Origin of the sequence: Streptomyces sp. NBC_00620 (assembly GCF_026341825.1) — a bacterium.
In the GTDB taxonomy this organism is placed as follows: Bacteria; Actinomycetota; Actinomycetes; order Streptomycetales; family Streptomycetaceae; genus Streptomyces.
Genome location: NZ_JAPENY010000003.1, coordinates 1,083,115 through 1,313,800 on the forward strand (window position 1 = coordinate 1,083,115; position 230,686 = coordinate 1,313,800).

Annotated in this window: 193 protein-coding genes and 1 pseudogene (2 of these 194 running past the window's edge); 90 read left to right on the plus strand and 104 right to left on the minus strand. The window is 70.4% G+C overall.

The window, feature by feature from the left end; all coding sequences use genetic code 11:
* A protein-coding gene (locus OG246_RS36140) for a multicopper oxidase domain-containing protein (RefSeq protein WP_266472969.1) crosses the window boundary here: on the minus strand, nt 1-59 show its beginning. The gene continues 895 nt to the left of window position 1, outside the view; only the first 59 of its 954 coding nucleotides appear in the window; its start codon is at nt 57-59; its stop codon lies beyond the left edge, outside the window.
* 274 nt (nt 60-333) lie between these two features.
* On the opposite strand from OG246_RS36140, the gene OG246_RS36145 reads away from it, so the two are divergent.
* Nucleotides 334-2,763 carry a ThuA domain-containing protein gene (locus tag OG246_RS36145; protein WP_266474959.1) on the plus strand — a complete coding sequence of 810 codons (2,430 nt, stop codon included), beginning with the start codon at nt 334-336 and terminating at the stop codon, nt 2,761-2,763.
* The gene (locus OG246_RS36150) at nt 2,763-4,979 is read left to right on the plus strand and encodes a family 16 glycoside hydrolase (protein WP_266472972.1); all 2,217 of its coding nucleotides are present in this window, start codon (nt 2,763-2,765) and stop codon (nt 4,977-4,979) included. The genes OG246_RS36145 and OG246_RS36150 overlap by 1 nt, the downstream gene beginning before the upstream one ends.
* Before the next feature lie 57 nt (nt 4,980-5,036).
* Here OG246_RS36150 and ligD read toward each other — a convergent pair whose 3' ends face one another.
* Nucleotides 5,037-6,053, minus strand: coding sequence for a non-homologous end-joining DNA ligase (ligD, locus tag OG246_RS36155; RefSeq protein ID WP_266472974.1), 1,017 nt, complete (start codon nt 6,051-6,053; stop codon nt 5,037-5,039).
* Nucleotides 6,054-6,127: 74 nt separating this feature from the next.
* Between ligD and OG246_RS36160 the strand changes: the two genes are divergently transcribed.
* Both OG246_RS36160 and OG246_RS36165 read left to right on the plus strand, forming a co-directional pair.
* The gene (locus tag OG246_RS36160) at nt 6,128-7,198 is read left to right on the plus strand and encodes an ATP-dependent DNA ligase (RefSeq protein ID WP_266472975.1); all 1,071 of its coding nucleotides are present in this window, start codon (nt 6,128-6,130) and stop codon (nt 7,196-7,198) included.
* A 174-nt stretch (nt 7,199-7,372) separates the two neighbouring features.
* Nucleotides 7,373-8,368, plus strand: a complete 996-nt coding sequence (locus OG246_RS36165) for a DUF3048 domain-containing protein (RefSeq protein ID WP_266472976.1) — start codon at nt 7,373-7,375, stop codon at nt 8,366-8,368.
* A gap of 23 nt (nt 8,369-8,391) precedes the next feature.
* On the opposite strand, the gene OG246_RS36170 is transcribed toward OG246_RS36165, so the two are convergent.
* A complete protein-coding gene (locus tag OG246_RS36170; RefSeq protein ID WP_266472977.1) occupies nt 8,392-8,856 on the minus strand; it encodes a MarR family winged helix-turn-helix transcriptional regulator in 465 nt (154 codons plus the stop codon).
* Nucleotides 8,857-9,107: 251 nt separating this feature from the next.
* Between OG246_RS36170 and OG246_RS36175 the strand changes: the two genes are divergently transcribed.
* The 8 genes from OG246_RS36175 (at nt 9,108) to OG246_RS36210 (ending at nt 16,485) form a co-directional block, all read left to right on the plus strand.
* A complete protein-coding gene (locus OG246_RS36175; RefSeq protein ID WP_266472978.1) occupies nt 9,108-9,890 on the plus strand; it encodes a CoA transferase subunit A in 783 nt (260 codons plus the stop codon).
* Nucleotides 9,890-10,534 (plus strand): CoA transferase subunit B, encoded by a 645-nt coding sequence (locus OG246_RS36180; protein WP_266472979.1) that lies wholly within the window; start codon nt 9,890-9,892, stop codon nt 10,532-10,534. Before OG246_RS36175 ends, OG246_RS36180 begins: the two co-directional genes overlap by 1 nt.
* A gap of 8 nt (nt 10,535-10,542) precedes the next feature.
* Nucleotides 10,543-11,745: a thiolase family protein gene (locus OG246_RS36185; RefSeq protein WP_266474962.1), complete on the plus strand. Its 1,203-nt coding sequence runs from the start codon at nt 10,543-10,545 to the stop codon at nt 11,743-11,745.
* Nucleotides 11,746-11,755: 10 nt separating this feature from the next.
* Nucleotides 11,756-12,526: a protocatechuate 3,4-dioxygenase subunit beta gene (gene pcaH, locus OG246_RS36190; RefSeq protein WP_266472980.1), complete on the plus strand. Its 771-nt coding sequence runs from the start codon at nt 11,756-11,758 to the stop codon at nt 12,524-12,526.
* Between the two features lie 2 nt (nt 12,527-12,528).
* Nucleotides 12,529-13,092: a protocatechuate 3,4-dioxygenase subunit alpha gene (gene pcaG / locus OG246_RS36195; RefSeq protein ID WP_266472982.1), complete on the plus strand. Its 564-nt coding sequence runs from the start codon at nt 12,529-12,531 to the stop codon at nt 13,090-13,092.
* On the plus strand, nt 13,089-14,417 hold the full coding sequence (gene pcaB / locus OG246_RS36200; protein WP_266472983.1) for a 3-carboxy-cis,cis-muconate cycloisomerase: 1,329 nt from the start codon (nt 13,089-13,091) through the stop codon (nt 14,415-14,417). The genes pcaG and pcaB overlap by 4 nt, the downstream gene beginning before the upstream one ends.
* On the plus strand, nt 14,414-15,559 hold the full coding sequence (gene pcaD, locus OG246_RS36205) for a 3-oxoadipate enol-lactonase (protein ID WP_266472984.1): 1,146 nt from the start codon (nt 14,414-14,416) through the stop codon (nt 15,557-15,559). The genes pcaB and pcaD overlap by 4 nt, the downstream gene beginning before the upstream one ends.
* Nucleotides 15,560-15,675: 116 nt before the next feature.
* Complete coding sequence (locus OG246_RS36210; protein WP_266472985.1) at nt 15,676-16,485, plus strand: SDR family NAD(P)-dependent oxidoreductase; 810 nt, start codon at nt 15,676-15,678, stop codon at nt 16,483-16,485.
* On the opposite strand, the gene OG246_RS36215 is transcribed toward OG246_RS36210, so the two are convergent.
* Nucleotides 16,482-19,151, minus strand: coding sequence for an AAA family ATPase (locus OG246_RS36215; RefSeq protein ID WP_266472986.1), 2,670 nt, complete (start codon nt 19,149-19,151; stop codon nt 16,482-16,484). The genes OG246_RS36210 and OG246_RS36215 overlap by 4 nt on opposite strands.
* A gap of 258 nt (nt 19,152-19,409) precedes the next feature.
* Here OG246_RS36215 and OG246_RS36220 point away from each other — a divergent pair, with 258 nt between their 5' ends.
* From OG246_RS36220 to OG246_RS36230, 3 genes are read left to right on the plus strand one after another with little or no spacing between them, the layout of a single operon-like run.
* Nucleotides 19,410-20,705, plus strand: a complete 1,296-nt coding sequence (locus OG246_RS36220; protein WP_266472987.1) for an MFS transporter — start codon at nt 19,410-19,412, stop codon at nt 20,703-20,705.
* A 4-nt stretch (nt 20,706-20,709) separates the two neighbouring features.
* Nucleotides 20,710-21,864: an anhydro-N-acetylmuramic acid kinase gene (locus OG246_RS36225; protein ID WP_266472988.1), complete on the plus strand. Its 1,155-nt coding sequence runs from the start codon at nt 20,710-20,712 to the stop codon at nt 21,862-21,864.
* Between the two features lie 55 nt (nt 21,865-21,919).
* Nucleotides 21,920-22,897, plus strand: coding sequence for a DUF2510 domain-containing protein (locus OG246_RS36230; protein ID WP_266472989.1), 978 nt, complete (start codon nt 21,920-21,922; stop codon nt 22,895-22,897).
* Nucleotides 22,898-23,037: 140 nt separating this feature from the next.
* Here OG246_RS36230 and OG246_RS36235 read toward each other — a convergent pair whose 3' ends face one another.
* Nucleotides 23,038-23,652 (minus strand): TetR/AcrR family transcriptional regulator, encoded by a 615-nt coding sequence (locus OG246_RS36235; RefSeq protein WP_266472990.1) that lies wholly within the window; start codon nt 23,650-23,652, stop codon nt 23,038-23,040.
* Nucleotides 23,653-23,881: 229 nt separating this feature from the next.
* On the opposite strand from OG246_RS36235, the gene OG246_RS36240 reads away from it, so the two are divergent.
* On the plus strand, nt 23,882-24,733 hold the full coding sequence (locus OG246_RS36240; protein WP_266472991.1) for a phosphatase PAP2 family protein: 852 nt from the start codon (nt 23,882-23,884) through the stop codon (nt 24,731-24,733).
* A complete protein-coding gene (locus OG246_RS36245; protein ID WP_266472992.1) occupies nt 24,730-25,707 on the plus strand; it encodes a DMT family transporter in 978 nt (325 codons plus the stop codon). The genes OG246_RS36240 and OG246_RS36245 overlap by 4 nt, the downstream gene beginning before the upstream one ends.
* 64 nt (nt 25,708-25,771) lie before the next feature.
* Here OG246_RS36245 and OG246_RS36250 read toward each other — a convergent pair whose 3' ends face one another.
* Nucleotides 25,772-26,623 carry a phospholipid scramblase-related protein gene (locus OG246_RS36250; protein ID WP_266472993.1) on the minus strand — a complete coding sequence of 284 codons (852 nt, stop codon included), beginning with the start codon at nt 26,621-26,623 and terminating at the stop codon, nt 25,772-25,774.
* 64 nt (nt 26,624-26,687) lie between these two features.
* Nucleotides 26,688-28,739, minus strand: a complete 2,052-nt coding sequence (locus OG246_RS36255; RefSeq protein WP_266472995.1) for a phosphocholine-specific phospholipase C — start codon at nt 28,737-28,739, stop codon at nt 26,688-26,690.
* 430 nt (nt 28,740-29,169) lie between these two features.
* On the opposite strand from OG246_RS36255, the gene OG246_RS36260 reads away from it, so the two are divergent.
* The 8 genes from OG246_RS36260 to OG246_RS36295 all read left to right on the plus strand — a co-directional run bounded on the left by OG246_RS36260 (nt 29,170) and on the right by OG246_RS36295 (nt 40,025).
* Nucleotides 29,170-31,332 (plus strand): hypothetical protein, encoded by a 2,163-nt coding sequence (locus OG246_RS36260; RefSeq protein ID WP_266472997.1) that lies wholly within the window; start codon nt 29,170-29,172, stop codon nt 31,330-31,332.
* A 1-nt stretch (nt 31,333) separates the two neighbouring features.
* The gene (locus tag OG246_RS36265) at nt 31,334-32,575 is read left to right on the plus strand and encodes a hypothetical protein (protein WP_266472998.1); all 1,242 of its coding nucleotides are present in this window, start codon (nt 31,334-31,336) and stop codon (nt 32,573-32,575) included.
* Complete coding sequence (locus OG246_RS36270; protein ID WP_266472999.1) at nt 32,572-35,121, plus strand: GTPase-associated protein 1-related protein; 2,550 nt, start codon at nt 32,572-32,574, stop codon at nt 35,119-35,121. Before OG246_RS36265 ends, OG246_RS36270 begins: the two co-directional genes overlap by 4 nt.
* Nucleotides 35,121-36,764 carry a hypothetical protein gene (locus OG246_RS36275; RefSeq protein WP_266473001.1) on the plus strand — a complete coding sequence of 548 codons (1,644 nt, stop codon included), beginning with the start codon at nt 35,121-35,123 and terminating at the stop codon, nt 36,762-36,764. Before OG246_RS36270 ends, OG246_RS36275 begins: the two co-directional genes overlap by 1 nt.
* A 74-nt stretch (nt 36,765-36,838) precedes the next feature.
* Nucleotides 36,839-36,964: a hypothetical protein gene (locus OG246_RS36280; RefSeq protein WP_266473002.1), complete on the plus strand. Its 126-nt coding sequence runs from the start codon at nt 36,839-36,841 to the stop codon at nt 36,962-36,964.
* A gap of 99 nt (nt 36,965-37,063) precedes the next feature.
* Nucleotides 37,064-37,744, plus strand: coding sequence for a VWA domain-containing protein (locus OG246_RS36285; protein WP_266474964.1), 681 nt, complete (start codon nt 37,064-37,066; stop codon nt 37,742-37,744).
* Nucleotides 37,738-38,691: a PP2C family serine/threonine-protein phosphatase gene (locus OG246_RS36290; RefSeq protein ID WP_266473003.1), complete on the plus strand. Its 954-nt coding sequence runs from the start codon at nt 37,738-37,740 to the stop codon at nt 38,689-38,691. Before OG246_RS36285 ends, OG246_RS36290 begins: the two co-directional genes overlap by 7 nt.
* The gene (locus OG246_RS36295; RefSeq protein WP_266473004.1) at nt 38,688-40,025 is read left to right on the plus strand and encodes a protein kinase; all 1,338 of its coding nucleotides are present in this window, start codon (nt 38,688-38,690) and stop codon (nt 40,023-40,025) included. Before OG246_RS36290 ends, OG246_RS36295 begins: the two co-directional genes overlap by 4 nt.
* A gap of 32 nt (nt 40,026-40,057) precedes the next feature.
* Here OG246_RS36295 and OG246_RS36300 read toward each other — a convergent pair whose 3' ends face one another.
* The gene (locus OG246_RS36300) at nt 40,058-40,384 is read right to left on the minus strand and encodes a hypothetical protein (RefSeq protein ID WP_266473005.1); all 327 of its coding nucleotides are present in this window, start codon (nt 40,382-40,384) and stop codon (nt 40,058-40,060) included.
* 25 nt (nt 40,385-40,409) lie between these two features.
* Nucleotides 40,410-41,897, minus strand: a complete 1,488-nt coding sequence (locus OG246_RS36305; protein ID WP_266473006.1) for a hypothetical protein — start codon at nt 41,895-41,897, stop codon at nt 40,410-40,412.
* A gap of 295 nt (nt 41,898-42,192) precedes the next feature.
* Between OG246_RS36305 and OG246_RS36310 the strand changes: the two genes are divergently transcribed.
* From OG246_RS36310 to OG246_RS36320, 3 genes are read left to right on the plus strand one after another with little or no spacing between them, the layout of a single operon-like run.
* Nucleotides 42,193-43,257, plus strand: coding sequence for an aromatic ring-hydroxylating dioxygenase subunit alpha (locus OG246_RS36310; RefSeq protein WP_266473008.1), 1,065 nt, complete (start codon nt 42,193-42,195; stop codon nt 43,255-43,257).
* The gene (locus tag OG246_RS36315; protein ID WP_266473009.1) at nt 43,254-43,424 is read left to right on the plus strand and encodes a hypothetical protein; all 171 of its coding nucleotides are present in this window, start codon (nt 43,254-43,256) and stop codon (nt 43,422-43,424) included. The genes OG246_RS36310 and OG246_RS36315 overlap by 4 nt, the downstream gene beginning before the upstream one ends.
* Nucleotides 43,421-44,347, plus strand: coding sequence for a PDR/VanB family oxidoreductase (locus tag OG246_RS36320; RefSeq protein WP_266473010.1), 927 nt, complete (start codon nt 43,421-43,423; stop codon nt 44,345-44,347). The genes OG246_RS36315 and OG246_RS36320 overlap by 4 nt, the downstream gene beginning before the upstream one ends.
* Here the strand turns inward: OG246_RS36320 and OG246_RS36325 are convergent.
* Nucleotides 44,298-45,113, minus strand: coding sequence for an IclR family transcriptional regulator C-terminal domain-containing protein (locus OG246_RS36325; protein ID WP_266473011.1), 816 nt, complete (start codon nt 45,111-45,113; stop codon nt 44,298-44,300). The genes OG246_RS36320 and OG246_RS36325 overlap by 50 nt on opposite strands.
* A gap of 187 nt (nt 45,114-45,300) precedes the next feature.
* Here OG246_RS36325 and OG246_RS36330 point away from each other — a divergent pair, with 187 nt between their 5' ends.
* The 4 genes from OG246_RS36330 to OG246_RS36345 are packed head-to-tail and all read left to right on the plus strand — an operon-like array spanning nt 45,301 to nt 48,645.
* Nucleotides 45,301-46,272: an ABC transporter substrate-binding protein gene (locus tag OG246_RS36330; protein WP_266473013.1), complete on the plus strand. Its 972-nt coding sequence runs from the start codon at nt 45,301-45,303 to the stop codon at nt 46,270-46,272.
* Nucleotides 46,269-47,042 (plus strand): ABC transporter permease, encoded by a 774-nt coding sequence (locus tag OG246_RS36335; protein WP_266473015.1) that lies wholly within the window; start codon nt 46,269-46,271, stop codon nt 47,040-47,042. Before OG246_RS36330 ends, OG246_RS36335 begins: the two co-directional genes overlap by 4 nt.
* A complete protein-coding gene (locus OG246_RS36340) occupies nt 47,039-47,818 on the plus strand; it encodes an ABC transporter permease (protein ID WP_266473016.1) in 780 nt (259 codons plus the stop codon). The genes OG246_RS36335 and OG246_RS36340 overlap by 4 nt, the downstream gene beginning before the upstream one ends.
* Before the next feature lie 20 nt (nt 47,819-47,838).
* The gene (locus OG246_RS36345) at nt 47,839-48,645 is read left to right on the plus strand and encodes an ABC transporter ATP-binding protein (RefSeq protein WP_266473017.1); all 807 of its coding nucleotides are present in this window, start codon (nt 47,839-47,841) and stop codon (nt 48,643-48,645) included.
* Here OG246_RS36345 and OG246_RS36350 read toward each other — a convergent pair.
* From OG246_RS36350 to OG246_RS36455, 22 genes are all read right to left on the minus strand, one after another.
* On the minus strand, nt 48,617-50,764 hold the full coding sequence (locus OG246_RS36350; RefSeq protein WP_266473018.1) for a discoidin domain-containing protein: 2,148 nt from the start codon (nt 50,762-50,764) through the stop codon (nt 48,617-48,619). The genes OG246_RS36345 and OG246_RS36350 overlap by 29 nt on opposite strands.
* 85 nt (nt 50,765-50,849) lie before the next feature.
* Entirely contained in the window at nt 50,850-52,460 is a 1,611-nt protein-coding gene (locus OG246_RS36355) for a glycoside hydrolase family 13 protein (protein WP_266473019.1), read from the minus strand.
* Between the two features lie 39 nt (nt 52,461-52,499).
* Nucleotides 52,500-53,375 (minus strand): carbohydrate ABC transporter permease, encoded by an 876-nt coding sequence (locus OG246_RS36360; protein WP_266473020.1) that lies wholly within the window; start codon nt 53,373-53,375, stop codon nt 52,500-52,502.
* Nucleotides 53,372-54,334 (minus strand): carbohydrate ABC transporter permease, encoded by a 963-nt coding sequence (locus OG246_RS36365; protein WP_266473022.1) that lies wholly within the window; start codon nt 54,332-54,334, stop codon nt 53,372-53,374. Before OG246_RS36365 ends, OG246_RS36360 begins: the two co-directional genes overlap by 4 nt.
* 8 nt (nt 54,335-54,342) lie before the next feature.
* Nucleotides 54,343-55,692 (minus strand): ABC transporter substrate-binding protein, encoded by a 1,350-nt coding sequence (locus tag OG246_RS36370; RefSeq protein ID WP_266473023.1) that lies wholly within the window; start codon nt 55,690-55,692, stop codon nt 54,343-54,345.
* A gap of 145 nt (nt 55,693-55,837) precedes the next feature.
* Nucleotides 55,838-56,836, minus strand: coding sequence for a LacI family DNA-binding transcriptional regulator (locus OG246_RS36375; protein ID WP_266473024.1), 999 nt, complete (start codon nt 56,834-56,836; stop codon nt 55,838-55,840).
* 110 nt (nt 56,837-56,946) lie between these two features.
* Nucleotides 56,947-57,510, minus strand: a complete 564-nt coding sequence (locus OG246_RS36380; RefSeq protein WP_266473026.1) for a GNAT family N-acetyltransferase — start codon at nt 57,508-57,510, stop codon at nt 56,947-56,949.
* Between the two features lie 115 nt (nt 57,511-57,625).
* Nucleotides 57,626-59,473 carry an immune inhibitor A domain-containing protein gene (locus tag OG246_RS36385; RefSeq protein ID WP_266473027.1) on the minus strand — a complete coding sequence of 616 codons (1,848 nt, stop codon included), beginning with the start codon at nt 59,471-59,473 and terminating at the stop codon, nt 57,626-57,628.
* A gap of 46 nt (nt 59,474-59,519) precedes the next feature.
* Nucleotides 59,520-60,578 (minus strand): ABC transporter ATP-binding protein, encoded by a 1,059-nt coding sequence (locus OG246_RS36390; protein ID WP_266473029.1) that lies wholly within the window; start codon nt 60,576-60,578, stop codon nt 59,520-59,522.
* Entirely contained in the window at nt 60,575-61,600 is a 1,026-nt protein-coding gene (locus OG246_RS36395) for an ABC transporter ATP-binding protein (RefSeq protein ID WP_266473031.1), read from the minus strand. Before OG246_RS36395 ends, OG246_RS36390 begins: the two co-directional genes overlap by 4 nt.
* Complete coding sequence (locus OG246_RS36400; RefSeq protein ID WP_266473032.1) at nt 61,597-62,574, minus strand: ABC transporter permease; 978 nt, start codon at nt 62,572-62,574, stop codon at nt 61,597-61,599. Before OG246_RS36400 ends, OG246_RS36395 begins: the two co-directional genes overlap by 4 nt.
* Nucleotides 62,575-62,587: 13 nt before the next feature.
* Nucleotides 62,588-64,327, minus strand: coding sequence for an ABC transporter substrate-binding protein (locus tag OG246_RS36405; RefSeq protein WP_266473033.1), 1,740 nt, complete (start codon nt 64,325-64,327; stop codon nt 62,588-62,590).
* 74 nt (nt 64,328-64,401) lie between these two features.
* Entirely contained in the window at nt 64,402-65,421 is a 1,020-nt protein-coding gene (locus OG246_RS36410) for an ABC transporter permease (RefSeq protein ID WP_266473035.1), read from the minus strand.
* A gap of 98 nt (nt 65,422-65,519) precedes the next feature.
* A complete protein-coding gene (locus OG246_RS36415; protein ID WP_266473036.1) occupies nt 65,520-66,479 on the minus strand; it encodes a LysR family transcriptional regulator in 960 nt (319 codons plus the stop codon).
* A gap of 149 nt (nt 66,480-66,628) precedes the next feature.
* Nucleotides 66,629-69,508 (minus strand): aminopeptidase N, encoded by a 2,880-nt coding sequence (gene pepN / locus OG246_RS36420; protein ID WP_266473037.1) that lies wholly within the window; start codon nt 69,506-69,508, stop codon nt 66,629-66,631.
* 33 nt (nt 69,509-69,541) lie between these two features.
* The gene (locus tag OG246_RS36425) at nt 69,542-70,237 is read right to left on the minus strand and encodes a GntR family transcriptional regulator (protein ID WP_266473038.1); all 696 of its coding nucleotides are present in this window, start codon (nt 70,235-70,237) and stop codon (nt 69,542-69,544) included.
* Between the two features lie 52 nt (nt 70,238-70,289).
* Nucleotides 70,290-71,654, minus strand: a complete 1,365-nt coding sequence (locus tag OG246_RS36430; RefSeq protein ID WP_266473039.1) for an aldehyde dehydrogenase — start codon at nt 71,652-71,654, stop codon at nt 70,290-70,292.
* Nucleotides 71,655-71,756: 102 nt separating this feature from the next.
* Nucleotides 71,757-72,758: a proline racemase family protein gene (locus OG246_RS36435; RefSeq protein WP_266473040.1), complete on the minus strand. Its 1,002-nt coding sequence runs from the start codon at nt 72,756-72,758 to the stop codon at nt 71,757-71,759.
* Between the two features lie 139 nt (nt 72,759-72,897).
* Entirely contained in the window at nt 72,898-73,794 is an 897-nt protein-coding gene (locus OG246_RS36440; RefSeq protein ID WP_266473041.1) for a dihydrodipicolinate synthase family protein, read from the minus strand.
* A gap of 112 nt (nt 73,795-73,906) precedes the next feature.
* Nucleotides 73,907-75,304, minus strand: a complete 1,398-nt coding sequence (locus OG246_RS36445; RefSeq protein WP_266473042.1) for an FAD-dependent oxidoreductase — start codon at nt 75,302-75,304, stop codon at nt 73,907-73,909.
* On the minus strand, nt 75,297-75,605 hold the full coding sequence (locus OG246_RS36450) for a (2Fe-2S)-binding protein (RefSeq protein ID WP_266473043.1): 309 nt from the start codon (nt 75,603-75,605) through the stop codon (nt 75,297-75,299). The genes OG246_RS36445 and OG246_RS36450 overlap by 8 nt, the downstream gene beginning before the upstream one ends.
* Complete coding sequence (locus OG246_RS36455; protein ID WP_266473044.1) at nt 75,602-76,765, minus strand: FAD-binding oxidoreductase; 1,164 nt, start codon at nt 76,763-76,765, stop codon at nt 75,602-75,604. Before OG246_RS36455 ends, OG246_RS36450 begins: the two co-directional genes overlap by 4 nt.
* A gap of 101 nt (nt 76,766-76,866) precedes the next feature.
* On the opposite strand from OG246_RS36455, the gene OG246_RS36460 reads away from it, so the two are divergent.
* Complete coding sequence (locus OG246_RS36460; protein ID WP_266473045.1) at nt 76,867-78,276, plus strand: aminopeptidase P family protein; 1,410 nt, start codon at nt 76,867-76,869, stop codon at nt 78,274-78,276.
* Between the two features lie 62 nt (nt 78,277-78,338).
* On the opposite strand, the gene OG246_RS36465 is transcribed toward OG246_RS36460, so the two are convergent.
* The 4 genes from OG246_RS36465 to OG246_RS36480 are packed head-to-tail and all read right to left on the minus strand — an operon-like array spanning nt 78,339 to nt 82,331.
* Complete coding sequence (locus OG246_RS36465; protein WP_266473047.1) at nt 78,339-79,154, minus strand: ABC transporter permease; 816 nt, start codon at nt 79,152-79,154, stop codon at nt 78,339-78,341.
* A gap of 10 nt (nt 79,155-79,164) precedes the next feature.
* The gene (locus OG246_RS36470; protein ID WP_266473048.1) at nt 79,165-80,055 is read right to left on the minus strand and encodes an ABC transporter permease; all 891 of its coding nucleotides are present in this window, start codon (nt 80,053-80,055) and stop codon (nt 79,165-79,167) included.
* Nucleotides 80,056-80,058: 3 nt separating this feature from the next.
* On the minus strand, nt 80,059-81,255 hold the full coding sequence (locus tag OG246_RS36475; RefSeq protein WP_323178362.1) for an ABC transporter substrate-binding protein: 1,197 nt from the start codon (nt 81,253-81,255) through the stop codon (nt 80,059-80,061).
* Nucleotides 81,256-81,293: 38 nt separating this feature from the next.
* Nucleotides 81,294-82,331, minus strand: coding sequence for an ABC transporter ATP-binding protein (locus OG246_RS36480; protein WP_266473050.1), 1,038 nt, complete (start codon nt 82,329-82,331; stop codon nt 81,294-81,296).
* Between the two features lie 107 nt (nt 82,332-82,438).
* Between OG246_RS36480 and OG246_RS36485 the strand changes: the two genes are divergently transcribed.
* The gene (locus OG246_RS36485) at nt 82,439-83,263 is read left to right on the plus strand and encodes a FadR/GntR family transcriptional regulator (RefSeq protein WP_266473051.1); all 825 of its coding nucleotides are present in this window, start codon (nt 82,439-82,441) and stop codon (nt 83,261-83,263) included.
* Nucleotides 83,220-84,011 (plus strand): cache domain-containing protein, encoded by a 792-nt coding sequence (locus tag OG246_RS36490; protein ID WP_266473053.1) that lies wholly within the window; start codon nt 83,220-83,222, stop codon nt 84,009-84,011. Before OG246_RS36485 ends, OG246_RS36490 begins: the two co-directional genes overlap by 44 nt.
* Before the next feature lie 31 nt (nt 84,012-84,042).
* Here the strand turns inward: OG246_RS36490 and OG246_RS36495 are convergent, their stop codons facing one another.
* The gene (locus OG246_RS36495; protein ID WP_266473055.1) at nt 84,043-84,699 is read right to left on the minus strand and encodes a hypothetical protein; all 657 of its coding nucleotides are present in this window, start codon (nt 84,697-84,699) and stop codon (nt 84,043-84,045) included.
* Nucleotides 84,700-84,921: 222 nt separating this feature from the next.
* On the opposite strand from OG246_RS36495, the gene OG246_RS36500 reads away from it, so the two are divergent.
* From OG246_RS36500 to OG246_RS36510, 3 genes are read left to right on the plus strand one after another with little or no spacing between them, the layout of a single operon-like run.
* Entirely contained in the window at nt 84,922-85,578 is a 657-nt protein-coding gene (locus OG246_RS36500) for a helix-turn-helix transcriptional regulator (protein ID WP_266473057.1), read from the plus strand.
* Nucleotides 85,579-85,610: 32 nt separating this feature from the next.
* Entirely contained in the window at nt 85,611-86,141 is a 531-nt protein-coding gene (locus OG246_RS36505; RefSeq protein ID WP_266474966.1) for a toxin-antitoxin system, toxin component, read from the plus strand.
* A gap of 6 nt (nt 86,142-86,147) precedes the next feature.
* Nucleotides 86,148-87,341, plus strand: a complete 1,194-nt coding sequence (locus OG246_RS36510; protein WP_266473058.1) for an MAB_1171c family putative transporter — start codon at nt 86,148-86,150, stop codon at nt 87,339-87,341.
* A 15-nt stretch (nt 87,342-87,356) separates the two neighbouring features.
* On the opposite strand, the gene OG246_RS36515 is transcribed toward OG246_RS36510, so the two are convergent.
* Entirely contained in the window at nt 87,357-88,394 is a 1,038-nt protein-coding gene (locus OG246_RS36515) for an alpha/beta fold hydrolase (RefSeq protein ID WP_266473060.1), read from the minus strand.
* Between the two features lie 262 nt (nt 88,395-88,656).
* Here OG246_RS36515 and OG246_RS36520 point away from each other — a divergent pair, with 262 nt between their 5' ends.
* Complete coding sequence (locus tag OG246_RS36520) at nt 88,657-88,893, plus strand: hypothetical protein (RefSeq protein WP_266473061.1); 237 nt, start codon at nt 88,657-88,659, stop codon at nt 88,891-88,893.
* 169 nt (nt 88,894-89,062) lie between these two features.
* On the opposite strand, the gene OG246_RS36525 is transcribed toward OG246_RS36520, so the two are convergent.
* Nucleotides 89,063-89,770 (minus strand): 4'-phosphopantetheinyl transferase, encoded by a 708-nt coding sequence (locus OG246_RS36525; protein WP_266473062.1) that lies wholly within the window; start codon nt 89,768-89,770, stop codon nt 89,063-89,065.
* Nucleotides 89,718-90,626, minus strand: a complete 909-nt coding sequence (locus OG246_RS36530) for a metallophosphoesterase (protein ID WP_266473063.1) — start codon at nt 90,624-90,626, stop codon at nt 89,718-89,720. The genes OG246_RS36525 and OG246_RS36530 overlap by 53 nt, the downstream gene beginning before the upstream one ends.
* 265 nt (nt 90,627-90,891) lie before the next feature.
* Here OG246_RS36530 and OG246_RS36535 point away from each other — a divergent pair, with 265 nt between their 5' ends.
* Both OG246_RS36535 and OG246_RS36540 read left to right on the plus strand, forming a co-directional pair.
* Nucleotides 90,892-92,091, plus strand: coding sequence for an ATP-grasp domain-containing protein (locus tag OG246_RS36535; protein ID WP_266473064.1), 1,200 nt, complete (start codon nt 90,892-90,894; stop codon nt 92,089-92,091).
* A 133-nt stretch (nt 92,092-92,224) separates the two neighbouring features.
* Nucleotides 92,225-93,910 (plus strand): carbohydrate binding domain-containing protein, encoded by a 1,686-nt coding sequence (locus tag OG246_RS36540; protein ID WP_266473065.1) that lies wholly within the window; start codon nt 92,225-92,227, stop codon nt 93,908-93,910.
* A 52-nt stretch (nt 93,911-93,962) separates the two neighbouring features.
* Here OG246_RS36540 and OG246_RS36545 read toward each other — a convergent pair whose 3' ends face one another.
* From OG246_RS36545 to OG246_RS36555, 3 genes are read right to left on the minus strand one after another with little or no spacing between them, the layout of a single operon-like run.
* The gene (locus OG246_RS36545; RefSeq protein ID WP_266473066.1) at nt 93,963-97,010 is read right to left on the minus strand and encodes a glycoside hydrolase family 38 C-terminal domain-containing protein; all 3,048 of its coding nucleotides are present in this window, start codon (nt 97,008-97,010) and stop codon (nt 93,963-93,965) included.
* A gap of 28 nt (nt 97,011-97,038) precedes the next feature.
* Nucleotides 97,039-98,376 carry a 6-phospho-beta-glucosidase gene (locus OG246_RS36550; protein WP_266473068.1) on the minus strand — a complete coding sequence of 446 codons (1,338 nt, stop codon included), beginning with the start codon at nt 98,374-98,376 and terminating at the stop codon, nt 97,039-97,041.
* Nucleotides 98,373-99,140 carry a DeoR/GlpR family DNA-binding transcription regulator gene (locus OG246_RS36555; RefSeq protein WP_266473070.1) on the minus strand — a complete coding sequence of 256 codons (768 nt, stop codon included), beginning with the start codon at nt 99,138-99,140 and terminating at the stop codon, nt 98,373-98,375. The genes OG246_RS36550 and OG246_RS36555 overlap by 4 nt, the downstream gene beginning before the upstream one ends.
* A 126-nt stretch (nt 99,141-99,266) precedes the next feature.
* On the opposite strand from OG246_RS36555, the gene OG246_RS36560 reads away from it, so the two are divergent.
* The 7 genes from OG246_RS36560 (at nt 99,267) to OG246_RS36590 (ending at nt 109,957) form a co-directional block, all read left to right on the plus strand.
* Complete coding sequence (locus tag OG246_RS36560) at nt 99,267-100,274, plus strand: carbohydrate kinase family protein (RefSeq protein ID WP_266473072.1); 1,008 nt, start codon at nt 99,267-99,269, stop codon at nt 100,272-100,274.
* A 102-nt stretch (nt 100,275-100,376) separates the two neighbouring features.
* Nucleotides 100,377-101,663, plus strand: a complete 1,287-nt coding sequence (locus OG246_RS36565; RefSeq protein WP_266473073.1) for an ABC transporter substrate-binding protein — start codon at nt 100,377-100,379, stop codon at nt 101,661-101,663.
* Nucleotides 101,663-102,613 carry a carbohydrate ABC transporter permease gene (locus OG246_RS36570; RefSeq protein ID WP_266473075.1) on the plus strand — a complete coding sequence of 317 codons (951 nt, stop codon included), beginning with the start codon at nt 101,663-101,665 and terminating at the stop codon, nt 102,611-102,613. Before OG246_RS36565 ends, OG246_RS36570 begins: the two co-directional genes overlap by 1 nt.
* A 14-nt stretch (nt 102,614-102,627) precedes the next feature.
* Entirely contained in the window at nt 102,628-103,467 is an 840-nt protein-coding gene (locus OG246_RS36575; RefSeq protein ID WP_266473076.1) for a carbohydrate ABC transporter permease, read from the plus strand.
* On the plus strand, nt 103,464-106,385 hold the full coding sequence (locus OG246_RS36580) for a glycoside hydrolase family 2 TIM barrel-domain containing protein (protein ID WP_266473078.1): 2,922 nt from the start codon (nt 103,464-103,466) through the stop codon (nt 106,383-106,385). Before OG246_RS36575 ends, OG246_RS36580 begins: the two co-directional genes overlap by 4 nt.
* 42 nt (nt 106,386-106,427) lie before the next feature.
* Nucleotides 106,428-108,272: a LamG-like jellyroll fold domain-containing protein gene (locus tag OG246_RS36585; protein ID WP_266473079.1), complete on the plus strand. Its 1,845-nt coding sequence runs from the start codon at nt 106,428-106,430 to the stop codon at nt 108,270-108,272.
* Between the two features lie 20 nt (nt 108,273-108,292).
* A complete protein-coding gene (locus tag OG246_RS36590) occupies nt 108,293-109,957 on the plus strand; it encodes a PHP domain-containing protein (protein ID WP_266473080.1) in 1,665 nt (554 codons plus the stop codon).
* Nucleotides 109,958-110,065: 108 nt separating this feature from the next.
* Here OG246_RS36590 and OG246_RS36595 read toward each other — a convergent pair whose 3' ends face one another.
* The 4 genes from OG246_RS36595 to OG246_RS36610 are packed head-to-tail and all read right to left on the minus strand — an operon-like array spanning nt 110,066 to nt 113,874.
* Entirely contained in the window at nt 110,066-110,521 is a 456-nt protein-coding gene (locus OG246_RS36595) for a MaoC family dehydratase (protein WP_266473081.1), read from the minus strand.
* Nucleotides 110,522-110,535: 14 nt separating this feature from the next.
* Nucleotides 110,536-112,041, minus strand: a complete 1,506-nt coding sequence (menE, locus tag OG246_RS36600) for an o-succinylbenzoate--CoA ligase (protein ID WP_266473082.1) — start codon at nt 112,039-112,041, stop codon at nt 110,536-110,538.
* Between the two features lie 40 nt (nt 112,042-112,081).
* A complete protein-coding gene (locus OG246_RS36605; RefSeq protein WP_266473083.1) occupies nt 112,082-112,957 on the minus strand; it encodes an amidohydrolase family protein in 876 nt (291 codons plus the stop codon).
* Nucleotides 112,957-113,874 carry an SDR family oxidoreductase gene (locus OG246_RS36610; RefSeq protein ID WP_323178363.1) on the minus strand — a complete coding sequence of 306 codons (918 nt, stop codon included), beginning with the start codon at nt 113,872-113,874 and terminating at the stop codon, nt 112,957-112,959. Before OG246_RS36610 ends, OG246_RS36605 begins: the two co-directional genes overlap by 1 nt.
* Nucleotides 113,875-114,104: 230 nt before the next feature.
* Here OG246_RS36610 and OG246_RS36615 point away from each other — a divergent pair, with 230 nt between their 5' ends.
* Both OG246_RS36615 and OG246_RS36620 read left to right on the plus strand, forming a co-directional pair.
* Nucleotides 114,105-114,530: a MarR family winged helix-turn-helix transcriptional regulator gene (locus tag OG246_RS36615; protein WP_266474970.1), complete on the plus strand. Its 426-nt coding sequence runs from the start codon at nt 114,105-114,107 to the stop codon at nt 114,528-114,530.
* A 5-nt stretch (nt 114,531-114,535) separates the two neighbouring features.
* Nucleotides 114,536-115,294 carry an IclR family transcriptional regulator gene (locus tag OG246_RS36620; RefSeq protein ID WP_266473084.1) on the plus strand — a complete coding sequence of 253 codons (759 nt, stop codon included), beginning with the start codon at nt 114,536-114,538 and terminating at the stop codon, nt 115,292-115,294.
* Nucleotides 115,295-115,322: 28 nt separating this feature from the next.
* On the opposite strand, the gene OG246_RS36625 is transcribed toward OG246_RS36620, so the two are convergent.
* Nucleotides 115,323-116,375, minus strand: coding sequence for a hypothetical protein (locus OG246_RS36625; protein ID WP_266473086.1), 1,053 nt, complete (start codon nt 116,373-116,375; stop codon nt 115,323-115,325).
* 172 nt (nt 116,376-116,547) lie between these two features.
* Between OG246_RS36625 and OG246_RS36630 the strand changes: the two genes are divergently transcribed.
* The 4 genes from OG246_RS36630 to OG246_RS36645 all read left to right on the plus strand — a co-directional run bounded on the left by OG246_RS36630 (nt 116,548) and on the right by OG246_RS36645 (nt 121,725).
* The gene (locus OG246_RS36630) at nt 116,548-116,964 is read left to right on the plus strand and encodes a hypothetical protein (protein WP_266473088.1); all 417 of its coding nucleotides are present in this window, start codon (nt 116,548-116,550) and stop codon (nt 116,962-116,964) included.
* Nucleotides 116,965-117,437: 473 nt separating this feature from the next.
* Complete coding sequence (locus OG246_RS36635; protein ID WP_266473089.1) at nt 117,438-118,682, plus strand: Ig-like domain-containing protein; 1,245 nt, start codon at nt 117,438-117,440, stop codon at nt 118,680-118,682.
* Between the two features lie 213 nt (nt 118,683-118,895).
* The gene (locus tag OG246_RS36640; protein ID WP_266473090.1) at nt 118,896-120,287 is read left to right on the plus strand and encodes a glycoside hydrolase family 16 protein; all 1,392 of its coding nucleotides are present in this window, start codon (nt 118,896-118,898) and stop codon (nt 120,285-120,287) included.
* 265 nt (nt 120,288-120,552) lie between these two features.
* Nucleotides 120,553-121,725, plus strand: a complete 1,173-nt coding sequence (locus OG246_RS36645; RefSeq protein WP_266473092.1) for a transposase — start codon at nt 120,553-120,555, stop codon at nt 121,723-121,725.
* A gap of 61 nt (nt 121,726-121,786) precedes the next feature.
* Here the strand turns inward: OG246_RS36645 and OG246_RS36650 are convergent, their stop codons facing one another.
* Nucleotides 121,787-122,722 carry an AraC family transcriptional regulator gene (locus OG246_RS36650; RefSeq protein WP_266473094.1) on the minus strand — a complete coding sequence of 312 codons (936 nt, stop codon included), beginning with the start codon at nt 122,720-122,722 and terminating at the stop codon, nt 121,787-121,789.
* A gap of 146 nt (nt 122,723-122,868) precedes the next feature.
* Between OG246_RS36650 and tkt the strand changes: the two genes are divergently transcribed.
* The 7 genes from tkt to OG246_RS36685 all read left to right on the plus strand — a co-directional run bounded on the left by tkt (nt 122,869) and on the right by OG246_RS36685 (nt 131,858).
* Complete coding sequence (tkt, locus tag OG246_RS36655; RefSeq protein ID WP_266473096.1) at nt 122,869-124,968, plus strand: transketolase; 2,100 nt, start codon at nt 122,869-122,871, stop codon at nt 124,966-124,968.
* A 19-nt stretch (nt 124,969-124,987) separates the two neighbouring features.
* Complete coding sequence (tal, locus tag OG246_RS36660) at nt 124,988-126,133, plus strand: transaldolase (RefSeq protein ID WP_266473097.1); 1,146 nt, start codon at nt 124,988-124,990, stop codon at nt 126,131-126,133.
* Nucleotides 126,134-126,255: 122 nt separating this feature from the next.
* The gene (gene zwf / locus OG246_RS36665) at nt 126,256-127,803 is read left to right on the plus strand and encodes a glucose-6-phosphate dehydrogenase (protein ID WP_266473098.1); all 1,548 of its coding nucleotides are present in this window, start codon (nt 126,256-126,258) and stop codon (nt 127,801-127,803) included.
* On the plus strand, nt 127,800-128,735 hold the full coding sequence (gene opcA / locus OG246_RS36670) for a glucose-6-phosphate dehydrogenase assembly protein OpcA (protein ID WP_266473099.1): 936 nt from the start codon (nt 127,800-127,802) through the stop codon (nt 128,733-128,735). The genes zwf and opcA overlap by 4 nt, the downstream gene beginning before the upstream one ends.
* Entirely contained in the window at nt 128,728-130,377 is a 1,650-nt protein-coding gene (gene pgi, locus OG246_RS36675) for a glucose-6-phosphate isomerase (protein ID WP_266473100.1), read from the plus strand. The genes opcA and pgi overlap by 8 nt, the downstream gene beginning before the upstream one ends.
* Nucleotides 130,378-130,383: 6 nt before the next feature.
* The gene (gnd, locus tag OG246_RS36680) at nt 130,384-131,262 is read left to right on the plus strand and encodes a phosphogluconate dehydrogenase (NAD(+)-dependent, decarboxylating) (RefSeq protein ID WP_266473102.1); all 879 of its coding nucleotides are present in this window, start codon (nt 130,384-130,386) and stop codon (nt 131,260-131,262) included.
* A gap of 5 nt (nt 131,263-131,267) precedes the next feature.
* Nucleotides 131,268-131,858 (plus strand): histidine phosphatase family protein, encoded by a 591-nt coding sequence (locus OG246_RS36685; protein ID WP_266473103.1) that lies wholly within the window; start codon nt 131,268-131,270, stop codon nt 131,856-131,858.
* A 22-nt stretch (nt 131,859-131,880) separates the two neighbouring features.
* Here the strand turns inward: OG246_RS36685 and OG246_RS36690 are convergent, their stop codons facing one another.
* On the minus strand, nt 131,881-133,689 hold the full coding sequence (locus tag OG246_RS36690; protein ID WP_266473104.1) for a bifunctional sugar phosphate isomerase/epimerase/4-hydroxyphenylpyruvate dioxygenase family protein: 1,809 nt from the start codon (nt 133,687-133,689) through the stop codon (nt 131,881-131,883).
* Nucleotides 133,690-133,843: 154 nt separating this feature from the next.
* Nucleotides 133,844-134,737 (minus strand): shikimate dehydrogenase, encoded by an 894-nt coding sequence (locus OG246_RS36695; RefSeq protein WP_266473105.1) that lies wholly within the window; start codon nt 134,735-134,737, stop codon nt 133,844-133,846.
* 153 nt (nt 134,738-134,890) lie between these two features.
* Here OG246_RS36695 and OG246_RS36700 point away from each other — a divergent pair, with 153 nt between their 5' ends.
* The 3 genes from OG246_RS36700 (at nt 134,891) to OG246_RS36710 (ending at nt 139,081) form a co-directional block, all read left to right on the plus strand.
* The gene (locus tag OG246_RS36700; protein ID WP_266473106.1) at nt 134,891-135,556 is read left to right on the plus strand and encodes a TetR/AcrR family transcriptional regulator; all 666 of its coding nucleotides are present in this window, start codon (nt 134,891-134,893) and stop codon (nt 135,554-135,556) included.
* A gap of 249 nt (nt 135,557-135,805) precedes the next feature.
* Nucleotides 135,806-137,158: an MFS transporter gene (locus OG246_RS36705; protein ID WP_266473107.1), complete on the plus strand. Its 1,353-nt coding sequence runs from the start codon at nt 135,806-135,808 to the stop codon at nt 137,156-137,158.
* 600 nt (nt 137,159-137,758) lie between these two features.
* Entirely contained in the window at nt 137,759-139,081 is a 1,323-nt protein-coding gene (locus tag OG246_RS36710; RefSeq protein WP_266474971.1) for a hypothetical protein, read from the plus strand.
* Here OG246_RS36710 and OG246_RS36715 read toward each other — a convergent pair.
* Together OG246_RS36715 and OG246_RS36720 are read right to left on the minus strand one after the other, a co-directional pair.
* The gene (locus OG246_RS36715; protein WP_266473108.1) at nt 139,056-141,170 is read right to left on the minus strand and encodes a tetratricopeptide repeat protein; all 2,115 of its coding nucleotides are present in this window, start codon (nt 141,168-141,170) and stop codon (nt 139,056-139,058) included. The genes OG246_RS36710 and OG246_RS36715 overlap by 26 nt on opposite strands.
* 204 nt (nt 141,171-141,374) lie before the next feature.
* Entirely contained in the window at nt 141,375-141,986 is a 612-nt protein-coding gene (locus OG246_RS36720) for a TetR/AcrR family transcriptional regulator (protein ID WP_266474972.1), read from the minus strand.
* Nucleotides 141,987-142,123: 137 nt separating this feature from the next.
* Between OG246_RS36720 and OG246_RS36725 the strand changes: the two genes are divergently transcribed.
* Complete coding sequence (locus OG246_RS36725; protein WP_266473109.1) at nt 142,124-143,056, plus strand: NAD(P)-dependent oxidoreductase; 933 nt, start codon at nt 142,124-142,126, stop codon at nt 143,054-143,056.
* Here OG246_RS36725 and OG246_RS36730 read toward each other — a convergent pair.
* On the minus strand, nt 143,015-143,449 hold the full coding sequence (locus tag OG246_RS36730; protein ID WP_266473111.1) for a PPOX class F420-dependent oxidoreductase: 435 nt from the start codon (nt 143,447-143,449) through the stop codon (nt 143,015-143,017). The two genes, OG246_RS36725 and OG246_RS36730, sit on opposite strands and share 42 nt — an antisense overlap.
* A 74-nt stretch (nt 143,450-143,523) precedes the next feature.
* On the opposite strand from OG246_RS36730, the gene OG246_RS36735 reads away from it, so the two are divergent.
* Genes OG246_RS36735 through OG246_RS36745 form a run of 3 tightly spaced genes read left to right on the plus strand, consistent with a single transcriptional unit; the run spans nt 143,524 to nt 146,962 of the window.
* On the plus strand, nt 143,524-144,105 hold the full coding sequence (locus tag OG246_RS36735) for a TetR/AcrR family transcriptional regulator (protein WP_266473112.1): 582 nt from the start codon (nt 143,524-143,526) through the stop codon (nt 144,103-144,105).
* Nucleotides 144,102-145,679 carry an MFS transporter gene (locus OG246_RS36740; RefSeq protein ID WP_266473114.1) on the plus strand — a complete coding sequence of 526 codons (1,578 nt, stop codon included), beginning with the start codon at nt 144,102-144,104 and terminating at the stop codon, nt 145,677-145,679. Before OG246_RS36735 ends, OG246_RS36740 begins: the two co-directional genes overlap by 4 nt.
* Before the next feature lie 56 nt (nt 145,680-145,735).
* Nucleotides 145,736-146,962 carry a serine hydrolase gene (locus tag OG246_RS36745; protein WP_266473116.1) on the plus strand — a complete coding sequence of 409 codons (1,227 nt, stop codon included), beginning with the start codon at nt 145,736-145,738 and terminating at the stop codon, nt 146,960-146,962.
* Nucleotides 146,963-146,968: 6 nt separating this feature from the next.
* Here OG246_RS36745 and OG246_RS36750 read toward each other — a convergent pair whose 3' ends face one another.
* Genes OG246_RS36750 through ribA form a run of 5 tightly spaced genes read right to left on the minus strand, consistent with a single transcriptional unit; the run spans nt 146,969 to nt 152,043 of the window.
* Nucleotides 146,969-148,126, minus strand: coding sequence for a saccharopine dehydrogenase family protein (locus OG246_RS36750; RefSeq protein WP_266473117.1), 1,158 nt, complete (start codon nt 148,124-148,126; stop codon nt 146,969-146,971).
* Nucleotides 148,119-149,174: a saccharopine dehydrogenase gene (locus OG246_RS36755; RefSeq protein ID WP_266473118.1), complete on the minus strand. Its 1,056-nt coding sequence runs from the start codon at nt 149,172-149,174 to the stop codon at nt 148,119-148,121. The genes OG246_RS36750 and OG246_RS36755 overlap by 8 nt, the downstream gene beginning before the upstream one ends.
* The gene (locus OG246_RS36760) at nt 149,171-150,316 is read right to left on the minus strand and encodes an FAD-binding oxidoreductase (RefSeq protein WP_266473119.1); all 1,146 of its coding nucleotides are present in this window, start codon (nt 150,314-150,316) and stop codon (nt 149,171-149,173) included. The genes OG246_RS36755 and OG246_RS36760 overlap by 4 nt, the downstream gene beginning before the upstream one ends.
* Nucleotides 150,313-151,308, minus strand: coding sequence for an ornithine cyclodeaminase family protein (locus tag OG246_RS36765; protein WP_266473120.1), 996 nt, complete (start codon nt 151,306-151,308; stop codon nt 150,313-150,315). The genes OG246_RS36760 and OG246_RS36765 overlap by 4 nt, the downstream gene beginning before the upstream one ends.
* Nucleotides 151,309-151,311: 3 nt before the next feature.
* Nucleotides 151,312-152,043, minus strand: coding sequence for a GTP cyclohydrolase II (ribA, locus tag OG246_RS36770; protein WP_266473122.1), 732 nt, complete (start codon nt 152,041-152,043; stop codon nt 151,312-151,314).
* 38 nt (nt 152,044-152,081) lie between these two features.
* Between ribA and OG246_RS36775 the strand changes: the two genes are divergently transcribed.
* The gene (locus OG246_RS36775) at nt 152,082-152,912 is read left to right on the plus strand and encodes a creatininase family protein (protein WP_323178364.1); all 831 of its coding nucleotides are present in this window, start codon (nt 152,082-152,084) and stop codon (nt 152,910-152,912) included.
* Nucleotides 152,913-153,109: 197 nt separating this feature from the next.
* On the opposite strand, the pseudogene OG246_RS36780 reads toward OG246_RS36775, so the two are convergent.
* The 7 genes and pseudogenes from OG246_RS36780 to OG246_RS36810 form a co-directional block, all read right to left on the minus strand.
* A pseudogene (locus OG246_RS36780) lies at nt 153,110-153,973 on the minus strand (lysylphosphatidylglycerol synthase transmembrane domain-containing protein); the annotation flags it as partial.
* Nucleotides 153,970-154,902, minus strand: a complete 933-nt coding sequence (locus OG246_RS36785; protein ID WP_266473128.1) for a class I SAM-dependent methyltransferase — start codon at nt 154,900-154,902, stop codon at nt 153,970-153,972. The pseudogene OG246_RS36780 and the gene OG246_RS36785, both read right to left, overlap by 4 nt.
* On the minus strand, nt 154,899-156,101 hold the full coding sequence (locus OG246_RS36790; protein WP_266473130.1) for a glycosyltransferase family 4 protein: 1,203 nt from the start codon (nt 156,099-156,101) through the stop codon (nt 154,899-154,901). Before OG246_RS36790 ends, OG246_RS36785 begins: the two co-directional genes overlap by 4 nt.
* Nucleotides 156,098-156,496: a 6-carboxytetrahydropterin synthase gene (locus tag OG246_RS36795; RefSeq protein ID WP_266473132.1), complete on the minus strand. Its 399-nt coding sequence runs from the start codon at nt 156,494-156,496 to the stop codon at nt 156,098-156,100. The genes OG246_RS36790 and OG246_RS36795 overlap by 4 nt, the downstream gene beginning before the upstream one ends.
* Before the next feature lie 128 nt (nt 156,497-156,624).
* Nucleotides 156,625-157,605, minus strand: a complete 981-nt coding sequence (locus tag OG246_RS36800) for a zinc-binding alcohol dehydrogenase (protein WP_266473134.1) — start codon at nt 157,603-157,605, stop codon at nt 156,625-156,627.
* A 120-nt stretch (nt 157,606-157,725) separates the two neighbouring features.
* The gene (locus tag OG246_RS36805) at nt 157,726-158,865 is read right to left on the minus strand and encodes a serine hydrolase domain-containing protein (protein WP_266473135.1); all 1,140 of its coding nucleotides are present in this window, start codon (nt 158,863-158,865) and stop codon (nt 157,726-157,728) included.
* On the minus strand, nt 158,862-160,310 hold the full coding sequence (locus OG246_RS36810; protein WP_266473137.1) for an MFS transporter: 1,449 nt from the start codon (nt 160,308-160,310) through the stop codon (nt 158,862-158,864). The genes OG246_RS36805 and OG246_RS36810 overlap by 4 nt, the downstream gene beginning before the upstream one ends.
* 289 nt (nt 160,311-160,599) lie before the next feature.
* On the opposite strand from OG246_RS36810, the gene OG246_RS36815 reads away from it, so the two are divergent.
* The 4 genes from OG246_RS36815 (at nt 160,600) to OG246_RS36830 (ending at nt 163,815) form a co-directional block, all read left to right on the plus strand.
* Nucleotides 160,600-161,178 carry a TetR/AcrR family transcriptional regulator gene (locus OG246_RS36815; protein WP_266473140.1) on the plus strand — a complete coding sequence of 193 codons (579 nt, stop codon included), beginning with the start codon at nt 160,600-160,602 and terminating at the stop codon, nt 161,176-161,178.
* Between the two features lie 119 nt (nt 161,179-161,297).
* Nucleotides 161,298-162,437 (plus strand): ABC transporter ATP-binding protein, encoded by a 1,140-nt coding sequence (locus tag OG246_RS36820; RefSeq protein ID WP_266473142.1) that lies wholly within the window; start codon nt 161,298-161,300, stop codon nt 162,435-162,437.
* Nucleotides 162,434-163,144 (plus strand): ABC transporter permease, encoded by a 711-nt coding sequence (locus OG246_RS36825; protein ID WP_266473144.1) that lies wholly within the window; start codon nt 162,434-162,436, stop codon nt 163,142-163,144. Before OG246_RS36820 ends, OG246_RS36825 begins: the two co-directional genes overlap by 4 nt.
* Nucleotides 163,141-163,815: an ABC transporter permease gene (locus tag OG246_RS36830; RefSeq protein ID WP_266473145.1), complete on the plus strand. Its 675-nt coding sequence runs from the start codon at nt 163,141-163,143 to the stop codon at nt 163,813-163,815. Before OG246_RS36825 ends, OG246_RS36830 begins: the two co-directional genes overlap by 4 nt.
* A gap of 52 nt (nt 163,816-163,867) precedes the next feature.
* On the opposite strand, the gene OG246_RS36835 is transcribed toward OG246_RS36830, so the two are convergent.
* The 4 genes from OG246_RS36835 to OG246_RS36850 are packed head-to-tail and all read right to left on the minus strand — an operon-like array spanning nt 163,868 to nt 167,934.
* A complete protein-coding gene (locus OG246_RS36835; RefSeq protein WP_266474974.1) occupies nt 163,868-164,407 on the minus strand; it encodes an ATP/GTP-binding protein in 540 nt (179 codons plus the stop codon).
* Nucleotides 164,408-164,429: 22 nt separating this feature from the next.
* Nucleotides 164,430-164,864 carry a DUF742 domain-containing protein gene (locus OG246_RS36840; protein WP_266473146.1) on the minus strand — a complete coding sequence of 145 codons (435 nt, stop codon included), beginning with the start codon at nt 164,862-164,864 and terminating at the stop codon, nt 164,430-164,432.
* A 56-nt stretch (nt 164,865-164,920) separates the two neighbouring features.
* Nucleotides 164,921-165,400: a roadblock/LC7 domain-containing protein gene (locus OG246_RS36845; RefSeq protein ID WP_266473148.1), complete on the minus strand. Its 480-nt coding sequence runs from the start codon at nt 165,398-165,400 to the stop codon at nt 164,921-164,923.
* Nucleotides 165,397-167,934 (minus strand): ATP-binding protein, encoded by a 2,538-nt coding sequence (locus OG246_RS36850; RefSeq protein WP_266473149.1) that lies wholly within the window; start codon nt 167,932-167,934, stop codon nt 165,397-165,399. Before OG246_RS36850 ends, OG246_RS36845 begins: the two co-directional genes overlap by 4 nt.
* A 390-nt stretch (nt 167,935-168,324) precedes the next feature.
* Here OG246_RS36850 and OG246_RS36855 point away from each other — a divergent pair, with 390 nt between their 5' ends.
* The 3 genes from OG246_RS36855 (at nt 168,325) to OG246_RS36865 (ending at nt 171,410) form a co-directional block, all read left to right on the plus strand.
* The gene (locus OG246_RS36855; RefSeq protein WP_266473151.1) at nt 168,325-169,272 is read left to right on the plus strand and encodes an ABC transporter substrate-binding protein; all 948 of its coding nucleotides are present in this window, start codon (nt 168,325-168,327) and stop codon (nt 169,270-169,272) included.
* A 97-nt stretch (nt 169,273-169,369) separates the two neighbouring features.
* Nucleotides 169,370-170,929: an aromatic amino acid ammonia-lyase gene (locus tag OG246_RS36860; protein ID WP_266473153.1), complete on the plus strand. Its 1,560-nt coding sequence runs from the start codon at nt 169,370-169,372 to the stop codon at nt 170,927-170,929.
* Nucleotides 170,930-170,978: 49 nt separating this feature from the next.
* Nucleotides 170,979-171,410, plus strand: a complete 432-nt coding sequence (locus OG246_RS36865; RefSeq protein WP_266473155.1) for a PAS domain S-box protein — start codon at nt 170,979-170,981, stop codon at nt 171,408-171,410.
* A gap of 66 nt (nt 171,411-171,476) precedes the next feature.
* Here OG246_RS36865 and frc (OG246_RS36870) read toward each other — a convergent pair whose 3' ends face one another.
* Both frc (OG246_RS36870) and oxc read right to left on the minus strand, forming a co-directional pair.
* Nucleotides 171,477-172,733 (minus strand): formyl-CoA transferase, encoded by a 1,257-nt coding sequence (gene frc / locus OG246_RS36870; protein ID WP_266473156.1) that lies wholly within the window; start codon nt 172,731-172,733, stop codon nt 171,477-171,479.
* A gap of 90 nt (nt 172,734-172,823) precedes the next feature.
* Nucleotides 172,824-174,575: an oxalyl-CoA decarboxylase gene (gene oxc, locus OG246_RS36875; protein WP_266473157.1), complete on the minus strand. Its 1,752-nt coding sequence runs from the start codon at nt 174,573-174,575 to the stop codon at nt 172,824-172,826.
* A 266-nt stretch (nt 174,576-174,841) separates the two neighbouring features.
* Between oxc and OG246_RS36880 the strand changes: the two genes are divergently transcribed.
* Nucleotides 174,842-176,431, plus strand: a complete 1,590-nt coding sequence (locus OG246_RS36880) for a FadD7 family fatty acid--CoA ligase (RefSeq protein ID WP_266473158.1) — start codon at nt 174,842-174,844, stop codon at nt 176,429-176,431.
* Between the two features lie 12 nt (nt 176,432-176,443).
* Here the strand turns inward: OG246_RS36880 and OG246_RS36885 are convergent, their stop codons facing one another.
* Together OG246_RS36885 and OG246_RS36890 are read right to left on the minus strand one after the other, a co-directional pair.
* Complete coding sequence (locus OG246_RS36885) at nt 176,444-177,379, minus strand: LysR family transcriptional regulator (RefSeq protein ID WP_266473159.1); 936 nt, start codon at nt 177,377-177,379, stop codon at nt 176,444-176,446.
* A 210-nt stretch (nt 177,380-177,589) separates the two neighbouring features.
* Nucleotides 177,590-178,564 (minus strand): 2-dehydropantoate 2-reductase, encoded by a 975-nt coding sequence (locus OG246_RS36890; RefSeq protein WP_266473160.1) that lies wholly within the window; start codon nt 178,562-178,564, stop codon nt 177,590-177,592.
* A 108-nt stretch (nt 178,565-178,672) separates the two neighbouring features.
* Here OG246_RS36890 and moaA point away from each other — a divergent pair, with 108 nt between their 5' ends.
* Complete coding sequence (gene moaA, locus OG246_RS36895; RefSeq protein ID WP_266473161.1) at nt 178,673-179,662, plus strand: GTP 3',8-cyclase MoaA; 990 nt, start codon at nt 178,673-178,675, stop codon at nt 179,660-179,662.
* A 57-nt stretch (nt 179,663-179,719) separates the two neighbouring features.
* On the opposite strand, the gene OG246_RS36900 is transcribed toward moaA, so the two are convergent.
* The 4 genes from OG246_RS36900 to OG246_RS36915 are packed head-to-tail and all read right to left on the minus strand — an operon-like array spanning nt 179,720 to nt 184,842.
* A complete protein-coding gene (locus OG246_RS36900; protein WP_266473163.1) occupies nt 179,720-179,902 on the minus strand; it encodes a formate dehydrogenase subunit delta in 183 nt (60 codons plus the stop codon).
* A gap of 31 nt (nt 179,903-179,933) precedes the next feature.
* A complete protein-coding gene (gene fdhF / locus OG246_RS36905; protein WP_266473164.1) occupies nt 179,934-182,756 on the minus strand; it encodes a formate dehydrogenase subunit alpha in 2,823 nt (940 codons plus the stop codon).
* Nucleotides 182,753-184,366, minus strand: a complete 1,614-nt coding sequence (locus OG246_RS36910; protein ID WP_266473165.1) for an NADH-quinone oxidoreductase subunit NuoF — start codon at nt 184,364-184,366, stop codon at nt 182,753-182,755. The genes fdhF and OG246_RS36910 overlap by 4 nt, the downstream gene beginning before the upstream one ends.
* The gene (locus OG246_RS36915) at nt 184,363-184,842 is read right to left on the minus strand and encodes an NAD(P)H-dependent oxidoreductase subunit E (RefSeq protein ID WP_266473166.1); all 480 of its coding nucleotides are present in this window, start codon (nt 184,840-184,842) and stop codon (nt 184,363-184,365) included. Before OG246_RS36915 ends, OG246_RS36910 begins: the two co-directional genes overlap by 4 nt.
* A gap of 261 nt (nt 184,843-185,103) precedes the next feature.
* Here OG246_RS36915 and OG246_RS36920 point away from each other — a divergent pair, with 261 nt between their 5' ends.
* On the plus strand, nt 185,104-185,793 hold the full coding sequence (locus tag OG246_RS36920; RefSeq protein WP_266473167.1) for a GntR family transcriptional regulator: 690 nt from the start codon (nt 185,104-185,106) through the stop codon (nt 185,791-185,793).
* Nucleotides 185,794-185,819: 26 nt separating this feature from the next.
* On the opposite strand, the gene OG246_RS36925 is transcribed toward OG246_RS36920, so the two are convergent.
* Nucleotides 185,820-186,620, minus strand: a complete 801-nt coding sequence (locus tag OG246_RS36925; protein ID WP_266473168.1) for an acyl-CoA dehydrogenase family protein — start codon at nt 186,618-186,620, stop codon at nt 185,820-185,822.
* Between the two features lie 231 nt (nt 186,621-186,851).
* On the opposite strand from OG246_RS36925, the gene OG246_RS36930 reads away from it, so the two are divergent.
* Complete coding sequence (locus OG246_RS36930) at nt 186,852-187,547, plus strand: GntR family transcriptional regulator (RefSeq protein WP_266473169.1); 696 nt, start codon at nt 186,852-186,854, stop codon at nt 187,545-187,547.
* 16 nt (nt 187,548-187,563) lie between these two features.
* On the opposite strand, the gene OG246_RS36935 is transcribed toward OG246_RS36930, so the two are convergent.
* Nucleotides 187,564-188,088, minus strand: coding sequence for a carbonic anhydrase (locus OG246_RS36935; protein WP_266473171.1), 525 nt, complete (start codon nt 188,086-188,088; stop codon nt 187,564-187,566).
* Between the two features lie 148 nt (nt 188,089-188,236).
* Nucleotides 188,237-190,525 carry an FdhF/YdeP family oxidoreductase gene (locus OG246_RS36940; protein WP_266473173.1) on the minus strand — a complete coding sequence of 763 codons (2,289 nt, stop codon included), beginning with the start codon at nt 190,523-190,525 and terminating at the stop codon, nt 188,237-188,239.
* On the opposite strand from OG246_RS36940, the gene OG246_RS36945 reads away from it, so the two are divergent.
* Nucleotides 190,524-190,706, plus strand: coding sequence for a hypothetical protein (locus tag OG246_RS36945; protein WP_266473175.1), 183 nt, complete (start codon nt 190,524-190,526; stop codon nt 190,704-190,706). The two genes, OG246_RS36940 and OG246_RS36945, sit on opposite strands and share 2 nt — an antisense overlap.
* A gap of 28 nt (nt 190,707-190,734) precedes the next feature.
* On the opposite strand, the gene frc (OG246_RS36950) is transcribed toward OG246_RS36945, so the two are convergent.
* The 10 genes from frc (OG246_RS36950) to OG246_RS36995 form a co-directional block, all read right to left on the minus strand.
* A complete protein-coding gene (gene frc / locus OG246_RS36950; RefSeq protein WP_266473176.1) occupies nt 190,735-191,964 on the minus strand; it encodes a formyl-CoA transferase in 1,230 nt (409 codons plus the stop codon).
* A 133-nt stretch (nt 191,965-192,097) separates the two neighbouring features.
* On the minus strand, nt 192,098-193,165 hold the full coding sequence (locus OG246_RS36955) for a S9 family peptidase (RefSeq protein WP_266473178.1): 1,068 nt from the start codon (nt 193,163-193,165) through the stop codon (nt 192,098-192,100).
* On the minus strand, nt 193,162-193,893 hold the full coding sequence (locus OG246_RS36960; protein ID WP_266473180.1) for an ABC transporter ATP-binding protein: 732 nt from the start codon (nt 193,891-193,893) through the stop codon (nt 193,162-193,164). The genes OG246_RS36955 and OG246_RS36960 overlap by 4 nt, the downstream gene beginning before the upstream one ends.
* A complete protein-coding gene (locus tag OG246_RS36965; RefSeq protein WP_266473182.1) occupies nt 193,887-195,749 on the minus strand; it encodes an ATP-binding cassette domain-containing protein in 1,863 nt (620 codons plus the stop codon). The genes OG246_RS36960 and OG246_RS36965 overlap by 7 nt, the downstream gene beginning before the upstream one ends.
* On the minus strand, nt 195,746-196,627 hold the full coding sequence (locus OG246_RS36970; protein ID WP_266473183.1) for a branched-chain amino acid ABC transporter permease: 882 nt from the start codon (nt 196,625-196,627) through the stop codon (nt 195,746-195,748). Before OG246_RS36970 ends, OG246_RS36965 begins: the two co-directional genes overlap by 4 nt.
* Before the next feature lies 1 nt (nt 196,628).
* Nucleotides 196,629-197,855: an amino acid ABC transporter substrate-binding protein gene (locus tag OG246_RS36975; RefSeq protein WP_266473184.1), complete on the minus strand. Its 1,227-nt coding sequence runs from the start codon at nt 197,853-197,855 to the stop codon at nt 196,629-196,631.
* A 20-nt stretch (nt 197,856-197,875) separates the two neighbouring features.
* A complete protein-coding gene (locus OG246_RS36980) occupies nt 197,876-198,853 on the minus strand; it encodes an alpha-ketoacid dehydrogenase subunit beta (protein WP_266473185.1) in 978 nt (325 codons plus the stop codon).
* Nucleotides 198,841-199,812 (minus strand): thiamine pyrophosphate-dependent dehydrogenase E1 component subunit alpha, encoded by a 972-nt coding sequence (locus tag OG246_RS36985; protein WP_266473186.1) that lies wholly within the window; start codon nt 199,810-199,812, stop codon nt 198,841-198,843. Before OG246_RS36985 ends, OG246_RS36980 begins: the two co-directional genes overlap by 13 nt.
* A gap of 13 nt (nt 199,813-199,825) precedes the next feature.
* Nucleotides 199,826-201,058 carry a Xaa-Pro peptidase family protein gene (locus OG246_RS36990; protein ID WP_266473187.1) on the minus strand — a complete coding sequence of 411 codons (1,233 nt, stop codon included), beginning with the start codon at nt 201,056-201,058 and terminating at the stop codon, nt 199,826-199,828.
* Nucleotides 201,055-202,014 (minus strand): NAD(P)-dependent oxidoreductase, encoded by a 960-nt coding sequence (locus OG246_RS36995; RefSeq protein ID WP_266473188.1) that lies wholly within the window; start codon nt 202,012-202,014, stop codon nt 201,055-201,057. The genes OG246_RS36990 and OG246_RS36995 overlap by 4 nt, the downstream gene beginning before the upstream one ends.
* Nucleotides 202,015-202,174: 160 nt before the next feature.
* Here OG246_RS36995 and OG246_RS37000 point away from each other — a divergent pair, with 160 nt between their 5' ends.
* The gene (locus OG246_RS37000) at nt 202,175-203,194 is read left to right on the plus strand and encodes a LacI family DNA-binding transcriptional regulator (RefSeq protein ID WP_266473191.1); all 1,020 of its coding nucleotides are present in this window, start codon (nt 202,175-202,177) and stop codon (nt 203,192-203,194) included.
* A 121-nt stretch (nt 203,195-203,315) separates the two neighbouring features.
* On the opposite strand, the gene OG246_RS37005 is transcribed toward OG246_RS37000, so the two are convergent.
* Nucleotides 203,316-204,005, minus strand: a complete 690-nt coding sequence (locus tag OG246_RS37005; protein WP_266473192.1) for a response regulator transcription factor — start codon at nt 204,003-204,005, stop codon at nt 203,316-203,318.
* The gene (locus OG246_RS37010) at nt 204,002-205,330 is read right to left on the minus strand and encodes a sensor histidine kinase (protein WP_266473194.1); all 1,329 of its coding nucleotides are present in this window, start codon (nt 205,328-205,330) and stop codon (nt 204,002-204,004) included. Before OG246_RS37010 ends, OG246_RS37005 begins: the two co-directional genes overlap by 4 nt.
* 221 nt (nt 205,331-205,551) lie before the next feature.
* Here OG246_RS37010 and OG246_RS37015 point away from each other — a divergent pair, with 221 nt between their 5' ends.
* Nucleotides 205,552-206,244, plus strand: coding sequence for an ABC transporter ATP-binding protein (locus OG246_RS37015; RefSeq protein WP_266473196.1), 693 nt, complete (start codon nt 205,552-205,554; stop codon nt 206,242-206,244).
* Entirely contained in the window at nt 206,241-208,610 is a 2,370-nt protein-coding gene (locus OG246_RS37020) for an ABC transporter permease (protein WP_266473198.1), read from the plus strand. Before OG246_RS37015 ends, OG246_RS37020 begins: the two co-directional genes overlap by 4 nt.
* Before the next feature lie 21 nt (nt 208,611-208,631).
* Here OG246_RS37020 and OG246_RS37025 read toward each other — a convergent pair whose 3' ends face one another.
* From OG246_RS37025 to OG246_RS37050, 6 genes are read right to left on the minus strand one after another with little or no spacing between them, the layout of a single operon-like run.
* The gene (locus tag OG246_RS37025) at nt 208,632-210,272 is read right to left on the minus strand and encodes a thiamine pyrophosphate-binding protein (protein WP_266473200.1); all 1,641 of its coding nucleotides are present in this window, start codon (nt 210,270-210,272) and stop codon (nt 208,632-208,634) included.
* Complete coding sequence (locus OG246_RS37030; protein ID WP_266473202.1) at nt 210,272-211,054, minus strand: cyclase family protein; 783 nt, start codon at nt 211,052-211,054, stop codon at nt 210,272-210,274. Before OG246_RS37030 ends, OG246_RS37025 begins: the two co-directional genes overlap by 1 nt.
* 25 nt (nt 211,055-211,079) lie before the next feature.
* Nucleotides 211,080-213,458, minus strand: coding sequence for a bifunctional salicylyl-CoA 5-hydroxylase/oxidoreductase (locus OG246_RS37035; protein WP_266473204.1), 2,379 nt, complete (start codon nt 213,456-213,458; stop codon nt 211,080-211,082).
* A 14-nt stretch (nt 213,459-213,472) separates the two neighbouring features.
* Nucleotides 213,473-215,203, minus strand: a complete 1,731-nt coding sequence (locus OG246_RS37040; protein ID WP_266473205.1) for an AMP-binding protein — start codon at nt 215,201-215,203, stop codon at nt 213,473-213,475.
* A gap of 41 nt (nt 215,204-215,244) precedes the next feature.
* A complete protein-coding gene (locus tag OG246_RS37045) occupies nt 215,245-216,147 on the minus strand; it encodes an acyl-CoA thioesterase II (RefSeq protein ID WP_266473207.1) in 903 nt (300 codons plus the stop codon).
* Nucleotides 216,144-216,626 (minus strand): cupin domain-containing protein, encoded by a 483-nt coding sequence (locus tag OG246_RS37050; protein WP_266473210.1) that lies wholly within the window; start codon nt 216,624-216,626, stop codon nt 216,144-216,146. The genes OG246_RS37045 and OG246_RS37050 overlap by 4 nt, the downstream gene beginning before the upstream one ends.
* A gap of 176 nt (nt 216,627-216,802) precedes the next feature.
* Here OG246_RS37050 and OG246_RS37055 point away from each other — a divergent pair, with 176 nt between their 5' ends.
* A complete protein-coding gene (locus tag OG246_RS37055; protein WP_266473212.1) occupies nt 216,803-217,225 on the plus strand; it encodes a RidA family protein in 423 nt (140 codons plus the stop codon).
* A 41-nt stretch (nt 217,226-217,266) separates the two neighbouring features.
* Here the strand turns inward: OG246_RS37055 and OG246_RS37060 are convergent, their stop codons facing one another.
* Nucleotides 217,267-218,121 carry a PaaX family transcriptional regulator C-terminal domain-containing protein gene (locus tag OG246_RS37060; RefSeq protein ID WP_266473213.1) on the minus strand — a complete coding sequence of 285 codons (855 nt, stop codon included), beginning with the start codon at nt 218,119-218,121 and terminating at the stop codon, nt 217,267-217,269.
* Between the two features lie 107 nt (nt 218,122-218,228).
* Between OG246_RS37060 and OG246_RS37065 the strand changes: the two genes are divergently transcribed.
* Together OG246_RS37065 and OG246_RS37070 are read left to right on the plus strand one after the other, a co-directional pair.
* Complete coding sequence (locus OG246_RS37065; protein WP_266473216.1) at nt 218,229-219,611, plus strand: SWIM zinc finger family protein; 1,383 nt, start codon at nt 218,229-218,231, stop codon at nt 219,609-219,611.
* A gap of 5 nt (nt 219,612-219,616) precedes the next feature.
* Nucleotides 219,617-222,280 carry a DUF6493 family protein gene (locus tag OG246_RS37070; RefSeq protein ID WP_266473218.1) on the plus strand — a complete coding sequence of 888 codons (2,664 nt, stop codon included), beginning with the start codon at nt 219,617-219,619 and terminating at the stop codon, nt 222,278-222,280.
* Between the two features lie 100 nt (nt 222,281-222,380).
* Here the strand turns inward: OG246_RS37070 and fusA are convergent, their stop codons facing one another.
* The 3 genes from fusA to OG246_RS37085 form a co-directional block, all read right to left on the minus strand.
* Nucleotides 222,381-224,513 carry an elongation factor G gene (gene fusA, locus OG246_RS37075; RefSeq protein WP_266473220.1) on the minus strand — a complete coding sequence of 711 codons (2,133 nt, stop codon included), beginning with the start codon at nt 224,511-224,513 and terminating at the stop codon, nt 222,381-222,383.
* 125 nt (nt 224,514-224,638) lie between these two features.
* A complete protein-coding gene (locus OG246_RS37080) occupies nt 224,639-224,806 on the minus strand; it encodes a hypothetical protein (RefSeq protein WP_266473222.1) in 168 nt (55 codons plus the stop codon).
* 66 nt (nt 224,807-224,872) lie between these two features.
* Complete coding sequence (locus tag OG246_RS37085) at nt 224,873-225,703, minus strand: DUF429 domain-containing protein (RefSeq protein WP_266473223.1); 831 nt, start codon at nt 225,701-225,703, stop codon at nt 224,873-224,875.
* Nucleotides 225,704-225,904: 201 nt separating this feature from the next.
* On the opposite strand from OG246_RS37085, the gene OG246_RS37090 reads away from it, so the two are divergent.
* From OG246_RS37090 to OG246_RS37100, 3 genes are all read left to right on the plus strand, one after another.
* Nucleotides 225,905-226,822, plus strand: coding sequence for a DMT family transporter (locus OG246_RS37090; RefSeq protein ID WP_266473224.1), 918 nt, complete (start codon nt 225,905-225,907; stop codon nt 226,820-226,822).
* A gap of 16 nt (nt 226,823-226,838) precedes the next feature.
* A complete protein-coding gene (locus OG246_RS37095) occupies nt 226,839-227,483 on the plus strand; it encodes a hypothetical protein (RefSeq protein ID WP_266473226.1) in 645 nt (214 codons plus the stop codon).
* A gap of 278 nt (nt 227,484-227,761) precedes the next feature.
* The gene (locus tag OG246_RS37100; RefSeq protein WP_266473227.1) at nt 227,762-230,158 is read left to right on the plus strand and encodes an excinuclease ABC subunit UvrA; all 2,397 of its coding nucleotides are present in this window, start codon (nt 227,762-227,764) and stop codon (nt 230,156-230,158) included.
* A gap of 202 nt (nt 230,159-230,360) precedes the next feature.
* On the opposite strand, the gene OG246_RS37105 is transcribed toward OG246_RS37100, so the two are convergent.
* On the minus strand, nt 230,361-230,686 hold the final stretch of the coding sequence (locus tag OG246_RS37105; protein ID WP_266473229.1) for a LacI family DNA-binding transcriptional regulator. The gene runs 700 nt beyond the window's last position; the window shows 326 of its 1,026 coding nt (coding positions 701-1,026); the start codon falls outside the window, past its right edge; the stop codon is at nt 230,361-230,363.

The window sequence follows — 230,686 nt, forward strand, 5'->3', positions numbered from 1 at the left end:
CCGGTCGCGATCGCCGCCCCGCCCAGCAGCATCCGCCGATTGAAGCCGCGTCTGTCCATGCCGAACTCCCCACGCTGGTACGGAATTTACGGAGATGAACCTGTGAGACCGTAGCCGCGCCGCCCTCGTTTATCCACACTCAGGACAAAGTTTGTTCCATCCCGGTCATACCTATTGGCGAGCCGCGAAAAGAGGTCTAGCTTCCTTTGCGCTGTCTGTGACCGACGAGGAGTGGATGACCACATGCGGCTCACATCGCATCAAACACCGTCAGTTTTACGAGAGTTGAGCGCGAGAAGACGCAGAAGGCACCGCCGCGCCTGGGCAGCCGCCCTGGCCGCCGGAGCTGTCACCGCCGGGGCGCTCTCGGCGCCGTCCGCGAGTGCGCGCCCCGCCCCCGATCCGACTCTGACAACGATGTCCATCACGTCGCCACCGGGCGGCGCCAACGCAAGGGTGCTGGTCTTCTACGGCTCCGCGGCCGCCGGGGACGAGTCGCCGGTCGTCAACGCCGGGATCGAGGCGATCGAGAAGATCGGTCTGTCGGGTCCGGCCGCACAGCAATTCAAGGTCGAGGCGACGGACGACGCGTCGGTCTTCACCAACGAGACGAAGCTGGGCCGGCTCAACGCCATCGTCTTCCTGACGGGCGGCGGTGATGTCCTCGATCCGGAGCAGGAGGCCGGCCTCGAGGCCTACATGGAGGCGGGCGGCGGTTTCGTCGGCATCCATGACGCGGCCCGCGCCGAGCCGTACTCGGACTGGTTCACCGGGCTCGTCGGCGCACGCCCGGCAAGCACCAGCCCGACAACGGTGCAGCGAGCGACCGTTGAGGTCGGCGACCGGCAGCACCCCGCGAGCAAGGACCTGCCGGTCCAGTGGAAGCGCCCCGACCAGTGGCTCAACTGGGTGAAGAACCCCTCGGGGGACGTGCACACGGTGGCGCGGGTGCGCGAGTCGACGTATCAGCCGGGCGCGAGCAAGAACGGCTGGGACCACCCGGTGAGCTGGTGCCGCGACTACGACGGCGGCCGCTCCTTCTACACCGGCATGGGCGGCACGGTCTCCTCGTACGACGAGACCGACTTCCGTACCCATCTGCGCGGCGCCCTGCTCTGGACGACCCGCCTCGCCCAGGCCGACTGCAAGGCGACGATCAACGCCAACTACAAGGCGGAGCGCCTGACCCAGCCCAACCAGCCGGGCCAGAACGACCAGATCGGCGAACCGCACGGCCTGGTCACCGCGCCCGACGGACGGGTGCTCTACATCGGCCGCGGCGGAGCGGACTCCTCCCAGCCCGTGATCACCGACTGGAACAACCCGGACATCGGCAAGGGCAGGGGCGAGATCCACGTCTACGACCCGAAGACCAAGAAGGTCACCCTGGCCGGAGCGCTCACCGTGTTCGGCAACAAGGGCGGCGGCGACGAGCTGGTCAAGGTCGAGGAGGGGCTGCTCGGCATAGAGATCGACCCGGGCTTCGAGCGGAACGGCTGGGTGTATCTGCACTACACACCCCACTCGCAGATCAACCGCGATACGCGGATGGCCGAGCGTCGCGTCTCCCGCTTCACGCTCGACCCCGCCACCAACAAACTGGACCTGAGCAGCGAGAAGGTGCTCCTCAAGTGGCCGGTGCAGATCCACAGTTGCTGCCACGCGGGCGGCGGGATGGCCTGGGACTCCAAGGGCAACCTGTACATCGCGACGGGTGACAACAACTCCAGCGGCTTCAGCGGCGGTTACTCGGGCAACAACCCCGAACCCAACTACAAGGGCGTCTCGTTCGCGGACGCGCGCCGTACCGCGGGCAACACCAACAACCTCAACGGCAAGATCCTGCGCATCCACCCGGAGACCGACGGCACGTACACGCTGCCGGCAGGCAACCTCTTCACGGGCGAGGAGCCCGACGAGGGCGGCGGCAAGACGCGCGGCGAGATCTATGTGATGGGGGTCAGGAACCCCGCCCGCATCTCCGTCGACAAGAACACCGACACCTTGTACGCCGGATGGGTCGGCCCCGACGCGAGCGCGCCGTCGACGACCTGGGGCCCGGCCAAGTACGACACCTTCGCCGCCATCACCAAGGCGGGCAACCGGGGTTGGCCGTACTGCATGGGCAACAAGCAGCCCTACCGCGACCGCAATCTGCCGGACCCGACGAAGCCGCTGGGCTGGTACGACTGCGCCCACCCGAAGAACGAGTCCCCGAACAACGACGGTCTCGTCAATCTCCCGCCTGTCACCGGCAACAACATCTGGTACTCGCCCCAGGGCGGCGCCCCGGACTATCCGCGCGACGCGAACGGCATCCCCTCATACAAGCAGGAGGAGGCCACGTACCTGCTGCCGTGGCTCAAGGGCGGCGGTCAGGCGGCGATGAACGGGCCGGTCTACCGGTACGACTCCTCGATCACGGGCGACGCGAAATGGCCCGCCTACTGGGACGGCAAGTGGTTCGTCGGCGACTTCTACGACTCCGACCAGCCGCGCAATGCCGTCATCACCGACCCGAAGACGGCCGGGGACGGCGGACTCCCGATCCACTCGGAGTCGCTGAAGAAGATCGTGCCCATCGGCAACGACGGCATCAAGAACCTCATGGACTGGAAGTTCGGACCCGACGGCGCGCTCTATGTCCTCGACTACGGGCGTGGCTTCTTCACCTCGGACGCCAAGTCGGCGTTGTGGAGGGTGACTTACACGGGCGGTGGGCCGACTCCGGCCGCCGACCAGCTCGCCAGGAAGGCGGAGTGATGCGCGTACGAAGGCGAAGAACAGGACGTCTGTGGACGGCCCTGCTGGCGTCCTTGCTGATGGTGCTCGGGCTGACGTCGACGTCGGCGTTCGGGCGTACGGAGGACGCTCCCTCGGGCGCCGCCGCCGCGCAGACGCTCACCTGGACGGCGGGCGACGACATCACCAAGTACACGTCCGCGCCGGTGACGGCCGTGGCGGGACCGACCACGATCGTCTTCGAGAACAGCGCGGCGACCGGCAACACGACCGGGATGCCGCACACCCTGACGTTCGTGACCTCCGACCCCGAGTTCAACAACGACGTCGAACTCAACATCCTGGCCAACCCGTTCGACGACCAGGGCGGCCGGCACACCGCCGAGGTCACCCTCACGCCCGGCCGGTACTTCTACCACTGCACGATTCCGGGCCATGGATCGATGCAAGGCATCCTCGTGGTCACCGAGGGCAGCGGCGAGGACACCACGGCGCCCGAGACCTCGGCCGCCGTCAGCGGTACGCAGAACTCGGCGGGCGCGTACGTCGGTTCGGCGACGGTGACGCTGAGCGCCTCCGATGCCGGATCGGGCGTCGACAGGATCGAGTACGCCATCGGTGACACGGGGGCCTGGCAGCCGTACACCACGCCTGTCGTGATCGACCAGGTCGGCTCCCACAAGGTCCGCTATCGGGCGGTCGACAAAGCGGGCAACACAGCCGCGGAGAAGACAGCGGAGTTCACCGTGGTCGCCCCGCCGACGGACGACACGACCGCGCCCGAGACCTCGGCGACCGTGACCGGGGAGAAGAACGACCAGGGCGAGTACCTGTCGATGGCTACCGTCACCGTCTCCGCCTCGGACACCGGTTCCGGCGTCAACACCATCGAGTACTCGGTCGACTCCGGTGCCTGGCAGCCGTACACGGCTCCCGTGATGGTGCACTCACTCGGCGCACACCAGGTGCGTTACCGCGCGACCGACAAGGCGGGCAACACAGCGCCCGAGAAGAGCGTCGCCTTCACGGTGGTCGAGCCGCCCGTCTCCGACACGACACCACCGATGACCGGGGTGACCGTCGACGGGACGAAGAACTCCGACGGCGCGTACGTGAACAGCGCCAAGGTGACCGTGAGCGCTACGGACGAGGGCGGTTCGGGTGTCGCCGCGATCGAGTACTCGCTCGACGCCGGGCCCTATCTGGCGTACACCGCACCGGTGTTGATCGACCGCGTCGGCGCCCACACGGTGGCGTACCGGGCGAGCGACAAGGCGGGCAATACGTCCGGGCCACGCACCGTGAACTTCACGGTCGCACCGGGCGGCGGGGTTCCGGCGCCCAACTGCCCCGAATTCGACGAGCGGTTGACGGTGATCGTCGGCACGGTCGACTCGGGTGTGCCGAACCGGGTGACCAACAACCGTTGCCGCATCAACGAGTTGATCGAGGACGAGAAGGAGTGGACCTCCCACGCGCTGTTCCTCAAGCACGCGAGGACAGTCCTCGACAAGCTCCTCAAGGAAGGCGTCATCGACCAGCGGGAGTACAACGCGGTCTACAAGGCGGCCAGGCAGTCCGGCATCGGCAAGCCGGGCCAGACGGACGGCTACAGCAAGATCTTCGACGGTTCACAGGAGTCGTTCGCCAAGTGGGCGCAGGTGGGCGGTGGTTCGTTCGGGCTGAACGCGGACGGGTCGATCACCTCCGGCACCTCGGTGGGCGGGCTCGGCATGCTGTGGTTCCCGCAGCGCAAGTACGGCGACTTCTCGCTGAAGCTCCAGTGGCGTGACGACGCTCCGGGCACCGGCAACGCCAACTCCGGTGTGTTCGTGCGGTTCCCGTGGGTCCACGACCACCCGGAGGAGTCGCGCCCCGAGTGGGTCGCCATCAAGTACGGGCACGAGGTGCAGGTGCTCGACCGGCCCGACGGCGACATGTACAAGACGGGCTCGGTCTACGGCTTCGACCGGGTGGGCCTCGCCGGTGCGGGCGTCACTCAGAAGGGCACCTGGAACGACTACGAGATCCGCGTGGTCGACCAGCACTACTCGGTGTTCCGCAACGGTGTGCTGATCAATGAGTTCGACAACATCGGCGGCCAGGACTTCACCCCGCCGCGCTCGGACGACCCGGGCACGGACGGACGGCGGTTCGCCTCCGGCTATGTCGGGCTCCAGGTGCACGGCACCTCGGATGTGGTCTCGTACCGGGACATCCGGATCAAGGAGCTGTAGCCGACACTCTGTGCGGGGAGGCTCCGGGGACGCCCCGGAGCCTTCCCGTTCAGGCTGCTAGCTCTCCTCGTGCTTGGCCCTGCTCGGCTGCACTCGCTTCGGCTCGCCCGGCATCTTGGGGTACTCGGGCGGATACGGCAGGTCGCCCAGGCCGTGATCGTGCTCGTCGCGGTTGGCGAGCTCCAGCAGGGCTTCCAGGGAGAAGGCGTGGTCGTCCATGTCCGCGTGCACGTCGCCGAGTTCGGCGAACCGCGCGGGCATGGTCACGAGGTCGAAGTCACGGGGCACGGCGTCGTCCACCTCGTCCCAGCGCAGGGGCGCGGAGACGGGGGCGTGCGGGCGGGGGCGTACGGAATAGGCGGAGGCGATGGTGCGGTCGCGGGCGGTCTGGTTGTAGTCGACGAAGATCCGCTCACCGCGCTCCTCCTTCCACCACTTGATGGTCACGCGGTCGGGCATCCGGCGTTCCAGTTCGCGCCCGACGGCGATGGCGGCCCGGCGCACCTGCGTGAACGTCCAGCGCGGCTCGATCGGCACGAAGACGTGCAGGCCCCGGCCGCCGGAGGTCTTTGGCCAGCCGCGCAGACCGCCGAACTCGTGCAGGACGGCGCGCAGTTCATGGGCGGCGTGTACGGCGTCGGCGTAGTCCGTGCCGGGCTGCGGGTCGAGGTCGATGCGGAGTTCGTCGGGGTGGTCGACGTCGTCGCGGCGCACCGGCCACGGATGGAAGGTGAGCGTGCCGAACTGGGCCGCCCACAGGACCGCGGCGGGCTCGGTGGGGCACATCTCGTCGGCGCTGCGGCCGCTGGGGAAGGTGATGTGGGCGGTCGGGATCCAGTCGGGCATGTTCTTCGGCGCCCGCTTCTGGAAGAAGGACTCGCCCGCGACGCCGTCCGGATACCGCTCCAGGGTGGTGGGGCGGTTGCGCAGCGCGCGGAGGATGCCGTCGCCGACGGCCAGGTAGTACTGGGCGAGGTCCAGCTTCGTGAAGCCGCGCTCCGGGAAGAAGACCTTGCCCGGGCTGGACAGACGTACCGTCCTCCCGGCTGCTTCCAGTTCCACCGCTTCGCCCATGCGAGCCACGGTAGGCCCACGATGGTTGCCCCGCACACCGGGCGGACGGGCCCGCGACCGCGCAGAATCGAAGCATGGATCTGCCGGTGATGCCCCCCGTGAAGCCGATGCTCGCCAAGTCCGTGGCGAAGATTCCGCCGGACATGCACTACGAGGCGAAGTGGGACGGCTTCCGGGCGATCGTGTTCCGGGACGGCGACGAGATCGAGATCGGCAGTCGCACCGGGAAGACGCTGACCAGGTACTTCCCCGAGCTGGTCGAGGCGCTGCGGGAGCGGCTGCCGGCGCGCTGTGTGATGGACGGCGAGATCGTGATCGCCAGGGACGGGCGGCTCGACTTCGACGCGCTCACGGAACGGATCCATCCGGCGGACTCCCGGGTGCGCACGCTGGCCGAGCGGACGCCCGCCTCCTTCGTGGCCTTCGACCTGCTGGCACTGGCCGACCGCTCGCTGCTCGACGTCGAGCTGGGCGACCGGCGCGCCTTGCTGGTGATGGCGCTGTCCGGCGTCACCGCTCCGGTCCACGTCGCCCCGGCGACCACGGACATCGACGTGGCACGCCAGTGGTTCGAGCAGTACGAGGGCGCGGGTCTTGACGGTGTGATCGCCAAGCCGATCCATCTGCTCTACCGGCAGGACGAGCGCGCCATGTTCAAGATCAAGCACGAGCGGACGGCGGATGTCGTCGTCGCCGGTTACCGCTTCCACAAGAGCGGGCCGATCGTCGGTTCCCTGCTGCTGGGTCTGTACGACGACAAGGGCACCCTGCAGCACGTGGGGGTGAGCGCCGCGTTCCCGATGAAGCGGCGCGCGGAGCTGGTGGAGGAGCTGGAGCCGCTGCGTCTCGAGGACGTCGGGGAGCATCCCTGGGCCGCCTGGGCGGACGAGTCGGCGCACGAGACGGCACGGTTGCCGGGCGCGCCCAGCCGGTGGTCGTCGAAGAAGGACCTCTCCTGGGTGCCGCTGCGGCCCGAGCGGGTGGCCGAGGTGGCGTACGACCACATGGAGAACGGCGTCCGGTTCCGTCACACGGCCCGCTTCCGCCGCTGGCGCCCCGACCGCACCGCCGAGAGCTGCACGTACAGCCAGCTGGAGGAGCCGGTGGGCTACGACCTCGCGGAGATCTTCAGCCCACAGGACTGACCACGCCGATCAGCCCCTCGTCCCACCCTCCCCCGAAGCCCCGAACCTCCTCCGATGCATCCCGCTGAGCCGAACAGCTCACTTGACGCGCGCAATCACAACCGAACGGGTATGGCCACCGATGAACCTATAAGCGCACAATCGATGACACGGGACAGGGTGGCCACGGTGGGCATGCGACAGATGGCGCGGATGCGGCGCGGCGCGATGACGGCGGCGCTGCTCGCCGCCGCGATGACGGGCTCCCTGATCACGGGCTGCACCGCGGGCGGCGACGCGATCGACGACGGGCGCGGGAACAACCAGATCCCGGGCCCGAGCCAGGGGACCGAGAGCCCCACCCCTCCCGCGAGCTCCGGTTCGGTACTCGCCGTGAAGATCGACAATGTGCATGCGGCCCGCCCCCAGACGGGTCTGGAAGCGGCGGACATCGTGTACGCGGAGCAGGTCGAGGGCGGTCTGAGCCGGCTGATGGCGGTCTACGCGAGCAAGCTGCCGAAGGTGGTCGGCCCGGTGCGCAGCGCGCGCGAGTCAGACCTTGAGCTGCTGCGCCAGTTCGACGAGCCGACGCTGGCCTTCTCGGGCGCCCAGCGCAAGCTGCTGCCGCTGATCAACAAGGCGCCGCTGCGCGCACACCCGCCCGGCAAGGCATCCGAGGACGCCTACTACCGGGGCACGGGCAAGTCCGCCCCGCACAATCTCTATCTGCGCCCCCAGCGGCTGGCGGCATCCGCACCGGGCTCCGGGGCCCTCACCACCGGGTTCCACTTCGGCACGGCGCCCGCGGGCGGCAGCCCGGAGACCTCACGCACGGTGAAGTTCCCCGCGGCCCGTTTCACCTTCACCTGGTCCGAGAGCCGGCAGCGCTGGCTGGTGGCCATGGACGGAACCCCGACGGTGACGACGGACGGGAACAGGGTGGCTCCCGCGACGGTCGTCGTGCAGTACGTGAAGGTCCGCAAGTCCAAGTACCACGACATCCTCGGCAGCAACTCGCCGTACACGGAGACGGTGGGCTCGGGGACCGCGAAGGTGTTGCGCGACGGCCGCGTCTTCAACGTGAACTGGGCGCGCCCCAGAGCCACGGACGGTACGGAGTTCACGACGGCGGACGGAGCGCCGATGAACTTCGCGAAGGGCCAGGTGTGGGTGGTCTTCGCGAAGGCCTGACCCCGAAGGCCGAGCGACAGGCCCTAGCGCTGGGTGACGAGCGGCTCCGCCGGATTGCGGAGCCCCTCCGCCGCGTCCGAGACGCGCCGGATGAGGTCGAAGAACAGGGCCTGCTCGTCGGTGGAGAGCGGGGCCAGGAAGACCTGGTTCATCCGTGCCGTGCGGACGGTCAGCTTGCGGTGCGTGCGCGTCCCCTCGTCCGTGAGGCGCAGCAGGAAGCGGCGGCCGTCCTGGGGGTCGCGCACCTTGTCGAGCAGGCCGCGCCGCCCGAGCCTGCTGATGACCTCGGCGATGGTGGACCGGTCCAGGCCCACCCGCTCCCCCACCGTGCGCTGGTCCATGCCCGGCTCCGCGACGAGCGCGTTGAGCACCGCGAACTGCGGCGAGGTGATCTCCTCGGACACCATCGTGTTCCACAGCAGGTAGTGCGCCTGCTGCAGTCGCCGGGCCAGGTGCCCGGGGTGGGTGGAGAGGTCCACCGCGGCCATGTGCGCTCCTCGGCTCGGCCCGTGCGGCGCCGCGTAGGCGCCACTCGTACGGATCAAATTCGTTGGTGTACTGAACGATACCCGGCCACACCGCCGCCTGTCTCGTCGCGTTCCAAGACTCTCACCTGCACATTCCCTGGAGGTCTTGACTGAAGTGGGTCCGGGTGGCAGCGTATTTGAAACCTCGAAGAAATAATCAGTGCCCTGACTAATTGGGGCGCTGGACGCTCGGGAGAGATGGGGCTTCTCGGATGGACAAGGTGGTCGCCACAGCCGCGGAGGCGGTGGCCGATGTGCCGGACGGCGCGACACTCGCGGTCGGCGGTTTCGGCCTCAGCGGCGTGCCGAACGTGCTGATCCAGGCCCTGTACGAGCGCGGTGTCACCGGGCTCGGGGTGGTCTCCAACAACTGCGGGGCGATGGAGTCCGGCCTCGCGGTGCTGCTCGCGGCCGGGCGGATCGCCCGCGTCACCGGCTCGTACATCGGCGCGAACAAGGAGTTCGCCCGCCAGTACCTGGCCGGCGAGCTCGAGGTCGAGATGATCCCGCAGGGCACCCTCGCCGAGCGGCTGCGCGCCGGTGGCGCCGGGATTCCCGCGTTCTACACCCCGGCCGGTGTCGGCACCCAGGTCGCGGACGGCGGACTGCCCTGGCGCTACGACGGTGAGGGCGGCGTCGCGCTCGCCTCGCCGCCCAAGGAGGTGCGGGAGTTCGACGGCACGGAGTACGTGCTCGAGCACGGCATCCGTACCGACTTCGCCCTCGTACGCGCCGCCAAGGGCGACCGGCACGGGAACCTGGTCTTCAACAAGTCCACCCGGAACTTCAACCCCCTGGCCGCGATGGCCGGGCGGCTGACGATCGCCGAGGTGGAGGAACTCGTCGAGCCCGGGGAGATCGACCCGGACGCGGTGCACCTGCCCGGCATCTTCGTGCAGCGTGTCGTCGCCCTCACGCCCGAGCAGGCGAACGCCAAGATGATCGAGCAGCGGACGGTCTCGGCGCCCGCGGCCAACGGAACGGTGAGCAACTGATGGCCTGGACCCGCGAACAGATGGCCGCCCGCGCCGCGCGCGAGCTCGAGGACGGCCAGTACGTGAACCTCGGCATCGGGCTGCCCACACTGATCCCGAACTACCTGCCGGACGACGTCGAGGTGATCCTGGAGTCGGAGAACGGCATCCTCGGCACCGGCCCGTACCCCACCGAGGACCAGGTCGACCCCGACCTGATCAACGCCGGCAAGGAGACCGTCACGGTCCTGCCCGGCGCCTCCTACTTCGACTCCTCGCTGTCCTTCGGGATGATCCGCGGCGGCCACATCGACGTCGCCGTGCTCGGGGCCATGCAGGTCTCCGCGGGCGGCGACCTCGCCAACTGGGCCATCCCCGGCAAGATGATCACCGGGATCGGCGGCGCGATGGACCTGGTGCACGGCGCCCGCACCGTCATCGTCGTCATGACGCACACCGCCAAGGACGGATCCCCGAAGATCCTGGAGGAGTGCGCGCTGCCGCTCACCGGGAAAGCGTGCGTGAACCGGGTCATCACCGATCTCGGCGTTCTCGACGTCACTGCGGAGGGCCTGGTCCTTGTGGAGACCGCGCCCGGCGTGGCGGTGGAAGAGATCGTGGCGAAGACCGCCGCGAAGGTTCACATCCCCGAGGGAGTCAACTGATGACCGGCCTGCGCGACGTCTACATCGTCGATGCCGTCCGTACCCCGTTCGGCAGGTACAACGGTTCCCTGGCCACCGTCCGCCCGGACGACCTGGCCGCCCACGCCATCCGTGAACTCCTCGCCCGTACACCGGACTTGGACCCCTCCCGGATCGAGGACGTCTACTTCGGCAACGCCAACGGCGCCGGCGAGGAGAACCGCAACGTCGGACGTATGGCCGCGCTCCTCGCGGGCCTGCCCACCTCCGTGCCCGGCGTGACCGTCAACCGGCTGTGCGCCTCCGGGCTCGAAGCCGTCATCCAGGCCGCGCGGGCCATCGCGGTCGGCGACGCCTCCATCGCCCTGGCCGGCGGTGTCGAGTCGATGACCCGCGCCCCCTACGTCCTGCCCAAGAGCGACAGGCCCTTCCCGGCCGGGCACACCGAGCTGTACTCCACCACGCTCGGCTGGCGCATGGTCAACCCGAGGATGGACCCCCAGTGGACCATCCCGCTCGGCGAGTCGGCCGAACTCATCGCCGACAAGCACAAGATCACGCGCGAGCAGCAGGACGAGTTCGCCCTCGCCAGCCACCGCAAGGCCGCCCGGGCCCAGGCGGACGGCCTCTTCGACGGCGAGCTGGCCCCGGTCTCCATCCCGCAGCGCAAGGGTGAGCCGCTCGTCTTCGGCGCCGACGAATGCGTACGCGACGACGCCTCCATCGCGGCGATGGCCAAGCTCAAGCCGTCCTTCCGGACCGAGAACGGCACCGTGACTGCGGGCAACGCCTCCCCGCTGAACGACGGCGCCGCGGCCCTGCTCCTTGTCGACGAGGAGGGGCTCGAAGCCACCGGCCGCGAGCCGCTGGCCCGCGTCTCGGCGTCCGGCGTCTCCGCGATCGAGCCGCAGTACTTCGGACTCGCTCCGGTCGAGGCCGTCAACCGCGCACTATTCAAGGCGGGCAAGACATTTGACGACCTGTCAACCCTGGAACTGAACGAGGCCTTCGCCGCGCAGGTCCTCGGCTGCGTGGCCGAGTGGCCCGAGTTCGACCCGCAGGTCCTCAACCCGCAGGGTGGCGCGATCGCCCTCGGTCACCCCCTCGGCGCCTCCGGAGCCCGCCTCGCCGGAACCGTCGCCCACCAACTCGCCCGCAAGGGCAGTGGAGTTGGTGTCGCCACCCTCTGCATCGGCGTGGGCCAGGGCCTCGCCCTCGTCCTGGAACGATAGGAAGTCGACCATGGCTCTCACTCAGTCGGACATCGACGTCGAGATCAAGGACCGCCAGGACGCGTACGACAAGGCGGTGGCCGGCGGCGGAGTGGTCCTGAACCACGCGCAGCGCGACTACGCCCCGTACCGCAGCTCGGTGCTGCGCCACCCCAAACAGCCGCTGGTCGCCGTGAGCGGTGGCGACCCGGAGACGGTCGAGCTGTCGGGTCCGGTCTTCGGCGTCACCGACATCACCGAGATCGACAACGACCTCACCCGCCACCACCGGGGCGAGCCGATCGGCGAGCGCATGACCGTCTCGGGCCGGCTGCTGGACCGCGACGGCCGTCCGGTGCGCGGCCAGCTGGTCGAGGTCTGGCAGGCCAACGCCGCCGGCCGTTATGCCCATCTGCGCGAGCTGCACCCGGCGCCTCTGGACCCCAACTTCACCGGTGTGGGGCGGACCCTGACGGACGATCAGGGCCGGTACTCGTTCACCACGATCAAGCCGGGCCCCTACCCCTGGGGCAACCACACCAACGCGTGGCGGCCCGCCCACATCCACTTCTCGGTGTTCGGTACAGCCTTCACCCAGCGGCTCGTGACGCAGATGTACTTCCCGAGCGACCCGCTGTTCCCGTACGACCCGATCCTGAACTCCGTGACGGACACGGCGGCCCGCAACCGCCTGATCGCCACCTACAACCACGACCTCTCGGCGCCCGAGTTCTCGCTCGGCTACGAATGGGACATCGTCCTCGACGGTCCCTCCGCCACCTGGATCGAGGAAGGCCGTTGAGCATGACCGAGCGGTTGCTCCCCACCCCGTCCCACACCATCGGCCCCTTCTACGGCTACGCGCTCCCCTTTCCCGAAGGCGGGCAGGTCGCACCCCAGGGCCACCCAGAGGCGATCACCCTGCACGGGTACGTGTTCGACGGCGCGGGCAAGCCGATCCCCGACGCCCTCCTGGACTTCTGGCAGGCGGCGCCCGACGGCTCCCTGACGGGCGCCCCCGGCTCGATGCGCCGCGATCCGTCCACGGGCGGCTTCCTGGGCCGCAACGGCATCGACTTCACCGGCTTCGGGCGGGTTCCCACCGACGCCGACGGGCACTACGCGCTGTCGACTCTGCCGCCGGGCAACGCCGGGCAGCCGTACATCAGCGTGTGCGTGTTCGCGCGCGGCCTGACGAACCACCTCTTCACCCGCGCGTACCTCGCCGACGGCGCCGACCCGCTGCTCGACTCGCTCCCGGCCGACCGGCGCGCCACGCTGATCGCGGCCGGGGGCGCGAACCGGACGTACCGTTTCGACATCCGCCTTCAGGGCGAAGGCGAAACGGTCTTCCTGGAGTTCCAGTGACATTCGGTGATTCCGAAGCCCTGCTCGCCCCCGGGTGGGCGGGCTCCCCGGCGTCGGCCGCGACCAGCGACATCGCGTATCTGCAGGGGTTGCTCGACGCGGAGGCCGCGCTGACCCGCGCCCAGGCGTCCCTGGGACTGGCTCCGGCGGAGGCGGCCGACGCGGTGGACGCGGCCGCCGACGTCTCGGGCTTCGACGTACGCGCGATCGCGCTGCGCGCCCGTGACGGCGGCAATCCGGTGATCCCGCTGGTCGCGGATCTGACGGCGGCGGTCGGCGAGGAGTACGGGGCGTACGTCCACCGGGGTGCGACGAGCCAGGACATCATGGACTCGGCCACCATGCTGGTCGCCGCGCGCACCCTGGATCTGGTCCTGGGGGATCTGGACCGTACGGAGCGGGCACTGGCCCGGCTCGCGGCGGAGCACCGGGACACGGTGATGCCGGGCCGGACGCTGACCCAGCACGCAGTGCCGACGACCTTCGGGCTGAAGGCGGCCGGGTGGCGGTCGCTGATCCTTGACGCCAGGGACAGGGTCTCGGCCGTACGGGGTTCACTGCCCGCCCAACTGGGCGGTGCCGCCGGGACCTTGGCGGCGTTCACCGTGTTCGGCGCCGAGGACACCCGGGCCCTCACCGCCGCCTACGCCCGTGAACTCGGCCTCGCCGAGCCCGCGTTGCCCTGGCACACCCTTCGTACGCCGATCGGTGACCTGGCCGGAGCGCTGGCCTTTACGGCAGGGGCGCTGGGCAAGACCGCTGTCGACGTGCTCACGCTCGCCCGTACCGAGATCGCGGAGCTCGCCGAAGGCACCGGCGGCGGTTCGTCCGCCATGCCGCACAAGGCAAACCCCGTGCGGGCCACCCTCATTGCCGCCGGGGCCCGGCGCGCACCTCAGCTCGCGGCCACGCTGTACGGGGCGATGACGGCCGAGGACGAGCGTCCCGCCGGGGCCTGGCATGCCGAATGGGAGCCGCTGCGGGACCTGCTGCGGCTCGTCGGCGGGGCGGCGCGCGATGCCGCGGAACTGGCCGAGGGACTACGGGTGAACGCGGACGCCATGCGTGAACACCTCGGCCTCACCCACGGGTTGATCGTCTCCGAGCGGCTGGCCGCCTCGCTTGCTCCCGTGCTCGGGCGGGCCCGTGCCAAGGAGCTGCTGACGGCGACCGCGAAACGGGCCGTCGCCGAGAACCGGCCCCTCCTGGAGCTGCTCGGCGAGGAGCCGGAGCTCAAGGACCTCGATCTCGCGGACCTCACCGACCCCACCCGCTACACGGGCTCCGCGGGAGCCCTCACCGACCGTGCCCTGGAGCGACGTTGACACCGCCGACCTTCCCGAACGGCAAGCTGCCGCACTACCGCGCCGAGGGGCCGGCCACCGCTCCCCCGCTGCTGCTCGGGCCCTCGCTCGGCACGTCGACCGCCCTGTGGGACAAGGTCGCGCCCGAGCTGTCCGTGACGCATCGGGTGATCCGCTGGGACCTGCCGGGCCACGGCAGCTCGCCTGCCGACCTGATCGGGCCCGGCGCGACGATCGCCGACCTGGCCGATCTGGTGCTGGCCCTCGCCGACTCGCTCGGCATCGGCCGATTCGCCTACGCGGGCGTCTCGTTGGGCGGTGCGGTCGGTCTGCACCTGGCCGTGTACCACCCGGAGCGGGTGTCGTCCCTCGCGGTCATCTGCTCCTCGGCCCACTTCAACGGCGCCAAGGCGTGGGAGGAAAGGGCCGCTACCGTTCGCCGCGAGGGCCTTGCCGCGCTCGCGGAGACCGCGAACTCCCGTTGGTTCACGCCCGGTTTCACCGTGCCGGAGCTGGTCGAGGACCACCGCACCGCGGACCCGGAGGCGTACGCCGCCTGCTGCGACGCGCTCGCGGCGTTCGACATCCGCGACCGGCTGACGTCGATCGGCGCGCCGACCCTGCTCATCGCCGGCCGCGAGGATCCGGCGACGCCGCCCGCGCATCTGCGGGAGATCGCGGACGCGGTGCCCGGCGCCACGCTCACCGAGATCCCGGGCGCCTCGCATCTGGCGCCGGCCGAGCGCCCGGAGGCCGTGCTCGCCGCGCTGCGCGGGCACTTCGACGGGTACGCGCCACGCGGCATGGAGGTACGCCGCCAGGTACTCGGCGACACCCACGTGGACCGCGCGCAGGCCCGCCAGACCCCCTTCACCGCCCGTTTCCAGGACTTCATCTCCCGCTACGCCTGGGGCGAGATCTGGACGGATCCGACGCTCGCCCGCCGTGAGCGCAGCATGATCACGCTGACCGCGCTTGTGGCCCACGGCCACTACGACGAACTCGCGATGCACGTCCGCGCGGCCCGCCGCAACGGGCTCACGCCGGAGGAGATCGGCGCGGTCCTGCTCCAGACGGCCGTGTACTGCGGTGTCCCGGCGGCCAACTCGGCGTTCGCGGTGGCCCAGCGGGTGCTGGCCGAGGAGGACGGGGCAGAAGCCTGATCCGCAGCGGCCGATTCGGCACGGTAACCCGGCCAAGGGTGGTGACGACTGCACCAGGCACCGGTGCTCGCCCTGTGCCTACGCTGGACGGAGATCCTCTGCGAACGGAGCCCCGCGTGCCCACTGTCCTGATCACCGGCGCCACCTCCGGCCTCGGCCGCTACGTCGCCTTCGAGCTGGTCCGCTCCGGGTACGTCGTCCTCGCTCACGGACGCGACCGTGCGCGTACCCGGCAGCTTGTCTCGGAGCTGTCGGCGGAGGGCGGTGAGGCGCACGACTTCGTCGCCGATCTGGGTTCGCTGGCGCAGGTGCGTGCGCTGGGTGCGGAGGTCGCGGCTACGTATCCGCGCCTCGACGTGCTGGTCAACAACGCGGGCGTGGGCGGCGGTTCCCGCGGCGCAGGCCGTGAGGAGAGCGTCGACGGGCACGAGCTCCGCCTCGCGGTGAACTACCTCGCCCCGGTGGCGCTGACCCGGGCGCTGCTGCCCGCGCTCCGTGCGGGCGCCCCCTCCCGCATCGTCAACGTCGGCTCCGCCGGCCAGGAACCGCTGGACTTCGACGACCCCGAACTCACCCGCGGCTACAGCGGCGTATCGGCGTACTGCCGCGGCAAGTTCGCGCTCGCGGCGCACACGTTCGCACTGAGCGAGCAGCTGGCGGGAAGCGGTGTCTCGGTGAACGTCCTGCACCCCGCGACCTACATGGACACCGCGATGGTCCGCGAGGCCGGTGTCAGCCCTTGGTCCTCCGTGGCCGACGGCGCCAGGGGTGTACTCGCTCTGGCCACAACGGAGTTGGGCACGGGCGAGTACTTCGACGGTACGAGCCCCTCGCGGGCGCACGAGGAAGCGTACGACCGCGAGGTCTGGAAGCGACTGGAGGCGACCACCGAGCGGCTGCTCGAAGGCCGGAACCCGACCGGCTAGAAGCCGTCCAGTGCCCGCTGCGCCTGCGCCACCACCCCGTCCGCCCCGCATGAACGCGCCAGCGTCAGGCCCTTGTTGAGCTCGGACACCGACCGGGCCAGAATGCCGTACTCGACGCGGGCCGCCGCGTGTTCGTACTGGCAGGGAGAGGCCTCCAGATAGGTGACCGCCTGCCCTGCGAGCCGTACCGCGCGCTGGCCCGACTCCAGGGCGGCTGCACAGCGCAGGGCCTCGCCGATGGCCGTGTCCGTGCCGAAGCGCTCGGCCTGGCGGCGGGCGTCGGCCGCCAGGGCGGCGGCGCGTGCCGGGTCCTCCGTGGCGAGGGCGCGGGCGAGGTCGACCGCCCAGGGAGCGAGCACGGTGTTGTGGTGACCTCGTACGGCGGCGGCCTTCTCGGCTGCCTCCAGTTCGTTGATGCCTTCCTTGGCGCGGCCGGCGGCGAGCAGCAAACGGCCGCGTACGGAGCGGGTGTCCGGGAGGACGATGGTGGACGGGTACGGCGCTGCGAAGCCGTACTCCTCGGCGATCTCCTCGGCCTCCAGGACATGGCCGCGGGCGAGCAGGGTGTCGATGAGCCCGCAGGTCGCGGACCAGTACAGGGGCAGCCCGCGCCCGACGCGTTCGGCGAGGCGCAGTGATTCGCGCTGGTAGGTCTCCGCGTCGGCGAGGCGGCCCCGTCTGCGGTGTGCGAGGCCGAGGTAGGCGTTGGCCAGGGAGAGGTGGCCGCCGCTCCAGCCGGCCTTCATGTAGGCGTGCAGGGCCTCGCTGAACAGGCTTTCGGCCCGGTCCAGCCGGTCGCTGTAGGCGTACGCGCTGCCCAGCATTAGGAGGAGTTCGATGCCCCACTCGGTGTCGGTCCAGCCGAGGCCGGGTGCCAGGCGGCCGTTGACGAGGGCGCGGTCGCAGAGTTCCGCGACCTCCTCGGCGTTCTCGCCGCGCGTCATGGCGTCGAAGCCGCGCAGTATGAGGAGCGCGCGCTCGGAGTTGTCGCGTCCGGTGCAGGTCTTGGCGAGTTCGGCGAGACCGTTGGAGCGTCCGGAGGTCCGCTCCTCGCCGGCGTGGATGCCCTCCCACATGTAGTGCACGGCCTGGAGCCGCATCCTGGCCGGGCCCGGATCGAGCCTGGCGGCCTCCATGTCGACGGTGCGGACGGCCTCTTCCAGCTGGTCGTTGTGGAGGAGCGCCTGGGAGAGGCGGAAGACGGCGTCCACGCGGAGATCGCCTTCGAGGCCGGGCCGGTCGAGCGCGGCCTGCAGATGGCCGATCGTCTTGGCGGGCGCGGTCAGGAGGGTGGCGCAGCCCAGTTCGAAGAGCACGCGCGCGTGGACCTCGGAGGGCGGGGGCTCGGCCAGTGCGCGTTCCAGACAGCGCCTGGCCGCGTCGGGCGCGCCGACGGCGAGGTGTTCGCGGGCGGCCTCGCGCATCTGCTCGACGAGTTCGGGGTCCTCGTCCGGGTGCACTTCGAGGAGGTGGCGGGACGCGGCGGCGGCGCCGCGTCCGGAGTCGGTGACCGCCCACGCGGCCTGGCCGTGCATCGCGGTGCGCAGCGCGTCCGGGATCGAGCGGTAGACCGCGCTGGCGATGAGCGGGTGCACGAACTCCAGGTCGCCCTCGCTCACCCGGCCGTTCACCGGCTCGGATTTGGTCAGGATGCGGGCGGCGCCGAGCCGTTCGGCGCAGCGCAGTGCCTCCTCGGCCGGCATTCCCGCGAGGTGCGCGGCGAGGTCGAGGGAGATTCCGGTGCCGAGGATCGCGGCCGCCCAGGCGAACCGCGTGGCGTCGATGCCGAGCCCTTCGAGGCGGGCGACGAGTCCGCGGCCGCGGGCCGAGCGGTTCAGGGCGCGCAGTTCGGCGGCCGATCCCTCGACCGGATCGAGTCCGCTGTCCTGCACCTTGGCGAGCAGCTCGACGGTCTCGTACGGGTTGCCGCCGGTGACCGCCCACACCTCACGGCAGAACGGGGCGTCGGCGTGCTCTCCGACCGTGGCGCGGGTCAGCCCCTCGGCCGCCGCGGGGGTCAGCGCGCTCAGGTTGGCGATCGGCCGGGCCGCGGCGGCGATGGTGTCGAGATGACCGGCGCTCACACCGCTCACACCGCCGGGGCGGCGGGCCACCACGACGAGCACCGACAGGTCGTCGAGGCGCTCGGCGAACGCGGCAAGCCAGCGCAGGGTCTCCTGGTCGGCCCAGTGCGCGTCGTCGATGAGGAGCACGAGCGGCCACTCGCGCTTGGCCAGCCGTCGCACGGCCGCGACCAGGCCGTCGCAGACGCCCTGCGGGTCGGGCTGGCGGTCGCCCGGTTCCGCTATGCCGAGCGCGGGTCCCGCGATGTCGTACCAGTCGCCCAGGTATTCGCGTGCCTCCTCGGACAGCAGCGACACCAGGGCGGGCTGCAGGAGCTGCCGTACGACATTGAAGGGGACGGACGTGACGGTCTCGCCGCCGCGTGCCGACCACACCGCGCAGCCGTTGCCCTCCGCGATCCGGCGCGCCTCGGCGAGGAGCGAGGTCTTGCCGAGACCCGCGTCGCCGCTGAACACCAGCAGGCTTCCCGAAGAGTCGGAGTCCGCACACAGGGCGCCGATCGCCTGTTCCAGAGTGGCGACTTCCTCGTCGCGCTCCCACAGGGGAGCCGAGGCGACCACTCCTGGCCGTGCCTCCGTCATCCCGCTACCTCCCCAGGTCGCCCAAACGACGTACAGGCAACGAGCCTAGCCCTCCCGGAGCCGCCATGTCGGCCGGTCGGGGCAGCTGTTGCCGAGACGAGTGACGGCAGGGTTGCGAAGGCGACGCGCCGAAGCGCCGACCAGCCCGCGTGGAAGTTATTGACAGTCAAAACCCATAAATTGAAACTAACTTTCCTGCATCAGTCCCCGTCATCGGCCGGCACCGCCCGGCCCCGGCACGCCCCGGGAGGAACCGGCATGAGCGCCCCCGCGCATGACTCCGACCTGCGCGCCTCCCCGCCCGGACACTCCCGCAGGGCCCTGCTCGCGGGCTCCGTGGGCAACTTCATCGAGTGGTACGAATTCGGGGTCTACGGCTATTTCGCGACGATCATCGCGGCGCGGTTCTTCACGCCGGAGGGCGGCAGCGAGGTCGAGGCCCTGGTGAAGACGTACGCGTCCTTCGCACTCGCGTTCTTCTTCCGGCCCGTGGGCGCCGCGCTGTTCGGTCGGCTCGGCGACCGGATCGGGCGCCGTCCGGTGCTGATCCTGGTGATCGTCCTGATGACCGCCGCGACGACCCTGATCGGCTTGCTGCCCACATACGCCACCGTCGGCGCTCTCGCCCCGTGGCTGCTCACCTTCCTCCGGGTGCTCCAAGGGCTGTCCGCGGGAGGGGAGTTCGGGGGCGCGGTGTCGGTGATGACGGAGTTCGCGCCGCCGGGCCGGCGCGGTCTCTACGGGTCCTGGCAGTCGTTCACGGTGGCGCTGGGGCTGCTGGCCGGCGCGGGGATCGCGGCGCTCCTTGCCACGATGCTCGGCGCCGAGGAGCTGAGCGACTGGGGCTGGCGGCTCCCCTTCCTGCTGACGCTGCCGCTCGGTCTCGGCGCACTGTGGCTGCGGTTGAAGCTGGACGAGACACCGGCCTTCGAGCGGGAGCGGCTGCAAGAGCGTCCACCCGTACGGGAGTTGGTGAGGGCCATCGCGCTCGGCGCAGGGCGCGTGATGGGCTGGGCGGCGGCCGGCTACACCTTCCTGGTCGTGCTGCCCTCGTACCTCCAGAGCAGCTTGAACGCCACCTTCCAGCAGGCGCTGCTCGCCACCGTCGTCGCCAACCTCGGCTTCGCGGCCACGATCATCCCGGCGGGCCTGCTCAGCGACCGGATCGGGCGCCGTCCGGTGATGCTCACGGGTGCCGTACTGGTCACCTTGCTGGCGGTACCGCTGCTCAACCTCCTTCAGGACAGCGGGACTTCGCATGCGGTGAAGGGTGCGGCCGTGTTCCTGGCGGGTGCGGTGGTGGGGCTGATGGCCGGGCCGGGACCGGCGATGCTCTCCGAGATGTTCCCCACGAGCGTCCGCTACACGGGCCTCGGACTCGCCTACGCCCTGTCCAATGCGGTGTTCTCGGGCTGTGCGGGGCTCATCATCACGGAGACGGTCAAACGGACGGGGAGCGTGGACATTCCCGGGTACTACGCGGCGGCGACGTGCGCCGTCAGCGTCTTCGCACTGGCTACGCTCCCCAAGGGGCATCAGAGGCAAGGGAGTTGAGAGCGTGCGGGTGATCGGCCTGATGTCCGGCACGTCGTACGACGCCATCGACGCGGCGGCCGCCGAGCTGACCCTCGACGAGGACAGCCTCGTACTGCGGCCGCTCGGGCTCGTCAGCGAGTCGTACGACCCCGAACTGCGCGGCGCGCTGGCGGCGGCGCTGCCTCCGGCCACGACCGGCCTGGCCGAGGTGTGCCGCCTCGACACCCTGATCGGGCAGGCCTTCGCGGCGGCGGCCGTCCGCGCCGACCGCGAACTGTGCGACGGAGGAGCCGAGTTGATCGCCTCGCACGGCCAGACCGTCTACCACTGGGTGGCGGACGGACGGGTGCACGGGACCCTCCAGCTCGGGCAGCCCGCCTGGATCGCCGAGGCGACGGGGCTGCCCGTGGTCGCCGACTTCCGCCCGCGCGACATCGCCGCCGGTGGCCAGGGCGCGCCCCTGGTCAGCCTGTTCGACCTGCTGTGGCTGCGCGGCAGACCGGGGACGCCTGTGGCGCTCAACCTCGGCGGTATCGCGAACCTCACCGCACCCGACGGCACCGCCTTCGACACGGGGCCCGGGTGCGCGCTCCTCGACGCCGCGGTGCGGGGCCTGAGCGGAGGCCGCCTAGACCACGACGTGGACGGTGCCCTCGCCGCCCGCGGCACCGTGCACGGACCGCTCCTGCGACGCCTGCTTGCGGAGCCCTACTACGCGCTGCCCGCGCCCAAGACGACGGGCAAGGAGCTGTTCCATTTCAGCTATCTGCGCGACGCGTTGACGGGCTTCGGGACGCTGACCGCCGAGGACGTCATCGCGACGCTCACCGCGCTCACCGCCCGCACGGTCGCGGACGCGGTGCGGACGGTGCGGGCCACCGAGGTGATCGCGTCCGGCGGCGGCACCCGCAATCCCGTACTCATGGCGATGCTCGGCGCCGAACTCCCCGGGGTCGCCCTGCGCAGCTCCGACGCGCTGGGCCTGCCCTCGGCCGCCAAGGAGGCGTACGCCTTCGCCGTACTGGGATTTCTGACGGTGCACGGGCTCGCGGGTACCGACCCGGCGAGCACCGGGGCACGGCATCCCAGCGTGCTCGGCTCGGTCACGCCAGGGCGGGACGGGCTGCCGCCACTGCCGAGAGCGGATCGGGCACCTCTTCGACTGGTCCTGAAATGAACCTTGCCCGCCCCCTCTCATCCGTCTTTCACCCACGCCTCATACGGTGGGCCCCATGACGCAGGTGACTCCTCCCGGCTGGTATCCCGACCCCGGGCAGACAGATGACAGTCCCGCCGCCGAACGCTGGTGGGACGGCAAGACATGGACGGACCAGACCCGCCCCGTCGGGTCGGCCGCCGCATGGGGTCCCCCGGTGCACCCACCGGGCGCCGGACCGTATCCGGCCTTTCCGCCGGGTCCACCGCGGCGGGGGCTGCGCACGGGCATAGCGGTCGCCGCGGCGATCGCGGTCCTGGCGGGCATCGGGGGTGGTGTGTACGCGCTGACCAAGGACGACGGCTCCAGCGACACCACCGCCAACTCCCAGGGTCCCGGCGGGCTCCAGGGCGGTACGGGCGGTCCTTCGGGTGCTCCCAGCGGCGCCCCCGGTGGTCCCGGCGGCGGCTCGGGCGGCTCCGGCGGCCAGACCCCGGCGCCGGGTCAGTCCGGGCAGCCGCAGACCGAGGACGGGTTCGCCACCGACGCGGTCAACGGCATCAGCATCCCCGTGCCCGACGGCTGGACCGGCTCGAGCATCTCGGTGGGCGCCCAGGTGACCTCGGACGATTCCTACAAGTGCCCCGGCGACACCACGGCGACCTGCACCGCCGGCGGGTTGTACTCGGCCCCCGCGCTGGCCCTGGAGCTGAAGGCGACCACCGCCGAGGCGGCTGCCAAGGAGGACATCTCCAAGAACGCGGAGGAGTCCTACGGCGGCAAGTCCTACGGCGAGATCACCTCGCACGAGGTACTCGCCTCCAAGGCTGTCACCGTGGCCGGACAGAAGGGCTACCTGGTCCGCTGGAAGGCGGTCACCAGCAAGGGCGAGGACGGCTATGTCGAGTCGCTCGCCTTCCCCTCCCCCCTCAGCTCCGAGCAGCTCGTCGTGATCCGCTTCGGCGTCGACGTCAGCGAGAAGCAGGACGTGATCGACACGATCACGAAGGGCATCAAGGTGGCGTCCGGGTCCGGCAGCGGCCAGGGCGTGTAGCAGGAAACAGTTCGGCCGGGTGAGGCGCCTCTCCGCTCAAGAGGAACCCCACCCGGCCGGGGGGTGCGCGCCGCCCCCGTCCCCACGGTGCGGCGCGAGCAGGCCGACGTCCGGTCATCCCGCGGACGGCGGCCTGGGTCTCAGGTGAGGCCGAGGGCCGGAATCACGACCGCCTCCACGAATTGTGTGAGATACGCCGCATCCGCGTACTCGCCCTCCAGGACGGGGCGGACCCGCATGACGCCGATGATCTGCGCCGGAATGAACCCGAGCGCCGGGTGATCGGCGGCGATCTCACCCCGGTCGACCGCCCGGTCGATCATCTCCTTGAGCGAGGCGACCTCGGGCTCGACCAGCGCTTCGCGCAGCGCCCGCTGGAGCTCCTCGTCCGCCATCACGGTATGGCCGAGGGCCTGGAGCAGCTGGGTGTCCTGGCCCGACCACTCGCCCGCGGCGCGCGCCGCTTCGCGCAGGTCCCCCGCGAGTGAGCCGGTGTCGATGCCCATGAACCGAGGACAACGGTTGGCGCGCAGCGCCGCCGCCACGAACTGGGGCTTCGTCTTCCACTGCCGGTAGAGCGTGGACTTGCTGCACCGGGTGCTGGCCGCCACGCCCTCCATGGTGAACGCGTCGTAGCCGCACTCGCGCAGCTGGTCGATCACGGCGTCGTAGAACTCCTGCTCACGCTCGGGCGTGATTTTGGAGCGGCGCGAGGCGACGACCGTCTCCGGTCCGTCCGCGGCCTGCGACGTCATGCTCTTCTCCTCGCTCGGTTCGGGGCGACTGGGTTCGTTCCGGTGGTGCTCTTCACACAGTCTAATCGATACGCCAGTGTACCGATACGGCGGCGTATCGGTACACTGGCGTATCGATGAGCCTTGGACAGGACCTACTCCCGTGTCGAGTGGACCTGCGGGGAGTGGACCTTGTCCTGGGCTCACCACGCACCACCCCGCGCAAGACCGTCAGCAAGGGGGCCGGGGGATGGATTCCCGTACCGAGCCTGCAGAGTCCGAGACAGAACCGGAGCCCGCGTCGGCCATACGCCGCCGGGCGTCGCCGGAAGACACCGCCGCACGCCCGCCTCTCCTTCGCGAGCTCCTGCTCGTCGTGGGACTCTTCCTCGTCTACAAGGTCGGCCGACAGCTGGCCACCGGCCACACCGCCGAGGCCTTCCGCAACGCGGACCGCGTGTGGGACTGGGAGCGGTCCCTCCACCTGCCCGGCGAAGGCGCCGTGCAGAACGCGCTGCTGCACAGCGACACCCTCGTGCACATCGCGAACACCTACTACGCGACCGTCCACTTCCCGGCCACGGTGGCCTTCCTGGTCTGGCTGTACCTGAAGCGCCCGGCCCACTACGTGTGGGCGCGCCGCGTCCTCGCGGTGGTCACCGGCGCCGCCCTTGTCGGGCACCTCTTCTTCCCTCTCGCGCCGCCGCGGCTGCTGAAGGCCGCGGGTCTCGTAGACACGGGGCAGGCGTACGGGCCCACGGTGTACGGGGCTCATCCCGCGACCGACGCGGTGGCGAACCAGTTCGCGGCGATGCCGTCGCTGCACTTCGGCTGGGCCCTGATGGTCGCGATCGGCCTGATCGCCGCGACCCGGTCCCGGTGGCGCTGGCTGTGGCTGCTGCATCCACTGGTCACCCTGGTGGTGATAGTCGGTACGGCCAACCACTACTGGCTCGACGCGATCGTGGCGGCCGCGCTGCTCGGGATCGCCCTCGCGGTGATCCACCTGCCGCACCGGACGACGACAACGGCGGGGCGCGTTCAGGAACGTGCCGACGACTCCGTACGGGACATACCGGAGCTCGTGGGAGCCGGCCGATGAACGCCACGGCCGCCGCCATCGTCCTGTCGCTGTTCTCGGCCGTCGCGTACGCCGCCGCGGCCGTGGCGCAGGAGCGGCTCGCCTCCCGCAGTTCCGACTCGGGCATGCTGCGCCTGCTGGGCAGCGGGGCCTGGTGGTGGTCGGTCGCGCTGAACGCGTCCGCGGCGCTGCTGCACGTGGCCGCGCTCAAGTACGGCACCCTCACGCTGGTGCAGCCGCTCGGTGCGCTCACCCTGGTGGCCGCGGTGCCGCTGGGGGCGCGGGTCGCCGGGCGGCGGGTCAGCCCGGTCGAGTGGCGCGGCACCGCGCTCACCCTGATCGGCCTTGCGGCGCTGCTCGTCACGGCGTCCGGGCCCGCGCCCGACGACGTGCTGAGCGTGCCGCAGGCGCTGGCCGTCGCCGGCACGACGGCCGTACTGATCGGCGCTCTCGCGCGACGGGGCGCGCGGCCCGGGCTGCGGCACGCGACTGCCTCGGGCTTCGCCTCCGGTGTCGCCTCGGCGCTCACCCAGACGGTGACGGTGGCCGCGACGGACCGCTCGGAGTCGCTGCTCAGTGTCCAGGTGATCGTGGTGGCCGTGCTGGTGGCGGCCTTCGCGGCGGGCGGACTGCTCCTGTCGCAGACCGCGTACCGGGGCGGCCTCGGCGCGCCCCTGGCCGTCGTGACACTCGCCAATCCGCTGGCCGCCGCGGTGATCGGCCTGTCCCTGCTCGGCGAACGCCTTCAGGGCGGCGCGGCGGGCGTACTGCTGGCTCTCATGGGAGCCGGGGTCGCGGCGTGGGGCGTGGTGACGCTGTCGCGGTCGGCGCCCGAGCTCGTCCTCGCGTCCATGGCCGACGATCTACCGGTCCGAGTCCTGGCTGTCGACGACCACCCGGTCGCCGCGGTGCTGGCCCTGGAACCCGAGTCGGCGGCGTACGAACCCTCGTTGCTGCCGCAGCAACCGAACCCTGGGCATTTGACGGCCCACTAGAACCGCCACGGGAAAGGGCGGCCGCGGATATATTCGCGGCCGCCCTTTCCTTTGTGGTGTCGTGTCAGCCCAGCCCGCGGGAGTCCTGCTTGAGGGCCGTGTCGACGGTCAGCGCCGTCGCGACGACCAGGCTCAGCAGGGGTTCGGGGAGCTGGTAGTGGATCTGCAGGACGTAGTTGTCCGCGGTGGTGAACATCGTCTTGGCCAGGCCTTCCCAGGTCTTGGTGATCCGGGCGACCTCGTTGTCCGACTGGTCGACGATCGCGAAGTTCCAGGCGCGCCAGTTCTCCGCCTTGATCGCGCCGACCTGCTGACCGTTCGCGTTGATCGCGAAGTTGATCTTCCCGATCATGTTCTGCTGGACGATCTCGCCGACGGGCGAACCGTCCGGACGCGCCACGAGCACCCGCGACTTCATGAACTTCGCGGGGCGCGTCAGCAGCAGTTGCGGCTGGCCGTACGCGTCACGGATCTCCAGCTTGTGGGTCATGAACTGGTCGATGCTGGCGACGAAGCGGAGGATCTTCTTCAGCGCGCTCTGTCCGACCTGGACGACCGAACCGAGCTGGTTGCCCTGCTGGTCCATGACCTTGTACTCGTTGGTCAGCTCGATGAGCTTGGCCTTCTGGTTGACCACCAGGACCGGCTCGGTGAACAGGGTGCCGCCGCCCGCGCCGTTCGCCGCGACCCCGGCCTGCTGGTGCACCTGACGCTGCACGCGCGGGTCGGGACCCGCGGCGGGCTGCGTCGGGGCGTACGCCGGCTGGGGCTGCTGCGGAATCTGCTGCGCGGACTGGGCCTGCTGGTCCGCATTCGTGTGCTCGGTCCATTGCGAGCCGTCCCAGTAGCGCTGTGTCTGGGGCGCCCCGTTCGGATCCGGGTACCAGCCTGCAGGTGTGTTCGAATGCGTGGTCACCGGGGCACACTACCGCGAGATGTCTTGAAATCAACCAGCAGTTGGTTAGGCATCCTGTGCTCCGTCAGGCGGTCACGATCGCCGGGTCGCTCACGCCCGGGCGGCCGTTCTCCACATGTCCGGCGAACCGGCGCAGGAAGCTCGCGTCCGTGGCCGACACGACGGTCAGGTCGTACCAGCGCTTGCTCGCCCGCAGGTCGAAGGTGTGCTTCACGGTCGCGCCCGCCCGCACCTTGAACGACTTCGACGGGCCGCCGTAGCCGCTGCTCACCTTCAGTTCGACCGTGCCGGAGCCCTTGTTGGTGAGGGTCAGCTCGACGTTGCCGCCCGTGTGCCGCGCGGTGACCTCGGGTCCGGCCTTCCTGCCGGAACCCTTGAACGTGCGCAGGAAGCCGTTCGGGCCGTGCACCGTCAGGTCGTACGCGCCGTTCGAGTACGCCGAGTTCCAGGTGTCCGAAACCTTCCTGCCCGCCTCGGTGGTGTAGGTCCAGGGGCCGTCGGTGCGGTTGCCGGACGTGACGAGGAAGGCGGCGCCGGCCTTGGCGCCGGAGCCGAAGGTGAGCGTGAACTTTCCGGCCGCCGCGTCCGCCGAACCGTCCACCAGGGGCGCGTACTTGAGCGGGCGGGCCGGGCGCGAGCCGCGCTCCTGCTTGGGCAGGGCGGGGTTCGCGGGCGGGGTCGGCACGTAGTCGGGGTGACGGTCGCCGTCCGGCGGCTGGTAGCCGTCGGTGTCCGGCAGCGCGACCGGCCTGGTGTCCTTGCGGGCGAAGTCGAAGGCCGAGCTGAGGTCACCGCTGACCGCACGACGCCAGGGCGAGATGTTGGGCTCGTGCACGCCGAAGCGGCGCTCCATGAACTGGATGATGGAGGTGTGGTCGAGCGTCTCGGAGCAGACGTAACCGCCCTTGCTCCAGGGCGAGACGACGAGCATCGGCACCCGCTGGCCCATCCCGTACGGACCGGCCGTGCGGCTCGCGTCGCCCGCGTAGAGGTCCGGGCCGACGTCGACCGTGGACTTGCCCTGGGCGGCGGACTGCGGCGGGAACGGCGGCACGAGGTGGTCGAAGAAGCCGTCGTTCTCGTCGTACGTGATGAACAGCGCCGTCTTGCTCCACACCTCGGGGTCGGAGGTGAGCGCGTCGAGGACCTGGGCGATGTACCAAGCACCGTAGTTCGCGGGCCAGTTGGGGTGCTCGGTGAACGCCTCGGGTGCGACGATCCAGGAGATCTTCGGCAGCTTCTTGCCCTTGACGTCGGCCTTCAGCTGGTCGAAGAAGCCCTCGCCCTTGCGGGCGTCGGTGCCGGTGCGGGCCTTGTCGTAGAGCGGGTCGCCGGGCTCGGCGTTGCGGTACTTGTTGAAGTACAGCAGCGAGTTGTCGCCGTAGTTGCCCCGGTAGGCGTCGGGGATCCAGCCCCAGGAACCGTTCGCGTCCAGGCCGTCGCCGACGTCCTGGTAGATCTTCCAGGAGACGCCGGCCGCTTCGAGGCGCTCGGGGTACGTCGTCCAGTCGTAGCCGACCTCGTCGTTGCCGAGGACCGGGCCGCCGCCGGTGCCGTCGTTGCCGGTGTAGCCCGTCCACATGTAGTAGCGGTTCGGGTCGGTGGAGCCGATGAACGAACAGTGGTAGGCGTCGCAGATGGTGAAGGAGTCGGCCAGCGCGTAGTGGAACGGGATGTCCTCACGCGTCAGGTACGCCATCGTCGTCGACGACTTGTTGGGCACCCATTTGTCGTACTTGCCCTTGTTGAACGCGGCGTGCCCGTCGCTCCAGCCGTGCGGGAGGTCCTGGATGAACTGCATGCCCAGGTCGTCGGCGTCGGGCCGGAAGGGGAGCACGTCCTTGGTGCCGTCCGACTGGTACCAGACCGACTTGTCGCCCGACGTCGTGGCCGGAACCGGGTCGCCGAAGCCGCGGACGCCCCTGAGCGAGCCGAAGTAGTGGTCGAAAGAACGGTTCTCCTGCATCAGGACGACGATGTGCTCGACATCGTCGATCGTGCCGGAACCGTGGTGCGCGGGCAGCGCCGCCGCACGCTCGATGCTGTTGGACAGCGCGGTGAACGCCGCGGTGCCGCCGGCGAGCTGGAGGAAGCGGCGCCGATTCACTTGAGGCATGGGTGGGTGACCTCTGTCCTGACGGGGCGCGTATCGCCCGATGATGATGGAACCTGCGCGAAGGGAGTTTTGCAGGCACACCAAACGTCAGGAAAGGGTCGGGTGTCGCTGATGTGAAAGTCGGCGGTACGGGAGATGCTCGGCGACTGCCGCTTCCCGAGAGGCCCCTGCGGCACGGCTTTGCGAGCGGTGTCGGCAGGTGCCGCGGCATCGCGTTCGGCGGCCCCGGGTCCGACCTGTCAAAGGCGGGGCGGACACCTGTCGAATCTGCTGCAATGGTCTCTCCAGCCTGTCCCGGACCTGCCGATGCCCAAGGCCGGTCAGGGGTGGGCGACATGCGGCGGGGGGTCGCGGGGTGCCGTATCACGGGGGGCGGGGGAAGCGGCCGGGGAGCGCGTGGGCGCCTCTCGAACTGCCGTTGACTCCTGGGATGACCGGTCACGCGGCCTGGTCCTCGGGGCTGCGCTCCCTCGGCTTCCGGCACACCGCTGAACTGCTCGGCGCCCGGGGCGTACGCCCCGAGTTCAAAGTGCTCGACGGACTCTGGTTCCGTGGACGCGGCATGACGTGGCTGCGCGTCGACGAGGCCTACGTCGAGGCGCAGCGGGAGCACTGGCGGCGCGAAGGCGGGCCGCACCGGGCGCAGGCGACGGCCCTCCTCGACCGGGCGGCGGAAATCCTGGGCGCCGACCCGATGGGCCTGCGCCGTGTCGTCGTCCACGAACTGGTGCTGCTGCTCCAGGACCACCCCGACGGAATCAGTGTCCCGGCCGCGGTGGAGCTGGGCGTGGACAAGGACGAGGCGGCGGAGCTGGTCGCCTCCGTGTCCGCGTGCCTGAAGCCGGCCGGGCGGCTCGACGGGGAGGCGGCCGGGAATATCCACGAGGCCCTGACCGGTCGGCAGTTGTGCCGGGCGGAACGGTACGCGGCCCGGCTGGCCGGGGTCATGGCCGACCCGGAGCTGCGCGGGCTGCTGGCGTCCGTGGCCGAACTGCGCGCCGGCACCGACGAGGCACTGGCCCGGGCGGACACGCTGCACCGGAAGGGCGAATACCGGCAGGCGGCCACCGGCTATCTGGTCACGGCCCGGTACGCCGTCGACGAACCGAGGGCGCTCACCGGTCTGCTGCGGGCCGCGGAGGCCGGGGCACCCGTGGCCCCGGGCCTCCTTCCGGTCCGCGCGGAGGCCGGACACGACGGCGTCACGGTCACCTGGAACGCCGCCACCGACCAGGCCGGGACCATCCTCTACCGGGTCCTGCGCCACCCACCGGGCAAGCCGCACCGGCACACCGAGGTCGGCGTGCCGGGTACGGCGACCCAGGTGACCGACACGGCCGCCGTACCCGGCAGCAGGGTGCGCTACGCGATTCTCCCGCTGCGGGACGGACGGATCGCCGGGCGGCCCCGGATCAGCGACCCCCTGCTGGTCGCCCCGGAGGTGCGTGAACTGACGCTGACCACCGGACGGCACGGCGTCAGCGCCACCTGGCGGGCACCCGCCGCGGCGGTGGCGATCCGCGCGCTGCGCGACCACGGCGGCAGCGAAACCGAAGTGACATGCCGTCAGGACGGCTTCGAGGACGGGCCGTTGGAGCCCGGAACGTATTCCTATGAGATCCACTGCGAGTACGCGGGGCCCGACCGGCGGACCGTCCGCTCCCTGGGCGTGACCGCCCGCGTGGAGGTAGAGGAGTGGCCCCGGCCGGTCGAGTCGCTGACCGGCGAGCAGCACACCGCGACCGGTCCGGTACGGCTCAGCTGGATTCCGCCGGCCCGGGGCGAGGTCCTGCTGGTGCAGTGGAGCGGGCCGCCGCCCGAGGCCGGCGCCGAACTGCCGGACGGCTTCACCACGAAGCTGCCGAAGCCGCCCCTGTCCTCTCCCCTGCTCGAGCCGGCGGCGGGCACCTCGGTGCGGATCACCGCGGTGACGGTGCTCGGCCGCCACGCGGTCGCGGGGCCCAGCGTGCTGGTCGAGGCCCAGACCCCGGTCCGTGGCATGACCGCCGAGCGCGGCCCCGGCGACACGGTGCGGCTCGGTTTCGAGTGGCCCGATCCGGCCCCCGTGGTGCTCGTCGGATGGCGGCAGAGCGGTGTGGCCCGGGAGCGGCGGGTGACCCGCAGCGCCTATCTGCGGGAGGGGCTGAGCCTGACGGCGGGCGGCGAGGCGCTCGACGTGGCCGTGACCCCGCTGCCCTCCGGCGACGCGGAGTTCGTGATCTCCGGGGAGGGGCACATACGGGTGCCGTCCCGGATACGGCTCTCCTACCGGCTGGTCAAGCCGGGCTGGCGGGCAGGCGCGCGGCGCATGGTCGAGGTGCGGGCCGAACTCCCCGGCGCCTCACCCGGCACGACCGACTGCCCGGACTTCCTGCTGGTCGGCCGGGAGAGCATCGCCCCGCTGCATCCGCGGCACGGCATCGAGGAACTGCGCCTGACCGGGGACCGGTTGGCCGCCGGGGAGCCGGTGCGCACCGAGATCGACCTGCGCGGCCGGACCAAGCCCTATCTGCTGCGCGGCTTCCTGCTCGGAGCCGGCGCTCCCGACGCGCAACTGGACCATCCGCCGTCCGACACTCTGGTGGTGCGCTGACATGACGACCATCGTCTGCCCCTACTGCTTCACCTCCGACCGCGCCTCCCGGCTGGCCTACCGCTGCCTGATGGCGCGTACCGGTGTGCGCGGTGCGGCGCCCTGCGCGCCCGAACCGGACGGCAGGTGGGCGGCGTTCACCGGTGCTCCGGCCGGCGGGCCCGCCGCCCAGCGCGGTCCCTGCTTCGACGCGCCGCGCGGCCTGCGCACCGGGCGCGGGCGCGCGCCCTGCCCCGCGTGCGGTGTGGGCACCCCGGTGCGGGTCTGCCGCAACTGCCACAACGACCTGCCCAGCGACTACTGCGACCAGAGCAGCCGGATCATCGCCCTGATCGGCCCGAAGAGTGCGGGAAAGAGCACCTACGTCACCGTGCTCGCCCACGAGTTGCGCAACAGGGTGGGGCGGGAGTTCAACGCGGCCCTGGCCAGCATGGGCAGCGCGACACAGCAGCGGTACCGGGCCATGGAGGACGACCTCTACCACCGGCTGCTGCTGCCCGGGCCCACCCAGCCGGCCGCCATGCGCTTCAACGACCCGCTGATCTTCCGGCTGAGCACACCTCGGCACGGAGTGGGCGGTCTGCGCGACGGCAGCAGGCACACCGCCCTGGTGTTCTTCGACGCGGCGGGCGAGGACCTGGCCAGTGCCGAGGCCATGGACCGCTACACCGCCTATCTGGCCGCGGCCGACGGCGTCATCCTGCTGGTGGACCCACTGCAGTTGCGGACCGTACGGGAGCAACTGCCGGAGCTGGCAGGGCAGTTGCCGCCGGTGGAGACCGCCCCGGAGCAGATAGCCGCCGACCTCGCCGCCCAGTTGCGCGGCCGCCGCAGAGGCGAGGGCAAGGGCAAGGTCACCACACCGCTGGCGGTGGCGATCACCAAGAGCGACGTCCTGCGCGCCTGGCTGCCACACGGATCGACCCTCGGCCGTCCGGCCGTCCGTGCGGGAGCCCTGGACGACAGCGACCGGGTCGCCGTGGGCCAGGACGCGCGTGCGCTGCTCGACGAGTGGGACGGCGGGGTGCTCTACCGCCAACTCGACCGGGACTTCGCCGAGTTCTCACTCTTCTGCCTCTCCGCGCTCGGCGCACCGCCGCCCGCCGAGTCGCCCTCGGACGCCCCGAAGTCGGGGCCTCGGCCGCTGCGCGTCGAGGATCCACTGCTGTGGCTGCTCGGTCGGCGCGGCCTGCTTCCCGTCCGCACGGCCCGTACCGCCCGGAAGGGACGTGAGCCCCGATGACGCTCCGTCAACTGCACTACACCTCCGCCCCACCCGGCCCGGACGGCTCCGGTTTCCGCTTCACCGCCACGAGCCCGGACACCGACCCCGCTCTGCTGCGGCTGGCCGAACCACTCCTTGGCTACGAGCCGCCGCGCGACGCCCCGGCCAGGCCGACCGAGGCCGAACTGCCCGCCTTCCCCGTCGCGTTCGGCTTCAGCCTGCTGCCCGACGGCACCGGAGTGCTCAGCCGTACGCGCTACACCGGCGCCGACTACAGCGGCCGCTACGGCAACTTCCACGCGCACGCCCTGCTGGTCCCGCCGGGCGCCGGGCTGCCCGGCCGGATGCTGCCCATCGCTGCCTGGGAGTCGCCGGACTGGCGGAGCGTCACGCCGGTGGACGGTGCGCCGCCGCTGGAGGCGCTGAGCCCGGGCGACCGGATCGGACGGCAGCGGCTCACGGCCTTCGCCCGGCGCCGGGCCGAACGCCTCGCGCCGTTCCTGTCGGACGTACGGCGGCTGTTCGAGGACGAGCGGGCGCCCACCCTGGTGATGGTCGAGGAGGGTGCGGAGGAAGTCGCCCTGTGGGTCGCCCTGGCCTGTGCGGCGCTGCCGCCCGCCTACGCGCCGACGCTGACCTTCACCACGTACACCCGTCGCCCCTACCTCGCCGAACAGCAGATCGTGGGGGTGCTCGCGGACGCCGAATTCGGGTACGCCTCTGCCGACCTGGGCCACCAGTTCCGCTTCCACCACTGCCTCGGCGGCACGTCGAGCGAGCCCCGCACCGCGCCCTGGGCGGAGGTGGCCGCCCGCGTCTGGCTGGCAGGCCGGCCCGACCTCCTGATGCGGGCGGCGGTCGACGCGCCCTTCGACGCGGAGGTACTGGCCTCCTACGCGCTGTACGAGGGCATCCCCCTGGAGTCGACCGGCCGGGCCGCCGGCACCACCTGGGCCCTGCGCCACGCGGACCAGCGGGACGAGACCTTCTGGCAGCGTTTCCTGGAGACCCTGCTCGCCGAGGACGCCGACAGCACCGGCACCGACGCGCTGCCCGGGCTGCTGGACGCCCTCGCTGCCCGGTGGCCGCCCGAGGTCACCGAAACCCTGGCGCGCGGCACGGTGCGCGCCGTGATCGACGGCCGGGGCGCGGTGCCCGGCAGTCTCCGCTCGGCGCTGACCCCGGATGCCTGTTTCGAGCTGGCCCGGGAGCTGGGTCCTCGGCTCACCGTCCTGCTCGCCGATCCGGACGTGTCGACCGAGCGGCTCCTCACCCTGCTGAGTCTGGGTGAAACGCTGGCCACCGACCTCGTCGGACACCCGCCGCCGGCCGCGCCGGGGGTGCGGCTGGCCGACCATCTGCTGGCGCGCGCCGCGGACGGCTCCCCCGGTTCCGGCCCGTCCGCCCGCGAAGTGGCGGCCGCGGTGTCCGGGCCCGGGTCGCGGGGAGTGCGCGGCGCCCTGCTCGACCGCCTCAACGACGTGGCCCTGTCCGGCGACCCGATCCCGGTGGTTCCCGTACTGGCCGGCCTGGACGCCACGCTGGACCCGGCCGAGCTGGCCGACTATCCCCATCTGCGCGCGGTCGCGGCCGCCGGACGCGGGACGCGGGATCCCGACAGCGGACTGCGGATGATGAACCGGCTGATCCGGGAGGCCAAGTGGCAGGAAGCCGCCGATCCGTCCGTCCTGCGGACCGCCTTCCTGCTGACCTGGCCCGGGCGGCGGCCGTCGATGGACGACGCGCTGATGCTCCTTGCCCAGACCCCGCCGGATCTGCTGACGGCCAGTGGTCTCGATCACCAGCTGGCCCGCACCGCGCTCGCCGCCGACGCCGCCGACCCGGACGCCCCCGAGGTGGCCCGGGCCCTGCTGTCCGCCCTGCCGCCGGGCCTCGGGCTGGCCGAACCGCGTGTGCGTGACGGACTGAACCTGCTGCTGCACGCCGAGGACATCCGCACCGGCCAGGCCGAGCGCGGCTTCACCTCGTACGCCATCGCGCTGCGCGACCGGGCCCGCCCGCTGGACGACAGCCTGGAACGCAGGCTGGCCCGCGGTCTGGTGGCCCGCATCCTCAGCGGCGCCGCCCCCGAGGCCAGGGTCCGCGCCGGCGTGGCCGGGATGCTGCTCAAGGACGAGCTGGAGCAACTCGTGCGCTACGGCGACGAGGGTCTGATGGACACCTACGAGGCAGAGGCCCGGAGTTCGGTGACCCTTGACCGGCTGCAGCGCGACCCGTGCCACCTGGCGGCCCTGTTCATCGCGTGGAACAGCTTCGGCGACTTCAACCCGGCCTGGGACCGCGTCCGGCTCCGCCTGCTCGACCAGTTCCTGAAACCGGCCGTACGCAGACTGCCGGAACCCCATCTGTCAGCGGCCGAGTCGGAGCTGGCCGAGGTGAGCGGCACCTGGGCCGACCGGTGGCGGGACTGGTACCGGCCGGGCCTGGCCCGCCGCTGGGGGCGCCGGCGCGGGTCCGGAGCCGGCGGCGCCCGCCCGTCGAAGAGCTGGCGGGACGCGGGCCCCGGCACGGTGGAGACGCAACCGGGAGCGGAGGAACGCTGATGTCGCCGAGCGATCTCTTCTCCGGCTCCCCGTGGGTGTCGGCCCTCGTCGTCCTGCTCTTCATACAGTCGCCGGTCATCGTCTGGAACCTGCTGCGTTCCGCTCCCGTCGCGTACGCGCGGTTCGTCAGGGAGACCGGCAAGAGCCTGGGTCCGTGGCGGCCCGGAACCTATGACGCCCGGGTGCGGCCGCCCGGCGGAACCGAACCCGCCTACCGGGCCTATTGGGCACAGCAGGCGTGGACGGACGCCGTCAGCGCCACGGCGGTGGGCGCGACCGACATCTGGCGGCGCGTGGTGGACGTATGGATGAAGGACCGGGTCCGCTCGATGTGGAACCTGTACCGGAAACCGTACGGAAGGCGGGAGACGTGGGAGGTGCTCTTCCTGCGGTTCTTCAGCGTCGGCGTCGCCCTGGGCGCGCTCCTCGGCAGCCTCGCCGCCGCCGCGACCGCCGCCGCCACGACGCTGGTGTTCGGGGTGCTGCTCGGCGCCGGCTGTGCCGCACTGGTCCTGGCCGCCCTGTGCCTGCGCGGCATCGACTCGGGCCGGCTGGTCGTGGGACGGATCCGGATGAAGTGCCCCCACCCGGGGTGCTATCACTCGGTGGCGCTCCCCGTGTACCGGTGTCCCGGCTGCCGCCATCCGCACCGTTCGCTGCGGCCCGGCCGCTACGGCGTCCTGCGCCGCGTCTGCGAATGCGGCCAGGTGCTCCGTACCAGCTTCCTCACCGGGCGGCACCGGCTCGACGCCGAGTGCCCCGAGTGCTCCCTCCCGCTCCCGGACGGCCTCGGCTCAGCCCGGCTCGTTCATGTGCCGCTGATCGGCGGCACGTCCTCGGGCAAGTCGATGCTGCTGCAGGCGATGGTCGCCGGGCTGCTCGCGCGGATGAACGGCGGGGAGCTCTCGGTCCGGTTCGCCCGGGACGCGGACCGCCGCGAGTACGAACGCGACGCGGCCCAGCTGGCGTCCGGCGGGGGCATCGGCAAGACGACGGCCGTCCAGCCGACCGCGGTCATGCTGTACGTCGGGAAGCGCTACCGCAAGCGGCTGCTGTACCTGTACGACCCACGGGGCGAGAACCTCGAATCCCACGAGCGGCTGCGCGAGCAGGAGTATCTCGCCCATGCCGACGCCCTCGTGCTGGTCGTGGACGCGCTGGCCGACCCTTCGGTCTACGACGGGCTGCCTCCCGACGAACGGACGCGGGCCGATCTGGCCTCCCCTTCGGCGGAGAGCCCGATGCACACCTACGAACGGCTTTCCGGTGAACTGGCCGCCATGTCGGGACGCCGCCGGCAGACTCCGGTGGCGGTCGTGGTGACCAAGAAGGACGTGCTCCACCGACTGGACTCACTGCCGACACTGACCGACGGCGTCGACGGCTGGCTGCGGGCGGTGGGGCTGGAGAATCTGGTGCGCGGCCTCGAACACGACTTCGGGGCCTGCCGGTTCACCGCGCTGAGTGCGCAGGACGCCGTCGGCACACAGCCCCACCCGGCCGAACGGCGGCATGCGGCGGAGCCGGTCCTGTGGCTTCTGCGCCGGACCGGACTGCGGATCAAGAAGGCGCGTCCGGCGGTTGCCTCCGGTCGGATTCCGCCACGGCCGACGACGGATCCGGGTGTTGCCGAAAGCTCCTGACGGCAGCTCAGAGCCACGAGTATCTTCGATGAGGCAGCCCGGAAATGGGCGAGTCTGCGGAGGGGGAGCCGGAGATGACGCAATTGCCCACCCACGTGTGCCGGCAGCGCCGCGTGATTCTCGGGATGTTCGCGGTGTCGGTGGCTGCCGTCCTGCTGCTCCCCCTGGGCGCCCTGGTCCTCGCTCTCACGAACGGATAGCCGATCGGGCGGACAGCGCGCATCGGGCGGATGGCCGATCAGGCGGACAGCCGATCAGACTGAGGGGGACGAACCGTGAGCGATATCCCAGGCGGAGCGATGGCCAGCCGTCCGGTCCATTTCTTCTGGATACTGGACACCTCGTATTCCATGGGGGTCAACGGAAAGATCGGCGCGCTCAACTTCGCCATCAAGGAGGCCCTGCCCGAGATGCGGGCGGTGGCCAAGGACAATCCGGCGGCCTCGCTGATGGTGCGGGCCCTCACCTTCTCCACCAGCGCGCGCTGGCAGCAGCCGACCTCCACACCGGTCGACGACTTCCACTGGCAGGACGTCCAGCCGGACGGCATCACCAATCTCGGCGAGGCCTTGAAGCTGGTGGCCCGTGAGCTGGAGATGCCGCCCATGCCGGAGCGGGCCCTGAAGCCCGTCCTCGCGCTGGTCTCGGACGGGCAGCCCACCGACGACTGGCGCTCCGGTCTCAGAGCGGTCGACGCGACGCCCTGGGGCAAGCGCGCGGTGCGGGTCTCGATCGGCATCGGCGAGGACGTCGACCGGGCCATGCTCAAGGAGTTCCTCGCCAACCCGGAGCTGGAGCCGTTCGACGCCAACAGCCCCAAGCAGCTGGCCGCCGCCATCCGCTGGGCCTCGACGGTGGCCGTCAAGGCGGCCTCAACCCCGGTCGCGGCCGCGGCCGACAACAAGACGCTGGGCGGCGGGTACGCGCCCTACGCCCCGCCCACCGTGACGACGGCCGACGACGATGACGACGTGTGGTGACCGTGCCCGGCGCGGCTGAAGCGACCGGCTTGTCCTCGGGTGACCACTGGCGGATCCTCTGCGAACACGTGATGGGCCCGCACAAGAAGAACTACCAGGACTGCGTGTACGCCGACCTGGTCCCCGGCCAGGACGCCGCGGTGCTGGCGGTCGCCGACGGACACGGCTCGGCCGCCCATGCCCACAGCGATGTGGGCGCCCGCTACGCGGTGGAGATCTTCGGCCGGCTGGGCAAGGAGTTCGCGGAACGCGCCCTCGGCTCACTGCCCCTGCCCCGGCTCAAGGCCGACGCCCGGGACCGGATGCCCCGCGAGCTGGTCCGGTGCTGGCAGGACGAGGTCCTGGAGCACGCCCGCCGCAACGCCACCGGGCCGGGCCCTGCGCCGCCCGCCCCGGAAGGTGTGCGGCAACAGGATCTGGTGCCGTACGGGACGACGCTCATCGGTGCCGTCATCACCCCGGGACTCCTGGTGGGCTGGCAGCTCGGGGACGGCGAGCTGGCGATGGTCGACCCGCGGGGGAAGATCCGGCTGCCGCTCGATTCCGGCCGGCCGGAACTGGGCGACGAGACGGACTCGTTGTGCAGCCGGCAGGCATGGGACCTGATGCGGGTGCACTGGTCCCCGATCACCGCCGCGGACAGTTCGCCCGCGCTGGTGCTGCTGTCGACGGACGGGCTCTCCAAGAGCTTCGTGGACCGCCAGGGCTACCAGGACTTCGTCCGGGGCACCTATGAACGGCTGCGGGAGCAGGGCCCCTCGGCGGTCGCGGACGATCTGCCCAAGTGGCTGGCCCAGGCGGCGAAATACTCGGGCGACGACACGACGGTGGCCGCGGCCTGGCGGGCCGCAGCGAGCCCGGGCGGCACCGCGGCAAGCCCGAGCGCCACTGCGGCGAGCCCCAGCGGCACCGCGGCGAGCACCTGGACCGGTACGGAGGAAGAATGACGAACGGCATGCTCCCCACTGGCACCACGCTCACCGACGAGGACGGCGCGGGCGTCATGATCGTCGGTCTCCTGGGATCCGGGGGCCAGGGAGAGGTCTACCGGGTGCGCACCCCCGCCGGGGAGCGTGCCCTGAAGTGGTACTACCCCGGCTGCGCCACCGATCAGCAACTGCAGATCGTGGAGGATCTGGTGGGCCGCGGCTTCACCGACGAGCGGTTCCTCTGGCCCCAGCAGGTCGTATCGGACAACGCCGGGGGCTTCGGCTACCTGATGGACCTGCGCCCGGACCGCTTCCGGGGCCTGCCGGAGCTCTTCCGCCGCCAAGTGAGCGTCCATTACCAGGAGTTGGTGACCGCCGGGATCCACATGGTGGAGGCGTACAAGGCCCTGCACTCCAGAGGCGTCGCCTACCGCGACATCTCCTGGGGCAACATCTTCTTCGACCCGGCCACCGGGGACGTACTGGTCTGCGACAACGACAACGCGGTGGTGGAGGGGGCCGTCTCGGGCATCGCAGGCACGATGGAGTTCATGGCCCCGGAGCTGGTACGCGGCGACGACGGCGCGACGCCCAGCACCCAGACGGACCTGCACTCCCTGGCCGTACTTCTCTTCATGCTGCTGATGAACCATCACCCTCTCAAGGGCGTCGCGGAGTTGCGGATCCGCTGTCTGGACGAGGCCGCCGAGAAGAAGCTGTACGGCACGAACCCGGTGTTCGTCTTCGATCCCGCCGATCAGTCCAACCGCCCCGACGCACACGAGCAGACCACCGTGCTGGCGACCTGGGGCGCCGCGCCTCCCGCGCTGCAGGATCTGTTCGTGCACAGTTTCACGGAGGGGCTCAGGGAGCCGTCCCGGCGAGTGCGCGAGTCGCAGTGGCGGGAGACGCTGAGCAAGATCCGCGACACCATCGTGATCTGCTCCGACTGCGGCCGGCAGAACATGACCGAGCCCGACTCCCAGACCGGCCCCTCCTGTTGGAGCTGCGGAAAGACCCTGGTCATGCCCGCCTGGCTGGTGGTCACCACCGCGCATCCGCGCACCGTCCGCACGGTTCGGCTCGGCCGGGACGCCCGGCTCTACGGCCATCATCTGGAGGCCGAGCCCAAGCGCCACGACTACTCCCCCGGCGCGGTCATCGCGGAACTGTCGGAGAACCCCAAGCGCCCCGGCCAGTTCGGGCTGACCAACCGCTCCCAGGAGACCTGGCACGCCCGCCGTACGGACGGCACGGCGCACGAGGTCGAACCCGGCCGCTCGGTCTCGCTGCGGCCGGGGCTCGGGGTGGATCTGGGCGGCGGGGCGGAGGCCGTGGTGCACTCGTCCTGAACCGGTGGCCCGTCGGCTTGTGTCGGGTCCGGTCAGCCGCCGAGGGCGCGCATGATGCCCTCGGAAAGGACCAGCGCGCTGCTGCCGGTGCCGACCCCCAGGCTCACGGTGTTGAGCCAGGCCCGGATCCGGCCGTGGTCGGGCGGTTCGTTGCTCGCCTCGGCGCGGGCCAGTTCGGCGCGTACCGCTTCGGCCTCGGGCGGTGCCGACGGGCCGAGTTCGCGGACGAGGTCGGTGGCCAGCCGCAGCGCTTCGGCGGTCGAAGTCCCGCTGTTGTAGACGGTGTTGTGCTGGACGGTGTGGTCACCCGCCTGGACGGGGCCGCTGATGGGACCGTTGAAGTTGAAGTTGCTGCTCATGGGTGCTGCCTCCTCGGGGAGTTGCTCACGGACGGCCGGGCGGACCCTGCTGGCCTCCGCCGCCCTGCGCGGGACCGGGCGGGGGCGTGTGCTGCTGGTGGTTGACCTGCTGAAGGTGGTTGCCGAACTGCGCGGGGCCGGTGATCGGGCCCGCGAAGTTGTAGGTCTGCGCGTTGACGATCCGCTTCTCGGTCTCCTCGAAGTCGGAGGTGTCGACGTTGTGTGCCCTGAGGAAGGCCCCGGTGGCCAGGAGCACGCCCTGCTCCAGCCGCTTGAAGTAGTGGGAGGTGTCCCGCCGTTCGATGTACCCCATGCGGTCCCAGTCCGCGACGGCCTCGCGCAGCCCGTTCTCCGCGCCGTAGTCCCAGTCCGTCCGGCCCTTGCGGATCTCCTTGCGGATCTGGCTCAGCAGGCGCGCCTTGCGGCGCATCCGCGCACCCTCCCCGTTCAGTCGCCCCAGAGCGCCGAACAGTGTGTGCCGGAAACCGCGGTTGACCGTGCGGACGGTGTGCCACCACAGCCGTACGGGACCGGTCGGCAGGTACTCCACCGCGTCGAAGCGCTCGGACAGCGGCGGGATCACATACGCGGTGACCTCCCACGTCAGACGGGGCATCAGCAGATGGGCCCGCAGATGCATGGTCACCACCACGCGCCCGCCCGGTCCCAGCATGCGCAGACACAGATACGTCTCCGCGCCCGCGCCCGTCTGCACCGTCCCGCTCTTCACCAGCTGCTTGGGCACGACGACGACCGGTGGGCGGGTCGCGTCGGGCAGCACGTCCTTCCCCAGGTACGACACGTGCAGCCCGCGGACGTACAGGCGATTGCGGGCGTGGAGTGTCTCGAGGCCCACGATCTTGGGCATCTCGACGGCCAGGTAGTGGTGCAGATCGGCGGCGTCGAACGGGATGATCTGCTTGTCCCGGCCCTGGTCGTCCTTGGCCGGACGGCTCACGTCGACCGCGTCCCAGACCGACTCGGTGATCCGCCAGCCGCTCCCCACGAAGGGATTGATCCTCTCCACCTTGGCGTTGTACGCGACGAAGTTCGCCCGCTTCATGGACTCCAGCCGCTGCTCCACCTCCGGGCCGAGCGGCGGCGCCAGGTCCATCGCGGGGGCTCCCTCCCGCCCCAGTACCAGCGCCGCGCGCCGTGCCCCCAACTCGGCCCCGTGGGCCACCCACCAGGCGGCCACCAGCGTTACGACGGCCACTGCGGCCGAGACCGCGGCCATGCCCTGGTTACCTGCGACGACCTGCCACAGCGCCAGTGCCGTCGCCGCCGGCAGCACGACAGCCGCGACGGCCAGCGCCTGGTCCCGGTGCCGCCACCGGGCGATGGCCTGCTGCGTATGCCGTACCAGGGCGACCAGATTGATCCCCTGCGGCAGCGCCACCGCCTGCAGCCCGTCCTCCACGTACTCCTCCCACACCGCCCGCGCGAGGACCTCGTCGAGATGGACCGTGGCGCACAGCCGGCGTGTGACGAGGTCCGTACGGTATTTCGGCAAGGGCGTGAGACTGGCACTGGTGAGCGGCATACGTTCCCCCCGGCGGCTGCCCAGCACATCCCGGTATCCGGTGTTGTGCGCTCCCTCCACGGTAGAGCTTGCGCAGGTAGCGGGGCAGCACTTCGCTCAACTCCCGTTCTGCCGCCCGCCGTTCTCCGGAACCGGGGCCTGGGGCCGCGATCCACACCGGCCAAGCCTTCCGTCTGACGGAAGCAGCCTTGCCGACCTGTGGTGCCCGTCACGAACCTGGTGACCAGCGGGGCGACGAGGCCTCGCTCTCAGGGACGGGAACGCCATGCCTCACATGACCTCCTTCGCCAGGAACCAGTGGTACGTCGCCGCCTACTCGCACGAGGTGGGGCGCGAGCTGCTCGGTCGGACGATCCTCGGGGAACCGCTCGTGTTCTACCGGACCGAGGACGACGGGACGGCCGTCGCCCTGTCCGACCGCTGTGTGCACCGCCGGTTCCCGCTCTCGGAGAGCCGGCTCGACGGCGACCGGATCGTGTGCGGCTACCACGGGTTCACGTACGACACGACGGGCGCGTGCGTGTACGTGCCGGGGCAGAAACGCATACCGCGCACCGCCCGGGTCGCCTCCTACCCGCTGGTCGAGCAGGACTCCCTGATCTGGGTCTGGATCGGTGACCCGGCGCTCGCCGACCCGGAGGCCATCCCGCGCGCCCGCCACCTCGACTCCCCCGAGTGGCTCACGGTCTGCGGCATGGAGCCGATCGACGCCGACTACGGGCTGCTCGTGGACAACCTGCTCGACCTCTCGCACGAGACGTATCTGCACGGCGGCTACATCGGCAGCCCCGAGGTCGCCGAGACGCCGATCACCACCGAGGTCGACGAGGGCGCGGGGATCGTGCGGGTCAGCCGGCACATGGACGACGCCGAGTGCCCGCCGTTCTACGCCCGTTCGACCGGCATCGAGGGCCGGATCACCCGCTGGCAGGACATCGAGTACCACGCCCCGTGTCTCTACCTCCTGCACAGCCGCATCGCACCGGCCGGTGTGCTGCCCGAGGCGGACGGCAGCGACCCGAACGGCTTCCACACCGAGATCACCTACGCCATCACGCCCTCCTCGGACGGCAAGGTGTACGACTTCTGGGCGGTCTCGCGCGACTGGGCCACGGACGACACCGAGGTCACCGAGTTCCTGCGGAGCAACAACCACACCGTCGTCATGCAGGACGTGGACGCGCTCAACCTGCTGCAGAAGACGCTGGGTTCGGAGCGCGGCGGCTACCAGGAGCTCAGCATCAACATCGACACCGGCGGCCTGGCCGCCCGCCGTATCCTCGCCCGCCTTGTCGAGGAGGGCGACAAGCCGATGGAGAAGGTGCTGTGACGAGCCCGACCGGCGAGATCTACCGCATCGACTGGGTGCCGGGCACGGACATCCTGCACGGCACCTGTCACTGCGGTGCCGAGCACTCCGCCCAGGACCCGATCGAGATGTGGGAGTGGATGCTCGGCCACCCCGAAGGCCACGAGCCACGAGGACAGGCACAATGACCTTGTACGAGGCCGAACTCGTCGTCGAGCAGAGGGAGTTCGCCGCCGACGGCGTGCTCGCCCTCACCCTCCGCCACCCTCTCGGCGAGGAACTCCCCCGCTGGCAGCCGGGCGCCCACATCGACGTGGCCCTCGGGCCGGAGCTTGAGCGCCAGTACTCGCTGTGCGGCGATCCGGCCGACCGGCGTTCATGGCGGATCGCGGTGCTGCGCGAGCCGGATGGGCGCGGCGGATCGTCGTACGTGCACGAGGAGTTGAGCGAGGGTGACAAGGTGCGGGTGCGCGGCCCGCGCAATCACTTCGCCCTCCAGGACGCCCCGCGTTACCGGTTCGTCGCGGGCGGCATCGGCATCACCCCCATCCTGCCGATGCTCGCCGCGGCGGAGGCGGCGGGCGCGGAGTGGACGCTGCTGTACGGCGGGCGTACGCGCGAGTCCATGGCGTTCACCGAGGAGTTGGCCCGCTACGGGGACAGGGTGACCATCGCCCCGCAGGACGAGACCGGGCTGCTGGATCTGGCCTCCCTCGACGCTCCCGACGCCCTGGTCTACTGCTGCGGACCCGGCCCGCTCCTGGACGCGGTCGAGAAGCGGTGTCCCGCCGGGCTCCTGCATGTCGAGCGCTTCCAGCCGAAGGTCCAGGAGAGCGGCCCGGACCGGGAGTTCGAGGTGGTGCTGTCGCGGAGCGGGCGCACCCTGACCGTCCCCGCCGATGTCTCCGTCCTCGACACCGTGCGGGCCGCGGGCGTGGAGGTGCTCTACTCCTGCACCGAGGGCACCTGCGGGACCTGCGAGACGGACGTCATCGAAGGGACCCCGGACCACCGGGACTCGGTGCTCAGCGACGAGGAGCGGGCGGCCGGCGAGACGATGCTCATCTGCGTCTCTCGCTGTCTGGAGAGGCGGCTCGTGCTGGACCTGTGACCTTGAGGTCCGCCTCGATACGGGCCACGGTGGCGAGCAGGTGGGGCAGCAGGTCGCGGCGCACGGAGTCCATGGAGTTGCGGCTGGCGTGCACCGGGATGTTCACGGCCGCCACGACCTCGCCGTCCCGGTCCCGCACCGGGGCGGCGACCGAGCGCAGCCCCTCCTCCAGTTCCTGGTCGACGATGGCGTACCCCTGGCGCCGTACCCGCAGGAGCTCCGCCTTGAGCGACTCGGCCGAGACGATGGTGCGTGCCGTCAGGGGCCGTAGTTCGGCGCGGGCGAGCCGGGCGTCGATCTCCTCGTCCGGCAGATGGGCGAGCATCACCCGTCCCACGGAGGTCACATGGGCCGGGAAGCGGGTGCCGACGGTGATCGTCGCGGTCATGATGCGGCTGGTGGGGACACGAGCCACGTACACGATGTCGTCGCCGTCCAGGACACAGAGCGAGGACGACTCCCGTACCTGCGCGACGAGTTGCTCCAGATGGGGTTCAGCGAGGTCCGGCAGGGTGAAGCCGGAGAGGTAGGAGTAGCCGAGCTCCAGCACACGGGGGGTGAGCCGGAACATCCGGCCGTCGGTGTGCACGTATCCGAGGTCGAGGAGCGTCAGCAGGAAGCGGCGGGCCGCCGCGCGGGTCATGTCGCAGGTCCGAGCCACCTGACTGAGCGTCAATTCCGGGTGGTCCGCGTCGAATGCACGGATGACGGCGAGGCCCCGTTCGAAGGACCGGACAAAATGGGGCGCGCGGGCTGCTGCAGGCATCGTCGCCTCCAGATGGACGCACGGAGTGCGCCTTCTGCGCACTCCAGGACGCATTTCGGTAACTGTCAACAATATTGTCAGCGAAAAGGATTGACCCCGTCGAAACGGGGTCCTAGTTTCCCGCTGAGCACTATTGTGCGGTGTGCGCACAGCCTGTCGGAACACTCTCGTCTGCACAGGAGGAGTAATGCGTCGTCTGCTTGCCGGTCTCGCGGTCGGATCCTTGATGGTGGCCGCATCGGCCTGCGGTTCGTCCGACTCCGGGTCGTCGGACAAGAGTTCGTCGTCCGGTGGTGGGACCACCACGGTCAAGGTGGGGATCATCCCCATCGTCGATGTCGCGCCCATCTACCTGGGCCAGAAGCAGGGCTTCTACAGCAAGCGGGGCCTGAAGCTCGAAATGACGACCGCTCAGGGCGGCGCGGCGATCGTGCCCGGCGTGGTCAGCGGCCAGTTCCAGTTCGGGTTCTCCAACATGACCTCGCTGATGATCGCCCAGTCCCAGAACGTGCCCGTGAAGGCCGTCGCCAACGGAATCGCCTCAACGGGCGTGGACGGCAAGGACTTCGGCGCCCTCACGGTGAAGAAGGACAGCCCCATCAAGTCCGCGAAGGACCTGGAGGGCAAGAAGGTCGCCGTCAACACCCTCAAGAACATCAACGAGACCGCGGTGCGCGAGTCGGTGCGCAAGGCGGGCGGCGATCCGTCCAAGGTGAAGTTCGTCGAGCTGGCCTTCGACCAGATGCCCGCCGCCCTCGACGGCGGCCAGATCGACGCCGCCATGGTCGTCGAGCCGGCGCTCGCCACCGTGAAGAGCCAGGGTGCCGTCGAGATCGCCTCGTCGCTGGTCGACGTCGCGAAGGACCTCACGGTCGCCATGTACTTCACGTCGACCCAGTACGAGCAGCAGAACCCCGAGCTGGTGAAGAAGTTCCAGGAGGCCACCGCGGAGTCCCTCGCCTACGCCGACTCCCACCCGGACGAGGCCCGGGAGATCGTCACCACGTACACGAAGATCCCCGCGGCGGTGCTGGCGAACGTGGTCCTGCCGAAGTGGCCGGCCGAGCCGAACCGTGCCTCGATCGAGGCGCTGATGAAGCTGGGCGAGGAGGACGGGCTGTTCAAGACGACCCCCGACCTGGACAAGCTGCTTCCGTGAAGGGACTGAACGCCGCACTGGGTGCGGCCGGGCTCGCGGCCTTCCTCGCTCTGGGCGAGGCGGTGCCGCGGCTCGGTCTTGTCAAAGAGGACTACTTCCCGCCCACCAGCCGCATCGCCGAGGCGCTCTGGCGGGAGCTGAAGGACGAGGTGTTCTGGACGGCGCTCGGGGACACCCTCACCGGCTGGGCCCTGGGCCTGGCGATCGCGGTGACCGCCGGAATCCTGGCGGGCGTCGTGATCTCGGTCGTACCCCATCTGCGCGAGGCCACCGCCTCCACCATCGAGTTCCTCCGCCCGATCCCCTCCGTCGCCCTGATCCCCCTCGCCGTCCTCCTCTACGGCACCGAACTCCGCTCCGTCCTCCTCCTCGTCGTTTACGCCTCGTTCTGGCAGATCCTCATCCAGGTCCTGTACGGCGTCCAGGACGTCGACCCGGTGGCGGACGAGACGGCACGCTCGTACGGTCTCGGCACCTGGGCACGGACCCGGCATGTGCTCTGGCCAACGGCCCTCCCGTACGTCATGACAGGCGTCCGGCTCGCCGCCGCGGTCGCCCTCATCCTCACCGTGACCGCCGAACTGGTCATCGGAGCACCGGGGTTGGGCAAGAACATCGGGATCGCCCAGGCCTCTCAGGCGGTCCCGGAGATGTACGCCCTGCTGGTGGTCACCGGTCTCCTCGGCCTGCTGATCAATGTGGGTGCCCGCACGGTGGAGCGGCGGGCGCTGGCCTGGCACCAGTCGGTGCGCGGGGAGGTGGCGGTGTGAGGCACATACTTCTGCGGTCGCTCTACGTCGTCGCACTGCCCGCACTGCTCGTCGCGGTCTGGTGGCTCGCGTCGGACGGCAGCACCGACGTCTTCTGGCCACCCCTGCGCACGATCCTCAAGACCTTCCCCGACGTCTGGACGGGCGAACGGCTGCGCGCCGACGTCCTGCCCAGCGTGCTGCGGCTCCTCGCCGGCTACACGTCGGCGGCGGTCGTCGGCGTGGCGGTGGGCACGGTCATCGGCTCCTACCGGCGGGTCCGGGCCTTCTGCGAGCCGGTCCTGGAATTCCTGCGCGCGGTACCGCCGCCCGTACTCATCCCGGTCATCATGCTGTTCGCGGGCATCGGCCACACCATGAAGATCATCGTCATTGCGATCGGCTGCGTCTGGCCGATCCTGCTCAACACCGTCGAGGGCGTGCGGGCGGTCGACTCCGTGATGGCCGAGACGGCACGTTCGTACGGCATCACGGGGGTCGCCCGGCTGCGGTACGTGGTCCTGCGTGCGGCGAGCCCGCAGATCTTCGCGGGTCTGCGGCAGGCGCTGTCCATCGGCATCATCCTGATGGTCATCAGCGAGATGTTCGGAGCCAGCGACGGCCTCGGCTTCAGCATCGTCCAGTTCCAACGAGGCTTCGCGATCCCCGACATGTGGACCGGAATCCTCGTCCTGGGCCTGCTCGGATTCTTTCTCTCCGTGGTCTTCCAGCTGGTCGAGCGCCGGGTGCTCGGCTGGTACCACGGTCGGCGCGCTTCCTCCCGGCGGTCCCCGTGAAACTCGCGAAAGGGCGGTCCATGCTCGACGTACGCGGCCTGAACAAGGTCTACGAGGGATCCGGGCGCCGGGTGGAGGCGGTACGGGACCTCACCTTCACGGTGGAGGCGGGTGAACTCGTCTGTCTGGTGGGCCCGTCGGGGTGCGGCAAGACCACGCTCCTGAAATGCATGGGCGGACTGCTGACACCTACCGCCGGTGAAGTGCTGCTCGGCGGCCAGCGGGTCAGCGGGCCGCCGCCCGGGATGGCTTTCGTGTTCCAGGAGTACGGGCGCAGCCTGTTTCCCTGGATGCGGGTCGGCGAGAACGTCGAACTCCCGTTGAGGCAGAAGGCGTTGAGCAAGGCGCGGCGCCGGGAGCTGGTCGCCGACGCACTGGAGTCGGTCGGGCTCACGGACGCCGCGGGGGCGTACCCCTGGCAGCTGTCCGGCGGTATGCAGCAGCGCGTCGCGATCGCCCGCGCGCTCGCGTACGAGCCCGATGTGCTGCTGATGGACGAGCCGTTCGCGGCGGTCGACGCGCAGACCCGCGCCGACCTGGAAGACCTGGTGCGCAGGCTGTGGCGGGAACGCGGTATCACCATCCTGTTCGTCACCCACGACATCGACGAGGCCGTCTACCTGGGCGAGCGGGTGTTGATCCTCTCCGCCTCCCCCACCGTCGTACAGGAGCAGCTGAAGGTCGATCTCCCCGACGAGCGGGACCAGTTGCACACCCGGGTCGCCCCGCGCTTCGCCGAACTGCGGACCCATGTGTATGAGCAGATCCAGGCGGCCAAGCGCGGGACACCCCTGGATCTCACGAAAGATACGCCTCCACCTCACTGAACTGGGCGGCCGGCCAGCCCGTGTTGCCGGTGACGTTCACCCTCAGGTAGCGCAGGTTCGTTCCGGCGGGCAGGGACACGGTGGCCGTGTTCCCGGTGGCCGGGTCGAAGCGGTAGCCCGCCGAGGCGACGACGGTCGAGTACGAGGAGCCGTCCGTGCTGCCCTGCACGGACAGGGTCTGCGTGCGCGCGACCCAGGCCGCGGCGGGCGGGAGTTTCAGAACGACCCGGCGCGCGGCCTGGGTCGATCCGAGGTCGACCGTCAGGGCCTGTGGGAAGGCGTTGTTGGTGGACTCCCAGTAGGTGTTGGCGTCGCCGTCGACGGCCTTGCCGGGTGTGTAGACGTCGACCGAGCCGGTGGCCGTGGCGGGGCGGCCCTTGGCGAGGTTGGTGGTCGGGTCGGGGTTCGGGTTTCCGGAGCCGGGCTGGGGCCAGGCGGAGCAGTTGGACCAGGTGGTGTCCCAGCCGGAGTTGCCGCCACCGTTGGTGAGGGTGAAGGTGCCGCTCGGGTATGGGCAGTTGTAGACGCCCGCGGCGCCCACGCCGGTCGCCTGGACGTTGCTGAACCTCGCGGCGCCCTGCGTCTCGGCCTGGACGACGACGGTGCCGACCCTGCTGACCGTCGCGCCGGTCACGTTCACGTTGCTCGTCGGGTAGCCGCGCCCGCCGCCCGACACGAACTCGAACGCGCTGTACGGGCTGTCGGTGATCGTGGTGTTGGTGATGTTGACCGTGGCATTGATCGCGCTGTCGTACGAGTCGACCCGCAACGCCCCCATCGGGTGGCCCCAGTTGGGGTTCATCGCACCGGCGCGCACGAGCGTGTTGCCGTCGACCGTGATGGTGCCGGCCAGCGGGTGGAAGGGGTCGAGGAACTTCTGGTTGGAGATCGCGATGCCGCTGCCGAGCGCGTTGGTGTCGGAGACCAGGTTGTTCCGCACCGCGATGTCGGTGCCGCCGTAGATCGCGATGCCGTTGGCCAGGTTCGGCTGCGAGATGGTGTTGTTCTCGAAGCTGCTGTTGGTGTCGGGCGAGTTGAGCGACCACATGGCGAGCGAGTCGTCGCCCTGGTTGCGCAGGAAGTTGTTGCGGACGCGGACGCCGTGCGCGTTGCCGTTGAGGTTGAGGCCGTCGGCGGTGGTGTCGAGGATGCGGTTGTTCTCCACGACAAGGTTGTCATTGTTTCCCGTCAGCCAGAGGCCGACCTTGAGGTGCTGGATCCACATTCCGGAGACCGTGGAGTTCGGGCCCAGGGAGCCGTTGACGAAGTTGTCCGGGTTGGAGTCGACGCGCTCGGTGACCTCGCCGATGACCGCGAAGTCCCTGAGCCGGACGCTTCCGGAGGAGCTGCTCTGGTCGATGAAGCGCGAGGTGCGCACGACGGAGTACCAGCTGCCCGCGCCCTGGAGGGTGACGTTCTGGACGCCGCTGAGCGAGGAGGTGATGCGGTAGTCGCCCGGCGGGATCCATACGACTCCCCCTTGTGCGGCGGAGATCGCGTCCCGGAAGGCCTGCGTCGAATCGCCCTGCCCTGTGGGGTCCGCGCCCCTGTCCGTGACGGACACCGAACCCGCGGGCCTGACGGCGGCAGCGGCGACCTGCTCGAAGTCGGCCACGTCCACGGTGACTTGGGTGGCGGTGGCCTGGAAGGCGACCTTGTCGCCGGCCTGTACGTTCTGGCCGAGCAGCAGCCGGGCGTTGTCGTAGAAGTGGTGGGTCCTGGCGCCGGCGATCCAGGAGGTGTCGACGTAGGAGTACTTGGAGGTGACGGCGAGGGTCTTGGCGATCTTGATGCCGTTGACGTACACGTCGAGGGTGCCGGACTGGCCGTCCGGGACGCTGTAGGAGACGTTCACCGCGTTGGCCGCTCGGGGGACGGTGAACTCGACACGCTGGCCCGCGGTCAGCCGTACGGCCTGCCTTCCGGAGGCCTCCGAGGCAAGCGTGGCCTGGGTGTAATCGGGCCCGATTCGCGTGCCCGTGGAGGTGGCGGACTCGGCCTCGACGGAGGTGAAGGGGAGGGTGGCGCCCACGGCGGCGACCGCGGAGTGGGCCGTGGTGGCGCTGAGCATGCCGGCGGCGAGGGCGACGGTCGCCGCTGCGATTGCTGTTTTTGGCATGCTCCTGTCAGCTCTTGGCATGTGCTGATCCCTTTCATCGTGGGGTTGCGGGATAGCGGGGTGGAACGGCGGCCGGGCTGCGGCGTCAGGCGCGCAGCCAGGCCGCCGTGTCCTGGGGGAGGTGGCCCTCGGCGTCCAAGGGGCCGCTGGCGAGGAGGAGTTGGGTGTGGCCGGGGAGTTCGGTGGGGGTGTCGGAGAGGTTGACCACGCAGAGCGTGCCGTCCGTGCGGGCGAAGGCGAGAACACCTTCGGGGGTGGGCAGCCAGGACAGCGGGCCGTCGCCGAAGCCGGGCTCCGTGCGACGGATGCGGAGCGCCGCGCGGTAGAGGGCCAGCATCGAGGCGGGGTCGGCTGCCTGGTGGTCGGCCGCGTACGCCGGCCAGTCCGCGGGTTGCGGAAGCCAGGGCTCACCGCCGAAGCCGGCGTGGGGCGCGTCGGCGGTCCACGGCAGTGGAACCCTGCACCCGTCCCGGCCCGGGTCGGTGCCGCCGGAGCGGAAGTGCATCGGGTCCTGGATGCTCTCGCGCGGTATCTCCGCCTCGGGCAGGCCGAGTTCCTCGCCCTGGTAGACGTAGACGGCGCCGGGCAGGGCGAGTGAGAGCAGGGCGGCGGCGCGGGCGCGCCGGGTGCCCAGGGCGAGGTCGCTGGGGGTGCCGAAGGCCTTGGTGGCGAAGTCGAAGCCGGTGTCGGTGCGGCCGTAGCGGGTGACCGTGCGTGTCACGTCGTGGTTGCACAGGACCCAGGTGGCGGGCGCACCGACCGGGGCGTGCTCGGCGAGGGTCTCGTCGATCGACGTACGCAGCCGTCCGGCGTCCCAAGGGCAGGACAGGAAGGAGAAGTTGAAGGCGGTGTGCAGTTCGTCCGGGCGGAGGTAGCGGGCGAAGCGCTCGGTATCAGGGAGCCAGACCTCACCTACGAAGATGCCGTCGTAGGCGTCGGCGACCGCACGCCAGGAGCGGTAGATGTCGTGGAGTTCGTCGCGGTCGACGAAGGGGTGCGGGTCGCGGCCCTCGACGAAGTCGGGGAGGCCCGGGTCCTTCGCGGGCAGCGCGGCCGAGTCGATGCGGACGCCGGCCACGCCCCGCTCGAACCAGAAGCGCAGGACGTCCTCGTGTTCCTGCCGGACCGCCGGGTGCGCCCAGTTGAGGTCGGGCTGCTCGGGCGTGAACAGGTGGAGGTACCAGTCGCCGTCGGGCAGCCGGGTCCAGACAGGCTCGGTGGAGCCCGCGAACTGGGACGGCCAGTCGTTGGGCGGGAGTTCGCCGTGTTCGCCGCGTCCGGGGCGGAAGTGGAACAGCTCGCGCTCCGGGCTGCCGGGCCCTGCCGCGAGGGCGGCGCGGAACCAGGCGTGCTGGTCGGAGACATGGTTCGGCACGATGTCGACGAGGGTGCGGATGCCCAGCTCCCGCGCTTCGGCGATGAGTTTCTCCGCCTCGGCGAGGGTTCCGAAGGCCGGGTCGATGGAGCGGTAGTCGGCGACGTCGTATCCGCCGTCGGCCATGGGTGACAGGTACCACGGGTTGAACCACAGGGCGTCCACGCCGAGTTCGGCGAGGTAGGGGAGTTTGGCGCGGACGCCCGCGAGGTCGCCGGTGCCGTCGCCGTCGCCGTCCGCGAAGCTGCGGACGTACACCTGGTAGATGACGGCGGAGCGCCACCATTCGCCCTGAGTGCGGGCAGGGGAATGCTGTCCCACGGTGCCTACCTTTCTGTGAAGCTCTGGAAGGGGTGGGGGTCAGCCCTTCGTGCTGCCCGCGCTGATCCCGGCGATGATGTGCCGCTGGAACACCAGGAACATCGCCACCATGGGGATGCTCGCGATCACCATCGAGGCGAGCAGCACGGTCAGCGGGATGTTCTGCGACAGCTGGACGAGGGCCACGCTGATGGGCTGTTTGTCGGTGTCGGAGAAGACCATCAGCGGCCAGAGGAAGTCCTGCCAGACGGCGACAAGGGCGAAGATCGACACGACTCCCAGGACCGGCCTGGACATGGGCAGCACGATCGACCAGAGGGTGCGCAGCCGTCCGGCGCCGTCGATCTCGGCGGCCTCCAGGACGTCGCGCGGGATCTGGTCGAAGAAGCGCTTGAGGAGGTAGAGGTTGAAGGCGTTGGCCACGGCCGGCAGCCAGATGCCGAGCGGGTCGTTGAGCAGGCTGGTGTGGATCAGCGGGAGGTCGGCGACGGTCAGGTACTTCGGGACGACCAGTGCCTGCGCCGGGACCATCAGGGTGGCGAGGATGCCGCCGAGGATGATCTTTCCGAAGGCGGGCTTCAGCCTGGACAGGGCGTACGCGGCGGCCGTGCAGAAGACGAGTTGGAGGATCCAGGCGCCGGTGGCCTGCACCACCGTGTTCCAGAGGTGGGTGGGCAGGTCCATCAGGTCCCAGGCATCGGTGTAGCCGGTGAGGCTCCACTTGTCGGGGACGAGCGTCGGGGGTGTGCGGGTGACCTCGTCCGGCGACTTCATGGCGCCGGTGACCATCCAGTAGACGGGGAAGAGGAAGGCGAGCGCGAAGAGCAGGACGATGCCCGAGAAGACCGTCCAGTAGAGGGTCTTGCCTCGGCGGCGGGCCAGGGTGAGCGGTGAGACGAGCGTGCGGGTGCTCATGAGTCCTCACCTCCGGAACTGGTCAGCTTCAGATAGAGCGCGGAGAAGGCGCTGAGCAGGACGAGGAGCATGACGCTCAGGGCGCAGGCTCCGCCGAAGTCGTTGTAGAGGAAGGCGTACTTGTAGATCAGGTACAGGACCGTCACGGTCGAGTTCTCCGGGCCGCCGCCCGTGATGACGAACGGTTCCGTGAAGATCTGCATGGTGGCGATGATCTGCAGCAGCATCAGCATGAGGATGATGAAGCGGGTCTGCGGGATCGTCACATGGCGGACGCGCTGCCAGATGTTCGCGCCGTCCAGCTCGGCCGCCTCGTACAGCTCACCGGGGATGCTCTGCAGCGCGGCCAGGTAGATGAGGACGGTGCCGCCGAGGTTGGCCCAGGTGGCGACGATGACCAGCGATACGAGGGCGGTGTCGGCGCCGTTGGACCAGTTCGAGGTGGGCAGGTGCAGGAAGCGCAGCGCCTCGTTCGCCAGGCCCGCTCCGGGATCGTAGAACCACTTCCAGAGCAGGGCGCTGACCACCGGCGGGATCATCACCGGCAGATAGACCACGACTCTGAAGAAGGCTTTCGCGTGCCGGAGTTCGTTCAGCACCAGCGCCATCACGAAGGGGACGGCGAAGCCGATGAGCAGGGCGAGGAGCGTGAAGGTCAGGGTGTTGCGCCAGGCTGCCGTGAACTCCGGGTCGTGGAAGACGCGGGTGAAGTTCTCGGTGCCGACCCACTCCGCCTCCGCCCCTGGCGTGTACTTCTGGAAGGCGATCACGACCGCGCGGATCGCCGGGTACCACGAGAACAGCGCGAAGCAGAGCAGGCCGCCGACGAGGAAGGCGTACGCGCGGGACTGGTCGGCCAGGCGCCGCCGCAGCGGCGGCCGTTGGCGTCCGGGCCTGGGTGCCTCCACCGGCCGTACAGTCGTCGGTGGAGGCACCGCGGGCTTCGATGCGGTCTTCATGAACGGTGTCAGCCCCGGGCCAGAATGGAGTCGATCTTGCCGGACGCGTCGCTCAGGAGCTTGTCGATGTCGGCGTCCTTCTTGGTGAGCACCGCAGAGACGGCGCCGTCCAGGACGGAGTAGATCTGCTGGGCCTGCGGCGGCTCGATCTTCATGTCCAGGCTCTGGTTGCCGTCGAGGAAGGCCTGGTAGTTCTCCACCGGGACGTTGGCGTTGGCTTCCTTGACCTGCTGGTCCTTCTCGTCGGCCGCGCCGGTGAACAGGCGGGGCTCGGGCAGGCCGACGGGCGCGTCGTTCTGCTTGGCGCGGGCGTAGTCACCGAGGAAGCCGTCGCCGGGGGTGAGGAACATCGAGTCGAGCCACTTCAGGCCCGCCTTGATCTGCTCCGGCGTCGCCTTCTTGTTGAACATGTAGCCGTCGCCGCCGACGAGCGTGCCGTTGCCGCCGGGCATGGGCGCGAGGGCGAGGTCGTTGTAGTTGCCGCCCTTCTCCTTGACCAGGATCGGGATGTTGTCCGGCGCGGAGAGGTACATGCCGAGCTTCCCGGAGCCCATCATCTGCTGGACGTCATTGAGGATGAGGAGCTGCTTGGTGCCCATGGAGTTGTCGGTCCAGCGCATGTCCTTGAGGTTCTGCAGGACGGCCTTGCCCTCGGGGGTGTCGACGTTGGCCTTCTTGCCGTCCTCGCTGACGACGTCGCCGCCCTGCGAGTAGAGCTCGGCGGTGAAGTGCCAGCCGCCCTGGTTCTGGGCGCTGTAGTCGGCGTATCCGACGGTGCCGTTGCCGAGCCCGGCTATCGCCTTGGCGGCCGTGCGCAGCTCCTCCCAGGTGGCCGGGGGCTTGTCGGGGTCGAGGCCCGCGTCCTTGAAGAGCTTCTTGTTGTAGATCAGGCCCATCGAGTAACCGGTGCGCGGGACGCCGTAGATCTTGCCGTCGACGGTGTAGATGTCGCGCAACTGCTGCTGGATGGTGTCGTAGCTCTTGAGGTCCTTGACGTAACTCGTGATGTCCGCGGCCTGGTTGATGTCCACGACATGCTTGGCATCGGTGAAGTAGGTGTAGAAGACGTCCTCCATCTGGCCGCCGGCCAGCTTGGCGTCGAACGTCTTGGGGTCCTGACACGGGAACGCGTCATGCGCGACGACGTCGATGGTCGGGTTGGCCTTCTCGAAGGCCTTGATGTCCGCCTCGAAGAACGAGCGGTCGACCTTGGCGCTCTTGGGCGGCATGCAGTTGACGGTGATGCTGGTCTTGCCGTCGGCCGCGTCGTCGTCGCCCGAACCGCAAGCGGTGGCGGTGAGCGCGAAAGAACACGCCATGAGCGTGATGAAGGTACGGCGGAACCCGGTGCTTCTCATCGGTGGACCCCTTTGGGCAGGAGCGGGTGGAACCCTTTTGGCAACCCGTGGCCTGGAGCGGTGGGCGCCGCACACTCAAGCACCGACGACATCGGTTCGCAAGATGTCGCGCAGAATATGGAATTATTTGACAGTCACCTGTTGCTCAGTGGCGCGGCGCTTGCGCTGTCGAACCACGCACCACCAACTCCGGCTCGAACAGCAGCTCTTCGGCGGTGACACTGCTGCCGCCGATCTGAGCGTTCAGCAGCTCGACGGCCGCGCGCCCCATGGCCTCGATGGGCTGGCGCACGGTGGTCAGCGGCGGCTCGGTGCAGTTCATGAACGCCGAGTCGTCGTAGCCGACCACGGAGACCTCGCCGGGGACGGTGAGTCCCTTGCGGCGGGCGGCCCGTACGGCGCCGAGGGCGAGGGGGTCGCTGGCGCAGATGATGCCGGTGACGCCCCGGTCGAGCAGCCGGGTGGCCGCGGCCTGGCCGCCCTCGAGGGAGAACATGGCCCGGGCGACGTGCTCGTCGGGCAGGTCGGGGGCGAGCACGCGGGCCGCCGCGAGCTTGCGCCCCGAGGGCATGTGGTCACCGGGGCCGAGGACGAGACCGATGCGCTCGTGGCCGAGCGAGTCCAGGTGGCGCCAGGCCTGTTCGACGGCGACGGCGTCGTCGCAGGAGACGCACGGGAACCCGAGGTGCTCGATGGCCGCGTTCACCAGCACCACCGGGATGTTGCGGTCGGCGAGCTGCCGGTAGTGGTCGTGCGGCGCGTCCGCCTGCGCGTACAGACCGCCCGCGAACACCACGCCGGACACCTGCTGTTGGAGCAGCAGCTCCACGTAGTCCGCCTCGGAGACGCCGCCCTTGGTCTGGGTGCACAGCACCGGGGTGAGTCCGAGCTGGGCGAGCGCGCCGCCGATCACTTCGGCGAACGCCGGGAAGATCGGGTTCTGCAGCTCGGGCAGCACGAGGCCGACGAGGCGGGCGCGTTCACCGCGCAGCTGCGTGGGCCTCTCGTAGCCGAGCACGTCCAGCGCGGAGAGAACCGCCTGCCGAGTGGAATCGGAGACTCCGGGCTTGCCGTTGAGCACCCGGCTGACCGTGGCCTCGCTGACCCCGACCTTCTTCGCCACCTGAGCAAGTCGTCGCGTCATGCGCGCAAGAATAGCGCAAGATATGCAAACGGCTTGCGTAAAGTGCGACTTCTCAGCCGCGCTTTACGCCGACCTCGGCCCGTCGCCCGCGTCGGAACACAGTCTTCCATTCAGTCCCGGCAGTCGTGCGCCCAGGTCCGAATGGCCCGCGGGCGTCCCTTCGTCACGACGTCGAGCGGCGGCTCGTCCGTGGGGTGGTAGCCGGCGGAGCGGGCGACCGAGATGCTGGCGGCGTTCTCCGTCGCGATGCCCAGCGTCACTCGGGGCAGGCCGAGGTCGTGGTGCGCGTAGTCCGTCAGGAGCCTCAGAGCCCGGGAACCCAGGCGCTGACCGCGGTGGGCGGACCCGACGGTGTAGCCCAGGCTTACGGCGGGGTCGTCGGGGTTCTTGCGGAACAGGAGGACCTCGCCCAGCGGCAGGGCGCCGTCGGCGGTGATGGCCAGCCGCAGGCTCATGCCGTCGGCGCGCGCCTGCCGGGCTCGGGCCAGATAGGCGCGGGCCGCGGCCGCGTCGAAAGGTGAGGCCAGAGGGGTCCAGTACGCGATGTCCCGGTCGTCGAACAGCTCGGCCATGACGGGCAGATCCGCGTCGGTCCATTCCCGCAGGACGAGGCCTTCACCGGTCAGCCGGACCTGTGCGGCGAAGGTGAGGCGGGTGGTGTTGTCGCTGATCATCAGGGGCGCCTTCCTGTCGTGGAGGATGTCGCGGAGTGCGGGCGGCGGGCGCACAGCGGCCCCCGGCACGCCGGGGCGCCGGGGCCGGGGGCCTGACTGAGTAGTCGTTCAAGGGCTATTCCGAGGCGCCCACCGCGATCTTCACGCGGCCGTCGCGGTACTCCTGCCTCACCGTGACGGTGGTGCCGGAGTCGGCGTCGTAGCTGGAGCCGTAGGGCGCGGTGTCGTAGTGGTAGGTGCCGTTGATGTCGTCGAAGACCGCGACGCCCTCGTGCGAGGGGATCGTCGCCTCGACTCCGCCCAGATGGAAGGTGAGGGCGGTCGTGTCCTTGAGGCCGAAGGGCGCGTCGTAGGACTGGAGGCGGTTGCGGACGACCGCTCCGGTCGTGTCGAGGGCGGGCTCCGCGTGGGAGTCCAGGGGGAGGATCCGGCCGTAACCGGCGTTCGTCTTCGTCCTGTTGTTGGCGTAGGCGGTGTTCCAGTACCAGATCATCACCCCCTCCTCGTACGACAGACGCTCCTTCTTCTTCGGGTAGGTGGAGGCCCACCCCAGGTTGTAGGGGCCGTTCTCGAGGTAGCGGTCGTCGCCGACGTACTGGCGGTTCTCGACGATGTAGTAGCGGGCCTTGCCGTTGACGTCGTCGGGCAGACTGACCACGAGGGCCTCGGCGCCCTTGACCGAACTGTCGACGGACAGCGCGTTCAGGGTGTGGGTGGACGCGGTGGCCGCCTCGGCGGTCTCGTAGTCCAGCCAGCCGAGCTGCAGCTTGCTCCAGGCGCCCAAGTCGCCCGGGTGGGCGGACAGCTGCTCGTCGTCGGTCAGCAGCGAGCCGTTGGACATCACCGTCCAGAAGCCCGTGGAGTTCTCTCCGCCGGAGGTGTCGTACAGGTCGGGCAGGCCCAGGTCGTGGCCGTACTCGTGGGCGATGGTGCCAAGTCCCCGGTTCTCGTTGGTCATCGTGTAGTCGTTGGCCCAGATGCCGGAGTCGCCGACCTCGCTGCCGCCGGCCAGGTTGCCGTTGTCCGGGCCGAGCGTGTCGGCGTCGTCCTGGAGGTAGCTGACGGTACCCCGGTGCGCGCCGATGGCGTTGGTGCCGTTCACACCGCCGCCGTTGGTCTGGGACTCCCCCGCGAACGTGATCATCACTCGGTCGAGGTAGCCGTCGGGTTCGTTGAAGATCCCGTCGGCGTCGAAGTCGTTGCGGTCCCACATGTCGTAGGAGGCAAGGTACTTGTCGATCTCCGACTTGGTCTGCCCCGCCGCGAGCCGGCCCTCGTACCAGGCGTTGAGGCCGTCCGTGGTGAGCTGCTCGTTGCAGTAGTACGTGGAGATCGAGGCGCCGTTCTTCTTGCAGGCGTCGGTGCCGTAGTGCGAGATCGAGTAGTCAACCCTGGTCCACTCCTGGACGGTGCCGGTGAGCTCGTAGGCGCCGCTCGACTGCCGCAGGTAGTACGACTTGAGGGTGTCGCCGGTCTTGGCGCTCGCCGTGCCGAACAGCTGCCGCTGGTAGTAGGCGGGGCTGTAGTCCTCGGTCCACACCGTGGAGGTGTCCACGCTCCGGTCGGGTTCGGCGATCTCGTTGTGCGAGGGGCCGGCGAGGCCGCCGTACGTGGTGTCGACGGCGTCGCCGAACTCCACCGGCAGCACGAAGACCCGGTCCGTGGTGCGGCTGGTCTCCGAGTACTTGCCTTCTGCGTACTCGATCCGCTTCGAGGAGCCCTTGGTCTCCGCGGTCGCCTCGCCCTGCAACACCTTGTCGACCGCCGCGACCCGGTTCTCCCGGAGCGTCAGCTCCTTGGCGCTGAGCAGGTCGTGCTCTTCGTCGTCGTGCCCACCGATCGCGGCGGCCGACGTCTGCTCGTCACCGTAGGCGTACACCGAAACCGTGACGGTCGAGGCGGCGACGGCCAGTACGGCGGCGACCGCGGCCAGGGGTCTGCGGGCACGCTTGTGTTTGCTCAACGGACTTCCTCCTTCAGGGAATTGGGAACAGGGAAAGGAGCGGGAATCAGGAGCCCCCGGCCGAACCGGCCGGGGACGCGGAGGCAATGGACACCACGGACGGCAGCCGGCCGTCGTCGCCCCGGGCCTCCGGGAAGTGACATGCCGTCAAATGCCCTTCGGCTATGGGCTGCAGTGGAGGCTCTTCGCTCGCGCAGACGTCCTGCGCCTTCCAGCAGCGGGTGCGGAAGCGGCAGCCGGAGGGCGGGTTCGCCGGGCTCGGCACATCGCCGGTGAGCCGGATGCGCTCGCGCTGCCCGAGCCTGCGCGGGTCGTGCTCGGGTACGGCGCTCAACAGGGCGTGTGTGTACGGGTGATGGGGATTCCCGTACAGCTCGTCCCGGTCGGCGATCTCGACGATCCTGCCGAGGTACATGACCGCGACCCGGTGCGAGAAGTTGCGCACGATCGCCAGGTCGTGGGCGATGAAGAGGAAGGCGATCCCCTGCTCGCGCTGGAGTCTGCGCAGCAGGTTGACCACCTGGGCCTGGATGGACACGTCCAGGGCCGACACCGGCTCGTCCGCCACGATCAGCTTCGGGCTGAGCGCGAGCGCGCGGGCGATGCCGATGCGCTGGCGCTGGCCCCCGGAGAACTCGTGCGGGAAGCGGTTGTAGTGCTCCGGGTTGAGGCCGACCGTCTCCAGGAGTTCCTGGACGCGCGCCTGCCGGCCGCCGGGCGGCTCGACCCCGTTGACCTCCATCGGCGCCGAGACGATCGAGCCGACGGTCTGGCGCGGGTTGAGGGACGAGTAGGGATCCTGGAAGACCATCTGGATCTCCGACCGGATGGGTGCGAGCTGCTTGCGCGAGGCGTGGGTGATGTCCCGGCCCCGGTAGCGGACGGTGCCGCCGGTGGGTTCGAGCAGCCGGGCGATCATCTGTCCCGTGGTGGACTTGCCGCAGCCCGACTCGCCCACCAGGCCCAGGGATTCGCCCTCGCGCACGGTGAATCCGACGCCGTCGACGGCCCTGACATGGCCCGAGGTACCGCCGAAGAGTCCGCCGCCTTTGAGGGGGAAGTGCTGTTTCAGGTCCTCGACTTCGAGGAGGGGGGTGTCGTTCATGTGGTGCTCCCCTGCAGTCGTGGCAGGACGTCCTGGAGGAAGATCTCGCCGCGCCGCCCCGGCTCGATGTGGCAGGCGGCGGAGTGCGCGCCCCCGGTCGGTGCGGGCCGTTCGGCGAGGCACTTCTCGCCGATCCGGTCGACGAAGGCGCACCGCGGGTGGAAGGCGCACCCCGTCGGTGGATCGAGCAGCGAGGGCGGGGTGCCCTCGATCGGTGTGAGGTCCGCGTCCGGGTCGCCGTCGAGCGTCGGTATGGAGCCCAACAGGCCCCAGGTGTACGGGTGTCGAGGGGCAGTCAGTACCTCGGTGACCGTGCCTTTCTCCACGCAGCGCCCGCCGTACATCACCATCACGTCGTGCGCTGTCTGCGCGACCACGCCCAGGTCGTGGGTGATGAGGATGATCGCCGTGCCGAACTCCTTCTGGAGGTCGGTGAGCAGGTCGAGGATCTGCGCCTGCACGGTCACGTCGAGCGCGGTGGTCGGCTCGTCGGCGATCAGAAGCTCCGGGTCGCACATCAGGGCCATGGCGATCATCGCGCGCTGACGCATACCGCCCGAGAACTGGTGCGGATATGCCTCCGCGCGCCGGTCCGGCTGTGGGATGCCGACGCGGTCCAGCATCTCGACCGCCCTGGCGGCGGCGGACTTTCGGGAGGCGCCGGTGTGCTTGCGGTAGGCGTCCGCGAGTTGTTCGCCGATCGTGTAGTAGGGCGACAGGGCGGTCAGCGGATCCTGGAAGATCATGGCCATTTTGCGGCCGCGCAGCTTCTCCAGTTCCTTCTCGGAGGCGGTGGTGAGTTCCTGTCCGTCGAGGGTGATGGACCCCTCGACGGTGGTCTTGGCACGGTTGTGCAGGCCCAGGATCGCCAGGTTGGTGACGGACTTGCCGGAGCCGGACTCGCCGACGATGCCGAGCGTGCGGCCGCGTTCGACGTCGAAGCTCAGCCCGTCGACGGCCTTCACGATGCCGTCCTCGGTGGAGAACCGGACCCTCAGGTCCTCTACATGGATGAGGCTCATGCGATGCGCACCCGGGGGTCGATGACGGCGTACAGGAGATCGACGATCAGGGTGAAGAGCACCATCAGCGTGGCGGCGATCAGCGTGACGCCCATCATGATCGGCAGGTCGTTCTGGGTGACCGCGTCGACGGCGGCCTTGCCTATGCCGGGGATGTTGAAGGTGGTCTCCGTGATCATCGCGCCGCCGAGGAGGTGGCCGAGGTCGAGCCCGAAGAGGGTGACGATCGGGGTGACGGCGGCGCGGCCCGCGTACTTGAAGAAGACCACCCGGCCGGCCAGGCCCTTGGCACGGGCGGTGCGGACCGCGTCCTCGTTCAGCGCCTCGATCATCGAGGCGCGGGAGTAGCGGGCGTAGGAGGCGGTGTAGACGATCGCGAGGACCAGCCAGGCGAGCAGCAGTCCGCCCGCCCAGGCTCCCGGGTCCTCGAACAGCGAGGTGTAGCCGGGCCGGTCGAGGATCTTGTACTTGTCGACGAGGAAGTACTGGGCGACCAGGCCGATGAAGTAGATCTGCACGGCCGCGCCGATCAGCGCGAAGCCGGACACCAGCCGGTCGGTCCTCGTCCCGCGCCGGGCGGCCGCGAGCAGCCCCGCACCCACCCCCAGGAGCAGGAAGAAGACCGCCGCCCCGACCACGAGCGAGACCGTGGCGGGGAACTTCTGGGCGAGGATGTCGAGTACCGGTTCGTGCTTGAAGTAGCTGTAGCCGAGGCACGGCGCCTCGCAGGACTTGGCGCCGATCGTCCGGCCGGCGAAGAGGCCCGAGAGGTAGATCCAGAACTGCTCGTACACGGGCTGGTCGAGCCCCATGCCGTGGCGGATCTGGTTCAGCGTGGTCTCGGGGCAGACCGTGCCGCAGGCGAGCCGGGCCGGGTCCCGGGGCGCCGCGAAGAACAGGAAGTACGTCACACCGACGACCACCAGCAGAATCGCGAACGCACCCAGGAGCCGACGCAGGAGATAACGGAGCATTGCGGGGCGCGCCCTACTTCTTCACGTAGACGTGCGTGCCCTGGAAGCCTGTGGGCGACATGGCGATGTATCCGCCGCCCAGCTGCTCGCCGTGGAGATACGTCTTGGCCTCCAGGCCCCACGGGACGAGCGGGGCGTCCTCCATGATCTTCTTGTCGAGCGCGGACCAGGCCCTGCCCGCCTCGTCGGCGTCCGTGACCTCGTTCTTGATGCGGTCGATCTCGGCGTTGACCTCGTCGTTGTCGTACATGAAGTAGTTCGAGGAACCGTCGAAGATCAGCCGGCCGTCGAAGGCTGTGGGTATGGTGCCCGCGCCCGTCGGCCAGTCCGGGGTCCAGCCGGCCACGTACATGTCGAACTCGTTGTCGGTCGCGCCGATCTGGGTCCAGTAGGTGGCGGCGTCCAGGGGCTTGACGACGACCGTGAAGCCGGCCTTCTCCAGGGCCTTCTTGACGATGAGGCTCGCCTTGTCCCACTGGTCGGTCTGCGAGTAGGCGAAGACGATCTTCTGGCCGCTCTTGCCGGCCTTCTTGAGGATCGCCTTGGCGGCGGCCGGGTCACCGGCGTCCGGAAGCCCGTACACGTCGTTCTTCGTGAAGCCGAGGGTCACCGGCGTGAGGATGTCGGTGGCGATGTCGCCCCAGGCTGCGCCGCCGAAGATGCCCCGGACACCGGACTTCGGGAAGGCGGTCATCAGGGCCTTGCGGACCTGGACGTCGGTGATCCGCCTGCAGTTGACGGCCGCGTACCGCAGGGTGATGCCACGCTCGCTGAGGGTGCGGGCCTTCAGCTCGGGGTCGGTGCTGACCCGCTGCAGATAGGTCGAGTCGACGACCGTGATGTTGGTCATCTTGGCGCTGCCGTCGCCGGTGGCGTTTGCCAGCTCCTGGGAGAGCTGCGGCGAGGCGGTGCCGATCGTGTACTCGAAACGGTCGGGGTACTGGGCGCGGACCGGATCGGTTCCGGCGTCCCAGTGGGTGTTGCGCTCCAGGACGATCTCGGTGTCGGTGCGGCTGACGAACTTGTACGGCCCGGTGCCGATCGACATCTTGTCGAAGGCGTCCTTGTCCTTCGCCGCCTCCTCCAGGACTGGGGCGGTCACCGCGAAGGCGCAGGCGAACGGGAAGTCGGTCTGCGGCGCCTTGAGATGGAAGACGACGGTCCTGTCGTCCGGGGTCTCGATGGCGTCGTCGTCCGGGGTGGCACCGGAGAACTTCTCGCCGTAGAGCCAGATCGGCAGATAGGTCGGGCCGTCGGTGATGTCCTTGTCGCAGAGCCGCTCGACGGCGTACTTGATGTGCTTCGACGTCAGCGCCGTGCCGTCGGAGAACTTGACGCCGTCCTTCAGCGTGTACGTCCAGGTCTTGTTGCCGTCCGAGGCGGTGCCCGTGTCGGTGGCGAGGTCGCCGACCAGGATCAGCTCGTCGCCGACGCGCTTGTACGAGGTGAGCCGGCGGTGCACCAGCTGCGCGAGGGTGCCGGACTGCGAGTCGTAGACCCGGCCGGGGTCGGCGTGCGCCATGTCGAGGGCCTCGATGACGTTGACCGTGCCGCCCTTGGTGGCGCCCTTGACGGTGACCGGACCCTGGGAGTCGGCCGCGGTGCCGATCTTCACCTTCAGGGCGGAGACGGCCTTGGCCGCGCCCTTCTTGCTGCTGGTGCCGCCGCCACCGCCGCCCGAACTACAGGCGGTGGTGAGTGCGGTGCCGGCGACCATCGCGGCGGCGGACTGGAGGAACAGTCGGCGGTTCATGTCGGGTGTTCCATTCTCGGGTACGGGAGAAAACGGCAGGGTGGTGGCAAGGCGGGGAGGCTTCAACTGGTGGGTCAGCGGTGGGACTTGGGGTCCAGCGCGTCGCGGACCGAGTCGCCGAAGAGGTTGAAGGCGACGACGAAGACGATCATCGCGACGCCGGGGACGGCCATGAACGTGAAGTCGTCCAGGTAGTAGGAGGCACCCTGCTTGATCATGCGGCCCCAGTCGGGGGTGGGCTCCTGGATGCCGACGCCGAGGAAGGACAGGGCGGCCTCGGAGGTCACGATCGCGGGGAGGTCGAGGGTGACGAACACCAGGATCGGCGTCCAGAGGTTGGGCAGCAGCTCCCTGGTGACGATCCGCCAGGGGCTCGCGCCGTACACCTTGGCCGCCTTGATGTACTCGCTCTCGCGGAGGGAGAGGACCTGGCCGCGCAGCAGCCGGGCGATCCGCGTCCAGCCGAACAGCGACAGTGCGATGACCAGGGTGGCGACCCGCATCCAGGTCGGGGTGTTCTCGTCGGAGGCGACGAAGTACGAGAGCACGATCGGGGTGACCGCGATGAACAGCAGGGTCGACGGGAACGCGATGGTGACCTCGATGATCCGGCTGATCACGAAGTCGGCCCTGCCGCCGAGGTAGCCGGCCGCGATGCCGACGAGGCTGCCGACGACCGTGACGATCACGACGACCGCGGCGGCGATCAGCAGCGAGGTGCGGATGCCGTACAGGAGCTGGGTGAGTACGTCGCGGCCGAGCTGCGGCTCGATGCCGAGCCAGAACTCGCCGTCGATGCCGCCGTTGGGCTTGACCGGGTAGTTGAACTCGTTGAGCAGGCCCGGGATGTCGGTGCCGTACAGCGTGTACGGGTCCTTGCCGTACACCGCCGAGATCAGCGGAGCCGCGAGAGCGACGACGAAGAAGAACAGGACCACCGCGCCCGAGACCATCCCCACGCGGTCGCGCCGCAGCCGGGCCCAGGCCAGAGCCTTCGGCGAGCGTCCCGTGCGTCCCGTGGCCGGGGCGGCGGGAGTGATCGCGGAGGTGTCATCAGCGGAAACGTCCGCCGAACGGTTGAGGGTGAGGCGCATGGCCGGACTTTGGCACGCCCTCCAGGGGGCCGGGTAATGCCAGCTCGCTATAACTCCCAGGAGTTATACCCCTCGTTGTTGCGCTGCCGTGATATTCCCTACTCCGTACCGTTACCCGCCATACCGCCGCGCCGCGCGGCCCACGCCAGATATCCGGAGGCGTTCTCCATGGTGGCGGTGTACGACTGCTGCGCCAGCCGCACCAGCTCGTCGCCGTAGGGTGCGAGGGGCCCCTTGCCGTGCCACACCAGGTGGTAGCGCATCCACATCGGGTCGCCCTTGATGGGGCGCACGGTGATGCCGGCGTCGGTGCGGAAGGTGGGCTGAACCGGGCTCACCGCCCGTCCGGTGGCGATGAGTTCGCGGCGCAGCGAGTTGTCGACGAGGCGGTAGCGGACGCGGGGTGTGAAGCCGCGCGCCTCGCAGGTGTCGACCAGGTGCTCGGGCCAGCCCATGCCGTCGGACGGCGGCAGCACCCAGGTCTCCTCGGCCAGCTCGTCGAGGTCGACCTCGTCGCGCGCGGCCAGCGGATGATGCGCGCCGACGGCGATGAAGACCGGCTCGACGGCGATCAGGCGGTACTCGACGGGCGGTTCGGGGCGCGCGTCGTAGCCCGGGTAGTCGCCGACGACGGCACATTCGAGCTGCTGCCCTGCCACCATCTCCAGCAGCGTCCGCACCGCACCCTCGGTCCGTACGGTGACGGGCGCGCCGGACAGCAGGAAGCCGAGCCGGTCGGCGAGGTCGAGGGCCATGGGGCTCGCGACCGTGCCGAGCCGGACGGCGCGGACCGGCGTCTCGTCCGGGTGGGCGGCGAGGATGTCGTCGAAGGCGGACAGCGCCGTGCGTGCCTTCGCGAGGATGAACTCGCCGTACGGGGTGGGCTCGACGCCCCTGGTGCCGCGCCGGAACACCGCGCCGCCCAGCGACTCCTCTATCCGCTTGAGCTGGTTGGTCAGCGCGGGCTGGGACACGCCGAGTGCGGCGGCGGCGCGGTTGAGGCTGCCATGGTCGCGGACGGTCCGCAGGGTCCGCAGGTGACGCAGTTCCAGCTGCATCGGCCCAGGGTAGGGACGGTGTCAGGGTGTGGCCACGGGTGTCTGCATGATGGACCGGAAGCTGTCGGCGAGCTGGGTGATACCCGTCGAAATCCTGTGAGCGGCGAGGAAGATCCGTTTGCGCTCGCCAAGCACCACGCACTGCTCGGTCAGGGGGCGGCACCGCCGCCCGGTCCTCGTACGGACACGGCACGGCGCAGGTCGTCGAGCCGGTCGGTGACCCCGCGCCGCAGGGCCGGTGCGGGGTTTCCGCGCTCCAGCCACCGCTCACCGGCCCCGAGGACTGCTGCGGACGCCGTGTGGGCGGGGAACGTGTGCCGGGCCAGCGCGGCGGCCACGGCGGGGCCCCGGCGTTCGGCGAGCGCGGTCGCCGCGTCGAACCAGCGCGGTGCGAACTCCTCGGTCACATCCGCCTGTTCGGGCTGCCAGAAGCCCTGGCCGGTGGCTGCAAGGAGCGGTACGGGCAGCTCGTCGCCGAACAGCGCGCGCCAAGCCGCCTCCTTGGCCGCCCTGCCGGGCAGCGCGGCCCGGCAGCGGGCGGCACCCTCGCGGCCGACGGCCGTGCGGTCGTCCGCCTCCAGCGCGTCGATCTCCTTCTCGTCCGCCGCCCCGAGCACACAGCGGCGCAGCAGGGCCCGCCAGCGGAGTTCGAGGTCGCCCTCGGGTACGTCCGGCAGCTCGTCGGCGGAGGTCGAGTCGATGAGGGTACGCAGGGCGGCCGCGTGCCGGTCCGTGCCAAGGAGGGCTCGGCACACGTCCGCGAGGCCGGCCAGCGCGGCCGGGCGCTGTCCCGGGTTCACGTATTGGTCGGCGACCGTGGTGCGGGCGAAGCCGAGAACGCTCTCGGTGAGAACCGGGTCGCTCTCGTACGGCAGGTGCCGGGCGACGAGCTCCAGGTAGGCGGTGGGCGGGAGTTCACCGTCGCGAACGAGGTCGCGGGCGACGGTCCACAGCACCGCGCGGGTCCCCGGGTCCTCGATCGACGACAACGACGCCGTGACGGCGGCCCATGAGCCGGCGTCGAGACGCACCTTGGCGTAGGTGAGATCACCGTCATTGGGCAGCAGCAGGACAGGGCGCCGCACGAGGTCGTACGTCCCACCGGGCTCGGCAAGGATCCGCTCACGCAGGACGAGGCGGCTCCGGTCGTCGTAGTCGTAGAGGCCGAGGGCGAGGCGGTGCGGTCGGGCGCCGGTGCTGCGCACGGCGAGGGTTGCATCGGCGTCCGTTCCGTCGGTGCGGGCGGAGCCGATGTGCCCGCGCGGGCACCCGGAGGCGACGCCGTCCGGCTCGCCCTCGCAGGCCCCACGGGCACACTCCGGCGCAGGCTCCGAGGAGGAACCGTCGCCCCAGAGTGCACACCCCGGGGCGACGCCTCCCGGCCCACCCCGGCGGGCCCCACCGGCACGGACCGGCGTCGGCTCCGGGACAGAGGTGACACCCTCGCCCACCCGCCCGCCGCCCGCGGCGACGCCGCCCAGCTCCCCCTCACGGGCACCACCGGCACGTTCCGGCGCAGGCTCCGAGGAGGAACCGTCGCCCCAGAGCGCACACCCCGGGGCGACGCCTCCCGGCCCACCCCGGCGGGCCCCACCGGCACGTTCCGACGTAGGTTCCGCGACGGAGGCGGCGCTCTCGGACACCCGTGTGCCGGTCGCGGTGACGCCGTCCGGCTCGCGGCCGGGCCAGGTCCCGCTCGGCCCCTCCGGGGCCCACTCCGCACGGATCGTGTCCACGCCAGTGGTCCGCAGCCACGCCTCCGCCCAGGTCCGCACATCGCGGCCGGACACCTCGGTCAGGGTGTCGACGAGGTCGGCGAGTGAGGCGTTGCCGAAGCGGTGGCGGGTGAGGTGGGCGTCGACTCCGGCGCGGAAGGTGGACTCGCCGAGCCAGACGGAGAGTTGGCGGAGGGCGGAGGCACCCTTGGCGTAGGAGATGCCGTCGAAGTTGAGGAGGGCGGCGGCCGTGTCGGGTACGGCGGCGGGGGCGACCGGGTGGGTCGAGGGGCGTTGGTCGGCGTCGTAGCCCCAGGTCTTGCGGTGGACCGTGAACTCGGGCCAGGCGCCGGTCACTTCATAAGCCATGAGGTCGGCGAACGACTCGTTCAGCCACAGGTCGTCCCACCAGCGCATGGTGACCAGGTCGCCGAACCACATGTGGGCCATCTCGTGCGCGAGGGTCTTGGTGCGGTAGCCGCGTTCGTACGGGGTGGGTTCGGAGCGGAAGAGGAAGGCTTCCTTGTACGCGACCAGGCCCGGGTTCTCCATCGCTCCGCCGTTGAACTCCGGTACGAAGATCTGGTCGTAGGAGTCGAACGGGTAGGGCTCGGCGAAGAGTTGAGCGTACCGGTCGAAGCAGCGTCGGGTGATCTCGAAAAGTTCGGCCGCATCGAGGTGCGGGGCGAGCGAGCGGCGGCAGTGCAGGCCGAAGGGCAGGTTCGCGTGCTCGGTGCGGACGGAGTGCCAGGAGCCCGCGGCCAGGGCGAAGAGGTAAGTGGAGAGGGGTGGCGTGGGCTCGAACTCCCAGATGTCCTCGCACAGTTCGGCGCCGACGCTGTTGCCGAGTGCCGTCCATCCGGCCGGCACGGCGGCCTGGACGTCGAAGACCGCCTTGAGGTCCGGCTGGTCGAAGCAGGCGAAGATCCGCTGGGCCTGGTCGAGGAACGCCTGGCTGTGGACGTATGTCTCGCCGTCGGCCGGGTCGGTGAAGCGGTGCAGACCCTCCCCCGTGCGGGAGTAGCGCATGTCTGCCTCGACCAGCAGGGTGTGCTCGCCCGACGTGAGGGTGAGCGGGAGACGCCCGTCGGTGAGTGTGGCCGGATCGAGTGGCCGCCCGTCGAGGACGGCCCTGTGGAGGGTCGAGGGCTTCAGCTCGACGAAGGTGTCGGCGCCCTCGCGGGCGGTGAAGCCGATCTCCGTACGGGAGCCGAACTCCTCGTCCCCGCCGGTGAGATCGAGGTGGACGGTGTAGCGGTGGACGGTCAGCAGCCGGGCCCGTGCCTCGGCCTCGGTTCGGGTCAGGGCGGGCACACTGTTCCTTAACTCAGTTCAATTCACAGGCAGTTACTCGGACTCGGCGGCCCACAGGCCCCGTACATGCCCGAGGTGCCGCGTCATGACGGCGCGTACGGCCTCCTTGTCGCGGGCGAGCAGCGCGTCGAGGAGTTCCAGGTGCTCCTCGGCGGAGTCCTCCAGGCGGCCCGCTTCGACGAGGGCGTTCAGGCCGTAGAGGCGGGAGCGCTTGCGCAGGTCGCCGACGACCTCGACCAGGTGCGCGTTGCCCGCGAGGGCGAGCAGTCCGAGGTGGAAGCGGATGTCGGCCTCGACGTACGCGATGAGGTCACCGGCCGCCGCAGCCGTCACGATCTCCTGGGCCACGGGCCGCAGGGCCTCAAGTGCGACCGGATCGGCCGTCGTGGCGAGCTCGACGGTGGTGGGGATCTCGATCAGCGAGCGGATGTGGGTGTATTCGTCGAGCTGCTTCTCGGAGACCGCGGTGACCCGGAAGCCCTTGTTCGGGACCGTGTCGACGAGGCCTTCCTTGGCGAGGTCGAGCATGGCCTCGCGCACCGGGGTCGCGGAGACGCCGAAGCGGGCGGCGAGGGTGGGCGCGGAGTAGACCTCGCCGGCGCGCAGTTCACCGGCGATCAGCGCGGCGCGCAGCGCGTCCGCGACACGCTCGCGGTAGCTGCTCTTCTTGCCGCCCAGCGAGGGCAGGTCGGGAGCGGCGGGCGGGGCGCTGGTGCGCTGGGCGGCCATGGGTCGTTGTCCTCCTGGTACGGGCATATGCAATGTCACGTGCTACCAGTATCTATGCGGCGGAGAGCATCGTGACCGTGCGGGTCCTGGTGTAGAAGTCGAGGGCCGCCTTGCCCTGCTCGCGCGGGCCGTGGCTGGAGGCCTTCTCGCCGCCGAAGGGCAGATGGAAGTCGACGCCGGTGGTGGGGGCGTTGACCTTGACCATGCCGGTGGCGAGCCGGTCGGCGCAGCGCAGGGCGGCGTCCAGGTCGGCGGTGTGCACGGACGAGACCAGGCCGTGGGCCACGGAGCCCGCGCAGGCGATCGCGGTGTCCAGGTCGGGCGCCGAGCTGAGCGCGGCGATCGGCCCGAAGACCTCTTCGGTGGCCAGCAGGTGGCCCTCGGGGAGCCGGTCCACGAGGGTCGGTGCGGCGTACCAGCCGTCGAGTCCGGCCGGGCGTACTCCCCCGGTCAGCAAGCGCCCCCCGGATGCCGCGGCGAGGACGGCGTCGCGGGCCGCGGCGGAGATGAGCGGGCCGCACACGGTGTCCGGGTCGGCGGGGTCTCCTGTGCGCAGGGCGTTCAGCGCGCCGATCAGGGCGTCCCGGAGCGGCCCCGGGTCGCCGACCGCGATGATCCGCTTGGTGGCCGTGCACTTCTGGCCCGCGAATCCGGCGACGGCGGCGGCGAGTTGCGCCGCGGTCGTCTCCACGTCGGCGTCGGGCAGCACGAGGGCGGCATTCTGGCCGCCCATCTCCGCCTGTACCGGAGTGCCGCTCGCGGTCGCGGCCTGTACGACGGCCCGGCCGACCGCGGTGGAGCCGGTGAAGGAGACGACGTCGGCGCCGTCGACCAGCGCCATGCCCTCCTCGGCCCCGCCGGGCACGACCGTGAACACGCTCTCCGGAAGCACTCCGTCGAGGAGTTCGGCGAGCCGCAGCGCGCAGGCGGTGGCGGGCGGTGCGGGCTTGAGCACGACCGCGTTGCCGGTGGCGAGCGCGGGCGCGGCCTTCCAGAGGGGGATGGCGAGCGGGAAGTTCCAGGGCGTGATCAGCCCGGCGACGCCGTGCGGGGCGCGCCGGGTGAACAGCAGTCCTGCCCCGGCCGCCGGTTCGTGGACGGAGCCGACCGGGTCGTAAGGCTGCTGTGCGTAGTAACGCAGGATCGCGACGGCGCGGGCGATCTCGCCGCGTGCTTCGGTGATGGGCTTGCCGACCTCGCGGACGACGAGCGCGGCGAGTTCGTCGCCCGCCTGCTCGACGCGCTCGGCAGCCGCGTGCAGGGCGGCGGCACGGCGCGCGGCGCCGCCCTGGGCCCAGAGGCGGGAGGCGGCACGGGCGCGCTCGACCGCGGCGAGCACACCCTGGCGTCCGGTGGCGGGCGTTTCGGTCAGGATGTCGGCGGGGCGGGCGGGGTTGTGGCTGACGACGAGGGTCATGTGGTGCGCTCCTGGGACCCGTGGGTCTAGAGGATGAGTCCGGCCGGGAACGGGTCGGAGGGGTCTGGAGGATGAATCCGGCGGGGAACGGGTCGGAGGGGTCTAGAGGATGAATCCGGCGGGGAAGGGGTCGGAGGGGTCCAGCAGGTACTGGGCGGTGCCGGTCACCCAGGCGCGACCGGTGAAGCTCGGCAGTACGGCCGGGATCCCGGCAACCTCGGTGGTGCCGAGCAGCCGTCCCGTGAACTGCGTCCCGATGAAGGACTCGTTCACGAACTCGGTGTTCAGGGGGAGTTCGCCGCGGGCGTGAAGCTGCGCCATGCGCGCGCTCGTACCCGTACCGCAGGGCGAGCGGTCGAACCAGCCGGGGTGGATCGCCATCGCATGGCGGGAGTGCCGTGCCGTGGCGCCGGGGGCGATGAGGTGGACGTGGTGGCAGCCGCGGATGGACGGGTCCTCGGGGTGGACGGGCTCCTCCTCCGCGTTGATCGCCTCCATCAGCGACAGACCGGCGGCGAGGATGTCGTCCTTGCGGGTCCGGTCGAAGGGCAGCCCGAACTGCTCCAGCGGCAGGATCGCGTAGAAGTTGCCGCCGTAGGCCAGGTCGTACGTCACCGTCCGGCCGTCGGAAAGCGTGATCTTGCGGTCGAGGCCTGCGGAGAACGAGGGGACGTTCTTCAGCGTCACCGCCTTCGCCGCGCCGTCCTCCACCGCGACCTCGGCGACGACGAGGCCCGCCGGGGTGTCCAGGCGGATGGTGGTGACGGGCTCGACGACCTCGACCATCCCCGTCTCGACGAGGACGGTGGCGACACCGATGGTCCCGTGGCCGCACATCGGGAGATAGCCGGAGACCTCGATGTAGATGACCCCGTAGTCGCAGTCGGGGCGGGTGGGCGGCTGGAGGATCGCGCCGCTCATCGCCGAGTGCCCGCGCGGCTCGTTCATCAGGAGCTGCTTGATGTGGTCACGGTGCTCACGGAAGTAGAGCCGGCGCTCGTTCATGGTCGCGCCGGGGATGGTGCCGATGCCGCCGGTGATCACCCGGGTCGGCATTCCCTCGGTGTGCGAGTCGACGGCGTGCAGGACGAGTTTGCTGCGCATGTCCGAGCTGCTCCCTTGAACGTGGGACACGGATGAAGAGGTGGAGGGGTGACGGGCGCGGCGGTCGGTGAGGGCCGCCCGTCGCGCCCGTCGGTCGGTGTGGGACCGGCCGCACCCGGTCCCGTACCACCGGCGACGGTCAGGCGAGACCGTCGGCGACGGCCTTCTCGGTCGCGGCGCGCACCGCGGCCTCCTGCTCCGGAAGCAGCGGGACCCGCGGCGGCCGGACCGGGCCGCCGTGCCGGCCGACGATGTCCATGGACAGCTTGATGGCCTGCACGAACTCGACCTTGGAGTCCCAGCGGTGCAGCGCGTGCAGCTTCCGGTAGAGCGGCAGCGCGGTCTTCAGATCGCCCTCGACCGCCGCGTGGTAGAGCTCCACGGTGGCCTTGGGCAGCGCGTTCGGGTAACCGGAGACCCAGCCCTTCGCGCCGGCGATCGCCAGCTCCAAGAGGACGTCGTCGGCGCCGATCAGGACGTCCAGCTCGGGGGCCAGCTCCTGGATCTGGTAGATGCGGCGTACGTCGCCGGAGAACTCCTTGACGCCGTGGATGTGGCCCGCGGCGTGCAGCTTCGCCAGCAGTTCGGGGACCAGGTCGACCTTGGTGTCGATGGGGTTGTTGTACGCCACGATCGGGACGCCCGCCTTGGCGACCTCCTCGTAGTGGGCGAGGACGGAGCGCTCGTCGGCGCGGTAGGCGTTCGGCGGCAGCAGCATCACGGACGCGCAGCCGGCGTCGCGGGCCTGCTCGGCCCAGCGGCGTGCCTCGGCGGAGCCGTAGGCGGCGACGCCGGGCATCACACGGGAGCCGCCGATGGCGGCCACGGCCGTCTCCACGACCTTGGCGCGCTCCTCGGGCGTGAGCACCTGGTACTCGCCGAGGGAGCCGTTCGGTACGACGCCGTCACAGCCGTTCTCGACGAGCCAGGCACAGTGCTCGGCGAACTTCTCGTAGTTGACGGAGAGGTCGTCGTTCAACGGAAGGGCCGTGGCGACGAGGACTCCGCGCCAGGGGCGGTTCTCGGTGGTGGTCATGAGCGGTCCCATCTCAATAGGGTGTGACATTTTACTGGCAGTCATGGGTTGCTGGTAATCAGCCATAGGTTGCTGGTAATCACGGGCCGAGGCGCCCTGCCCGGTGCGGGGCTCAGGGTTCCTCGGACTCCCCCGCGCGGGCCAGCACCCCGAGCGGTACGGGCCGGGCGAACGGCCGCCGTGACGGCGTGAGTTCGCATCCGGCGAGCCCCGCGACAGCGGGACCGCACACCCGGCCCTGGCACCAGCCCATACCGGCCCGGGTCAGCAGCTTCACCGTGCGTACATCGCCCGCGCCCAGTTCGCCGACGGCCTCGCGGATCGCACCGCCGGTGACCTCCTCGCAGCGGCAGACGACCGTGTCGTCGGTGATCAGCTCGGTCCAGTGCGCGGGCGGCGCGTAGGCGCCGTCGACGGCCGCGAAGAACTTCCGCAGTTTCGTACGGGTCCTCGCTGCGGCCGCCCAGCCGCGCGGGTCCGGTTCGGCGCCGGAGAGCCGGGCCGCGATCGAGCGTCCCGCGATGTGGCCCTCGGCGAGCGAGAGGGCGGCGCCGCCGATGCCGGTGGTCTCGCCGGCCGCCCAGACTCCGGGAACGTCGGTGCGCTGCTCGTCGTCGACGTGCACGTCGAGCCCGTCGATACGGCAGCCGAGCGCCTCCGCGAGGTCGGTGTGCGGCAGCATGCCGTGGCCGACGGCGAGCGTGTCGCAGGGGATGCGCCGTTCGGTGCCGGGCCGTACCCGGCCGTCGGCGTCGAGGGCGGCGATGGTCACGGCGCTCAGCCGGTCCCCGCCGTGCGCCTCGACCACGGTGTGGTGCACGAGGGTCTTCACCCGGTGCCGCAGCAGCTCGGCCGCGTACTGGGCGCCCTCCGCGATCTTGGCCGGATACGCCGCGAACGTCCCGCCCTGCCGCACGAACGCCTTCGGGTCCGCGGACTCCACGAGCGCGGCGACCTCGGCACCCGCCGCGGCGAGCCCGGTGGCGACCGGCAGCAGCAGCGGCCCGGTGCCCGCCACCACGGCGGTACGGCCCGGCAGGACCAGCCCGCCCTTGAGCATGGCCTGCGCGCCACCCGCGGTCACCACACCGGGCAGGGTCCAGCCGGGGAAGGGCAGCACCTTCTCGTATCCACCGGTGGCGAGCAGTACGGCGTCGGCGTGGACCTCGGCGGGCTCCTCCTGCTCGGGTCCGAGCAGGGCGTGGACGGTGAATCCGTTCAAGTCCGTTTCCACGAACCACACATGATGTTCCGTCAGGTGGACCACGCGTCCACTGGCGATGTGCGCGCCGAGTCCGTCGCGCAGCCGCTCCCAGGTGCGCCACTGGTGGTGCAGGGCCTGGGGGCGACGGGCGCCGAGGCCTTCGGCGGGCTGCCGGTAGAACTGGCCGCCGGCCTCCGCACCGGAGTCGATCACCGTCACGTGGACACCTCGCGCGGCGGCGGCGAGCGCGGCGGCGAGCCCCGCGGGGCCGGCGCCGATCACGGCCAGGCGGGTTCCCTCAGCCATCGTGACCGGTTCCTTCCTGTGTGCGGATGGCGTCCCCCGGGTTCAGCGGCAGCAGGCAAGCCCGTTGATTGGGGCGGCCGTTGACCGTCACCAGGCAGTCGAAGCAGACACCGATGCCGCAGAAGACGCCGCGCGGACGTCCTTCGCCCCGGGTGGTGCGCCAGGAGGTGACGCCCGCGGCCCAGAGTGCGGCGGCGACGGTCTGTCCGGGCAGGGCTTCGATCTCGCGTCCGTCGAGCGTGACCGTGAAGGCCGGTCCGGGCCGGGCGTCGGCCAGTTCCAGCGGGGTACGGGAACTCACTGGGCCTCCTCGGGCGCGGGAGAGGGGAAGCGGTCGGGCCGGAACGGTCCGAGGTCGAGATCCGGGGACTTGCCACTCAGCACCTGGGCGATCAAGTACCCGGTACCGGTCGCGAGCCCGATGCCCGCACCCTCGTGCCCGCAGGCGTGGAAGAGGCCCGGCACCCGCGCGTCGGGACCGATCGCGGGCAGATGGTCGGGCATATAGGGGCGGAAGCCCAGGTACCCGCGCATCGCCTTCACCTTCTCCAGGAAGGGGAAGAGGCGCGTGGCGCCCCCGGCGAGGGCCCGGGCGACCGGCAGCGAGAACGTCCGGTCGAAGCCGACCCGTTCACGGCTCGCGCCGATCAGCACGGGCCCCGCGGCCGTCCCCTCCACGACCGGCGAGGTCTGCAGTGCGGCCGAGTCGCTCGCGACGTCGGCCACATAGTCGGCGGCGTACACCTTGTGGCGGATCATGCGGGGCAGAGGTTCGGTGACGAGGACGAAGCCTCTCCGGGGAAGCACGGGAAGGGAGACTCCGGCGAGCGCGGCCAGCTCTCCGCCCCAGGTACCGGCCGCGTTCACGACGACCGGGGCGTGGATCTCCCCCTTGTCCGTACGGACACCGCGCACCGCTCCGTCCGCCGTGCGCAGCACCTCCGTGACCGTCCGGCCGGTGAGCAGGCGGGCACCCGAGGCGCGTACGAGATGGGCGGCGGCCAGCGTCGGCATCACCTGGGCGTCCTGCGGGTAGTGGACGGCGCCCGCGAGGCCGGGCGCCAAGTGGGGCTCCAGGTCGTGGAGTTGACCGGCGGCGACCGTTGCGGCCTCGACCCCGGCGGCGCGCTGCCCGACCGCGAAGGTCTCCAGCGCGGCCAGCCCCTCGGGCGTGGCTGCCACGACGAGGCCGCCCTTGGCCTCGTACTCGATGGCCTCCCCCACCTCCTGGGCGAGGTCGGTCCACAACCTCCCCGAGAGCAGGGCGAGTTCCAGCTCGGGGCCCGGCTCCTTGTCGGAGACGAGCAGATTGCCCTCGCCCGAGCCGGTGGTACCGCCGGCCACCGGGCCGCGGTCCACGAGGACGACGTCCAGGCCCGCCCGAGCCGCGTAGAGGGCGCTTGCCGCGCCCACCATTCCGGCTCCGACGACCACGACATCGCAGGTCAGTCGCTTGGTCACGTCAGTACTATGTCACATGTTTCCTTTTCGGCCAAGGGCATCTAGGCTCGGTCACGCCTCACCCGAAACCCGAAAAAGACTGCAGAAGAAGGTGCCTGACCGTGGCCAAGGGTCGAAAGAACGGCCTCTACCAAGGTGTCTCCGCGGAGCTCTCCGCCCTGATGAGGACGGGCTGGGCCGACACCGAAAAGCGTGACCTCCAGCCGAACGAACAGACGCCCTACGCGGCCCGCCGCCGCGCCGCGCTCTCCGCCCGCTTCCCGGGCGAGCGCCTCGTCGTCCCCTCCGGAAGCCTCAAGACCCGCTCGAACGACACCCCCTACCCGTTCCGCCCGTATTCCGGCTATGTCCATCTGACGGGGGATCAGGCCCGGGACGGGGCCCTGGTGTTGGAGCCGCGCGCGGACGGCGGTCACGACGCGCACTGCTACCAGCTCCCCCGCGACACCCGGGACAGCGACGAGTTCTGGACGGGCAAGACGGCCGAGCTGTGGATGGGCCGTCGTCGCTCCCTCGCCGAGTCGGAGCGAGTGCTCGGCCTGCCGTGCCGTGACATCCGTACGATCGCCGAGGACTTGAAGGACACCGGCGTACCGACCCGTCTCGTACGGGGCCACGACGCCGTGCTCGACGCAGCGCTTGCCACGGACGACGAGCGGGACGCCGAGTTCGAAGAGGCGGTGTCCGGGCTGCGGTTGGTCAAGGACGCGTGGGAGATCGGCGAGATGCGCCGCGCCGTGGACGCCACCGTGCGCGGATTCACCGATGTCGTACGGGAGTTGTCGCAGGCGGTCGCCACCTCCGAGCGGTGGATCGAGGGCACCTTCTTCCGCCGCGCCCGCGTCGAGGGCAACGACGTCGGCTACGGCTCCATCTGTGCCGCCGGCGAGCACGCCACGATCATGCACTGGACGGACAACGACGGCCCGGTCCGGCCGGGCGAACTCCTCCTGCTCGACGCGGGCGTGGAGACCCGCACCCTCTACACCGCCGACGTCACGCGCACGCTCCCCATCGACGGCACGTTCACCCCGCTCCAGCGCGAGATCTACGACGCGGTGTACGAGGCCCAGGAGGCCGGCATGGCCGCTGTGAAGCCTGGCGCGGACTACCGGGACTTCCACGAGGCGGCTCAGCGGTCGATGGCCGAGCGCCTCGTGGCGTGGGGCTTCATCGAGGGCCCGGCCGAGCGGGCGTACGAACTCGGTCTGCAGCGGCGCTTCACCATGGCGGGCACCGGCCACATGCTGGGACTCGACGTCCACGACTGCGCGAAGGCCCGAAACGAGGAGTACGTCGACGGAGTACTGGAACCGGGCATGGTGCTCACCGTCGAGCCCGGCCTCTACTTCCAGCCCGACGACCTGACGGTGCCCGAGGAGTGGCGTGGCATCGGCGTCCGGATCGAGGACGACCTGCTGGTGACGGCGGACGGGTACGAGAACCTGTCGGCGGGGCTCCCGCGCTCGGCCGCCGAAGTGGAGGCGTGGATGCGGGAGTTCGCCGGATAGCGCCCAGCCGGTTCAGATCCTGCTCTCGGTCACCGGTTCAGATCCCGCTCTCGGTCACCGTGTCAGATCCTGCTCTCCGTCGCCGTGTCCGCAGACAGCCGCTGGGCCACGTAGATCGGAATCACCGAGAGCAGGACGAGGACCGCCGCCACGACGTTCACGACCGGTGCCTGTTGGGGCCGTGTCATGTTGTTGAAGATCCAGATCGGCAGGGTCTCGATGCCGGGTCCGGCCGTGAACGTCGTCACCACGATCTCGTCGAAGGAGAGCGCGAAGGCGAGCAGTCCGCCCGCGAGGAGCGCCGAGCGGATCAGCGGGAAGGTGATGTCGACGAAGGCCCGGAAGGTGTCGGCTCCCAGGTCCATGGCCGCTTCCTCGTAACTGCCGGAGGTGCGGCGCAGTCTCGCGACGACGTTGTTGAAGACGACGACGATGCAGAAGGTGGCATGGCCGACGACCACGGTGAACATGCCGAGGCCGACGCCGAGCGGCTCGAGTACGGTGCTGAACGCCGAGTTGAGCGCGATGCCGGTTACGATGCCGGGCAGCGCGATCGGCAGGACGACCACGAAGGAGATGGCGTCGCGGCCGAAGAAGCGGTGCCGGGCCACCGCGAACGCGATCAGCGTGCCGAGCACCAGGGCGATGGCGGTGGCGCCGAGCCCCGCTTTGACGGAGACCCAGAGCGCCTCGCGGGCGCCCGTGTTCTCCCAGGCGACCGACCACCAGTGGAAGGTGAGCCCTGGCGGCGGCCAGCTCGCGCTGCGGTCCGGGTTGAAGGAGTTGACCAGGACGAGCGCGAGCGGGACGTAGATGACCGCGAAGCCGAGCCCTGCGGCGACGCGCAGCGCGATGCGCGCGGAACGGGACAGTTGCACAGCGGGCTCCTCAGAGACTGCTCAGGGCGCCGGTGCGGCGCATCGCGAGCAGGTAGAGCACGATGACCACGACGGGCACGGTGCCGAGCGCGGCGGCCATGGGCAGGTTGAGTTCGATGTTGGAGTAGACGAGGTTGCCGATGAGCTGGCTCTTGCCGCCGACGATCTGCACGGTGATGTAGTCGCCGAGGCTGAGCGAGAAGGTGAAGACCGAGCCGGCCGCCACGGACGGCAGGACCATCGGCAGGACCACGGAGCGGAAAGTGCGTCCGGCGCGCGCACCCAAGTCCGCCGACGCGTCAAGCAGGTTGGCGGGCAGCTGCTCCAGTGCCGTGTGGATCGGCAGGATCATGTACGGCAGCCAGAGGTAGGTCAGCGCGATGACCGTCGCGGTCAGCCCGTACCCCGGTCCGCTCAGCCCCAGCGGCTTCAACATCCAGTCGGCGAGGCCTCCCTGAGAGAGGATCAGCCGCCAGGCGTACACCTTGACGAGGTAACTCGCCCACAGCGGCGTGAGGATGGCGACCACGAGCAGCGGGCGCCACTTCGGCTTGGCGATCCGGGCCGTGAAGAAGGCGACCGGGAAGGCGATCACCGCGCACAGGGCGGTGACCGCGAGCGCCACGCCGACGCTGCGCAGGATCACCTGGCGGAAGACGGGTGTGGTGAACAGCGCCTCGAAGTTGTCGGTCGCCCAGACCTTCACGACCTCGGAGGTGAACGAGTCCGTCGTCCAGAACGCCGAGATGAACAGCACGGCCAGTGAGCCGAGGTAGAGCACCGCCAGCCAGAGCAGCGGGGCGGTCAGCAGCAGGGACAGCCTGAGCCGGGGTCGGCGGTGCAGGGTCCCGGCGAGCCGCCGGACGGGGGACCGTCCGGCGGCCTGCACGGAAGAAGTCATCGCTCAGCCCTTGATCTCGGTCCAGGCCTGGACCCACTTGGCGTAGGGCACGCACTTCACGTCGGTGCGTCCGTCGAGGCACTGCTCGATGGGCGTGTTCCAGAACGCGATGTTCTTGAAGTAGCTCTCGTCGGTGGCGTGGAAGGTGTCGCAGAAGCTCGCGTCGCTGGTCTCGTCGCACGCCTTGGCGTTGGCGGGGGCCTCACCGAAGTACTCGGCGACCTGGGCGTTCACCTTCGGCGAGATGATCCAGTCCATCCACTTGTAGGCGCAGTTGGGGTGCTCGGCCTTCGCGGAGAGCATCCAGGTGTCGGACCAGCCGGTGGAGCCCTCCTTCGGCACGATCGCCTTCACCTTGGCGCCCTCGCCCTCGGCGAGGTTGGCGATGACCTGCCAGGTGGTGCCGACCACGGAGTCACCGCTCTTGAAGGCGGAGATCTCCTTGAGGTAGTCGCTCCAGTACTCGCCGACGTTGGCGTTCTGCTTCTTCAGCAGGTCGACGGCGGCGTCGAACTGGTCCTGGTCCAGCGCGTAGGGGTCCTCGATCTTCAACTCCGGCTTGGTCGCCTTGAGATACAGGGCGGCGTCGGCGATGTAGATCGGGGAGTCGTACGCCGTGACGTGGCCCTTGTACTGGGACGCGTCGTCGAAGACGGCCGACCAGGAGGTGGGTGCGGGCGAGACCTTCTCGGTGTTGTACATCAGCAGGTTGGCGCCGCGCCCGTGCGGAATGCCGTACGCCGTACCGTCGACGGAGTTCCACGCCTGCTGCTTCAGGCCGCTGAAGACGTCCTTGTAGTTGGGCACGAGGTCGGTGTTGACGGGGGCCGCGTCGCCGGAGGCTATGAGGCGCAGGGACGCGTCGCCGGAGGCGGAGACGGCGTCGTACTGGCCGGTCTTCATCAGCTTGACCATCTCGTCGGAGCTGGCCGCGGTCTTCGTGTTGACCTGACAGCCGGTCTGCTTCTCGAAGTCGCTGACCCAGTCGACCTCGGGGTCGTTGGAGCCGTCCTCGACATAGCCGGCCCAGGCGATGAGGTTGACCTCGCCCTCGGTCTTGCCGAGCTCGGACTGAGCCTTGAGGTCAGGGGGGTTGAGGCCGGTGGACGAGGACGAGCCCGAGTCGGACGATCCGCAGGCCGTGGCCGCGAGGAGCGCCGCGACGGCTACCGCGGCTTTGGTGGTTCGGTTGAGGCGCACGAGTGTCTCCATACGTGAGGGGCCTGGCGTGGTGGGGATCAGCGGGCGTCCGGCACCTTGAAGCTGTGGCGGCGGTGCCACTGGAGCCGGACGCGGGTGCCGCGGTAGGCGGCGACGTCCTCGGAGGAGGTCTCCAGGTTCTGCTGGAGCGCGGTCAGGCGTCCTCCCGCGTCGAGGTCCACGAGGAAACGGGTGGCGTCGCCCAGATAGACGACCTCGACGACGGTGCCGGTGGCGGTGGAGTGCTCCGGCTCGTCCGCGATGGCGGACTCCTTCAGAACCCGGATCTTCTCGGGCCTGATGCTGTAGGTGCCCGGGGCGCCGACGACCTGCTCGGCGGACGCTCCTTCGAGCAGGTTCGAGGTGCCGACGAAGCCCGCGACGAAGGGGGTGGCGGGCCGTTCGTAGATCTCGGCCGGGGTGCCGACCTGCTCGATCCGGCCCTGGTTGAAGACGGCGATGCGGTCGCTCATCGTCAGGGCCTCCTCCTGGTCGTGGGTGACGAAGACGAAGGTGATGCCGACCTCGCGCTGGATCGCCTTGAGTTCGACCTGCATCTGCTCGCGCAGCTTGAGGTCGAGCGCGCCGAGCGGCTCGTCGAGGAGCAGCACCCGGGGGCGCCCGACGAGGGCGCGGGCGAGCGCGACGCGCTGCCGCTGGCCGCCGGAGAGCTGGGCGGGACGGCGGTCGCCGAAGCTTTCGAGGCGTACGCCCGCGAGCGCCTCGCGGGCCCGCTCGATCCGCTCGGCCTTGGGCACCTTGCGGACCTTGAGGCCGTACGCGATGTTCTGCGCCACAGTCATGTGCGGGAACAGCGCGTAGTCCTGGAAGACGGTGTGGACGTCCCGCTCGAACGGGGCGAGGCCTGTGACCTCCTGGCCCGCCAGCTCGATGCGGCCCGAGGTCGGGCTCTCGAAGCCCGCGATCATCCGCAGGACCGTGGTCTTGCCGGAGCCGGACGGACCGAGCATCGAGAAGAACTCTCCGTCGGCAATGTCCAGATCGACTCCGGCCACGGCGGTCGTCTCACCGAACGCCTTGCGCAGACCCTGGAGCCGGATCGCAGTTGCCTCCATGGGCGGGAACCTTTCTGGTGCACTCGAACGTTGAGTGGAAAGATATGAAGTCATAGTTCAAACTTCAAGACCCCCTTAGAGTAAAGGTTGAGTCAACGGACAAGGCGGTGACCGTGAAGCAGCACAACGGCGAAGGCGTCCGGCGAGCCGTTTTCACCCCGGTGGACAACCGGGCCCGGGTCGACACGGTCGTGAGCAGGCTCGGCGACGCCATCGAGCTCGGCCTGCTCGCCGACGGGGAGCAGCTGCCCGGCGAGAGCGAGCTGGCCGGACAGCTCGGCGTCTCCACCGTGACCCTGCGTGAGGCCCTGATGGCGCTGCGGCAGCAGGGTCTTGTCATCACCCGCAGGGGGCGCGGCGGCGGCAGCTTCGTGTCGCTCCCCGAGGACCCCAGTGAGGACCGGCTCAGGGCCCGGCTGGCCGCCTGGAGTACCGAGGAGCTGCGCGACCTGGGCGACCACTGGGCCGCCGTGTCGGGCGCGGCGGCCAGGCTCGCGGCGCAGCGCACGGAGCCTGGTGACCTACAGCAACTGCGGCGCACGCTGGACGAGTTGGCCTCCGCCGAGGAGGCTGCCGCGCGCAGCCGCGTCTACGGCCGGTTTCATGTCGAGCTGGCAGCGGCGGCACAGTCCGCCAGGCTGACCCGCGAACAGGTCGCCCTCCAGACGGAGGTGGGGGCTCTGTTGTGTCTCGTGCTCGGGAACGACGAATATCGTGAAGAGGTCTCGGACCGTCACCGCTCCGTAATCTCGGCGGTGCAGGATGGGGCCCACGAATCGGCCAGAGCGCTGGCCGAGCGGTGCGTGCAGGACTCGACGGCGCGGCTCATCACCCTGCGCCTCGCGATGCCACGCACCGCGTCCGGTCCCCGTCCGCTGGAGGGCACCCATGAGCAGGAGCCCCGCCCCGGCCGGCGCCGCGGCGACGCTTGACGCGACACCGGAGGCGGCCGTGGCCGCACAGGTCCGCTCCACCGTGGAAGCCGTTTTCGAGGCCGTCGCCGCCACCCGGGCCGATACGGCGGCCCTGCTCACCAGGGTCGCCGCGCAGGGCCGTCGTCCCGCGAGCGCGGACCTGGCCGCGCTGCGCCCCGGGCTCCACCTCCGGCTCGCCCGCCAGGAGTTGGTGTCGGGCGTCGGGTTCGTCGCCGCGCCGGGCCTGCTGAGCGACGTACCGGCGTGGCTGGAGTGGTGGCAGCAGGGCGCCGGCGGGGACGTACGACCGCTGCTGCTCGACCTCGACCCGCAGCACTCGGCGTACTCCGACTACACGCACTGGGACTGGTTCGCCCTCCCCCGCGACACCGGGCAGCGCGCCGTCGCCGGGCCCTATGTGGACTACCTCTGCTCCGACGAGTACAGCCTGACGCTGTCCGCGCCCGTGCATGTGGAGGGCGACTTCGTGGGGGTCGCCGCGGCCGACGTCTATCTGCGGCACTTCGAGTCGGCGGTGATCCCGCTGCTCCAACGGCTGCCGGGGGCGGCCTACTTGGTGAACGCGCGGGGGCGGGTGGCCGCGTCCGCAGATCCCGCACATCTGGCCGGGTCGCTCACCAAGGGGCCGGACTTCGGATCCGTGCTGACGCGGGCGCGGGCCGAGAGCTTCGAGGGGATGCGGCTGGTTCCCTGCGACGGGGTTCCGCTCGTGCTGGTGGTGCCGCACGTGTCGCCGCACCACTGAACGGCGCATCTACCCCGTGGCCCCCAAGGGCTCACACCGCCCGCAGCTCCGCCACGCCGTTCCGGGTCTTGCGCGCCTTGCGGGGGCCTGTCGCCGCCTGCCGCGCCTCGCGCAGGACCAGTGTCATCCGCGTGTAGCCCATGTCCTGAAGGGACTTGGGGGTGTCGCCGACGATCCGGCAGTCCGTACGACCCCAGCGCGGGTCGGGGTGCAGCAGCGGGCGCACGGCGCCGTCGGGCTCGACGCCGTCCGGGCCGACCGCGCGGATCCAGTGCGGCAGACCGTGCCGGTAGGCGACGTCCATGATCGGGTCCTGGGCGATGTCCCGGCGGATCGACTGCAGTGCGCGGTCCTGGTCGTGCCGCTCGACGGCGGCCGCGAAGTGGGCCAGCATCGGCAGACACCAGCTCGACTCGTGCTCGCCCAGGACGGTGCTCGCGTCCGGATGGAACAGTACGAACCGGAGGAAGTTGTCGCCCGGCATGGCCGTCGGGTGCGGTGCGACCCCGGCGAAAAGTGTCTCGAACGCGTCGTTGCACAGGACGACGTCCCAGCGGTGGTCGAAGACGACGGAGGGGAACGGGACGGCCCCGAGAAGAGCGGCGTAGTCCTGGAGATACGCCTGAGCTTCGAGACTCTCGGGGACAGGTCGCGGCTGGGACCGCTGCCATCCTGCCTGGTACGCCATCGGGAGGTCACCCCTCTTGCCTCTGCGGCCTTCACGCGGCGCCCTGATCCTGCTGCCCGGAATACAGTCGTGTCAACTATCGTGGCATTTGACGCCTGTTGACGGCTGAATCTCGCCACAGTTGTGGCGAGACCTGGATGTGAGTTCGAGCTAGGGGCTAGTCTCCCGATGGTTCCTGACCATCATGAGAGCGAACTGAGAAGAGATGTAGGAGATCTGTCGGTGACGGATGGCTTCGAAGTTCCGGGCGCCACGGCGACGGTTCTGCTGCAGGCCGTCGTGGCCCGGGTCACCACACTCGCCGACCGGCTCGGGGTGCAGCAGGCCGAGGTCTTCGACCTCCGGCGCCTGTCGGCCGAGTCCGGCGTTCCCGACCTCGTGGTGCGAGCCCTGCTGAGCGGCCGCCGCGCCGGGGAACCCGATCTGCAGGCCCGTTTCCTGCAGCGACTGGACCTGCTGCGCCGCACCCGGCTCAAGCCGAACGGCCGCCGGTACACGCAGCAGGAGATCGCGGACGGCGCCGGCATGTCGCGGCAGCAGGCCGGGGCCCTCATCAATGGCGACCGACGCCCCACCATGGAGCACTGCGACGCCATTCAGCGCTTCTTCAGGGTGCACGCCGGGTTCCTCACGGCCGAGGACTCGGAGGCGCTCGTGGGCGCCCTCCAGCGCTCGGAGCAGGAGCTGCTGCAACGGCTCGCCGACCGTGAGCGCGCGGCCGCCTCGGTGGCCGCCGACCCGCTGGAGCGGCTGCTCCTCGACCACGGTGTCCGCGGAATCGCCTGGCGGGCCGCTCAGTTGCCCACCGACCAGCACCGGGACAAGGTCGCCGAGTGGCTGGACATGCTCTTGGAAAGCGTCAAGCGGCCCGAGTCGTGAGCACGGGGAGAACTGTGGGCATCCGAAGGGAAATGCGCCGCCTGTGCGGGGAGTTGGTCGGAGAACTGACCCTCCCGGCACCGGCGGAACCCGCCGACCTCTACGCGGAGCTGTGCGACGCCATGAGCAGACGTCGCGGCCGCCCCGTCCAGTTCCGCACGGCGGCGTTCCCGCCCGGGACCGCCAGTGGGCTCTGGCTCGACATGGCCGAGCAGGACCTCGTCGTCATCGAGGAACGCACCGCGCCCGACCACCAGTTGGTGATCCTGGGCCACGAGCTGTGGCACATGCAGGCCGGGCACTGCAGTCACCACGTCGAGGGCGCGGCCGTCGCGGCCCGCTTACTCAACGACTCCGCGGACCTCCAGGAGACCGTCCTCAAGGTCGCCGCGCGCACCCGGTCGCACCTCGCGGACGAGGCGGAGGCGGAGAGCTTCGGTCTGTTGCTCGCCAGCAAGTGCCGTACGTGGCTTGCCGGTTCGTCGCTGCGCAGGCCAGTGCGGCGCGATGGACTCGCGGGCCGGATCGAGGCGTCGCTCGGCTACCGCGGGCCGCAGGGCTGAGGCCGCGTGCACGACTCCAGCTACTACGTACCGGCGGCCGCGATGGCGGTCGCCCTCGTCATCAAGGGCCCTTCGGTGCTGCGCGGCCGGCGCGACCCGCTGCTGCGGTCGGCCTACGCACTGATCCTCCTCGCCGGCCTGGTGTTCTTCTTCGCGGCCCCGCCGACGATCGGCTGGGTCAACCGCGCCACCGGGGTCTCGAACTTCTCCGTGGCGATCGTGTACTCCCTGCTGAGCGCCTTCAGCGCCTCCTGCCTGGTGCTGCTGATCAACTGGCGCGGCGGACCGAACACGCGGCTCGTCTCGCGCCGTTGGATCGCCGGGTACGCCGTGGTCATCGCGGCGACGGTGGTGCTCTTCGCGCTGGGCCACGCGCCCATGGAACGCCGGCGGGACTTCGACACCTACTACGCCAACACGCCGTACATGCGCGAGATGATCGTGCTGTACCTCACGGCACTCGCCGTCGCGAACGTCTCGATGACCGTGGTGTGCTGGCGCTGGGCCCTCAAGGTAAGCGGCTGGCTGCGCGTCGGGCTGCTGGTCATGAGTGTCGGCTTCCTGTCCAACATCGGTTTCGCGGCGGCCAAGCTGATCGCCGTCAACGCCCGCTGGAACGGCGGGAACCTCGACTACCTGAGCACCTACTTCGCACCCACGCTGTCCGCCGCCGGAGAACTCGTCTGCGCCATCGGCTTCTGCGTCCCGATGGCCTGCCAGCGCATCGGGGACGTGTGGAGCACGTGGTCGACGTACCGTCGACTCGGGCCGCTGTGGCGGGAGTTGCGGCCGGCGGGGGACCACGGCCACCGCGCCGTGCGGATCGCCTGGTGGGCGCCCGCCGAACTCCAGGTGACCCAGCGGGAGTCCGACATCCACGACGGGATGCTCGCCCTGTACCCCTACTTCGACCCCGAGGTGCGCGCGCGTGCATACGACGCCGCCGTGGCCGCGGGCTCCGGCCCGGACCGGGCGCGGGCCGAGGCCGACGCGACGATGGTGACGGCGGCGCTGCGGGCCAGGGCGGACGATCCGGAGGGCAAGGTCGTCAGCGCCCCGTCCTCCGCCTCCGCCTCGGCGGGCGGTCCCCGGGACCTGGTGGGGATGTCCATCGCCCTGCGCCGGTCCCCCGTCGTCGCGACAGCGCGGGAACGGATCGAGGCCGGGGCGGCGACGGGGTCCCGCGAGCGGATCGGATGAGCACCGGCGGCGGCGTCACGTCGCGCTGCGTTCGCTCGCCTCTCGCAGGTCCCGTTCCAGCGCGCGGTTCTGGGCCGTGTCCGGCTGTCCGACGGCCGTGCCCGGGCGGCCCGCGCGCAGCAGCTCGCGCCAGTGATCACGGCTCCAGTCGGCGGGGCTCGTCGTACTCGTGAACTCCTCGACCAGGGCGAGGAAGCGTGCCGGGTCGCTGTGGAAGGGGAAGTGGCCCGCGCCCTCGAAGATCTCCAGTCGGCTGCCCGGCATCGCCTTGTGCGCCCCGTACGCGTGCCGCACCGGCACCACGCTGTCCCGGTCCCCCCAGAGCAGCATGGTGGGCATGCCCTCGGTCAGATAGCAGCGGTCGAGCATGGTCACCGCCTGCCCACGCCAGTCGACCACGGCGCGCAGGGTGCGGATGAAGGCGCTGCGGGACGTCGCGTCGGGCAGCGCGTCCACGAGGGTCAGCAACTCGGGCGCGTCCTGGCCCAGATCGGTGTCGAGGAGTCTCATCAGGCGCAGGAACAGGCCCACTTGGAGACGCATGCCCGGCAGTCTCAGTGTCGAGAGCATGAGGTGGGCGCCCGGCAGCGAGACCGCGCGCAGTACGGGGTTGACCTCGCCCCCGACGCCGCCCGCGCTGACCAGGATCAGCCGCTCGGTGCGCTCGGGGAACTGGTAGGCGAACTGCATCGCGACACCGCCGCCCAGCGAGTGCCCGACCAGCGTGGCGGACTCGATGTCGAGGGTGGTGAGCAGATCGCGTACCCCGTTGGCGTACGCGGCCACCGAGTAGTCGGCCCGTGGCTTGTCCGACGCTCCGTGGCCGAGCAGGTCGGGCGCGATCACCGTGTGGGTGCGGGCGAGGTCGGGGATCAGCTCTCCCCAGGTGTCCGAGGAGTCGCCGATGCCGTGGATCAGGACGAGGGCCGGACCCTCGCCCGCCATCCGGTAGGCGCGCCGGTAGCCGTGCACGACGCGGTGGTGCAGGCGCAGCTCCCCGTCACCCACCGAGCGCAGGGTGCGCCGCGGTCGCCTGGGCGGTACGTCGACCATGGGCTCGCCTCCTGTTCCCAGGCCGCCGTGCAGGCAGCCCCCAAGCCACCGTCGAGGCAGCTCCCAGCCGCCGAGAAAGCGGTTCCCAGCTCTCCGGTCCAGCCTAGGCCCCTCGTCCCACAAGGGATTTCCGTGAGGTTTCGCCTCCGCTAAGCGGGCGAACCTCCGCGTACCAAAACGGCATTGTCAGTGGCGGACGGCAAGCTGGAGTCACGTACCGCCATGTACCGCTTCGACAATCCGACCCGGGGAGAGCCGTCCGATGCCGACCGCCGTACTGACCGATCACGAACGCGCCGCCGTGCAGGCGTACCTGCGTCTCCTCCAGACCGTACGAGCCGCCTTCGACAGTCCACCGGACGGGCGCCGACCACCCGTGGTGCCGCCCGCCGCCCTGGCCGAGGCGGAGCGGGCACTGGCGGCGGCCGGGCTCGCGGGCAACGAGGAGGCGTTCTTCCGGCTGCTGCACACGTGGTGCCCGGAGCCGACGCAGGTCTGAGGCACGGTGGCCGTGCGCCGGCGTCAGCTGTGCGACACGGCGACTGTGAATCCAGCGCAGCCGGGTGGCCGGGTGTCCGCGAGCAGCCTCAGCCGTTCAGCACGGTCACGGCATGCCGCCTCAGCCGAGCGGCACGGTCACCATGAACCGCATCAGCCATGCACCTCGGTCACTGCGACCCGCCCGACCCGTGCGGCACAGTCACCACCGTCGCGGCCAGGCCCCGCTGGACGGTCCAGCGCCCGTCGAAGAACCCGAGGCGGTCGCCACCGACCAGCGGGCCCGGTACGAGGAGTTCGGCGCGCAGTCTCCCCGACAGGGCGGGGCCGCCGCCGGACCCGGGGTCCAGGATGAGGTCGATGTCCGCCTCGGAGAAGTCCAGCCACTTCCCGGTGAGCGGGAACCACGCCTTGTAGACCGACTCCTTGGCGCTGAACAGCAGCCGGTCCCAGTGGACGGCGGGCATCCGGGCGCCGAGGCCGGCCAGCCTGTCCACCTCGGTGGGCAGGGCCACGGCGTCGAAGACACCCTCGGGGAGCGCCAGGTGGGGTTCGGCGTCGATGCCGAGGGAGGCCAGGTCGGTGGCGCGGGCCAGCGCGGCGGCGCTGTAGCCGTCGCAGTGCGTCATGCTGCCGATCAGGCCTGCGGGCCACTGCGGGGCGCCGCGCTCGCCGGGCAGGATGGGCGCCGGGGCCACGCCGAGCTTCTCCATGGCACGCCGGGCGCAGCCGCGCACGGCGGTGAACTCGCGGCGCCGCTTCTCCACGGCCCGGGTCAGGAGCGCCTGCTCCTCGGGGTACAGGGTCGTACCCTCGGCCCCGTCGTCACCGTAGGTCTCCACGGCCACGACGGACTCCGGGAGCAGCTCCTCGATCACCGGCTCCGACCTCCATCGGCAGAATGCGGCGCAGCGTACCGGGCGGTCCCGGGCGGGTGCGCCACTCGCGGGGGTAGCCCACGGACACCTCTTCGAAGCGGACGCCCTCGTGCCAGGTGGTCCGTGGGATGTGGAGATGACCGTAGACCATGGTCTCGACGCGGAATCTGCGGTGCCAGTCGGCGGTCAGTGTGGTGCCGCACCACATCGCGAACTCGGGGTAGCGCAGGACGTCCGTCGGGTGGCGGTCCAGCGGGTAGTGGTTGACCGGGATCACGGGCAGGTCGTCGGGCAGCTCGGCGAGTCTGCGCTCGGTCTCGGCGACCCGGGCCCGGCACCAGGCCTCGCGGCTCGGGTAGGGGTCGGGGTGCAGGAAGTGCTCGTCGGTGCAGATCACCCCGGTGCCCTCGGCGTAGGCGAGGCCCTCGTCCTTGGTCGTGCAGCCCTTCGGCAGGAACGAGTAGTCGTAGAGCAGGAAGAGCGGTGCGACGACCGCGGTGCCGCCCGGACCCTCCCAGACCGGGTACGGATCCTCGGGGGTCGTGACGCCCAACTCCCGGCACAGGGCGACGAGATGCTCGTACCGGGCGACGCCGCGCAGCTGCACCGGGTCCTTCGGGTGGGTCCACAGCTCGTGGTTGCCGGGCGCCCAGATCACCTTGCGGAAGCGGCCACTGAGCGTTTCGAGGGCCCAGTGGATGTCGGCGACGCTCTCGCTGACGTCGCCGGCCACCAGGAGCCAGTCGTCGTCCGACTGGGGACGCATCTTCTCGACGAGGGCGCGGTTCTCGGCGTATCCGATGTGCAGATCGCTGATGGCCAACAGTTGTCCCGAACGGCCGGCCTTCGACTCCACCCTCGCCCCTTCCAAGAACACGACTGGCCTCACGAGAACACATCCCGCCGAGCCCGTACAAGAGCGTCCCGCGGTGCCCGGGGTCCACAATTCGGGAATCCGTAACACGCCTGTAGCGCCACACCCGTCCCGCGCCCCTTATGATCGCCCCTAACACCACCGCCCTGAACCTCCCTCGGGTGTGCGACGGCCTGGTGCACCTCCCCCTCCCCTGGCCGGGCACGGCCTGCTCCGCTGTGCCCGGAAACCCCGAAAGGCGGCCTGCATGGGTTCTCGCGTACGCGTCTGGCTCAACCGCACGTACGCGGAGAACGTGTTCTTCATGGATCAGCTGCGAAGTAATCCGCAGCGCCGCCCGGTCGAGATCCATGCGACACACGGAGACGCCGACTCGCCCATCCTGGCCGCTGCCGACACCGCCGCCATGGAGCCCGAGGGTCTCTCCCGGGCCGCCTACGTCGAGTACGCCCTCGACCAGTGCGCCCGGCACGAGATCGATGTGTTCGTGCCCGTGCTGCACCAGGCGACGATCGTGGCGCACCGCGCGGAGTTCGCCGCGCTCGGTACAGCCCTGCTCGCGCCGCCCGCCGAGGCCGTGGCCATCTTCCACGACAAGGTGACGGCGTATCAGGCGCTGCAGGCGATGGGCATTCCGGTGCCGCCGTGGTGGCGGGTGCGCGACGAGGAGGAACTCCTCGTCGCCGTCGAGGCGTTGGAGGCGGCGGGTCACAAGGCCTGCTTCAAGCCTGCGGCCGGAGCGGGCGGGGTGGGCTTCCGCGTCATCACGCGCGCCCCCTTCTCACTCAACCACCTCAATGGTTTTCCCAGCTCGTACGTGCCGTTGAGCCTGGTGCAGGACGCCGTGCGGGGGGCCGAGAAGCCCGTCGACTGGCTGGTGATGCCGCTCCTGGCGGAGCCGGAGGTGTCCGTCGACTGCCTGACCGGGCCGGACGGCCGGGTCCGGATGGCGGTGGGCCGCACCAAGAACGGGCGCCGTCGCGGGTTCACGCTCCATCCCTCCTGGATCGACCCCGCGCGCCGGCTCGCGGAGGCGTTCGGGCTGCACTATCTGACGAACATTCAGTTCCGTATGTTCGGGGACGAGCCGGTCCTCATGGACGTCAACACCCGGCCGGCCGGCGGACTGCACCAGCTCGCGCTGTGCGGGATCAACGCCCCTTGGGCAGCAGTGCAGTTGGCGCTCGGCGAGGAGACGGGCGAGGTGGTTCCGTCGATGCTCGGGCAGGACTACGCCGTGGTCACGGGACCGCGTCCGGTGCGTCCGGTGACGTTGCCGCAGCAGCGGGCAGAGATGTTGCCGGCGGTGCCCGCACCCGCCACGGAGGCCACCATCGCAACGGGCGCGGAGACCACGACCGCACCGGCGACGGAGATCGCGCTCACGCCGACCATCACACCGGTCGTCGCACCGGCGGCTGCGTCCGCCGCCACCGCACCCGCCTAGCCCGATACCGCCTCTCCACCTACCGGTCTGGACCAATTCACGCACAGCATCTTGACAGCGTGATTGGTCCATACCAACTTGGTTGCGCACCTTCAGCACTCCCGAATCACCCCCATTCCTTCAGGGAGATCGCGTGCGCATCGACTTCTTCAGGCGTTCCAGACGTCGCTTCTTCGCTCTGCTCGGCACCGCCGCCCTGGCTCTGGCCGGGGCGGTCGCCCTGCCCACCACGGCCCACGCGGCCAACATCCTCACCAACCCCGGCTTCGAGTCGGGCGTCCTCTCCCCCTGGTCCTGCACCGGGAACCTGGGCTCGATCGTCTCCACCCCCGTGCACGGCGGCACCAAGGCCCTTGCGGGGGCGGCGAGTTCGAGCGACAACGCCAAGTGCAGCCAGACCGTCGCCGTCCAGCCGAACACGGCGTACGCCCTGACGGGCTGGGTGCGCGGCAGCTATGTGTACCTGGGCGTGGAGGGCGGCGCCGCGACCTGGACGACGTCCACGGCGGCGTACAGCCAGCTCACCGTGAACTTCACGACCGGTGCCTCGCAGACCAGCGCCACGATCTACACGCACGGCTGGTACGGCCAGGGCACCTACTACGCCGACGACGTCAGCCTTGACGGACCGGGCGGCGGCGGTGGCTCGGACACCCAGGCGCCGACCGCGCCGACGAACCTCACCTCCCCCGCCAAGACCTCCTCCAGCGTGTCCCTGTCGTGGGGCGCGTCGAGCGACAACGTCGGGGTCACCGGCTACAACGTCTACAGCGGCGCCAACCAGGTGCTCACCGTGTCGGGCACGACCGCGACCGTGAGCGGTCTGTCGCCGAGCACGGCGTACACCTTCACCGTGCGGGCACGGGACGCGGCCGGGAACATCTCCGCCGCCTCCAACTCCCTTTCCGTGACGACGAACGCGGGCACCCCCGGCACCACCTTCAAGCAGGCGGCGCCGTACCTCTACCTCGGCTGGGGCGATCCGCCGGCCGTGAGTACGGTGATGAACTCCACCGGGATCAAGTGGTTCACGATGGCGTTCATCCTCTCCTCGGGCGGCTGCAGCCCGGCCTGGGACGGGAGTCGCGCGCTGACCGGCGGCAACGACCAGTCGGTCATCAACTCCATCCGCGCCGCGGGCGGTGACATCGTGCCCTCGATCGGCGGCTGGAGCGGCAACAAGCTCGGGCCGAACTGCTCGACGCCGGAGGCACTGGCGGGCGCGTACCAGCAGGTGATCAACGCCTACGGGCTCAAGGCGATCGACATCGACATCGAGAACACCGACGAGTTCGAGAACGAGGTCGTCCAGGACCGCATCCTCAACGCCCTGAAGATCGTCAAGGCGAACAACCCGGGGCTGCGCACGATCATCACCTTCGGTACGACGACGACGGGCCCGACCTACTGGGGCAACCGGCTCATCGAGCGTGCCTCGGCGCTGGGCGCCAACATCGACGTCTTCACGATCATGCCGTTCGACTTCGGCGGCGGCGCCGACATGTACGGCAACACGGTGAACGCCACCGAGGGGCTGAAGACCAAGCTGAAGTCCACCTTCGGCTGGGACGACACCACGGCGTACGCGCACATCGGGATCTCCGGCATGAACGGGCTCAGCGACCAGCAGGAGCTCACCTCACCGACGACCTGGACCCAGATCCGCGACTGGGCGAACTCGCACCACATCGCCCGGCTCGCCTTCTGGTCGGTCAACCGCGACCGGCCCTGCGCCGGTGGCGGAGTGGTCAGCAACTGCTCCGGCATCAGCCAGAACAACTGGCAGTTCACGTCCATCACGGCCGGTTTCACCGGCTGAAACGCACAAAAGAGGGTGCCCGGCCGATGGAGGCCGGGCACCCTCGTGTGTTCTACGGGCGCCGCGCCAGCCGCAGCGTCTGCACCTCGAACGGCCGCAGCGAGACCGCCACCGTGTCGCCGTCCACCGCGGCCTCGGCTCCCTCGAAGGGGCGCTCAAGGAGGTCGGTCAACTCGGCCCCGGCGAGCGGGAAACCGGTGCGCAGAACACCCTCCCCGCGACCGCCCCGGGACTCGTAGAGGCGTACGACGACATCGCCCGAGGCGTCATCGGCGAGCTTGACCGCCTCGATCGTCACGCCCTCACCCTCGACGGACACGACGGGTTCGGTCGGCCCGGCCTCCGCCACCCGCAGGGGCAGGTTGAGCGAGTAGCCCTCCGCGACCGCGTCCTCGATGCTCGCCCCGGGAAGGAGCGAGTACGTGAAGCGGTGCTTGCCCTGGTCGGCTTCGGGGTCGGGGACACGCGGGGCGCGCACCAGGGAGAGCCGGACGGTCGTCGTCGTACCGCCGTCCTCGCGGACCGTGCGGGAGACGTCGTGGCCGTACGTCGAGTCGTTGATGACCGCAACGCCGTAGCCGGGTTCGCCGATGTGCACCCAGCGGTGGCCGTACACCTCGAAGCGGGCCGCCTCCCAGCTGGTGTTCGTGTGGGTGGGGCGCTGGACGTGGCCGAACTGGATCTCGGCGGAGGAGTGCGGGGCCCGGATGTCCACCGGGAAGCCGGCCTTGAGGAACTTCTCGGCCTCGTGCCAGTCGATCTCCGTCTCGAAGTCGATGCGCGGGCTGCCCGCGCGGACGGTGATCGTCTGGACGATCCGCGACCCCTTGCCGAAGGCGCGCTCCACCCGGATCGCGCCGAGCAGCGGGTCCTCGTCGACGACCGTGATCGAGGCGGCGTCCAGGAGGTCCGTGTAGCGGTTCTTGTAGTGCTTGTCGACGTCCCAGGCGTCCCAGTAGTTGGGGAGGTCGCTGTGCAGGCGGAGCAAGTTGCCTTTGTCGGCGAGGACTTCGCGGTTCGCCTTGAGGTCGCGTACCGAGGCGAGGGTGCCGTCCTCGGCCAACTCGACGCGCACGAGGCCGTTTTCGAGGACACGGCCGGTGACCGTCACCGGGTGCGGGGACTCGGCGACGGCGAGAGGTGCGCTGCCGCTCGCCGGTACCTCCGCGTACATCGGGACACCCGTGGACGTACGGACCACCTCGGCCCGGTCGTACGGACTCGTGTTGAAGACCCGGGTCTCCCCCGCGCCGAGCGCGGCCAGCGCCTCGGCCGTCAGCACCTCCAACTCCTCGGCCACGCGGGCGTATTCGGCCTCCGCCTCGCGGTGCACCCAGGCGATCGAGGACCCCGGCAGGATGTCGTGGAACTGGTGGAGCAGAACCGTCTTCCAGAGCCGGTCGAGCTTCTCGTACGGGTAGGCGTAGCCCGGCGCGTGCAGCGCGGCGGTGGTGGCCCACAACTCGGCCTCGCGGAGCTTGTGTTCGCTGCGGCGGTTGCCCTGCTTGGTGCGGGCCTGCGAGGTGTAGGTCGCGCGGTGCAGCTCCAGGTAGAGCTCGCCGACCCAGACCGGGGCGTCCGGGTACTCCTCGCGCGCGGCGGCGAAGAACGCGTCGGGGTGCTCGACGACGACCTTCGCCGAGCCCTCCAAGTCCGCCAGCCTGCGCGCCCGTTCCATGATCTCGCGGGTGGGACCGCCGCCGCCGTCACCCCAGCCGAAGGGGGCGAGCGAGCGGGTGCCGCGGCCCTTGTCGGCGTAGTTGCGGACGGCGCGGGACATCTCCTCGCCGCTGAAGCGGGCGTTGTAGGTGTCGACCGGCGGGAAGTGCGTGAAGATGCGCGTGCCGTCGATGCCCTCCCACCAGAAGGTGTGGTGGGGCAGCTTGTTGGTCTGATTCCAGGAGAGCTTCTGGGTCAGGAACCACTCGTTGCCGGCGAGCTTGGCGAGCTGCGGGTAGGCGGCGTTGTAGCCGAAGGAGTCCGGCAGCCAGACGCCCTTGGTCTCGACGCCGAAGTGCTCGATGAAGAACCGCTTGCCGTGGATGAGCTGGCGGGCGAGCGCCTCACCGCCGGGCAGGTTTCCGTCGGCCTCGACCCACATGCCGCCGACCGGCGCCCACTGGCCCCGCTTCACCGACTCCTGGATACGGGCCCACACCTGCGGGTAGTTGTCGCGCACCCACTCGTACTGCTGGGCCTGCGAGCAGGCGAAGATGAACTCCTCGTACTCGTCGGCGAGCGAGGTCACGTTCGAGAAGGTGCGGGACGTCTTGCGCTTCGTCTCGCGGATCGGCCACAGCCAGGCCGAGTCGATGTGCGCGTGGCCGACGCCGGAGAGGGTGTGGGCGCTGGCGTGCGCGGGCTTGGACAGTACGGGCACCAGGGCGGCGCGCACCTCGGCCGCCGAGCCGGAGATGTCGTCCAGGTCAAGGAGGTCCAGGGCGTGGTCGAGGGCGTGCATGATCTCGTGGCGGCGCGGGTCCTGCTCGTTCAGCTCCAGCATCAGTTCGCGCAGCACCTGGATGTCCAGGTCGAGGTGCCAGACCTCCTCGTCCAGGACGGCGATGTCGGCGCGGCGGAAAGTGTAGAGGGGCTTGTCGCCTGCCGTGAGGACGTCGCCGAGCGGGGTCGGACGGGCGAAGTCGTTGGCCAGGATGTCCGGGTTGGACGCCGCCTCGACCAGGTAGTCGATCTCCTCGCCGCCGCTCGCCGGGTTGGCGATCGCCACGTACTGGTTGAGCGGGTTGACCGCCTTCAGCGGGGTGCCGTCCGTGAGGTGGACGAGCGCCTCGGCCTGGTTGCCGGGCCAGTCGCCGGTGAAGCCGAGGTCGATGACGGCCTCGACGCGCTTGCCGGTCCACTCGGGCGGCACGGTGCCACGCATCCGGAACCAGGTGGTGCCCCACGGCGGGCCCCAGGGGGTGTCCATGGCGAAGGGCTTGTACGAGGCGGAGGCGGCCTCCTCGAACGGGACGGGCTCGCCGGGAGCCTGCCAGGCCTCGACCTCGAAGGGCACGGACGCGGCATAGGTCGCGGGCTTGATGCGCTGGTCGTGGACGCGTGCGACGCGCTCCTCGATACGGCGGCGTTCGTCATGCATAGGAAGTCTCCAGGAAGGTGGAAAGCGCTTACTTAAGGTACGCCAAGCCTGGGTGGACCGAGGTGTAGCCATCGACCAGTCTGCGCGCGACGTTCACGGAGTCCACCAGCGGGTGCAGGGCGAAGGCCTTCACCGCGGTCGTGCGCGAGCCCGACTCGGCCGTGGCCAGGACCTCCCGCTCCACCGCCTTGACCGCGCAGACCAGTCCGGTGGCGTGGTCGGGCAGCGGGTCGACGGCGACGGGGTGCGCGCCGTTGGCGTCGACATGGCAGGGCACCTCGATGACGGCCTCGGAGTCGAGCACGGAAAGGGTGCCGCGGTTGCGCACGTTGAGGATCAGGGTGGTGCGCTCGTCGCGGGCGATGGCCCGCATCAGGGCGAGCGCGACCTTCTCGTAGCCGCCGGAGAGGTCGTCGGCGTCGCGTTCGCCCGCGTCGGCCACGTCCCGGTTCTCCGCCATGTACGTGGCCTCGCGCTCGGCGCGGGTACGGTCCCAGGCGGTCAGCGCGGCGGCGTCCGGGCGCTTCATCTCGTCGTAGAACGCGGCCTGCTGGTCGCGCAGGAAGGCCCCGCGGGTCTTCTCCACCTGCTGGTAGGCCCGTACGGCCTCGCGGTTGAAGTAGTAGTAGTGCAGGTACTCGTTCGGGATCGCGCCCAGGGACTGGAGCCACTCCGGGCCGAAGAGCTTGCCCTCCTCGAAGGAGCCAAGCAGCTCCTGGTCGGCGAGCAGCCGCGGGAGTTCGTCGCGGCCCGCGACGCGCAGCCCCCGTACCCAGCCGAGGTGGTTGAGACCGACGTAATCGATCCAGGCCTCGCGCGGGTTGGCGCCGAGGACCTGGGCGATACGGCGGCCGAGGCCGACCGGCGAGTCGCAGATGCCGATCACGCGGTCGCCGAGGTGGCGGGACATGGCCTCGGTGACCAGGCCTGCCGGGTTGGTGAAGTTGATGACCCAGGCGTCGGGGGCGAGGCGGGCCACGCGTCGTGCGATGTCTACGGCGACGGGCACCGTGCGCAGGCCGTACGCGATGCCGCCGGCGCCGACCGTCTCCTGCCCGAGGACACCCTCGTCCAGGGCGACCCGCTCGTCGGCCGCGCGCCCTTCGAGTCCGCCGACGCGGATCGCCGAGAACACGAAGTCGGCGCCGCGCAGGGCGTCGTCGAGGTCGGTGGTGGCGGTGACCTCGGGAGCGTCCGGGTCCCCGGCGGCCTGCTCGGCGAGCACGCGGGTCACGGCGGAGAGCCGTCCCGCGTCCAGGTCGTGCAGCACGACCTGGGTGACGCGGCCCTCGGCTCGGTCCCCGAGGAGCGCTCCGTACACGAGCGGCACCCGGAATCCGCCGCCACCCAGAATCGTCAGCTTCACGCTGTTTCCGCCTTTCCTGTCACGACCACTTGCACGCCCGCTTCCTCCAGGGAGGACCGCGTCGCCGCGTCCACCGGCGCGTTCGTCACCACCACGTCCAGGTCCTCGGGACCGCAGACCTTCGCCATCCCGGTCCCGGGGAACTTCGCCCGGTCGGCGAGCAGGACCACCCGTTCCCCCGCCTTGATCATGGCGCGCTTGACCGGCACCTCGACGACGGTCGTGTCCATCACCTGGCCGCCCGGCCGTATGCCGCTGGTGCCGAGGAAGACCCAGTCCGCGTGCAGCTGGCGCAGATTGTCCTCGGTGAGGAAGCCGACCAGGGAGCGGTACTCGCGGCGGACCATGCCGCCGAGCAGCACCAGCTCGATGCCCTCGTCGTCCACCAGTTCCTCGAAGACCACCAGATTGCTGGTGATCACGGTGATCCGGCGGCCGTGCAGCTGTCTGGCCAGCCGGTACGCGGTGGTGCCGATGTCGAGAAGGACGGACTGGCCGTCCTGGACCATCGACGCCGCCTTGGCCGCTATGGCGTCCTTCTCGGCCACGCGGACCTCGGCGACCTCGGCGAAGGGCTGGTCGCCCTCGTCCACGACGGCGCCGCCGTGCACCCGCGTCAGCAGCCCTTCCTCCTCCAGTCTCACCAGGTCACGGCGGACCGTGGCCGGGCTCACACCCAGTTGTTCGGAGAGATCGGTCACGGCCGCGGGGCCCCCTGAACGCAGGGCCCGCAGGATGAGTTGATGTCGTCGCTCTGCCAGCACGTCGTGAACAGTACTCGTCATTCTCAATCATTTCTATGCTCAGTTCTGCTCGACTATTGCCAAATGGCTGGAAGGCGCGCACGATCCTGTGCACCGCTTGCAGACTTTTGACGAGAGGAAGCGCTCGTGGGTGACGAACGGCCCGATGTACTGCTCACCGGGCTGCTCTTCTACGACCTGGTCCTCACCGGGCTGGGCAAGCCGCCGACCCCCGGCGAGGAGATCTGGACCGAGGGCATGGGCGTGAGCCCCGGCGGCATCGCCAACCTGGCCGTCGCGGCCTCCCGCTTCGGCCTGCGCACCTCCCTGGCCACCGTTTTCGGCGACGACTACTACGGCTCGTACTGCCGCACGGTCCTCGCCGGCCAGGAGGGCGTCGACCTCTCGCTCTCCCGCACCGCGGACGGCTGGCACACCCCGGTCACCGTCTCGCTCGCACACGGCAACGACCGCGCCCTGGTCACCCACGGCCAGGAACCCCCGTACTCGCAGGACGAGCTGATGGGCGACCCGCCCGAGGCGCGCACGGCCCTCGTGCACATCGAGGCCGAACCGCGCGCCTGGCTCGCCAAGGCGGCCGCCAACGGCACCCAGATCTACGCGGACGTCGGCTGGGACCCCACCCAGCAGTGGTCCACGGACCTCCTCGACCAGCTCTCGCTGTGCCACGCCTTCCTCCCCAACGAGGCCGAGGCGATGGCCTACACCCGCACCGACAGCGCGGTCGCGGCGCTCGGCACGCTCACCGAACTCGTGCCGGTGGCCGTGATCACCCGGGGCGGCGACGGCGCGGTCGCGGTGGACCAGACGACGGGCGAGTACGCCGAGGTACCTGCCCTCGACATCGATGTCCTGGACGCGACGGGCGCCGGGGACGTCTTCGGCGCGAGCTTCGTCGCGGCCTCGCTCGGCGGCTGGCCGCTGGAGGAACGGCTGCGCTTCGCGGTACTCGCCGCCGGGCTCTCCGTGCAGCGGCACGGCGGTGCGCTGGCGGCGCCCGGCTGGTACGGCGTCCACCGCTGGTGGCACTCCCTCCAGGATCCCGAACTGCGGCGCGCGTACGGCTTCCTGGCCGAGCGGATCCCGGCCGACCCCGGCCCGCCCGTCCGGTACGCACCCGTCACCCCCCACTGAATCCGTCCGCACCACCTCGTCCCCCACTGAACCTTCTGATCGGCACCTCTCGTACAGAAAGCGCTTCATGGCGCTTCGAAGAACCGAAAGGCGGTGGGAGCTGTGCGGCTCTCACGAAGAGGCCTGCTGCGCGCGGGCCTGGCCGGTACGGCCGCCACCGCGCTCGGCGGCCTGGCGACCGGCTGTGCCGTTCCGACCGGCTCGACCGGGCGGAACATGGTCCTGTGGTACTGGAGCGGGGGTCTGAGCGACACGGTCGTCAAGAACGCCAAGACCCGTTACGACAGTTCGGTCGCTCTCGATGCCATCCAGATCGGCGGCCAGTACCGCTCCAAGCTCATCACCACCATCACCGGCCAGGCCCACATCCCCGACATCGCGGGGCTCAAGGGCGAGGACATGGCCGCCTACCTGCCGAACGCGGACCAGTTCATCGATCTGCGGACGCTGGGCGCGGAGAAGTACAAGAGCCAGTACCTGTCGTGGAAGTGGGACCAGGGCATCGCCGACGACGGCACGATGGTCGGCTTCCCGATCGACTGCGGCCCGGTCGCGCACTTCTACCAGTTCGAGGTGTTCCGCAAGGCGGGGCTGCCGTACGAACCGGCCGACGTGTCCAAGGAGTTGAACACCTGGGAGAACTTCTTCGCCGCGGGTGAGCAGCTCAAGAAGCGGATCCCGGGGACCATGCTCCTCACCGACGTCAACTCCGTCTTCGAGAACGTCGTACAGCAGGGTTCCAAACGGTACGTCGACAAGGACCGCCACTTCATCGGCGACCAGGAGCACGTACGCAACGCCTGGGCGCTCGCCGTGGAGGCCAAGCGTCGCGGGATCGTCTCCGACCTCGTGAACGGCACCCCGGACCAGCTGTCGGCCAAGCAGGACGGCAAGCTGCCCAGCGAACTGGGCGCCTCCTGGGCGGCCTTCGACATCAAGAACGGTGTGCCGAAGACCAAGGGCAGGTATCGGGTCGCCGACATGCCGGTGCGGCCGGCCAACAACGGCGGCTCGTTCCTGTCGATCACCAAGGCGTGCCGCGAGCCCGAGCAGGCCTTCCAGATCATCACCTGGATGCTCAACGCGGCCAACCAGGCGCAGGGTTACGTCGACGCGGGCCTCTTCCCCTCCACGCCCGCCTCGTACGGCCTGAAGCAGATGCAGGAGCCGGACGACTTCTTCGGCGGCCAGGTCACGACCGACATCTTCGGGCCCGCCGCGCAGAAAATCGCGGTCGCCTACAACAGCCCGTACGACATCGCGCTCGGGCAGCCCATCAAGGACGAGATCAAGAACGTCGGCGTCCTCGGCAAGGACCCCAAGAAAGCCTGGAGTGACGCCATGAGCAAGTGCCGTCGCATCGCGAAGCACCTGGGGGTGAGCTACTGATGGCCGTCATCGAGCAGACCCCGCCCATTGTGGCGCCGCCCTCCACGGCCGGGCCGAAGAAGGGCTGGCGCAAGTACTGGCACCTCTACGCCGCCATCTCCCCCTTCTACCTGATCTTCCTCGGCTTCGGCCTGTTCCCGGTCGGCTTCTCGCTCTATCTGTCCTTCCACCGCTGGGACGGCCTCGGCTCGATGGAGTGGGCCGGGCTCTCGCAGTACCAGTACCTGCTGAGCGACAGCGACTTCTGGAACTCGATCGGCAACACGATCATCATCTGGGCCCTTGCCACCTTCCCCATGATCTTCCTGGCGATGGTCACAGCCGTGATGCTCAACTCGGCGGTCCGCTTCAAGAACGTCTACCGGTTCGCGTACTTCCTGCCGAACGTCACCTCCGTCGTCGCCATCGCGATCGTCTTCGGCTCGATCTTCTCCACCAACTTCGGCATGGTGAACGCCGTCCTGGAGGCGGTGGGGATCGACCAAGTGGCCTGGCTGAACACACCGTGGGGCATCAAGGTCACCATCGCGGCGCTGATGACCTGGCAGTGGACTGGCTACAACGCCATCATCTTCCTCGCCGGGCTCCAGACCGTCCCGAGCGAGCTGTACGAGGCGGCGCGGGTGGACGGCGCCAACCCGATCCAGACCTTCTTCCGGATCACGCTGCCGCTGCTGCGGCCCACGCTGCTGTTCGTGCTCGTCGTCTCGACGGTCACGGGCCTGCAGAGCTTCTCCGAACCACAGGTCCTGCTCCAGACCTCGTCCAACGACTCGACGTTCGCGGGCGGTCCGGGCCACTCGGGCCAGACGATGGTCCTCTACTTCTTCCAGCAGACCTTCGACAACAACGACTTCGGGTACGGAGCCGCGGTGGCGTGGGGCATCTTCCTCGTCGTCGGCATCTTCTCGATCATCAACTGGCGCCTCGTGCAGCGCCGGGGCGACTAGGAAGGGCCCGCATCATGGCATCCATCAAAGGGTCCCACCGCAGAGGGATCGCGCTGCACCTCCCGCTGGTCATCGGCACGCTGATCTCGGCCTTCCCGTTCTACTGGGCCGTCATCATGTCGACGCACAGCTCGACGGAGATCTTCTCCTACCCGCCGAAACTGCTGCCGGGCACGCACTTCCTGGAGAACGTCCGCAACCTCTTCGACGCCATCGACTTCTTCGGGTCGATGTGGAACTCGCTCCTGGTCGCGACGTCGGTGACCTTCCTGGTCCTGCTCTTCGACTCCCTCGCGGCGTTCGTCTTCGCCAAGTTCGAGTTCCCCGGCAAGGGTCTGCTGTTCGGGCTGCTCATGGTCATCTTCATGGTGCCGGCGCAGCTGTCGGTCATCCCGCAGTTCGTCCTCATGGCGAAGATCGGCTGGATCGGCTCGATGACCGCGCTGATCGTGCCTGCCGCGGCCAACGCCTTCGGCATCTTCTGGATGCGCCAGTACATGAAGACCGCCATCCACGACGAGCTGCTCGACGCCTCCAAGCTCGACGGCGCGAACTTCCTGCGCCAGTACTGGCACGTGGCACTGCCGGTGGTCCGCCCCGGACTCGCCTTCCTCGGCATCTTCACCTTCATGGGCCAGTGGAACGACTTCGCCTGGCCCCTGATCTCCCTCACCAACCCCGACAACGTGACCCTCCAGGTCGCGCTGTCCCAGCTCAACGGCACCCACGGCACCACCGACTACGGCATCGTGATGACAGGCGCGCTACTCGCCCTCATCCCGCTGCTGATCGTGTTCGCGATCGGCGCCAAGCAGATCATCGGCGACCTCGCGAAGGGAGCCGTCCGCGGATGACAAGTGATCCGCTGCTGGCCCTGCGCCCCTGGGAGTCACCTGAGGTGACCTCCTGGGGGCGGCTGCCGATGAACGCCGTCGACCGCCGTTCCGGCGCCCTCTCCCTCGACGGCGACTGGCGCTTCCAGCTCCTCCCGACCCCGACGGCCCCGGTGGGCGACGACTGGTCCTCGTCCCAGGTCCCCGGCGCCTGGACCCTCCAGGACACCGACGACCTGCCCTGGTACACCAACTCCCAGATGCCGTGGGGCGAGTTCCCGCCCGCGTCTCCGGCGGCCAACCCGACGGGCGTGTACGAGCGTGAGGTCGATGTTCCGGCCGAGTGGGCGGGCCGGCGGATCGTGCTCCAGGTGGGCGCCGCCGAGAGCGTGCTGCTCGTCCACGTCGACGGTCGGCCCGTCGGTATCTCCAAGGACTCACATCTGGCGGCCGAGTTCGACCTCTCCTCCGTCGTACGCCCCGGCGCGTCGCACACCGTACGGCTCACTGTCGTGAAGTGGTCGGACGCCTCGCACATCGAGGACCAGGACCAGTGGTGGCACGGCGGCATCACCCGCCCCGTACTGCTGTACGCGACCGATCCGCTGTATCTGGCCGATGTGACCGTGCGGACCCGGCTCGACGGTGAGCTGCGGGTGGACTGCCAGGTGCGGCACGCCTCGGGCGCGCTCTCCGCGGGCTGGTACGTCACCGGGCAGCTGGAGACCCAACTCATCGCCCAGGACACGAAGTTCGACCGCTTCAACGAGGAGGACGGCCGCGTCTCCGACTTCCTCGGCGAAGTACGTCTGCGCGCGATCGTCCACGAGGTCCGCCCATGGACCGCGGAGACACCCGAGCTGTACGGGCTGACCGTCCGCCTGCACCGCGCCGACGGCTCGGTCGCCGACTCCGCGCTCCACCGCATCGGCTTCCGCGAGGTCGAGATCCGCGGCCGGGACCTGCTCCTCAACGGCGAGCGGGTCTACATCCGGGGCGTCAACCGGCACGACTTCCATCCGCTGACCGGGCGGACGGTGTCGTACGACGACATGCGCGCCGATCTCGTGCTGCTGAAGCGGTTCGGGTTCAACGCGATCCGCACCGCGCACTACCCGAACGACCCGGCGCTGTACGACCTCGCGGACGAACTCGGCTTCTATGTGGTCGACGAGGCGAACATCGAGGCGCACGACCACGCCCACGAGATCGCCGACGACCCCCGCTACACGAGCGCCTTCGTGGACCGGGTCGCACGGATGGCGCTCCGCGACAAGAACCATCCCTCCGTCATCATCTGGTCGCTCGGCAACGAGTCCGACTACGGCGCCAACCACGACGCGGCGGCGGGCTGGCTCCGCCGCCACGACCCGACCAGGCCGCTCCAGTACGAGGGCGCCGCCAAGCTCGACTGGGCCGACCCGGCGCTCGCCTCCGACATCGCCTGCCCCATGTACGCGCCCATCGAGGACTGTGTCGCGCACGCCCTGTCCGGCGAGCAGACCAAGCCGCTCATCCAGTGCGAGTACTCGCACGCCATGGGAAACAGCAACGGCACGCTCGCCGACCACTGGGCCGCCATCGAGTCAACCCCAGGGCTTCAGGGCGGTTTCATCTGGGAGTTCTGGGACCACGGCATTCTCCAGCGTGTGAACGACGAAAGACCGGCCGGGCTCGGTGGCGCCGGGCTGTATGACAACGGTGTCGCCGCGCCGGGCCACCGCTGGGCGTACGGCGGCGACTTCGGCGAGACGATCCATGACGGCGTGTTCATCGCCGACGGGGTCGTCTTTCCCGACCGCACGCCCAAGCCGGTGATGTACGAGCACCGGGAGATCGCGGCGCCCGTTCGGCTGGCGTACGACCGCGACGGGCTCCGGGTGACCAATCACCAGCACTTCCGCGGTCTGGATTGGCTGGCCGCCGAGTGGTCGCTCGCTCTCGCGGACGGCGGCACGCTCACGGCGCCGGCCGAGCTGCCCGCCGTACGGCCGGGCGGGACCGCGTCGGTGCCGCTTCCCTTCGCGCTGCCGGAGGACGGCGGCGAGGCCTGGCTCACGCTGCGGGTGACGACGGCCGGTGACGAGTCGTGGGCGCCGCGCGGCACGGAGGTGTGTGTGCCGCAGGTGCGGCTGCGGGCGGCGGATCCAGTGGCCCCGGTCTCGCCGAGAGGCACACCCGTCGAGGTCGACGAGGACGGCCTCCTTGTCCATCCGCTGCTCACGGCCGCCCCCGTGCTGTCGCTGTGGCGGGCACCGACCGACAACGACGTCCTCGGCGGCATGGCGGCGCGCTGGCGAGCGTGGGGGCTGGACGCCCTCGTACGCAAGGTCGTCGCCGTACGCCGTGCGGGCGCGAGCGTCACCGTGCTCGCCGAGTACGTCACCGAGGCCGGCCCCGTGCGCCACGAGCAGGTGTTCACACGCGTCCGGGGCGGCGTGCGCATCGAGGAGACGGCCGAACTGCCGGACGGGCTCGACGATGTCGCGCGGGTCGGCTCCGTCTTCGAGACGGTCGCCGGGCTCGACGTCCTCGAGTGGTACGGGCAGGGCCCCTGGGAGTCCTACCCGGACCGGAGCACGGGCGCGCCCGTGGGGCACCACTCCGTTCCCGTGGACGAGCTGTTCACCCCCTATCTGCGCCCGCAGGAGAGCGGCGGGCGGCACGGCGTACGGCACTTCACCCTGTCGGCGCCGGACGCCACGGGCCTGGCGGTGGACCTCGCGGAGCCCTCCCAGGTCTCCGTGACCCGCTACCTGGCCGAGGATCTGGCCGCCGCCACACACCACGACGAGCTGGTGCCGCGGCCCGGCTGCGTCGTGCACCTCGACGCCGCTCACCGCGGCCTGGGCACCGCCTCGTGCGGGCCCGACACCTCGCCCTCCTACCTCGTCGCGGCCGGTACCCACCGCTGGTCCTGGACGCTGCGCGTGCTCTGAACTCGCGTGTGATCCCCCAACTCTTCGATGGAGCAAGCAGACGTGTGTACTTCGCATGGCCAGACGGAGGCCGAACAGGCCGGCGCCGGCCGACGTAACTTCCTGCGGGCCACGGCGCTGATCGGCGCGGCCACGGCGGTCTCACTGCCTGCGGTCACCACCGCGCAGGCCGCACCGGTCTCGGCGGGATCGACGTGGCGGCCCGATTCCGAGAGCCGCCGCTTCACGCTCGCCGTGATGCCCGACACGCAGTACCTCTTCGACGGGGCGAGCATCAACCCGGCTCCGATCGAGGCGTCGCTCCGCTATCTCCTGGAACACGGCAAGGACGACAACATCGTCTTCCTGTCGCACCTGGGCGACATCACGGAGAACGGCGCGAAGGCCGAATTCGACGCGGCGGGCAAGGCGTTCGAGCTGCTCGACAAGCGGGGCGTGGGCTACAGCGTCCTCGCGGGCAACCACGACATCAGGTCGTCCACGGACGACCAGCGCGGCTCCACCCCGTACCTGGACGCCTTCGGCCCGCAGCGCTTCGCGAGCAAGCGCACCTTCGGTGGCGCATCGCCGGACGGCTACAACACCTTCCACCTCTTCAAGGCCGCCGGCCGGGAGTGGCTGGTCCTCTCCCTGGACTGGCGGCTGTCGGCGAAGGGGTACGCATGGGCCAACGAGGTCATCGCCCAGCACCCGAAGACGCCCGTCATCCTCACCACGCACGAGCTCGTCTACGGCGACGACGCCCTCTCCTCGTACGGGCAGCAGCTCTGGGACCAGCTGATCCGTGACCACGACCAGATCTTCCTCACCCTCAACGGGCACTACTGGCCCGCCGCCCGCGCCACCCGCAAGAACGCGGCAGGGAACGACGTACACCTGCACCTGACGAACTATCAGAACCGTTACTACGGCGGCGCGGCGATGATCCGCCTCTACCACTTCGACCTCGACCGCGACACCATCGACGTCGAGACGGTCTCGCCGTGGATCCTTGGCCGGGCGGCCAAGGGGCTCAACGAGCTGGAGCGCCAGGAGATGGAACTCAGCGGCGACGCCGACCGGTTCTCGGTCGACATCGACTTCGAGGAGCGCTTCTCGGGCTTCGCACCGGAGCCCGCGCGCCCGTCCCGGCCCGCCTCGAAGATGCTGGTGCGGGGCACGGTCGCGTACTGGCGTTTCGACGGACACGAGGACGGCAGCGCGGTCGAGGGAACCGTGCGCGACCTGTCCGGGCACGGCAACGACCTCACGCTGGTCAAGGTCGGCGACAGTTCCCTGACCTTCTCGTCGGCCCATCACCCGGATCAGCCGGGTCACGGCAGCGTCAGCTTCCAGGGCGGCAAGCCTCCGCTGAAGGGGGCCTACCTGCGCACGATCGACGGTGCTCCCCTCAACTCGGCCACCTTCAAGCGTGGTTACACCATCGAGGCCTTCTACCAGGTGCCCGCCGACTGGAGCGCCTCGCGCAACGCCTGGGCCGGGCTGGTCAGCCGCACCGGCACGGGCGGTGGCGCGGGCAAGACCGAGGGGGACCCGGACGAGCCGCTCGCCACGCTCTCGCTGTCCGACGGACCCGGCCCGCAGTGGGCGGCGCGGCCCCTCAACCAGCAGGGCATCGCGACCAACTGGGGCGACGAGACGGCCCGGGAGCAGTGGTGGCACGTCGCCGTCGTCAACGACGGGTCGCACACCACGATGTACGTCCAGGGCTGCCCCGTCGCCCGCAACCCCACCGCGGTCGCCGTCGGACTCACCTCCCTCGGACTGCCCTGGCTGCTCGGCGGCTACGAGTACGCGGGGAAGATCGACCAGATCCTGTACGGCCGTCTCGGGGACGTCCGGATCGTCGAACGCGCCCTGCCCGTCACGTCGTTCATGAACCACTGACCCGAGGGACTCACACCGTCATGACCGAGCAGCAGCTGCCCGTCTGGGCCGATCCGTCCGTCTCGCCGTCCCGCCTCGACGCACAGGGTGTCTCCAGACGCCAACTCCTGCGCCGGGCAGGCCTGTTCAGCGCCGCGTTCGCCGCCGGTTCACTGGCGACCCCCGCGGCCGCGCACGGACAGGGCCTCGGCGGCAACGACCCGCGCCTCGCCTATCTCGTCGGCGACCACCACATCCACACGGTCTACAGCCACGACGCGAAGTACACGTTCTCCCAACTCGCCGCCGCGGGCGCCGAGTACGGCCTCGACTGGATGGTGTTCACCGAGCACTCCAACTTCGGGCACGCCCAGTACGGTGCTCCGCTGGAACGCAAGGAGATCCTCGATGCGCGCGCCGAGAACCCGCGCCAGCTGATCTTCCAGGGCCTGGAGTGGTACATCCCCGCCGCCGAGCACGCCACGGTCTTCGCCGCGCCCGGCCCGCGCGAAGTCGACCTGCTCACGCGGTTCGAGCTGGCCTACGACGGCAAGCTGCTCGGCTGCACCGACGGCGCCGCGGACAACCCGAACACGGCACGCAACCAGGCGCACGCCGTCAAGGCCATCAAGTGGCTGGCCGAGCAGCGCCGTACCGGATACGTCGACGATGTGCTGGTCCTCGCCAACCACCCGATGCGCCTGGGCATCGACTCCCCGTACGAGATGCGCGACTGGCGGGACGCGGCGTCCGAGATCATGATCGGCATGGAGGGCGCTCCGGGCGCCCAGGGCGCGGCCATCCCCGGCTGGCGCGGTACGACCTCGATCCGCGGCGAGTACGAGAACAAGCCGTCCGCGCAGTCCTGGCCCGGCTACCCGGCGGACGCCTACCTCACCTACGGCGGCTTCGACTGGGCGACCGCGACGGTGGGCGGTCTCTGGGACGCCATGCTCGCCGAGGGCAAGCTGTTCTCGGTCACCACCAACTCCGACGCCCACCGCATCGTGTTCGACACCTGGAAGAACGGCGACTGGGCGGCCGGGCAGAACTTCGACAACACCGGCAAGCTGCCGGACCCGGTGAACACCGACACCCCGCAGCCCGGCAGCGACTTCTGGCCCGGCCAGTTCAGCCGCACCCATGTGGGCGTGACCCGCTACGGCTACCGCTCGGTGATGGCGGGCCTCCGTGCCGGCCGGGTCTGGCTCGACCACGGGCACCTGATCGACGGACTCGACGTCCGGCTGAAGCGGGACCGCGACCAGGGCCGGGGCGTGACGATGGGCGGCCGCCTGCGCGTCCGCAAGGGCGACAAGCTGACCCTGTCGGTCACGGTGACGAGCGCCTCACGCCCCAACCCCCAGGGAATCCTGCCCGAGTTGGCCCATGTCGACGTGATCCGCGGCGCCGTACACGGACCCGCCGCCCGCGACGACTGGAAGGCACCCGACACCAAGGTCGTACGCACCGTGGACGTCAGCGGCCGCAAGGGGACGTACACCCTGCGCATCCCGCTGGTCGCAGGCGACGAGTCCTTCTACATCCGGCTACGCGGCAGCGACGGCAACCGCAATGGCACGGGGTATCTGGGCGCCACCGTCGACCCGCACGGCCCGATCACCCACGCACCGGGGAACGGCGACCCGTGGGCAGACACATGGTTCTACGCGAACCCGATCTTCGTGGACGTGGCGGGAGCTTGAGCTGCACCCCGCCAGGGGCGCGGGGCTGCATTCAACATGCGGCTCCGCCGCGTGGGCGCGACCAGCCACGACGGGCCCGCGGATCCCCACGCCCTCGCAGCGGAGCGCCTACGCGTAGAACCTGGACAGGCTCTGGAGGACGGCGGCGGGCTTCCCCCCGCCGTCGATCTCTATCGTGCCGTCGACGGCGACCTGGACCCCACCCGGCACATCCTCGACCGAGGCAAGCTTCGCCACCAGCCGGATCCGCGAGCCCACCTTCACCGGCGAGGGAAACCGCACCTTGTTCAGGCCGTAGTTGACCTTCGTCGACACGCCCTCGACGTCCAGCAGTTCGGTGAAGAGCGGAATGAAGAGGGAGAGGGTGAGATAGCCGTGGGCGATGGGCGCGCCGAAGGGGCCCGCCGCCGCCTTCTCCGGGTCGACGTGGATCCACTGGTGGTCGCCGGTCGCGTCGGCGAAGGTGTCGATGCGCTCCTGGGTGATCTCGATCCACTCACTGGTGCCGAGATCGGTGCCGGCCAGCTTCTTGAGTTCGTCGAGGCCGTTCACGGTGATGGTCATGTGCCGTTCCCTGTCTAGGAGTTGGTGCCGTACCGCGAGCGGACACGGGCCTTGAGGAGCTTCCCGGAGGCGGTGCGCGGGAGTTCGTCCGCGACGACCACCGACTTCGGGATCTTGTACTTGGCGAGGCGTCCGGCGAGCGACGCGAGGACGTCGTCCGGGTCGAGTTCGACGCCCTCGCGGGCGACGACGACCGCGCGCGGCACCTCGCCCCACTTGTCGTCGGCGACGCCGATGACCGCGCATTCGACGATGTCGGGATGGGCGAGGAGCAGATCCTCGATCTCGGCGGGGTAGATGTTCTCGCCACCCGAGATGATCATGTCCTTGATGCGGTCCACGATGAAGACGTATCCGTCCTCGTCGATCCGGGCGGCGTCCCCGCTGCGGAACCAGCCGTCGGCGAAGACGGCGGCCGTCTCGTCCGGCAACCCCCAGTAGCCGGGCATGACATGGGGCCCGCGCACGACCACTTCGCCCGTCTCGCCGACCTCGGCCGGCGCGAAGTCCGGCCGTACGACGCGCACGTCGCTGAAGAAGTGCGGCACCCCGGCCGAACCGGCCTTGCTCACCGCGTGTTCGGCGTCGAGAAAGAGCGTGCCGGGCGCGGCCTCGGTCATGCCGTAGCCCTGGAGGAAGGTGAGCCCGCGCTCCTGGTAGGCGGCGATCAGCGGTGTCGGCACCGGCGACCCGCCGCAGGTGAGAATCCGCAGCGACGACAGGTCGGCGTCGGCCCAGCGCGGCTGCCGGGCGACCTGGTCGAACATCGTCGGTACGCCGAACATGAAGGTGATCCGGTGCCGTTCGATCAGGTCGAGGGTGGCCGCCGGGTCGAAGCTCTCGACCAGGACGCAGGTGCCGCCCTTGAGCAGCACCGGCAGGGTGAGCATGTTGAGCCCGGCGGTGTGGAACAACGGGGCGGAGACCAGGGCGCGTTCGTCGGCGATCAGGTCGGTGTCCACGAGGACGTTGATCGCGTTCCACGTCAGGTTGCCGTGCGTGAGCATCGCGCCCTTGGGGCGGCCCGTCGTGCCCGAGGTGTACATGATGATGCAGGTGTCGTCGGCGGTGACGGGCTGGTCGACCGGCTCTTCGGAGGCTCCGTCGATCAACTCCTCGTACCGGGCGCCGACTTCGACGTACGTCCGCACGTCCGCGTTGCCGGGCAGACCGGCGACGAGTCCGGCCAGCGTCGGCGCGTACACCAGGGCCTTGGCTCCCGAGTCGCGCAGCTGGTAGGCGATTTCGGGTCCGGCGAGGCGGGGGTTGAGCGGGACGAAGACCGCGCCGAGGGTGCCCGCCGCGAAGAGGGTTTCGAGGTAGGACGGGTGGTTGGGGCCGAAATAGGCGATGCGGTCGCCGCGGCGGAGGCCGAGGGCGCGCAGGGCCTGGGCGAGGCGGGTGGTGCGCGCGTACAGCTGCGCGTAGGTGACGGCGGTGTCCCCGTGGATCAGGGCGGTGCGTTGGGGGGTCTTGCGGGCCCGGCGTGCGGGCCATGACCCCAGTCCCTCGTTGCGCATCGTTGCGCCCCTTTGCGAGTTCCGGATACGAGTCGGGGGGTTACGGTTTCGTCAGCCCGAGCAGCCGGGCCGCATTCTCCTTGAGGATCTTCGGCCTGACCTCGTCCTTGATCGGCAGCTTCTCGAAGTCGGCGAGCCAGCGATCCGGGGTGAGTACGGGGAAGTCGGAGCCGAACAGCACCTTGTCCTTGAGCAGCGTGTTCGCGTACTGCACGAGCTGCGGCGGGAAGTACTTCGGCGACCAGCCGGACAGGTCGATGTGCACGCCCGGTTTGTGCGTGGCGACGGCGAGGGCCTCGTCCTGCCAGGGGAAGGACGGGTGCGCCAGGATGATCTTCAGGTGCGGGAAGTCGGCGGCGACGTCGTCCACGTGCAGCGGGTTCGAGTACTTGAGCCGGATACCTCCCCCGCCGGGCACTCCGGCGCCGATCCCCGTCTGCCCCGTGTGGAAGAGGGCGATGGTGCCGGTCTCCTCGATCACCTCGTACAGCTCGTACGCCACTGATCTGTCGTTGGGGAAGAAGCCCTGGATGCTGGGGTGGAACTTGAAGCCCTTCACCCCGTACTCCTCGACCAGACGGCGGGCCTGCTTGACCCCGGCCTTGCCGCGGAAGGGGTCGATGGAGGCGAAGGGGATCAGTACGTCCGAATTGGCGGCGGCCGCCTCGGCGACCTCCTCGTTCGGGACGGGCTCGGTGCCGGTGGCGGACTCGGCGTCCACCGTGAAGATCACGGCGGCCATCTTCCGCTCGCGGTAGTAGGCGGCCGTCTCCTGAAGGGTCGGCTTCCGCTTGCCCTCGACCTTGAAGTAGGCGCTGGAGGCGTCGTGCAGGTCCTCGTCGAGGGAGGAGTGGCCCTTCGACGACACCTCGGCGTGGGTGTGGACGTCGATCGCGACGAGTTCGTTCAGGTCCATCACGCCTCCGGAAGCTTCGGCGCGGGGATGCCGACGGTCTGCGGTTCGGCGCCGACCGAGGTGTGCCAGGCGTCGGCGAGGGTGTCGGGGGTCCAGCCGCCGTCCGCGTACGCCGCCTTGATCTCCTGCGGATGCGACCAGAGTGCCACCTTGTCGCCGCCGATGCCGATGGCCTGCCCGGTGACTCCGCGGGCGGCCTCGGAGGCGAGGAAGGGGACGAGGGCCGCGCAGTCCTCGGGGGTGCCGAAGCCCTCGCCCTTGCGGAGGAAGTCGGGCAGCGGCTCGCCGCGGTGCATGGCCTCGATGTAGGGGGCGAAGGCGGGGATGGTCTCGGTCATCGCGGTCGCGGCCACCGGGACGATCGCGTTGACGGTGATGCCCGCGCGGCCCAGCTCCATCGACCAGGTACGGGCCATGGCGGCGATGCCCGCCTTCGCGGCGGCGTAGTTGGTCTGGCCGAAGTTGCCGCGCTGCCCGGCCGGCGAGCCGACCAGGATCAGGCTGCCGCCCTCGCCCTGCTCCCGCATCCGTACGGCGGCGGCGCGGGCGCAGGTGAACGTGCCCTTGAGGTGGGTGGTGATCACCGCGTCGAAGTCCTCGTCGGTCATCTTCCACAGGACCTTGTCGCGGAGGATGCCCGCGTTGGTGACCAGGATGTCGAGCCGTCCGAACTCCTCGACGGCGCGGCCGACCAGACGGTCGGCGGCCTCGCTGGTACCGACCGGAACCACCTCGGCCACGGCGGTGCCGCCCGCCTCGGTGATCGCCTTGACCGCCTGCTCGGCGACGGCCTCGTCCACGTCATTGACGACCACGGAGGCGCCGGCGGCGGCGAGAGCGTGCGCATAGGCCAGGCCGAGGCCACGGCCGGAGCCGGTGACAACGGCGACCTTGCCGGTGAGATCGATGCTGGGCACGACGGGGTCCCTTCGAGAAGCAGATGCAGATGCGGCTACGAGATCGAAGCTAAGAGCAATAATTGTTGACGTCAATAGTTGTTGCCGACTCAGCTTTGCGTCATGCTGTGTTCCGTACGTACGAACCGCCCCACCCGGGGGCCCGGCCCAGGGAGCCCGTCATCGCAGCTCAGCAGCGCACCGCAGAAATCGCCGGGGGTCCTGCCTCCATCGACGCGCAGGAGCCGTGGATGCGCGGGCTGCACGCGGACACCGGTTATCTGCTGTACCGGCTCGGGCTGCGCTCGGGGCAACTGTTCAACACGTTCCTCCAGGAGTCCGGGCTGCGCCTGCGCCACTACGCGCTGCTCCGCTTCCTGGCCACCTCCGAGGGCGCTCTGCAGAGGGAGCTCAGCTCGCGGCTCGGCTACGACCCGAGCGCGATCGTCGGGCTCGTCGACGACCTGGAGAAGCTCGGTTTCGCCGAGCGGCGCCCCTCGCCCGACGACCGCCGCAGCCGCATCGTCGTGCTGAGCGAGGACGGCCGGGCCTTCCTGCGCGACACCGACGAGGCCGGGCTGCGGGTGACCAACGACCTGCTCCAGCCTTTGGACCCCGCCGAGCGGGACACGCTGCACACGCTCCTGCAACGGGTCGCCGAAGCCGAACTCGACTGATGACCATGGCCACGACCACGCTGTCCGCGCCCGACCGCCTCCTCGCCGTGCTCGCCGCCTTCGACCACGGGCACCCCGCGCTGTCCCTGACGGACATCAGCCGCCGGGCCGGCCTCACCCTCACCACGGCCCACCGGCTGGTGGGCGCGCTCACCGAGTGGGGCGCCCTGGAGCGGGACGAGGACGGCGTCTACCACGTGGGCCTGCGCCTCTGGGAGGTCGCGGCGCTCGCTCCGCGCGGGCTCGCACTGCGGCAGATCGCGCTGCCGTACCTGGAGGACCTGTACGAAGCGACGCACGAGAACGTGCAGTTGGCGGTCCGCGACGGCTCCGAGGTCGTCTACATCGAGTGGATCTCCGGGCGCTCCGCGGTCGGCGTACGCATCCGGGTCGGCGCCCGCTGGCCTCTGCACGCCACGGGAGTGGGGCTCGCACTGCTCGCGCACGGCGACCCCGCGTTCCAGGAGGCCTACTGCGAGCGCCCGTTGGCCGCCTTCACCCCGTACACCGTCACCGATCCGGCGAGGCTGCGCCGGGAGCTGGCCGAAGTACGGCACTCAGGCGTGGCGGTGAGCAGCCGTCAGGTCACCGACGACGCGCTCTCGGTGGCCGCCCCGGTGCGCGGCGCGGGCGGCGCGGTGGTCGCGGCCGTGTCGGTCGTGGTGCCCCAAGTCGACGCGCAGGTACCGGTGTTGATCCCGGCGGTGCGGCTCGCGGCGCGCGGGATCTCGCGGGCGCTTGGGTGGCGGCCGGAGCCGCGCTGAGGTCTCTCCAGCGAGGACACCCTTCGAGTCATTGATTCTGGTAGAGGCATTCCGTCCCCGTCGCGCGCCGGGTGACGGACTGCTTCCTCAGGTCGGCGCGGAATTCGTAGCAGCCCTCGAGCCACGCCTGGTCCAGGGGCCGCACCTCGGCGATGACGGTCACCTCGGTGCGCGAGCGCTCCGTGCCGACCGGTACGGCGACCGGGTCGTCGGCGTCGGGCTGCCCCATCGAGTCCGTCCTCGGCAGGGCGAGGGCGCGCTTCAACTCGGCGTCCGTCAGGGCCCCGTCGGAGACCGCGCGGTCGAGGCGCCGCTCGACCGCCTCGGCACTCGCGTCGAGTTGGGCCGCACGGGCCGCCTCCGCTCGCGCGTCCTGTTTGCGCTGGATGCGGTAACAGCCGTCCGTCTTCAGCCTGTCTGCGGTGACGTTGCGGGGCTTGTCCGTCGCACGGAACTCGTAGCAGACCTCGTCGCTCCCGTCCTCCGCGGACAGCCAGACCAGGGCGGTCAGCCCGCCGGCCGCCACCTCCTGGTCCTCCACCTCGACGCCGACGGTCTCCCAGACCTGGGCACCCTGGACCTCGGTCAGCCCACCGCGGTCCAGCGCCGATCGCAGTTCCACGACCACATCCGCGGCGACCTCCGCCGGTTTGCGGAACCGGTACACCGGCAGATCGCGGCACGTCTCCCGGGACAACTCGTCGGCGGAGACGGAACGCCCGTCGACCTCGAAGCGGTAGCAGCCCGTGGCCTGGGTACCCCCGGCGAACATGCCGGGCCCGAGCCCCATGAGCTCGGCGGTCACGGTCACGTGCTGCCCCTCCCGACGGACGTACGACATCCTCTTGTTCATGGACCGCACCGACCGGTCGATCTCCGTGCCGAGCAGCGTGCCGTCCGCCGCCGCCTGGGTGAGCCGGTCCTTCGCCACGGCCGCGGAACTCTCCAAGTTGTCCTGTGCCTGATCCTCGTAGCGGCCGGGTGCCGTCATGACCCACACCACCACGCCGCCGACAAGTACCAGCGCGATCACCAGCACGGTCAGACAGCCGTTCAGCACGCATCCCCCGCGTCTCGCCATGTCCGCAGGCTTCCCCACGCACGCCTCGCCGGCGGGACCCGTGTCCAACACGTGATCGAACAGGGCCCGGCACGAGACGGGCCGGTTCCGGCACTGCCCGTGCGTCCCGTCACCCGACCGGCGGGTTGTTCACTTGTAGCCTGTCGGCGCTGTACGTCGGGGGGAGCTGACCGTGGAGAACATCCTGTCGGTGGCCATCGGGGCCGCTATCGGCCTCATAGGGGCGGTGTTCGGTTCGTGGTTCACCGCGCGCCGACAGGACCGCATGTGGCTCCGCGAACAGAAGCTCAAAGCCGGGATCAGCTTCAACACGGCCGTGGTTCAGCTACTGGACCACCTCAAGGAAACCCAGCTCAGTGACGACGGCCCCGGACCCAACGAGTTGGCGAACCGGATGCAGGAAGCACGCTCAGCCCTCTACCTGCTGTGTGCCGGCGAGACCGTCGATCTCGCCGATGCTCTCGCGCGTCGGGTCTGGAGCACCCGGCCCACCGACGGCAGGGACGACCGCCGGGCCGAGTTCCGAGAGACGGTGGACCTCCTGCGTCGCTTCACGCACCAGCTCCGGCAAGAAATCGCCAGATCGTAGGGCCTGTCCCCCAAGGGATCACCGGGCGGACCGGAGGAAGGTGCCTCCGGAGGGCTGACGGACGTGCCTCAGTTCACACGCCCCGTGGCGACGGCGACCGAACAAGCAGCGGCAGTTGACCGTCCACCTACATGTGGCTGCGGAGGGGACAGTGTCCCCGGGCCTCACCTACAGCCCATGGGGACGATCGTCCGGCTGAAGCCCCATGGAGCCTTCCGCCGCGAGGCGACCGCCCTCCGCAGATCACCACGCACCGCCCCGGCTGGTCTCCCCCGTCCAGCCGGGGCTTTCTCATTCGGCGCCCCCGGGGTCGTCGTTACCGGGGCCACGTCGCCGAGATGATTCACACATGCGGGATCCCACCTGGCCGTCTTCACGGGAATCTCAGCTGAGACCCCACGGATTCAAAGAAACCACCAATGGAGGAGGCGCAGGATGCAGCGGCAGTGGTGGTCATCCAAGAAAGGCGTGCCGTGGGCGTCCCTGAGATATCGAACCGGACCGAACGTCCGGCGTGGTCCCGGCGCGGGATCCTCGCCGTACTCGGTGCCGTGCCGGCCGCCGTTCTGACGGGCTGCACCGAATCGGCGGACGCCTCGGAGGCGACGGCCGCGTCCGCGGGCACGTCCGCGAGCACCAAGGCGGAGACGACGGTCAAGGCGCCGACGATCACCGTCACGCCCGCCGACGGCACGAAGAAGGCCGGTTTCACCAGCCCGGTCGAGGTCGCCGTGTCCGACGGCACGCTGTCGGCCGTGAAGGTCACCGGCAACGACGGATCCACCCTGGCCGGGTCCTACAACGACGCCCGTACGCAATGGACGTCGGGCGAGAACCCGTACTCCGGCACGAAATACACGGTCACGACGCAGGCGCAGGGGGCCGAGGAGGAGACGGCGACTTTCACCACCAAGTCTCCCGGCGAGACCTTCGTGGGATATTTCACCCCCGAGGCGAATTCGACCTCCGGCGTCGGCATGCCCGTGTCGATCAATTTCACGAAGGCCGTGTCAGACCGGGCCGCCGTCGAGAAGGCGATCACGGTGACGGCGGAGCCCGCCGTCGAGGTGGTCGGCCACTGGTTCAGCGACACCCGGCTCGACTTCCGGCCCGAGGACTACTGGGCCGCGGGCACGAAGATCACCCTGAGTCTGCGCCTGAAGGACGTCGAGGGCACGGACGGGGTCTACGGCACGCAGTCCAAGGACGTGGTCTTCAACATCGGCCGCTCGCAGATCAGCACGGTCGACCTGGCGGCGAAGACGATGACGGTCGAGCGGGACGGCTCGGCCCTCGCCACCTATCCGGTGAGCGGCGGCGACGCCGACCACACCACCTGGTCGGGGATCATGGTGATCAGCGAGCGGTTCAAGGAGACCCGGATGGAGTCCTCCACCGTCGGTCTCGGCGACGAGTACGACATCGCGGACGTGCCGCACGCCCAGCGCCTGACCACCTCCGGCACCTTCATCCACGGCAACTACTGGGCGTCGACGTCGATCTTCGGCAGCAGCAACACCAGCCACGGCTGCGTGGGCCTGCACGACACCAAGGGCGCCGACGACACCGCCGTGGACGGCTACAAGTTCTACAAGAGCTCGATGCTGGGTGACGTGGTGATCGTCAAGAACTCGGGCGAGGACACCGTGGACCCGGCCAACGGCCTCAACGGGTGGAACCTGTCGTGGGCCGACTGGACGGCGGGCAGCGCGCTCTAGTCGCTCTCCGCAACGTGCGGCTCCCCGGGCCGCACCCCCGCGCCACCCTTCCTTCACGGCGTGAGCTCCCGTGCGCCCGAAGGACTTTACCGACTGCGCCTCTTGACGGTCGGGGTGACAGAGAGCACATTGGCGGCGCAGCCGCTTTGAGAGCGCTCTCAAGCGGTTCTCCCCAACACCCGCGCACCCCACTCCGTACCCGAAGAGGCACCCATGCGTGAAAACTCCGGCACACCCACCAGACCCCGCCCCTTACGCCGCGCGCTCATCGCCGTGCTCGGCACGCTCGCCCTGGCGGCCACCGCCGCCACGGCCGCCACCCTCCCCGCGAACGCCTCCGCTCCCCCGCCGCCCACCGGCTGGTCCCAGGTCTTCGTCGACGACTTCAACGGGTCCGCGGGAACCGGCGTCAACACCGCCAACTGGCAGTACACGACGGGCACCAGCTACCCCGGCGGTCCCGCCAACTTCGGTACCGGCGAGATCGAGACGATGACCTCCAGCACCAACAACGTCTCGCTCGACGGCTCGGGCAACCTCCGCATCACCCCGCTGCGCGACGGCTCAGGCAACTGGACCTCGGGCCGCATCGAGACGGTGCGCACCGACTTCCAGCCCCCGGCCGGCGGCAAACTCCGCGTCGAGTCCCGCCTCCAGATGCCGAACGTGACCGGTGCCGCCGCCAAGGGCTACTGGCCCGCCTTCTGGATGCTGGGCGCGCCCTTCCGCGGCAACTACTGGAACTGGCCCGGCATCGGCGAACTGGACATCATGGAGAACGTCCAGGGCCTCGGCACCCTGTGGGCCACCATGCACTGCGGCACCTCGCCCGGCGGCCCGTGCAACGAGACGAGCGGCATCGGCGGCAACACCCCCTGTACGACCTGCCAGTCGAGCTTCCACACCTACGCCGTGGAGTGGGACAAGTCCACGAGCGTCGAGGAGATGCGCTTCTACCTCGACGGCGTCAACTTCCATACGGTCAGGGCGAATCAGGTCGACGCGACCACGTGGACGAACGCCACGAACCACGGCTACTTCCTCATCCTCAACGTCGCGATGGGCGGCGGCTTCCCGGACGCCTTCGGCGGCGGCCCGGACGCCGGCACGGTGCCAGGACACCCGCTGGTCGTGGACTACGTCCAGGTTCTCCAGTCCGGTGGGAGCGGTACCACACCGCCCCCGACCGGCAACCGTGACGCCTACAGCGCCATCCAGGCCGAGTCCTACGACGGCCAGGGCGGCGTGGGCACCGAGACGACCACGGACACGGGCGGCGGCCAGAACCTGAGCGCGCTCGCGAACGGCGACTGGGCCCAGTACAACGGCGTCAACTTCGGCTCCACGGCGGCCACTCAGTTCGTCGCCCGGGTCGCGAGCGGCGCGTCCTCGGGCGTGAGCGGCCTGGTGGAGGTACGCCTCGACAGCCGTACGAACGCGCCCATCGGCAGCTTCGCGGTGGGCAACACCGGAGGCTGGCAGAGCTGGCGGACCGTACCGGCGAACATCAGCGGGGTCACCGGCACGCACACCGTCTATCTGACCTTCACCAGCGGCCAGCCGGCCGACTTCGTGAACGTCAACTGGTTCAACTTCGGTCGCTGACCGAACGCTTGGCGAAGGGGCGGGCCGGGAGGCCCGCCCCTTCGGCGGACTCTTGTGAGGGCCCCTGGGTGTTCACGCCCGGAAGGAATCGCATCCTGTGGCTGCGATGCGGAGCGTCGCAGCCACCCGCCTTCGGGCACCGAATGCCCATATCACTGCCCGACAGAGCCGGGAACATCGAACACCCGACCGGCAGATCACTTGATCGGATGGAAGATGTACATCCCCGGCCGGGTTGTATGACCGACGCGTTAGCGTCCGGGGCATGAAGCTGGTGGTGCGGGTCAAGCTGCTGCCGACGCCCGTACAGGCGGCGGCACTTGAGGCGACCCTGACCGCCTGCAACGAGGCTGCCAACTGGGCCTCGACCGTCGCGTTCGAGAAGAGCGCGTGGAAGAACCTGGCACTGCGCCCCCACACGTATCAGGACGTCAAAGCCCGGTGGGGCCTGGGCGCGCAGGCCGCGCAGCACGTGATCAAGAAGGCCTGCGACGCCTACACCACTCTCAGGGCCAATCTGCGGGCTGGCCGCTACGGCCGGCCGGGATCCAAGCGCCACACCAGGGCCTCGGGCAAACCGGTCGCCTTCCGTCCCGGGGCGGCCCAGCCGTACGACGACCGGATGCTGTCCTGGCAGCACGAGACCCGCACCGTGTCGATCTGGACCACCACCGGCCGCCTCAAGGGGGTGGCTTTCACCGGGGAGGCCGGGCAGCTGGAGGTCCTGGCCCGCTGCCGCAAGGGTGAATCCGACCTGATCCGCCAGGGCGGGAAGTGGTTCCTGATCGCCACCTGCGAGATCGACGAGACGGACCTGAACACCCACCCCGTCGCCTTCCTGGGCGTGGACCTGGGCATCGTCAACATCGCCACCACCTCCGACGGGACCCGTCACTCCGGGCGCAGGATGAACCGCAAACGCGACAACGACCGTGCGCTGCGGACCAAGCTGCAGAAGAAGGGCACGAAGTCCGCGAAGCGGCGGGCGAAGAAGTACGCGGGCAAGGAAGCCCGCCGGAACAAGGACATCAACCACAAGATTTCGAAGCAGGTCGTGGCGGAGGCTCAACGCACCGGTCGCGGAATCGCCCTGGAGACACTCACGGGCATTCGCGAACGGGCACGGCTGAGGAAGCCCCAACGCGCCACGCTCCACTCCTGGCCCTTCGCACAACTCGGCGCCTTCATCGCCTACAAGGCGAAGAGGGCCGGGGTGCCGGTGGTCTATGTCGACGCGGCGTACACCAGCCAGGAATGCTCGCAATGCCACCACATCGAACGCGGCAACCGGCCCAGCCAAGCCCGGTTCGCTTGCAGGTCCTGCGGATTCGTTGATCACGCAGACCACAACGCGTCCCACAACATCGCCCACCGCGGGTGGATGACGTGGGTCCGCGGGGCCCAGTCAACGGCCCCTGCCCTCACACTCACCGCGTGAGGACTGGACGCAGCCGTACCCATCACCACCAGTGATGGTCACGAGCAGCAAACCCGGGACTTCAGCCCCGGGTGGTTGACCGCAGTTCGGCGCGGAACCCCGCCGGACTCATGTCCGTGTGCTGAGAGAAGAACTTGGAGAAGTTCGCGGAGTCGGGAAAGCCCACGGCGACGCCGATGCGGCCGATGGGGATGTCCGTGTGCGCGAGGAGGCGTTTGGCCTCCAGGATCACCCGCTTGTCGATGAAGCCCTTCGGGGTCTCGCCGGTGGCCGCGCGGACGGCCCGGACGAGGGTGCGGCGCGAGTAGCCGAGGGCGTCGGCGTACGCGCTGACACTGTGGTTGGTGGCGAAGCCCTTCTCGACCGCGTCCCGGAAGCGGGTGAAGGTGGTGTCGGTCTGTTCGCGGGCCGCCTCGGCGGAGCTGGCCGCGAGGTGGGCGAGGCGGAGCAGGAATGCGGTCAGGGAGTGCCGCAGCACCGAGGTGTGCAGGCTGAGCGGCAGCGTCGTGGTGTCGACGTACTCGCGTTCCAGCTGGGCGAGTGAGTGCTCCAGGGCGGCCAGCCGGGCCGCGTCGGGACGCAGCAGCGGGGGCTGGTCGTAGCGGTAGAGGCCGGTCGCCTCGACGGTGGCCCGCGGCAGGAAGCCGGGCTGCATGGTGAGGACCGTGCCGCGGTAGTCGTCCGTGTGGGAGAAGCGGTGCACCTGGCCGGGGCGGATCCACAGGATGTCGCCCGCGGAGACCTCGTACTCGGCGAAGTCGACCATGTGCCGGACGGGTCCCGCGTTGAACAGCATCACGACGTGGAAGTCGATGCGGTGCACGCGCTCCAGCGGTGCGTCCGCGTGCCAGGTGCGGCCGGTCCCCATGGCGCCGACCTGCATACCGACGCCGGAGAGGCTCAGATCGACCGGAAACGGGAAGGTCCTGATCCCGTCGGTCCCCTCGCCGGTTCCCCGTTCGCCCCCGGCGCCGCCTTGGGTGCTTCTGTCTGCCATGTCCGTCTCTCGCCGGTTCAGTCCCACGCTGCGTGTCCCACTTTCACCGAAGGCTGACACACGGGCACCTTCCCCGGCAAAAGTCAGACTTTTAGATTTGAACGCATCAGAGCAGTTACCCCGCTCCTATCGAGGACTTCTTGAAGATGAGCACGCAGCAGAGCACGCAGACACCTGCCCGCTTCTCCGACGGATTCGAGTGGACCGAGCTGGACCGGCGTGCCGTCGACACCGCCCGTCTGCTGGCGGCCGACGCCGTACAGAAGGTCGGAAACGGCCACCCGGGCACCGCGATGGCCCTGGCCCCCGCCTCGTACACCCTCTTCCAGAAGGTGATGCGGCACGACCCCGCCGACCCTGAGTGGACCGGCCGCGACCGCTTCGTCCTCTCCCCCGGCCACACCTCGCTGACCCTCTACACCCAGCTCTTCCTTTCAGGTTATGAACTCGAACTCGATGACCTGAAGGCGTTCCGCACGCATGGTTCCAAGACGCCGGGCCACCCGGAGTACGGCCACACGGCGGGCGTCGAGACGACGACGGGGCCGCTCGGCCAGGGTGCCGCCAACGCCGTGGGCATGGCGATGGCCGCCCGCTACGAGCGCGGCCTCTTCGACCCCGAGGCCCCGGAGGGCGAGTCCCCCTTCGACCACACCATCTGGGCGATCGTCTCGGACGGCGACCTCGAGGAGGGCATCTCCGCCGAGGCCTCCTCCCTGGCCGGCCACCAGAAGCTCGGCAACCTCGTCTTCGTCTACGACGACAACCACATCTCCATCGAGGGCGACACGGCGACGGCGTTCTCCGAGGACGTCCTGAAGCGGTACGAGGCGTACGGCTGGCACGTGCAGCGGATCGCGCCCTCGGCCGACGGCGACATCGACGTGCACGCGCTGCACTCGGCGCTCAGGACGGCGCAGGCCGAGACCGGGCGCCCCTCCATCATCGCGATGCGCACGATCATCGCCTGGCCCGCGCCGACCGCGCAGAACACCGAGGCCTCGCACGGCTCGGCACTCGGCGCCGACGAGATCGCGGCCACCAAGCGCGTCCTCGGCTTCGACCCGGAGAAGACCTTCGAGGTCTCGGACGAGGTGCTCGCCCACGCCCGCGCGGCCCTCGACCGCGGCGCCGAGGCACACGCCGCCTGGGACAAGCAGCTCGCCGAGTGGCGCACCGCGCAGCCCGAGCGCGCCAAGCTCTTCGACCGTGTCGTGGCCGGTCAGCTGCCCGAGGGCTGGGAGTCCGCGCTGCCGGTCTTCGAGGAAGGCACCTCGGTGGCCACCCGCGCCGCCTCCGGCAAGGTCCTCCAGGCGCTCGGCGGCGTACTCCCCGAGCTCTGGGGCGGCTCCGCCGACCTGGCCGGATCGAACAACACCACCATCGACAAGACCAGCTCCTTCCTCCCCAAGGGCAACCCGCTGCCGGAGGCCGACCCGTACGGCCGCACCGTCCACTTCGGCATCCGCGAGCACTCGATGGCCGCCGAGATGAACGGCATCGCGCTGCACGGCAACACCCGTATCTACGGCGGCACGTTCCTGGTCTTCTCGGACTACATGCGCAACGCCGTGCGCCTCTCCGCGCTCATGCAGCTTCCGGTGACGTACGTCTGGACGCACGACTCCATCGGCCTCGGCGAGGACGGCCCCACCCACCAGCCGGTCGAACACCTCGCCTCGCTGCGCGCCATCCCCGGCCTGAACATCGTCCGCCCGGCCGACGCGAACGAGACGGCCATCGCCTGGGCCGAGATCCTCAAGCGGCACGCCACGAACCCGGCCCCGCACGGCCTGGCTCTGACCCGGCAGGGCGTACCGACCTACCCCGTGAACTCCGATGCGGCGCGCGGCGGTTACGTCCTTGCGGACTCCTCCACCGGCACGCCCGACGTCGTCCTCATCGCCACCGGCTCCGAGGTGCAGCTCGCCGTCGCCGCGCGCGAGCGGCTGGAGGCCGAGGGGGTCGGCACGCGGGTCGTGTCCATGCCGTCCGTGGAGTGGTTCGAGGAGCAGTCCGCCGAGTACCGCGCGTCCGTGCTGCCGCCGTCCGTGAAGGCCCGCGTGGCGGTCGAGGCGGGCATCGGCCTGACCTGGTACCGGTACGTCGGTGACGCCGGACGCATCGTTTCGCTGGAGCACTTCGGCGCCTCCGCCGACGCCAAGACCCTGTTCGCCGAGTTCGGCTTCACGGCCGAGAACGTCGCCGCCGCCGCGCGGGAATCCCTCGCCGCCCTCCGCGGTTAATCCGATCGCACAAAGGAAGATGATCACCGTGACCGAAGCAACCGCACCCGCGGCAAACCTGAAGCGCCTCTCCGACGAAGGCGTCTCCATCTGGCTGGACGACCTCTCGCGCAAGCGGATCGCGTCCGGCAACCTCGCCGAACTCATCGAGACCAAGCACGTGGTGGGCGTCACCACCAACCCCTCCATCTTCCAGGCCGCGATCGGCTCCGGAGAGGGTTACGAGGAGCAGCTGGCCGACCTCGCCACGCGCGGGGTGACGGTCGACGAGGCCGTCCGCATGATGACGACCGCCGACGTCCGCGCCGCCGCCGACATACTGCGCCCGGTGTACGAAGCGACCGGCGGCCGCGACGGCCGGGTCTCCATCGAGGTCGACCCCCGTCTGGCCCACCGGACCGCCGCGACGATCGCCGAGGCCAAGCAGCTCGCCTGGCTGGTCGACCGCCCGAACGTGATGATCAAGATCCCGGCGACGGAGGCCGGCCTCCCGGCGATCACCGAGGTCATCGGCAGGGGCATCAGCGTCAACGTCACGCTGATCTTCTCGCTCGAGCGCTACCGCGAGGTCATGGACGCCTACCTGGCGGGCCTGGAGAAGGCGCAGGCCGCGGGCATCGACCTCGCGACCATCCACTCCGTCGCCTCCTTCTTCGTCTCCCGCGTCGACAGCGAGATCGACAAGCGCCTCACGAAGGCCGGCACCGACGAGGCTCTCGCCCTCAAGGGAAAGGCGGCGCTCGCCAACGCCCGGCTCGCCTACGAGGCGTACGAAGAGGTCTTCGGCTCCGCCCGCTGGACCGCGCTCGCCCCGTCCGGCGCCCACAAGCAGCGCCCCCTGTGGGCCTCGACGGGCGTCAAGGACCCCGCGTACAAGGACACCCTGTACGTCGACGAGCTGGTCGCGCCCGGCACCGTCAACACCATGCCGGAAGGGACCCTCAACGCCACCGCCGACCACGGCGACATCCACGGCGATGCGGTGACCGGCGGCTACGACCGGGCCCGCGCCGATCTGGCGGCCGTCGAGCGGCTCGGTGTCTCGTACGAGGAGGTCGTCAAGCAGCTGGAGGACGAGGGCGTCTCGAAGTTCGAGGCCGCCTGGGAAGATCTTCTCGACGCGGTGGCGACTTCGCTGCGCGGCAAGGGAGCTGAGGGGGAATGAGCAGGCGTGAGGCGCTTCCCGGTAGTACCCCGCAGGTTGCGGCCACCGCGACGGCGGGATCTGGTGACACGGCCCTGGAACCGGCCGCAGTAACGACGGATTCGGCTGATGTCAGTGGCGACGTGAGTGCCGCGCTCGGTGTCGACCTCGACTGGTCCAACCCGCTGCGCGACCCCCGGGACCGCCGTCTCCCCCGTATCGCGGGCCCCTCCGGCCTCGTCATCTTCGGGGTCACCGGCGACCTGTCGCGCAAGAAGCTGATGCCGGCCGTCTACGACCTCGCCAACCGCGGTCTGCTGCCGCCGGGCTTCTCGCTCCTCGGCTTCGCCCGCCGCGAGTGGGAGGACCAGGACTTCGCGCAGGTGGTGCACGACTCGGTGCGCGAGCACGCCCGTACGGAGTTCCGCGAGGAGGTCTGGCAGCAGCTCGCCGAGGGCATGCGGTTCATCCCCGGCGACTTCGACGACGACACGGCGTTCAAGCAACTGCGTTCCGCTGTCGACGAGTTGGACTCCTCGCGCGGCACCAGCGGCAACTACGCCTTCTATCTCTCCGTACCGCCGAAGTTCTTCCCGAAGGTCGTCAAGCAGCTCAAGAAGCACGGGCTCGCCGACGCGCCGGAGGGTTCCTGGCGGCGCGCGGTCATCGAGAAGCCGTTCGGGCGCGACCTTGCCAGCGCGCGTGAGCTGAACAAGATCGTGCACGAGGTGTTCGACCCGGAGCAGGTGTTCCGCATCGACCACTACCTCGGCAAGGAGACCGTCCAGAACATCCTGGCGCTGCGCTTCGCCAACCAGATGTACGAGCCCATCTGGAACCGGTCCTACGTCGACCACGTACAGATCACGATGGCCGAGGACATCGGCATCGGCGGCCGTGCGGGGTACTACGACGGCATCGGCTCCGCCCGCGACGTGATCCAGAACCACCTCCTCCAGCTGATGGCGCTCACCGCCATGGAGGAGCCGGCCGCCTTCGACGCCGAGTCGCTGCTCACCGAGAAGCTCAAGGTGTTCAAGGCCGTGAAGCTGCCGGACGAGCTGGGCGAGCACACGGTGCGCGGGCAGTACGCGGCGAGCTGGCAGGGCGGCGAGCGGGTGCGCGGCTATCTCCAGGAGGACGGTATCGACCCCAAGTCGACGACCGACACCTTCGCGGCCGTGAAGCTGGAGGTCGACAACCGGCGCTGGGCGGGTGTCCCCTTCTACCTCAGGACCGGAAAGCGCCTCGGCCGGCGGGTCACGGAGATCGCGGTGGTCTTCCAGCGCGCCCCCCACTCCCCCTTCGACTCGACCGCCACGGAAGAGCTCGGCGCGAACGCGATCGTCATCCGCGTCCAGCCCGACGAGGGCATGACCGTGCGCTTCGGATCGAAGGTGCCGGGTACGTCGATGGAGATCCGGGACGTCACGATGGACTTCGCTTACGGCGAGTCGTTCACGGAGTCCAGCCCGGAGGCGTACGAACGGCTGATCCTGGATGTCCTGCTCGGCGACGCCAATCTCTTTCCCCGTCACCAGGAGGTGGAAGAGTCCTGGAAGATCCTCGACCCGATCGAGGGTTACTGGGAGAAGCACGGCAAGCCCGCGCAGTACCCCTCGGGCAGCTGGGGCCCGAAGGAAGCCGACGAGATGCTCGCACGAGACGGACGGAGCTGGCGCAGGCCATGAAGATCGACCTCACCGACACCACGGCAAGCAAGATCAACAAGGCGCTCGTGAAGGGCCGCCGCGAAATCGGCACACCTGCCGTGGGCATGGTCCTCACGATGGTCATCGTGACCGACGAGGAGAACGCCTACGACTCCATCAAGGCGGCCGAGGAGGCCTCGCGCGAGCACCCCTCACGCACCCTGGTCGTCATCAGGCGGGTCGCGCGCACCCCGCGCGACCGCACGAACTCCCGCCTGGACGCGGAGGTGCGGGTCGGTTCGGACGCGGGCACCGGTGAGACGGTCGTCCTGCGGACCTACGGCGACGTGTCCGACCACGCCGACTCGGTGGTCCTGCCGCTGCTGCTGCCCGACGCGCCGGTCGTCGTGTGGTGGCCGGTGGACGCGCCCGAGATCCCGGTCAAGGATCCGCTGGGTGCCCTGGCGCAGCGCCGGATCACCGACATGTACGCCGTCGAGAACCCGCTGCGGGCGCTGGCGGCCCGCGCCGCGGCGTACGCGCCCGGTGACACCGATCTGGCGTGGACCCGGCTGACGCCGTGGCGTTCGATGCTGGCCGCCGCGCTCGACCAGGCCCGTACGAAGGTGACCTCGGCGGCCGTCGAGAGCGAGGCCGAGAACCCGAGTGCCGAGCTGCTGGCCCGCTGGCTGGAGGCCCGCCTCAAGGTTCCGGTCGAGCGGGTCGTCACCGCCGGTCCGGTGGTGACCGCCGTACGGCTGGGCACGAAGAGCGGCGAGATCGTGATCGACCGCCCCGAGGGCCCGCTGGCCACGCTGTCCCTGCCCGGACAGCCCTCCCGCACCCTCGCGCTGAAGGTGCGCTCCACCTCCGAGCTGATCGCCGAGGAGCTGCGCCGTCTCGACGCGGACGAGATGTACGCCGTCGCCCTGCAGGGCGAGGGCACCAAGGAGAACCCCAGTCATGTCTGACTCCCCCAAGCTCACACGGCGCCCCGAGTGGGTGGCCCTGGAGGACCACCGCGCCGGTGCGCTCCTGCACCCGCAGCTGCGCGAGCTGTTCGCCGCCGACCCCGCTCGTGCGGAGCGTTACGTCGTACGGGTCGGCGACCTGCGCATCGACTACTCCAAGCACCTGATCACGGACGAGACCCTCGCCCTGCTCCAGGAACTGGCCACCGCCACCGATGTGTTCGGGCTGCGGGACGCCATGTTCCGCGGCGAGAAGATCAACACGACCGAGGGCCGCGCGGTGCTGCACACCGCGCTGCGCGCCCCGCGCGACGCGGTCGTCGAGGTCGACGGCGAGAACGTCGTCCCGGCCGTGCACACCGTGCTCGACGAGATGGCCGGCTTCGCTCTCAGAGTCCGCTCGGGTGAGTGGACCGGGCACACCGGCAAGCGCATCCGCAATGTCGTCAACATCGGCATCGGCGGCTCGGACCTCGGCCCGGCCATGGCGTACGAGGCTCTGCGGGCCTTCACGGACCGGGAGTTGACGGTCCGTTTCGTGTCGAACGTGGACGGCGCCGACCTGCACGAGGCCGTGCGGGACCTCGACCCGGCCGAGACGCTGTTCATCATCGCCTCGAAGACGTTCACCACCATCGAAACGATCACCAACGCGACCTCCGCACGGTCCTGGCTGCTCGACGGACTGGACGGCGACGAGAAGGCGGTGGCGAAGCACTTCGTGGCGCTGTCGACCAACGCGGGGAAGGTCGCCGACTTCGGCATCGACACGGCGAACATGTTCGGGTTCTGGGACTGGGTCGGCGGGCGGTACTCGTTCGACTCGGCGATCGGTCTGTCCCTGATGATCGCTATCGGGCCCGACCGGTTCCGGGAGCTGCTCGACGGGTTCCGAATCGTCGACGAGCATTTCAAGAGCGCCCCCGCTGAAGCCAACGCGCCTTTGCTGCTCGGCCTGTTGGGCGTCTGGTACGGCAACTTCTTCGACGCCCAGTCGCACGCCGTACTGCCGTACTCGCACTACCTGTCCAAGTTCACCGCGTACCTGCAGCAGCTGGACATGGAGTCCAACGGCAAGTCCGTGGACCGGGACGGCCACCTGGTGGAGTGGCAGACCGGTCCGGTGGTGTGGGGCACGCCCGGCACCAACGGACAGCACGCTTACTACCAACTCATCCACCAGGGCACGAAGTTGATCCCGGCCGATCTGATCGGCTTCGCCAACCCGGTCGACGAGCTGAGCGACGAACTCAAGGCCCAGCACGACCTGTTGATGGCCAACCTGTTCGCGCAGGGCCAGGCCCTCGCCTTCGGCAAGACCAGTGACGAGGTACGTGCCGAGGGGGTGTCCGAGGAGCAGGTGCCGCACCGCACCTTCCGCGGCAACCACCCCACCACGACCGTCCTGGCAGCCGAGTTGACCCCCTCGGTCCTCGGCCAGCTCATCGCCCTCTATGAGCACAAGGTCTTCGTACAGGGCGCCATCTGGAACATCGACTCCTTCGACCAGTGGGGTGTCGAGCTGGGCAAGGTCCTCGCCAAGCGTGTGGAACCCGCCCTCACCGAAGGCGCCGACGTGCCCGGCCTCGATCCCTCCACCGCCGCCCTCGTGGCCGCTTACCGCACTCTCCGGAAGAAGTGAACTGACATGCAGCTCGGACTCATCGGCCTCGGCAAGATGGGCGGCAACATGCGCGAGCGGATCCGCCGCGCAGGCCACACCGTCCTCGGATACGACCGCAACCCCGACCTCGCCGACGTGAGCAGCCTCGCTGAACTCGTGAGCAGGCTCGAAGGCCCGCGTGTGGTGTGGGTGATGGTGCCGGCGGGTGCCGCGACCCAGTCCACCATCGACGAGCTGGCCGTGCTCCTGGAGCCCGGCGACGTCGTGGTGGACGGCGGGAACTCCCGCTGGACCGACGACGAGAAGCACGCCGTCGAACTCGGCATCAAGGGCATCGGCTTCGTCGACGCCGGCGTCTCCGGCGGCGTCTGGGGCCTGGAGAACGGCTACGCCCTGATGGTCGGCGGCGACGCCGAGAACATCGCCAAGGTCCAGCCGGTCTTCGACGCACTCAAGCCCGAGGGCGACTTCGGCTTCGTGCACGCCGGCAAGGTCGGCGCGGGCCACTTCTCCAAGATGGTCCACAACGGCATCGAGTACGCGATGATGCAGGCCTACGCCGAAGGCTGGGAGCTCCTGGAGAAGGTCGGCTCCGTCACCGACGTACGCGAGGTCTTCCGCTCCTGGCAGGAAGGCACCGTGATCCGCTCCTGGCTCCTGGACCTCGCCGTCAACGCCCTCAACGAGGACGAGCACCTCGACAAGCTCCGCGGGTACGCCGAGGACTCCGGCGAGGGCCGCTGGACCGTCGAAGCGGCCATCGACAACTCCGTGCCACTGCCCGCGATCACCGCGTCGCTGTTCGCGCGGTTCGCCTCGCGGCAGGACGACTCGCCGCAGATGAAGATGGTCGCGGCCCTGCGCAACCAGTTCGGCGGCCACGCCGTCGAGTCCGCGAAGTAACCGCCATGGGGGACCTTCTGCTGGTCCGCCACGGCGAAACCGAGTGGAGCGTGTCGGGCCAGCACACCAGCTGGACCGACCTGCCCCTCACCCAGCGCGGCGAGGAACAGGCCAAGTCCCTCGCCCCGCTGCTCGCCGACCGGACCTTCGCCCTCGCGCTCACCAGCCCACTGGGCCGCGCGATACGCACCGCGGAACTCGCGGGCCTGTACGGGGCCGTACCCGAACCCGACCTGCACGAATGGGACTACGGCGCGTACGAAGGCATCACGACCGTCGAGATACACCGCACCCGGCCCGACTGGTACCTCTGGAACGACGGGGTACCGCCCGGCCCCTCGGGCCACCCCGGCGAGTCCCCGACAGAGGTGGGACAGCGCGCCGACCGCGTGCTCTCCCACATCGACACGGCACTCGCCGAAGGCGACGTCGTCCTCGTGGCACACGCCCACTTCCTGCGAGTGCTCGCCGCCCGCCGCCTCGGCCTCCCCGCCGCGGACGGCCGCCTGTTCCAGCTCGCGACGGGGACGGTCAGCCGGCTGTCCATGGAGCACGGGCGTCCGGTGATCGCTCAGTGGAACGCCAGAGGGAATTGAGGATTTCCGCCCTAGGAGCGCTTCAACGCCCCGGTCGCACCGCGTGCTGCGCGGCAAGCCGTACCGGGGCGTTCTGCGCGCCGTAGCCGCGGTAGCCGCCATCGCGCTGGACGAGTTCGAAGAAGACTCGGCCGACGGTCTCCGTGTAGCAGTGGCGGAATTCGCCGTCGGTGTCGCGGTCGTAGAGGATGCCGAGTTCGCGGTACGTCGCCAGCTCGGCGTCGGTGAACTCGAAGCGGGCGGCGAGGTCGTCGTAGTAGTTGGCGGGCATCCGGAGGATTCGGCCGCTGGCGTCGCGGAAGCAGCGGGCGGCGGTGACCACGTCGTCCGTGGCGAACGCGATGTGCTGGGCGCGGGCGCCGTCGTCGCTGGGGGCCGGGCCGACGGAGAGGGCGATGCGGACGGTGCCGTCGGAGTTGGTGACGGCGCGGCTGCGGTGCAGGCCGTAGGGGTCGGCGACGTCGACGCTCTCCTGCGCGCTCAGCCCGAGCACGCTGTGGTGGAAGAGGGCTGCCTCGTCGAACTGGTGCCAGGGCTGGGTGAGGGCCAGGTGGTCGATGCGGGCCACCCGCCGCGGGTCCGGGCCGTGCTCCACCGGCTCGAAGTCGCTGGTCCAGGTGGGGTGTTCGGGTCGGCCGGGGGCAGCGAGCTCGTTGGAGGCGCAGAAGAAGAGTTCGGTGCCGTCGGGGGCGGCCACCGCGTCGAGGGGCGCGTCCTCGAGAGCGCGGCGGCGCGGCAGGACGGGTGCGAGGAGGGATTCCGCGCGCCGGGCCGCGGCGGCAGGGTCCGGGGACTCCAGGCCGATGGCGGCGAGCGCGGTGCCGTCGCGCCGAGCGGCCGGACCGGTGTTGACCAGGACACGGGCCTCGCCCTGCTGCCAGAGGTCCACCGGTTTGCTGCGGTGCCTGGCCGTGCGGGTGAAACCGAGGGCGCCGAGGACCGCGGAGACCGGTACGACGTCGGGTGTGACGAGTTCGGCGAAGGCCACGCCGGTGGGGACCACGGGCGCGGGCGGGGTGGCGAGACCGGTCTCCTCCTGGAGTACGAGGAGGGAGCGCCGGGCGTCGACGGCGGTCGGTCCGGCCTCCGCCTGGCGGAAGACGTCGTTGAAAACCTCGAGGGAGAGCGGCCCCTGGTATCCGGCGCGCACCACATGCCCGAGCAGCCCGGCTATGTCGAAGCCGCCCTGGCCCGGGAAGCAGCGGTAGTGGCGGCTCCACTGGAGGACGTCCATCGCCATCAGCGGCGCGTCGGCCAGTTGCAGGAAGAAGATCTTCTCGCCGGGGATGTCCTCGATGCCTTTGGGATCGGAACCGCGGGCGAGGATGTGGAAGCTGTCCAGGCAGGTGCCGAGGGAGGGGTGGTCCGCGGCCTCGACGATGCGCCAGGCATGGTCGTACGTGCTCACGTGGCGTCCCCAGGCGAGCGCCTCGTACGCCACTCGGATACCGAAGTCCTGTGCCAGGTCGGCCAGTTGGCGCAACTGCCCGGCCGCGAGCGCGTCGTCGTCCACGGCGAGCGGCGAGACGCTGGAGCACACCAGCACGGTGTCCGCGCCCAGCCGCCCCATGAGCTCGAACTTGTGCCGCGCCCGCCGCAGATTGCGAGCGAACTCCTCCTGTGGCACGGCCTCGATGTCCCGCATCGGCTGGTACAGGTCGATGCTCAGTCCGAGGTCGGCCGTCCGCGCCCGGATCTCCTCGGGGAGGAGCGGGCTGGCAAGCAGATCGTTCTCAAAGATCTCGACTCCGTCGAAGCCGGCCCTGGCAGCAGCCGTGAGCTTCTCGGTCAGAGACCCACTGAGCGAGACGGTGGCAATGGACGTACGCACGTTGTCACTCCTTCGTTGTCGCTTCACCGGCACGGCCCTGAAGGGACACCGCCGCAGGAGCGCCCCTTCAGGGGCGCGGGGAACTGCGCGAGAAACCCCCACCGACCCGCACCCGCCACCCTCACCACAGCCACCCCACCCATAAGGCGCCCCCTCAGCTCCGCGCACCGGCCGCACCGGCCGCACCCGCGGCCCCCGCCAGCCCGGCAATGTCCGCCAACATCCGCCCGCTGTCGGGTTCCCGCCCGGTGAACAACCGAAAGGCGTCCGCAGCTTGGAAGACGGCCATGCCACCACCGTCAAGAACGGCGCAGCCAACCGCCCGAGCCGCACGCAACAACTCGGTCTCCAACGGCCGGTACACAACCTCGGCAACCCACAACCCGGGGTGCAACAGCGAGGCGGCAAACGGCAGCCCGGGATGCCCAGCCATCCCCGTGGGCGTGGCATGCACAACGCCATCGGCGCCGGCAAGCAGCGCCCCGAGCAAGTCCGGCGAAGCAGCGGCGGCCCGCCCCTCACCGAAATGCCGGTTCAGGGAGACGGCAAGACCCGAGGCCCGGTCGGGCACCGCGTCGACGACGGTGACATGCCCCGCCCCCAGAGTGAGGACGGCGTGCGCGACGGCAACCCCCGCCCCGCCCGCGCCCAGCTGCACCACCCGCTCCAACGGCACGTCGGGCAGCCCGCGCGCGAAGGACGCCGCAAACCCGGTGACGTCCGTGTTGTGCCCGATCGCGCGGCCGCCCTCGAAGACGACGGTGTTGACCGCGCCGAGCGCCTCGGCCCCCGGGGCCAGCTCGTCAAGGTGGGGGATGACCAGCTGCTTGCAGGGGTGGGTGATGTTCAGGCCGTCGAAGCCGAGGTCGCGGGCGGCGCGCACGAGGTCGCCCACCGCCTCCGGACCGACGCCGAGCCGGTCGATGTCGATCAGCCGGTACAGATAGCGCAGTCCCTGCCGGTCGGCCTCACGCTCATGCAGCGCCGGGCTGAGCGAGGGGCCGATTCCGGATCCGATGAGGCCGACGAGATAGGAGTTCTGGGGCACGGCGGGCCTCCGGGAGCGGCTGGCTAATGTACGAACTGGTTCGTTAGTCATATCAAGCCGCCCGCCGGATGGGAAGGGGCAGGCATCGAGGCGCCCGCCGTCGGACCCTGCTTCTAGAATCGCGGGCACTGACCCATCGCCCGAAGGAACCCGATGACCAGCGTCGAAGAACCGGCACGACCGAACGGGCGCACCCGTGACGCCGCCCGCACCAAGGCCGAGATTCTCGACGTGGCGACCGTGGAGTTCGCTCGGGCCGGTTACGCAGGCGCCCGGGTCGACGAGATCGCCGCCCGCACCCGCACCACGAAGCGGATGATCTACTACTACTTCGGCGGCAAGGAGCAGCTGTTCACGGCCGTCCTGGAGCGCGCGTACTCCGTGATCCGGCAGGCCGAACAGGAGCTGGACGTCGAGCACCTGGACCCGATCGCGGCCATCCGCCGGCTCGCCGAGCTCACCTTCGACCACCACGAGGCGCATCCCGACTTCATCCGCCTGGTGAGCATCGAGAACATCCACGAGGCCGAGCACATCGCGGCTTCCGAGGAGCTCGGCAGGATCGGCTCGCCCGCGCTCGACGTGATCCGCCGCATCCTGGAGACCGGCCGCAAGTCCGGAGTGTTCACGGCCGACGTCGACGCCGTGGACCTGCACGCGATGATCAGCGCGTTCTGCTTCTTCCGGGTCGCCAACCGGCACACCTTCGGCGCCCTCTTCGGCCGTGACCTGGTCGCCCCCGACCAGCGGCAGCACTACCGGACGATGCTCGGCGACATGGTCATCGCCTACCTCACGGCGGACCGCTCGGCGGACTGAGAGCCCCCTGAGCCGGACCGGCCCCGGACCAATTCGGGGAAGATCCCTCGACGCGACCTCTTGACACCCGGGAAACGTGCGCGCAACATCCGTAGCCATCCGCTACTAACTATCCAGTGGGTTAATTAGCCGGGGCGCCCAGCAGTCCAGCAGACGCGCCCCCGGAACGGCCGACCCGCCATCCCAGGGCCCCGGCACCTCTCCCCCTCCGCCACTCCCGTCCCCGGAGTTCCCCAGAAGGAGCACGCCGTGTCCGTCCCCGCCGCCCCGCTCGACGCGCCACCCGGCCAGCCCAGGAAGGCCGCCATGGCCGCCTGGATCGGCAGCGCCCTGGAGTACTACGACTTCTTCATCTACGGCAGCGCCGCCGCCCTGATCTTCCCCAAGGTCTTCTTCGACGAGTCGGACCCGGCAACCGCGACCCTCCTCTCGCTGGGCACGTTCGGTGTCGCGTACGCGGCCCGCCCGGTCGGCGCGCTGTTCCTCGGCCACTTCGGTGACCGGGTGGGCCGCAAGAAGATCATGGTCTTCACGCTGATCCTGATGGGCCTGTCGACCTTCCTCATCGGCTGCCTGCCGACCCGCGACCAGGTCGGCGGCCTCGCCCCGGTCCTGCTCGTCCTCTGCCGCGTCCTCCAGGGCATCTCCGCCGCCGGCGAGCAGGCCAGCGCCAACTCGATGACGCTGGAACACGCGCCACCCAACCGGCGCGGCTTCTTCACCAGCTTCACCCTCAGCGGCACCCAGGGCGGCCAGCTCCTCGCGACCCTGGTCTTCCTCCCGGTCGCCGCGCTGCCCGAGGAGCAGCTGCTCTCGTGGGGCTGGCGCATCCCGTTCTGGGCCAGCGTCGCGGTCGCCGTCGTCGGCTTCGTCATCCGCCGCACGCTCCAGGAGACCCCGGCCTTCACTCAGCAGGCCGCGACCGAGGGCGTCGCCAGGCTGCCCCTCGCCATCCTGTTCCGCGAGCACTGGGCGGACGTCCTGCGGGTCGTCGGCGGGGCACTCATCGCCTCGGTCAGCACGATCTTCACGGTGTGGGCGCTGGCCTACGGGACGAGTGACTCGGTGGGCCTGTCCCGCTCGCAGATGCTGTGGGTGGGCGCGCTCGCCAACCTGGCCGCGCTCGGCGCGATCCCGCTGTGGGCCAAGCTCTCCGACCGCATCGGCCGCCGCCCGGTCTTCCTGGTAGGCGCCGTAGGCAGCGCGATCATGATGTTCGTCTACCTGTGGGCCATCTCCACGGGCTCCTACCCGCTGATCCTGGTGCTCGGCATCGTCACCTTCGGCATCGTCTACAGCGCGGCCAACGGTGTCTGGCCGTCCTTCTACGGCGAGATGTTCTCCACCCGCGTCCGGCTCTCCGGCATGGCGATCGGTACCCAGATCGGCTTCGCGGTCGCCGGGTTCGCCGTCACCTTCGCCGCGCAGATCGCGGGCCCGGACGGCGACGACTGGTCGTCCGTCGCCCTGTTCACCGCGGCCCTGTGCGTCCTGCCGGTCGTCGCCGCGCTCACCGCCCGCGAGACCCACAAGGTGCCGACCGAGCAGCTCGGCGAGCGCCCGGTTCACGAGCCCGCGGGACGGGAGACGGTCGCGGCCTGAGCCCGCTCTCTCTCGCTCCCCAAGTCCCCGGCGCCCGGCAGGCGTTCGGGGACTCGGGTGTTCCCCCGGAGTCCCTCCGGCCATGGCGGCGCTCCCGTCGACTACCGTTGCCCGATCACACGAGTGGCGCCCTGCCCTGAGCTGGGCCGACGGACGCGAGGGGCGGTGCACGAGCGTGGGGCGGGACGGATGGATACGGGTCCCGGTCGGGGACGACGCGGCCCGGTGGGCCACGCGCGGGCACAGCCACCGTGTGCTGCTCGTCGTGCACAACGTCACGTCCGCCACACGACTCCTGGACGTCCTCCCCCTGTTCCACGACGACTTCCGGGTGCAGTTGCTGGTCACGTGCACAGGGTCGTCCGCGTTCCGGTCGGGGGTCGCCGAGCTGCTCGCCGACACCGCCGTGCCGGTACTGCCCTGGGAGCAGGCGGTGGAGACCCCCGTATCCCTGGCGATCTCCGCGAGCTTCGGCGGCCAACTCCAGGCATTTTCCGGCAAATTGACCGTCTTGTCCCATGGCGTTGGCTACACTAAGAGGCTGGCGATACCGGATACCGGATACCGGATACCGGACGCCAAGAGCCTTCACCCTTGCCCGTGTTCGGGATGTCCCGCGAATGGCTGCTGGGCGAGGACGGAGAGCCGATCGCCGACGCGCTCGTGCTGTCGCACCCGGAGCAGTACGAGCGGCTGCGCGTCGCCTGTCCCGAGGCGGCGCCCACGGCCGTGCTCGCCGGGGACCCCTGCTTCGACCGCATGCTGGCGGCCCGGCCCTACCGCGAACGCTTCCGCCGCGCCCTCGGTGTACGCACCGGCCAGCGGCTGGTCCTGCTCAACTCCACCTGGAACCCGGAGTCGCTCTTCGGAGACGGCGGCGGAGATGACGTACTCCCCTCACTGCTCCCCCGGCTGACCTCGGAGTTGCCGGCCGACGAGTACCGTCTCGCGGCCGTGCTGCACCCCAACATCTGGCACGGTCACGGTCCCGGCCAGATCCGTGCCTGGCTCGACCGGGCCCGGCGCGCGGGGCTGACGCTCGTCGATCCGCTGGAGGGCTGGCGCCAGGCCCTGCTCGCGGCGGACGCCGTGATCGGCGACCACGGCTCGGTCACCTACTACGCCGCCGCGCTCGGCACGCCCGTGCTCCTCGGCGCCGCACCCCTGGACGGTCTCGATCCGGACGCACCGGTGTACGACTTCGTACGGGAGGCTCCGCGGCTCGACGCGCGAGCCGCGCTACGCCCCCAGGTGGAGTCGCTGCTCGCCGCCCACCGCGCGCTGCCGGATCCCGCCGGGTTCGCCAGTTCCGTGCCGGGCGAGTCGGCGGTGCGGCTGCGCCGCCTCTTCTACGAGATCATCGGCATCCCTGAACCGGACCGCCCTGCACTCCTCGAACCGCTCCCGCTCCCGCCGTACGAGCCCCCCTCGCACACCGTGCCGCTGCGCGTCCTGACGCGGCTCCTCGGTTCGGGCGAGGTCTCGGTCGTACGCCATGCCGACCCCCGCACCGAGCCGGAGGGTGTCGGCCTGGCGCACACGGCCGTGCACGAGGACACTCGCGACCCCGGCCAACTCGCCCTCGCTGACGTCGTGTTCAGGCACGGGTCAGCGACCGATCCGCGGTTCGGCTCCCCTGCGGAGTGGACCCGCGAGGTGCTCGCCCGTCTCCCGGACTGCGCGCTCGCCGCCTACGTCACGGGGCCGGGCGACTGCACCGTCCGCACCCGCGCCGGGGACCTGCTCCGGCTGACCGGCGAGCCGTCGGCGGCCGACGCCGATCCGGCCGCGTACGCCTCCGCCCTGCACGCCTGGCTGGCGGCGGGCAAGTCGCTGGACGAACTGGCCGCCCAGGGCCTGACCGTGCGCACCGGCCCGGCGGTTCATCGCGTACGGATCACTCCAGAGGACCGGCAGCGCTGACGCACCGCTCGCGCAGCGACCGAAGGTGCGCGAGGTGATAGGCCGCGTTCTCCTTCGCGAGGGCCGCGAGTGCCTCGTCGATCAGTGGCAGCGCCTGCGCGAACTCGTCGCCGTCCAGGCGGGTTTCGGCGAGGTCGGTGAGGGCGCGTGCCGTGTTGTACGCCTCGCCGCTCTCCCGGAAGAACCGCAGCGCACGTTCCAGCCGCTCCCGCGCCTCATCGCGGCGTCCGAGGCCGCGCAGGGCGCGCCCCCGGTGGCGCTCCAACAGGGCGCGGGCGCGCGGCAGATCACCCGCGCCCTCGTCGTCGTGGCCGATGCCGTCGAGGACGACGGCCGCCTCCTCGAAGGAGTCGTACGCCTCCTGCCAGCGCCATTGGCGCAGTCGCAGCAGCCCGAGGAACTCGACGGCGGAGGCGTGTCCGCGTGCGTGACCGGCCGCGTGTTCGTCCCGCGCCGCGGCGCGTGCCTCGGGCTCGGCCTCGTCCCAACGGTGCAACTCGGTGAGGGTGTGGGCGAGTTGGGCGTGCAGCGATCCGGCCGTCCGGGTGCCGGGGAAGTGGGCGTCGGCCGTGCGCGCGCCAATTCGGAGGGCGGGCAGGAGGACGTCGTGGTGGCCTGCCTTGAGCTGGAGCGGCCACAGGGCCTGGCAGAGCCTCGCGACGGTGTCCCAGTCTCGGAACTCCTCGGCGGCGTACACCGCTTGGACGAGATTTCGTGACTCGGTGGCGAGTGCGGCCAGGGCCTCGCCCCGGTCCGCGTACCCGAGCGGGGAGATGCCGGAGGGGACCCGCCAGCTCTCCGGGAGTGCCGCCTGTGCGGCGCCGACCGCCAGGTGCAGGTATCCCTCGACGGTCCGGGACACGGCGGCGGAGCAGACGGCGATGCCGTCGGTGGCGGCCGCGGCGGCTTCCGCGTGGGCGCGGACGACGGGACGGTAGTGGTAGCGGCCGGCGCCGGTGCGCTCAAGGAGCAGCGTGTCGGCGAGTTCCTCCAGGAGCGGGGCCGCCTCGGTCTCCTCGATGTCCGCGGCTCGTGCGGCGGCCGCGGCGTCGAAGGCGGGCCAGTCGCGGAGGCCGGTCAGCCGGTAGAGCCGGGCCGCTTCGGGGCGCAGCAGCCGGTAGGAGTCCTCGGCCGCGGCGCGCACCGGATCGCTGCCGGGCTGCGGTGGCTCTTCCACCGGGGGTGCGGAGAGGCGGGGCGCGGCAGCGCGCAGGGCGTACGGCGAGCCGCCGCAGCGCTCCAGTACGGCGGGCAGCGTGGCCTTGGCCGCGGTGATCGCGGGCTTGCCGGCCAGGTCGGTGAGGAGCCGTAGCGCGTCGCGCCGGGCCAGGGGGTCGACCTGGACCGGCAGGGCGTCGATGCCGGGGAACGGGCGACGGGTGACGACGACCGTGAACACGCCGGGCGCGGGGGTGAGCAGCGGGCGGATCTGCGCGGCGGACTGGGCATGGTCGAGCACCAGCAGCAGGCGTCGGTCGGCCAGGTGACGCCCGAAGCGGTCGACGCGGTCCTCGGTGGAGGGCGGTATCTCCTCGTCGGGCAGGCCGAGTTGGCGCAGCAGTGAGCTCAGGAGCGCCCCTGTGTCGGTCGCGCCGGGGCCGCGCAGGTCGGCATAGAGCTGACCGTCCGGGAAACGGTCCGCCTGGCGCCAGCCCCAGTGCACGGCCAGCGTGCTGGTGCCCATGCCCTCCCGGCCGTGCAGGAGTGCCACCCGGGGGCTGCCGTCGAACGCCCGCGAGGCCTCTTTGTCCAGGAGTTTCAACGCCTTCTGACGGTCCGTGAAGTACCTGGTGGACGGGGGCAGACGGGGATGCTCGGGCCGGGAACCGGCACCCGGCATCCGCACTCCCTGCGCGAACAGGGTCCAGGCGCGGGCGAGTTGTTGATCGCCCTGCACACGCTCGTGCACCAACTGCGCGACCTGCGTCAGCTGTTCGGCGTTCGTCGGTGCCGCGACCTCCCGGCCCGCGATCCGGCGTACCAGTCCCCCGGTCGACTCCCAGGCCCATCTGCCCGCTTCGTTGGCCATTCCCGAGCCGACGGTTCCGAGCACCGCCGAGATGGCCGCCAACGAGATGGGATCCAGCATGCCCCCGCACTCCCCGCTTCCCGCACCCGCGCCCAGCAGGGCGTCTCGCACCGCACACCGATGTCGGGTTCGACCATACGCGGCACGCGAAGCGAGGCGACGGCACAACCGGCCGTTTCAGCAGCCCAGTTGATGGCGCACCACCGCATCCGCGGCCCGGTCGGCCGCCGCCCGCCGGAAGCCCGCCGAGCGGCCGAGAGCCCCCTACCGCTCCGGCGGCGCCTGGTTCGTCGTTCGCGCCCCGTCCAGGAGAGGGCCGAGTTCCCGGGACACAGTCGTCAGGGCGCGTACGTCCCGCTCGGCTCTGGCGATGAGGAGCGCTCCCTCCAACGCGCTGATCATGAGGGTGGCGAGCGGCTCGGCCCTGTCGCGCGGTACGTCCAGATCCGTCAGCGCCTCCGCCACCGGGCGGTTCCAGCGGGCGAACGCGGCGGCGGCAGCGGTCCTCGTGGACTCGGTGGACTCCGCGCAGTCCACGGTCGCCGCCGCCACGGGGCAGCCCGAGGTGTATCCCGCTGTCCGGAGCTCCTCGGTCCACTGCCGCACCATCGCCGCGAACAGACCACTCGGCGTCGGTTCCGGCAGCTCGGCGAGGAAGCGGGCGACGCGCTTGCCCGCGTAGCGCCCTGCCCAGTCGACGGCCTCGTTGACCAACTGCTCCTTGCCGCCCGGGAAGTAGTGCTGGAGCGAGCCGCGCGGCGCCCCGGCATGCACGGCGACCTCGCGCATGCCCGTCGCGGTGACCCCGTCGCGCCGGATGAGCTGCGCCGCGCTGAACACCATCCGCTCGCGCGGGCCCCGCTCGGAACCCGTCATCATCGGCCTCCCGCCCTGACTGCCGTACACATCGGATCTCATTATGACAGCCGTCATGAAGCTCGCTACTATGACAGCCGTCATGGGCAGCAGCGGGGTGGCCCGGCCCTCTCGCCGGCCAGAGACGGCGGTGCGTCGTGTACGTGGGTTTCATCGGCCTCGGAACCATGGGGCAGCCCATGGCCCTCAATCTGGCCCGGGCCGGAACCGCCCTCCTCGTCTGGAACCGCACGGCTGCCAGAGCCGAGCCGCTGCGCGCGGCCGGCGCCGAGGTGGCGTCCCGTCCCGCCGAGGTCTTCGAGCGTGCCCGCGTCGTGTTCCTGATGCTGGCGGACGGAACCGCGATCGACGAGGCCCTGGGACGGGGCACCCCCGACTTCGCCAGGCACGTCGCCGGGCACACCGTGGTCCACATGGGGACGACGTCGCCGGAGTACTCGCGCGGACTGGAGGCCGACATCCGCGAGGCAGGCGGCCGGTACGCCGAGGCCCCCGTCTCCGGATCACGGGTTCCTGCCCAGGCCGGGCAGCTCGTGGCGATGCTCGCCGGGGACGCCGTGGCTGCCGAGGAAGTGCGCCCGCTGCTCGGGCCGATGTGTCAGGAGACGTTCGACTGCGGGCCGGTGCCGAACGCCCTGCTGATGAAGCTCTCGGTGAATCTGTTCCTGATCACCCTGGTGACCGGCCTCAGCGAGGCGTTCCACTTCGCCGACCGGCAGGGCCTCGACCGGAAGCTGTTCCTGGAAGTGCTGGGTGCCGGCCCGATGTCCAGCGCCGTATCCCGCATGAAGGCCCCGAAGCTGCTGGAGCGGGACTTCGCCGTGCAGGCCGCGGTCCGCAACGTACTGGTGAACAACGAGCTGATCGCCGAGGCGGCCAGGAAGTCCGGCCTGGCCTCCCCGTTGCTGGACGTCTGCCACGCCCTCTTCGAGGAGACCGTGGCGCTGGGACACGGCGGGTCCGACATGGCCGCCGTGCTCCACGCGATCGAGGCCCGCACCGAAGGCGCGAGCGGAGAAGGTCCGGTGTCAGCCGGGAATGCCGTAGGCGCGCTCGACGTGGAGCCGTAGCACCAGTCGGCGGTCGCGGACCATGGCGGCGCGGTAGTCGTCCCAGTCGGGGTGCTCGCCCACCACATCGCGGTAGTAGCGGATGAGTTCCTCGACGGTCTCGTCGTGCGGGTCCGAGGCGACGGGCGTCAGATCCGCCGTGCCCTCGGCAACCGTGTAGGCCCTCCGGCTCTCGCTGGTCACGTGGTACGAGGCCCGTGCGTCCCGGCGCAGATTGCGGGTCTTGGCGCGGTCGTCCGTGAGTGAGATCCGGATGATGCGTTCGTCGGGGTAGTAGGCGTGGCTGACATTCGACAGCTGGGGCCGGCCGTCCTTCTTGAGGGTGACGAGCACCCCGCCCTTGTACTCGGAGAGCAGCTTGAGCAGTGCGTCCTGCGTCGCGTCCTGAGTCATGGCCTGGTCAACGCTGCGGGCAGCGCCGGGCATTCCTGGTAGACACTGTCTACTCACCCTGGTAGACAGTGTCTATGAACAGCGAGCAAGAGGCGGGACTGCGGGCCCGCCTGATCGAGACCGGGGTCGACCTGGTGGCCGCCGAAGGCGCCCAGGCGCTGTCCCTGCGTGAGATCGCCCGGCGGGCCGGGGTCTCCCACGGAGCCCCGCGCCGCTATTTCCCCACACACCTGGAGTTGCTGTCCGCCATCGCCCGCCGGGGTTTCACCGACCTCGGAACCCGGGCGGCGGAGTCACTCTCGGGCGAGGCGTCGTCTCCCCGCGCCCAGCTCAGCACACTGGGGCGGGTCTACCTGGACTTCGCGCTCACCAACCGCGGAATGTACGAGCTGATGTTCCGTCACGATCTGCTGGAGAGCAATCGGCTGGGACTCCGCGAGACGAGCCTGCCGCTGTTCGGCGCCCTGGTGGACCTGGTCGGCCAGGTCCGGCCCGAGGCCGACGCGCAGGTCGTCGCGGGTGCGTTGTGGGCGAACCTGCACGGGATCGCCCAGCTGTGGAGCTTCGGCAGCCTCCAACTCACCACGGGCGCGGACGACTTCGTACCCCTGCTGCATGCGGCACTGGACGCGCACCTGGGGCCCGAGCCCCGATGAACTCCCGCTTCCACCGTCGGCTCACGCTCGCGAGCAGTGTCACCGGCGCCGTGGCGGTCGCCCTGGACGGAACCGTGCTCACCGTCGCGCAGCCCACCCTGCAACGCGATCTGCACGCCACGTTCGCACAGGTCCAGTGGACGAGCACCGGCTACCTCATCGCGGTCGCGAGCCTGTTGGTGTTCGCGGGCCGGCTCGGGGACCGCTACGGGCACCAACAGGTCTTCGCCGTGGGGATCCTGGGATTCGGCGCGACGTCGGCGGCGATCGGTTTCGCGCCCGGCATCGAATCGGTGATCGGACTGCGGGTGGCGCAGGGCGTGTTCGGCGCGCTGCTGCAACCTGCCACGCTGGGGATGCTGCGCGCCGCCTATCCCGCCGACCGGCTCGGGATGCCCATCGCGCTGCGCACCAGTGCCATCGGTCTCGCGGCCGCGGCCGGTCCGGTGGTCGGCGGGGCGCTGGTGACCGCTCTGGGCTGGCGCGCGGTCTTCTTCCTCAACGTCGTGCCCGCGCTGGTCATGGGCGTCCTGGCGCTCGCCGTCCGGGGCCCGGCCCGGAGCAGGGCCGCCTCGGGCGGACTCGACGTGCCGGGGGCCTGTCTGCTCGCGGTCGCGCTGGTGAGTCTGGTGCACACGCTGGTCGGGATACCGGAGGCCGGCTGGACGACGGCGTCCACGCTCGGCCTTGTGGTGGTCATGGGCGTCCTGGCGCTCGCCGTCCGGGGCCCGGCCCGGAGCAGGGCCGCCTCGGGCGGACTCGACGTGCCGGGGGCCTGTCTGCTCGCGGTCGCGCTGGTGAGTCTGGTGCACACGCTGGTCGGGATACCGGAGGCCGGCTGGACGACGGCGTCCACGCTCGGCCTTGTGGTGGTCATGGCCGCGGGCGCCGCCTTCGTACGTCACGAGCGCCGCACCGCGAGCCCGTTGGTGCCCTACGACGTCCTCGGCTCCGCGACCGTCGGTGCGGCGCTCGGCATTCTGGTGGCCGGGTCGGCGGCGATGCTGGGCTCATTGTTCGTCGGCAGCTACTACCTGCAGGAGGTCCTGGAGCTGGACCCGCTGCAGACCAGCCTGCGGGCGCTGCCCGGGGCCGTGATGATGGTGCTGGGCGCGCCGGTTGCGGCTGTGCTGCTGCGCCGGCAGGGTGCGCGCCGGACGACGCTGGCCGGGATGATCGCCCTGACTTCGGGTGTCCTGCTGCTCTCCCGGCTCGACCGGGCCTCGACGGCCGTGTCGATCGGCGGTGGGTTCCTGCTGCTCGGCGCCGGTTTCGGGACGGTGATGGTCACCGCGACGGCTGTTCTCGTACGGCAGGCCTCGGCGGAGTCGGCCGGAGTGGCGGGCGGGCTGCAGCAGACGGCGATGAATGTGGGCCCGACGCTGGGCGTCGCGACCGCGACCCTGCTGATGGCACTCGGGACCGGTGTCGACATGGGCCCGCCGCTGACGGCACTCGCGGCCGTGTCCGCGCTCGGCGTCATGCTCGCGGTGAGGCTACCGGGGCCACCGGGATCCCCGGGACGCATTCGCCAGGAGTCCATCAACAAGTACGGGGCAGGCGACGGTTCATGAATCCGTAGGGGACCATGAAGCGAGTTGGTCCAAGAGCCGCAGCCCGGAGGAGAACCATGGGACACCTGCGACAGGAGGCCGAGCCGCGCGAGGCCGGCCTCGATCCGAAGGCGCTGGCCCGCCTCGATCAGCATTTTGCCCACCTCGTCGGGGACGGAAGACTCCCCGGGTACCTCGTGTCCGTGTCCCGGCACGGCCGCGTCGCCCACCTCACCGCCTACGGCTGCCGTGACCGGGCGGCCGGGCTCCCCGTCGAGACCGACACCCTGTGGCGGATGTACTCGATGACCAAGCCGGTCACCTCGGTCGCCGCGCTGATGCTCCTCGAGGAGGGACGCATCCGGCTCGACGACCCCGTCGCCGACTTCCTCCCGGCCTTCGCCGACCCCCAGGTGTACGTCGACGGATCCGGCGCGGACACCAGGACCCGCCCTGCCGCACAACCCATCCTGATCCGGCACCTGTTGACGCAGACAGCGGGCCTGACCTTCGGCTTCTACCACTCGCATCCCGTCGACGCGCTGTACCGGGGCGCCGGTCTTGAGTCGTCCGTGCCGCCGGGCGCGGATCTGGCCGAGACGTGCGAGGTGTACGCCGGACTGCCGCTCCAGTTCGAGCCGGGCACGCAGTGGAACTACTCGGTCGCCACCAATGTCCTCAGCCGCGTCATCGAGGTGGTCTCCGGCCAGGACCTCGACGAGTTCCTGGCCGAGCGGATCTTCGCACCGCTCGGTATGAAGGACGCCGGATTCTGTGTCACGGGCGAGCAGGAGGGCCGGCTGGCCGAGTTGTACGGCGAGGACGACGAGGGCGGGATCACCCCGATCGCCGGGCTGCCCCTGCACGGCCGCCCCCGCTGCGTGTCCGGGAGCGGCGGCATGGTGGCCACCGCCCACGACTACCACCGCTTCATGGAACTGCTCCGCCTGCGCGGAACACTCGACGGCACCCGCCTGCTGAAGCCCGGGACCGTGGACCTGATGGCGTCCAACCACCTCCCCGGCAACGCCGACCGCCGCACCTTCGGCAGCCCGGTCCACCAGGAGCCCGGCAACGCGGGCCTCGGCTTCGGCCTCGGCGTCTCCGTCGTGGTGGACCCGGAGATCACCCAGTCCCCGACGGGGCAGGGCGCGTACGGCTGGAGCGGAGTGGCCGGTACGACGTTCTGGGTCGACCCGGCCAACGACCTGACCGTGCAGTTCCTGACCCAGGTCCGCCCCACCTCCTCCCACTCGGTCTTCCGCGAGCTGAAGCGACTGGTGCACGAGGCGGTGCTGGACTGACCCCGGTCACCCGGTCCGCAGGGTGAAGTCCACTCCGTCCCGGGCCAGTTCGGCGAGCCACTCCTGCGACCGGCCGGCTGTCTCCGCGGCGCGGCTCAGGCCCGGCGGGAGCGAGCCGTCCAGGATGTGACGGACACCGAGGGCGAGCGTGCGGGAGACGCAGCGGGCCATGGCGCTCTCCTCGGCGGTGCCTTCCAGGTCGAGGAGATAGCGCCCGGACCAGTCCTCCCCCGAGCCCGAGCCGCCGCGCACATCCAGCGAGACGGCGAGTACGACCCGGTCACGGTCGGCCTCGGTGGTCGGGTAGGCCGTCGCCAACTCCCGCGCGAGGGCCACGATGCGCTGGTCGTCGCCCGCCTTCAGCTCCTCGAACACCGCGTCCCAGGCCTGCAGCCAGCCGTCGAGACGGAGGGTGCCGCGGACGAACGTCCCCGGTTTCCAGGCCTCCGGAAGCCCGTACTGGTCGAGGAAGGGGACGCTGTCACGGTTGGGGTAGACCTCGAAGCTCTCACCGTCGATCACATGAGTGCGGGTCGCCTCCCAGGGGCGGGCGGCGGTCGTCACCGCGCCGTCCTCGACGTAACGGGCGGGCGAGCGCAGGGCGCCCAGGACGCCTGCCGGTGCCCAGCTGAAGCGGTACTTGAAGTCGTTGGGCACGGCAGGGATGCCGCCGCAGTACGAGGTGAGGCTGTACGAGGCGGCCGACTCGGCGCCGATCGCCTCCTGGGCGCGGGCGATCAGACTGTGCGCGAAGAGATGGTCGATGCCCGGGTCGAGCCCGCACTCGGTCAGCACCACGACACCCGCCGCCGCGGCCCCGGGCACCTGTTCCAGAACCGCGTCGGACACATAGCTGGAGCAGGCGAAGTGGGCGCCGCGTTCGACGCAGGCGGCGAGCAGCGGGGCGTGTTCGGGCGCGGGCAGCATGGAGACGACGACGTCTCCGGGGGCGAGTTCGGCGGTGAGCGCGGGGAGGGTGTACGCGCGGGGCTCGGCACGCCCGGTCAGACCCAAGGCGGCCAGACTGTGTGCAGCGCGCTCCTCGGTGCGATGCCACAGTCGTACGCGGTCGGCGGCGTCGCACGTCGCGGCGAGACCGCTTCCGGTGGACAGGCCTGCACCGATCCAGTGCACGGTGCCGCTCGCGGCCGTCGCCTCAGGCATCGCGGAACTCCCCTTCTCTTGCGCCGATTTCACGGCAGGCTTGACGGAACCGGTCGAGACCGCGGCCCCACGCCCCGCCGGTCTCGAACTCCAGGAGCATCGGCAGCAGGGCCGCCGAGAAGTCGACGCTCGCCTCCAGCGGCAGCAGGGAGGGCAGGTTGTCGATGGCGATCAGATCGAGGGCGGGCCGCTCGCGCAGCCGGCGGACGGGCTCCGTCCAGTCCGTGGTGGTGTCGTAGACCGGCAGTACGTTCATCGGCGATCCGACATCGCAGGTGACGTCGCACAGGGTGCGGAGTCGGCGGCCGGGCTCGTCGAGGTCCTTGTCGGTGAGGAAGGGCGGGACCGGGCTTGTGGTCAGGACGGTGTTGACCATCAACTCGTGTTCCAGCAAGGCGTGCCGGTCCAGATCGCGGGTCTCTGCGAGGTCCCAGCAGGTGGGCTCGATACCGGCCGCCTCCAGCGCGACCCGGGCGCCCCGGCCGCTGCGGCCCAGTGCGCCGATCACGAGAGCCTTCAACTGGCCGCCGTCTCCGGCCAGTTCCGCGTCCAGCTCTTCCTTGGACGTCGGCCGGAGCGGGGTCCGGAGCCTGCCCCGGTGGTGCAGTACGGCGAGGGCGGCGCCCAGATATCCGGCCCAGTAGCCGAAGGCGGCGAGCCTGCGCCCGTCGTCGTCCACCAGATATTCGAGGTCGAGCAGGGTCCCGCCGCCCGCGAGGAATCTGCGCAGCAGGGTCTCGGCGCCGGGCTGCTGCTTGTAGGCGTGCCCGAAGAAGACATGGCGGTGTGTCAGTGCGGCCGGTTCGTCGGGGAGTTCCTTGAGGCCGAGGACGACCGCGTCCGACGGGGCCGAGACCCAGGTTCCGGTCCCGGCGACACGGCAGCCGGCTTCCTCGTACGCCTCGATCGGGAAGACCCGCTGCGGTGACTCCTCGACGGTTAGGGTCACGCCGCTCTCGACGAGCCGTCGGGCGTCCGCGGGCACGACGGGCGTGCGCCGCTCGGTCGTACGGGTCTCGTGGCGGAGCCACAAGTGGAGGGCGTTCATACGCAGTTGATCTCCGGGCGCAGGGCGTCGGCGGCGAAGCGTTCGGCGCTGAGGGGGCTGATGTCGACGAAGGGTACGCGGCCCAGATACAGATCGCGGACCACCTCGCCGACCGCCGGTCCCTGCAGGAATCCGTGGCCGGAAAACCCTGTCGCGTAAAGGAACCGCGTACACGAACCGGCCTCGCCGATCAGCGCGTTGTGGTCCGGTGTCATCTCGTAGAGGCCAGCCCAGCCGCCCGTCCTGCGCAGGTCGAGCAGGGCGGGGGCGCGCCGCTCCATGGCCTCGTACAGGCGCGGGATCCAGCGGTCGTGCGGTTCGGTGGAGAAGCCGGGGGTCTCGTCGGGGTCGGACATGCCGAGGAGGAGACCGGGGCCCTCGGTGTGGAAGTAGAGGCTGCTGGTGAAGTCGATCGTCATGGGGAGGTCCGGCGGCAGCCCGGGTACGGGCTCGGTGACCGCGATCTGGCGGCGCAGGGGCTCCACCGGAAGGTCCACGCCCACCATCGCGCCGATGGCCCGCGACCAGGCACCGGCCGCGCAGACGACGGTGTCCGTCTCGATCCGGCCCCGGCTGGTGACCACCGCCGTGATCTCGTCGCCGCGCAGTTCGATGCCGGTGACCTCGCAGTGCCGGAGCACGGTCGCGCCGTGCCGGCGGGCGCCGGCAGCGTAGCCCTGGACGACGGATTCGGGCGTGCAGTGCCCGTCGTCCGGTGAGAAGGCCGCCGCGAGGAGTCCGTCGGTGCTGATCAGGGGTGAGAGCCGGTGTGCCTCGGCCGGGTCGATCATGCGGCTGGGCACGCCGAGGGAGTTCTGCAGCCGCACGCCCGCCTCGAAGGAGGCGACCTCCTCGGGTGTGGAGAGCAGGAAGAGATAGCCGACCCGGTGCAGCCCGATGTCCTGGCCCAGCTCCTCGCCGAAACGGCCGAACGCCTCCAGACTCCTGGCCCCCAGCTGGATGTTGAGCTCGTCGGAGAACTGCGCCCGGACCCCGCCCGCGGCCCGCGAGGTCGACCCGGAGGCCAGTTCGTCGCGCTCGACGAGCACCACGTCGGGTACGCCCGCACGCACCAGGTGATAGGCGATGCTCGCGCCCATCACCCCGCCGCCGATGACGACGACCCGCGCCCTCCCGTTCACCGGCGGGACTCCTTGGCGCGGGCCGCGTCGATGACGGCCCAGGCCGCGGCGGCGTCCTGGATGCCGAGCCCGACGCTGTTGTAGAAGACGATGTCGTCGGGGTGCCCCCGGCCCCGGTGCGTGCCGGTGAGTACGCCGCCGAGCGGAATCAGGTCCTCCTGGGCGAGCCGCCCGTCCCGCAGCGCGTCGACGACCGGACCTGCGTGCTCCGCCGCCGTCTCCGGATCGTCGACGACCACCGCCGCGGCCCGCCGTACGACCTCCGCGTCGACCTCGCTCCTGCTGGGCTCGAAGGAACCGACGCTGACGACCGTGCACCCCGGCGCCAGCCACTCGCCCCGTACGACAGGCGCGCTGCTGAGGGTGCAGGCCGCGACCATCGGCAGCCCGGCGACGGCTTCCTCGGCCGTTTCGACCGCCTTGACGGCGACTCCGAGTTCGGCCGCGAGGCGCTGCGCCGCGTGCGCCCGGCGACCCGGGTCCGGACTCCACAGCCGTACGGACGCCAGCTCCCGTACCCGTGCGACGGCCCGCACATGGGCCAGGGCCTGGGTGCCGGAACCGAGGACGCCGAGTTCCGCGCTGTCGGCGTTGGCCAGCGCGTCGAAGGCGACGGCGCTCGCCGCTGCTGTGCGCAGGGCCGTCACCGCCGTACCGTCCATGACGGCGGCGAGCTGTCCGGTGACCGGGTCGAGCGCGTTGATCACCGCGTGGACGGTCGGCAGCCCGGCCGCCGCGTTGCCCGGGTTGACGCTGCCGATCTTGGCGACGGCCCCGGTGGCCGCGGACAGCCGCGCGAGGTAGGCGAAGACGACGCTGTCGTCGAAGCGGCTGGGGTGCATGATCTTCCCCGGGAGCTCGGCGGTGCCGTCGCCGAGCGCGGTGAAGGCCGCGCGCTGCGAGGCGATCGCTGTATCGGGGTCGAGCAGCTCCCGCACCTGCTCGCGCGACAAATACAGCGGACCGCCGTCGGCGTCGTCGTCTTCTCTCATTCCTCAGTGATAGCCGTCTTTGCCGATCCGCAAAAGATCGCGGTCGACCAAGTGGGATCCGTTGAGGTGGGATCCGCCCAGGTGGGCTCCGTCCAAGTGGGGGAGGTGGTGGTCCATTCGCTCCCGCTTGGTCAGCAGATAGCTGAGGTTCTCCTCGCACGGCGGGATCAGCAGGGGGACCTGTTCGGCGACCTTGATGCCGTGGCGCAGCAGTGCCTCGCGCTTGCGCGGGTTGTTCGACATCAGCCGCACGGACCGCACGCCGAGGTCGTGCAGGATCTCCGCCGCCACCCGGTAGTCGCGGGCGTCCACCGGCAGGCCCTGGGCGAGGTTCGCCTCGACGGTGTCCATGCCCTCCGACTGGAGCTGCATCGCGCGGAGCTTGGCGAGCAGGCCTATGCCCCGGCCCTCGTGGCCCCGGAGGTAGACGAGGATGCCGCGGCCCTCCGCCACGATGGCGCGCAGCGCGGCGGCGAGCTGGTCGCCGCATTCGCAGTGCATGGATCCGAAGGCGTCACCGGTCAGGCACTCCGAATGCAGTCGGGTGAGAGTGTCCCCTTCACCGATGTCATCCAAGTCCCCGTACACCAGGGCCACTTGTTCCTCTTCACGGTCGTGGTCGAGGTAACCGACCGCGTGGAAAGCGCCGTACACGGTGGGCAATGGGGCAATCACGACGCGTTCGACACCTGTGAGGTGGGCATTCCCGCCGAGTACTCCAAAGTTATCTGTCATGATCTGATTCCTAAGCAGAGTCGAAAGGCCGTGAAAACATGAGTGGTTCGGGAACGCGCTCGACGGTATCCGGTCTGTTGCCGGTTGACACCACCGAAGACGTACGGGCGCGCGGGGCGGATGTGTCACGGCAGGTCGCCGTGCTTCCGGTCGGAAGCTTCGAACAGCACGGTGCGTTCCTGCCGCTCACGACGGACACGCTCGTCGCGTGTGCCATCGCGCGGGAGGTCGCCGCCGCGTATCCGGTCCATCTCCTTCCTCCGGTGACGATCTCCTGCTCGCACGAGCACGCCGCGTGGCCGGGGACCGTCAGCATCTCTTCCGTCACGCTCCACGCGGTGGTCAGGGACATCGCCGATTCGCTCCGCCGGTCCGGCGTCGACACGCTGGTGCTGGTCAACGGACACGGCGGAAACTACGTACTGGGCAATGTGGTTCAGGAATCCGCGGGCAGCGGTACGCGGATGGCGCTTTTCCCGGCCATGGAGGACTGGGACGCCGCGAGGGAACGGGCCGGAGTACAGACCTCGCTGCTCAGCGATATGCACGCGGGGGAAATAGAGACCTCCATTCTTCTGCACGCCCATCCGGAATTGGTCAAGGCCGGTTACGAGACTTCCGATTTCCTCGCGGACGACCGGCGGCATCTGCTCACCCTCGGTATGTCCGCCTATACCGAGTCCGGTGTCATCGGCCGTCCCTCGATGGCCAGCGCCGAGAAGGGGAAGGAACTCCTGGCCGGGCTGACCGAGGCGTTCGCGGCGTATTTCTCCCTGGTGACGGCCAAGACGCTGCCCTTGGAAACCGGGAGTTCGGAGACCGGGAGCGGCGAGACCGGGAGTCGCAAGACCGGGACTGCGGAGATCTGAACCTCGGGGGTCTGCACCTCGGAGATCTGCACCTCGGCGGTCGCTGATCGTCGGCATTCTTCGTGCCCTCCTGCGCTCTCCTCGCGGGGGCGCCGGAGCGCCGCCGCCCACCGGACGACCAGGACGGCGACGCCGGGCAGGCTCGCGGCGAAGCTGAGCACGCCGTAGACCACGGCGACGGTAAGGCCCATGCTCGCGCCGAGCCCCGCGGCTCCGAACGCCCAGGCGGCGACGCCCTCACGCGGGCCCCAGCCGCCGACGTTCAGGGGCAGCCCCATGGCGATCAGGGCCAGCAGCGCCAACGGCAGCAACTCGGCGGGGGACGCGGTGGATCCGGCGACCCGGGCGGCGAGCAGGAACGTGGCCAGGTGACCGGCCAGCACCACGACCGAGGAAAGCGCCAGGCCCGGCCAGCTCCCCCGGGCGAGCAGGGTGCCGCGTGCTTCGACGAGCGCGGCGCGGAAGGCACCGTACCGCTGGGAGCGGCTGGGCGTCCGCACCCGGCGCACCGCGCCGACGGTCACGACTCCGCACACCGAGACGATCGCCAGGACCAGGGCGAAGTGGCGGGTCTCCGTGAGCACCGGGGACGGCTGGGTGAGCAGCACCACCACTCCGACCACGGCCAACACCGCCTGGCCCGCGGTCCGTTCCAGGACCACCGCCCGTACGCCGCGGCCGACGTCCCCGGCGCTCTGGCCGTGCCGTACGGCGCGGTGCACATCGCCGAGGACCCCGCCGGGCAGCGCCGCGTTGAGGAACAGCGCCCGGTAGTAGTCCGCGACGGCCTGCACCAGCGGCAGCCGGATCCGCAGCCCGCGCGCCACCAGGCACCAACGCCAGGCGCTGAACACCGTGGTGACCAGCCCGATCGCGACGGCCGCGAGCAGCGCCATCCCGTCGACCCGCCGCAGCCCGTCCAGGAAGACGCCCGTACCGAGCCGCCAGAGCAGCACCGCAAGAATCACGGCACCGGCGACGGTGCCGATGTGGGTGCGGATCCGGCGGGAGTTGGCGCGGGTGCGCTTCGGACTCGTGGTCACGTCCGCCCCCGCGCTCACAGCGCCCCACCCGTCGGCCGGGGAAGCGCCAGCACATCGCTGTGGTGGACCACCACGCGCAGTTCACCCGCGGCGGCCGCCGCCACCCGGGACCGCAGATACGTCTCTGCGTGGGCGGCGAGTTCGGGTCGCTCCTCGCAGGCCGCGCCGACCCAGCCGCGCAGCCACTCCTCGGTGAGCGCGGCGGTTTCGGGGCCGAGCCGCCAGGGGCTCGGGTGGGTGCGGACCGTCGCGCCGTAGCGGGCGAAGGCCTCGCAGGTGGCCGTGATGGCTTCGGGACCGAGCAGGTCACCGCGGCGCTGGTGGGCGTTGAACGCCTCGGCGAACTCGGCGTCGAGCGGTTCGGCCGGGGTGAATTCGACCCGGCCGACGACGGAGAGCGTCAGCAGGGCCGGCACTCCGGCGCCCGCGCAGGCCGCCGCGAGGCGGTCGATCTCGTCACCGGTGAGCACGTCGAGCAGCGCGGAGGCCGTCACCAGCGAGGCCCCGGCCAAGGCGTCCGCGGTCAGCCGGCCGATGTCACCGCGCTGCGTGGTGACGGTGACCCGGCTGCCGTCGGCGGCAGCGCGCGGTGCGCCCACCGTCGCGAAGTGGAGCAGATAGGGGTCCCGGTCGTGCAGGATCCAGTGCTGACCGCCGTCGAGCCTGGGCGCGAGCCAGCGGCCCATGGACCCCGTGCCACAGCCGAGGTCGTGAATCACCAGGTCGTCGCCGCGTACCGGCCGGTTCGCGAGACGGATACGCAGCGGGTCGAGCAAGTCGGACGCCCGTGCGGCGGCATCGGCGCCTTCGCGCAGCTGCAGCCACTGGGGCGCGTATCGAGGCACGTCATCGGCGCCGACCGCGTCGACGCGCTCCCCCGGCACTCCCGCCCGAATCTCCGGCTCGGGCACGCCGGGCAGACCTGAGGGAGTGGTGGCCGTACTCATGCCGCCCTCCTGGGTTCCCGCGGCAGCCGTCCCAGGACGCCGGCCAGGCTCCGGGCCGTGGTGGCCCAGCCGTTCAGCGCGGCGCGCCGGCCGCGGGCGGCCGCCTTCAGACGACGGCGTACGTCGGCCTCGCCGAACCAGCCGCGCAGTTCCACGGCGAGAGCCGCCGGGTCCTCCGGTGGTACGAGGATGCCGGGCACTCCGCCGTCGGGTGCGCGCCCGACGGCCTCGGGCAGTCCGCCGACGTCGGTCGCAAGGACCGGGATGCCGCGCGCGAGTGCCTCGGTGACGGCCATGCCGTACGTCTCGGCGTAAGAGGTGAGGACCATCAGGTCCGCCGCGGCGTAGCTCGCGTCGAGTTCGGCGCCCACCTGCGGTCCGGCCAGGTGCAGCCGGTCGCCGAGGCCGTGCTTCTCGATCAGGGCGCGGAGCTCGGTGACGTACGCCGGATCCTGGCCGAGTGCGCCGACGCAGACGCAGCTCCAGGGCAGGTCGGTGACGGTCGCGAGGGCCTCGACCAGCCGGTGCTGCCCCTTGCGCGGGGTGACCGCCGCGACGCACAGCAGCCGCGAGACCCCGTCGGTGCCGGAGGCGATCGGCGCGATGTCGGCGCCGGGTTCGGCGACATGGACCCGGTCGGGGGCGAGCCCGTGGTGGGCCACGAGCCGGCGCACCGCCCATTCGCTGGTGGCCACGACGGCCGACACGGCCCGCAGCGTCGTACGTTCCTTGGCGTCCAGTTCGGCCGCCACGGCAGGTGCGAGCCCCGTCTCGTCGCCGAGCGGCAGGTGCACGAGGACGGTGAGGGCGAGCCGTTCGGCCTCGGGGACGATGATCTCGGGGACGCCGCAGGCGACGAGTCCGTCGAGCAGGACGGTTGTGCCGTCCGGCAGTTCCCGCAGCGTGCGGGCGAGTTCGGTGCGGGCGGCGGCTCCGGGGCGCGGCCACTCGCCCGCGACGGCGTGCCGGTGGACCTGCCAGCCGAAGCCGGGGAGGTCCAGGCAGAGCCGGCGGTCGTACGCGTTGCCGCCACTGGGCGCGGCCGGGTCGTCGACGCCGCCCGGCATGACGAAGTGCACGGAGTTCAGGGACATGGGGATGATCTCGGCCTTCTGGAGAGCCGCGTTCTGCACCGGCACGTAGTTCAGGGAAGCCTGGTTCCCGTTCACGGATGCCTGGTCGATGGTCGTGTCGGTCACAGCGCACGCTCGTAACTCGCCCAGGCGATGTGCGACTCGTGCAGGGTGACGGTGATGCCCGCGAGCCCTTGGGCGCCCTCGCCCAGCGCCCCGGCGTGCACGCGGTCGGCGAGGCGGTCGGCGATGACCTTGGCCAGGAACTCCGTCGAGGTGTTGGTGCCCTTGAAGACCGGTTCGTTGTCGAGGTTGCGGTAGTTCAGGTCGCTTACGACAGCGCCGAGCTCCTGGGTGGCCAGCCCGATGTCGACGACGATGTTGTCGTCGTCCAGCTCGGCGCGCCGGAAGGTGGCGTCCACCAGGAACGTCGCCCCGTGCAGGCGCTGCGCGGGGCCGAAGACCTCGCCACGGAAGCTGTGGGCGATCATCAGGTGATCGCGGACGGTGATGCTGAACAACGGACGACCCTCCAGGTGCGGTGCGTCTGATCCCCTGCCGGGACCGTGCCGTGTAGTACGGCTGGTCCGTACTCCTTGTTCAGCTGCCTGTTCCCCTTTCTTCGGAGGTCAGGCAGCTTGTTCCGGACTCAAACCCCGTCGTAGACCACGCGGTGACACAAGGCGGGTATCGAACCGGAGGCCAATTTGCCCATCGCGTCGGGAAGTTCCTCGAATCGGCACTCGCCCGTGACAAGTGCGTCGAAGGCCGGGTCGGCGAGCAGTTCGAGGGCGAGCGCGAACCGGTCGGCGTAGGTGCGGCCCGCTCGCCGCGCGGGGGAAAGGGAACCCACCTGGCTGCTGCGGACCGTCAGGCGCCGTGAGTGGAAGGCCTCCCCCAGCGGCAGGCTGATCCGCCGGTCGCCGTACCAGCTGAGTTCGATCACGGTGCCTTCAGGGGCGAGGAGTTCCAGCGCCCGCGAGAGCCCGGCCTCGGTGGCGCTGGCGTGCACGACGAGGTCGAGATCGCCGGCCGCGTCCTCGGGAAGCGCGAAGTCGACACCGAGTGCCCGCGCGATGTCACCGCGTGCCGGATCGGCATCGACGAGCTGGACCCGTACCCCCGGGAACCGGGCAAGGAGCGTGGCGACGGAGCAGCCGACCATGCCGCCGCCGACCACCGCGATCCGGTCGCCGATCAGCGGCGCGGCGTCCCACAGGGCGTTCACCGCGGTCTCCACGGTCCCGGCGAGCACGGCGCGCGAGGCCGGCACGGAATCCGGTACGACGGTCACGGCGCTCGCGGGGACGACGTACCGCGTCTGGTGCGGATACAGGCAGAAGACGGTCCGGCCGAGCAGCGCCGCGGGCCCCTCCTCCACCAGGCCGACGTTGAGATAGCCGTACTTCACGGGTGCCGGGAAATCGCCGTCCTGGAACGGTGCGCGCATCGCCGTGTACTGGTTCTCCGGTACGCCGCCACGGAAGACGAGGGTCTCGGTGCCCCGGCTCACCCCGGAATAGAGCGTGCGCACGAGCACCTCGTCCTCGGCGGGTTCCGACAAGGCTGTTTCCCGAATCTCGCCGTGTCCCGGCGAGCCGATCCAGAAGGCTCGGGCTGTGAGTTCCATGAGGGTCCCCTGAACGATCCGGCAGATCTTCACGTACGGAGCGGTGACAAGCCGCGCACTGTACGCGGCGTTGATCGACTCTGTCATACGGGCCGGCCGGGGTGACATCAGGCGGCTGCGTCAGAAGGCGTGGGAGTCCGGCTGGGACACGAGCGAACGGACCTCGTTCGCCAGTACCCGGCCCGTGTCCACCTCGGGAGAGACCAGTCGGGTGCGGGTGAGGGCGAAGGAGAGCCCCCGCTCGCGGTCGGCGAAGGCGATGCTGCCGCCGCTTCCGTGGTGGCCGAAGGATGTCGTCTCCCCCGCCATTTCGGGCAGGCCGAGGAAGTAGCCGAGCCCCTTGGTGGACCTGCCGAGGAACGTCCTGTCCTTGCCGTCGACGGCTACGGCGGAGGCGAGCCGTGTCCGCTCCGGGGTGAGCAGCCGTACGCCGTCGACCTCGCCGAGGAGCGCGGCATACATGCGCGCCGCCGCCCGCGCGGTGGTCGTACCGCCGGCGGGCAGGTCCGCGAGCAGGTAGTCGCGGCGGTTGGCCAGTTCGGCGGTGGTCCACACGCTGCGGTTCGGCGCGACGAGCCGGACGAACGGCACGGACGGCGGCAGGCTCTCCAGGTACACCGCCCAGTCGCCCTCCACCAGCGGTGCCGTGCGCGCCAGTTCGCTCTCCGGCAGTCCGTAGAAGAGCTCGTCGGCGACGCCGAGAGGCTCCGCGACGTACATGCGCAGCGCCTCGGCCGGAGTCAGGCCGGTGATCCGGCGCACGGTCTCGCCGAGGATCCAGCCGAACGTCCAGCCGTGGTAGCCGCTGGCGGTGCCGGGCTCCCACAGGGGTTCCTGCGCCGCGACGATCGCGCACATCGTGTCCCAGTCGCACAGCTCGGCCGGGGTGATGGCGGCAGGCAGCTGCGGTACGCCCGTGGCGTGGGTCAGGGCGTGCCGTACGGTGGCGCGGTCCTTGCCGTGGGCCCCGAACTCGGGCCAGTAGTGGGCGATCGGGGTGTCGTAGTCGACCAGCCCGCGGTCGGCGAGGATGTGAACGAGGGTCGCGGTGAAGCCCTTGCCGAGCGAGAAGCTGTGGATCAGCGTGTCGGGTGCGAGGGCTCTGCCCGGGGAGGCGTCGCCCGCGCACGCGTCGACGATCAGCTCGCCGTGCAGATGGACCGCCACCTGGAGACCGTTCTCCTGCCCGGACTCCACGAGCCGTTCGAGAACGGCACCGACCCGCGCCCGCATCCGTGCACCCACGTCGTCGCGACTCACCTGGGCATCATGGCACCGGTCTCCGACTCCGCAGGTGATCCCTCGGAGGACGCACGGGGCTTACCGGAGATCCGCCCGGCACGCTGGACCGGCACGAGGAGCGCCGCCAGGGCCGCGGCGAGGCAGAGCAGGGCGAGCAGGGTGAAGCCGTGGGTGTATCCGGAGGCGTACGGAAGGCCCGAGGGCTGGAGGTGCCCGGTGACCAGGACGCTGGTCACGGCCGCGCCGATGGAGCCGCCGATGGTGCGGATGTTGGCGTTCATGCCGGTCGCGGCGCCGGTCTGTTCGGCCGGGACGCTGCCGACGATCAGGTTGGCCATCGAGGCGAAGGCCAGTCCGATGCCGAGGCCGAAGATGCCCGCGGCGACGGCCACCTGCCACTGCTGGTCGTGCCAGAGGGCGAGGAAGCCGCAGGCCACGGCGCCGAGTGCGGCGCCGGTCGTGAGCAGTTTCTTGGCGCCCAGTACGGGTTCCAGGCGGCCGCTGAGCACACCCGAGCAGAACATCGCGATGAGCATCGGCAGCATGAGCAGTCCGGCCGCGGTGACGCTCGAGCCGAAGCCGTAACCCGCGGAGCTCGGGGTCTGTACGAAGCCGGGGAGGAAGGACCAGATCGAGTACATGCCCGCGCCGAACAGCAGGGCGGCGGCGTTGGTGGTCCACACGGCGGGCAGCCGCATGATGCGCAGGTCGATCAGCGGAGAACGGGAGCGCGCCTCGGCCAGCAGCCACAGCGCGAAGAGCAGCACGGCGGCGGCGAAAAGACCGACCACCCGGGCCGATCCCCAGCCCCACCGGCTCGCCTGGCTGAGCGGGAGCAGCAGGGCCACCAGCCAGCCGGAGAGCAGTACGGCGCCGAGCCAGTTGACGCGTCCCTCGGCCCGGCTGGGCGACTCGGGCACGTAGCGCAGGGCGATCAGCGTGGTGACGGCGACGATGCCGACGGGGAGCCAGAACAGCCAGCGGTAGTCGAGCGCGGTCACGATGGGACCGGCGGCCACCATGCCGACGCCGCCGCCCGCGGCGATCACGGCGGACAGGTTGCTGATGCTGGGGCTGACCTCGGCGGGGGTGAACTCGTCCCGGATGATGCCGAAGGACAGCGGGAACAGCGCGCCGCCGATGCCCTGGACGACCCGGGCGACGATGAGCACTCCGATGGTCGGGGCGAGCGCGGCGAGCAGACAGCCGATGGTCACGGTCACCAGGACGGCGACGAGGGTGCGCTTCTTGCCGATCAGGTCGCCGACGCGGCCGAGTATCGGGGTGAAGACCGATGCGGACAGCAGGTACGCCGTCATCACCCAGGTCGCGGTGGACTGCGAGGTGTGCAGCGCGTGCTGAACGGTCGGCAGGGCCGGCGCGATCAGCGACTGGAGCATGGAGAACACGCCAGCACCGGTCGCGAGGACCGCGAAGGTGAGGCGGGTGGACTTCCGGGGCATGAAAAGGGCCTCTCCGAGCAGGGCAGAGCGGAGCAGAGTCGCCGCGAGGCAGCGCCGAGCACTCCGGCGACGGCGCGGGGCGGTCGCTGAAGGGAAGGGATGGTGGGTACGGGCGGTGCGGCATGCGCAGGGCCCGGTACGGGGTCGAAGCGGGGGGCGGCGCGTCGGCGATGCGTGCGGCCGCACGCATCCACGCGGAGAACACCCCGACTGGTAAAGTGGAGGTACGCCTCCACTGTAGCGGAGGCCAACCTCCGCTTCAACCTCGTACCGGCCCCGGGAGGCAGCAGTGACGGCTCAGCCGTTCCCCGTCAGCGAGATCGTCGCGGCCCGGCGCCCGCACCGGAAGGACGCCGCGCGCAACTACGACGCCCTGATCGCCGCCGCGCGCGAGGCGTTCGCGGAGAACGGCGCCGAGACCTCGCTCGAGGACATCGCCCGCCGCGCGGGCGTCGGGATCGGCACCCTCTACCGGAACTTCCCGACCCGCCGCCACCTCTTCGAGAGCGTCTACGCGGACGAGGTCGACGACCTCTGCCAGGTCGCCCAGGACGTCGCCGTACTGGAGCCGTGGGAGGCGCTGGCCTCGTGGCTGCGCCGGTTCGTGGACTACACGGTGACCAAGCGGGCCATCCGCGAGGCGCTCAACAACGAGTCGGAGATCTTCCTGGCCTGCCGGGACTCGATGTACGCGGCGGGCGGTCCGCTGTTCGAGCGGGCGCAGAAGGCCGGCGAGGCGCGAGCCGACATGGCCTTCGACGACCTCCTGCGGATGGTCGCCGGGATCACCTCGACGACCTTCCTCGACGACGCCCAGCGCGACCGCGTCCTTGCCGTCGCCCTCGACGGCGTCCGCACCGCACGCTGACGAGGGAACTTCCCGACGGGGGCCGCACCGGGCGCGAACCCCAACTGGCTAGACTGCGCACCCTCGTACACGTGATCGCACCACGTGCGAGTGCATGCGCTCCCGAAGGGTTTCGACGCTTGATAGCCATCGAAGATGTCAGCAAGCGATACGCCGACGGCACAGTGGCCGTCGATCGCCTGTCACTCCAGATACCGAACCACTCCATCACCGTGCTCGTCGGGCCTTCGGGGTGCGGCAAGACCACCACGCTGCGCATGATCAACCGCATGGTCGAGCCGAGCGGCGGCACGATCCGGGTCAACGGCGAGGACATCCAGCGCCAGCCGGTCAACGCCCTTCGCCAGTCCATGGGTTACGTCATCCAGAACGCGGGGCTCTTCCAGCACCGCACGATCCTCGACAACATCGCCACGGTGCCGCGGCTGCTCGGCTGGACCAAGCAGCGCGCCCGGGCCCGCGCCGCCGAACTCATGGAACGGGTCGGCCTCGACAAGGACATGGCCCGCCGCTACCCCTACCAGCTCTCCGGGGGCCAGCAGCAGCGTGTCGGTGTCGCCCGCGCACTGGCCGCGGACCCGCCGGTGCTGCTGATGGACGAGCCGTTCTCCGCGGTCGACCCGGTCGTACGCCGGGGCCTGCAGGAGGAGTTGCTGCGCATTCAGGGCGAACTCGGCAAGGCGATCGTGTTCGTCACCCACGACATGGACGAGGCCATCAGGATCGGCGACCGCGTCGCGGTGCTGCGCACCGGCGGCAAGCTTGCCCAATTCGCCACTCCGGACGAGCTGTTGTCGTCGCCGGCCGACTCCTTCGTCGAGGAGTTCCTGGGCGCCGACCGGGGCATCCGCGGTCTGTCGTTCCTGTCCACGCGCGACCTCCCCCTGGACCGCTCCCGGGTCCTCCCGGTCGGCACCGACTGGCAGGAGACCGCCGGGCGCATCGGCGCGGAGGCACCCGTCCTGGTCACCGACGCCGACGGCAGGCCGCTGGGCTGGGCCGACCTCGCGACGTGGGCCGATGACGTCAAGACCCTTGAACCGTACGGGCAGACCTTCGAGATCGGCCGGGACTCGCTGCGCGTGGCCCTGGACCGGGCGGTGCTGTCGCCCACCGGCCAGGCGGTCGCCGTGGACGGCGCGGGGAAGGTGCTGGGCCTCGCCGGGCAGGAGAAGATCGCCGCGGCGATCCGCGCGGCCAGGCAGCAGCGGGCGGCGGACTCACCGGAGCTTCCGCCGCAGGTGAAGGCCGCGCGATGAACGGCTTCTTCGACATCCCGAGCGACCTCCAGAGCAGCTATCTCGGCCTGATCTCCACGCATATGCAGGAGGCGCTGATCCCGGTGCTCGTCGGCCTTCTGTTGGCGCTCCCGATCGGCCTGCTGTGCCTCCGCTTCAACTGGATCTATCCGCCGGTCCTCTGGTTCACCACGGTGCTGTACGCCATCCCCTCGATCGCCTTCTTCGTGGTGCTCATCGACTACACGGGACTGAGCAAGACGACCGTGATGATCCCGCTGTGCCTCTACAGCCTGGTGATCCTGGTCCCCGCGGTCGTCGACGGCGTCCGCTCGGTGCCCGAGGAGACGATCGCCGCCGCCACCGCGATGGGCATCGGTCCCGCGCGCCGTTACTTCCAGGTCCAACTCCCCATCGCCGTACCCGCGATCATGGCGGGACTGCGGGTGGCGACCGCGTCGAGCATCAGCCTGGTCAGCGTCGGGGCGCTGATCGGCAACGAGGGGGCGCTCGGCAATCTGCTGACCACCGCGATGCTCTACCACCGCCCGATCCTCGCCGTGAACTCGGTGGTCACCACCGCCGTCCTCGCGGTGCTGGTCGACGCCGTGCTCGTCCTGCTGCGGCGCGTGCTCACCCCCTGGCAGCCGCCCTCCGGCAGCAAGGCCGCACGCCGTACGCCGCCCAAGACCGCGGGCGCCGCCCGCACCCCGGAGAGCGTCTCGTGAACGTACTCAACTTCATGCAGAACTTCTTCACCGACGGCTCCCACTGGCACGGGTACGACGGGATCCCGCAGCGCGTGTGGGAGCACGTCCAGTACACCGCCGCGGCGCTCGCGATCGCCGCGGCCATCGGCCTGCCCGTCGGCCTTGTCACCGGCCACACCGGCCGCGGCGGCAACGCGCTGGCGTTCGTGGCCTCGGGGGCCCGGGCGCTGCCGACGTTCGGGCTCCTGGTGCTGATGTTCGTCTGGCTGGGCCTCGGCATCGTGCCCGTGATGATCCCGCTCGTGGTGCTGGCGATCCCCCCGATCCTCATCACCACGTACGAGGCGATCCGCACCCTGGACCCCTCCCCCGTCGACGCCGCCCGAGGCATGGGCATGTCGGAGGGGAAGATCCTTTTCCAGGTCGAGGTGCCGGCGGCGCTGCCACTGATCCTCAGCGGTCTGCGCTCGGCGACGATCCAGATCGTGTCGACGGCCACGATCGCCGCCTATGTGGCGCTGGGCGGGGTCGGCCGGTACATCCTGGACGGCCTGTACCAGCGCAACTTCGAGAAGACGGCCGGCGGGGCCGCCCTCATCGCCATCCTGGCGCTGCTCGTCCTCGTGGTGTTCTGGGCGGTGGCCCGGGTGGCGGTGTCCCCGGGGGTGCGCAGGCGCCGTACGGCCTGACGGAAATAGGGAGGGGGCGACGGACATGGTCCGTCGCCCCCTCCCTTGTGTCCTACTTCTGCGCGGTGGCCAGGGCGTGTTCGAGGACGACGAGGAGTGCGTCGCGTACCGATCCGCGTTCGCGGGCGTCGAACACGGTGAGCGGCACATGCTCGCCGACGTCGAGGGCCCACCGTACGTCGTTCAGGTCGTGCTCGACCTTGCCGTCGAAGGCGTTGATGGCCACCGCGAAGGGGATCTCGCGGTGCTCGAAGTAGTCGACGGCCGCGTAGCAGTCGTCGAGCCGCCGGGTGTCGACGATGACGAGGCCGCCAAGGGCGCCCTCCATCAGGTCGTCCCACATGAACCCGAAGCGCTCCTGGCCGGGGGTGCCGAACAGATAGAGCTTCAGCGTCGGGTCGAGGGTGACGCAGCCGAAGTCCATGGCGACGGTGGTCGTCACCTTCTGCGGGGTGTGGGAGAGGTCGTCGACGCCCGCGGCGACCGAGGTGATGGACGCCTCGGTGGTCAGCGGCTCGATTTCGGAAATGGCGCCCACCGTCGTGGTCTTGCCCACGCCGAAGCCGCCCGCGATGACCATCTTCACCGGCATCGGCGGCCGGGGACCCTCGGTGTCAGCGCTCACGGATCGCGCCCCGGGAGTCGGGGATAGCTCGGAGACCATCGATAACCCTTCGCAATACGGTGGCGTCGCGGGCGGAGTCGGCCTGCGGTGCGTACAAGGCCAGTTGACCGTCGGCGCGCAGATCGTCGGCGAGCACCCTGATCACATTCAAGTGCATCCGCAGTTTCGCCGCGATCTCCGCCAGCGACTGCGGCTGGCGGCAGACCGCGATGATGTCGCGGTGCTGGTCGAAGACGAAGGCGTCAAGTGCGGCAAGACCCAAGTCCGTTGCCACCACCTGGGTCTCGATCGGGATCGGCGGTACGAGACTGTCGCCGCCCGCGATCCGGCCCGCGGTGAGCAGGAAGGGCCGGACGACCGACGCGGGGGGCTCCGTGCCCCACGCGCTGTCGTCGTCGCCTGATGGCTCGCCGGCCGTCGTCACGTCCTGATCCCTTCGCCTCGCGGGTCGTCATGGACCGGCGACGTCCTCGTCGACCGTCAGCCGGTCGGTGCGATGCCCACGGTGTTCTTGAGTTCCATGACCAGCTGGGGGCTCAGGACGGCACCCGCGCGGTTGGCGAACAGCGTCATCTCGTACGCGATGTTGCCGAGCTTCGCCTCCTTGGAGGCGACCACGCCGAGCACCGCGCCCGCGCCGAGCGCAGACACCAGGACGTGTCCCTCCTCCAGGTCGATGATGACCTTGTTCAGGCCACCGAGCCCGTAGTTCCCGGACGCGCCCATGGCGAGGCTGGTGATGCCGGAGACGATCGCGGCGAGCCTCTCCGAGTCCGCCTGGCCGCGCAGTTGGGACACCGCGAGGAGCAGGCCGTCGGAGGAGACACCGATGACGTCGACGACCCCGGCGGTCTCGGTGGCGAATCGATTGAGCAGCCAATTGAAGTCGGCAGCGGCGGCCTTGACGTCCGTCACCGGTTCCGCGGCTCCGGATTCCGGCTTGCCTGTCAAATTGGTCACTTGCTCGTGCCTTCCGGGAATGAGGATCTGTTGTTCTGCGTGGTCTGCTCGGTCGGTGCTCCGGGGCTCATGTCCTCAGCCTCGCACTCGCTCTGGGCCCGCAGGACAGCGGCCTCGAACTCGTCGAGCTCGGACCGGGTGGCCTCCGGATCGACGGGCTGCCAGGCGGGCGGCCGCGGAGTCGGCATGGGCTGCTTGGGCAGGCGGGTCGACGCGGTGCTCGACGACAGGGTCGCACCGCGCACCCGGCGCCGCAGCGACCCGGTGGCGTCGTCTGAACCCGACGGGGCGGCGCCGGAGTTGGCCTTGCCGCGCCGCTGAATGAGCCCGTCCCTCGGATGGGCCAGGGCTTCCTCGCCGCCGGACACCGTCGCGGATTCCTGCCTGCGTCCGTGGCCGGGGGCTTCCTCGACCCGGGACCGTGACGGAACCCTGCGGGGCAGGGCCGAGGCGCCGGGCGCCGGCTCGACCGTCGAAGGGCGCGGCTCGGGCGGGCCGGAGCGGCGGGCGGCCGGCATGATGTGCGGGGCCCGCGCCGCGGCTCCCGTCGGGTCGGCGAGCAGCAGATGCGAGGAGGGGACCGCGACCGTGGCGGTGACGCCGCCGCCCGGGGTGCGGGACAGGACGACTTCGATGCCCCAGCGCCGGGACAGACCGCCGACCACGAAGAGGCCGAGGACCTCGGTGGGCGCCAGGTCGAGCCGCTCGCGGCGGATCAGGCGGGCGTTCTCCTCGGCCAGCCGCTCGGTGTTCATCCCGAGCCCATGGTCGATGATCTCGACTAGGGCGCCGCCGATGGAGCCGTGCCGGGGCCGCAGGACCACTTCGACGCTGCTGGACGCCGGGGAGAACATCACCGCGTTCTCCAGCAGTTCGGCGAGCATCAGCGTGAGATCGCCAACGATGTCAGGGGCGACCGTGACATCGCCTTCGGCGTGCGGGGTGACGCGCTGGTAGCCCTCGATCTGGCCGAGCGCGGCACGGACGATGTTGCTCAGCCGCATCGGGCCGGTGCTGAGGCCGCCCTCACGGATTCCGGCGAGCAGCATCAGGCTGTCGGCGTTGCGCTGGAGACGTACGGCGATGTGGTCGATGCGGTAGAGCCGGTCCAGTACCTCGGGGTCGGTCTCGCCGCGCTCCACCGAGTCGATCAGCGCGAGTTGACGTGCCGTCAGGTTGCTGACGCGACGGCCGACGTTGCCGAACATCTCGGCGATGTTGCGGCGGCTGACGACCTGGCGCTCCAGCAGGGCGGTCGCGGTGACCTGAACCTGGTTGAAGGCCTCGGCGAGTTCACCGATCTCGTCGCGGACCGGCACGGGTACGGCTTCCAGGCGCGGCGGGCTGGCGTCCTCGGCGTCGTCGTCCGCGACGCGGGCCAGCTCGTGCTCCGCCGCCGCGGCCACATGCTGGGCCGCCGAGGTGAGGCTCTGCACGGTCCGCACCACGGAACGGCGCATCAGCACCGAGAACAGGAACCAGGCCACGAAGGCGAGCAGGTTGCCGACGACCAGCCAGACCACCAGCCACCAGGCGCTGTTCGACGCGTCCTGGGTCTCGGCGGCGATCTCACCGATGAGCGACTCGGTGATCTTCAGCCGGTTCTGCGCCTGGCGCTCGTAGGTGGGGTCGGCGCTCAACGCTTCGTCGAGGACGCTGCCCAGCTGTTGCGCGTTCTCGGCGACCAGCGCGCCGGGGTCGACCTGGAGCTCGGCGTAGTGCTGGGCGATGACGCTCTGGTACGGGCTGTGTTCGATCCCGGCGAGGTCGCTGCCCTGTTCCTGGCTGGCGAACCGGGTGAACCGCTCGGCCTGGTAGGTGTACTGGTCGTAGTCACCGACGGCGCCGGTGTACTCGATCAGCGCGTTGGAGTTCTTGGTCCGGGCCGCGAAGACGCTGGTCTCGAAGGAGGCGTGGGCGGTGTCGGCGCGCAGCAGTGCGTCGAGCAGATTGCCCGCGGACGACGTGGACTCGCTGGGCGACTGGCCGAGGCCGAGGCCGTTGATCAGCCCCTCGATGACCGATCCGTACGCCGGGTCGATGTTGTCGGCCGGAATGGGCCCCGACTCGACGGTCTGCCGGAGGCTGTCCAGGCCCTCCAGTTCCTTGAGCGCCTGCGCCTCGGCGTCGGGCAGCCGGTCCCCGAAGGCCGAACGGACGGCATCCGCCTGGGTGTTGACCTGCTGCTGGGCATCAAGATAGGCAGCGGTCTCGGGTGGGCCCTCGTCGGAGGCGACGGCCTCGTAGCGCAGCGAGACGAGGAGCGCCTGCCGGTGCTCGGTCTGCACGCCGTCGATGAGCTTGGTGACCTCCGCGCTGTCCCGCACCAGTTGGGCGGTGTCGGCGGCGGAGACGGCCCGGTCGACCTGGAGGTAGACGAAGTAGGAGAGCATCACCGAGACGACCGTGAGCGGCACGATCACCAGGACGTTGAGCTTCCGACGGAAGGGCCAACGGTCAAGGAGGGTCGGAGTCCGGCCTATTCGGGTTGCCGCGGACGGCTCTCCCAGGACGGCTTTCCTGTGCGCGGGCACCAAACCTCCTTGACGTCACTCCATGGAAGCCCGCTGCCCGGGCTTGGTGGGTTCACGATCGCGACAGCGCGCTCAGGCCGGCAAGTGGAACAAGGCCCTCGACTCCGCCAACATTAGCGGCTGCCGGAAGTGTTCGGCCATGATCAACCAAACTCCGACATGCGGATACGTCCCGTTCGCGCGCATTTTGGCCACGTTGCGCCCACGGAATGAAGCCGCGCGGTCTCCAAAGGTGATCCAGTGGTGATCCTGTGGTGATGAAGTGGTCTCCGTCGGTGATCTATTCGTGTCTTGACGGTCCGTAAGCGGGCTCGATTGGATCGTCGGGACCATCGCAACGCCGCGCCCGTCGGGCCGCCGCTCCGCCCCATGCCAAGTCTGGATGACCAAGTGACCTTCGCCAGAAGCACCAGAACGTCCGCAACGTACGCTGTTTCCCTGCTGGTTGCGGCCACTGCCGCCCTGACGGGCTGCGGCTCCTCCGACTCCGGCAGCGACGACCCCTTGCAGGACGACGCCGCCGCCGGCGGGACGGTGGTGGTCGGCTCCAACAACTTCCCCGAGAGCATCCTGCTCGCCGACATCTACGGCGAGGCCCTCAAGTCCAAGGGCATCAAGGTCAGTTACAAGCTGAACATCGGCAGCCGTGAGACCACGTACGGACTGATCAAGAACGGCACGATCACGGTCATGCCCGAATACAACGGCGCTCTGCTGTCCTATCTGAATGCCGACGCGGTACCGACCTCGGTCGAGGACACCAACAAGTCCATCACCGCCGAACTCGATTCCAAGCTCACCCTGTTGGAGCCGTCCAAGGCCGAGGACAAGGACGCGGTCGCCATCAACGAGGCGACGGCCAAGAAGTACAGCCTCACCAGCGAGTCGACGATCGCCGACCTCGCCGACGTGGCCTCTGAGCTGGTCATCGGCGGTTCTCCCGAGTTCCAGACGCGCCAGCAGGGGCTGTTGGGCCTCAAGTCCGAGTACGGCCTTGAATTCAAGTCCTTCAAGGCGCTGGACGCGGGCGGTCCGCTGACGGTCGCGGCCCTCAAGGGGAACAACATTCAGGCCGCGGACCTTTTCACCACGGACCCCACCATCGCCGCCAACAAGTTCGTCGTCCTCAAGGACCCGAAGAATCTCTTCAGTTTCCAGAACGTGACTCCGCTGGCGTACAAGAGCGATCTCCCGGCCGAGGGCGTTTCCGTACTCAATGAGATATCGGCGAAGCTCGACACCGAAACCCTGATCGGGCTCAACAGCGAGGTGCAGGCCGACAACAAGGACCCGCTGGACGTGGCCAAGACGTGGCTGTCCTCCGCCGGACTGTCCTGACCCCTGCATGACGGCCGGGGCGGACAGCCGCTCCGGCCGGCGCCCGCCTCTGGGCGCGCGGTTGCCCTGGAACACACGGCTGAGGAGTACGTCCAGCATGCTCAACGGCCGTGACCTCGACGCGGACGCCGTCAGCCGGATCGCCGAGGGCACGATGACTCCCGCCGTGCACCCGGCGGCCCTGGAGGCGATGGAGCACACCCGGTGCGCCGCGCGGAAGCTGGCGGCGGAGGGCGCCCGGGTGTACGGGCGCAGCACCGGCGTCGGGGCGCACCGGGGCACCGTCGTCGAGGAGCGCGACGGCGACGGCCACGATCTGCGGCTGCTGCGCAGCCACGCGGGCGGCGTGGGCGAGCCGCTGCCCGCACGCCAGGTCCGCGCCATGATGGCGGTCCGGATCAACCAACTGCTGGCCGGCGGCTCGGGCCTGCGCCCGGAGATCGCCGAGACCATCGCGGCCGCGCTGCGAGCGGGGGTGCATCCCGCGGTCACCGAGTACGGGGCGGTGGGTACCGGGGATCTGACGGCGCTGGCCCAGTTGGGGCTGGCTCTTTTCGGGCATGGCGGGTGGGAAGGTTCCACGGCGGACGCCGGGAAGCCGGTTCCGGAGGCCCTGCGGATCGAACGCGGTGACGCGCTGGCCCTGTTGAGCAGCAGCGCCCTCACCCTGGGCCAGTCCGCGCTCGTCAGCCACGACCTGGGCGGGCTGTTGCGCGCCGCGCATGTGGTGGCCGCGCTGTCGCTGTACGCGATAGACGGCTCCCTTGAGCCGTACGCGCCGGAGGTTCACCGGGCCCACCCGCATCCGGCCATCGGGTGCTCCGCGGCATACGTACGACGGCTGCTCGGCGTTCCTGAGCGGCGGCCGGCCGGAGTGCCCGAGCAGCCCCTCCCGCCGTCCGCGCGGGTGCAGGACCCCTTCGGCTTCCGGTGCTTCCCTCAGGTGCACGGTCCGGCGACGGAGGCATGGGCGGGACTGGAGCGTGTGCTGTCCATCGACCTCAACTCCGCCACCGAGAACCCTCTGATCGGCTGGGACGAGGTCACGGGCGCCGCTGTCGCCCAGCATCACGGCGGTTTCTTCGCGGCGCCGCTCACCCTGGCCCTCGACCAGTTGTGCCTGGCCACGCTCGGCACGGCGCGGCTCTCCGCCGCCCGGCTGTCCGGCCTGTGCCGCCCCGAACTGACCGGGCTGCGCTCCTTCCTGGCCGACGGGGCATCGGCGGGTTCGGGCGTGATGATCCTGGAGTACAGCGCGTCGGCCGCGCTCGCGGAGGTCCAGGCGTGTGCCACCCCGGCCGCCCTCGGGCACGTGGTGCTGGCGCACGGGCTGGAGGAGGCGGCCAGCTTCGCCACCCAGGCGGCCCGCAAGGCGCTGCGGCTGACCGAGGCGTACCGGCTGGTGCTGGGCTGTGAACTCGTCGCCGCGGTACGGGCGTTGCGTCAGCGGGGTGCCTCGCCGGACCCGGCGGCCCCGGCGGGCCGGGCCTACGCGCGGGCGGCGGCGGTCCTGGACCCCGCCATGGCGGACCGGCCGCTCACGGACGACGTGGCGGCGACCACGGGCCTTCTCGCCGAATTCGCCGGATTCGCCGAGCTCGGCGGGCCCGATGAGACCGATGAGCCCGACGCCTTCGCGAAACTGTATGCAATATGAATCGTATGCAGTATCCTGACGGCTCTGACGGCCCCGGCTCGGAGGAGACATGGAAGATCTGGATCCCGAGGTGGTGCTGGGAATGGCTGCCCAGGCACCCGACGGCATAGTGATCATCGACCGCGAAGGACTGATCCGCTACTGGAACCGGGGCGCGGAGCGCATCTTCGGGTTCTCGGCGGGCGAGGTCGCCGGTCGCAGCCTGGACATCATCATCCCCGAGAAGCACCGGCAGCGTCACTGGGACGGCTTCGTGACGGCCATGGAGCAAGGGACCAGCAGGTACGGGGAAGCAGACCTCCTCTCGGTTCCCGCACTCGGGGCGGACGGCCGCAAGCTCTCCATCGAGTTCAGCGTCGTGCTGCTCGCCGATGCCGACGGCGGCGCGGCCCACTGCGGCGCGGTCATCCGGGATGTCACCGCACGCCGGGCCCGGGAGAAGGAACGGATGCGGCGCAACGAGGCCGCCACAACAGCCTGAGAAACGCCTCCACGAAGCAGGGCCACCGTCACGACGGTGGCCCTGCTTCGTGATGCGGGACTCAGGTCAGGCGACGACCTTGCCCTCGTGCAGCTTGCGGATGTCGTCCGCGTCGTAGCCGAGGTCCGCGAGCACCTCGTCGGTGTGCTCGCCGAGCAGCGGCGCACCCTCGATCTCGGGCTTGAAGCCGGAGAACTTGATCGGGCTGCCCACGGTCAGGTAGGTGCCGCGCTCCTTCTGCTCGACCTCGACGATCGTGCCGCTCTTGCGCATGTCGGGGTCGGCGGCGAGCTCCTTCATGCTGAGCACGGGCGCGCAGGGCACCTCGAAGGTGCGCAGGATGTCGACCGCCTCGTACTTGGTCTTGTCGGCCAGCCACTTCTCGATCTCGCCGAAGATGTCCATGATGCGCGGCTGGCGGGCCAGAGCGGTGGTGTACTCCGGGTCCTCGGCCCACTCGGGATGCCCGATGACCTCGCAGGTGCGCACCCAGTTCTGCTCCTGGATCGTGAAGTAGATGTAGGCGTTGGGGTCGGTCTCCCAGCCCTTGCACTTCAGGATCCAGCCCGGCTGGCCGCCGCCGCCGGCGTTGCCGCCACGGGGTACCGCGTCGCCGAACTCACCGTGCGGGTACTGCGGGTACTCCTCCAGGTAGCCGATCTTCTCCAGGCGCTGCTGGTCACGGAGCTTGACCCGGGTCAGGTTGAGCACGGCGTCCTGCATGGACACCGATACCTTCTGGCCGAGGCCCGTCGCGTTGCGCTGGATGATCGCGGTCAGCAGACCGATCATCAGGTGCATACCGCTGTTGCTGTCGCCGAGAGCCGAGCCGCTGATGGTGGGCGGACCGTCCCAGAACCCGGTGGTGGACGCGGCCCCGCCGGCGGCCTGGGCGACGTTCTCGTAGACCTTGAGGTCGCTCCACTTGGAGTCGTCGTTGAAGCCCTTGACCGAACCGAGGATCAGACGCGGGTTCAGCTCGTGGATGTAGTCCCAGCTGAGACCCATGCGGTCCATGGCGCCCGGCGCGAAGTTCTCGACCAGCATGTCCGACTCGCGGATCAGCTTCTCCATGATCGCCTTGCCCTCGGCGGTCTTGGTGTTGATGGCCAGCGAGCGCTTGTTGCTGTTCAGCATGGTGAAGTAGAGGGCGTCGAGGTCCGGGATGTCACGGAGCTGACGGCGCGTCACATCGCCGCCGTTGATGCGCTCGACCTTGATGACGTCGGCGCCGAACCAGGCGAGCATCTGTGTACACGCGGGACCGGCCTGGACCCCGGTGAAGTCGATCACCTTGATTCCGGCGAGCGGCTTTTCACTCATGGTGTATTCCTTCTCCTGAATGCTCTCAGTTGCGAGAGTCGGCTGTGCGGGGGCGGTTGTCGCGGGGTGGAGCGCTCGGGGCCGAGGCGCTCACTTCTTCTTGGGCGTGATGTTGCCGACGGTGATGCCCTTGGGGTTGAGGTGCGCGATGTGGCCGCTCTCGGTGCCGGCCGAGGGGTCGATCACACAGTCGATGAGCGCCGGGCCGCCCGTGGCCAGCGCATCGATGAGGGCCGCGGTGACCTCGGCGGGCGTGGTCGCGCGATAGCCCTTGCCGCCGAACGCCTCGATCATCAGGTCGTGGCGAGCCGAGAGCATCAGGGTGGTCGGCGACGGGGCGTCGTCGAGGGGGTTGACGTCGTCTCCGCGGTAGACGCCGCCGTTGTTCATGATCACGGTGACCACGGGCAGCTTGTAGCGGCAGATCGTCTCCAGCTCCATGCCGCTGAACCCGAAGGCGCTGTCGCCCTCGACGGCCACGACCGGGTCGCCGCTCTCGACGGCGGCGGCGATCGCGTACCCCATGCCGATGCCCATGACGCCCCAGGTGCCGCTGTCGAGGCGGTGCCGGGGTACGTGCATATCGATCACGTTGCGCGCGATGTCCAGCGCGTTGGCGCCCTCGTTGACGATGTACGTCTCGGGGCGCTCGACCACGACGTCGCGTACCGCCTTCAGCGCGCCCATGAACTGCATCGGGCTCGGGTCGGCCTTGAGGCGCTCCGCCATCTTGGCGACGTTCTGCGCCGAGCGCGAGGCCAGTTCCTCCCGCCACGCGGTGGGGGCGGCGATCTGGCCGGGCTTGGTCCGCTCGGCGATCGCGTCGAGCACGGACTCGATGTCACCGACCAGCGGGGCCGCGATGGGCTGGTTGCTGTCCATCTCCTTGGGCTCGATGTCGATCTGGATGAACTTCGCGTCCGGGTTCCAGCTCGGTGCTTCGCCGTGGTTGAGCAGCCAGTTCAGGCGGGCGCCGACGAGGACCACGACGTCGGCCTTCTTCAGGGCCAGCGAACGGGCGGTGGCCGCCGACTGCGGGTGGTTGTCGGGCAGCAGGCCCTTGGCCATCGACATCGGTACGTAGGGAATGCCGGTGGACTCGATGAACTCGCGGATCTTGTCGTCCGTCTGCGCGTAGGCGGCGCCCTTGCCGAGCATGACCAGGGGCCGCTGCGCCCCCGCAAGCAGCTCGATCGCGCGGTCCACCGCCTCCGGCGCGGGCAGCTGGCGCGGCGCCGGGTCGACGAGCCGGCTCAGCGTCTTGGCGCCCGCCTCCGCGTCCATGATGGAGCCGAGTACCGCGGCCGGGATGTCGAGGTAGACACCGCCGGGACGTCCGGATATCGCGGTGCGCAGCGCTCGGGCGATACCGCGGCCGATGTCCTCGACCCGGCTCACGCGGTACGCGGCCTTCACGAACGGCTGCGCCGCGGCGAGTTGGTCCATCTCCTCGTAGTCGCCCTGTTTGAGGTCGACGAGGTGGCGCTCGCTGGAGCCGGAGATCTGGACCATCGGGAAACAGTTCGTGGTCGCGTTCGCCAGCGCGACAAGCCCGTTGAGGAAGCCCGGTGCGGACACCGTCAGCGCCACTCCGGGCTTCTTCGTGAGGTAACCGGCCGCCGCAGCCGCGTGTCCCGCGTTGCTCTCGTGGCGGAAGCCGATGTAACGGATGCCCTGCGCCTGCGCGAGGCGGGCCAAGTCGGTGATCGGGATGCCGACCACCCCGTAGATGGTGTCCACGTCGTTCAACTTGAGCGCGTCGACGACCAGGTGATACCCGTCGGTGAGCTCCGTCGGAACGTCGGCGGTCGCCGCTGTCTCCAGTGTCGAGGGGGCGGTCATGATCCGAGGTCCTCCTTGGGCAGGTCCTGCCAGTGCGGCTACTCACCTCACCTTCGTGAGCCGCGCTCCCCGCGTCCAAGACCCATCGACGACCAGCTGATAAACAGCATCTATCGACGGCCGGTGGCGAGCCCCTGACCTGCGGCGCGACCCCCTTGATAGACACCTGCTATCGGCCGGTCGCCAGTGCGTATTGGACGCGCACCGCACACCACCGCAGGCTCGCAGAGGACTGGTTCATCAGACGTGGCACGGGAGGTGGAGTCATGGCCGTTCCGGCGGCGGCATCCGTGCGCGACGCGGACCGGTACCGGCCACCCGCGGTCACGGGCCTCGCCGATCTCCTCGACCGGCACGTACGCGAGCGTCCGCACGCCCGGGCCCTCGTCGTCACCGGGGACCGGGTGCACCTGTCCTACCGCGCCCTCGCGGCTCTCGCCGACGGCGTGGCGGCCCGGCTCGGTGGCACGGGGCTGCGTCGCGGTGACGCGATCGGGCTGATCTGCGCCAACAACGTGGAGTTCGTCGTCGCGCTCCTGGGTGCGGCGCGGGCCGGTCTGGTGGTCGCCCCGCTGGACCCGACACTGCCCGGGTCCCAGCTGTCCGCCCGGCTCGAAGCGCTGGGCGCACAGGCGCTCCTGCTCGGTCCTTCGGTGGCCGACGCGCCGCCGGCCGCCGAGGTCGCTCTCCCGACCTGGCCGCTCCGCGTTATCGCCTCCCGTGCCGGGACGGCGGCGGTCGACCTCGACACCGGCGCGCGTGCGGTGCGCCGAGTGCGGGGCGCGGCCCCCGAACTCTCGGAGCAGGACGCCCTCGTCCTGTTCACGGCGGGCACCACCGCCCGCGCCAAGATGGTCCCCCTGACGCACGCCAACGTGGCCGCGTCCGTGCGGGGCATCTGCGCCACCTACGAGCTGGGGCCGGCCGACGCGACGGTCGCGGTGATGCCGTTCTTCCACGGCCACGGGCTGTTCGCGGCGCTCCTGGCGTCCCTGGCCAGTGGCGGATGCGTACTGCTGCCCGAGCGGGGACGGTTCTCGGCGCGCACGTTCTGGGACGACATGCACGCCGCGGGCGCCACCTGGTTCACCGCGGTCCCGACCATCCACGAAATCCTCCTCGACCGGGCGGAGACCGAATACCCGGGCCCGCAGACACCGCCGCTGAAGTTCGTCCGCAGCTGCAGCGCGCCCCTCAACACGGCCACCCAGCGGGCGCTTGAGCGCACGTTCGGAGCGCCGCTCCTTTCCGCATACGGGATGACCGAGTCCGCGCACCAGGCCACCAGTGAGCCGCTGCCGCCAGGCCCCCTGAAGCAGGGGTCGGTCGGCCGGCCCACCGGAGTGGAGCTCCGTGTCGTCGACCCGAGCGGGCGGACGTGTCCGGTCGGCACCGAGGGCGAGGTGTGGGTGCACGGTCCGACCGTCGCCCGCGGCTACCTCGGCGACCCCGGCGAGACGGCCCGCAGTTTCGCCGACGGGTGGCTGCGCACCGGTGACCTGGGCCGCCTGGACAAGGACGGGTACCTGTCCCTCACCGGACGCATCAAGAACCTCATCAACCGCGGCGGCGAGAAGATCTCGCCCGAGCATGTCGAGGACATCATCGCCGGGTGTCCCGGAGTCGCCGAGGCGGCCGTGTTCGCCGTCCCCGACGCGGTCTACGGGCAGCGGGTCGGTGCCGCCGTGGTCCTGCGCGAGGGCGAGAGCATCGGGTCCGAGCAGATCCTGCGGTACGCCCGTGACCGGCTGGCACCCTTCGAGGTTCCCGACCGGATCGAGCTCGTCGCCGCGCTGCCGCACACCGCCAAGGGAGCGCTCGACCGGCTTGCGGTGGAGGCCACGTACGCGCCCTGAGGCGGCCCCGGCTCAGCGCACGCGGTGCTCCGCGGCCAGCGGCTGGTTGAAGAAGTCGTCGAGTGCCAGTCCCGTCGCCGCGTTGACGAACGCCCGGGCCGCGACCGAGCCGGGGGTCGCCGCGTGGATCGCCACCGACACCTGCGCCCCGGCCTCCGGGTCGACCAGGGGCAGCGCTCTCGTGCGGCCGATCACCGGCATCGCGCGCAGCCACGCGTGCGGCACGATGCTCGCCCACTCACCGCCGCCGACGTGCGCGTAGAGGGAGGCGATCGAGTCCGTCTCCACCTGCGGGGTCACCACGAACCCCTTGTCGGCGAACACGCTGTCGATGATCTGGCGGATCCTCATGTCGGGGGTCAGCAGCGCGAGCGGCAGCTGGGCCGCGTCCGCCCAGGTCATCGTGGAGGTGGTCTGCGAGGTCAGCTGGTCGGCGGAGATCAGGAGCATGTACCGCTCCTGGTACAGCGGGACGACCTGCAGGCCCTCCTGGTCACCGGGGTCGAAGTGGGCGATCGCCACGTCCAGCTCGAAGTCGCGCAGCTGGCGGTGGAGTTCCTTCGTCGACAGCCGGGAGCGGACCTGCACCTTGGCCAGCGGGTGGGCCGCGCAGAACGCGGCCACGGGCAGCGCCAGGGTCGTCGACGCCGTGGGGTCCGTGCCCAGCCGCAGGGTTCCGGTGATGCCGGACTGTACGGCGGCCACCTCGGCCTTGAAGGCGTCCTGCTCGGCGAGGATCCGCTTGGCCCATACGACGAGCCGTTCGCCCTCCGGGGTGAGGCCCTGGTAGTTGTGCCCGCGGTTGATCAGCGTGACGTTCAGCTCGCGCTCCAGCTTGGCGATCGCCGCCGAGAGCGCGGGCTGCGAGACGTAGCAGGATTCCGCCGCCCGGGCGAAGTGCCTCTCCCTGGCCACCGCTACGAAGTACTCCAGCTGACGGAACAGCATGAACGACTCCTCGCTGGTGCCATGTGATCGGCCAAGCCTACCCAGCCTGGCTGGTCACGCCCGTTGTCCGCCCCGTTGTCAGCTCCGTTGCCCGCCCCGTTGCCCGCCCCGTTGCCCGCCCCGTTGCCCGCCCCGTTGCCCGCCCCGTTGCCCGCCCCGTTGCCCGCCCCGTTGCCCGTGCTGCTGCCCGTGCTGCTGCCCGTGCTGCTGTCAGCTCTGCTGTCCGCTCCGCGCCAGCAGGTCGGTCGCGGCGTGGACCGCGCGCAGGTTGGGTGCCTCGGCGCCGGAGATGTCGGCCATCTCCACCACCGCGGTCACGATGGCGTCGAGCTCCAGCTGCTTGCCGGCCTCCAGGTCCTGGAGCATCGACGTCTTGTGGTGCCCCACCCCTTCGGCACCGCGCAGCCGCTTCTCGATGGAGATGTCGGGTGTGCTGCCGACCCTGGACGCGATGTCGAGGGTCTCCTCCATGAGAAGGGTGACCAGCCGCCGGGTGGGAGCGTGCCGGCAGATGTCCGCCATCGTCGCCCGGGTCAGCGCACTGATCGGGTTGAAGGCGACATTGCCCATCAGCTTGATCCAGATGTCGTCGCGCAGATTGGGCTCCACCGGGCTCTTCAGCCCGCCCGCGACCATGGCCTCGCTCAGGGCCGTGCACCGGTCGGAGACCCCGCCCGCCGGCTCACCGATGGAGAACCTGGTGCCCTCGAGGTGCCGGATGACTCCTGGGGCCTCGATGACGGTGGCGGGGTAAACCACACAGCCGATGGCCCGCTCCGGTGGCAGCACCCGGCTGGTGGCGCCGTCCGGGTCGACCGCCTCGATCCGCCGGCCTTCGTAGGGACCGGCCAGTTTGTGGAAGTACCACCACGGAACGCCGTTCTGACCGGCCACCACCGCCGTCCGGTCGCCGAGCAGCGGGGCCACCAGCGATCCGCTGGACGGGTAGGAGTGCGCCTTCAGCCCCAGGAACACGTAGTCCACGGCACCGATCTCGGCCGGATCGTCCGTGGCGTGGGGCCGTGCCACGAAGTCGCCGCGCGGGCTCTTCACCTGGACCCCGTGAGCCCGTATCGCCTTCAGATGCTCACCGCGCGCGATCAGGTGGACCTCTGCCCCACCGCGGTGCAGTGCCGCTCCGACATAGGCGCCGATCGCACCGGCTCCGAGAACGGCGATTTTCATGGCGGCTCCTCTTCGAAGGGGTCGTGATGAATACTGTATGCAGTATCCTTGCGAGATGTACAGTCTCGTGGCACAGAGCCACGTGATACGGAGCCAAGGGGGCAGCTCGTGCTGATCGACACGCATGGCCGGATCGCCACCGATCTACGGGTCTCACTGACCGACCGGTGCAATCTGCGGTGCACGTACTGCATGCCGGAAGAGGGCCTGCGGTGGCTGCCCAAGCCGGAGTTGCTCACGGACGACGAGATCGTGCGGATGGTCTCGATCGCGGTGACCGAGCTGGGCGTGACCGAGGTGCGCTTCACCGGCGGCGAGCCGCTGCTCCGCCCTGGCTTGGTGGGCATCGTCGAGCGCTGCGCCGCCCTGGAGCCGCGCCCCAGGCTGTCACTGACCACCAACGGCATCGGCCTGGCCCGCACGGCCGAGGCGCTGCGCACCGCCGGGCTCGACCGGGTCAACGTCTCGCTCGACACCCTGAACCCGGAGGTCTTCCGCACCCTCACCCGCCGCGACCGGCACCACGACGTCCTCGCCGGCCTCACCGCCGCCCACGACGCGGGCCTCACCCCGGTCAAGGTCAACACGGTCCTGATGCGCGGCGTCAACGACGGCGAGGCCGCCGACCTGCTCGCCTGGGCCCTCCGCCACGGCTACGAGCTGCGGTTCATCGAGCAGATGCCGCTGGACGCCCAGCACGGCTGGCAGCGCGAGGACATGGTCACCGCCGCCGAGATCATCGAGCGGCTCTCGGCCCGTTTCGCCCTCACCCCCGAGCCCTCCGCGGTACGCGGCTCCGCGCCCGCCGAACGCTGGCTGGTCGACGGCGGACCCGGCCGGGTCGGAGTGATCGCCTCCGTCACCCGGCCGTTCTGCCGCGCCTGCGACCGCACCCGGCTCACCGCCGACGGGCAGGTCCGCGACTGTCTGTTCGCCCGCGAGGAGTCCGACCTGCGTGCTGTTCTGCGTTCCGGTGCGCCGGACCGGGAGATCGCCGACAGCTGGCGCACCGCGATGTGGGGCAAGAAGCCGGGCTCGGGCCTCGACGACCCGTCCTTCCTCCAGCCGCAACGCCCCATGTCCGCGATCGGCGGCTGACCACCGACTTGGGGCCGGTGAGCCGCACCGGCCCCGAGCGCCGGTGCGGCCCGCCGGTCAACGCAGCAGCCGGACCGCGGCGACCACCACCGGGTCGAGCCCGTCCGCTCCGGCGTCGACGAACTCGTACAGCCGGTTGCGCATGCGCGGGTCCCAGAACTTGCCGATGTGTCCGGCGATCGCCTCGGCGGCCGCGTCACCCGGCAGGTGCACATGGTTCGCCGCGATCTGGTTCGCCATCCTGGACTCCGGTGCCATCCCGCCCGCCATCTCAGTCCACCACCGTGACGAGTTGGTGATCGTCCTCGACGACCTCGGTGCCGCTCTGCCCGAGCGGGTGCGCGAGGCCGACCTGTACGGCGGTCACCTTGTACTCCGGGCAGTTGGTCGCCCAGTCCGAGTTCTCCGTGGTCACCACGTTGGCGCCGGTCACCGGATGGTGGAACGTGGTGTAGACGACGCCGGCCGGCATCCGGTCGGAGATCTCCGCGTGCAGGGTCGTCTGCCCGACCCGGCTGGCCAGCGTCACCAGGTCGCCGTCCTTGATGCCGCGGGTCTCGGCATCGTGCGGGTGCAGTTCCAGGATGTCCTCGGGGTGCCAGGCGACATTGCCGGTACGGCGGGTCTGCGCGCCCACGTTGTACTGGCTGAGGATGCGGCCCGTGGTCAGGACCAGCGGGAAGCGCCGGGTGCTGCGTTCGTCGGTCGGCACGTAGTTGGTGACCACGAACTTGCCCTTGCCGCGCACGAATTCGTCGACGTGCATGACCGGGGTGCCCTCGGGCGCCGACTCGTTGCAGGGCCACTGGACGCTGCCGAGCTTGTCGAGGACCTGGAAGGAGACGCCGGTGAAGGTCGGCGTGACCGAGGCGATCTCGTCCATGATCTGGCTCGGGTGGTCGTAGGACATGGCGTAGCCCATCGCGGTGGCGATCTCGCTGATGATCTGCCACTCGTGCTTGCCCGTCTTCGGCTTCATCACCGCGCGCACCCGGTTGATCCGGCGCTCGGCGTTGGTGAAGGTGCCGTCCTTCTCCAGGAAGGACGCGCCGGGCAGGAAGACGTGCGCGAACTTGGCCGTCTCGTTGAGGAACAGGTCCTGTACGACGACCAGTTCCATCGCCTCGAGGGCGGCGGTGACGTGCTTGAGGTTCGGGTCGGACTGGGCGATGTCCTCACCGTGCACGAACAGGCCCCGGAAGGTGCCGTCGATCGCGGCGTCGAACATGTTGGGGATGCGCAGTCCCGGCTCGGACAGCAGCGTGCCGCCCCAGAGCCTCTCGAAGACCTCGCGCACGGCGTCGTCGGAGACGTGCCGGTAGCCGGGCAGTTCGTGCGGGAACGAGCCCATGTCGCACGAGCCCTGCACGTTGTTCTGACCGCGCAGCGGGTTGATGCCGACACCGTCACGGCCGACGTTGCCGCACGCCATCGCGAGGTTGGCCATTCCCATGACCATGGTCGAGCCCTGGCTGTGCTCGGTGACGCCGAGGCCATAGTAGATGGCCCCGTTGGGCGCCGCCGCGTACAGCCGGGCAGCGGCCCGCAGTTCCTCGGACGGTACGCCGCTGACCTCCTCGGTGGCCTCCGGGCTGTTCTCCGGACGGGCGACGAACTCGGCCCACTCGGCGAACCCTTCGCAGCGCTGCGCCACGAAGGCCAGATCGGCCAGGCCCTCGGTGACCACCACATGCGCCATGGCGTTGACGACCGCGACGTTCGTGCTCGGCTTGAGCTGGAGGTGGTGCGCGGCCTCGATGTGCGGCGAGCGCACCAGGTCGATGCGGCGCGGGTCGACCACGATCAACTCGGCGCCCTCACGCAGCCGGCGCTTCATCCGGGAGGCGAACACCGGGTGCCCGTCGGTGGGGTTGGCCCCGATCACCATGATGACGTCGGCCTCGGCCACCGAGCGGAAGTCCTGGGTGCCCGCCGACTCACCGAAGGTCTGCTTGAGTCCGTACCCCGTCGGGGAGTGACAGACCCGGGCGCAGGTGTCGATGTTGTTGTTGCCGAAGGCCGCGCGCACCATCTTCTGTACGACGTAGACCTCCTCGTTGGTGCAGCGCGAGGAGGAGATGGCGCCGATCGAACTCGGCCCGTACCGGCCCTGGAGTTCACGCATCTTGGTGGCGACCGTGCCGATGGCCTCTTCCCACTCGACCTCGCGCCAGGGATCGGTGATCCTTTCGCGGACCATGGGCTTGAGCATGCGGTCGGGGTGCGAGGCGTATCCGAAGGCGAAGCGGCCCTTCACGCAGGAGTGGCCCTCGTTGGCGCCGCCGTCCTTGTGGGGCACCATCCGGATCAGTTCGTCGCCGCGCAGCTCGGCCTTGAAGGAACAGCCGACACCGCAGTAGGCGCAGGTGGTGATCACCGACCGGGTGGGCATGCCGAGTTCGACGACCGACTTCTCCTGGAGCGTCGAGGTCGGGCAGGCCTGTACGCAGGCCCCGCAGGAGACGCACTCGGAGTCCATGAAGGTCTCGCCGGCGCCCGCCGAGACCTTGGACTCGAAGCCGCGCCCCTCGATGGTCAGCGCGAACGTGCCCTGTACCTCGCCGCAGGCCCGCACGCAGCGGGAGCAGGCGATGCACTTGGACGGGTCGAAGTCGAAGTAGGGGTTGGAGGTGTCCTTCTCGGCGTCGAGGTGGTTCTCGCCCTCGTAGCCGTACCGCACCTGCCGCAGCCCGACCACGCCCGCCATGTCCTGCAACTCGCAGTCACCGTTGGCCGGGCAGGTCAGACAGTCCAGCGGATGGTCGGAGATGTAGAGCTCCATGACGCCCTGGCGGAGCTTCTCCACCTTCGGCGTCTGCGTCCTCACCTGCATCCCGTCGGCGCACGGTGTGGTGCAGGACGCCGGGGTGCCGCGCCGGCCGTCGATCTCCACCACGCACAGCCGGCAGGAGCCGAAGGGCTCGAGGCTGTCGGTGGCGCACAGTTTGGGTATGTCGATCCCGGCCTGCGCGGCTGCGCGCATCACCGAGGTGCCTTCCGGCACGGTCACCGGCATCCCGTCGACCTCCACCGAGACAGTCGCCTCGCCGGGCCTCTCCGGGGTGCCGAAGTCGGGTTCCTTGAGCAGTGTCATGCCGTGCCCTCCGTCCTCGTGCCGGTCGCGGTTACGGGTTGGATCTCCAGCGTTCGACGGCCGCCGAGGAAGTCGTCGGGGAAGTGAGTGATGGCGCTGCGTACGGGCATCGGCGTCAGGCCGCCCATCGCGCAGAGCGAGCCGTCGGTCATCAGGTCGCAGAGGTCCTCGAGCAACGCCAGGTTCTCGTCCCGGTGTTCACCGGCCACAATTCTGTCGATCGCCTCGACACCGCGTACCGAACCGACCCGGCAGGGTGTGCACTTGCCGCAGGACTCCTCCGCGCAGAACTCCATCGCGAAGCGCGCCTGGGCAGCCATGTCGACGCTGTCGTCGAACACCACGAGACCGCCGTGTCCGACCATCGCGCCGGCCGCCGCGAACGCCTCGTAGTCCATCGGCAGATCGAACATCGACGTCGGCAGATAGGCGCCGAGCGGGCCGCCGACCTGCACCGTGCGCACCGGGCGCCCGGAGAACGTACCGCCGCCGTAGTCCTCGACGAGTTCGCGCAGGGTGACGCCGAACGCGGTCTCCACGATGCCGCCGTGCGCGATGTTGCCGCCGAGCTGGAACACCTGGGTGCCGCGGGAGCGTTCGACGCCGAGTTCCTGGTAGGCCTTCGCGCCGTCCGCGAGCACGACGGGGACGGTGGCCAGCGTGAGGACGTTGTTCACGACGGTCGGTTTGCCGAACAGGCCCTCGATCGCGGGGATCGGCGGCTTCGCGCGGACCGTGCCGCGCTTGCCCTCCAGGCTTTCCAGCATGGAGGTCTCCTCGCCGCAGATGTACGCTCCGGCGCCGACCCGGACATGCAGGTCGAAGTCGAGCGCGGAGCCGAGGATGCCCTTGCCGAGCCAGCCGTGTTCGCGGGCGATGCCGATCGCCGCGCGCATCGTGGCCACCGCGTCGGGGTACTCCGAGCGGATGTAGAGGTAGCCCTCGCTCGCTCCCACCGCGTGTGCGGCGATCGTCATGCCCTCGATGAGCATGAACGGGTCGCCCTCCATGACCATCCGGTCGGCGAAGGTCCCGCTGTCGCCCTCGTCCGCGTTGCAGCAGACGAACTTGAGCTCGTCCGTGCAACCGAGCACGGTCTTCCACTTGATACCGGCCGGGAATCCCGCGCCGCCGCGGCCGCGCAGTCCGGAATCGGTGACCTCCGTGACCACGTCCTCGGGAGCGAGGGCCAGGGCCGCTTTCAGCCCCGCGAGTCCGCCGTGCTCCACATAGTCCTCGGTCGACAGGGGGTCGGTGACGCCGATTCTGGCGAAGGTGACGCGGTTCTGGCGTGCCAGCCAGGGCAGTTCGTCGACGATGCCGAGCCGCAGCGGGTGGTCGGCGCCGTCGAGCATGCCGGCGGCGAGGAGTTCCTCCACGTCCGAGGGGGCCACCGGTCCGTAGCCGACGCGGCCCTGCGGGGTCACCACCTCGACGAGCGGCTCCAGCCAGAGCATGCCGCGCGATCCGTTGCGTACGAGTTCGATGTCGAAGTCACCTCCGACCGCGGCCAGTTGAAGGGCGTCCGCGACCTCGTCCGCGCCGACGGACCTGGCGGCCGAGTCGCGGGGGACGTAGACCTTCGCCGTGGCCTGCGAAGTGTTGTTCACGATGACACCGTCCCGTTGAGGATCGCGCCCAGACCGGCCGGGCTCACTCGTCCATGCAGTCGGCCGTTCACCTCCACCGCCGGCCCCAGGGCGCAGTTGCCGAGGCAGAAGACCTGCTCCACGGTCACCGCGCCGTCCGCCGTCGTCTCCCCCAGGGAAAGTCCGGCCTCGCGGGCGTAGCCCACCAGACTGTTGGCTCCCAGGGCCTGACAGGCCTCGGCACGGCAGATCCGTACCGTGGTGCGTCCGGCGGGCTCGCGGCGGAAGTCGTGGTAGAAGGTCACCACTCCGTGGACGTCCGCACGGGAGAGGTTGAACTCGTCGGCGAGTACCGGTATCGCCTCCTGCGGCACATGGCCCAACTCGGCCTGGACGGCGTGCAGTACGGGCAGCAGTGCACCCCGCTCTCCCCGGTGGCGGGCGGCCACCCTCCGCACCACGTGCTCGACCGTCACGTCACTCCCGCTGGTCGTCATGATCGCTCTCCAAGAGCCGATAGCGATGCTTGCAGGGGACTGAGACAATACCCCATACAGGCTTCTGTATACAGAACTCAACCGCACTCAGCCACACCCGGCCGCACTCAGCCACATCCAGTCGCGTTCCGCCACGGAACCGCGGACGCCATCTTGCATACCAAAACCTGTATGCTGAGGCCCGCCGTCGGCAACCCTCTCGGCGGCCACCACTTGGCAAAGCCGTCGGCCCCACAGGCCCGGTGGCAGAACGGGGCTCCCATGCGCGAGGCACTCACGGCCGCTGCGTCCCGGCGCGTCACCCGCCCGGCACCGCTGCGCCAGGCCGTCTACGACGCGCTGACCGAACTGATCGTCAGCGGCTCGCTCAAGCCCGGCCAGCACCTCGTCGAAGCCGAGCTCGCCGAACACCTCGGTGTCAGCCGCCAGCCGGTCCGCGAAGCCCTGCAGCGCCTCCAGACCAACGGCTGGGTGGACCTCCGTCCCGCCCAGGGCGCCTTCGTGCACTCCCCCACCGAGGTGGAGGCCGCCCAGCTGCTCAGCGTCCGCGCGGTCCTGGAGACCTACTCGGCCCAGCTCGCCGCCGAGAACGCGAAGCCCGAGGACGTCGTACGGCTCTGGGAGCTGCAGGAGGAGGGCGTCGAAGCGCTCGCCGCGGGCGATGTCGAACGCCTGGTCGCCGCCAACACCGCGCTGCACGCCTTCGTCACCTCCGTCGCCGACAACGCCGTACTGTCCGAGTTGATCTCGCTGGTGGGCCAGAAGGTGCGCTGGTACTACACGCCGATCGCCCAGCCCCGCGGCAAGGAAGCCTGGAACGAGCACTCGCAGCTCATCAAGGCCATCGCCAAGGGAGACCCGGACCGCGCGAGCGAGATCATGCGCAAGCACACCGAACGCACCACCGACTTCTACCGCAAGCAGATCGCCGCCGGGGCCGCCCAGAACTGACCGCCCGAACTGCCCCACGGCCGGGTTCAGGACGCCGCGAGAGAGTCGGCGGCGCGGCGGGCGGACCGGAGCGAGACGTCGGCCACCGCCGGATGGGCCGCCTCCGCGCCGACGGCCGCCTGCAGTTCGAGCAGCCACGGCAGGACCGTACGCAGCACGATGTCGAGCCCTCCGCCGTCCGCTCCGAGCATCGCGTCGGCGGGAACCAGCACCGGATCGGCGAACACGGTGGACGTCGCGCTGCCGTGCGGCCCTCCCCCGTCCGGTCTGGCCGGCACGAACAGGTCCGGGGCGTGCGCCGGAACCACCCAGAGGGTCAGGCCGTCCGGCCCGGTGAGCGGCCTGGAGGACCAGACATAGCTGTCGGCCTCCCCCGCCGCGACCACCTGGTGTTTACGGGCACGCAGCGCGACCACGTCACCGGAGCGCGCGGCGGTGGAGCGTGACGCCCAGAACTCCCCCTGCACACCCTGTTCGGCGGGGTCGTCCTCGGCAAGCGCCAGGCTGCCGAGATGGCGTCCGGCGGCGATCTCGCCACGGACCCAGGGGCTGCCGTACGACTCGATGACGGCGACCGCCGCGTAGTGGGACTGGAGCACGGCCGCGGTCGCCGGGCAGATACGGGCGATCCGCGCGACCACCTCGGCGGCTTCCGGCAGGCCCATTCCGAGGCCGCCGAATTCCGTGGAGACGGTGAGCCCCAGCAGCCCGGCGCGGCCGAGGGCCGTCACGGAGGCACGGGGGAACTTCGCCCGCGTGCCGGTCGCTTCGGCGGTCGGCACGATGACGGTCCTGAGGACTTCAGAGAGAGCGGTGCGGTACGACACGGGGTGACCCCCTCCTCGGGAGCGCAGCTCTGCTGTGCGGCGCACATGATTGCATACAGTATTCTGCATCCGGTTGGATGCGCCAGAGGTGAGGAGGGGGCAATTGGCGAGGGGGAGGCGATTTCCGCGAATTCGCGTCACGGACGGCACTCAGAGTGGCTATTGCATACTACAGTCAGTATCCCGAAGCCAGAGGCTTCGGGACAGCAGTCCAACGAGGGGGAGGGTTCCATGCCCGACACGCCCACCGTGGCAGCCCGCGGCCCGATCGCCCGGCCCGCTCCGCTGCGTCAGGCCGTCTACGACGCTCTGACCGACCTGATCATCAACGGCACCCTCAAGCCGGGCCAGCACCTCGTCGAGGCCGAGCTCGCCGACCATCTCGGCGTCAGCCGCCAGCCCATCCGCGAAGCGCTGCAACGGCTGCACACCACCGGCTGGGTCGATCTGCGGCCGGCCCAGGGCGCGTTCGTCCACTCCCCCACTCCGGAGGAGTGCGCCCAGCTCCTCAGCGTCCGGGGCGTCCTGGAGACCCACTCCGCACGCGGCGCCGCGGAACACGCCACACCCCACGACGTCGACCGCCTGTGGGAACTGCAGCAGGTGGGGCTCACCGCCCTCGCGGCCGGCGACGCCCGCGCCATCGTCGAGGCCAACGCCGCCCTGCACGGCCACATCACGCACCTGTCCCGCAACGCGGTCCTGGCGGAACTCATCCCCCAGGTCGACCGGCGCGTGCGCTGGTACTACATGCCCATCGCCAAGCCGCGCGGCACGGACGCCTGGAGCGAACACGCCCAGATCATCCAGGCGATCGCCGACGGAGATCCCGAGCGTGCCGAACAGCTCATGCGCCGGCACACCCGGAACACCGCCGACTTCTACTGCGAGCAGATCGCCGCGGTGACCGCCCGCCGCACCCGGTGACCGGGGCGCGAGCGGTTCACTGCCCCGGGTCTATCTCCCGCAGCAGCCCCGTCGACACGTCGAAGACGAATCCCCGCACATCGTCGGTGTGCGGCAGGAACGGCGAGGTGCGCACCCGCTGCATCGACTGGCGTACGTCCTGATCGACATCCGTGAAGGCTTCGACGGCCCAGGCCGGCCGCTGCCCGACCTCCATCTCCAGCTCGATCCGGAAGTCCTCGGTCAGGCTCTGCAGACCGCAGCCGGTGTGGTGGATGAGGATGACACTGCGAGTGCCGAGGGCGCGCTGACTGATCGTCAGGGAGCGGATCGTGTCGTCGGTGACCACTCCGCCCGCGTTGCGGACGGTGTGGCAGTCGCCCAGCTCCAGGCCGAGCGCGGCATGCAGGTCGATCCGGGCGTCCATGCAGGCCACGACGGCGACGCGCAGGACGGGGCGGGCGCCCATGCCGGGGTCGGCGAATCCGGCGGCGTACGCGCGATTGGCTTCAAGGAGCCGGTCGGTGACCGTCCCGCTTAGACGGGGTGTTGGTGTCAACATGCTGGGCTACCTCACTCCGGTCGAACGCCTGAGAAAGAGGATCTACATACGGCGATCTGTATACGGTATGAAGTAGCCAGTATTCGTAACCGTGCGGCCCCTTGTCCAGAGTGCGTACAAGGGACGCACTGAGGAATGGGGTGCTGTCTCAGGCGACGGCCGCGGGTTCGAGCCGGACGACGACACCCTTCGACGTAGGGGTGTTACTGATGTCGGCCACGCTGTCCAGCGGCACCAGGACGTTGGTCTCCGGGTAGTACGCGGCGGCGGAACCGGGAGTGGTCGGATAGGAGACCACCCGGAACTTCTCCGCACGGCGTTCCACGCCGTCGCGCCACACGCTCACCAGGTCCACCTCGCTGCGGTCGGCGAGCCCGAGCGCCTCCAGGTCGACGGGGTTCACCAGGACCACGCGGCGGCCGTTGTGGATGCCCCGGTAGCGGTCGTTCATGGCGTACGGGATGGTGTTCCACTGGTCGTGCGAGCGCAGCGTCTGGAGCAGCAGATGCCCCGCGGGTGCGCTCAGCATCTCGAAGTCGTTGCAGGTGAAGACGGCCTTGCCGCTCGGGGTCGGGAACACCCCGGAGTTCACCGGGTTGGGCAGCCGGAAGCCGCCCGGCCGGTCGACCCGGACGCTGAAGTCGTCGAAGCCCGGGACGACCCGGGAGATCCGGTCGCGGATCGTGCCGTAGTCCGCCTCGAACTTCTCCCAGGGGATGGACGGTTGGTCGCCCAGGGTCCGCCGGGCCAGCCGCGAGATGATCGCCACCTCGCTGAGCAGGTGCGGTGAGGCCGGGTGCAGGCGGCCCCGGGAGGCGTGCACCTCGCTCATGGAGTCCTCGACGGTGATGAACTGCTCGCCGCTCGCCTGGATGTCCCGGTCGCTGCGGCCCAGGGTGGGCAGGATCAGCGCGGTGTCTCCGCAGACGGTGTGGGAGCGGTTGAGCTTGGTGGAGATGTGCGCGGTGAGACGGCACCGTCGCATCGCCCGCTCGGTGACGTCGCTGTCGGGCGTGGCCCTGATGAAGTTTCCGGCGACCCCGACGAAGACCTTGGCCTCGCCGTCGCGCATGGCCCGGATGGCGTTCACCGAGTCCAGGCCGTGCTTGGTGGGCGGGGTGAAGGCGAACTCGCGCTCCAGGGCGTCCAGGAAGCTCTGCGGCATCCGCTCCCAGATGCCCATGGTCCGGTCGCCCTGCACATTGCTGTGGCCGCGCACCGGGCAGACACCCGCTCCGGGTTTGCCGATGTTGCCGCGCAGCATGAGGAAGTTGACGACCTCACGGATGGTGGGGACGGCGTGCTTCTGCTGGGTGAGCCCCATCGCCCAGCAGACGATGATGTTCTCCGCGGCGAGGACCCGCTCGCCCACCGCCTCGATCTCCTCGCGGGTGAGACCCGTGGCGTCGAGGATGTCGTCCCAGTTGGCCTTGCGGGCCTGCGCGGCGAACGCTTCGAAGCCGATCGTGGACACGTCGATGAATCCGTGGTCGAGGACCGTTCCCGGCGCGGCTTCCTCGGCCTCCAGCAGGAGCAGGTTCAGCGCCTGGAAGAGCGCGAGGTCGCCGCCAGGGCGGATCTGGAGGAACTGGTCGGCGATGGCGGTGCCGCGGCCGACGATTCCGCGGGCCTTCTGCGGGTGCTTGAACCGCATGAGGCCGGCCTCGGGCAGCGGGTTCACGGCGACGATGTGGCCGCCGTTCAGCTTGGTCTCCTCCAGCGCGGAGAGCATCCGCGGGTGGTTGGTGCCCGGGTTCTGGCCCACCACGAAGACGAGGTCGGAGTGGTGGATGTCGTCCAGGCTCACGCTGCCCTTGCCGATGCCCAGCGTCTCCCCGAGCGCGGAGCCGCTGGACTCGTGGCACATGTTGCTGCAGTCGGGCAGGTTGTTCGTGCCGAAGGCCCGGGCGAAGAGCTGGAGGAGGAAGGCGGCCTCGTTGTTGAGCCGGCCCGAGGTGTAGAAGAGGGCTTCGTCGGGCGATTCGAGCAGGCGCAGTTCCTCGGCGAGCAGACCGAGGGCGTCGTCCCAGCCGATCGGCTCGTAGTGGTCCGAGCCGGGCCGCTTGACCATGGGTTCGGTCAGCCTGCCCTGTTGGTTGAGCCAGTAGTCGGACTTCTGGCCCAGCTCGGACACCGAGTGTTCCCGGAAGAAGTCGGCGGTGACGCGGCGTGAGGTCGCCTCGTCGTTGATGTGCTTGGCGCCGTTCTCGCAGTACTCGTTCTTGGCCCGGTGGCCCGGCGCGGGTTCCGGCCAGGCGCAGCCGGGGCAGTCGAAGCCCTTGGTCTGGTTGATGTTCAGCAGGGTCAGCGCCGTGCGCCGGACCGAGGTCTGGCCCAGCGAGTACTGGATCGCGTGTGTGACGGCGGGGAGTCCGGTCGCCCAGGTCTTGGGCGGGGTGACTTCCAGTCGGTCTTCCGGGTCCTCGATGGTGCTCATGATCTGGCCTGTGCCTTTCTGCCGCTCCCGCGCGCACGACAAATCCAGCGCCGCGGCGGGAACCGAAATCCCGCTCGTGATCAGCTTCGGCCAGGCCTTGAGAAGTAGTCAAAGAGAGAACAACTTCCACGCGATAGAAGCCGTCTATCAAACGGTCGGCACCCCTTCTGACCTGCCCTGACGAGGGTCGCCGGGTGGACGGCAGTCGGTCAGATCACACCCTGGGCCTTGAGCAGCGGCAGCTCGTCGCGGGAGAGGCCGAGCTCGCGGAGGTAGATCTCCTCGTTGTGCTCGCCGAGCAGCGGGGACCGCTCCACCTTGACCGGGGAGTCGGAGAGTTTCAGGGGGTTGCCGACCGTGACGTACGTTCCGCGCTCGGGGTGCTCGACCTCGACGACGATCTCGTTGGCGGCGAGCGAGGCGTCCTCGATGATCTCCTTGGTGGACAGGACCGGGCCGCAAGGGATGTGGTGGGCGTTGAGCGCCTCGAGCACCTCCATCTTGGAGAGGGTGCTGGTCCATTCCTCGATGAGCTGGAACATCTTCCCGAGCTTGGGCAGCCTGATCTCGGGGGTGGCCCACTCGGGGTCCTCGGCCAGCTCGGGCCGGCCGATGAGTTCGCTGATCGGCTTCCAGCCGACGGGCTGGACGATCACGTACACGTAGTCGTTCGGGCCGCCCGGCGCGCACCTGACCGCCCAGCCCGGCTGCCCGCCGCCGCTCGCGTTGCCCGAGCGCGGCACCTCGTCGCCGAAGTCCTCGTTCGGGAACTCCGCGAGCGGGCCGTGCGCGAGCCGCTGCTGATCGCGCAGTTTCACCCGGCAGAGGTTGAGCACGGCGTGCTGCATCGCGACGTTGACCCGCTGGCCGCGACCGGTGTGGGTGCGCTGGAAGAGAGCGGCGAGGATCCCCGCCACGGCGTGCATACCGGTGCCGGAGTCGCCGATCTGCGCGCCCGTCGCGAGCGGCGGGCCGTCCTCGAAGCCGGTGGTCGCCATCGACCCGCCCATGGCCTGGGCGACGACCTCGTACGCCTTGTAGTTGGTGTACGGGCCTTCGCCGAAGCCCTTGATGGAGGCGTACACGATGCGGGGGTTGATCTCGCGGATGCGGTCCCAGGTGAAGCCCATGCGGTCGATGGCGCCGGGTCCGAAGTTCTCGACCATCACGTCGGAGCCCCGGATCAGCTCCGTGAGGATCTCTTTGCCGCGCTCGGTCTTGGTGTTGAGGGTGATGCTGCGCTTGTTGCTGTTGAGCATCGTGAAGTAGAGGCTGTCCACGTCCGGGATGTCGCGCAGCTGCTTGCGCGTGATGTCACCGGTCGGCGCCTCGACCTTGACCACATCGGCACCGAGCCACGCGAGGATCTGCGTTGCGGACGGGCCGGACTGAACGTGCGTCATATCCAGGACGCGCACGCCCTCGAGAGCCTTCGTCATGATCGCCGCCTCACTCTGTGTGTCGCCATCCCAGGGGCCCCATACTGTAGATTGCATACCGTATGGAGTTGCTTCATGGTTGCGGCACGAACGAGGGATGTCCAGAGGGCGCTGATGGTTTTCGCTTCGCCGGCTACCGGAGAAGCGCGCTCCGGGCGAGCCAGTCCGCCGTGTACGGGCGGTGGTGGGCGGGCAGGTTCGCGCAGCCGTGGTTGCCCTCGTCCAGCGCGAGGAGTTCGGCGGGGCCTGAGGACTCCTCGACGAGGCGGCGGGCGTCCTGCCAGGGGAAGAGGCGGTCGCGTTTGCCGGTGACGACGAGGAGGGGGCAGGTGATCGACTTCGTACGGCCGGACAGGGTGAGGGCGCGAGCGGCCCGAGCCGCGGCAGACTCGTCCGGCGCGTGGGAGCGGTGACGGAAGGCGGCGCGGGTGAGGGGTGGCAGGAGATCCCAGGCGGCTCCGAAGTCGTAGGGGCCGGCGAGCGCCACGCAGGCGCGCACCCGGTCGTCGCCTGCGGCCACCCGTGGGGCGTAGTAGCCGCCGAGGCTGACCCCCCAGACGGCGATCCGCCCGGCGTCGACGCCCGGCTGGGCGGCGAGGGCGTCGATGAGTGCGCGGCCGGGATCCTCCCAGGCCGCGGTGATGGGCAGGTCGTACTCGGCCTCGCCCTGGCCGGGGCCGTCCACGGAGAAGGTGGCCAACCCCCGGTCGAGGAAGGTGCGTTCGGTGGTACGGAACTCCTCCTTGGCGGAGTCGAGTCCGGGGATCATCAGTACGGCGGGGTGCGGGCCCGGACCGGCGGGCATGCGGAGTACGCCCACCAGCGTGGCGCCCTGGTAGGGGATCTCGATACGGCGTCCCGGTGGGTCGAGGTGCGGCAGGGCGTCGTTCAGACACCGGACCGCCGCGCGGTGGGCATCGCGGGCCTCGTCCGGGTCCTCGAAGTACAGGAACTTCCCGAAGTGGTAGTAGAGGGCGGCCCTGGCGAGGTGTTCGCCGGTTGAGCGGGTACGGCCCTGCGCGAGGGCGTCGCGGCCGAGCCGTTCGTGCCCGGCCGCCGCTCCGGACCAGGCGGCGCACCACTGCCCCCAGTGCTCCAGTGGGCCGGTGACCGCCTGGAAGTCGGAGACGATCACGCCGTTGGTGGTGAAGCGCGGGGCCCAGTTGGCGAGGGCGGAGGTGATGCGCGCGTCCTTGGTCACGGTCCTGCTCCTCCTGTTGTCGGGGCGCCCAGGTAGAGCTGCCCGATGTCGGGGTGGGCGGCGATCTCGGCGGCCCTGCCGGTGAGCCGGACCCGGCCGCCTTCCATGACGACACCGTGGGTGGCGAGGCCGAGCCCGATCCGTACGTTCTGCTCGACCAGCAGGACGGTGGCGCCCGCGAGGTGGATGCGCTCGATCAGTGCGGCGACCGCCGCGAGGCTCTGGGGATCCAGGCCGAGGGACGGCTCGTCCAACATCACGACCTTCGGCTCCAGCATCAGACCCCGGCCGATCTCGACCATGCGGCGCTGGCCGCCCGAGAGGTTCCCGGCGGGTTCCCCGGCCCGCTCGCGTACGAGGGGCACGAGTTCCTCCACGGCGGCGAGCCGGGCGCGCAGCAGGGCACGGTCCTTGCGGATGAGGTAGCCGCCCATCAGGACGTTCTCGGCAATGGTCATCTTGGGGAAGAGCGCCTGGGACTGCGGGACTTGTACGACGCCGTGACGCAGGATGTCGCGCGGGGAGAGCCCCGACAGGGGGCTGCCATCCAGCCGGACCTCTCCGGTACGGGGGTTCAGCAGTCCCGAGATCACCCGCAGGACGGTGGACTTGCCGGCGCCGTTGGGCCCGATGACACAGGTCACGGTGGACGGCGCGCACTCCAGAAACACCCCGTGCAGGACGTCGCCGCCCCCGTACCCCGCCACCACCCCGTCGAGGGTCAGCACGGCTGATCCGCCTCCTTCTCCGGCTCCGGTGACTTGTCCTGCGGCTCCTTCCGCTCCCCCAAGTACGCCTCCAGGACCGCCGGATCGTCGCGGATCAGCCCCGGCGGCCCCTCGGCGATCGGCCTGCCCTGCGAGAAGACGACCACCGGGTCGCACAGGTCCAGGACGAGCGGGATGTTGTGCTCGACGAGCAGGAAACCGACGCCCTGGTCGGCGAGTTGACGGATGATGCCCTTCAAGTGATCGACCAGGGCCGGGTTGATGCCCCCGGCGGGCTCGTCGAGAAGGATCAGCCGGGTGTCGAGCATCAGGATCTGGGCGAGTTCGACCAGCTTCTGCTGCCCGTACGACAGTGAGCCCGCGGGTTCCTCCGCGAACCGTCCAAGCCCCATGAAGTCGAGGAGTTCACGGGCGCGCGCGGCCTCGGCGCCGGTGACTCCGCCTCGTACCGCCGTACGCCAGCGGCCGTCGGGGAGCGGTGCGACGACGTTCTCCAGGACGCTCATCCCACCGAACAGCCGGGTGGTCTGAAAGGTACGGCCCAGGCCGAGGTGGCAGCGCTCCCAGGGAGGCATCCGGTCGATCCGGCGCCCCTCGAAGGTGATCTCCCCCACGTCGGCCCGCAGGGTGCCGGTGACCAGGTTGAACAGGGTGGTCTTCCCCGAGCCGTTGGGCCCGATCAGACCGGTGATGGTGCCGCGCCGTACGACGAGATCGGCGCCGTCCACCGCGACCAGTCCCCCGAAGTTCTTCGACACCCCGCTGATCCGCAAGAGTTCACCGGTCGCCGGCCGCTCCACACGCGAGGCCACCACGGGCGGCAGCCGCCCCAGCGCGCCTTCCTGGTCGGTGTACTCCACCGTTCGCGGATGCCGTGCCCGCCACCAGGCGGCCGCCCCCGGCAGCAGCCCCTGCGGCAGGAACAGCACCACACCCGTGAGCAGCCCCCCGAACAGCAGCAGCCTGCTGCTCGACCCGCCGCCGTACACGGTGGCCGCCTCGCTGCCGATGGCGACGACGAACGCGCCGACCACCGGCCCGTACAGGCTGCCGCGCCCGCCGATCAGGGCCGCGAGGACCACCATGACGCTCGCCAGAACGGCGAACATGGTGGTGGGGCTGATGTAGGAGAGGAAGTAACCGTAGATTCCGCCCGCGACTCCGGTGAAGAAGGCGCCCGACGCGAAGGCCGTCACCTTGTAGCGGGTGGTGGGGATGCCGATGGCGGCGGCCTTGCCCTCGTCCTCCCGGATGGCGAGCAGGCCGGCGCCGAGTTTCCGGGTCCGCACCCAGGCGCTGAAGGCGAGGGTGAGGATCAGCAGGCCCAGAAAGAGGTAGTAGAAGGGCAGGTTGCCGGTCTCGCGGGACCAGGGCGGCAGCGGCATCGCCAAACCCTGGTTGCCGTGCGTCAGTCGGGTGAGGTTGGTCGCGAGGACCTGGAGGGTGAGCAGCAGCGCGATGGTGACGATGACGAAGGCGGCGCCGCGCGAGCGCAGCACGACCGCGCCGAGCGCCACCGCGACGCCTGCCGCGAGTACCCCGCCGAGCGGTGCGGACAACAGCGGGTTGATGCCGAGGCGTTCGGCGGCGATGCCGCCCATGTAGGCGCCCGCGCCGAGGAAGGCACTGTGGCCGAGCGAGATGTAACCGGCGTACCCGGAAAGGATGTTCCAGCTCACCGCCTGGACCGCGAGCAGCAGACAGAGCACGGCGACCGTCAGGTGGTACTCGGTGCCGATCCCCAGCACCGGATAGACAGCCAGGGCCGCCGCAACCGCCACGACCGGGACCGCTGTCTTCGCCCCGGCCCGCGTGAGCACGGCCTTCACGCCGCCAAGCGGTAGCACGGTCTTCATGCAGCCACGTCCTCCCGTACCCGGGCGCCGAACAGGCCCTGCGGACGGACGATCAGCACCGCCATGATGACGCCGTAGAACACCAGGATCGACCACTGCGGGGACACGTACACCGAGGTCAGCGCCTCGGCGAGGCCGAGGATCAGTGCGCCGGTCAGCGCCCCCGGCAGGCTGCCGAGCCCGCCCAGGACGATGATGCCGAGGATGCGGGCTATCCACTCGTAGTGCGAGGCGGGGAAGAACGGCACCAGAACGGAGAGCACCGAGCCGCCCATGCCCGTACTGGCCGTGCCCAGGGCGAAGGCGAGCGTGGCGGTGGGCACGGCGCTCACGCCCACCAGGGCCGCGCCGGACGGGTTCTGCGCCCAGGCGCGGATCGCCCGCCCTGTCCAGGTCCGGTTGAGGACGGCGTAGAAGGCGGCCAGAACCGCGAGCGCGGCCAGGAATCCGTACAGCGGGGCCTTGGGCAGGGAGATGGGACCCAGCGTGTACGACTCGTCGAAGTACCCGGGGGTGGCCGACCGGTAGCGGTTGCCGGCGGTCACGTTGAGCAGGCCCTCGATGAGAAGGGCCACGCCGAACATCAGCAGCACCGACATGGACGGCGGAGCGGACCGCAGCCGGGCCCCCACCAGACGGTAGAAGACCCAGCCGAAGCCGAACATCAGCGGAGTCGTCAGGGCGGCCAGTGCGATCGGGTCGATGCCGGTCGCCCGCCACACCCACCAGGTCACGAAGGCCGACAGGACGAGGAAGGCCCCCTGGGCGACGTTGATGACGCGCATGACGCCGAAGACCAGGGTGAGGCCCGAGGCCATCAGCGCGTACACCCCGCCGATCAGCAGCCCCAGGGCCAGCGTCTGGACGAACTCCGCCACATCAACTCCAGCCCGGCTTGGGGTAGATGGCCTTCTCGGCGGTGGCGGCCTCCTCGGGCGAGACGATCTGCACCTTGCCGCTCTGCCACTGGGCGAGCAGGAAGCTGCCGAGCGGCGCGCCGCGCTTGTCCCACTTCAGCGGGCCGAGGATGGTCTCGACCTCGTTGCCGTGCAGCCATTGCGCGACCTTGTCCTGGTCGGTGCCGTCCGCCCCCTCGATACCGGCCCGTAGCACCTGGGCGGCGGCGAAGGCATCGGCGGCGTCCTCCGCCGGGACGGCGTTGTCGTACTCCTTCGCGTACGCCGCCACGAACTCCTTGTTGAGCGGGGTCGGGGCGCTCTCGTGCCAGCTGACCGAGTAGAAGACTCCCTCGGTGTTGGCCTCGCCGACGCCCTTGCTGTACTGCCCGGCGTTGCTGGGCGCGGACATCTGGAAGAGCGCCTTGGGCGAGAAGTTCTGCTGCTTGAGGGCTCGTACGAGTCCGACGCCGTCCTGGAACACCGCGCCGTGCGCGAGGAGTTCCGGCTTCCTGCCCGCTATGGCGGCGGCGATGGGCTGCATGTTGGTGGTCTCGGCCGGATAGACGCTGGTGTACACGGTCTTGATTCCCAGGTCCTCCAGCAGGTCCTGGAGCCGCTCGATGACCGGCCGGGTGAACGGGTCGTCCTGGGTGGTGTACGCGGCCGAGGCCGGACGTTCGGCCTCCGGCAGGGACTTCACCCAGTCCACGAAGGTGTTCGCCTGGTCGGCGGAGAGTGCGGGCTGGGCGAAGAAGAGCCTGTCGAAGCCGCGCGTGAAGATGTTCTCCGCGCCGCCGGCGGGCTCGACGAAGACCATGCCCTGGCGCTCGGCGACCGCGGAGGCCGGGTAGTTGAGCAGCGAGGAGAAGGTGCCGAGCAGGAAGTCCACCCGGTCCTGGGTGATCAGCCGGGTGTAGTCGGCGACCACCGTGTCCTGGCTGCTTGCGTCGTCGGTGATCTTCAACTGGATCTGGCGGCCGAGGATTCCGCCGTCGGCGTTGACCATCTCGCGCCAGATCCGGTAGCCGCGCTCGGCCTCCTGGCCCGGCTGCGAGAACTGCCCGGTCAGCGGCAACGAGGCACCGATGACTAGCTCCTTGCCGCTGCCCCCGGTCGAGCCCTCGCCCGAGCAGCCGACCAGGACAAGTCCCAGCCCCAGTCCGATGGTTGTGAACTCCCGCCGGGAAAGCCCGTTCGTTCCACCCATGACGCCCATGACGACTCCAGCTAGTCCATGCTCTTGGCGACGGTTTCGGTGATCCGGTCCACGCTCGGCAGCGCCGCGTCCTCCAACGAGTCGGCGGCGGGCAGCGGGACATGCGGGGTGGTGATCCGCACCAAGGGCCCGTCCAGGCTGGTGAAACCCTCCTCGGCGCAGATCGACACCACCTCGGCTCCCCAGCCGCACAGCCGGGGGTTCTCCTCCACGGTGAACAGCCGCCCGGTCCGCTCCAGTTGCTCCAGTACGGCGCGCACGTCCAGCGGGACCAGGCTGCGCAGGTCGAGCACCGCGGCCGCGATGCCGTGCTCGCGCTCCAGCCGCTCGGCGGCTGCCAGCGCGCGCGGCGCCATGAGCCCCAGGGTGACGATCACGCAGTCCCCGCCCTCGCGCCGCAGGACGGCCGACCCCAGCGTGTCGGTGATCTCGCCGTCCGGGACCTCGCCCCGGACTGGGTAAAGCCCCTTGGCCTCAAGGAAGACGACCGGGTCCGGGTCGCGTACGGCGGCCGCCAGCAGGCCCACCACATCGCGCGGTGTGGACGGCACGACGACCTTGAGGCCCGGCACCGCCATCACCCAGTTCGCCACGTCCTGCGAGTGCTGCGCCCCGAAGCGCAGCCCCCCGCCGTTGGCGGCCCGCACCACCAGCGGCAGGGACAACTGGCCGCCCGCCATATAGCGGGTCTTGGCGATCTGGTTGGCGAGCAGGTCCCAGCCGACGCCGAAGAAGTCGCTGAACATGATCTCGGCGATGGGCCGCAGCCCGGTCATCGCGGCGCCCATCGCCGCGCCCAGGATGGCCTGTTCGGAGATCGGCGTGTCCCGGACCCGCCGCGGACCGAACTCCTCCAGCAGCCCGGGCGTCGTCTTGAACACCCCGCCCGCCTCCGCGACGTCCTCACCGAGCAGGACCACCCGCTCGTCGCGCCGCATCTCCTGCGCGAGGCCGCGCGCGACCGCGTCCCGGTAGGTCAGTTGCGCCATGCCGCACCTCCGTCGGCCCACAGGTCCCGCTCCACCAGGGCCGGTTCGGGCAGCGGCCCGTCCTCGGCCGCCTTCGTGGCCTCATCGGTCTCCCGGGCGGCCGCGTCCTCGATCCCGGCGAGTTTCGACTCGGCGATCCCGGCAGCGAGCAGCTTGGTGCGGTACGCCGGCACGGGATCGCGAGCGAGCCAGTCCTCGACCTCCCGCTGTGGGCGGTACGTCCCCGGGTCGGCCCGCGAGTGCCCGCCGTGCCGGTAGGTGTCGGCCTCGATCAGGCTCGGCCCACCGCCCTCGCGAGCCTTCCCCAGGGCGCCGAGCGCGGTCTCGTAGACCGCGTCGACGTCATTGCCGTCGACGACGACGCGCTCCAGTCCGTACGCCGCCGCACGGTCGGCGGCGGGCCGCTCCACCGCTGTCACCGCCCGGATCGGCGTGTACTCCATGTACTGGTTGTTCTCGCAGACGTACAGCACCGGGAGCTGCCATACGGCGGCCAGGTTCAACGCCTCATGGAACGCCCCGATGTTGGTGGTGCCGTCGCCGAAGAAGCAGACCGCGACCTGCTCGGAGCCACGCAGTTGCGCCGACCAGGCGGCGCCGCCCGCGATCGGCAGGTGGGCGCCCACGATCGCGTAGCTGCCCATCATCCCGTGCTCGGTGCTGGTCAGATGCATGCTGCCGCCCTTGCCGGACATCAGGCCGTTGCCGCGGCCCATCAGCTCGGCGAGGATCCCCGCCATGGGGGCGCCGCGCGCCAGAGTGTGGGCGTGACCGCGGTAGGTGGCGAAGGTGTAGTCGTCGGGGCGCATCGCGGCGGCGAATCCGGCGGCTACGGCCTCCTGGCCGGTCGACAGGTGGCTGGTGCCCTTCACAAGACCGCGCAGGAAGAGGTCGTACGCCCGCTTCTCCATGGCGCGCATCCGCACCATCTGCCGGTACAGCTCGAGCCGTACGTCCATGAGTTGCCCTCACTCAGTAGCGGTTGGCGACGAAGAGTTCCTGGGCGGGGAAGAGGGTGAGCACCCGGGCGCCGTCGGCGGTGACCAGGATCTCTTCCTCGATTCGGGCCGCCGAGTAGCCGTCGGTGGCCGGGCAGTAGGTCTCCAGGGCGAAGACCATGCCTTCGTGGATCTCCTCCGGGTGCTCCAGGGAGTTCAGTCGGCTGATGATCGGGCGTTCGTGGAGTCCGAGCCCGAGGCCGTGGCCGAACTGCAGCCCGAAGCAGTCCATTTCGGTGGCGAAGCCGAAGTCCTGGGCCCGGGGCCAGGCGCGGGCGATGGCGTCGGTGGTCACGCCCGGCTTGACGAGTGCGATCGCCGCGTCGATCCACTCGCGGGCGCGCTCGTAGGCGGCGCGCTGCGGGGCCGTCGATGAACCGACGTTCAAGGTGCGGTAGTAGCAGGTGCGGTAGCCGTTGTAGGACTGGATGATGTCGAAGAAGCAGGTGTCGCCCGGGCGGATCAGACGGTCGGTGAAGTTGTGCGGATGCGGATTGCAGCGCTCCCCGGAAACCGCGTTGATCGCTTCGACGTCGTCGGAGCCCTGCTCGTAGAGGTACTTGTTGGCGAGGGCGACGATGTCGTTCTCGCGTACTCCGGGTTTGAGGGCCTCGGAGATGGCCTGGTAGCAGCCGTCGACCATGGCGGCGGACTGGGTGAGCAGCAGGATCTCGTCCGGGTTCTTCAGCTGCCGGGCGTCCAGCATCACCTGCTGGCCGTCGGCGGCGCGCAACCCGGCCTGCTGGAGGGCGAATTGGAACGGCGGCTCGACGATGTCCAGGCCGATGGGCGCGTCTGCGACCCCGGCCTCGTTCAGCAGGCCGCGTATCTCGGCGACGGCCCGGTCGAAAAGCCCCGCCTCGGGCCGTACGGCACCGCGCAGGCCCAGCATTCCGGCCCGGCAGTTCTCCGGCTTCAGCCAGGGCGCGTACAACTGGTGGTGGCGGGCCGCCGAGCCGAAGTCCCAGAGGACCGGCTCGCCTTCGCGGGTGAGCAGTGCGTAACGGGTCATCTTGTCGCGCGACCACTCACCGATCATGGTGCCGGTGAGATAGCGGATGTTGTTGACGTCGAAGAGGAGCAGCGCGCCGAGCCCACTGGCGTCGAGCGCCGCACGCACCCGCTCCAGGCGGTAGGCGCGCAGCCGGTCGAAGTCGACGCGGGACTCGAAGTCGACGGCGGAGTGGCCGGGCGCGTGAGTGGTCATTCCCCGGTCTCCTCTGCGTCCGCCTCCCCTGCGTCCTGCTCCTCCGCCTCCAGCAACAGCCCTGATGCGCGGGCGACTTCGGCGAGCAGTACCGCGAAGTCGACCGGCCCGTCCTGCCCTTGGGCCTGTACGGAGGCTTGCACCAGCTGGTGGACAAGGGCGGCGACAGGCATGCTCACCCCGCTCTCGCGGGCGGCGGACAGGCCCAGTTCGAAGTCCTTGCGCAACAGTTGGGGAGTGAAGGTCGGGGTGAAGTCCAGGCGGGTGAGGGCTGGGGTCTTGTAGCGGGTGAACACGGACCCGAGTACCGACACGTTGATGAAGGCCAGGAAGTCCGAGCGCCGCACCCCGCCCTTCTCGGCGAGCACGGTGATTTCCGCGAGGGACTGGATGACCGCGCCCAGGAACAGATTGTGGGCGATCTTCACGAGCCGGGCTTCCTCGCCCTCGCCGACGTACGCCGCCGCACCGGCGATCGCCGTCAGCAGCGGATTCACGATCTCGTACGCTTGTGGGGGCCCCGAGACGACGAAGGCCGCCGTGCCCGCCCTGACCGCCGAGGGATTGCCGCTGACCGGCGCCGCGAGCATCGGTGCCCCGGCCTTGGCCGCCTCCGCGCGGATCTGGAGGGCGACCTTCTGCGAGACCGTCGAGCAGTCCACCAGGATGCCCGGGGCAGCCGTCTGTCGCAGCAGCCCGCCCTCGGCGACGGTGACCTCGGTGAGCGCGGCGTCCGCGGCGACCATGATGAACACCACGTCCCGGTGGGCGAGTTCGGCCACCGATCCGGCGACGGTCGCCCCGTACTCCCGCAACGACTCGGCCTTCGCGCGGGTGCGGTTGTGGACCGCGACCTCATATCCGGCGGCGAGCAGCCGCTGGACCATCGCGCTTCCCATCCGGCCGGTTCCGAGCCAGCCGATACGCGGTTTCGTACGATCCGTCGGCGTCGTCATCGCGGGGTTCCTCCGCTGTCGTACGCAGGGCAAACGATGGGTCTATCGCGGGGTGTTGAGCGCTCCATGATCTGGATCTAAGCTCAGGGTTCATGGACGGCAATCGTTTGTCTTCAGGACAGTATGAATGCTCTGACTGCCCGTCAAGGGGCGGCGCACGGTGACCGTCACACTCGCCGATGTGGCCCGTAAGGCGCGCGTCCACCCGGGCACCGCCTCCAAGGCGCTCAACCCGGCAACCCGCCACCGGGTGGCCGCGGACACCGTCCGCCGTATCGTGCGGGCCGCGGAATCTCTCGGCTACGAGCCCAACTCCCTTGCCCGCGGCCTGCGCACGCAGCGCTCGCGCACCATCGGGGTGCTCATCCCCGACCTGGCCAACCCGCTCTTCCCGCCCATCGTGCGCGGCATCGAGCAGGTGCTCGGCGCCGCCGACCATCTGGCCCTGCTCACCGACACCGACAACGACCCGGACCGTGAGGAGCGGCTGGTCGCCATGCTCCAGGGGAGGCGCAGCGACGGCTTCATCGTCGCCACCGCCCGCCGCGAGCACCCCCTCCTCGACCGCCTCGCCGACGTGAACACCCCGCTCGTGCTCCTCAACCGCATCACCGACCGCCCCCGCCACTCCAGCGTGACCTGTGACGACGCCGCCGGAGTGCTGGACGCCGTCCGTCACCTGGCCGAGCTCGGCCACCGGCGCATCGCCCATCTCGCGGGCCCGCAGGAACTGTCCACCGGGCATCTGCGTCACCGCGCCTTCCTCGATGCCGTGGACCAGCTCGGCCTGGACCGCCGCGACTGCCCGGTCCTCCCGGGCACCACCTACTCCACCGGGGCCGGCCGGTCCGCCGCCCGTGCGGCCCTGGCCTTGAGCCCCCGCCCCACCGCTGTCCTCGCCGGGAACGACCTGATGGCCCTCGGCGTCCTCGACGCCCTCACCGAGGCCGGCCTGCACTGCCCGCGCGATCTGTCCGTCATCGGCTTCAACGACATGCCGATGCTCGACCGCATGGCCACTCCCCTGACCACCATCCGCACCCCGCAGCACGAGATCGGCGCGGAGGCCGCCCGCCTGATCCTCCGCATCCTCGACGGCCTGCCCGAGCCCTTGCACATCCGGCTCACCTGCCGCCTGGTCGTCCGGGCCTCGACCGCTGCCGCGGGACAGCCGGAATGACGCATACCGGGTACACGAGGCGCGCCGACCATTTTCAGAGGTCGCCCGGCGACGTGTCGTCGCCGGGCAAGGGGTGTATCCGTTGTCCGTCCGCCACGGGCCGATGCTGCGCAGGCCCGCGTCAGCCGGTCCCCGTCGAGCCCCCCGGCGAGATCAGTCCGGTCTCGTAGGCGAGGACGACGGCCTGGACGCGATCGCGGAGGTCCAGCTTCGACAGGATGCGGCCGATGTGCGTCTTCACCGTGGTCGGGCTGAGGAACAGACGGTCCGCCAGCTCGGCGTTGCTGAGGCCTGTCGCGAGCAGGCGGAGGACTTCGAGCTCGCGGGGGGTGAGACCGGACAGGTCGCGGTGCAGGGTGACCGACCGGTCCTCCTCGCGGTGGGCGAAGCGTTCGATGAGCCGGCGGGTGATCGCGGGCGCGAGCAGGGCGTCGCCGGACTGCACCAGGCGTACGGCGCCCACCAGATGCTCGGGGGTGACGTCCTTGAGCAGGAAGCCGCTGGCGCCGGCGGTGAGCGCGGCGTAGACGTAGTGGTCGAGGTCGTAGGTGGTGAGGATGATGACCCGCGTCCCGTCGGAGCCGTCGCCGTCGAGGATCCGCCGGGTCGCCTCGATGCCGTCCATCCGCGGCATCCGGATGTCCATGAGGACGACGTCGGGCCGGGTGCGCCGGACGGCCGCGACCGCCTCGGCCCCGTCGGCCGCCTCGGCCGTCACCTCGATGCCGTCGGCGGTGAGGATCATCCCGAAGCCCGTACGCACCAGGGCCTGGTCGTCCGCGATGACGGCACGCAGAGGCGGCCTCTTCACGCTGTCCGCCACGGGACTCGGGCCTTGATCCGGTATCCGCCGGCGAGGGTCGGTCCCGCCGTGAGTTCGCCGCCGTACACCGCGAGCCGCTCACGCAGCCCGATCAGCCCGCGGCCGGTGCCGTCGGCCGGCGAGGCGTCGGTGTCCGCGGACGGGGAGTCGTAGGCGGCGCCGGTGTCCATGACCTCGATCTCCAGACAGTCGCCGGCGTAGCCGATCATGACGGACGCGTCGGCGCCCGGCGCGTGCTTGATCGTGTTGGTCAGCGCCTCCTGCACGACGCGGTACGCCGCGAGTTCCACCCCGGGCGGCAACGGGTCCGGCGGCAGCGACATCGCGACGTTGACCGGGGTCCCGGCGGCCCGTACCCGCTCGGTCAGGGCGTCGAGCTGGCCGAGGCCGGGCTGCGGTTCGAGGCCGTCGGCGGGGCTGTCGGAGAGGCCGGTGTCGGGGGCGGCCAACAGGCCCATCACATGGCGGAGTTCGGCCATGGCGGCGCGGCCCCCGGCCTCGACCGCCAGCAGTGCCTCCTTGGACCGTTCCGGCGCCGCGTCCATCACCTTGCGTGCCGCACCCGCCTGGATCACCATCACGCTCACATTGTGGGTCACCACGTCGTGCAGTTCGGCGGCTATCCGGGCGCGCTCCTCCTCGACGGCCCGGCGCATGGTCTCCTCCTGCGCCTTCTGCAACTCCGTGAACCGGTCCCGGCTGGCCGCCAGCCTGCGCCGCGAGAATCGGACCAGGCCGGCCGTGACCCCGGCGACCAGCAGCACGACCGCGGGGCTCGACCACGCCGGAAGCATGGGTTCCGCCTCCCGGAACGCGGCACCGGCCAGCACAGCGGCGACAACCATGGCGGCCAGCGCCCCCGCCCGGTAACGGCTGTACATGACGGCGCTGTAGGCGCCGATGACACAGGTCAGCACGTTGATCCAGGAGGCGTCGTCGCCGATGGCCAGCACCGCGACGAGCACCACCGTGAACGCGGCCAGCGGATACCTGCGCATGGCCGCCAGCGGGAGCGCCGACAGGACCACCAGGGGCCAGGGGACGGAGGGAGTTTCGCCGATCTCGACCATCTCACCGGGTGCGGGCGGCCGCGGCGGGACGGGGAACCCGTACTCGTCCTTCGAGATGATCCTGACCGGCCCGTCACCGGGATAGCGCGCCGCCACGATCAGCGCGACGACGGTCAGTACGACCGCCAGCGCCAGATCGACGCGTACCGCCCGCCGCGACAGCGGGGCGGGCTTCGCCTCCGGCCGCAGCGCGTCGCGCAGTTGCCGGCGCCAGCCGCGCCGGTCCTCCGTCTCCATCCCCATCAGCACATTGTGTGGCCCGCCCGCCCCGGCCCGCGTCCGTCTGCGCGACCAGGGTGCTGTCCCCGAGGTGTACGTCGCAGGGATGACCCCGTGACCGGATCCTCCGCGCGGAGGGCCCGATGTCGGTGCCGCGGCCGACGCGGCCGAGCAGCGCCCGCCCCTACGTTCACTGGCGCCGGGAAAGGCACGAGGCCTCTCGGACCCAAGGACGGACGACTCCCATGACTCAGGTGATCCAACTGGAGAACGTGGCCAAGCGCTACGACAGCTCCGGCACACCCGCGCTCGGACCGCTCACGCTCTCCGTCGCCAAGGGCGAGGCCCTCGCCGTGACGGGCCCCTCCGGCAGCGGCAAGTCCACGCTGCTGAACCTCGTCGCGGGTCTGGACAAGGCAACCGAGGGCTCCGTGACGGTGGCCGACCGCCGGCTCGGCGACCTGAGCGAGCACGCGCTGGCCCGGTTCCGCCGCGAGCAGATCGGCATGGTCTTCCAGTTCTTCAATCTGCTCGACGACCTCACCGTCACCGACAACATCCAGCTCCCCGCCCAACTGGCCGGAGCGGCACGGCGGAAGACGGCGGCCAGGGCCGGTGAGCTGATGGAGGCGCTCGGCATCCAGAAGCACGCCCGCGCCTACCCGGGCCGGCTCTCCGGCGGCGAACGCCAGCGGGTCGCGGTCGCCAGGGCGCTGGTCAACCGGCCCGCGCTGCTGCTCGCCGACGAGCCGACCGGCGCCCTCGACACCGCTTCGGGCCAGGACGTACGGGAGTTGCTGGTGGACCTGCACCGCGGCGGGCAGACCATCGTACTTGTCACGCACGACCTGGCCCTCGCGGAGGCCTGCGCGAGCCGCACGATTCATCTGGTCGACGGCCACCTCGCCCTCGACACGCATGCGGAGGCCGTCCGATGAGCCGCTTCGGCTCGGGTTTCGGCACCGGCGCGCTCGGCCGGGTCGTACGTTCCGGGGTGGGCAGGCGCCGGGTGCAGACCTTGGTGATCGCCATTGCCACGATGATGGCCGTGGCCTCCGCCGTGGTCGCCGGCTCGCTCATGGTCGCCGCGAACGCGCCCTTCGACCACGCCTTCGCCGCACAGCACGGCGCCCACCTCACCGCGGCGTTCGATCCGGCCAAGGTGAGTACGGCGCAACTGGAGGCCACCGGAGAGCTGGAGGGCGTCACCGCGACCGCGGGGCCGTACCCCACCACGGCGATCGGCGGGGTGAACTCGCCGACGCTGACTCTCGTCGGCCGTTCCGGGCCCGGGGCCGACGTGGACGACGTGGACCTCAGGTCCGGCCGGTGGGCGACGAAGCCGGGCGAGGTCGTGCTGTCGGCGACGTTCGCCGGACCCGCCTTCAAGCTCGGCTCCACCCTCGAGACCTCGGACGCCGCGGACGCCCCGGAACTGACGGTCGTCGGCCTCGCCGTGTCGGCCAGCAGGACCGCCGACGCGTGGGCGACACCTGCGCAGGTCGAGGCGCTGGCGTCGAAGGACAGTCCGGTCACGAGTCAGATGCTGTACCGCTTCGACTCAGCGGGCACGAAGGGGCAGATCGCCGCCCGCCTGAAGACGCTCACCGCCGCCGTACCGTCCGGGGCGCTGCTCGGCACCACGTCCTATCTGGACACCAAGCGTGCCGCCGACCAGGGCGCGGCGCCGACCATTCCGTTCCTGATCGCCTTCGGCGTGCTCGGCATCATCATGTCCGTGATCATCGTCGGCAGTGTGGTCAGCGGTGCGGTCGGCACCAGCCTGCGCAGGATCGGCATCCTCAAGGCCATCGGCTTCACACCGCGCGAAGTGGTGCGCGCCTATGTGGCCCAGGCGCTGATCCCGGCCTGCGCGGGCATCGCGCTCGGGGTCGTGCTCGGAAACCTTCTGGCCGTACCACTCCTGGAGGACACCGAGCAGGCGTACGGCAGCGCCTCGCTGACGGTGGCCTGGTGGGTGGACGTCGTGGTGCCGGCCGTGGCGCTGGTCATCGTCGGGATTTCCACGCTGGTCCCCGCGCTGCGGGCCGGGCGGCTGCGTACGGTCGAGGCCATCGCGGTCGGCCGGGCGCCGCGCACGGGGCGCGGTCAGTGGGCGCATCGCGCGGCGGGGCGGCTGCCGCTGCCGCGGGCGGTGACGTACGGGCTCGCGAGTCCCTTCGCCCACCCGGTCCGTACGGTCGCGATGCTGCTCGCGGTGGCCTTCGGCACGGTCACGGCGACGTTCGCGGTGGGGCTGACCGCGTCGCTGAACGCGGTGGCTGACTCGTCGGATCCCGAGGAGAGCGCCGCGGTCACCGTGATCAGCGGCGGCCGGCACATGGGCCCGGGCGGACCCGGCCCCGCGGAGGACAAGTCCGAGGCCCCTGCCGTCGATCCGGCGAAGGTGAGCGCTGCCATCGAGGCCCAGGCGGGCACCGCTTCGTACTACGGCATGACCCGGACCGAGGTCACCGTGGCCGGGCTCTCCGGCTCGATCGAGGCCAGCTTCTACCAGGGTGATCTGGACGCTGCCGCCTACGAGATGATCTCCGGGCACTGGATCACCGGTGCGGGGCAGGCCGTGGTGCCCACGGGTTTCCTGGAGAGGACCGGCACCGAGATCGGTGACACGGTGCGGGTGACCCTCGAAAAGGACACCGAGACCCTGCGGATCGTCGGCGAGGCCTTCGACACCTCGGACGACGGTCTGCATCTCCACGCGGATCTCGCCAACTTCCCCGAGGCCAAGCCCGATTCCTTCCTCGTCGACGTGAAGCCGGGCGTCTCCCCCACCCAGTACGCCACACAGCTCAAAGCGGTGGTGCAGCCGCTGGGCGGCGACGTCATGGCCAACTCCCCGTCGGAGGGCGAGAACATGATCCTCATCCTGGAGGCGATGGCGGTGCTCCTCACCCTCATGCTGGTCTCCGTCGCCGGCCTCGGCGTGCTCAACTCCGCCGTCCTGGACACCCGGGAGCGCGTCCACGACCTCGGCGTCTGCAAGGCACTCGGCATGTCACCACGGCAGACCGTGAGCCTCGTGCTCGCCTCGGTGACCGGGATCGGCGTACTCGGCGGCCTGGTCGGCGTACCGCTCGGATTCGCCCTGCACGGCTACGTACTGCCGGTGATGGGGCACGCCGCGGGCACCAACCTGCCCCCGTCGATCCTGGACGTGTACGAACCGTGGCAGCTGATGCTGCTGGGCCTCGCCGGCATCACGATCGCCCTGCTCGGCGCCCTGCTTCCGGCGAGCTGGGCGGCCAAGACCCGCACGGCGACGGCTCTGCGCACGGAGTAACCGACTTCCGCGCGCGACTGGTCAGTGACCGCGGAACGCCTCCTCGAGCCACCAGGCACCGCGGTCGCTGACCACCTTGGCGTCGATCAGCAACGGCGCGGAGCGTGGCCCAACTACCCAGTCCTCTACGGCCTTCAGGTCCGCGGGCGTGCGCACGGTCACCGTCTCGAAGCCGTAGCCCCGGCCCACGGCCGCGATGTCCGTCGGCGGGAACTGGACCGTGCCGAGCGGGTGTCCGTCGGGCCCGAAGTGGTGGACCTCCGCTCCATAGGCGTCGTCGTTGTACACGACGACCACCATCGGCAGCCCGAGCCGCCGTACGGTGTCGAGTTCGACGGCGCTCATCAGCGCGCCGCCGTCACCCAGGGCGGCCACCGGCAGACGGTCCGGGTGGGCGAGCGCCGCGCCGATCGCGGTCGCGAGCCCGAGGCCGATCGACTGGAACGCCTGGGTGAAGCAGAGTCCGTTGTGGTCGGGGACCGACAGATACATGCTCGGGTAGCCCATGAAGTTGCCGGAGTCCACGCCGATCACCCGCTCGGCGGGGAGGAGGTCGTCGAGGGCGATGCTCAGCGTCCGGGGGTCGATCCGCTCACGGGTGCTGGTGTCCTCGTACGGCACATCCCGCCAGCGCACCCGTGCGGCGACGGCCGCCGCGATGTCGGCCGTCCTGTACCCCGGCCGCTGCCCGCCCGCCGCGTCGAGCACGCGCCGCGCCGTGAGTTCCACGTCGCCGGTGACGCCGAGGCGCACCTCCCGGTGTGCCCCGAGTGCCGACGTGTCGTCGTCGACCTGCACGACGGTGGTGTCCGGGCCGATCAGCCGGCCGTGCCGCATGGTCCACATGTTGAGCGCGCAGCCCCAGCCGACGACCAGGTCCGCCTCCTGGATCAACTCGGCTGCCAGCGGCGACGAGAAGCCGCCGGACACGTCGAGGGACCACGGGTTGCCGTGGAAGAGTCCGCGGGCGACGGCCGAGGTCGCGAGCAACGCACCGTAACGCTCGGCGAGTTCGGCGAGGGCGTCCCGCCCGCCGGACGTGCGCGCTCCCCGGCCGGCCACGAAGACCGGCCGTCGAGCCCGCTCCAGCAGCTCCGCCAGCGCCGCCGTGTCGGCGGCAGCCGGCTCGACCGCGGCCCGTGCGGGCGGCGGTGCGGCCAGGGCCGCCGCACCATCGGGGACATCCAGGGCCTGCACCTCCAGGGGGAGGTTGAGCAGCACGGTCCGCCGTTCGTGCAGCGCACGTCGTACGGCGGCGCACGCCTGCTCGACCGCGTCCTCCGCCGAGGTCACCCGCGCCGTGACCGCGCCCACCGCGTGCGCCAGTGCCTCCTGGTCGACGTAGAAATTGGATCGCGGCTCGGTCGCCTCGGCCGCCAACACCACAAGCGGCGTACGGCTCTTGGCGGCCTCGGTGATTCCGGTGAGGGCGTTGGTCAGGCCGGGGCCCTGGTGCACGGTCAGCGCCGCCACGGTGCCGCTCATCCGCGCGTACGCGTCGGCCATCGTCGCCGCGCCGCCCTCGTGGCGCGCGGCGACGAACCGCGAGCCCGCCGCGACCATGCCGTTGGTGAGATGGAAGTTGCCCGACCCGACGACACCGAAGACGCGGTCGATCCCGGCCGCGGCCAACGCCCGGCCGACGGCTTCCGCGACCTTCATCAGTGCTCGACCAGCGCGAGTACGCGTGCCGGAGCACCGGACCCGGACACGATGGGCAGCGGTCCCGCGACGACGACGGCACCGGTCGGCGGCAGCGCCGCCAGGTTCCGCAGCTGGGTCAGGCCGTACTTGCCGCTGCCCATGAGGTACGAGTGGCAGGGGAAGGCCGGGTCGAAGGAGTGCGCGGCTCCGGCGTCCGTGCCCACCGTCTCGACACCGAGGCCGATGACCGGCGCCTCCTCCGCCACCCAGCGGGCGCATTCCGGGGACAGGCCCGGGGTGTGCGGGCCGTTCTCGTCGGCGTTGAGGAACGGCTCCTGCGCGTGCGACCGGGCGTCCCAGCCGGTGCGCAGCAGCAGCCAGCCGCCGTCGGGCAGGGCTCCGTGCTCGGCTTCCCAGGCCTTCACGTGGTCCACCTCGACAAGGAAGTCGGGGTTCTCCGCCGCCTCGGCGGAGAAGTCGAGGACCGCGGCCGGCGCGATCAGCTTTCGCGCCGGGACCGACGCCACGTCGCCGAGGTCCTTCCCGGTGACCCAGTGGTTCGGTGCGTCGAAGTGGGTGCCGGTGTGCTCACCGCTGCGGAAGTTGTTCCAGTACCAGGCCGGACCCCGGTCGTCGTACCTGCTGATCTCCTCCAGTTCGAACACCGCGGTCTGGCCGAACTCCGGGGGCAGCTGGATCACCGGCGTGGACGCGGACAGCGGCGAGGTGAGGTCGACGACCTCGATCGCCCCCTCCCGCAACGCGGCCACCAGGGCGGGGAGGACGGACGGCTGGGGCATGTGGACCTCCTGGGACGACGACGCGTCACACATTCGCCGGTTCACGCGGCGGCGTCCAGCGCAGATGCACGTTCCGGTCGGACTCGTCGGCCCGCAGCAGCGAGAGCCGGGGCCGTACGGCGTCGGTGCGCGAGGTCGGCGGCTTGCGGCGACCGGCCGCGAACTGCACCGGCCACTGGGCGGCGTCGCCCCGGTACTCCTGCTCGGCCGCCGCGTGCAGGGTCCAGTGCGGGTCGTAGAGGTGGGTGCGGCCCAGGGCGCACAGGTCGGCGCGCCCCGCAAGGAGGATCGAGTTCACGTCGTCGTACGAGGCGATGGCGCCGACCGCGATGACCGCCGTCCCGGTGGCGGCGGCGACCTCGTGCCGGATCCGGTCGGCGAACGGTGTCTGGTAGGAACGGCCGTACGCGGGCCGCTCGTCCGCGGTGACCTGGCCCGAGGAGACGTCGATCGCGTCCGCGCCGTGGGCGATGAACGCGCGGGCGATCTCGACGGCGTCGTGCTCGGTGTTGCCGTCGGGCATCCAGTCGGTCGCGGAGAGCCGCACGATCATCGGCCGCCCGGCCGGCCAGGCGGCGCGCACGGCGTCGAAGACCTCAAGCGGGAACCGGAGCCGGTTCTCGAGCGTGCCCCCGCACTCGTCGGTGCGGTGGTTGGCGACCGGTGAGAGGAAGGAGGACAGCAAGTAGCCGTGCGCACAGTGGAGTTCGAGCAGGTCGAAGCCCGCCTCGGCACCTCGCCGCGCGGCGCCGACGAAGTCCTGGACGATCCGGTCCATGTCGGCGCGGGTCACCTCACGCGGAACGGCCGATCCGGCGCCGTACGGCAGTGGCGAGGGACCGACGGTCTCCCAATTGCCGTACGGCAGCGGGTCGTCCATGCCCTCCCACATGAGCCGGGTGGAACCCTTCCGGCCCGCGTGACCGAGCTGGAGGCCGATGCGCGCGGTGCTCCGCTCGTGGACGAAGGACACGACCCTCGCCCAGGAGTCGCGCTGTTCGTCGGTCCACAGCCCCGCGCAGCCGGGGGTGATCCGGCCCTCGGGCGAAGTGCAGACCATCTCCGTCATCACCAGTCCGGCGCCGCCCATGGCCTTGGAGCCGAGGTGGACGAGATGGAAGTCGCCGGGCACGCCGTCGACCGCGGAGTACATATCCATCGGGGAGACGATCACCCGGTTCTTCAGCTCCAACTCCCCCAGCCGGAAAGGCTGGAACATCGCCGGGGTACCGCCGTCGAGCCCCTTCCCCTGGGCGGCGGCGAAGGCGGTGTCGACACGGCCGGCGAACTCCTCGTCGCGGGCGCGGAGGTTGTCGTACGTGATGCGGCGCGACCGGGTGAGCAGGTTGAAGCAGAACTGGGTCGGCTCCTGGTGGACGTACATGCCGATGTTCTCGAACCACTCCAGCGAGGCCTGGGCGGCCCGCTGGGTGGACTCGACGACGGGCCGCCGTTCGGTCTCGTAGGCCGTCAACGCGGCCTCCACGTCAGGGTGTTCGTGCAGGCAGGCGGCGAGGGCGAGCGAGTCCTCCATCGCCAGCTTGGTCCCCGAACCGATCGAGAAGTGCGCGGTGTGCGCGGCGTCGCCGACGAGGACGAGGTTGCCGTGGTGCCACCGTTCGTTGCGTACGGTGGTGAAGTTGAGCCACTTCGAATTGTTGGCGAAGACCTGGTGGCCCGCGAGTTCCCCGGCGAAGAGTCCGCGGATGCGCTCGACGGCCTGCTCGTCGGAGACGCCCGGCGCGAACTCCACGCCCTCGGTGGCGTCGAAGCCGGCGCGGCGCCAGACGTCCTCGTGCATCTCGACGATGAAGGTGGAGCCGCCGTCGGAGTAGGGGTAGCCGTGGACCTGCATGGTCCCCCACTCGGTCTGCTTGACGAAGAACTGGAAGGCCTCGAAGACCCGGTCGGTGCCGAGCCACATGTACTTGTTGTGGCGCCGGTCCAGGGCGGGCCGGAAGACCTCCGAATGGGCCGCCCGGACACGGGAGTTGGCGCCATCTGCGGCGACCACCAGGTCGTACGAGGCGGACAGGCCGTCGGGGGCGGGCGTCCGGAAGCGCACGTCGACCCCGAGGGCGTGGCAGCGCTCCTGGAGCAGGCGGAGCAGCTCCTTGCGGCTCATGGCGGCGAAGCCCTGGCCGCCGACGGTGTGGCTCTCGCCGCGGAAGTGGATGTCGATGTCGGTCCAGCGGGCGAACCGCCGTGCCATGGCCTCGGCGAACTCGGTGTCGGCGTTCTCGATGCCGCCGAGTGTCTCGTCGGAGAAGACCACGCCGAAGCCGAAGGTGTCGTCGGGGGCGTTGCGCTCCCAGACGGTGATGTCGTGGGCCGGGTCGAGCTGTTTCATGAGAGCAGCGAAGTAGAGGCCGCCGGGGCCACCGCCAACGATCGCGATCTTCAAGGGGGTTGTTCCTCTCACTGCTCGCCGTCGGGCACGGCAGGCGCGGCGGCCTGCTGGGCTTCCTGTGCCTGCTCGGCTTCTACGATCTTTCGGAGTGCGAAGCGCTGGAGCTTGCCGCTGGTGTTGCGCGGCAGGGAGTCGCGGAACCGCACGTCACGCGGGTATTTGTAGGGAGCCAGGACCTGCTTGACGTGGTCCTGGATCTCCCTGGCCTTGGCAGCGTCGCCCGGCACACCCTCGCGGAGTACGACGAAGGCGCAGACGACCGAGCCGCGCTCGGCGTCGGGACGGCCGACGACGGCGGACTCCAGCACATCGGGGTGGGTGTCGACGGCGGCCTCGACCTCGGGTCCGCCGATGTTGTAGCCCGAGGAGACGATCATGTTGTCGCTGCGCGCCCGGTAGAAGAAGTAGCCGTCCTCGTCCCGGTGGAAGACGTCACCGGTGACGTTCCAGCCGTTGACGATGTAGTCCTTCTGGCGTTCGTCGTCGAGGTAGCGGCAGCCGACCGGACCGATGACGCCCAGCAACCCCGGTTCTCCGGGGCCGAGTTCCGCGCCGTCCGGGCCGAGGACGGCCGCGCGGTACCCGGGTACCGGCTTCCCGGTGGCGCCGGGCCGGATGTCGTCACCGGCGGCCGAGATGAAGATGTGCAGCAGTTCGGTGGCGCCGATGCCGTCGATGACCCTGAGTCCGAGTGTGTCGCGCAGCCGTTCCCAGGTGTCCTGGGCGATGTGTTCGCCGGCCGACACCCCTGTGCGCAGCCCGGCGAGCCGCTGTTCCTGGCCCGCTCGCACGATCGCCCGGTAGGCCGTGGGCGCCGTCGCGAGCACGGTGACGCCCTCCCGCTCGACGATCTCCGCGAGTTGCGGCGGGGTGGCGGCCTCGGTGAGCAGGGCGCAGGCCCCGGCCCGCAGCGGGAAGACGACGAGCATGCCGAGGCCGAAGGTGAAGGCGAAGGGGGCGGTACAGGCGACCAGATCTTCCGGGACGAGGTTCAGCGTGTGGCGGCCGAAGGTGTTGTCGATGGAGAGGATGTCGCGGTGGAAGTGCATGGTGATCTTCGGGACACCGGTGCTGCCGGACGTCGGCCCGAGGAGCGCGACGTCGTCCGCCGCGGTCTCCACGTTGGTGAACTCGCCCGACTTGGCCGCGGCTCGGCCGACGAGATCCTCCGGCCCTGTGCCGCCGAACTCCACGACCGTGAGCGACGGCAGCGTGGTGTCGCGGACGGCGTGGGCGTCCTCGGCGAACCGGTGGTCCACCAGAGCTATGGAGGGCCGGGTCCGCTCGACGACCGGGGCGATCTCGCGGGCCCGCAGTGCGGCCATGGTGGTCACGACGACGCCACCGGCCTTGAGCGCGCCGAGCCAACAGGCCACCGCCCAGGGGTTGTTGGGCGACCGCAGCATGACGCGCTGCCCGGGGACCAGTCCGAGGTCCTCGGTCAGCACCTGGGCAACTTGGTTGGCCCGCTTGAGGAGTTGGCCGTACGTCCAGGTCTCCCCGGCCGGCGTACGCAGCGCCGGGCGGTCCGCCCCGTACGTCGATACAGGGATGTCGATGAGCTCGGTGGCGGCGTTGAGCCGGTCCGGGTAGTGGAGTTCGGGCGTGGTGAACTCGATCGTCGGCCACAGGTGCGCGGGCGGCAGATGGTCGCGGGCGAAGGTGTCCAGGTGTGCCGAGGCCGAGAGGCTCGGATGGGATTCCGGATGGGGATTCGGGAGAGGTGACGGAGGAATCAACGGAGGAGTCCTTCCGGGCGCCCGCCGACGGGGGCGGCGGGTCAGGCGGTGCGGATCATGCCCTCCTGGACAACTGTGGCCAGGTGACGGTGGTCGCGCGTGAAGAAGCGGCCCGTGCCCAGTCCGCGGCCGGCGTCCGCGGCCACCGCTTCCTGGACGTAGAGGAGCCAGTCGTCCACCGGTCCGGGGCGGTGGAACCACATGGCGTGGTCGAGGCTGGCGGTGATGAGCCCGGGCTTGGCCCACGGCAGGTCGAGCACCCGCAGGACGGGTTCGAGGATCGTGTAGTCGCACACGTACGCGAGCGCGGCCAGGTCCCGCTGGGCGTCGGTCAGCCCCTCGACGGACCGCAGCGGGTCGAACGGCTTCAGCCACACCGCCTGGTGCGGCAGCTGCTTCCCCTCGACGGTGAGGTAGACCGGGCCGGGCACATGCCGCATGTCGAAGCTGCGGCCGCCTGACCAGTAGGCCTTCGACTCCTCGGTCATCGTGCCGCCGGAGCGCTCCGCGAGGTAGGCGGCCGAGTCGGGCAGCTCCTCGGGACCCGGTACGACCTCGGCGAGTTGCGTCCCGAAGGTCCCGCCGGGCTCCCCCGCCGCGAAGTTGGCCAGACAGACGTAGAGGGGCTTGCCGTTCTGGTAGCCGCGTACCTGGCGGGTGCTGTAACCCCGGCCGTCGCGCAGCACTTCCACCTCGTACCGCACGCTCGCCCCGATGTCGGCCGGGCGCAGGAAGTAACTGTGCATCGAGTGCAGCGTCTTGCCGTCGGACACCGACCGCATCGCCGCGGCGGCGGCCTGGGCGACCAGGTCGCCGCCGTACGCCTTGGGCCAGGGGCACGGCTGGGTGACGGCGGTGAAGGCGAGGTCGAAGTGCTCGGGCTCGGCGGCCGTCAGCGCGATGGCCGCGGTGAACGTCTCCGAGGTGAAGTCGGCGGCGGTCATCGGTCGAGCCAGTCACGCAGGTCGGCGTCGGCGACGTCGGGGAGGTTCACGACGATGTTCTCCGGTGTGCGGGTGGTCATCCACGTCAGCGGTTTGGTGCGGGAGAGGTTGCACTCGACGTGCGGCATGAAGGGCGGCACGAAGACCCAGTCACCCTCCTCCATGTCGACGTAGTCCTCGAACTTCTCGCCGAAGTAGATGCGCGCCCGGCCCGACAGGACGTAGCCGCCGGTCTCGGCCTCGCCGTGGTGGTGGGTGACCGAGCGGTAGCCGGGATCGTTGCTGACCTTGCCGAACCAGAGTCTGGTGGCCGGAGTGTGCTGAATGCTCACGCCCGAGATCCGGACGGCCCCGCCCGAGTCCGCGGTGCCCCCGTCCTCGGAGCCGCCGCGGGTCACGACAGGGGCGACGAGACCGCTGGGCAGTCGGTACATCGAGTTGTCGCCTTCGAGGCGGTACTTGCTGAGGTCGGGCTCCACGGGTCGGCTCCGTTTCGGTCGTGGTGGGACGGGCCGTTGACGCGCCGGTTCCGGTGCTGCCGGGTGAGCGGGACCGAGCGCGTCATGTCTCGTATTTTTCACCGTCGTCATTTATTGTCAATACGCATCGCCGGACGGATCGGAACCCGGTCCGAACTCCCCTGGAGGCCCGCCGCATGACATCCCCCGTCGCCGTGAACCCGGACGCCCTTCCGACCCCGCGCGGCTACTCACACGGAACCCTCGCGGGAAACACGCTCCACCTGGGCGGACAGACCGCCCTCGACGCCGACATGAAGATCGTGCCGGGCGGCATCGTCGAGCAGTTCCGCCAGGCCTTCGGCAATCTGCTGACCACGCTCCGCGAGGTGGGGGGCGAGCCCGGGGACCTGGTCAGCGTGACCATCTACCTCACCGACATCCCCGACTACCAGGCCCACGGCAAGGAGATCGGCGAGGTCTGGCGCGAACTCGCCGGCCCCGTGTACCCGGCCATGGCCGGTATCGGCTGCACGGCCCTGTGGCAGCCCGAGGCGATGATCGAGATCCTCGGGGTGGCGGTGATCCCCGAGGACCGGCTCCGGGCGCCGCGCGGATAAGCGGTGCGCACCCGCGGTTCTTCAGGGACCCGCAGGTACGGTTATCCCGCCCCGTGGACGACCACCATCGCGTGCTCACGCGCCGGCCCGCCCAGCGCCTCGTTCAGCTCGTCGAACATCGCTCCCGCCGTCACCCCGTTCCACCCCGGGGGCAGCAGCGACAGCGGGAGTCCCGGATCGCGGTAGGGCAGCCGCCGCCACTGGGTGAGCATCGGGATGTACGTCCGGAACGCCTCCAGGGGCGTCGTCCCGTGCGCCGACGTCCGGTCGAGGACGGGGCGGTAGCGGCGCAGGAAGTCGGCGTACAGCGCGGTGAGTTCGTCCAGGTCCCACCACGTGCGGACCTTCGACCGCAGGTCCCCGAAGGCGAAGTGGTCGCCGCTGAAGATGTCCACGTACGCGGACAGCCCGCGGCGCTCCAGGGTCCGACGCGTCTCCCCCGCCAGGTTCCCCGGCGCCACCCACACCCCGGGGGCCGCGGTGCCGAAGCCCAGGCGGGTCAGGCTCGTGCGCAACGCGTGCCGCTTCTCGCGCTCGGACTCGGGCACGGAGAACACGACCACCAGCCAGCCGTCGTCCGCGACGGCCCGGGCCCGCTCGAAGATCCGCACGTCGCCCTCGGCGAGCACCTCCAGGGTCGGGTCCGCGAGGGAGTAGCCCGCCGCGTTCTCGTGGCGTTCGCTACGGAGCACCCCGCGACGCTTCAGCCGGGAGATCGCGGACCGTACGGCCTGCCCCTCCGCCCCGAGGTCCGCCATGAGCCGCACCACGGAGGCGACCGAGAGCCAGTTGTGCTCGCCTCGCGCGTACAGGCCGAAGACCGTGATGATCAGCTGGCCGAGGCGGGTGTCGCCACCGCCGGCGGCGACCGTGGCCGGCTGAAGATCCGCTGTCATGCCAGCACGATAGCCATCAGTCGCCGTCGGCGAACACGCCGCGGGCGCCCGCGGTGTCTGTCAACGGTTCTCCTGGCCCTGTCACTGCCCAGCCGTAACGTGGCCGCGTGACCTCACACATACAGTCCTACGCCTACTTACACCCGTCGGCCGTGCACGAGTCCACGGCCGGGCGGCGCACCCTCGGGCTTGAGACCTCCGGTGGTGCAACGCCGGCCGGCGAGGCGGCCAATCCGCGGTTGTTCAGCGGCTTCCTGACAGCGCCGGCCGCCACGGCGGCGGCATTGCTCACCGTCGCCGACATCGCGGCCACCCGCTTCTACCAGCCGGCCGCGCCGGCCTCGCTGGACCCGGTGGTGACGGCCGACGGTGACCGGCTGCGGATGGAGTCATTCTCCGGCTGCTGCGGCGCCTACGCCCGCCTCGACGTGCTCGCGCCGGGCCTCGACGGCGACGACGTCGGCCACGGCACGACCAACGTCGACATCAACTCCCCCCTCAGGCGGGCGCTCGCCAGGCTCGGCGGGCTTGATCCACTGCATCTGACGGTCGGACCCGACGAGTTGGCGGTCACCACCTTCGACGGCCGGTTCGTGGAGAAGCAGGTCCCGCTGCCGGAGCGCTGGTTACGCGGCTTCGCCGAGGCACAGGTACTCGCGGCGGGTTTCACCCTGCGCGCCGAGGTACCGGCCGCGGAGGCGGCCGCCTTCCTGCGGACCCTTCCACGGCCCACTCTCCGGTCCAGTGCCCGTACGACGCGCTGGGTGGTGCCCGTGGGCGGCCGCACGCTGCGCCCCACGAGCAGGCCGGCGCCGGACGCCGTGTGCCTGCCGGGCCCCGAACGACTGCTGGCGCTCCAGCAGGTGCTGCGGCATGCGACGACCGTGCGCGTGTACGCCCCGGACCTCGCGGAGTCCGACGCGGCAGCCGTCACCTGGGAGCTCCAACTACCCGGCATGCGGCTGACGTTGATGCTCTCCCAGAACGCCTCACGGGGGTTCTCCGGCGAGGGCGGCGTACTCCACGACCTCGCCACCGGCACGGCGGCGGACGACGCGGACCTGGTCTCGGCGCTGCTGGCCTGGGAGCCGAGGATCGACGTGGCCGAGCTTTCCGGGCAGGCGGACCTGCCCGCCGACCGGGTGCGTGCCGCGCTGACGGTGCTCGGGGCGTCCGGCCAGGTCGGCTACGACCTCGCGGAGGAGGCGTACTTCCACCGGCACCTGCCGTACTCGGCGGGCGACGCGGAGGCGCGCAACCCCAGGCTGCGGCGCGCGCGGGCACTGGTCGCGGACGGGGCCGTACGGCTGGACGGCGCACTGGCGTCGGTCGGCAGGGGCGACCAGGGCCATCTCGTACGCGCCGACGACACGGGACGGCTGAGCTGTACGTGTCTGTGGTGGGCGAAGTACCGGGGAGGACGCGGGCCGTGCACGCACGCGCTCGCCGTGCGCATGGTCCGGGACACGGCGACGGAGGCCGCACGATGAAGCTGATGGAACGTGTGGCGGCCGGCGATGTCGGCGGAGTGGTCCGGGAACTGGGTGAGCTGACGCCGGATCAGCGAGGGGCGTGCGCCGCCGAGTTGACGGCCCTGTTCGAGGTCATCGTCCGGCGTGAGAACACGGAGGCGGAGAGGATCGCCCTGTTCGCCGCCCGACTGGGATGTCAGGTCACCCCCGAGGCCACGGCGGCCTGGATCCGGACGTACCCGTACTTCACGATGGACACCTGGACAGTGGACCTCCTGGACCTGTACCCCGTCGCATGGCGGACCGAGTTGGTCGCGCACCTCGGCGAACAGGCGACGACAGCCGGCGCGGTGTTCGCGGTCACCGAGCACCTCGTCCGCGACACCGGCTGTTCGCCGCCGGCCTCGCACGAGTTCGTCCTGGCCTGGCTGTACGACCGCGCCGACGGCCGGGAGCGGCGCCCGCGGGTGCTGGGCGGAGCACCGGGTGCCGACTTCCTGGAGCGGCTGCGCGCTGACGACTTCACCCCGAAGCTACTCCCACTGGCCGTGGCCCGACCGGGGCGCCTCCTCTTCGGCTGGCACACGTCTCAACGGCCGCTGGAAGCGCTCATCGGTCTCACTGCCGAAGGCGTCGTGGACCGTGACGAGCTGATCCACAACCTCTTCGCGGACATGGTCGGCGATCCGCCGCACGGGACGCAGGCGGTGGTCACGCTGGAAGCATTCGCGCTCAGCCCTGCGGAACACGCCGGGGTGGCCCGCGAACGCGCCGCGCTGGTCGACCACCTTCTCGGGCGTCTCCTCGAAGACGGTACGCGCATGGAGATCGCGCCCTTCCTGGTGTTCCTGCGGGCCCTGGCCTCCACACCGGCCGAGAAGGCGCTCGTGGTGAGGGACTACCTGGCGCTGCTCGACCGGTCGTTGCCGGTGGCCACCTACGCCCAGGAGGTCCTGACCGGCCTTGACGAGGCGGGGCTGCTGGAGCCCGGGTTGTTCACCGAGGCGTGCGAACGGGTCCTGCTCCGCCCGGAGAAGAAACTGGTGCGCGCACAGCTCGGCTGGCTCGGCCGGGTGGCGCGGCGGGATCCGGCGCGGGCGGGCCGGGTGCTGGTCGACGCGGCGACGACGTTCGGCCACCGCGAGATGACACTGCAGGAGCAGGCGCTCAAGCTGGTCGCGAAACATCTCAAGGCCGCCGACGACTCGGTGCTGCCGGAGCTGCGGGCGGCCGCCGAACAGCTCAGCCCGGGGCTGTCGGCGCGGGCCGCCGAACTGCTCGGCACGGCCCAGGATGCCGTGACCGAGCCGTACGCCGACGTACTGCCCTCCGTTCCCGAACCCCGCCCAGTGCCGGGTCCCATCGCGACGGCCGCCGAGGTCGCACAGGAGGTCGCGGCGGTCGTCGCGAACGACAGGGACGTGGTGGCGTTCGAACGCGCCCTGGACGGACTGGTCCGGCACGCCCACCTCGACCGGACCGCACTGGCCGATGCCCTGAAGCCGGTCATGCGCAGGGAACCGAAAAGCCATGTCGACTGGGTGCAGTCCGACCTCTACGACGTGGCGAGCGCGGTGCGGGGCGACGAGCCGAGGAGACGGGCCGTGATGATGCAGCGGGCCGTCCACGTCACGCAGACCGGCCCGAGTCAAACCCACTCTCTGGCCGGTTCGATGCTCGCGGCACGCCTGACCGAGGCGATGGACGTCATCGAGTCCGGTGCACAGCCGTTCCTCCTTGCCGTGCCGACCCTCGCCACCGGCGCGCTGGACGCCGCCGTACTGGTGGAGCGGATCTCGGCGCTCGACAAACTCGGCGTCACCCCCGCGCCGGTCGACCTGGCACAGGCTCTGCTGCGCGTCACCCCGACATCGGACGAGCAGGTGCTGAGTGCGGCCGAGGCTCTCGGTTCCGACGCCGGACAGCGGCTGGCACGCTGGCTGCGCGAGGGCGGCCCGGCGCACCAGGATTCGGAGCCGAAGGGGTGGCCCCACTGCAAGCCGCCGAAGCCCGCGTCGCAGGGGTGGTGGACACCTGCGCGGCCCGGTGTGGTCATCGATCCCCCGCTCCCGCCGGTCGCCGCGGCCCTGATCGGGCCGTACGTCGGCAACCGGGGGCTGGCCGACCCGATGGCACCCTTCTGGGTGGCGCAACTCCCGTACCACCGCGATGAGTTGATGGCACGCGACTACTTCGAGCCGCGCGTGTCCCAGCGAGGGTGGCCCCGCAACCTGCCGTTCGTCGTGGAGTCCGGCGGCCCGGCGGGCTACTCGGTGCACCTCGCCCTGGCGTTCGGACTGCTCTGGGAGCCGGAGAGCGACTCGGCGGTGGACGCCATGCTGGTACTCGCCGCACGGCGGCAGCTGGACGCGGGACTGCTCGGACGGCAGCTCGAGGCTCTGCTGAACCACGGGTTGCCCCACGCGGACAAGGCAGGCGGCTCGCTGCGGGCCGCCGCCGAGACGGGCGCCTACGCCACCGTGTGGTCCGTACTCGAAGCCGCCCTGCCCGGCCTGCTGCGCGACACCCCGGTCCGGGGCACGGCGGCCCTGCTGGCACTCGCCGTCGAGTGCGCTTCGCGGTGCGCGGCCAAGGGAGAGAGCGCCGAGGTCACGGCGGTGGCCGGGCGCAGCGCGTCGAGCCAGACGGTGAAGAACGCCAGGTTGCTGCGTGATGCGTTGCGCTGAGTTGCTGCGTGATGCGTTGCGCTGAGTTGCTGCGTGACGCGTTGCGCTGAGGGGACGCGGGAACGGTCCCGCCCGATTTCGGGCGGGACCGTCGCCACGGCTACCGGGCGGCCGGTGCTCCGTCGGACGCCAGGCCCGATGCCGACGCCGGGGCGTAGCCGACGGGCCGGGTGGTGAAGACTCCCCGGCCCTGCGTCCGGCTGCGCAACCGGGTCGCGTAACCGAACAGCTCGGCCAGCGGCACGGTGGCGGTGATCACCACCGTGCCCGTGCCCGCCCCGCCTCGTGCGGTCGAGCCGGAGACCCGGCCGCGCCGGGCGGCCAGGTCGCCGAGCACCCCGCCGACGGCGTCGTCGGGCGCGGTGACCGTGACCTCGACCACCGGTTCCAGAAGGACGACCGCGCAGGCGCGCAGTGCCTCCCGGAGCGCGAGCCGCCCGGCCGTCCGGAACGCCATCTCCGAGGAGTCCTTCGGATGAGTCGCGCCGTCGGTCAGGACAACTCGCAGCCCCGTCACCGGATGACCGCCGAGCGGCCCTTCGCCCAACGCGTCCCGGCAACCGGCCTCCACGGCCCGGACGTACTCCTGCGGTACGCGTCCACCGACGACGACCGACCGGAACTCGAAGCCCGTCGCACCGTCACCGGCCGTGCCCGAGGGGACCGGCAGCGGTTCCACATCGAGGACGACATGCGCGAACTGACCTGCGCCACCGTCCTGTTTGACGTGCCGGTGGACGTGTCCGGTGACCCCGCGTGCGACCGTTTCCCGGTACGCCACCTTCGGCCGGCCGACCCGGACGTCCAGCCCGTGGGCGCGCCGGATCTTCTCCACCGCCACCTCCAGATGCAGTTCGCCCATGCCGGACAGCACGGTCTGACCGGTTTCGGGGTCGGTCCGTACGACCAGCGAGGGATCCTCCTCGACCAGCCGCACCAGCGCCGACACCAGTCGGTCCGTTTCGGTCCGGGCACTGGCCTCGACCGCGACGGAGACGACCGGTTCGGCCGTGCTCGGCGGTTCGAGGACCAGCGGAGCCCCGGGCGCGCACACGGTCGCACCGGCACGGACGGCCTTCAGCCCGACCACCGCGACGATGTCCCCGGCCACCGCCCGGTCCAACCGGTCGTGGCGGTCGGCCTGGACGCGCAGGATCCGCCCGATCCGCTCGGTGCGCAATGCGCCCGCGTCCCAGACAGCCACAGCCTCTCCCTTCCGGATCGTTCCCGAGTACACACGCAGGTAGGTCAGCCGCCCGGTGGAGGTGGCGTTCACCTTGAACGCCAGCGCCGCGAACGGCGCCGCCGGATCGGCGGCCCGCTCCTCCTCCCCGCCGTCCCGGCCCCGGACACCGCGCACGGCGGGCACGTCCAACGGCGAGGGCAGGTACGCCACCACGGCGTCCAGCAGCGGTTCGATCCCCCGGTTCCGGTAGGCCGAGCCGCACAGCACGACCACACCGTCACCGGTACGGGTCAGGTCGCGCAGCGCGCCTTCGAGGGTCCGCGCGGAGAGGCCGGACTCCGCGCAGAACTCCTCGAATGCGCCGGGATGGAGTTCGGCGACCGCTTCCTCCAGCACCCGACGCCGCCGCCGGGCCTCTTCGAGCAGGCCATCGGGTACGGGCCCCTCCTCGACCGAGTCGCGGCCTTCGGCCCAGACCAACGCACGCATACGCAGCAGATCGACGACCCCGCTGAACCCGTCCTCCGCGCCGATCGGCAACTGCACGACCAGCGGGGCCGGATGCAGCCGCTCCCGGATCGACTCGACCGCCGCGTCGAGGTCGGCGCCGGCACGGTCCAGCTTGTTGACGAACGCGATACGGGGCACCCCGTACCGGTCGGCCTGCCGCCACACCGACTCACTCTGCGGCTCGACCCCCGCGACGGCGTCGAACACCGCGATCGCCCCGTCGAGCACCCGCAGCGACCGCGCGACCTCATCGGAGAAGTCGACGTGTCCCGGGGTGTCGATGAGATTGATCCGATGCCCGTCCCAGGCACAACTCACCGCTGCGGCGAAGATGGTGATGCCACGGTCACGCTCCTGGGAGTCGAAGTCGGTGACGGTAGTGCCGTCATGGACCTCACCCCGCTTGTGCGTGGTCCCGGTGACATACAGGATCCGCTCGGTGACGGTGGTCTTGCCGGCGTCGACGTGGGCGAGGATGCCCAGATTACGGACGGCGGTGAGCGGGTTGACGAGATCGCGGTGCAGTTCGGTACGCACGGCCCATGGCCTTTCAGGATGATCCAGAAGGGGTCGGCGCAATTCCCGGACGAACGGACCATGGCCTACGGGCACTCCGGCACGGGCGCAACCACAGAAGGACGCGCATGCGGGGCGTGCAGAGATCAGGCGTTCGTCAGGGCCATCCGGTCCCGGCCGCGCAGCCGGCACCGGACACCCGAAGACACGAGGATCACCTCGTACCGCGACGGGGGAACAACAACAGCGGTGCGGTAACGCATGGCCGGGCTCCCCTCGTTCGTCACGGGGCGCGCCGCGGTGATGCGCGGCACGCGTTGTGGGGCGAGTGTAGGGAACCAGGCCGGGGGCAGGACACCGGATTTTTCCGCCTCTCGCCGTCACTCTCCCCCACGCCGCTGTTCCGGGCGGGCAGGCGCGATGATGGTGGGGGCGTGGCCGGGTGGTGCGGGGCTGTCCGCTCCGAGTACTTGGCAGCGCGCCGGACCGTGCCGGGACCACAGTGCGGCCGTCCACGCGCAGAGCAGTGCGTCGATGAGGTCCTCCCGGTGCTTGTAGTCGGCGGCCCGTTGGGGTGAGGGCTCGTCGAGCAGCCGGCGGGAGACCGGGTGGGAGGCGAGCAGCAGGGGCGGATCGGCGGTGGCCAGGCCCGCCATGCGCGCGATCAGCCTGTCGCACTCCGCTGCCCTCACCGCTCGCCATTGTGCCGTCGGCACGCGCGCCGGCCGGCGCTTGTACGTGGGGCGTTCCTGGTCGTAGCCCAGCTCGTGGGCCCCGACCAGAGTCGTGTACGGATAGCACTCGGACATGACCGTCCCGCCCGTCGGCGGCCCGCCCCTGCCGTCGTCGTAGACCCAGCCGGACTTCTCCAGCCCCTCCCGCAGGAGAACACCGGCGAGGCGCGGAGAGCTCTGGTTGGTGCTGTTCGCGCTCACCTTCCAGCGTCCGTACCGCTGACCGACCTCCCGCTCGCACGGCCGCTGCCCGGCCGGATTGTCGACGACCAGCGGTGCGTCCACGAAGGCCAGGGCGGATCCGTCGGCGGCTGTCCTGGCAAGCCACGACATCGTCTCCTCGAGACCACGGGTCCAGCCGCACTCGAGCACCACGCCGCTACGGTCGACAGCAGCTACCCCGGTCTCGTTGGGCCTGGCGCGAGTTCCGCCGTGCGCCCAGGCGAGGTCAATGCCGATGAACCGCTCTGTCTCCATGCAGCGGTGGTACCAGATGACGACGGGCTCATTAAAGAAACGCTTGCGTTTCGTTCGCGGCCACCGTAGCTTATGTGTACGAAACCGTTTCGTATTGATGGGAGCCCGGGGCGTGCCCAGTCGCAGCAGTAGCAAGCCCGAGGTGCCGCGTGGGGCGGGGTCCGAGGGGCTGGTCCTGACCGTCGTAGCGCGGGCTTCGCGATGACGGCCTCTCCGGTGTTCCTGGCCGTCGCCCTCTCCCTGGTCTCCGCGGTCTGTTACGCCACAGCCGCTGTGGTCCAGGAACGGACAGCTGCCGGAACGCCGGACCTGCGGGACGCGCTCACCCGTGTCTCGTGGTGGTGGGCCGTCCTCCTCAACGCCACCGGTGCACTGCTGCACGTGGTCGCCCTGCGGTACGGGCCGCTGACCCTGGTGCAGCCGCTCGGCGCGCTGACCCTCGTGGTGGCGGTGCCCCTGGGCTCGCTGGCCGCCCGCCGCCGGACCTCGGGCACACAGTGGCGCGGCATGGCCCTCACCCTCGTCGGGCTGACCGCGCTACTGACCGCCACCGCCTCGGGCAACGCGCCGGACAGCACCCTGCGCACCACCGAGGTGCTGCTGATCGCACTCGCCGCCGCCACCGCCATCCTGGCGCTCATCCGCATCGCCCCGAGCGGCCTCGGCTTCGCGGCGGCCTCCGGCATCGCCTCCGGAGTCGGCTCCACGCTGGCCCAGAAACTCGCCGTAGGGCCGGCGGTGTCCTGGAGCGCGGCCGTGGTGGCGGTCCTCACCGTCTCGTTCGCCGCGGCGGGGCTGATGCTCTCGCAGAAGGCGTACCGCAGCGGCCTCGGCGGCCCGCTCGCCCTGCTCACCCTCGTCAACCCGGTCACCGCGTCCGTCATCGGCATCACCCTGCTCGGCGAAGGCTTCCAGTACGGCGCGACCGGCACCCTGCTCGCCCTCGCCGGCGCCGCGGCGGCCGCCCGCGGTGTGGTCCTGCTCAGCCGGTCCCAGTCCCACCACGACCATCCCGACGGCGGCTACGGCCGGCCGCGCGTACCACGCCCGGCAAAGGCGGAAACCGTGCCAGGGCTGCGGCCCACACGGCTTTTCACCGGCACGAGCCGGGCCACCTGAAATGGAGAACACGAACATGACGACTCTTCAACTGCGTCCTCTGACGACCGTGCGTGCGGCGGGGCTGGTGGACGTACCCGCCGTGGTGCGCCTGATCGCCCCGTCGCCCCCTGCCTCGCTTCCGGCCCCTGACCCGGTTCTGGAGGACTGCGCGCTGGACTGGGAGCAGACACAGAGCGCCATGCGGCTGGTACTGGCCCACCATGCCCTCGAAGAGGGCCAGGTATGGGTGGCCGAGCGTGAGGACGGCACACTTCTCGCGGCCGCCGTCTGGCTGCCGCCGGGCGCCGGGTCCGAGCCCCCCGACACCCGCTTCAGCAGCCTTTTCTCCCGGGAGCTCGCCACCCGCCCGCAGGAACGCCCGGTCCTGGCGACGGGGCTGAAGGGGGCGTGGCCCGACGGGCCGCACTGGAAGGTGGTCGTCGTCGGCGCGCTGGACGACACGAGCGCCTGGGACCACACCGTCGCCGCCGACCTGCTGGCCCCGGGGCTGCGTGCCGTCGACAGCCAGGCCGCCACCGCCGTCGCGGTCACGACCTCCGCCCGCCACGGTGACCAGCTGCGGCCTCTCGGGTTCCGCCGGCCGCGTGAGGTCCGCTCGCTGCCGGGCGCGAGCGCGTGGCTGACGACTCGTCAACCGCAGGGACGGGCGGGCCGCTGACGGGGCGCTCACACGCACTGGCGGAACGGGGCAGGGCCCCTTCGTGGAACTCTCCAGCCAGTACGTCCGAGCAGACCGGTCAGGATTCGAGAAGCGCCGACCTTCGAACCGCGCCTAGCGTGAGTGCCATGGACATCTCCCCGCGCGCGAGCTTCCTCCCTCGTGACGATCCTCGACGGAGCGTGCGCCGGTCACCCCGCAAAGCTGGTTGCGCACATCCCCACGCCGCATCCAGTCTTGGCGCGAGGTGAACGAGCCGCCCGACAGATGGAGACACGATGAGCACGGCCAAGAGGACGGGCACCCCCTCGCCTGAGCTGCACGCCGCCGACAGCCACGATCTGATCCGCGTGCACGGCGCGCGCGTGAACAACCTCAAGGACATCAGCATCGAGATCCCGAAGCGCCGCCTGACGGTGTTCACCGGCGTCTCCGGCTCGGGCAAGAGCTCACTGGTGTTCGACACGATCGCCGCGGAGTCGCAGCGGCTGATCAACGAGACCTACAGCGCCTTCGTGCAGGGGTTCATGCCGACGCTGGCGCGCCCCGAGGTCGACGTCCTCGACGGTCTCACCACCGCGATCAGCGTCGACCAGCGGCGGATGGGCGGCGACCCCCGCTCCACGGTCGGCACCGCCACCGACGCCAACGCGATGCTGCGCATCCTCTTCAGCCGGCTCGGCAAGCCGCACATCGGCCCACCCAGCGCGTACTCCTTCAACACCGCCTCGGTCCACGCCAGCGGTGGGATCACGGTCGAACGCGGTGCCGCCAAGACCAAGACCGTGAAGGCGACCTTCAACCGCACCGGCGGCATGTGTACGCGCTGCGAGGGCCGGGGCTCGGTCTCCGACATCGACCTCACCCAGCTCTACGACGACTCCAAGTCGCTCGCCGAGGGCGCGTTCACCATCCCCGGCTGGAAGTCGGACAGCCAGTGGACCGTGCAGGTCTACGCCCAGTCCGGCTTCGTCGACCCGGACAAGCCGATCCGCCAGTACACCAAGAAGGAGCTTCAGGCCTTTCTCTACGGGGAGCCGGTCAAGGTCAAGGTCAACGGCGTCAACCTCACCTACGAGGGGCTGATCCCCAAGATCCAGAAGTCGTTCCTGTCCAAGGACAAGGAGTCGCTGCAGCCGCACATCCGGGCGTTCGTGGAGCGGGCGGTCACCTTCACCGTCTGCCCCGAGTGCGAGGGCACCCGGCTGACCGAAGGGGCCCGCTCGTCGAAGATCAACCGGAAGAGCATCGCCGACGCCTGCGCGATGGAGATCAGAGACCTGGCCGAGTGGGTCCGCGGCGTCAAGGAACCGTCGGTGGCGCCGCTGCTCACCGCGCTCCAGCAGACCCTCGACTCCTTCGTGCAGATCGGTCTCGGCTACCTCTCGCTCGACCGGGCGTCGGGCACGCTGTCCGGCGGCGAGGCGCAGCGCGTCAAGATGATCCGCCACCTCGGCTCCTCGCTCACCGACGTCACCTACGTCTTCGACGAGCCCACCGCGGGCCTGCACCCGCATGACATCCAGCGGATGAACAACCTGCTGCTGCAGCTGCGGGACAAGGGCAACACTGTGCTCGTCGTGGAGCACAAGCCGGAGGTGATCGCGATCGCCGACCACGTCGTCGACCTCGGTCCCGGCGCCGGTACGGCGGGCGGCACCGTCTGCTTCGAGGGCACCGTCGAAGGGCTGCAGGCCAGCGACACCATCACCGGCCGCCACCTCGACGACCGGGCCTCCCTCAAGGAGGAGGTGCGCAAGTCCACCCGCGCGCTGGAGATCCGCGGCGCGACGGCGAACAACCTGCAGGGCGTCGACGTCGACATCCCGCTCGGGGTGCTCAGCGTCATCACGGGCGTCGCCGGCTCCGGCAAGAGCTCGCTCGTACACGGGTCGATCCCCACCGACGAGGGTGTGGTGTCGATCGACCAGAGCCCGATCCGCGGCTCGCGACGCAGCAACCCGGCGACGTACACCGGCCTGCTCGACCCGATCCGCAAGGCGTTCGCGAAGGCCAACGACGTGAAGCCCGCGCTGTTCAGCGCCAACTCCGAGGGCGCCTGCCCCACCTGCAATGGCGCCGGCGTCATCTACAGCGACCTGGGAATGATGGCCGGCACCGCCACCACCTGCGAGGACTGCGGCGGTAAGCGTTTCGACGCCTCGGTGCTCGAGTACCGCCTCGGCGGGCGCGACATCAGCGAGGTGCTCGCGATGCCGGTGACCGAGGCCGAGGAGTTCTTCGGCTCCGGCGAGGCGCACACACCGGCCGCGCACAAGATCCTCGAGCGGCTCGCCGATGTCGGGCTCGGCTATCTCACCATCGGCCAGCCGCTCACCACCCTGTCCGGCGGCGAGCGTCAGCGGCTCAAGCTGGCCACCCACATGGGAGACAAGGGCGGCGTCTACGTCCTGGACGAGCCGACGACAGGCCTCCACCTCGCCGACGTCGAGCAGCTGCTCGGCCTGCTCGACCGGCTCGTCGACTCCGGCAAGTCGGTCATCGTCATCGAACACCACCAGGCGGTCATGGCACACGCCGACTGGATCATCGACCTCGGCCCCGGCGCCGGCCACGACGGCGGCCGCCTCGTCTTCGAGGGCACCCCCGCCGACCTGGTCGCCGCCCGCTCCACCCTCACCGGCGAGCACCTCGCGGCCTACGTCGGCGGCTGACCGAGGCCCCTGCGGACACCGTGGACGGGTTCGAGGCGCGGAGCAGCGCCTCGAACCCGTCCGCGGTGTATGGCGGCGCCTACCGGACGAGTTCCCACGCGCTGTCGCGTCCGCCGAGGCGGTCGGTGAGCTCGTCGTCCTCAACGGCGGGGCGGGTGTACCGCGTTGCCGGCATCGACTCGCCGCACAAGTACCTGAGCGATCAGCCTCCGACGGCGCCCGTGGTCCCCCGGATCTCCAGTGCGGGCGGGGCGAGGTGGACGCGGCCAGGAGTGCCGGGTGTGTCGAAGCGGTCGAGGAGACAGCGGGCCGCGCGGCGGCCGACCTCGTGGCCCGCATTGTCGACGGTGGTGAGCCAGACGTGGCGCAGCCGGGAGATGCTCGTGTTGTCGTAGCCGGTGACGGAGAGGTCGCGGGGGACGCTCAGGCCGATTTCCTCGGCGGCCGACAGCGCGCCGACCGAGGCGATGTCGTTGACGGCGAGGATGGCGGTGGGCCGCCGCGGGCCGCTGAGCAACCGCACCGTGC

Excerpts from the sequence above, each read along its gene's own strand:
- pcaG (WP_266472982.1), top strand. The coding sequence starts at position 12,529 with ATGACCGAGCGGTTGCTCCCCACCCCGTCCCACACCATCGGCCCCTTC.
- OG246_RS37025 (WP_266473200.1), bottom strand. The coding sequence starts at position 210,272 with ATGAAGGTCGCGGAAGCCGTCGGCCGGGCGTTGGCCGCGGCCGGGATC.
- OG246_RS36605 (WP_266473083.1), bottom strand. The coding sequence starts at position 112,957 with ATGGACCTGAACGAACTCGTCGCGATCGACGTCCACACCCACGCCGAG.
- OG246_RS36415 (WP_266473036.1), bottom strand. The coding sequence starts at position 66,479 with ATGCAGCTGGAACTGCGTCACCTGCGGACCCTGCGGACCGTCCGCGAC.
- OG246_RS36545 (WP_266473066.1), bottom strand. The coding sequence starts at position 97,010 with ATGCATGACGAACGCCGCCGTATCGAGGAGCGCGTCGCACGCGTCCAC.
- OG246_RS36215 (WP_266472986.1), bottom strand. The coding sequence starts at position 19,151 with ATGACGGAGGCACGGCCAGGAGTGGTCGCCTCGGCTCCCCTGTGGGAG.
- OG246_RS36825 (WP_266473144.1), top strand. The coding sequence starts at position 162,434 with ATGAACGGCTTCTTCGACATCCCGAGCGACCTCCAGAGCAGCTATCTC.
- OG246_RS36435 (WP_266473040.1), bottom strand. The coding sequence starts at position 72,758 with ATGCGCAGCAAACTCGTCCTGCACGCCGTCGACTCGCACACCGAGGGA.
- OG246_RS36445 (WP_266473042.1), bottom strand. The coding sequence starts at position 75,304 with ATGGCTGAGGGAACCCGCCTGGCCGTGATCGGCGCCGGCCCCGCGGGG.
- OG246_RS37010 (WP_266473194.1), bottom strand. The coding sequence starts at position 205,330 with ATGGGGATGGAGACGGAGGACCGGCGCGGCTGGCGCCGGCAACTGCGC.
- OG246_RS36975 (WP_266473184.1), bottom strand. The coding sequence starts at position 197,855 with ATGGGTGGAACGAACGGGCTTTCCCGGCGGGAGTTCACAACCATCGGA.
- OG246_RS36590 (WP_266473080.1), top strand. The coding sequence starts at position 108,293 with ATGACCGAGCAGCAGCTGCCCGTCTGGGCCGATCCGTCCGTCTCGCCG.
- OG246_RS36280 (WP_266473002.1), top strand. The coding sequence starts at position 36,839 with ATGACGCAATTGCCCACCCACGTGTGCCGGCAGCGCCGCGTGATTCTC.
- OG246_RS36265 (WP_266472998.1), top strand. The coding sequence starts at position 31,334 with ATGACGACCATCGTCTGCCCCTACTGCTTCACCTCCGACCGCGCCTCC.
- OG246_RS36915 (WP_266473166.1), bottom strand. The coding sequence starts at position 184,842 with ATGACGACCAGCGGGAGTGACGTGACGGTCGAGCACGTGGTGCGGAGG.
- OG246_RS36810 (WP_266473137.1), bottom strand. The coding sequence starts at position 160,310 with ATGCCCCGGAAGTCCACCCGCCTCACCTTCGCGGTCCTCGCGACCGGT.
- OG246_RS36505 (WP_266474966.1), top strand. The coding sequence starts at position 85,611 with ATGCGCCGCCTGTGCGGGGAGTTGGTCGGAGAACTGACCCTCCCGGCA.
- OG246_RS36360 (WP_266473020.1), bottom strand. The coding sequence starts at position 53,375 with ATGAGCACCCGCACGCTCGTCTCACCGCTCACCCTGGCCCGCCGCCGA.
- OG246_RS37070 (WP_266473218.1), top strand. The coding sequence starts at position 219,617 with ATGGAACGTGTGGCGGCCGGCGATGTCGGCGGAGTGGTCCGGGAACTG.
- OG246_RS36375 (WP_266473024.1), bottom strand. The coding sequence starts at position 56,836 with ATGACGCGACGACTTGCTCAGGTGGCGAAGAAGGTCGGGGTCAGCGAG.
- OG246_RS36800 (WP_266473134.1), bottom strand. The coding sequence starts at position 157,605 with ATGGAACTCACAGCCCGAGCCTTCTGGATCGGCTCGCCGGGACACGGC.
- OG246_RS36260 (WP_266472997.1), top strand. The coding sequence starts at position 29,170 with ATGACCGGTCACGCGGCCTGGTCCTCGGGGCTGCGCTCCCTCGGCTTC.
- OG246_RS37090 (WP_266473224.1), top strand. The coding sequence starts at position 225,905 with ATGACGGCCTCTCCGGTGTTCCTGGCCGTCGCCCTCTCCCTGGTCTCC.
- OG246_RS36255 (WP_266472995.1), bottom strand. The coding sequence starts at position 28,739 with ATGCCTCAAGTGAATCGGCGCCGCTTCCTCCAGCTCGCCGGCGGCACC.
- OG246_RS36430 (WP_266473039.1), bottom strand. The coding sequence starts at position 71,654 with ATGACCCTCGTCGTCAGCCACAACCCCGCCCGCCCCGCCGACATCCTG.
- OG246_RS36935 (WP_266473171.1), bottom strand. The coding sequence starts at position 188,088 with ATGTTGACACCAACACCCCGTCTAAGCGGGACGGTCACCGACCGGCTC.
- OG246_RS36730 (WP_266473111.1), bottom strand. The coding sequence starts at position 143,449 with ATGACTCAGGACGCGACGCAGGACGCACTGCTCAAGCTGCTCTCCGAG.
- OG246_RS36785 (WP_266473128.1), bottom strand. The coding sequence starts at position 154,902 with ATGAGTACGGCCACCACTCCCTCAGGTCTGCCCGGCGTGCCCGAGCCG.
- ribA (WP_266473122.1), bottom strand. The coding sequence starts at position 152,043 with ATGACAGATAACTTTGGAGTACTCGGCGGGAATGCCCACCTCACAGGT.
- OG246_RS36515 (WP_266473060.1), bottom strand. The coding sequence starts at position 88,394 with ATGGTCGACGTACCGCCCAGGCGACCGCGGCGCACCCTGCGCTCGGTG.
- tkt (WP_266473096.1), top strand. The coding sequence starts at position 122,869 with ATGAGCACGCAGCAGAGCACGCAGACACCTGCCCGCTTCTCCGACGGA.
- OG246_RS37030 (WP_266473202.1), bottom strand. The coding sequence starts at position 211,054 with ATGCCCCAGCCGTCCGTCCTCCCCGCCCTGGTGGCCGCGTTGCGGGAG.
- OG246_RS36220 (WP_266472987.1), top strand. The coding sequence starts at position 19,410 with ATGAGCGCCCCCGCGCATGACTCCGACCTGCGCGCCTCCCCGCCCGGA.
- OG246_RS36625 (WP_266473086.1), bottom strand. The coding sequence starts at position 116,375 with ATGGCGAGACGCGGGGGATGCGTGCTGAACGGCTGTCTGACCGTGCTG.
- OG246_RS37100 (WP_266473227.1), top strand. The coding sequence starts at position 227,762 with ATGAGCACGGCCAAGAGGACGGGCACCCCCTCGCCTGAGCTGCACGCC.
- OG246_RS36765 (WP_266473120.1), bottom strand. The coding sequence starts at position 151,308 with ATGAGAGAAGACGACGACGCCGACGGCGGTCCGCTGTATTTGTCGCGC.
- OG246_RS36300 (WP_266473005.1), bottom strand. The coding sequence starts at position 40,384 with ATGAGCAGCAACTTCAACTTCAACGGTCCCATCAGCGGCCCCGTCCAG.
- OG246_RS36405 (WP_266473033.1), bottom strand. The coding sequence starts at position 64,327 with ATGAACCGCCGACTGTTCCTCCAGTCCGCCGCCGCGATGGTCGCCGGC.
- OG246_RS37060 (WP_266473213.1), bottom strand. The coding sequence starts at position 218,121 with ATGACAGCGGATCTTCAGCCGGCCACGGTCGCCGCCGGCGGTGGCGAC.
- OG246_RS36400 (WP_266473032.1), bottom strand. The coding sequence starts at position 62,574 with ATGCTCCGTTATCTCCTGCGTCGGCTCCTGGGTGCGTTCGCGATTCTG.
- OG246_RS36985 (WP_266473186.1), bottom strand. The coding sequence starts at position 199,812 with ATGGACGTACGGCTCGAGCTGTACCGGCAGATGGTGCGGATGCGCGCC.
- OG246_RS37095 (WP_266473226.1), top strand. The coding sequence starts at position 226,839 with ATGACGACTCTTCAACTGCGTCCTCTGACGACCGTGCGTGCGGCGGGG.
- OG246_RS36330 (WP_266473013.1), top strand. The coding sequence starts at position 45,301 with ATGCGTCGTCTGCTTGCCGGTCTCGCGGTCGGATCCTTGATGGTGGCC.
- OG246_RS36410 (WP_266473035.1), bottom strand. The coding sequence starts at position 65,421 with ATGCGCCTCACCCTCAACCGTTCGGCGGACGTTTCCGCTGATGACACC.
- OG246_RS36995 (WP_266473188.1), bottom strand. The coding sequence starts at position 202,014 with ATGACGACGCCGACGGATCGTACGAAACCGCGTATCGGCTGGCTCGGA.
- OG246_RS36685 (WP_266473103.1), top strand. The coding sequence starts at position 131,268 with ATGGGGGACCTTCTGCTGGTCCGCCACGGCGAAACCGAGTGGAGCGTG.
- OG246_RS36650 (WP_266473094.1), bottom strand. The coding sequence starts at position 122,722 with ATGGCAGACAGAAGCACCCAAGGCGGCGCCGGGGGCGAACGGGGAACC.
- OG246_RS36270 (WP_266472999.1), top strand. The coding sequence starts at position 32,572 with ATGACGCTCCGTCAACTGCACTACACCTCCGCCCCACCCGGCCCGGAC.
- pgi (WP_266473100.1), top strand. The coding sequence starts at position 128,728 with ATGTCTGACTCCCCCAAGCTCACACGGCGCCCCGAGTGGGTGGCCCTG.
- OG246_RS36285 (WP_266474964.1), top strand. The coding sequence starts at position 37,064 with ATGGCCAGCCGTCCGGTCCATTTCTTCTGGATACTGGACACCTCGTAT.
- fdhF (WP_266473164.1), bottom strand. The coding sequence starts at position 182,756 with ATGACACTGCTCAAGGAACCCGACTTCGGCACCCCGGAGAGGCCCGGC.
- OG246_RS36240 (WP_266472991.1), top strand. The coding sequence starts at position 23,882 with ATGGATTCCCGTACCGAGCCTGCAGAGTCCGAGACAGAACCGGAGCCC.
- OG246_RS36735 (WP_266473112.1), top strand. The coding sequence starts at position 143,524 with ATGAACAGCGAGCAAGAGGCGGGACTGCGGGCCCGCCTGATCGAGACC.
- OG246_RS36645 (WP_266473092.1), top strand. The coding sequence starts at position 120,553 with ATGAAGCTGGTGGTGCGGGTCAAGCTGCTGCCGACGCCCGTACAGGCG.
- OG246_RS36865 (WP_266473155.1), top strand. The coding sequence starts at position 170,979 with ATGGAAGATCTGGATCCCGAGGTGGTGCTGGGAATGGCTGCCCAGGCA.
- OG246_RS36365 (WP_266473022.1), bottom strand. The coding sequence starts at position 54,334 with ATGAAGACCGCATCGAAGCCCGCGGTGCCTCCACCGACGACTGTACGG.
- OG246_RS36890 (WP_266473160.1), bottom strand. The coding sequence starts at position 178,564 with ATGAAAATCGCCGTTCTCGGAGCCGGTGCGATCGGCGCCTATGTCGGA.
- OG246_RS36245 (WP_266472992.1), top strand. The coding sequence starts at position 24,730 with ATGAACGCCACGGCCGCCGCCATCGTCCTGTCGCTGTTCTCGGCCGTC.
- pcaH (WP_266472980.1), top strand. The coding sequence starts at position 11,756 with ATGGCTCTCACTCAGTCGGACATCGACGTCGAGATCAAGGACCGCCAG.
- gnd (WP_266473102.1), top strand. The coding sequence starts at position 130,384 with ATGCAGCTCGGACTCATCGGCCTCGGCAAGATGGGCGGCAACATGCGC.
- OG246_RS36860 (WP_266473153.1), top strand. The coding sequence starts at position 169,370 with ATGCTCAACGGCCGTGACCTCGACGCGGACGCCGTCAGCCGGATCGCC.
- OG246_RS36880 (WP_266473158.1), top strand. The coding sequence starts at position 174,842 with ATGGCCGTTCCGGCGGCGGCATCCGTGCGCGACGCGGACCGGTACCGG.
- OG246_RS36230 (WP_266472989.1), top strand. The coding sequence starts at position 21,920 with ATGACGCAGGTGACTCCTCCCGGCTGGTATCCCGACCCCGGGCAGACA.
- OG246_RS37085 (WP_266473223.1), bottom strand. The coding sequence starts at position 225,703 with ATGGAGACAGAGCGGTTCATCGGCATTGACCTCGCCTGGGCGCACGGC.
- OG246_RS36750 (WP_266473117.1), bottom strand. The coding sequence starts at position 148,126 with ATGCCTGAGGCGACGGCCGCGAGCGGCACCGTGCACTGGATCGGTGCA.
- OG246_RS36295 (WP_266473004.1), top strand. The coding sequence starts at position 38,688 with ATGACGAACGGCATGCTCCCCACTGGCACCACGCTCACCGACGAGGAC.
- OG246_RS36180 (WP_266472979.1), top strand. The coding sequence starts at position 9,890 with ATGGCCTGGACCCGCGAACAGATGGCCGCCCGCGCCGCGCGCGAGCTC.
- OG246_RS36745 (WP_266473116.1), top strand. The coding sequence starts at position 145,736 with ATGGGACACCTGCGACAGGAGGCCGAGCCGCGCGAGGCCGGCCTCGAT.
- OG246_RS36470 (WP_266473048.1), bottom strand. The coding sequence starts at position 80,055 with ATGACTTCTTCCGTGCAGGCCGCCGGACGGTCCCCCGTCCGGCGGCTC.
- OG246_RS36900 (WP_266473163.1), bottom strand. The coding sequence starts at position 179,902 with ATGGCGAACCAGATCGCGGCGAACCATGTGCACCTGCCGGGTGACGCG.
- OG246_RS36165 (WP_266472976.1), top strand. The coding sequence starts at position 7,373 with ATGCGACAGATGGCGCGGATGCGGCGCGGCGCGATGACGGCGGCGCTG.
- OG246_RS36320 (WP_266473010.1), top strand. The coding sequence starts at position 43,421 with ATGACCTTGTACGAGGCCGAACTCGTCGTCGAGCAGAGGGAGTTCGCC.
- OG246_RS36380 (WP_266473026.1), bottom strand. The coding sequence starts at position 57,510 with ATGATCAGCGACAACACCACCCGCCTCACCTTCGCCGCACAGGTCCGG.
- oxc (WP_266473157.1), bottom strand. The coding sequence starts at position 174,575 with ATGACCGCCCCCTCGACACTGGAGACAGCGGCGACCGCCGACGTTCCG.
- OG246_RS36395 (WP_266473031.1), bottom strand. The coding sequence starts at position 61,600 with ATGAGCCTCATCCATGTAGAGGACCTGAGGGTCCGGTTCTCCACCGAG.
- OG246_RS37055 (WP_266473212.1), top strand. The coding sequence starts at position 216,803 with ATGACATCCCCCGTCGCCGTGAACCCGGACGCCCTTCCGACCCCGCGC.
- OG246_RS37045 (WP_266473207.1), bottom strand. The coding sequence starts at position 216,147 with ATGACCGCCGCCGACTTCACCTCGGAGACGTTCACCGCGGCCATCGCG.
- OG246_RS36535 (WP_266473064.1), top strand. The coding sequence starts at position 90,892 with ATGGGTTCTCGCGTACGCGTCTGGCTCAACCGCACGTACGCGGAGAAC.
- menE (WP_266473082.1), bottom strand. The coding sequence starts at position 112,041 with ATGCGCAACGAGGGACTGGGGTCATGGCCCGCACGCCGGGCCCGCAAG.
- OG246_RS37015 (WP_266473196.1), top strand. The coding sequence starts at position 205,552 with ATGACTCAGGTGATCCAACTGGAGAACGTGGCCAAGCGCTACGACAGC.
- opcA (WP_266473099.1), top strand. The coding sequence starts at position 127,800 with ATGAAGATCGACCTCACCGACACCACGGCAAGCAAGATCAACAAGGCG.
- OG246_RS37020 (WP_266473198.1), top strand. The coding sequence starts at position 206,241 with ATGAGCCGCTTCGGCTCGGGTTTCGGCACCGGCGCGCTCGGCCGGGTC.
- OG246_RS36700 (WP_266473106.1), top strand. The coding sequence starts at position 134,891 with ATGACCAGCGTCGAAGAACCGGCACGACCGAACGGGCGCACCCGTGAC.
- OG246_RS36580 (WP_266473078.1), top strand. The coding sequence starts at position 103,464 with ATGACAAGTGATCCGCTGCTGGCCCTGCGCCCCTGGGAGTCACCTGAG.
- frc (WP_266473176.1), bottom strand. The coding sequence starts at position 191,964 with ATGACGAAGGCTCTCGAGGGCGTGCGCGTCCTGGATATGACGCACGTT.
- OG246_RS36390 (WP_266473029.1), bottom strand. The coding sequence starts at position 60,578 with ATGAACGACACCCCCCTCCTCGAAGTCGAGGACCTGAAACAGCACTTC.
- OG246_RS36930 (WP_266473169.1), top strand. The coding sequence starts at position 186,852 with ATGCCCGACACGCCCACCGTGGCAGCCCGCGGCCCGATCGCCCGGCCC.
- OG246_RS36575 (WP_266473076.1), top strand. The coding sequence starts at position 102,628 with ATGGCATCCATCAAAGGGTCCCACCGCAGAGGGATCGCGCTGCACCTC.
- OG246_RS36615 (WP_266474970.1), top strand. The coding sequence starts at position 114,105 with ATGCGCGGGCTGCACGCGGACACCGGTTATCTGCTGTACCGGCTCGGG.
- OG246_RS36595 (WP_266473081.1), bottom strand. The coding sequence starts at position 110,521 with ATGACCATCACCGTGAACGGCCTCGACGAACTCAAGAAGCTGGCCGGC.
- OG246_RS36980 (WP_266473185.1), bottom strand. The coding sequence starts at position 198,853 with ATGGCGCAACTGACCTACCGGGACGCGGTCGCGCGCGGCCTCGCGCAG.
- OG246_RS36150 (WP_266472972.1), top strand. The coding sequence starts at position 2,763 with ATGCGCGTACGAAGGCGAAGAACAGGACGTCTGTGGACGGCCCTGCTG.
- OG246_RS36835 (WP_266474974.1), bottom strand. The coding sequence starts at position 164,407 with ATGCCGGTGAAGATGGTCATCGCGGGCGGCTTCGGCGTGGGCAAGACC.
- OG246_RS36325 (WP_266473011.1), bottom strand. The coding sequence starts at position 45,113 with ATGCCTGCAGCAGCCCGCGCGCCCCATTTTGTCCGGTCCTTCGAACGG.
- OG246_RS36370 (WP_266473023.1), bottom strand. The coding sequence starts at position 55,692 with ATGAGAAGCACCGGGTTCCGCCGTACCTTCATCACGCTCATGGCGTGT.
- OG246_RS36235 (WP_266472990.1), bottom strand. The coding sequence starts at position 23,652 with ATGACGTCGCAGGCCGCGGACGGACCGGAGACGGTCGTCGCCTCGCGC.
- OG246_RS36965 (WP_266473182.1), bottom strand. The coding sequence starts at position 195,749 with ATGAAGACCGTGCTACCGCTTGGCGGCGTGAAGGCCGTGCTCACGCGG.
- frc (WP_266473156.1), bottom strand. The coding sequence starts at position 172,733 with ATGAGTGAAAAGCCGCTCGCCGGAATCAAGGTGATCGACTTCACCGGG.
- OG246_RS36720 (WP_266474972.1), bottom strand. The coding sequence starts at position 141,986 with ATGACGGGTTCCGAGCGGGGCCCGCGCGAGCGGATGGTGTTCAGCGCG.
- OG246_RS36940 (WP_266473173.1), bottom strand. The coding sequence starts at position 190,525 with ATGAGCACCATCGAGGACCCGGAAGACCGACTGGAAGTCACCCCGCCC.
- OG246_RS36425 (WP_266473038.1), bottom strand. The coding sequence starts at position 70,237 with ATGGCCGCCCAGCGCACCAGCGCCCCGCCCGCCGCTCCCGACCTGCCC.
- OG246_RS36945 (WP_266473175.1), top strand. The coding sequence starts at position 190,524 with ATGATCTGGCCTGTGCCTTTCTGCCGCTCCCGCGCGCACGACAAATCC.
- OG246_RS36490 (WP_266473053.1), top strand. The coding sequence starts at position 83,220 with ATGAGCAGGAGCCCCGCCCCGGCCGGCGCCGCGGCGACGCTTGACGCG.
- OG246_RS36920 (WP_266473167.1), top strand. The coding sequence starts at position 185,104 with ATGCGCGAGGCACTCACGGCCGCTGCGTCCCGGCGCGTCACCCGCCCG.
- OG246_RS36350 (WP_266473018.1), bottom strand. The coding sequence starts at position 50,764 with ATGCCAAAAACAGCAATCGCAGCGGCGACCGTCGCCCTCGCCGCCGGC.
- OG246_RS36640 (WP_266473090.1), top strand. The coding sequence starts at position 118,896 with ATGCGTGAAAACTCCGGCACACCCACCAGACCCCGCCCCTTACGCCGC.
- OG246_RS36440 (WP_266473041.1), bottom strand. The coding sequence starts at position 73,794 with ATGACCACCACCGAGAACCGCCCCTGGCGCGGAGTCCTCGTCGCCACG.
- OG246_RS36740 (WP_266473114.1), top strand. The coding sequence starts at position 144,102 with ATGAACTCCCGCTTCCACCGTCGGCTCACGCTCGCGAGCAGTGTCACC.
- OG246_RS36775 (WP_323178364.1), top strand. The coding sequence starts at position 152,082 with ATGAGTGGTTCGGGAACGCGCTCGACGGTATCCGGTCTGTTGCCGGTT.
- OG246_RS36620 (WP_266473084.1), top strand. The coding sequence starts at position 114,536 with ATGGCCACGACCACGCTGTCCGCGCCCGACCGCCTCCTCGCCGTGCTC.
- OG246_RS36520 (WP_266473061.1), top strand. The coding sequence starts at position 88,657 with ATGCCGACCGCCGTACTGACCGATCACGAACGCGCCGCCGTGCAGGCG.
- tal (WP_266473097.1), top strand. The coding sequence starts at position 124,988 with ATGATCACCGTGACCGAAGCAACCGCACCCGCGGCAAACCTGAAGCGC.
- OG246_RS36175 (WP_266472978.1), top strand. The coding sequence starts at position 9,108 with ATGGACAAGGTGGTCGCCACAGCCGCGGAGGCGGTGGCCGATGTGCCG.
- OG246_RS36275 (WP_266473001.1), top strand. The coding sequence starts at position 35,121 with ATGTCGCCGAGCGATCTCTTCTCCGGCTCCCCGTGGGTGTCGGCCCTC.
- OG246_RS36755 (WP_266473118.1), bottom strand. The coding sequence starts at position 149,174 with ATGAACGCCCTCCACTTGTGGCTCCGCCACGAGACCCGTACGACCGAG.
- OG246_RS36170 (WP_266472977.1), bottom strand. The coding sequence starts at position 8,856 with ATGGCCGCGGTGGACCTCTCCACCCACCCCGGGCACCTGGCCCGGCGA.
- ligD (WP_266472974.1), bottom strand. The coding sequence starts at position 6,053 with ATGGGCGAAGCGGTGGAACTGGAAGCAGCCGGGAGGACGGTACGTCTG.
- OG246_RS36570 (WP_266473075.1), top strand. The coding sequence starts at position 101,663 with ATGGCCGTCATCGAGCAGACCCCGCCCATTGTGGCGCCGCCCTCCACG.
- OG246_RS36495 (WP_266473055.1), bottom strand. The coding sequence starts at position 84,699 with ATGGCGTACCAGGCAGGATGGCAGCGGTCCCAGCCGCGACCTGTCCCC.
- OG246_RS36310 (WP_266473008.1), top strand. The coding sequence starts at position 42,193 with ATGCCTCACATGACCTCCTTCGCCAGGAACCAGTGGTACGTCGCCGCC.
- OG246_RS36885 (WP_266473159.1), bottom strand. The coding sequence starts at position 177,379 with ATGCTGTTCCGTCAGCTGGAGTACTTCGTAGCGGTGGCCAGGGAGAGG.
- OG246_RS36345 (WP_266473017.1), top strand. The coding sequence starts at position 47,839 with ATGCTCGACGTACGCGGCCTGAACAAGGTCTACGAGGGATCCGGGCGC.
- OG246_RS36480 (WP_266473050.1), bottom strand. The coding sequence starts at position 82,331 with ATGGAGGCAACTGCGATCCGGCTCCAGGGTCTGCGCAAGGCGTTCGGT.
- OG246_RS36990 (WP_266473187.1), bottom strand. The coding sequence starts at position 201,058 with ATGACCACTCACGCGCCCGGCCACTCCGCCGTCGACTTCGAGTCCCGC.
- OG246_RS36160 (WP_266472975.1), top strand. The coding sequence starts at position 6,128 with ATGGATCTGCCGGTGATGCCCCCCGTGAAGCCGATGCTCGCCAAGTCC.
- OG246_RS36715 (WP_266473108.1), bottom strand. The coding sequence starts at position 141,170 with ATGCTGGATCCCATCTCGTTGGCGGCCATCTCGGCGGTGCTCGGAACC.